Annotated in this window: 170 protein-coding genes, 1 tRNA gene and 1 pseudogene (1 of these 172 running past the window's edge); 100 read left to right on the top strand and 72 right to left on the bottom strand. The window is 52.2% G+C overall.

All coding sequences use genetic code 11. The annotated features are described in order from the left end of the window. Positions 1-538 precede the first annotated feature (538 nt). Together ACMV5I_RS07320 and mdtD are read left to right on the top strand one after the other, a co-directional pair. Positions 539-1,228, top strand: coding sequence for a FadR/GntR family transcriptional regulator (locus ACMV5I_RS07320; RefSeq protein WP_414824013.1), 690 nt, complete (start codon positions 539-541; stop codon positions 1,226-1,228). A 37-nt stretch (positions 1,229-1,265) separates the two neighbouring features. Next, positions 1,266-2,684 (top strand): multidrug transporter subunit MdtD, encoded by a 1,419-nt coding sequence (gene mdtD / locus ACMV5I_RS07315; RefSeq protein WP_121608271.1) that lies wholly within the window; start codon positions 1,266-1,268, stop codon positions 2,682-2,684. Here the strand turns inward: mdtD and rbsR are convergent. The 7 genes from rbsR to kup form a co-directional block, all read right to left on the bottom strand. Then, positions 2,681-3,682, bottom strand: a complete 1,002-nt coding sequence (gene rbsR / locus ACMV5I_RS07310) for a ribose operon transcriptional repressor RbsR (RefSeq protein ID WP_414824011.1) — start codon at positions 3,680-3,682, stop codon at positions 2,681-2,683. The two genes, mdtD and rbsR, sit on opposite strands and share 4 nt — an antisense overlap. A 4-nt stretch (positions 3,683-3,686) precedes the next feature. Continuing rightward, the gene (gene rbsK, locus ACMV5I_RS07305) at positions 3,687-4,613 is read right to left on the bottom strand and encodes a ribokinase (protein ID WP_024484668.1); all 927 of its coding nucleotides are present in this window, start codon (positions 4,611-4,613) and stop codon (positions 3,687-3,689) included. A gap of 62 nt (positions 4,614-4,675) precedes the next feature. Continuing rightward, positions 4,676-5,563 (bottom strand): ribose ABC transporter substrate-binding protein RbsB, encoded by an 888-nt coding sequence (gene rbsB, locus ACMV5I_RS07300; protein WP_024484669.1) that lies wholly within the window; start codon positions 5,561-5,563, stop codon positions 4,676-4,678. A 25-nt stretch (positions 5,564-5,588) separates the two neighbouring features. Next, positions 5,589-6,557 carry a ribose ABC transporter permease gene (gene rbsC, locus ACMV5I_RS07295; protein ID WP_121608269.1) on the bottom strand — a complete coding sequence of 323 codons (969 nt, stop codon included), beginning with the start codon at positions 6,555-6,557 and terminating at the stop codon, positions 5,589-5,591. A 6-nt stretch (positions 6,558-6,563) separates the two neighbouring features. Continuing rightward, complete coding sequence (rbsA, locus tag ACMV5I_RS07290) at positions 6,564-8,069, bottom strand: ribose ABC transporter ATP-binding protein RbsA (RefSeq protein ID WP_021181446.1); 1,506 nt, start codon at positions 8,067-8,069, stop codon at positions 6,564-6,566. Between the two features lie 7 nt (positions 8,070-8,076). Further along, positions 8,077-8,496, bottom strand: a complete 420-nt coding sequence (rbsD, locus tag ACMV5I_RS07285) for a D-ribose pyranase (RefSeq protein ID WP_021181445.1) — start codon at positions 8,494-8,496, stop codon at positions 8,077-8,079. A gap of 166 nt (positions 8,497-8,662) precedes the next feature. Next, on the bottom strand, positions 8,663-10,531 hold the full coding sequence (kup, locus tag ACMV5I_RS07280; RefSeq protein ID WP_174333152.1) for a low affinity potassium transporter Kup: 1,869 nt from the start codon (positions 10,529-10,531) through the stop codon (positions 8,663-8,665). 309 nt (positions 10,532-10,840) lie between these two features. Between kup and ravA the strand changes: the two genes are divergently transcribed. After that, the gene (ravA, locus tag ACMV5I_RS07275; RefSeq protein WP_414824009.1) at positions 10,841-12,349 is read left to right on the top strand and encodes an ATPase RavA; all 1,509 of its coding nucleotides are present in this window, start codon (positions 10,841-10,843) and stop codon (positions 12,347-12,349) included. Between the two features lie 2 nt (positions 12,350-12,351). After that, the gene (viaA, locus tag ACMV5I_RS07270) at positions 12,352-13,815 is read left to right on the top strand and encodes an ATPase RavA stimulator ViaA (protein WP_202672731.1); all 1,464 of its coding nucleotides are present in this window, start codon (positions 12,352-12,354) and stop codon (positions 13,813-13,815) included. 3 nt (positions 13,816-13,818) lie between these two features. On the opposite strand, the gene asnA is transcribed toward viaA, so the two are convergent. Then, on the bottom strand, positions 13,819-14,811 hold the full coding sequence (gene asnA, locus ACMV5I_RS07265) for an aspartate--ammonia ligase (protein WP_121608263.1): 993 nt from the start codon (positions 14,809-14,811) through the stop codon (positions 13,819-13,821). Positions 14,812-14,966: 155 nt separating this feature from the next. Between asnA and asnC the strand changes: the two genes are divergently transcribed. The 18 genes from asnC (at position 14,967) to ACMV5I_RS07175 (ending at position 33,925) form a co-directional block, all read left to right on the top strand. Next, the gene (asnC, locus tag ACMV5I_RS07260) at positions 14,967-15,428 is read left to right on the top strand and encodes a transcriptional regulator AsnC (protein WP_021181440.1); all 462 of its coding nucleotides are present in this window, start codon (positions 14,967-14,969) and stop codon (positions 15,426-15,428) included. Positions 15,429-15,800: 372 nt separating this feature from the next. Beyond that, positions 15,801-16,409, top strand: coding sequence for a DUF308 domain-containing protein (locus tag ACMV5I_RS07255; RefSeq protein ID WP_158645269.1), 609 nt, complete (start codon positions 15,801-15,803; stop codon positions 16,407-16,409). Between the two features lie 49 nt (positions 16,410-16,458). Further along, positions 16,459-16,773: an acid-activated periplasmic chaperone HdeB gene (gene hdeB, locus ACMV5I_RS07250; protein WP_414824007.1), complete on the top strand. Its 315-nt coding sequence runs from the start codon at positions 16,459-16,461 to the stop codon at positions 16,771-16,773. 194 nt (positions 16,774-16,967) lie between these two features. Then, the gene (locus tag ACMV5I_RS07245; RefSeq protein ID WP_414824006.1) at positions 16,968-18,434 is read left to right on the top strand and encodes a basic amino acid/polyamine antiporter; all 1,467 of its coding nucleotides are present in this window, start codon (positions 16,968-16,970) and stop codon (positions 18,432-18,434) included. A gap of 77 nt (positions 18,435-18,511) precedes the next feature. Then, positions 18,512-20,884: an Orn/Lys/Arg decarboxylase N-terminal domain-containing protein gene (locus ACMV5I_RS07240; protein WP_414824005.1), complete on the top strand. Its 2,373-nt coding sequence runs from the start codon at positions 18,512-18,514 to the stop codon at positions 20,882-20,884. Positions 20,885-20,956: 72 nt separating this feature from the next. Further along, complete coding sequence (locus ACMV5I_RS07235) at positions 20,957-22,468, top strand: basic amino acid/polyamine antiporter (RefSeq protein WP_202672729.1); 1,512 nt, start codon at positions 20,957-20,959, stop codon at positions 22,466-22,468. 470 nt (positions 22,469-22,938) lie between these two features. After that, the gene (mioC, locus tag ACMV5I_RS07230; RefSeq protein ID WP_024484681.1) at positions 22,939-23,379 is read left to right on the top strand and encodes an FMN-binding protein MioC; all 441 of its coding nucleotides are present in this window, start codon (positions 22,939-22,941) and stop codon (positions 23,377-23,379) included. 381 nt (positions 23,380-23,760) lie between these two features. Beyond that, on the top strand, positions 23,761-25,650 hold the full coding sequence (gene mnmG, locus ACMV5I_RS07225; RefSeq protein WP_021181433.1) for a tRNA uridine-5-carboxymethylaminomethyl(34) synthesis enzyme MnmG: 1,890 nt from the start codon (positions 23,761-23,763) through the stop codon (positions 25,648-25,650). A 140-nt stretch (positions 25,651-25,790) separates the two neighbouring features. Continuing rightward, positions 25,791-26,411 (top strand): 16S rRNA (guanine(527)-N(7))-methyltransferase RsmG, encoded by a 621-nt coding sequence (gene rsmG, locus ACMV5I_RS07220; RefSeq protein ID WP_024484683.1) that lies wholly within the window; start codon positions 25,791-25,793, stop codon positions 26,409-26,411. A 636-nt stretch (positions 26,412-27,047) separates the two neighbouring features. Beyond that, the gene (gene atpI / locus ACMV5I_RS07215) at positions 27,048-27,431 is read left to right on the top strand and encodes a F0F1 ATP synthase subunit I (protein WP_121608259.1); all 384 of its coding nucleotides are present in this window, start codon (positions 27,048-27,050) and stop codon (positions 27,429-27,431) included. A 21-nt stretch (positions 27,432-27,452) separates the two neighbouring features. Further along, the gene (gene atpB / locus ACMV5I_RS07210; RefSeq protein WP_021181430.1) at positions 27,453-28,229 is read left to right on the top strand and encodes a F0F1 ATP synthase subunit A; all 777 of its coding nucleotides are present in this window, start codon (positions 27,453-27,455) and stop codon (positions 28,227-28,229) included. 49 nt (positions 28,230-28,278) lie between these two features. Beyond that, positions 28,279-28,518: a F0F1 ATP synthase subunit C gene (atpE, locus tag ACMV5I_RS07205; protein WP_004393045.1), complete on the top strand. Its 240-nt coding sequence runs from the start codon at positions 28,279-28,281 to the stop codon at positions 28,516-28,518. A 58-nt stretch (positions 28,519-28,576) separates the two neighbouring features. Beyond that, the gene (gene atpF, locus ACMV5I_RS07200; protein WP_121608258.1) at positions 28,577-29,047 is read left to right on the top strand and encodes a F0F1 ATP synthase subunit B; all 471 of its coding nucleotides are present in this window, start codon (positions 28,577-28,579) and stop codon (positions 29,045-29,047) included. A gap of 14 nt (positions 29,048-29,061) precedes the next feature. Then, on the top strand, positions 29,062-29,595 hold the full coding sequence (gene atpH / locus ACMV5I_RS07195) for a F0F1 ATP synthase subunit delta (protein ID WP_024527380.1): 534 nt from the start codon (positions 29,062-29,064) through the stop codon (positions 29,593-29,595). Positions 29,596-29,607: 12 nt separating this feature from the next. Beyond that, on the top strand, positions 29,608-31,149 hold the full coding sequence (atpA, locus tag ACMV5I_RS07190) for a F0F1 ATP synthase subunit alpha (RefSeq protein ID WP_021181427.1): 1,542 nt from the start codon (positions 29,608-29,610) through the stop codon (positions 31,147-31,149). Between the two features lie 57 nt (positions 31,150-31,206). Beyond that, complete coding sequence (gene atpG / locus ACMV5I_RS07185; protein ID WP_021181426.1) at positions 31,207-32,070, top strand: F0F1 ATP synthase subunit gamma; 864 nt, start codon at positions 31,207-31,209, stop codon at positions 32,068-32,070. Between the two features lie 32 nt (positions 32,071-32,102). Beyond that, the gene (atpD, locus tag ACMV5I_RS07180; RefSeq protein ID WP_024484688.1) at positions 32,103-33,485 is read left to right on the top strand and encodes a F0F1 ATP synthase subunit beta; all 1,383 of its coding nucleotides are present in this window, start codon (positions 32,103-32,105) and stop codon (positions 33,483-33,485) included. 20 nt (positions 33,486-33,505) lie between these two features. Continuing rightward, entirely contained in the window at positions 33,506-33,925 is a 420-nt protein-coding gene (locus ACMV5I_RS07175) for a F0F1 ATP synthase subunit epsilon (RefSeq protein ID WP_004933814.1), read from the top strand. Here the strand turns inward: ACMV5I_RS07175 and ACMV5I_RS07170 are convergent. Beyond that, on the bottom strand, positions 33,906-34,124 hold the full coding sequence (locus ACMV5I_RS07170; protein WP_414824004.1) for a hypothetical protein: 219 nt from the start codon (positions 34,122-34,124) through the stop codon (positions 33,906-33,908). The two genes, ACMV5I_RS07175 and ACMV5I_RS07170, sit on opposite strands and share 20 nt — an antisense overlap. Positions 34,125-34,219: 95 nt before the next feature. Between ACMV5I_RS07170 and glmU the strand changes: the two genes are divergently transcribed. From glmU to ACMV5I_RS07150, 4 genes are all read left to right on the top strand, one after another. Next, positions 34,220-35,590, top strand: a complete 1,371-nt coding sequence (gene glmU / locus ACMV5I_RS07165) for a bifunctional UDP-N-acetylglucosamine diphosphorylase/glucosamine-1-phosphate N-acetyltransferase GlmU (protein WP_414824003.1) — start codon at positions 34,220-34,222, stop codon at positions 35,588-35,590. Between the two features lie 347 nt (positions 35,591-35,937). Beyond that, a complete protein-coding gene (glmS, locus tag ACMV5I_RS07160; RefSeq protein ID WP_414824002.1) occupies positions 35,938-37,767 on the top strand; it encodes a glutamine--fructose-6-phosphate transaminase (isomerizing) in 1,830 nt (609 codons plus the stop codon). A gap of 122 nt (positions 37,768-37,889) precedes the next feature. Further along, entirely contained in the window at positions 37,890-39,008 is a 1,119-nt protein-coding gene (locus ACMV5I_RS07155; protein ID WP_414824001.1) for a hypothetical protein, read from the top strand. Position 39,009: 1 nt separating this feature from the next. Beyond that, on the top strand, positions 39,010-40,089 hold the full coding sequence (locus tag ACMV5I_RS07150) for a GNAT family N-acetyltransferase (protein ID WP_414824000.1): 1,080 nt from the start codon (positions 39,010-39,012) through the stop codon (positions 40,087-40,089). A gap of 99 nt (positions 40,090-40,188) precedes the next feature. Here ACMV5I_RS07150 and ACMV5I_RS07145 read toward each other — a convergent pair whose 3' ends face one another. Together ACMV5I_RS07145 and ACMV5I_RS07140 are read right to left on the bottom strand one after the other, a co-directional pair. Continuing rightward, positions 40,189-40,503 carry a helix-turn-helix domain-containing protein gene (locus ACMV5I_RS07145; RefSeq protein WP_121608253.1) on the bottom strand — a complete coding sequence of 105 codons (315 nt, stop codon included), beginning with the start codon at positions 40,501-40,503 and terminating at the stop codon, positions 40,189-40,191. Beyond that, positions 40,500-40,841, bottom strand: a complete 342-nt coding sequence (locus ACMV5I_RS07140; protein WP_121608252.1) for a toxin — start codon at positions 40,839-40,841, stop codon at positions 40,500-40,502. The genes ACMV5I_RS07145 and ACMV5I_RS07140 overlap by 4 nt, the downstream gene beginning before the upstream one ends. 365 nt (positions 40,842-41,206) lie before the next feature. Between ACMV5I_RS07140 and pstS the strand changes: the two genes are divergently transcribed. From pstS to ACMV5I_RS07095, 9 genes are all read left to right on the top strand, one after another. Further along, positions 41,207-42,247 (top strand): phosphate ABC transporter substrate-binding protein PstS, encoded by a 1,041-nt coding sequence (gene pstS / locus ACMV5I_RS07135; protein WP_121608251.1) that lies wholly within the window; start codon positions 41,207-41,209, stop codon positions 42,245-42,247. Between the two features lie 90 nt (positions 42,248-42,337). Next, a complete protein-coding gene (pstC, locus tag ACMV5I_RS07130; RefSeq protein ID WP_024484694.1) occupies positions 42,338-43,294 on the top strand; it encodes a phosphate ABC transporter permease PstC in 957 nt (318 codons plus the stop codon). 1 nt (position 43,295) lies between these two features. Next, positions 43,296-44,186: a phosphate ABC transporter permease PstA gene (gene pstA, locus ACMV5I_RS07125; RefSeq protein ID WP_024484695.1), complete on the top strand. Its 891-nt coding sequence runs from the start codon at positions 43,296-43,298 to the stop codon at positions 44,184-44,186. Between the two features lie 53 nt (positions 44,187-44,239). Beyond that, a complete protein-coding gene (pstB, locus tag ACMV5I_RS07120; RefSeq protein ID WP_370454353.1) occupies positions 44,240-45,010 on the top strand; it encodes a phosphate ABC transporter ATP-binding protein PstB in 771 nt (256 codons plus the stop codon). Positions 45,011-45,022: 12 nt separating this feature from the next. Beyond that, entirely contained in the window at positions 45,023-45,754 is a 732-nt protein-coding gene (gene phoU, locus ACMV5I_RS07115) for a phosphate signaling complex protein PhoU (protein ID WP_024484696.1), read from the top strand. A gap of 167 nt (positions 45,755-45,921) precedes the next feature. Continuing rightward, a complete protein-coding gene (locus tag ACMV5I_RS07110) occupies positions 45,922-46,761 on the top strand; it encodes an ABC transporter substrate-binding protein (protein WP_024484697.1) in 840 nt (279 codons plus the stop codon). Positions 46,762-46,829: 68 nt separating this feature from the next. Then, the gene (locus ACMV5I_RS07105; protein ID WP_024484698.1) at positions 46,830-47,555 is read left to right on the top strand and encodes an amino acid ABC transporter permease; all 726 of its coding nucleotides are present in this window, start codon (positions 46,830-46,832) and stop codon (positions 47,553-47,555) included. A gap of 1 nt (position 47,556) precedes the next feature. Then, on the top strand, positions 47,557-48,297 hold the full coding sequence (locus tag ACMV5I_RS07100) for an amino acid ABC transporter permease (protein WP_414823999.1): 741 nt from the start codon (positions 47,557-47,559) through the stop codon (positions 48,295-48,297). A gap of 214 nt (positions 48,298-48,511) precedes the next feature. Beyond that, positions 48,512-49,072 (top strand): YagU family protein, encoded by a 561-nt coding sequence (locus ACMV5I_RS07095; protein ID WP_024484700.1) that lies wholly within the window; start codon positions 48,512-48,514, stop codon positions 49,070-49,072. A 47-nt stretch (positions 49,073-49,119) separates the two neighbouring features. On the opposite strand, the gene yieH is transcribed toward ACMV5I_RS07095, so the two are convergent. Further along, positions 49,120-49,785, bottom strand: coding sequence for a 6-phosphogluconate phosphatase (yieH, locus tag ACMV5I_RS07090; RefSeq protein WP_414823998.1), 666 nt, complete (start codon positions 49,783-49,785; stop codon positions 49,120-49,122). A gap of 212 nt (positions 49,786-49,997) precedes the next feature. Here yieH and ACMV5I_RS07085 point away from each other — a divergent pair, with 212 nt between their 5' ends. Beyond that, positions 49,998-51,335, top strand: coding sequence for an NCS2 family permease (locus ACMV5I_RS07085; protein ID WP_024484702.1), 1,338 nt, complete (start codon positions 49,998-50,000; stop codon positions 51,333-51,335). An 85-nt stretch (positions 51,336-51,420) separates the two neighbouring features. On the opposite strand, the gene ACMV5I_RS07080 is transcribed toward ACMV5I_RS07085, so the two are convergent. From ACMV5I_RS07080 to rpmH, 8 genes are all read right to left on the bottom strand, one after another. Continuing rightward, positions 51,421-52,473, bottom strand: coding sequence for a hypothetical protein (locus tag ACMV5I_RS07080; RefSeq protein ID WP_284122146.1), 1,053 nt, complete (start codon positions 52,471-52,473; stop codon positions 51,421-51,423). A gap of 92 nt (positions 52,474-52,565) precedes the next feature. Continuing rightward, on the bottom strand, positions 52,566-53,132 hold the full coding sequence (locus tag ACMV5I_RS07075; RefSeq protein WP_414823997.1) for an NADPH-dependent FMN reductase: 567 nt from the start codon (positions 53,130-53,132) through the stop codon (positions 52,566-52,568). Between the two features lie 188 nt (positions 53,133-53,320). Continuing rightward, on the bottom strand, positions 53,321-54,040 hold the full coding sequence (locus ACMV5I_RS07070) for a 4'-phosphopantetheinyl transferase family protein (RefSeq protein ID WP_121608242.1): 720 nt from the start codon (positions 54,038-54,040) through the stop codon (positions 53,321-53,323). Positions 54,041-54,295: 255 nt separating this feature from the next. Next, positions 54,296-55,660, bottom strand: coding sequence for a tRNA uridine-5-carboxymethylaminomethyl(34) synthesis GTPase MnmE (mnmE, locus tag ACMV5I_RS07065; RefSeq protein ID WP_121608241.1), 1,365 nt, complete (start codon positions 55,658-55,660; stop codon positions 54,296-54,298). A gap of 113 nt (positions 55,661-55,773) precedes the next feature. After that, positions 55,774-57,414 carry a membrane protein insertase YidC gene (gene yidC / locus ACMV5I_RS07060; protein ID WP_024483314.1) on the bottom strand — a complete coding sequence of 547 codons (1,641 nt, stop codon included), beginning with the start codon at positions 57,412-57,414 and terminating at the stop codon, positions 55,774-55,776. A gap of 2 nt (positions 57,415-57,416) precedes the next feature. Then, positions 57,417-57,674 (bottom strand): membrane protein insertion efficiency factor YidD, encoded by a 258-nt coding sequence (yidD, locus tag ACMV5I_RS07055; protein WP_025120915.1) that lies wholly within the window; start codon positions 57,672-57,674, stop codon positions 57,417-57,419. Continuing rightward, positions 57,638-57,997 carry a ribonuclease P protein component gene (rnpA, locus tag ACMV5I_RS07050; protein ID WP_004950547.1) on the bottom strand — a complete coding sequence of 120 codons (360 nt, stop codon included), beginning with the start codon at positions 57,995-57,997 and terminating at the stop codon, positions 57,638-57,640. The genes yidD and rnpA overlap by 37 nt, the downstream gene beginning before the upstream one ends. An 18-nt stretch (positions 57,998-58,015) precedes the next feature. Next, positions 58,016-58,156 carry a 50S ribosomal protein L34 gene (gene rpmH, locus ACMV5I_RS07045; RefSeq protein WP_004093983.1) on the bottom strand — a complete coding sequence of 47 codons (141 nt, stop codon included), beginning with the start codon at positions 58,154-58,156 and terminating at the stop codon, positions 58,016-58,018. Between the two features lie 684 nt (positions 58,157-58,840). Here rpmH and dnaA point away from each other — a divergent pair. From dnaA to ACMV5I_RS07010, 7 genes are all read left to right on the top strand, one after another. After that, positions 58,841-60,235, top strand: coding sequence for a chromosomal replication initiator protein DnaA (dnaA, locus tag ACMV5I_RS07040; RefSeq protein WP_021181394.1), 1,395 nt, complete (start codon positions 58,841-58,843; stop codon positions 60,233-60,235). A gap of 5 nt (positions 60,236-60,240) precedes the next feature. Then, a complete protein-coding gene (gene dnaN / locus ACMV5I_RS07035) occupies positions 60,241-61,341 on the top strand; it encodes a DNA polymerase III subunit beta (RefSeq protein ID WP_021181393.1) in 1,101 nt (366 codons plus the stop codon). Positions 61,342-61,496: 155 nt separating this feature from the next. Beyond that, complete coding sequence (gene recF, locus ACMV5I_RS07030) at positions 61,497-62,582, top strand: DNA replication/repair protein RecF (RefSeq protein ID WP_024483312.1); 1,086 nt, start codon at positions 61,497-61,499, stop codon at positions 62,580-62,582. 18 nt (positions 62,583-62,600) lie between these two features. Further along, positions 62,601-65,015, top strand: a complete 2,415-nt coding sequence (gyrB, locus tag ACMV5I_RS07025) for a DNA topoisomerase (ATP-hydrolyzing) subunit B (protein WP_202672720.1) — start codon at positions 62,601-62,603, stop codon at positions 65,013-65,015. Between the two features lie 125 nt (positions 65,016-65,140). Further along, on the top strand, positions 65,141-65,956 hold the full coding sequence (gene yidA, locus ACMV5I_RS07020) for a sugar-phosphatase (protein WP_202672719.1): 816 nt from the start codon (positions 65,141-65,143) through the stop codon (positions 65,954-65,956). Between the two features lie 330 nt (positions 65,957-66,286). Continuing rightward, complete coding sequence (locus ACMV5I_RS07015; RefSeq protein WP_414823995.1) at positions 66,287-67,027, top strand: acid phosphatase; 741 nt, start codon at positions 66,287-66,289, stop codon at positions 67,025-67,027. A 75-nt stretch (positions 67,028-67,102) separates the two neighbouring features. Next, on the top strand, positions 67,103-68,383 hold the full coding sequence (locus tag ACMV5I_RS07010) for a DUF3748 domain-containing protein (RefSeq protein ID WP_414823994.1): 1,281 nt from the start codon (positions 67,103-67,105) through the stop codon (positions 68,381-68,383). Here ACMV5I_RS07010 and ACMV5I_RS07005 read toward each other — a convergent pair whose 3' ends face one another. After that, positions 68,384-68,743: a YceK/YidQ family lipoprotein gene (locus ACMV5I_RS07005; RefSeq protein ID WP_121608235.1), complete on the bottom strand. Its 360-nt coding sequence runs from the start codon at positions 68,741-68,743 to the stop codon at positions 68,384-68,386. 431 nt (positions 68,744-69,174) lie between these two features. On the opposite strand from ACMV5I_RS07005, the gene ibpA reads away from it, so the two are divergent. The 3 genes from ibpA to ACMV5I_RS06990 all read left to right on the top strand — a co-directional run bounded on the left by ibpA (position 69,175) and on the right by ACMV5I_RS06990 (position 72,041). Then, positions 69,175-69,588 (top strand): small heat shock chaperone IbpA, encoded by a 414-nt coding sequence (gene ibpA / locus ACMV5I_RS07000; protein ID WP_024483306.1) that lies wholly within the window; start codon positions 69,175-69,177, stop codon positions 69,586-69,588. A gap of 198 nt (positions 69,589-69,786) precedes the next feature. Continuing rightward, the gene (gene ibpB / locus ACMV5I_RS06995) at positions 69,787-70,215 is read left to right on the top strand and encodes a small heat shock chaperone IbpB (RefSeq protein ID WP_021181373.1); all 429 of its coding nucleotides are present in this window, start codon (positions 69,787-69,789) and stop codon (positions 70,213-70,215) included. A 167-nt stretch (positions 70,216-70,382) separates the two neighbouring features. Further along, positions 70,383-72,041: a putative transporter gene (locus ACMV5I_RS06990; protein ID WP_024483304.1), complete on the top strand. Its 1,659-nt coding sequence runs from the start codon at positions 70,383-70,385 to the stop codon at positions 72,039-72,041. Positions 72,042-72,192: 151 nt separating this feature from the next. Here ACMV5I_RS06990 and ACMV5I_RS06985 read toward each other — a convergent pair whose 3' ends face one another. After that, the gene (locus ACMV5I_RS06985; protein ID WP_121609056.1) at positions 72,193-73,443 is read right to left on the bottom strand and encodes a valine--pyruvate transaminase; all 1,251 of its coding nucleotides are present in this window, start codon (positions 73,441-73,443) and stop codon (positions 72,193-72,195) included. A 134-nt stretch (positions 73,444-73,577) separates the two neighbouring features. After that, entirely contained in the window at positions 73,578-75,644 is a 2,067-nt protein-coding gene (locus ACMV5I_RS06980; RefSeq protein ID WP_414823993.1) for an alpha-amylase, read from the bottom strand. A gap of 187 nt (positions 75,645-75,831) precedes the next feature. Between ACMV5I_RS06980 and ACMV5I_RS06975 the strand changes: the two genes are divergently transcribed. Beyond that, entirely contained in the window at positions 75,832-76,002 is a 171-nt protein-coding gene (locus tag ACMV5I_RS06975) for a hypothetical protein (protein ID WP_158645272.1), read from the top strand. 34 nt (positions 76,003-76,036) lie between these two features. On the opposite strand, the gene ghrB is transcribed toward ACMV5I_RS06975, so the two are convergent. The 14 genes from ghrB to ACMV5I_RS06905 all read right to left on the bottom strand — a co-directional run bounded on the left by ghrB (position 76,037) and on the right by ACMV5I_RS06905 (position 92,372). Continuing rightward, positions 76,037-77,011 (bottom strand): glyoxylate/hydroxypyruvate reductase GhrB, encoded by a 975-nt coding sequence (gene ghrB, locus ACMV5I_RS06970; protein ID WP_024483301.1) that lies wholly within the window; start codon positions 77,009-77,011, stop codon positions 76,037-76,039. 81 nt (positions 77,012-77,092) lie between these two features. Next, the gene (locus tag ACMV5I_RS06965) at positions 77,093-78,361 is read right to left on the bottom strand and encodes an MFS transporter (protein WP_024483300.1); all 1,269 of its coding nucleotides are present in this window, start codon (positions 78,359-78,361) and stop codon (positions 77,093-77,095) included. Positions 78,362-78,483: 122 nt separating this feature from the next. After that, positions 78,484-79,431 (bottom strand): sugar kinase, encoded by a 948-nt coding sequence (locus ACMV5I_RS06960; RefSeq protein WP_414823991.1) that lies wholly within the window; start codon positions 79,429-79,431, stop codon positions 78,484-78,486. Then, positions 79,428-80,186, bottom strand: a complete 759-nt coding sequence (locus ACMV5I_RS06955) for a sugar phosphate isomerase/epimerase family protein (RefSeq protein ID WP_121608231.1) — start codon at positions 80,184-80,186, stop codon at positions 79,428-79,430. Before ACMV5I_RS06955 ends, ACMV5I_RS06960 begins: the two co-directional genes overlap by 4 nt. A gap of 434 nt (positions 80,187-80,620) precedes the next feature. Continuing rightward, positions 80,621-81,655 (bottom strand): LacI family DNA-binding transcriptional regulator, encoded by a 1,035-nt coding sequence (locus tag ACMV5I_RS06950; RefSeq protein ID WP_414823990.1) that lies wholly within the window; start codon positions 81,653-81,655, stop codon positions 80,621-80,623. A gap of 70 nt (positions 81,656-81,725) precedes the next feature. Next, positions 81,726-82,997, bottom strand: coding sequence for an MFS transporter (locus ACMV5I_RS06945; protein WP_202728231.1), 1,272 nt, complete (start codon positions 82,995-82,997; stop codon positions 81,726-81,728). A gap of 82 nt (positions 82,998-83,079) precedes the next feature. Next, positions 83,080-85,206, bottom strand: a complete 2,127-nt coding sequence (locus tag ACMV5I_RS06940; protein WP_414823989.1) for an alpha-galactosidase — start codon at positions 85,204-85,206, stop codon at positions 83,080-83,082. Between the two features lie 129 nt (positions 85,207-85,335). After that, positions 85,336-86,343, bottom strand: a complete 1,008-nt coding sequence (locus tag ACMV5I_RS06935; protein WP_414823988.1) for a substrate-binding domain-containing protein — start codon at positions 86,341-86,343, stop codon at positions 85,336-85,338. A gap of 115 nt (positions 86,344-86,458) precedes the next feature. Then, positions 86,459-87,121: an OmpA family lipoprotein gene (locus ACMV5I_RS06930; protein ID WP_202810595.1), complete on the bottom strand. Its 663-nt coding sequence runs from the start codon at positions 87,119-87,121 to the stop codon at positions 86,459-86,461. A gap of 279 nt (positions 87,122-87,400) precedes the next feature. After that, positions 87,401-88,837, bottom strand: coding sequence for a 6-phospho-beta-glucosidase (locus tag ACMV5I_RS06925; RefSeq protein ID WP_202810594.1), 1,437 nt, complete (start codon positions 88,835-88,837; stop codon positions 87,401-87,403). A 26-nt stretch (positions 88,838-88,863) separates the two neighbouring features. Continuing rightward, on the bottom strand, positions 88,864-90,372 hold the full coding sequence (locus ACMV5I_RS06920) for a PTS transporter subunit EIIC (protein WP_024483291.1): 1,509 nt from the start codon (positions 90,370-90,372) through the stop codon (positions 88,864-88,866). 176 nt (positions 90,373-90,548) lie between these two features. Then, entirely contained in the window at positions 90,549-91,280 is a 732-nt protein-coding gene (locus ACMV5I_RS06915; protein WP_059199249.1) for a MurR/RpiR family transcriptional regulator, read from the bottom strand. A gap of 76 nt (positions 91,281-91,356) precedes the next feature. Then, complete coding sequence (locus tag ACMV5I_RS06910; protein WP_414823987.1) at positions 91,357-91,803, bottom strand: N-acetyltransferase; 447 nt, start codon at positions 91,801-91,803, stop codon at positions 91,357-91,359. Then, positions 91,800-92,372 carry a DNA-3-methyladenine glycosylase I gene (locus ACMV5I_RS06905; RefSeq protein WP_414823986.1) on the bottom strand — a complete coding sequence of 191 codons (573 nt, stop codon included), beginning with the start codon at positions 92,370-92,372 and terminating at the stop codon, positions 91,800-91,802. Before ACMV5I_RS06905 ends, ACMV5I_RS06910 begins: the two co-directional genes overlap by 4 nt. Before the next feature lie 241 nt (positions 92,373-92,613). Here ACMV5I_RS06905 and ACMV5I_RS06900 point away from each other — a divergent pair, with 241 nt between their 5' ends. The 10 genes from ACMV5I_RS06900 (at position 92,614) to ACMV5I_RS06855 (ending at position 105,592) form a co-directional block, all read left to right on the top strand. Further along, positions 92,614-94,602, top strand: coding sequence for an autotransporter outer membrane beta-barrel domain-containing protein (locus tag ACMV5I_RS06900; RefSeq protein WP_414823985.1), 1,989 nt, complete (start codon positions 92,614-92,616; stop codon positions 94,600-94,602). An 813-nt stretch (positions 94,603-95,415) separates the two neighbouring features. Beyond that, positions 95,416-96,159 (top strand): helix-turn-helix transcriptional regulator, encoded by a 744-nt coding sequence (locus ACMV5I_RS06895; RefSeq protein ID WP_284122154.1) that lies wholly within the window; start codon positions 95,416-95,418, stop codon positions 96,157-96,159. Positions 96,160-96,442: 283 nt separating this feature from the next. Continuing rightward, positions 96,443-97,351, top strand: coding sequence for a glycine--tRNA ligase subunit alpha (glyQ, locus tag ACMV5I_RS06890; protein ID WP_024483285.1), 909 nt, complete (start codon positions 96,443-96,445; stop codon positions 97,349-97,351). 8 nt (positions 97,352-97,359) lie between these two features. Next, positions 97,360-99,429 (top strand): glycine--tRNA ligase subunit beta, encoded by a 2,070-nt coding sequence (glyS, locus tag ACMV5I_RS06885; RefSeq protein WP_414823984.1) that lies wholly within the window; start codon positions 97,360-97,362, stop codon positions 99,427-99,429. Between the two features lie 197 nt (positions 99,430-99,626). Next, positions 99,627-100,346, top strand: coding sequence for a DUF3053 domain-containing protein (locus ACMV5I_RS06880; protein WP_179246295.1), 720 nt, complete (start codon positions 99,627-99,629; stop codon positions 100,344-100,346). Between the two features lie 267 nt (positions 100,347-100,613). Then, entirely contained in the window at positions 100,614-100,892 is a 279-nt protein-coding gene (locus tag ACMV5I_RS06875; RefSeq protein WP_024483282.1) for a type II toxin-antitoxin system RelE/ParE family toxin, read from the top strand. Continuing rightward, positions 100,892-101,176, top strand: a complete 285-nt coding sequence (locus tag ACMV5I_RS06870) for a HigA family addiction module antitoxin (RefSeq protein ID WP_024483281.1) — start codon at positions 100,892-100,894, stop codon at positions 101,174-101,176. The genes ACMV5I_RS06875 and ACMV5I_RS06870 overlap by 1 nt, the downstream gene beginning before the upstream one ends. A gap of 566 nt (positions 101,177-101,742) precedes the next feature. After that, on the top strand, positions 101,743-103,659 hold the full coding sequence (locus tag ACMV5I_RS06865) for a PTS mannitol transporter subunit IICBA (protein WP_202810592.1): 1,917 nt from the start codon (positions 101,743-101,745) through the stop codon (positions 103,657-103,659). Positions 103,660-103,721: 62 nt separating this feature from the next. After that, positions 103,722-104,870 carry a mannitol-1-phosphate 5-dehydrogenase gene (locus tag ACMV5I_RS06860; RefSeq protein ID WP_202672703.1) on the top strand — a complete coding sequence of 383 codons (1,149 nt, stop codon included), beginning with the start codon at positions 103,722-103,724 and terminating at the stop codon, positions 104,868-104,870. A 164-nt stretch (positions 104,871-105,034) separates the two neighbouring features. Further along, the gene (locus tag ACMV5I_RS06855) at positions 105,035-105,592 is read left to right on the top strand and encodes an MltR family transcriptional regulator (protein ID WP_024483278.1); all 558 of its coding nucleotides are present in this window, start codon (positions 105,035-105,037) and stop codon (positions 105,590-105,592) included. Here ACMV5I_RS06855 and ACMV5I_RS06850 read toward each other — a convergent pair. Beyond that, positions 105,589-106,197 carry a LysE family translocator gene (locus ACMV5I_RS06850; protein WP_414823983.1) on the bottom strand — a complete coding sequence of 203 codons (609 nt, stop codon included), beginning with the start codon at positions 106,195-106,197 and terminating at the stop codon, positions 105,589-105,591. The two genes, ACMV5I_RS06855 and ACMV5I_RS06850, sit on opposite strands and share 4 nt — an antisense overlap. A gap of 136 nt (positions 106,198-106,333) precedes the next feature. Between ACMV5I_RS06850 and ACMV5I_RS06845 the strand changes: the two genes are divergently transcribed. Then, positions 106,334-107,803, top strand: coding sequence for a PLP-dependent aminotransferase family protein (locus ACMV5I_RS06845; protein WP_071682697.1), 1,470 nt, complete (start codon positions 106,334-106,336; stop codon positions 107,801-107,803). Between the two features lie 67 nt (positions 107,804-107,870). Continuing rightward, a complete protein-coding gene (locus ACMV5I_RS06840; protein ID WP_024483275.1) occupies positions 107,871-108,233 on the top strand; it encodes a YibL family ribosome-associated protein in 363 nt (120 codons plus the stop codon). A 318-nt stretch (positions 108,234-108,551) separates the two neighbouring features. Here the strand turns inward: ACMV5I_RS06840 and ACMV5I_RS06835 are convergent, their stop codons facing one another. The 7 genes from ACMV5I_RS06835 to fdhD all read right to left on the bottom strand — a co-directional run bounded on the left by ACMV5I_RS06835 (position 108,552) and on the right by fdhD (position 115,714). Next, positions 108,552-109,331: a class I SAM-dependent methyltransferase gene (locus ACMV5I_RS06835; RefSeq protein ID WP_414823982.1), complete on the bottom strand. Its 780-nt coding sequence runs from the start codon at positions 109,329-109,331 to the stop codon at positions 108,552-108,554. A gap of 49 nt (positions 109,332-109,380) precedes the next feature. Then, positions 109,381-110,052 (bottom strand): 6-hydroxyaminopurine reductase, encoded by a 672-nt coding sequence (gene yiiM, locus ACMV5I_RS06830; protein ID WP_414823981.1) that lies wholly within the window; start codon positions 110,050-110,052, stop codon positions 109,381-109,383. A 100-nt stretch (positions 110,053-110,152) separates the two neighbouring features. Continuing rightward, positions 110,153-112,075 carry a methyl-accepting chemotaxis protein gene (locus ACMV5I_RS06825; RefSeq protein WP_414823980.1) on the bottom strand — a complete coding sequence of 641 codons (1,923 nt, stop codon included), beginning with the start codon at positions 112,073-112,075 and terminating at the stop codon, positions 110,153-110,155. A gap of 121 nt (positions 112,076-112,196) precedes the next feature. After that, positions 112,197-112,820 carry a superoxide dismutase [Mn] gene (sodA, locus tag ACMV5I_RS06820; RefSeq protein ID WP_121608216.1) on the bottom strand — a complete coding sequence of 208 codons (624 nt, stop codon included), beginning with the start codon at positions 112,818-112,820 and terminating at the stop codon, positions 112,197-112,199. Positions 112,821-112,948: 128 nt separating this feature from the next. After that, positions 112,949-113,545: a hypothetical protein gene (locus ACMV5I_RS06815; protein ID WP_414823979.1), complete on the bottom strand. Its 597-nt coding sequence runs from the start codon at positions 113,543-113,545 to the stop codon at positions 112,949-112,951. Positions 113,546-113,552: 7 nt separating this feature from the next. After that, positions 113,553-114,884, bottom strand: coding sequence for an AAA family ATPase (locus ACMV5I_RS06810; protein ID WP_414823978.1), 1,332 nt, complete (start codon positions 114,882-114,884; stop codon positions 113,553-113,555). 38 nt (positions 114,885-114,922) lie between these two features. Then, entirely contained in the window at positions 114,923-115,714 is a 792-nt protein-coding gene (fdhD, locus tag ACMV5I_RS06805) for a formate dehydrogenase accessory sulfurtransferase FdhD (protein ID WP_414823977.1), read from the bottom strand. A gap of 206 nt (positions 115,715-115,920) precedes the next feature. Between fdhD and fdnG the strand changes: the two genes are divergently transcribed. The 8 genes from fdnG (at position 115,921) to ACMV5I_RS06765 (ending at position 127,358) form a co-directional block, all read left to right on the top strand. Beyond that, complete coding sequence (gene fdnG, locus ACMV5I_RS06800; protein ID WP_414823976.1) at positions 115,921-118,968, top strand: formate dehydrogenase-N subunit alpha; 3,048 nt, start codon at positions 115,921-115,923, stop codon at positions 118,966-118,968. A 12-nt stretch (positions 118,969-118,980) separates the two neighbouring features. After that, positions 118,981-119,892: a formate dehydrogenase subunit beta gene (gene fdxH / locus ACMV5I_RS06795; RefSeq protein WP_021807291.1), complete on the top strand. Its 912-nt coding sequence runs from the start codon at positions 118,981-118,983 to the stop codon at positions 119,890-119,892. Further along, a complete protein-coding gene (gene fdoI / locus ACMV5I_RS06790) occupies positions 119,889-120,527 on the top strand; it encodes a formate dehydrogenase cytochrome b556 subunit (RefSeq protein WP_021181336.1) in 639 nt (212 codons plus the stop codon). Before fdxH ends, fdoI begins: the two co-directional genes overlap by 4 nt. Further along, entirely contained in the window at positions 120,524-121,453 is a 930-nt protein-coding gene (fdhE, locus tag ACMV5I_RS06785; RefSeq protein WP_071682702.1) for a formate dehydrogenase accessory protein FdhE, read from the top strand. Before fdoI ends, fdhE begins: the two co-directional genes overlap by 4 nt. A 195-nt stretch (positions 121,454-121,648) precedes the next feature. Further along, complete coding sequence (locus ACMV5I_RS06780; protein ID WP_141133246.1) at positions 121,649-122,299, top strand: DcrB-related protein; 651 nt, start codon at positions 121,649-121,651, stop codon at positions 122,297-122,299. Positions 122,300-122,370: 71 nt separating this feature from the next. Next, positions 122,371-123,762: an L-seryl-tRNA(Sec) selenium transferase gene (gene selA / locus ACMV5I_RS06775; protein WP_414823975.1), complete on the top strand. Its 1,392-nt coding sequence runs from the start codon at positions 122,371-122,373 to the stop codon at positions 123,760-123,762. Further along, the gene (gene selB, locus ACMV5I_RS06770; protein WP_414823974.1) at positions 123,759-125,600 is read left to right on the top strand and encodes a selenocysteine-specific translation elongation factor; all 1,842 of its coding nucleotides are present in this window, start codon (positions 123,759-123,761) and stop codon (positions 125,598-125,600) included. The genes selA and selB overlap by 4 nt, the downstream gene beginning before the upstream one ends. 219 nt (positions 125,601-125,819) lie before the next feature. Next, positions 125,820-127,358, top strand: coding sequence for an aldehyde dehydrogenase family protein (locus tag ACMV5I_RS06765; RefSeq protein WP_414823973.1), 1,539 nt, complete (start codon positions 125,820-125,822; stop codon positions 127,356-127,358). 144 nt (positions 127,359-127,502) lie between these two features. Here ACMV5I_RS06765 and ACMV5I_RS06760 read toward each other — a convergent pair whose 3' ends face one another. Next, positions 127,503-128,735, bottom strand: a complete 1,233-nt coding sequence (locus ACMV5I_RS06760; RefSeq protein WP_024483261.1) for an MFS transporter — start codon at positions 128,733-128,735, stop codon at positions 127,503-127,505. Positions 128,736-129,090: 355 nt separating this feature from the next. Between ACMV5I_RS06760 and ACMV5I_RS06755 the strand changes: the two genes are divergently transcribed. Further along, positions 129,091-130,083, top strand: a complete 993-nt coding sequence (locus ACMV5I_RS06755; RefSeq protein WP_414823972.1) for an acyltransferase — start codon at positions 129,091-129,093, stop codon at positions 130,081-130,083. Here the strand turns inward: ACMV5I_RS06755 and ACMV5I_RS06750 are convergent. Both ACMV5I_RS06750 and ACMV5I_RS06745 read right to left on the bottom strand, forming a co-directional pair. Then, complete coding sequence (locus ACMV5I_RS06750; RefSeq protein WP_414823971.1) at positions 130,080-130,997, bottom strand: GlxA family transcriptional regulator; 918 nt, start codon at positions 130,995-130,997, stop codon at positions 130,080-130,082. The two genes, ACMV5I_RS06755 and ACMV5I_RS06750, sit on opposite strands and share 4 nt — an antisense overlap. 578 nt (positions 130,998-131,575) lie before the next feature. Beyond that, entirely contained in the window at positions 131,576-132,133 is a 558-nt protein-coding gene (locus ACMV5I_RS06745; protein ID WP_414823970.1) for an isochorismatase family protein, read from the bottom strand. A 245-nt stretch (positions 132,134-132,378) separates the two neighbouring features. On the opposite strand from ACMV5I_RS06745, the gene ACMV5I_RS06740 reads away from it, so the two are divergent. Beyond that, complete coding sequence (locus ACMV5I_RS06740; protein WP_121608206.1) at positions 132,379-132,921, top strand: CS1 type fimbrial major subunit; 543 nt, start codon at positions 132,379-132,381, stop codon at positions 132,919-132,921. Positions 132,922-133,020: 99 nt separating this feature from the next. Here the strand turns inward: ACMV5I_RS06740 and xylB are convergent, their stop codons facing one another. Then, positions 133,021-134,472, bottom strand: a complete 1,452-nt coding sequence (xylB, locus tag ACMV5I_RS06735; RefSeq protein WP_202810584.1) for a xylulokinase — start codon at positions 134,470-134,472, stop codon at positions 133,021-133,023. A 51-nt stretch (positions 134,473-134,523) separates the two neighbouring features. Then, positions 134,524-135,843, bottom strand: coding sequence for a xylose isomerase (gene xylA / locus ACMV5I_RS06730; RefSeq protein ID WP_414823969.1), 1,320 nt, complete (start codon positions 135,841-135,843; stop codon positions 134,524-134,526). Positions 135,844-136,219: 376 nt separating this feature from the next. On the opposite strand from xylA, the gene xylF reads away from it, so the two are divergent. The 8 genes from xylF (at position 136,220) to ACMV5I_RS06690 (ending at position 147,660) form a co-directional block, all read left to right on the top strand. Continuing rightward, on the top strand, positions 136,220-137,215 hold the full coding sequence (gene xylF, locus ACMV5I_RS06725) for a D-xylose ABC transporter substrate-binding protein (RefSeq protein WP_414823968.1): 996 nt from the start codon (positions 136,220-136,222) through the stop codon (positions 137,213-137,215). 28 nt (positions 137,216-137,243) lie between these two features. Then, the gene (locus ACMV5I_RS06720) at positions 137,244-138,785 is read left to right on the top strand and encodes a xylose ABC transporter ATP-binding protein (protein ID WP_024483254.1); all 1,542 of its coding nucleotides are present in this window, start codon (positions 137,244-137,246) and stop codon (positions 138,783-138,785) included. Then, on the top strand, positions 138,763-139,947 hold the full coding sequence (xylH, locus tag ACMV5I_RS06715) for a xylose ABC transporter permease XylH (RefSeq protein ID WP_414823967.1): 1,185 nt from the start codon (positions 138,763-138,765) through the stop codon (positions 139,945-139,947). The genes ACMV5I_RS06720 and xylH overlap by 23 nt, the downstream gene beginning before the upstream one ends. 51 nt (positions 139,948-139,998) lie before the next feature. Continuing rightward, on the top strand, positions 139,999-141,177 hold the full coding sequence (xylR, locus tag ACMV5I_RS06710) for a D-xylose utilization transcriptional activator XylR (RefSeq protein ID WP_024483252.1): 1,179 nt from the start codon (positions 139,999-140,001) through the stop codon (positions 141,175-141,177). A gap of 166 nt (positions 141,178-141,343) precedes the next feature. Continuing rightward, complete coding sequence (locus ACMV5I_RS06705; RefSeq protein ID WP_414823966.1) at positions 141,344-142,690, top strand: esterase-like activity of phytase family protein; 1,347 nt, start codon at positions 141,344-141,346, stop codon at positions 142,688-142,690. A gap of 259 nt (positions 142,691-142,949) precedes the next feature. Then, positions 142,950-143,639 carry a helix-turn-helix transcriptional regulator gene (locus ACMV5I_RS06700; protein WP_202810581.1) on the top strand — a complete coding sequence of 230 codons (690 nt, stop codon included), beginning with the start codon at positions 142,950-142,952 and terminating at the stop codon, positions 143,637-143,639. Positions 143,640-143,908: 269 nt separating this feature from the next. After that, positions 143,909-146,227 carry an Orn/Lys/Arg decarboxylase N-terminal domain-containing protein gene (locus ACMV5I_RS06695; protein ID WP_414823965.1) on the top strand — a complete coding sequence of 773 codons (2,319 nt, stop codon included), beginning with the start codon at positions 143,909-143,911 and terminating at the stop codon, positions 146,225-146,227. An 80-nt stretch (positions 146,228-146,307) separates the two neighbouring features. Then, the gene (locus tag ACMV5I_RS06690; RefSeq protein ID WP_202673226.1) at positions 146,308-147,660 is read left to right on the top strand and encodes an amino acid permease; all 1,353 of its coding nucleotides are present in this window, start codon (positions 146,308-146,310) and stop codon (positions 147,658-147,660) included. 369 nt (positions 147,661-148,029) lie between these two features. On the opposite strand, the gene ACMV5I_RS06685 is transcribed toward ACMV5I_RS06690, so the two are convergent. The 3 genes from ACMV5I_RS06685 to ACMV5I_RS06675 form a co-directional block, all read right to left on the bottom strand. After that, a complete protein-coding gene (locus ACMV5I_RS06685) occupies positions 148,030-148,974 on the bottom strand; it encodes an Rpn family recombination-promoting nuclease/putative transposase (RefSeq protein ID WP_414824017.1) in 945 nt (314 codons plus the stop codon). 10 nt (positions 148,975-148,984) lie between these two features. Next, positions 148,985-149,149: a hypothetical protein gene (locus ACMV5I_RS06680; RefSeq protein WP_202810578.1), complete on the bottom strand. Its 165-nt coding sequence runs from the start codon at positions 149,147-149,149 to the stop codon at positions 148,985-148,987. A gap of 507 nt (positions 149,150-149,656) precedes the next feature. Continuing rightward, positions 149,657-150,241 (bottom strand): DJ-1/PfpI family protein, encoded by a 585-nt coding sequence (locus ACMV5I_RS06675; RefSeq protein WP_021181316.1) that lies wholly within the window; start codon positions 150,239-150,241, stop codon positions 149,657-149,659. Positions 150,242-150,415: 174 nt separating this feature from the next. Between ACMV5I_RS06675 and ACMV5I_RS06670 the strand changes: the two genes are divergently transcribed. Both ACMV5I_RS06670 and ACMV5I_RS06665 read left to right on the top strand, forming a co-directional pair. Continuing rightward, positions 150,416-150,510, top strand: a tRNA-Sec gene (locus tag ACMV5I_RS06670). A 164-nt stretch (positions 150,511-150,674) separates the two neighbouring features. Beyond that, the gene (locus ACMV5I_RS06665) at positions 150,675-151,889 is read left to right on the top strand and encodes a tyrosine-type recombinase/integrase (RefSeq protein ID WP_414823964.1); all 1,215 of its coding nucleotides are present in this window, start codon (positions 150,675-150,677) and stop codon (positions 151,887-151,889) included. A gap of 298 nt (positions 151,890-152,187) precedes the next feature. On the opposite strand, the gene ACMV5I_RS06660 is transcribed toward ACMV5I_RS06665, so the two are convergent. From ACMV5I_RS06660 to ACMV5I_RS06640, 5 genes are read right to left on the bottom strand one after another with little or no spacing between them, the layout of a single operon-like run. Continuing rightward, positions 152,188-155,256 (bottom strand): type I restriction endonuclease subunit R, encoded by a 3,069-nt coding sequence (locus ACMV5I_RS06660; RefSeq protein WP_414823963.1) that lies wholly within the window; start codon positions 155,254-155,256, stop codon positions 152,188-152,190. A 1-nt stretch (position 155,257) separates the two neighbouring features. Then, the gene (locus ACMV5I_RS06655) at positions 155,258-156,415 is read right to left on the bottom strand and encodes a restriction endonuclease subunit S (protein WP_414823962.1); all 1,158 of its coding nucleotides are present in this window, start codon (positions 156,413-156,415) and stop codon (positions 155,258-155,260) included. Beyond that, complete coding sequence (locus ACMV5I_RS06650; RefSeq protein ID WP_414824016.1) at positions 156,408-157,892, bottom strand: type I restriction-modification system subunit M; 1,485 nt, start codon at positions 157,890-157,892, stop codon at positions 156,408-156,410. The genes ACMV5I_RS06655 and ACMV5I_RS06650 overlap by 8 nt, the downstream gene beginning before the upstream one ends. A gap of 5 nt (positions 157,893-157,897) precedes the next feature. Continuing rightward, the gene (locus ACMV5I_RS06645; RefSeq protein ID WP_414823961.1) at positions 157,898-159,397 is read right to left on the bottom strand and encodes a type I restriction-modification system subunit M; all 1,500 of its coding nucleotides are present in this window, start codon (positions 159,395-159,397) and stop codon (positions 157,898-157,900) included. Further along, the gene (locus tag ACMV5I_RS06640) at positions 159,394-159,624 is read right to left on the bottom strand and encodes a helix-turn-helix domain-containing protein (protein ID WP_414823960.1); all 231 of its coding nucleotides are present in this window, start codon (positions 159,622-159,624) and stop codon (positions 159,394-159,396) included. Before ACMV5I_RS06640 ends, ACMV5I_RS06645 begins: the two co-directional genes overlap by 4 nt. Positions 159,625-159,895: 271 nt before the next feature. Here ACMV5I_RS06640 and ACMV5I_RS06635 point away from each other — a divergent pair, with 271 nt between their 5' ends. Next, positions 159,896-163,414, top strand: coding sequence for an AAA domain-containing protein (locus tag ACMV5I_RS06635; protein WP_414823958.1), 3,519 nt, complete (start codon positions 159,896-159,898; stop codon positions 163,412-163,414). Between the two features lie 580 nt (positions 163,415-163,994). Then, on the top strand, positions 163,995-164,990 hold the full coding sequence (locus ACMV5I_RS06630; RefSeq protein ID WP_414823957.1) for a hypothetical protein: 996 nt from the start codon (positions 163,995-163,997) through the stop codon (positions 164,988-164,990). Positions 164,991-165,772: 782 nt separating this feature from the next. Here ACMV5I_RS06630 and ACMV5I_RS06625 read toward each other — a convergent pair. From ACMV5I_RS06625 to ACMV5I_RS06605, 5 genes are all read right to left on the bottom strand, one after another. Next, positions 165,773-166,816 carry a hypothetical protein gene (locus tag ACMV5I_RS06625; protein ID WP_414823956.1) on the bottom strand — a complete coding sequence of 348 codons (1,044 nt, stop codon included), beginning with the start codon at positions 166,814-166,816 and terminating at the stop codon, positions 165,773-165,775. A gap of 49 nt (positions 166,817-166,865) precedes the next feature. Then, positions 166,866-167,876 carry an inovirus-type Gp2 protein gene (locus ACMV5I_RS06620; protein WP_414823955.1) on the bottom strand — a complete coding sequence of 337 codons (1,011 nt, stop codon included), beginning with the start codon at positions 167,874-167,876 and terminating at the stop codon, positions 166,866-166,868. Between the two features lie 465 nt (positions 167,877-168,341). After that, positions 168,342-168,560, bottom strand: a complete 219-nt coding sequence (locus ACMV5I_RS06615) for a helix-turn-helix transcriptional regulator (RefSeq protein ID WP_414823954.1) — start codon at positions 168,558-168,560, stop codon at positions 168,342-168,344. Between the two features lie 106 nt (positions 168,561-168,666). Next, complete coding sequence (locus tag ACMV5I_RS06610; RefSeq protein WP_414823953.1) at positions 168,667-169,656, bottom strand: DUF6387 family protein; 990 nt, start codon at positions 169,654-169,656, stop codon at positions 168,667-168,669. A 292-nt stretch (positions 169,657-169,948) separates the two neighbouring features. Continuing rightward, complete coding sequence (locus ACMV5I_RS06605) at positions 169,949-171,424, bottom strand: YfjI family protein (protein ID WP_414823952.1); 1,476 nt, start codon at positions 171,422-171,424, stop codon at positions 169,949-169,951. 334 nt (positions 171,425-171,758) lie between these two features. Here ACMV5I_RS06605 and ACMV5I_RS06600 point away from each other — a divergent pair, with 334 nt between their 5' ends. From ACMV5I_RS06600 to ACMV5I_RS06580, 5 genes are all read left to right on the top strand, one after another. Further along, positions 171,759-172,193, top strand: a complete 435-nt coding sequence (locus tag ACMV5I_RS06600) for a DUF1795 domain-containing protein (protein ID WP_414823951.1) — start codon at positions 171,759-171,761, stop codon at positions 172,191-172,193. A 36-nt stretch (positions 172,194-172,229) separates the two neighbouring features. Beyond that, positions 172,230-176,492: an RHS repeat-associated core domain-containing protein gene (locus ACMV5I_RS06595; RefSeq protein WP_414823950.1), complete on the top strand. Its 4,263-nt coding sequence runs from the start codon at positions 172,230-172,232 to the stop codon at positions 176,490-176,492. Further along, positions 176,486-177,514, top strand: coding sequence for a hypothetical protein (locus tag ACMV5I_RS06590; RefSeq protein WP_414823949.1), 1,029 nt, complete (start codon positions 176,486-176,488; stop codon positions 177,512-177,514). The genes ACMV5I_RS06595 and ACMV5I_RS06590 overlap by 7 nt, the downstream gene beginning before the upstream one ends. 506 nt (positions 177,515-178,020) lie before the next feature. Continuing rightward, entirely contained in the window at positions 178,021-178,548 is a 528-nt protein-coding gene (locus tag ACMV5I_RS06585) for a hypothetical protein (RefSeq protein WP_414823948.1), read from the top strand. Between the two features lie 80 nt (positions 178,549-178,628). Further along, the gene (locus tag ACMV5I_RS06580; protein WP_414823947.1) at positions 178,629-179,069 is read left to right on the top strand and encodes a hypothetical protein; all 441 of its coding nucleotides are present in this window, start codon (positions 178,629-178,631) and stop codon (positions 179,067-179,069) included. A 190-nt stretch (positions 179,070-179,259) separates the two neighbouring features. Here ACMV5I_RS06580 and ACMV5I_RS06575 read toward each other — a convergent pair whose 3' ends face one another. Beyond that, positions 179,260-180,126 (bottom strand): hypothetical protein, encoded by an 867-nt coding sequence (locus ACMV5I_RS06575; RefSeq protein ID WP_414823945.1) that lies wholly within the window; start codon positions 180,124-180,126, stop codon positions 179,260-179,262. 247 nt (positions 180,127-180,373) lie between these two features. Here ACMV5I_RS06575 and ACMV5I_RS06570 point away from each other — a divergent pair, with 247 nt between their 5' ends. After that, positions 180,374-181,195: a DUF932 domain-containing protein gene (locus ACMV5I_RS06570; RefSeq protein WP_414823944.1), complete on the top strand. Its 822-nt coding sequence runs from the start codon at positions 180,374-180,376 to the stop codon at positions 181,193-181,195. Positions 181,196-181,290: 95 nt separating this feature from the next. On the opposite strand, the gene ACMV5I_RS06565 is transcribed toward ACMV5I_RS06570, so the two are convergent. Beyond that, positions 181,291-181,449: a hypothetical protein gene (locus ACMV5I_RS06565; RefSeq protein WP_414823943.1), complete on the bottom strand. Its 159-nt coding sequence runs from the start codon at positions 181,447-181,449 to the stop codon at positions 181,291-181,293. Here ACMV5I_RS06565 and ACMV5I_RS06560 point away from each other — a divergent pair. The 11 genes from ACMV5I_RS06560 (at position 181,441) to ACMV5I_RS06510 (ending at position 188,710) form a co-directional block, all read left to right on the top strand. Beyond that, the gene (locus ACMV5I_RS06560; protein ID WP_414823942.1) at positions 181,441-182,109 is read left to right on the top strand and encodes an EcsC family protein; all 669 of its coding nucleotides are present in this window, start codon (positions 181,441-181,443) and stop codon (positions 182,107-182,109) included. The genes ACMV5I_RS06565 and ACMV5I_RS06560 overlap by 9 nt on opposite strands. Before the next feature lie 116 nt (positions 182,110-182,225). Next, complete coding sequence (locus ACMV5I_RS06555; protein ID WP_414823941.1) at positions 182,226-182,852, top strand: hypothetical protein; 627 nt, start codon at positions 182,226-182,228, stop codon at positions 182,850-182,852. Between the two features lie 71 nt (positions 182,853-182,923). Continuing rightward, positions 182,924-183,379 carry a hypothetical protein gene (locus ACMV5I_RS06550; RefSeq protein WP_202672616.1) on the top strand — a complete coding sequence of 152 codons (456 nt, stop codon included), beginning with the start codon at positions 182,924-182,926 and terminating at the stop codon, positions 183,377-183,379. Positions 183,380-183,670: 291 nt separating this feature from the next. Next, entirely contained in the window at positions 183,671-184,147 is a 477-nt protein-coding gene (locus tag ACMV5I_RS06545; protein WP_046808043.1) for a JAB domain-containing protein, read from the top strand. A gap of 22 nt (positions 184,148-184,169) precedes the next feature. Then, positions 184,170-184,658 carry a hypothetical protein gene (locus ACMV5I_RS06540; protein ID WP_174333224.1) on the top strand — a complete coding sequence of 163 codons (489 nt, stop codon included), beginning with the start codon at positions 184,170-184,172 and terminating at the stop codon, positions 184,656-184,658. Between the two features lie 11 nt (positions 184,659-184,669). Further along, positions 184,670-185,005, top strand: a complete 336-nt coding sequence (locus ACMV5I_RS06535) for a TA system toxin CbtA family protein (RefSeq protein WP_414823940.1) — start codon at positions 184,670-184,672, stop codon at positions 185,003-185,005. 74 nt (positions 185,006-185,079) lie between these two features. Continuing rightward, positions 185,080-185,454 carry a type IV toxin-antitoxin system YeeU family antitoxin gene (locus ACMV5I_RS06530; protein WP_414823938.1) on the top strand — a complete coding sequence of 125 codons (375 nt, stop codon included), beginning with the start codon at positions 185,080-185,082 and terminating at the stop codon, positions 185,452-185,454. Positions 185,455-185,543: 89 nt separating this feature from the next. Further along, a complete protein-coding gene (locus ACMV5I_RS06525) occupies positions 185,544-186,401 on the top strand; it encodes a DUF4942 domain-containing protein (protein WP_414823937.1) in 858 nt (285 codons plus the stop codon). 492 nt (positions 186,402-186,893) lie between these two features. Then, the gene (locus tag ACMV5I_RS06520) at positions 186,894-187,013 is read left to right on the top strand and encodes a type I restriction enzyme endonuclease domain-containing protein (protein WP_414823936.1); all 120 of its coding nucleotides are present in this window, start codon (positions 186,894-186,896) and stop codon (positions 187,011-187,013) included. Between the two features lie 121 nt (positions 187,014-187,134). Beyond that, positions 187,135-187,728 carry an anti-phage protein KwaA gene (kwaA, locus tag ACMV5I_RS06515; RefSeq protein WP_414823935.1) on the top strand — a complete coding sequence of 198 codons (594 nt, stop codon included), beginning with the start codon at positions 187,135-187,137 and terminating at the stop codon, positions 187,726-187,728. A 10-nt stretch (positions 187,729-187,738) separates the two neighbouring features. After that, complete coding sequence (locus tag ACMV5I_RS06510) at positions 187,739-188,710, top strand: Kiwa anti-phage protein KwaB-like domain-containing protein (RefSeq protein WP_414823933.1); 972 nt, start codon at positions 187,739-187,741, stop codon at positions 188,708-188,710. Between the two features lie 561 nt (positions 188,711-189,271). On the opposite strand, the gene ACMV5I_RS06505 is transcribed toward ACMV5I_RS06510, so the two are convergent. Next, entirely contained in the window at positions 189,272-191,527 is a 2,256-nt protein-coding gene (locus tag ACMV5I_RS06505) for an AAA family ATPase (protein WP_414823932.1), read from the bottom strand. A gap of 330 nt (positions 191,528-191,857) precedes the next feature. Here ACMV5I_RS06505 and rhuM point away from each other — a divergent pair. Continuing rightward, a pseudogene (gene rhuM, locus ACMV5I_RS06500) lies at positions 191,858-192,207 on the top strand (RhuM family protein); the annotation flags it as partial. A gap of 173 nt (positions 192,208-192,380) precedes the next feature. Here rhuM and ACMV5I_RS06495 read toward each other — a convergent pair. Next, a complete protein-coding gene (locus ACMV5I_RS06495) occupies positions 192,381-193,007 on the bottom strand; it encodes a DNA-binding protein (protein ID WP_414823931.1) in 627 nt (208 codons plus the stop codon). A 269-nt stretch (positions 193,008-193,276) separates the two neighbouring features. On the opposite strand from ACMV5I_RS06495, the gene ACMV5I_RS06490 reads away from it, so the two are divergent. Continuing rightward, positions 193,277-193,459, top strand: coding sequence for a hypothetical protein (locus tag ACMV5I_RS06490; protein ID WP_261282408.1), 183 nt, complete (start codon positions 193,277-193,279; stop codon positions 193,457-193,459). Between the two features lie 11 nt (positions 193,460-193,470). Here the strand turns inward: ACMV5I_RS06490 and ACMV5I_RS06485 are convergent, their stop codons facing one another. The 5 genes from ACMV5I_RS06485 to ACMV5I_RS06465 all read right to left on the bottom strand — a co-directional run. Further along, positions 193,471-194,589 (bottom strand): hypothetical protein, encoded by a 1,119-nt coding sequence (locus tag ACMV5I_RS06485; RefSeq protein WP_414823930.1) that lies wholly within the window; start codon positions 194,587-194,589, stop codon positions 193,471-193,473. A 491-nt stretch (positions 194,590-195,080) separates the two neighbouring features. Next, positions 195,081-195,368 carry a hypothetical protein gene (locus ACMV5I_RS06480; protein ID WP_414823929.1) on the bottom strand — a complete coding sequence of 96 codons (288 nt, stop codon included), beginning with the start codon at positions 195,366-195,368 and terminating at the stop codon, positions 195,081-195,083. A 230-nt stretch (positions 195,369-195,598) separates the two neighbouring features. Continuing rightward, positions 195,599-196,051 (bottom strand): NADAR family protein, encoded by a 453-nt coding sequence (locus tag ACMV5I_RS06475; RefSeq protein ID WP_414823928.1) that lies wholly within the window; start codon positions 196,049-196,051, stop codon positions 195,599-195,601. 3 nt (positions 196,052-196,054) lie between these two features. Further along, the gene (locus ACMV5I_RS06470) at positions 196,055-196,390 is read right to left on the bottom strand and encodes a hypothetical protein (RefSeq protein WP_414823927.1); all 336 of its coding nucleotides are present in this window, start codon (positions 196,388-196,390) and stop codon (positions 196,055-196,057) included. After that, positions 196,387-200,041: the 3' portion of an RHS repeat-associated core domain-containing protein gene (locus tag ACMV5I_RS06465; protein ID WP_414823926.1), read on the bottom strand. It continues 1,289 nt past the right edge of the window; only the last 3,655 of its 4,944 coding nucleotides appear in the window; its start codon lies off the right edge, out of view; it ends in the stop codon at positions 196,387-196,389. Before ACMV5I_RS06465 ends, ACMV5I_RS06470 begins: the two co-directional genes overlap by 4 nt.

Raw genomic sequence — 200,041 nt, 5'->3', positions numbered from 1 at the left:
GATCAAACTCTTCAATTAAAAGCTTGATTTGCTTCAACTCGTGAAGCGATGCTCGAAAATTAACTTTCGTAATAATTCATTCGCATGAATTACTGCTTGGTCACTCTTCAAGACTTGATATTTTTTTTGCTACCGAAGTAGCTGGATATCGTCTTGTGAGTGCCCACACAGATTGTCTGATAAATTGTTAAAGAGCAGTGAGTTACGCGCTTTCGCTTGCTAACTCGAGGAGGCGTATACTACGCGATTCCCCTGAAGAGTCAACCTTTATTTCGGTGTTTTCACCGGGTTGGTCTTCCTGGCTGGGTGACTTGGTTCTCGTTAGAGGAGTCGTTGTTCCCGGTCAGTGGAGGCGCATTATAGGGAGTTCTCAGAAGGGCGCAACCCCTAAATTCAAAAAACTTTTCAAGCGCGGCTTTTTTCGGCAAAACGCTGTCTTGTTCGTCGTTTTTGCCACTTTTTCCCGAAAACAGCCGTAAAAGCTGGCGCTCCCTGGCGTAAAATGAAAGATAACAATGCAGTTAAAGGAACCGCAGCCATGCAATTCGATGCTCAACAACAGGCCGCACAGCGTAATCTTTCTTATCTGCTGGCAGAAAAGCTCGGCCAACAGATCCTGGCCGGTGAATATCAAGCCGGCAGCATCCTGCCAGGCGAGATGGATTTGGCAGAACAGTTTGGCGTCAGCCGCACTGCGGTACGTGAAGCGGTAAAAATGCTGGCGGCCAAAGGCATGCTGCTACCGCGCCCCCGCATCGGCACCAGGGTCATGCCGCAAAGCCAATGGAACTTCCTCGATCAGGATCTGCTGACCTGGTGGATGACCAGGGAGAACTTCGACCAGGTCATGCAGCATTTCCTTATCCTACGCACGTCGCTGGAACCTCAGGCCTGTTCATTGGCAGCCATCAACGCCACCCCGGAGCAAAAGGCGCAATTGGTCACGCTGATGGCAGAAATGCAGGCGCTACACGTGGATTTTGACCGCGAACGCTGGATTGAAGTCGATACCCAGTACCATCAGCTGATCTATGAAGCCAGCGCCAATCCGTTTCTCACCTCGTTTGCCAACCTGTTCAGCTCGGTATATCAAAGCTATTTCCGGGCGATCACCGGTAATGAAGTGATTAAGCTGCAACACCATCAGGCCATTGTGGATGCCATAGTCGCCAGTGACAGCACCGCAGCCCTCATAGCATGCCAAACATTGTTGCAGGGGAATGCGTAAACTCCGCAGCTATATATAGAAGGAAAATGGGATCACGATGACAAAATCTGCACGCAGCATGGCAGGGTTGCCTTGGATCGCCGCGATGGCGTTCTTTATGCAGGCGTTGGATGCCACTATTCTCAATACCGCCTTACCGGCGATAGCACACAGCCTCGATCGTTCTCCCTTGGCGATGCAGTCGGCGGTGATCAGTTACACCCTGACGGTTGCGATGCTAATCCCTGTGAGTGGCTGGCTGGCCGATCGCTTCGGTACCCGGCGGGTGTTTATTATCGCCGTATCCCTGTTTACCTTTGGCTCGCTATTGTGTGCCTTGTCCCCAACGCTGAGTTTCCTGGTCGCCTCACGTATTTTGCAGGGGATTGGCGGCGCGATGATGATGCCGGTAGCACGCCTTGCCCTGTTGCGGGCTTATCCGCGTAGTGAGCTGTTGCCGGTACTGAACTTTGTCACCATGCCTGGCCTGGTTGGACCAATAATGGGGCCACTGCTTGGCGGCTGGCTGGTTACTTACGCCACCTGGCATTGGATCTTCCTGATTAACATCCCGATAGGCTTGCTCGGCATCGTCTACGCCCGTAAATATATGCCAGACTTCACCACGCCAAAGCGGCCGTTTGATTTCATCGGTTTTATGCTGTTTGGCCTTAGCCTGGTACTCATCTCCACCGGCCTGGAGCTGTTTGGCGAGCAGGTGCTGGCCAATTACATTTCTCTGGGGGTGTTCCTGAGCGGCTTTGTGATGCTGTTTGGCTATATCATTCACGCCCGCCGCCACGCTCAGCCGCTGATTGGGCTGGATTTGTTCAAGACCCGCACCTTTTCCGTCGGCATTGCCGGTAACGTGGCCTCGCGGCTGGGGACCGGCTGCGTTCCCTTTCTGATGCCGTTGATGCTGCAGGTGGCCTTTGGCTATTCGGCGATCGTCGCCGGTTGCATGATGGCCCCGACGGCGGTGGGTTCTCTGATGGCCAAGTCTACCGTTACCCAGGTGTTGCGCTGGTTCGGCTATCGTAAGACGTTGGTGGGTATCACTATCATTATCGGCGTGTTGATTGCGCAGTTCTCACTGCAAAGCCCAGGCATGCCGCTGTGGCTGATGATTTTGCCGCTGTTTGTTCTAGGGATGGCGATGTCGACGCAGTTTACCGCCATGAATACCATCAGCCTGGCAGATCTGAACGATGGCAACGCCAGTTCCGGCAATAGCGTACTGGCAGTAACGCAGCAGTTGTCTATCAGCTTTGGCGTGGCGATCAGCGCCGCCGTGTTGCGCTTCTATGGCTCGATGGAGATCGGCACCATGATCGATCAGTTCCACTACACCTTTATTACCATGGGGATAGTGACCGTCGCTTCGGCCTTCGTCTTTATGCTGTTAAGAAGAAAAGACGGCAATAACCTGATCACCGGCAAAGAGAAACCACGCAAAGAAGCGAAGGCGAGCCGTTAGCGGTAACCGACGGAGTCTCTCTCCACCAACTCTGGCGTCAGCACCAGGATCTGGGCATCACGTTCGGGGTTTTGCAGGCGGTTGATGAGCGCATCGATCGCCAGCTCCCCCAATGAATCTTTGGGCTGATGAATGGTGCTGAGCGGTGGGGCCAGATATTTGGCCAGTTCGATATCGTCGTAACCCATCACAGCCATATCCTTTGGCACCACCAGCCCGGCCTGATACAGCGCCTGATAAACGCCGACGGCGACGGCATCGTTGCCGGCAAACACCGCATGAGGAGGCTCGGTCAAAGCCAGCAGTTGCTTCATGGCATGCACGCCCCCTTCAAACTCAAAGTCGCAATACACCTCATAGCCCGGCAGGATTTCAAGACCGGCACGCTTCATGGCGCGGCGATAGCCTTCCAAACGATGCCGCGCGGTGGTTTTATCCAGCGGCCCGGCGATACAGGCGATTTGGCGATAACCGCGAGCGATCAGATGATCGGTAGCCATTTCCCCCCCCAGCAACGAGTTATCCTGAATGATATCGTTGGCCCCTTCGAACGGCGACCAGTCCATCATCACGATCGGCAAAGAGGGGTAGCGGCTCAGTGCATCCTGCGAAGGGCGGTGGTTTTCGGTACACATCACCAGCAGGCCATCCACCCGCTTTTGCAGCAGCGTTTCCATGCTGCTATTCATACGCGCCACATCTTCCTCTGTGTTGCACAGGATCAGGCTGTAGCCACGCTCGTAGCAGCTGCGTTCCACGCCGCGCACCACTTCGGCATAAAACGGGTTATTACTGGAGGTCACCAGCATACCAATGGTACGCGTCGTATTGAGTTTCAGGCTACGCGCCAGTGCGGAAGGGGCATAGTTAAGCTGTTCCACGGCCACCATGACTTTGTCACGCACGCTGTCGCTGACAAAGCGATTGTTATTGATCACGTGCGAGACCGTCGAGGTTGAAACACCCGCCAGGCGGGCGACATCTTTCATGGTAGCCAAAGCGTTATCCCTGTTGCTGCAAGAAGGCGTCAATCTCTTCACGCCATGGCACAGAAGGCTGTGCACCGGGCCGGGTAACGGCAATGGCCGCCGCCGCATGGGCGAAACGCACCGCATCGCTCATCACTTTGCCTTCGAGCAAAGCAGTAACCAAGGCACCGTTGAACGTATCACCGGCCGCGATGGTATCTACCGCCTTGACCTTAAAGCCCGGTACCAGTTTGCCCTTGCCGTTTTCACTCAACCACACGCCGCGGCTTCCGAGGGTAATAATCACGCAGCCGATGCCTTTATCATGCAGGATGTTGGCGGCACGTTCGGCGTCAGCGTCATTATTCACCGCGATACCGGTCAGCCGCTGGGCTTCGGTTTCGTTCGGAGTGATCATGTCGATCATGGCTAGCAGTTCGTCAGGCAGCTCACAGGCCGGAGCCGGGTTGAGGATCACCTGGGTTTGGTGCTGCTTGGCCAGTTTGGCGGCGGCAATCACCGTTTCCAGCGGTGACTCAAGCTGCATCAATAACGCATCGGCATCGATCACCCGTTGCCGATAGCGGTTGAGATAATCGGGAGTGACCGCCGCGTTGGCACCGGCATCGATACCAATCACGTTCTCGCCTTCGGCATTGACGAAAATCAGCGCCACGCCGGTGGTGCTGTCGGCGATAGCTTCAATCGGTTGGGTATCAATGCGATCGGTTGCCAGCTGTTGGCGAATACGTTCACCAATATCGTCTGCGCCTACGCAGGCAATAAAGGCGATATCCGCACCGCTGCGCCCGGCAGCCACCGCCTGGTTAGCCCCTTTGCCACCAAAGGCGACCTTATACTGCTGGCCGATCACCGTTTCGCCCGGCTGGGGAAACTGGTTGATATTGAGGATATGGTCGGCATTGATGCTGCCCAAAACCACCAGCTTTGCTGTTTCCATCACAGGGATCCCTTAAATTGCGCGCCATCGTCACGCCCCGTTCCGATGGCGCTGGAGATGACTTACTTGGTAACCAGTTTCAAATCAACCGGGATAGTCGCCGGTACTTTCTCGCCTTTCAAGATCTTATCAGCCGTTTCTACGCCAATCACACCGATCTGATCCGGACGCTGTGCCACGGTGGCAGCCAGTTTACCGCCTTCAACCGCTTTCACGCCGTCTGCGGTGCCGTCAAAGCCAACCACGATGACATCTGTTTTACCGGCTGTTTGCAATGCACGCAGCGCGCCCAGAGCCATTTCATCGTTCTGTGCAAACACTGCTTGCACGTCTGGATGCGCGGTCAGTAGGTTCTGCATGACGTTCAGACCCTTGGTACGATCGAAGTCCGCCGGCTGGCTGGCCAGCAGTTTAAACTTGTTCTGCTCCAGTGACTGTTGGAAACCTTCACCACGTTCACGGGCAGCAGATGTCCCGGCAATGCCTTCCAGCTGGATCACTTTAGCGTCAGCACCGGCTTTCTGGGCAATAAAGTCACCGGCCATTTTACCGCCCACGCGGTTGTCGGAAGCGATATGGCTAACCACTTCGCCTTTCGCTGCCATACGGTCGAGCGTAATGACTGGGATCTTGGCCTGGTTGGCCATCTTGATGGCGTTACCTACCGCGTCAGAGTCGGTTGGGTTAATCAGCAGCAGTTTCGGGTTCTGCACCATCAGATCCTGCACGTTGGCCAACTCTTTCGCCGGGTTGTTCTGGGAATCCAGTACCACCAGGTTATAACCCAGCTTGTTGGCTTCCAACTGCGCCCCCTCTTTCATCGAAACAAAGAACGGGTTGTTGAGCGTAGAAACCACCAGCGCGATGGTGTCTTTTGCCAGGGCGTTAGCACTCAGGGTGGCGGTTAACGCGATGGCCGAAACTAAGGTTGCCAGTTTTTTCATTTTCATGGTCGTGATTCCTGTAGGGGAGAGGTTACTTGTTACTTTTGTTGTCTACCAGAACCGCCAGCAGAATAACGGCTGCTTTCACGATCATTTGGTAGTAGGAAGAAACACCCAGTAAATTCAAACCGTTGTTCAGGAAGCCAAGGATCAGCGCCCCGATCAGGGTACCGACGATGCGCCCTTTACCCCCAGCCAGGCTGGTTCCACCCAGCACCACCGCGGCGATGGCATCCAGCTCATAGCCGGTACCCGCAGTAGGTTGCGCAGAGGACAGGCGCGCCACTTCAATGACCCCAGCCAGTGCCGCCAGCAGGCCGCACAGGGAGTAAACGATGATTTTAACCCTATCGACGCTGATACCGGAAAGGCGGGTAGCCGCTTCGTTGCCGCCCAGCGCATAAATATAGCGGCCAAGACGGGTGTGATGCAGCATATACCAGGCGGCGATAAACACGATGGCCATGATCCAGATCGGAGTAGGAATGCCCAACGGGCGGCCAATCCCAAACCAGCCGAAGGTGTCGGCAACGTCAGTAAAACCGGTATTGACCGGGCTACCGTTGGTGTACACCATGGTCACGCCGCGCAGTAACAGCATCATCACCAGGGTGGCAATAAATGCCTGAACCTTGCCTTTGGCAACGATAATCCCGGTGCAGGCCCCTACGGCAGCCCCCAACGCCAGCGCAGCTGCCACAGCCACTACCGCATTGACTTCAAATCCGACAATCGAAGCGGCTACCGCCCCGGTCAGCGCCAACAGCGATCCGACCGACAAATCGATGCCGGAAGTCAGGATCACCAACGTCATACCGACCGCCATGATGGCGTTCACCGAGGTTTGCTGCAGAATATTGAACAGGTTATTAACGGTGAAGAAATTCGGGCTCATCGAAGACACCACGGCAATCAGCACCAGCAGGGCAATCAGCGATTTCTGCTCCAACAGCCACTCTTTACTGAACCAGCGCTTAGCTGCGACACTTTGTGAACTCATATCTGATTACTCCTGCTTTACGCCGTATTGCTTGCCGACGGCTGCTGCCATCAGCACTTCCTGGGTGGCCTGTTCAATCGGGAATTCGCCGCTGAGGTGGCCTTCGTGCATCACCAGGATGCGGTCGCTCATGCCCAGCACCTCCGGCATTTCCGAAGACACCAGAATGATGCTCAGCCCTTCCTGCTTGAACTGGTTGATTAACTGATAGATCTCTTTTTTGGCCCCGACGTCGACGCCACGGGTCGGTTCGTCGAGGATCAGCACCTTTGGCCGGGTCATCAAGCCACGGGCAATCGCCACTTTTTGCTGATTGCCGCCGGAAAGCAGGCCAATCGGTTGCTCCATCGACGGCGTTTTAATATTGAACAGGCGGATAAAATCGCTGACGGCGATCTGCTCGTCGGCATGTTTCAGGCCACCCCCTGCACGGCTGAAGTAGCGCAGCGCGGTCAGCGACATGTTTTCCTTCACCGACATCCCCAGCACCAGACCATCACGTTTACGGTCTTCGGAGATATAGACAATACCGTTAGCCAGGCCGTCCTGAGGAGTACGAGTGACCACTTCATGGCCATCCAGGTTCACGGTGCCGCTTTTACGCGGCGCCGCACCGTACAGGATCTTCATCAGTTCGGTACGTCCAGCCCCCATCAGGCCAGCCACACCCAATATCTCACCGCGGTATAAAGTAAAGCTGACGTCATGCACGCCAGGGCCGGAAACGTGGCTCACCTGCAGGCGTTTTTCACCACGCGGCAGGTTCAGGCGTGGATACTGCTCTTCCAGCTTGCGGCCCACCATCATTTCAATCAGCGAATCTTCATTCAGTTCGGCAACCGGCCGCTCGGCAATAAATTGCCCGTCACGGAATACGGTCACATCGTCGCAGATTTCGAAGATCTCTTTCAGCCGGTGGGAGATATAAACAATGCCGCGGCCTTCGGCTTTCAGCTCGTTGATCACTTTAAACAGCGAGGCGGTTTCGGTATCGGTCAGGGCATCGGTCGGCTCATCCATGATGATCACTTTGGATTCAAAGCTCAGCACCTTGGCAATTTCCACCATTTGCTGATCGCCAATCGACAATTCCCCCACCAGCCGGTGGCTGCTGTAACGCAGGTTCAAACGCGCCAGCAGTTTGTCCGCTTCGGCATACATGCGTTTCCAGTCGATACGGCCAAAGCGGTTAACGAATTCGCGGCCAAGAAAGATGTTCTCGGCAATAGTCAGCTGCGGGATCAGGTTCAGTTCCTGGTGGATGATGCCGATCCCCGCTTCCTGCGAATCCTTCGGCCCGTTGAAGGCCACTTCCTTGCCGAGGAAATATTGGCTGCCCGCATCTTTGTTGTAGATACCGGTCAGCACTTTCATCATGGTGGACTTGCCGGCACCGTTTTCCCCCACCAGCGCCATCACCCTGCCGGGATAAACGCTCAGGGCGGCCCCAGAAAGCGCCTTCACGCCGGGAAAGGCCTTATCGATCCCTTTCAGTTGCAGTAAAGGTTGCATAGGCGCCTCAGAAAGTTACGCCGGAGCACAGGATCACGTTCGCGTAGGGCGAACATTCTCCGCTGCGGATCACGGCCCGGCTGTGTTCGGTTTGCGCTTTAAACGCGCTGTGGCTGATATAGCTGATGCTGATGGTATTGCCCTGGTGTTGGCCAAGCTGCGTCAGTTGGGCCAGCAACGCTTCATGGAGCGACGGGTTATGCTTGACGATCTCTTCCGCCAAGATGGCGCTCTCTACCTGCATTTCCTGCGTCACAACACCGACAACCTGCAAGAACGTCGGCACCCCTTGGGTCAGCGCCAGATCGATACGCGGCGTCACGGCCGGGATCGGCAAACCCGCATCACAAATCGCGATCTGATCGGTGTGGCCGAGACGAGAGACCACCGCAGAAACGTCAGAATTCAGTAGTACGCCTTTTTTCATGAGTAAACTCCAGCAGCGAAACGTTTCGCTATTGAGTCAGTGTAGAAAAACAGCAGGGGAAGACAACCCTGTAATAGCGGAAATGTGATCGCCATCGAAACGTTTCGCTCACGTTCAACAAAGCGTAGCTAAAAAAGAAGGGCCCAGCAAATGCTGAGCCCCTGATTTAGATTTCGACCTGGGTTCCCAGTTCGATGACCCGGTTAGGCGGGATCTCAAACTGGTCGGCAGCCCGCAGCGCATTGCGGCTCAGGGCGATAAACAGCTTGCCGCGCAGGAACAGATACCACGGCCGTTTGGTGAGGATCAGCGATTCATGGGACATAAAGAACGACGTCTCCATCATCCGGCATGGCAGCCCTTCCAACCCACAGCGGTGGAAGACTTCCTCAACGTTCGGCGTTTCACGCCAGCCATAGCTGGCCACCACCCGCCAGAAGGTCGGCGACAGTTGTTCAATCGTTACTCGCCGGACGTTATGCACATAAGGGGCATCTTCGGTACGCAAGGTCAGCAGCACCACCCGCTCATGCAGCACTTTGTTGTGCTTGAGGTTATGCAGCAGGGCAAACGGGATCACGTTAATCGCACGCGACATAAACACAGCGGTGCCCGGCACGCGAACCGGCGGTGATTTTTCCAGTGAGGCAATCAGCGCTTCAAGGGAGTTGCCGTGCTCATGCATCCGACGCAGCAGACGGAAGCGTTCGCTCTTCCAGGTGATCATGATCAGGAACATGACCAGAGCCAACGTCAGCGGCAACCAACCGCCGGAGAACAACTTCAGGGCGTTAGCCGAGAACATCGGCACATCGATAATCAACAGGATCGCCAGAATGCCTCCCACCAGGAAGCGATTCCAATGCCAGTTCTTGATGGCAACGGAGGTGATCAGGATGCTGGTCAATACCATGGTGCCAGTCACCGCGATGCCATAGGCTGCGGCCAGGTTGCTGGAGTGTTCGAAGCCCACAATCACCAACACCACGGCGATATACAGGGTCCAGTTGATCACCGGGATATAGATCTGGCCGGACTCCATTTCCGAGGTATGAATGATACGCATCGGTGACAGATAGCCCAGACGAACGGCCTGGCGGGTCAACGAGAAGACGCCGGAAATGACCGCCTGCGAGGCAATAACCGTGGCCAGCGTGGCCAATATCAGCAGCGGGATCAGTGCCCAGTCGGGAGCCAACAGGAAGAACGGGTTCTTGATCGCCTCCGGATTTTTCAGCAGCAATGCCCCTTGGCCAAAGTAGTTAAGCACCAGCGAAGGCAGCACTACGGTGAACCAGGCCAGGCGGATCGGGAATTTGCCAAAATGGCCCATATCGGCATACAGCGCTTCCACACCGGTAATCGACAGCACCACCGCACCGAGCGCGAAGAACGACACCTTCTTATATTCAATAAAGAAGTTGAGGGCCCATTTCGGGTTCAGCGCCTGCAACACTTCCGGGTTGGAGATAATGCTGCGCGCTCCCAGGACTGCCAACACGATAAACCACAGCAGCATCACCGGGGCAAACAGCTTGCCCACGCTGCCAGTGCCGTGTTTTTGGATTGCAAACAGTAAGGTCAGTACCAGAATGGAGAGCGGGACGATATAGGGATCCAGCGACGGGGCGGCAATCTCCAGCCCTTCGATCGCCGACATCACCGAGATCGCCGGGGTGATCACCACCTCGCCATAGAAGAAGCTGCCACCAATCAGGCCCAGGATCACCAGAAAAGACGTGGTCCGCGCCGAGGTATGGCGCCCTGCCAAAGACATCAACGTCAGTATCCCGCCTTCACCGGCGTTATCCGCACGCATGACGTAGGTGAGATACTTCAGGGAAACGATGACGATCAACATCCAGAAGATTAAGGAAAGGAAGCCAAACACCACATCGGGCCGGACGTCAAAACCGTAATGGCCGGAAAAACATTCTCGCAAGGTATAGAGCGGGCTGGTGCCGATATCACCGTAAACGACCCCAATAGCCGCCAGGGTAACCGCCGATAAAGACTGTTTATGTTCTGTGCTCATAGTTTGCTTCTTTTGCTAGATCATCCGTCAACCGACGCATCCGCATCAGGCTTAAGATATGGGCTCTAAGATCCGTCACACCCGGTAAAAGGCGCACAGTATGCATCATTTATACTACTTGCCTACTCTTATATCGGGTCCCAAAAATAAACAAAATGTGAATCAGCCCCCTTGTTGAGCATAGAAAAATTTTACTAATCAACCAGCTATAGGGCTAAAAATAATGATGGTTTATCATCGGATTCTCTAGCAAGATTGGCTGTCGGCCTGGGTGGCAGGCTCTAACCTCCGGACAACGCGAACTATTTTATGGCGTCATCAACACTTCTGGCAGAACGGATCTCCCGCCTCAGCAGTGCGCTGGAGAGCGGTCTTTATGAACGGCAAGAGGCTATCAGGCTGTGCTTGCTGGCAGCCTTGTGCGGCGAAAGTGTGTTCTTGCTCGGCCCGCCGGGGATCGCCAAGAGTCTGATCGCCCGCCGGCTGAAATTTGCCTTCCGCAGCGCTCGTTCATTTGAATACCTGATGACGCGCTTTTCCACACCGGAAGAGGTGTTTGGCCCACTGTCGATCCAGGCTCTGAAAGATGAAGGCCGCTATCAGCGCCTGACTGCGGGTTATCTGCCCGAAGCCGAGATCGTCTTTCTTGATGAGATCTGGAAGGCTGGCCCGGCAATCCTCAATACTCTGCTGACCGCGATCAACGAGCGCCGCTTCCGTAATGGTAATAGTGAAGAGCCCATTCCGCTGCGCCTGCTGGTCACCGCCTCCAATGAATTACCCGAGGCCGATAGCAGCCTTGAAGCGTTGTATGACCGTATGCTGATCCGGCTGTGGCTTGATAAGGTGCAGGATAAGCAGAATTTCCGCTCGCTGTTGGTGGCCCGCCAGAATGAAAGCGACAACCCAGTGCCCGAGGCGCTAAGCATCAGTGATGAAGAGTTCCACCAGTGGCAACCGCTGATCGATAAGGTCAAACTGCCGGAAAACTGCTTTGAACTGATTTTCCTGCTGCGCCAACGGTTAGACGCCTTGGAACAGGCGCCTTATGTTTCCGACCGGCGTTGGAAGAAATCCCTGCGCTTACTGCAGGCCTGCGCCTTTTTCAGCGGCCGCGACACTATTGTGCCGCTGGATTTAATGCTGTTGAAGGATTGCCTGTGGCACGATCGGACATCATTAAAGTTGTTACAGCAACAAATCGATCAGTTGCTGACCGAACAGGCCTATCAGCAGCAAACCTTGTTGATCCAGCTACAGCAGATCCACACCCGTTGGATGCAGCATCAACAGCAACAGAGTCATCGCCAGGCCATCCAACTGGTGAAAAAAGGCGGCATGTTCAGCCGCAAGCCACAATACGTGCTGGAGCATCCGCTCACTGGCACCACTTTTACGCTGCTGCTGCAAAAGCCATTACAGCTGCACGACATTCAGGTTAACCACCTGAGTATCGAAAGCAGCATGCTGGAAAACTGGCTGCAAAAAGGCGGTGACGTGCGCGCCAAGCTCAACGGCATTGGTTTTGCCCAGCAGATCGATCTGGAAGTCGATGAGCAACTGCACCTGACCGTGTTAGACGTCAGCCGCCAGCCCTCCCTGCTGGCCATGCCGGGTAAGCCGACTGGGGGAACACCACCAGAATTCCTGGACGAAATAGAAACACTAAGCCAGCGCCAGGCAGAACAGCGGCGTTTATTCAGCCAGCATCAGCCTTGCCTGTTCACCCCTGCCGCCGGGTTGGCGAAAATTGAAGCCAGCCTGCTGCAGGTGGCCGAGCAGATCAAACAGCTGTCCCAGCAAATGCGCGGCCAGTAACCATGCTGAGCCTCGAAACGCTCGATATGCTGTTGTCGATCTCCGAAGGCGAGCTGATCGAAGAGCTGATCATTGGCATGTTGGCCACGCCGCAGTTGGCGGTATTTTTCAATAAATTCCCGGCGATACGCCGGGCGATCAACCGCGATCTGCCTCAATGGAAGATGCAACTGAAAGATCGCATTCAGCAAGCCGTGGTGCCGCCGGTGCTGGCGCAAGAGTTTTACCGCTACCAGCAGTGCCAGTTGGAAAGCCACGGCCAGTTCTCGCAAAACCTTAACGATACGCTCGATCTGCTACGCCAATGCACGTCGCCGTTTTACACCCAGGCACGGAGCATGGTGGACGCAGCCGATCTCACCACTCACCCGCTCGATGGCAGTTTCCAGACCCTGTTTCTGCAACGCTGGCGCATTAGCCTGACGCTGCAGGCCACGATGCTGCACCATAAGTTACTGGAGCAGGAGCGTGAACAACTGATGGCCGAGCTGCAAGAACGGTTGGCGCTGAGCGGCGCACTGGAGCCGGTGCTGGCAGAGAACGATACGGCCGCGGGCCGATTGTGGGATATGAGCAAAGGCCAGTTACAACGCGGTGACTACCAACGGCTGGTGGAGTACGGAGACTTCCTGCAACAACAGCCAGAGCTACAAAAGCTGGCGCAGCAACTGGGCCGCAGCTATGAAGCCAAGGCGGTGCAGCAACAAGACGCGCAGCCGGAACCGTACCGGGTGATGGTGCAGGTACCCGCCATTCAGCCGGAAGAGGTCAGCGGTATACACCAAAGTGACGATATCCTGCGGCTACTGCCTCCCGAACTGGCGGCGTTGGGCATTGAAGAGTTGGAGTTTGAATTTTACCGGCGGCTGCTGGAAAAACGGTTGCTGACCTATCGCCTGCAAGGGGATGCCTGGCAGGAACAGATCATGATGCGCCAGGTCACTCATCAGCAGCAGGACCGGCAGCCACGCGGGCCGTTTATTGTCTGCGTAGATACCTCCGGCTCAATGGGCGGCTTTAATGAACAGTGCGCCAAGGCCTTTTGCCTGGCGCTGCTGCGCATCGCACTGGCAGACAACCGCCGCTGCTACATCATGCTGTTTGCCAGCCAGATTGTGCACTATGAACTGACGGCCGCCAGCGGTATCGAACAGGCGGTGCGTTTCTTGGGCCAGCATTTTCGTGGCGGGACGGATTTGGCCGCCTGCCTGAATGCCACCGTCAGCAAAATGGCAGAAAGCGACTGGTTTGACGCCGATGCGGTGATTATTTCCGATTTTATTGCCCAGCGGCTGCCGGAAGAGGTGATCAAGAAAGTGAAGTCACAGCAGCACAGCCACCAGCAACGCTTTCATGCGGTGGCCATGTCAGCCTATGGCAAACCCGGCATCATGCGCATCTTCGATCATATCTGGCGCTTTGATACCGGGTTAAAAAGCCGTTTACTGCGGCGCTGGAGTCGCTAGCTGTTACAGCAGCCCTTCAACGCTCTCGCGTACTTCTGGTCCCCACACGCCACACTGTACCTGCCCAATATGCGACAGTTGCAGCAACAGCATCACCAGACGTGATTGACCAATACCACCACCAATGGTCTGAGGCATTTCACCACGCAGCAGGGACTGGTGCCATTCCAGCTTCAGGCGATCCAGATCGTCGGTTAACGTCAGCTGATGTTGCAGCGCTGCCGCATCAACACGGATGCCCATCGAGGAAAGTTCAAACGCATCCTGCAACACCGGGTTCCACACCACGATGTCACCGTTCAATCCTTTCAGCCCTTCGATACCTGGCGTGGTCCAGTCATCATAATCCGGTGCACGCACGTCATGGGATTTGCCATGTGACAGTTTGCCACCAATACCAATCAGGAATACTGCTCCCAATTCTTTGGCGATCGCACGTTCACGGCCTTTGGCATCCAGCTCAGGGTAACGTTGCAGCAGTGTTTCGCTGTGAACAAAGTGGATCTGTTCTGGCAGGAACGGTGCCAGACCAAATTCACGGCTCACCGCGGCTTCCGTTTCTTTTATAGAGGCATAGATCCGCTTAACGGTATCTTGCAGGTAAGCCGGGCTACGTTCGCCATCTCCCATTACACGTTCCCAATCCCACTGATCGACATACACCGAGTGGATCGGCGTCAGGCGATCTTCATCCGGGCGCAGCGCTTTCATATGGGTATACACACCTTCACCCGCGCTGAAATCGTGCTCACCCAGGGTTTTACGCTTCCATTTAGCCAGCGAGTGCACGACTTCAAACGTCGAGTCCGGCAGGCTTTTGACTTTCACCTGAACGGCTTTTTCGCTGCCAGAAAGGTTATCTTGAGTACCGTCACCCAGTCGGCTGAGGATCGGGGCCTGCACTTCAATCAGGCCAAGCTGCTGTTCCAACTGGCGGGAGAAGAAGGATTTTACGAAGCTGATTTGTTGTTGTTTTTGGATAAACTGCTTTTTCATTGCCGTATCTCTTGAATAATCTGTCTAGTTGCCAATGATTAAGCAACAGAATGGCACCTAAATTCAATATCCATCAATCAATATTGCCTTTTCGCTTTTAATCGGTCATTTTTAAGCGGTGATAATTCAACAATCAGCAATTAAAGGGGCATTTAATGGCAGAAATTTATCAGATCGATAATCTCGATCGCGGCATCCTCAACGCATTAATGGAGAATGCCCGTATGCCTTACGCCGAACTGGCGAAGAATTTTGCCGTCAGCCCCGGCACCATTCATGTGCGGGTGGAGAAGATGAAGCAGGCCGGGATCATCACCGGAACGCGGGTTGATGTGAACCCAAAACAGCTGGGCTACGACGTCTGCTGCTTTATCGGCATCATATTGAAGAGTGCCAAGGACTACCCTTCGGCGCTGAAAAAGCTCGAAAGCCTGGAGGAAGTGGTGGAAGCCTATTACACCACCGGCCACTACAGCGTGTTTATCAAGGTGATGTGCCGCTCGATCGATGCGCTGCAACAGGTACTGATCAACAAAATCCAGACCATCGATGAGATCCAGTCAACGGAGACGCTGATCTCGTTGCAGAATCCTATCATGCGTACCATTACGCCTTAATAAGCGATTTTTCACAGCCCACAAGCCTCTATGATAGGCCCGTGGTGCTGTGTAAGGCAGCTCAAACCTGATTGAGTAAAATCACTTTGCCAGAAAGGAAAAGACAGTACATATCAAAAAGATTGAAAATCGGGTCTACGGAGGTCACGTTTGCATCAATAGGGTGTTCCTGAAGAATGTGAGGAATTTGTTAAATTATTGGGTCATACACGTCAATATCACTAATCTGTTAATCATTATAAATGCAAGTCTTACATATGTAGGAATCATACGACATCTGTAGTTATCTGCTCTTATATACCTGATGAGTCGTTTAAAATATTATTCTCTCACTTTATAAAACTACACTTTGATCATGCACTGATAGCAGGCGTGGCAAGCAAGGGAGAGATGATGGTTTATATTGACAGTGATACCATTAACAAACTCAGTCTCCGGGCATTGAGTAAATATAAAAAAATTGTTTTATTTTTAGCCGTACTGCTTTTACTGTGCGGTACTTTATGTCTACTCGTTCCTGTCTATTCTGGTATTGCTTTGAGCTATCTTTTAGGAAGCTTGTTTGTGATTTCAGGGATATACTCCTTCGTCAGCGCATTGGCTTTCAGAAAAAACACTTCGAGTTTCATTTCATTGTGTCTATTTTGCATTATATATATTTTTCTAGGCGTTAGCTTTTTATCAAGCCCAATGGTCGGAATGAATATTCTTTCAATGCTCATTTGTATTCTATTTTTGTTAGGGGGTATGAGTCGCCTGACTACCGCGTTTAACAATAGCGAAATGATTGGGCGTTACTGGTGTATTTTTATCGGTATCCTGGATTTTGCTATTGCATTCATCTGGCTGAGTGCTGGTGAAGACACATCATACCTATTAACCGTAATGTTAATCGGTCTTGAAATGGTATTAACTTCATGGTTTTTGTTCATTCTTAACTATGGTTTTAACCAACATAAAGATAGACACTCCGTTGCTTAATCTCGACACATTTTTCAATATATAAAATATTAATTAGGAGATAGTTATCATGACTAAATTTACGAAAAAGATCCTTATCGCTTCTGCTTTGATTGTGGCTAGTATTAATGTTGCCAACGCAGAAACTACGGGTAAAACAACCCCACAGGATATGACTTGCAAAGAATTCATTGATCTTAACCCTAAGGCTATGACCCCCGTAGCATTCTGGGTGGTCAATAAAGATAATGTTTATCAGCAAGGTGACTATGTTGACTGGAATGAAGTAGAAACCATCTATGTTCCGCAGGTCATCAAAGCCTGCAAGCAAAAACCTGAAAGCAAACTGGAAGAATTTAAGCAGTGGATTAACGACATTAAATAATGTCTATCAGATAAAGTCAGCTATCTACGATAACTGACTTTATCTGTATAAAAAATTAACTCCACACTAATACCCTTCAAAATTAGTTAGTACTCTCAGCATTAATTTCGGGAATTCTACCTTAAAAGGAAAAAGGATTTACGCTAAAAAAATAACAATCTATACCGTTATTTTTTATAAGAGGAAGATAAATTATGCCTACAGGCATAGCAGGAAAAGATAGCAATCAAAAATTAGGTCTTTTGGCATTAGTTGCTATCGTCGTCAGTTCGATGATTGGCAGTGGCGTTGATGGGCTACCACAGAATATGTCCGCCAGTTCAGCTGTGGGTTCTGTGGCTATAGCTTGGTTAATCTGCGGCTTCGGAATGTTTTTCATTTCTCGTACATTCATTATTCTTTCGGATATTCGTCCAGACCTACAGGCTGGCATCTACATGTATGCTCAGGAAGGCTTTGGTACCTTCTGTGCATTTATTGTCGTATGGGGCTATTGGCTGATGACTATTTTCAGCAACGTCGCCTTTGGTATCATGGTGATGGATACTCTGAATTATTTTATCCCGGGAGGTTTTAGCGGCGGGAATAATATTCCTTCAATTATTGGCATATCAATTCTCATCTGGGGATTCAATTTTTTAGTGTTGTCTGGCACAAGACTGGCTGGTGCGGTAAATATTATAGGGACGTTAGCAAAATTAATACCTCTAGTGATATTTGTATTCGTTCTGGTTTATTTCCTTAACGTTAACGAACTCACCAGTAACATCTGGGCAAACAATCCTTTATTTCCTAAGGAGTATCTAGGCTCGGTATTCTCCCAGATAAAGTCGCCACTTGATGTTGCACTATGGTGTTTTATTGGTGTTGAGGGAGCCGTTGCGTTGTCTGGAAGAGTAAAAAACAAAAAAGATGTCGGCAGGGCAACCTTAATTGGTTTTATCATTTCACTTATCATATGTATCTTGATTTCTATCCTGCCTTTCGGGGTCTTGACGCAAAAAGAACTGAGCGTGATCGCCACACCGTCAACGGCAGGGATCCTGAAGATTGTTGTCGGCGAGTGGGGCGAAAGACTGATTAATATTGGTGTGCTGATCTCGGTGTTAACCAGTTGGTTAGCCTGGACCATGATTTGTGCAGAAATTCCTATGGTTGCAGCTCAAAATTCAGCCTTCCCAGAAAAATTTGCTAAACGAAACCATCAAGGAGCGGCATCGGTTTCGCTATGGGTCAGCAGCGCTTTAATGCAGCTTGTGGTTTTGATGGTTTACTTTTCAAGTAACGCCTGGATAGCCATGCTCTCGATTTCAGCCTTGACAGTTTTACCTGTCTATCTGCTGTCCACCGCTTACTTATGCAAGTTATGTATCAATGGTGAATATAATAATTATGCTCGTAATGGCCGTATTAGTGCACTAATCAGTGGTGTGATAGGGCTGTTATTTTGCTTGTTTATGTTTTACGCCAGCGAACCGAAATATCTTGCCATGGTGCCAATGCTATTAACGCTGGGCCTACCGTTATTCTTTTGGGCGCGAATTCATGAGGGAGGTATGAAAAACATATTTAAAGGTAATGAAATGAAAGTTTTCTTATCATTAATCGCTCTTGATGCATTTACAGGGTTTCTCTTTATCAACGGTACGATAAAGTTATAACCAATTTTTAGACGTCATTTTTTGTCGCCGATTAATCGGTGGCTACTAATTTATTTATTCAAAAAAGGTAATTAATTATGAAGTTTAATCACAATATTTTGTTTGTATCCTCTCAAGGATTAAAACAAGATACCCCCGAGATACAAGCTCTCGAAGAGCTCAACGCGGCGGTTAAAGCCAGAGGATTTACCACCTTCATTGTGGATCAGATTAGCGATGCAGTTAAGGTTATTAATGAAAGCCAAAAGTACAGTGCGGTAGGGATTTACTGGGACCCAAGCAATCCTAAAATAGATATTGAATGTCAGGAGTTCATTGATAATTTCCGTAAGCGAAATGCCACTGCGCCTCTTTTCTTATTATCTGAAGACAATGTCACTGACAGGGTACCCCTTGCTATACTCAAAGAAGTAAATGAGTATATTTATTTATTTTCTGAAACCCCGACCTTCACAGCCAATCGTATTTATACGCTTATTCACCGATATGCTGAAAACCTGCTGCCGCCTTACTTTAAAACGCTAAAAAACTTTACCGAAGACGGCGACTATTACTGGGACTGCCCAGGGCACATGGGCGGTATGGCCTATTTAAAGCATCCTGTCGGTACTGAGTTTATCAACTTCTTCGGCGAAAACATGATGCGGGCCGATATCGGAGTCGCGACAGCGGAAATGGGGGATTATCTCATCCATGCTGGGCCGTCCAAAAAATCAGAAGACATCGCCGCAGAGCTTTTTGGCGCTGATTGGACGTTCTATGGCGTTTCCGGCTCATCCGGCTCCAATCGTATCGTGGCTCAAGGGGCGGTCGCAGCGGATGAAATTGCCATAGTCGACCGTAACTGCCATAAATCGCTAAATCATGGCCTAACGCTTTCCCAGGCACGCCCGGTCTACCTTAAGCCCACGCGTAATGCCTATGGGTTGATTGGCCCAATACCGACCCAACGCCTGAAAAAAGAAAGTATTGATGAGTTGATCGCAAAAAGCCCGCTGACTTCAGAGGCGGTAGACACATCGCCCACTTATGCGGTTGTCACTAACTGTACCTATGATGGTTTCTGTTACAACGTTAATGACGTGGTGAAATATCTGGGAGCCAGCGTACCACGCATTCATTTTGACGAAGCCTGGTATGCGTATGCCCGTTTCCATCCGATGTATAAGAACCGTTTCGCAATGGACGTTGAAGACACTCCCGATCGCCCGACCATTTTTGCTGTGCAGTCGACCCATAAAATGCTGCCTTCTCTATCAATGGCCTCAATGATCCATGTGAAAAAAAGCCACCGTGCTCCGCTGGATTTTGATGATTTTAACGATTCATTCATGATGCACGGCACCACATCTCCCTTTTACCCGATCATTGCTTCAATTGATGTAGCGGTAAGTATGATGCAGGGAGATTCCGGTCGTTCATTGGTACAGGAGTCGATCGATGAAGCCATTGCGTTCCGTAAAGCCGTCGTTTCCGTTAAACGCCAGATTCGCGAACTAGAGGGCGAATCAGCCTGGTTTTTTGACGTTCTACAGCCGGCAGAGGTTCATGATAAGGCAACGGGTAAACAGTACAGCTTTGAAGAGGCTCCGCTTGAGCTACTCAACCAAGGTCCTGAATGTTGGGAATTGTGTGCGGGCGATAGCTGGCACGGCTTTCACGATGAAGATCTGGTTGATACCAATAGCATGCTTGATCCGGTAAAAGTCACCATTACCTGTCCAGGCATTAACCTGGATGGTAGTTACCAAGAACAGGGTATACCTGGCTATTTGATCACCAAATTCCTCGATGACAAAAGGATTGAAATTGCCCGCACCGGCGATTACACGATCCTCATTCTGTTTTCTGTTGGTATCACCAAAGGAAAATGGGGCACGTTAATTGAAAGCCTGCTGACCTTTAAAAAACTCTATGACTCTGATGCGCTTGCCGTTGACGCTATTGCGTCCTTGAAAGGCCAATCACCGCATTACGATAACTTGACCCTGAAACAACTCTGCCAGCAGATGCATGAAAAAATGTGCGAGCTGGATCTGATGAACCACATTAATGAGGCGGTTAATACCGACCCTGAACCGGTGATGACTCCGGCTGCGGCCTATCAGAAAGTGCTGCGCTATAAGGCGGAACACATCCGCCTGGATGATTTTTCTGGCCGTATTGCCGCCAGCATGTTGGTTCCTTACCCACCAGGTATCCCGGTCCTAATGCCAGGTGAACGTCTGCCAGTTGGCGACAAAGGCATTATGGGCTATCTGCGAGCTTTACAGGACTTTGATAAACACTTCCCAGGTTTTGAACATGAGATCCAGGGTATCAACGTTGATGAAAATGGTGACTTTTGGGTAAGAGCCATCATTGAAGATGAACGCAAAGCTGTAAAGCGGCCGGAACAGCTCCGTTTTAAACGCCGGGTTTCTCCAACAATTAAAAAAGGTCGCCAATAATCAGCTGGTTATCTCATCACTCCGTCCCGCTAGGGCCGGGGTGATGTCTATTCCGATGCAAGGGTTTTATTTATGTCAAATCAATCTTCAACATCATCAACGAGTGCTACTGACACAGCAAAGACAGACGGCGAGCACAAGCTCGGGCTAATTGCATTAATCGCCATTGTTGTAGGTTCTATGCTGGGCGGTGGTGTATTTAGCCTTCCCCAAAACACAGCTGCTACCTCGGCAGTAGGGCCGATCATAATCGCGTGGCTTATCGCAGGTATTGGTATCTATTTTATCGCCAACTCATTTCGCCTGTTGTCTGACCTGCGCCCAGACCTACAGGCGGGCGTCTATATGTATGCCCAGGAAGGTTTCGGGTCATTTATTGCTTTCAACGTCGCCTGGGGATACTGGCTGATGACTGCCTTTGGCAACGTCGCCTTCGCCGTTATCTTGATGGATGCGTTAAACCAGTTTTTCCCCGGTGTATTCACCGATGGCAATAACCTGAATTCAATTATCTGCGGTTCGGTTTTGATTTGGGGTTACAACTTCCTGGTGTTATCCGGGACGAAAGTTGCGGGTTTTGTGAACACTCTCGGTACCATCGCCAAACTTGTACCACTGGTGCTGTTTGTTGTCATACTGGGCTTCTTAATCAATTATTCTCAGCTGTTCAGCAACTTTTGGGGAACGGCACCACAAATCGTTGAAGGGGTCGGCAACCACGCTAAACCCGTATCACTGATGTCGCAAATCCTTGCCCCAATGACGGTAACACTGTGGGCATTTATTGGCGTAGAAGGCGCAGTCGTTCTTTCTGGACGTGCCAAAAACAAGAAAGATGTCGGCAAGGCCACGCTACTGGGTTTTTTGTTGGCACTGATCATCTACATACTGATGTCAATATTGCCGTTTGGCGTAATGCCGCAGGCTGAACTCGCTCAGGCCAGTAATCCTTCAACCGCAGGCGTCCTGGCGAAAGTAGTCGGTCACTGGGGCGCTTGGTTAATGAACGTGGGACTGATTATTTCCGTACTGGCTGGCTGGTTAGCCTGGACGATGCTCTGCGCTGAAATTCCCATGGTTGCCGGGCAAAAAGGCGCTTTCCCACGGGCTTTTGCGCGCACCAATAGCAAACAGGCCGCCAATGTTTCCCTTTGGGTCAGCAGTTTTGTGATGCAGGCCGCGATGTTATTAGTATATTTTTCTAATGACGCGTGGAACACGATGTACAACATCAGTGCGTTGATGGTGGTGCCTGCATATATCACTACGACCTTGTATATGGCGAAAATTTGCCTCAATCGTGAGTATGATCAGTATGCCAAAAAGGGGCGTAACTTTGCCCTTGTCAGCGGCATTCTTGGCGTCATATTCTGCCTGTTTATCCTTTATGCCAGCCAAATCCAGTATGTGGCGCTGATTCCCATTCTGCTTACCTGCGGGCTACCGGTGTTCATATGGTCTCGTAAAGAGAAGGGCGACAATCAGCCGCTGTTCCAGAATAAAGAAATTTTTTATCTGGCTATCCTGTTGCTGCTTGATGCCATCGTCATCTGGTTGCTAATGATGGGACGCATCACGCTATAACCGATCTTTTGCCCCCTAGCCCGGGAGAACCTAGGGGAGCAAAGCTGCGATTTGATGACCTTAGGCTTCATTGAAAGAGCCAGTGTTTAAGGAATTGGTGACATGGTTAACCATAGCCGCGGTTGATCATGTCATCATACCGCCAGTGACGCCTGCTTCTGCGCTCATGCACAGGGCTTTCGCCCCATCCTCTATCTTATCCACCAGCTGAAAAATAAAACTTATCCTTATAAAGGAACAACCACTGCAAGGTTGGCAAGATGGCTTCAGACCCCACCCAATGATTTTCTAGCTATTTAAATCAATCAATTATGAAAAAATAGCGCCATAATTGTGTCTGATGAACCGTTGATGTTGTTGATGGATCCTGGTTCTCCCGATCGTTATACCCATATTATCCACAGGTAGATCCCAGCTGATTCACAGAGTACAATACGGCCTCTTGAGTTTAAGGTTGGGATCATTCATTCATGGCAGACATCACTCTGATCAGTGGCAGCACGCTTGGCAGCGCAGAATATGTGGCTGAACATTTGGCCGAGAAACTCGAAGAAGCAGGTTTCTCAACGGAAATGCTGCATGGCCCTGAATTGGATGAATTGACGCTGTCAGGCCGCTGGCTGGTGGTTTCCTCCACTCACGGTGCCGGTGATTTACCAGATAACTTGCAGCCGCTGTTGGAACAACTGGCAGAACAGCAACCTGATTTATCGCAGGTGCAGTTCGGTGCCGTCGGTTTGGGCAGTTCTGAGTACGATACCTTCTGTGGTGCGATCAAACAGATCGACGATCTTTTCCAGGCTCGTGGAGCGAAAAGGATCGGCGATCGTCTCGAGATCGACGTGACCCAACATGAAATTCCCGAGGATCCTGCCGAAGAATGGCTGAAGAATTGGATTATTTTACTCTAATTCGGTTAAAGATCGCGCGAACGATTGTGTATAACTAGGCTTGAAAGCAGGGTATAACCGGTAGTTATCCCAATAACAACCGTCGTACGCTTTCTGTCCTGTGGATAACATGCCATTTAGATCCCAGCTTATACTGGCCAGGATCACCGATCATTCACAGCAAACGATCCTGCTTAATCGGCTGATCTTTATCTGGAATAATCACTTATCCACAGAGGATCGCGATCCTAATAAGAGATCTAATAAAGAGATCTTTAAATAAAAAAGATCTTCTTTTAATTACCTAAGATCCTGACCGCTTGGTCGATCGACTAAACTTGAGTAGAATCCTCCCCCCAGGGCAAACAACGATCGTTCGCAAGTACTCCGAGGTGCTGTTCCATGTTTTATCCAGAGCAATTTGACGTCATTATCATCGGTGGTGGCCATGCCGGAACCGAAGCCGCCATGGCTGCGGCACGTATGGGACGTCAGACTTTATTACTGACCCACAATATCGACACGCTGGGACAAATGTCCTGTAATCCGGCGATCGGTGGTATCGGGAAAGGGCATCTGGTCAAGGAAATCGATGCACTCGGCGGGCTGATGGCCAAGGCGATCGACCATGCGGGTATCCAGTTTAGGATACTAAACGCCAGTAAAGGCCCGGCAGTGCGAGCCACTCGAGCTCAGGCAGATCGCGTCCTGTATCGCCAAGCCGTTCGCACCGCATTGGAGAACCAGCCCAACCTGATGATCTTCCAACAACCGGTTGAGGATCTGATCGTCGAGAACGATCGAGTGGTGGGTGCGGTGACCCAGATGGGGCTGAAATTCCGTGCCAAAGCGGTAGTACTGACCGTAGGCACCTTCCTGGATGGCAAGATCCACATCGGCCTGGAAAACTACAGCGGTGGCCGTGCTGGGGATCCTCCGTCGATCTCTTTGTCACAGCGTCTGCGTGAACTGCCTCTGCGTGTCAATCGCCTGAAAACGGGTACACCTCCCCGTATCGATGCACGCACCATAGATTTCAGCGTTCTGGCTGAGCAGCATGGCGATACGCCAATTCCAGTGTTTTCTTTCCTGGGCAACGCCAGCCAGCATCCGCAACAGGTGCCGTGCTACATCACGCACACCAATGAAAAAACCCATGACGTGATCCGCAATAACCTCGATCGTAGCCCGATGTATGCCGGGATCATCGAAGGGATCGGCCCACGCTACTGCCCATCGATCGAAGACAAAGTGATGCGCTTTGCCGATCGTAATGCGCACCAGATCTTCCTGGAACCTGAAGGGTTAACCAGCAACGAGATCTACCCGAACGGGATTTCCACCAGTTTGCCGTTTGACGTACAGATGCAGATCGTGCGTTCGATGGAAGGGATGCAAAATGCCCGTATCGTTCGTCCTGGCTATGCCATCGAGTACGATTTCTTCGATCCACGCGATTTGAAACCAACGCTGGAAAGCAAATTTATCCAGGGGTTGTTCTTCGCAGGCCAGATCAACGGCACCACCGGTTATGAAGAAGCTGCTGCACAAGGCCTGTTGGCCGGGTTGAACGCCGGGCGTTATGCCGTTGAAGACGAAGGCTGGTCACCACGCCGCGATCAGGCTTACCTGGGGGTGCTGGTGGACGATCTCAGTACGCTGGGCACCAAAGAACCGTACCGCATGTTTACCTCACGTGCCGAATACCGTTTGATGTTGCGCGAAGACAATGCCGATCTGCGCCTGACGGAAAAAGGCCGCGAATTGGGGCTGGTTGACGATGAACGCTGGCAGCGCTACTGCGAAAAGCTCGAGCACATCGAACAGGAACGCCAGCGTCTGCGTGATATCTGGGTGCATCCGCATTCAGAGAACGTCGAGCAGGTTAACGTCTTGCTGAAAGCGCCTCTGTCACGTGAAGCCAACGGCGAAGAACTGCTGCGCCGCCCGGAAATGGATTATGGTCAACTGACTGCGGTGGCAGCTTTTGCTCCTGCACTGGCAGACACCGAAGCCGCTGAGCAAGTGGAAATTCAGGTAAAATACGAAGGCTACATCGCTCGCCAGCAGGATGAGATCGACAAACAGCAGCGCAACGAGAACACCGTGTTGCCGCTGGATCTCGATTATCGTCAGGTCTCCGGATTGTCCAACGAGGTGATCGCCAAACTGAACGATCACAAGCCTAACTCGATCGGCCAGGCTTCGCGCATTTCCGGTATCACACCTGCAGCGATCTCCATTTTGCTAATCTGGCTGAAAAAGCAGGGCTTACTGCGCCGCAGCGCATAAAATCCGTTCACCGAGTGGCCGTTTGCCTATCTGCTGAGCAAACGGCCGCTGACATCACCTCAAGCCTGAATTATCATAGACTGCCTTAGTGAGCAGTTGCAGATTGGCCTGCTGTTCCACGCCTGTCAGAGGACTCTGTTGTGCAAAAAAAATTGGATTCGTTGCTTGCAGCGGCTGGAATTTCGCTTCCCGATCAACAAAAGCAGCAATTGTTGGGTTATGTCGCTATGCTCGACAAGTGGAACAAGGCTTACAACCTCACTTCTGTGCGCGATCCGCAGCAAATGCTGGTGCGCCATATCATGGACAGCATCGTGGTGAATGCTCATCTGACGGGGTCACGCTTTATTGACGTTGGCACCGGCCCTGGTTTGCCAGGCATTCCGTTGGCTATAGTGCGGCCCGATGCCCATTTCACCCTGTTAGACAGCCTGGGCAAGCGCGTACGCTTCCTGCGCCAGGTACAGCATGAGTTGGGGCTGAACAATATCGAACCGGTACAGAGCCGCGTAGAAGAGTTTGTGGCAGAACCGCCGTTTGATGGTGTGATCAGCCGGGCTTTTGCCTCACTGCAAGACATGTTGGCTTGGTGTCACCATCTGCCAGCCAAAGGGCAGGGGCGTTTTTATGCGCTGAAAGGGGTTTGCCCACAAGACGAGTTGGCCCAGTTGCCAGAAGGGGTTTCTCTGGAGTCGGTGGTGCGTTTGCAGGTGCCGGAGCTGGATGGCGAGCGCCATTTGATCGTCTTAAAAGCCCACTAAAGCCAAATCAGAATTGTTTAGCATCAAATAATCAGCGATTGGTGTAGGGTACAGAAGGTAAATAGCAAGCAGGCTAATCAGATAGGTCCCCCCCTTCGTTTATTTACCTTTAATTAACATTGTGATGTCAAAAATGCATCATTTCAGTGGGTGATAGTCACGTTAGCAACAATGTGTGAAAGATTCCGATTTGCTGTCAGTGTTAATTGAGTGTTGCTTTATTATTCCTGTGAATGTCAATAAAAGGTTTTTACGGGGTATAAGGATTGTTTTTGAACGGTTACGTTGTAATGATTTGATTTATAATATTTTTTGATCGCCCAAAAAGCTAAAGACCTAGGTCGTTAACCTGGGCTATAACTCATTAATAGTCAGTATTGTGATCGGTTGCACGTTTCTTACCGCAACCGTGGAATAGTCAGACAAATAAATGCGAGCGATTATTCCGGCCATTTTCTTGTGAAAATAGCCCGAAAAGGGGAAATTTAAATAATTGTTCACCTTTTCGCTACTTATCGATTGAATTCGTTGGAGTGGCCCGTATAATTTGCACGTTTTTTGCTGCTTGACTCAGAACCGCAAAGGCAGTTTTATACGTCGGCATACCCCCTCAGGGGTACGGAGAGAACAAACGTCATGTCTGTGTCCCTGTACAGCGGAAAAGTTGCACGCAAGTTGCTGTTGCTGCAGTTAATGACTTTTGTTTTGATCAGCGCTGCTTTCGGCCTGAAAAGTCTGGAGTGGAGCGGTTCGGCACTGGCAGGTGGCCTGGCTGCCTGGTTACCCAATGCCATGTTTATGCTGTTTGCCTTGCGTCATCAGGCACAGACGCCGGCACCCGGACGGGTTGCCTGGTCGTTCGCCATTGGTGAAGGGCTAAAGGTCGTGATCACCATCGTTTTGCTGATCGTGGCGCTTGGGGTGTTCAAAGCGGTGTTGATACCGCTTGGCCTGACCTATTTAGCGGTGTTAGTGGTGCAGATAGTGGCACCCGCCGTGATTAACAGTTACCGAAATTAACTAAATAAGGGTAGAGGCATCATGTCTGCAGAGGGATTCAACAGTCCACAGGAGTATATCGGTCACCACCTGACGCAGCTTCAGGTCGGGACTGGTTTTTGGTCGATTAACCTCGACTCGATGTTTTTCTCCGTCGTCCTCGGGGTGGTTTTTCTGGCTATTTTCCGCAAGGTAGCCAAAAACGCCACCAGTGGTGTTCCCGGCAAGCTGCAAACCGCCGTTGAGCTGATCGTTGGCTTTGTCGACAACAGCGTCAAGGATATGTATCACGGCAAGAGCAAGGTGATTGCTCCGCTGGCGCTGACGGTGTTCGTCTGGGTGTTCCTGATGAACCTGATGGACCTGATCCCGGTTGACTTCCTGCCGTATATCGGAACCCAGCTTGGTCTGCCAGCACTGCGTGTCGTACCTACCGCTGACGTGAACATCACGCTGTCGATGGCGTTGGCCGTATTTGTCCTGATCCTGTTCTATAGCATTAAAATGAAAGGCATTGGTGGGTTCGTTAAAGAGTTAACCATGCAGCCGTTCAACCACCCGGTATTTATTCCCATTAACCTGATCCTTGAAGGTGTCAGCCTGCTGTCCAAACCTGTTTCACTGGGTCTGCGACTGTTCGGCAACATGTATGCGGGTGAGTTGATCTTCATCCTGATTGCTGGTCTGTTGCCGTGGTGGTCACAGTGGATGCTGAGTTTGCCTTGGGCAATCTTCCACATCCTGATCATTACGCTTCAAGCCTTTATTTTCATGGTTCTGACGATCGTCTATCTGTCGATGGCGTCTGAAGAGCACTGATTTTCTTAAAACACTTGCACTATTAAACTGAAACAAACTGGAGACTGTCATGGAAAACCTGAATATGGATCTGCTGTACATGGCTGCCGCTATTATGATGGGGTTAGCGGCAATCGGTGCTGCGATCGGTATCGGCATCCTGGGTGGTAAATTCTTGGAAGGCGCTGCACGTCAGCCCGATCTGATCCCGCTGTTGCGTACACAGTTCTTTATCGTTATGGGCCTGGTTGACGCCATCCCGATGATCGCTGTTGGTCTGGGTTTGTACGTGATGTTTGCTGTCGCGTAAGTAGGGTTCACACTCTACAAAGAAACCACATTATTAACTTTTAAAGAGGCATTGTGCTGTGAATCTTAACGCAACAATCCTCGGCCAGGCTATCGCGTTCATCCTGTTTGTCTGGTTCTGTATGAAGTATGTATGGCCGCCAATTATGGCTGCCATCGAGAAGCGTCAGAAAGAAATTGCTGATGGCCTCGCTTCTGCAGAACGTGGCAAAAAAGATTTGGACTTAGCGCAAGCCAATGCGACCGACCAGCTGAAAACTGCCAAAGCGGAAGCCCAGGCGATTATTGAGCAAGCAAACAAACGCAAGGCTCAGATCGTGGACGAAGCGAAAGCAGAAGCCGAGCAGGAACGTAACAAAATCGTGGCGCAGGCTCAGGCTGAGATCGAAGCCGAACGTAAGCGCGCTCGTGAAGAGTTGCGTAAGCAAGTCGCGATGCTGGCAATTGCCGGTGCCGAGAAGATCATCGAACGTTCCGTGGATGAAGCTGCTAACAGCGACATCGTTGATAAACTGGTCGCTGAACTGTAAGGAGGGAGGGGCTGATGTCTGAATTTATCACCGTAGCTCGCCCCTACGCCAAAGCAGCTTTTGACTTTGCCGTTGAGAACCAAAGCGTAGAACGCTGGCAGCAAATGCTGGCGTTTACTGCTGTTGTCACCCGTAATGAACAGATGGCGGAACTGCTTTCCGGTGCTGTCGCACCTGAAACCTTGTCCAACACGTTTATTGCGGTTTGTGGCGATGAGCTCGACGAACATGGCCAGAACTTTATCCGTGTAATGGCCGAAAATGGGCGTTTACTGGTCCTTCCTGCGGTGCTGCAACAGTTCATCGAACTACGCGCCGCGCTGGAATCCACCGTCGAAGTCGAGGTGCTCTCATCGAGCGCACTGAACGACACACAGCAAGCCAAGATTATCGCTGCGATGGAAAAACGTCTGTCACGCAAAGTTAAGCTGAATTGCAAAATTGACAAGTCTGTACTGGCCGGTGTCATTATCCGTGCCGGTGATCTGGTGATCGATGGCAGCGTACGTGGCCGTCTCGAGCGCCTGGCAGACGTCTTGCAGTCTTAAGGGGACTGGAGCATGCAACTGAATTCCACCGAAATCAGCGAACTGATCAAGCAGCGCATTGCTCAGTTCAATGTAGTGAGCGAAGCTCACAATGAAGGTACCATCGTTTCCGTTAGCGACGGGATCATCCGCGTACACGGTTTGGCCGAGGTTATGCAGGGCGAAATGATCGCACTGCCAGGCAACCGTTACGCAATTGCATTGAACCTGGAGCGTGACTCTGTAGGTGCCGTGGTAATGGGTCCGTATTCGGATCTGGCCGAAGGCATGAAGGTAAAATGTACCGGCCGTATTCTGGAAGTTCCGGTTGGCCGTGGCCTGCTGGGCCGCGTAGTCAACACTCTGGGCGCACCTATTGATGGTAAAGGCCCGGTTGACAACGACGGTTTCTCTCCAGTTGAAACTATCGCACCTGGCGTTATCGAACGTCAGTCTGTTGATCAGCCAGTACAGACCGGCTATAAATCGGTCGACGCCATGATCCCAATCGGTCGTGGCCAACGTGAGCTGGTGATCGGCGACCGTCAAACCGGTAAAACCGCCTTGGCGATCGATGCGATCATCAACCAGCGCGATTCCGGCATCAAATGCGTTTACGTGGCTATCGGCCAGAAAGCGTCCACCATCGCTAACGTGGTGCGCAAGCTGGAAGAGCACGGCGCACTGGCCAACACCATCGTGGTTGTGGCTACCGCGTCAGAATCCGCTGCACTGCAATACCTGGCGCCATATGCCGGTTGCGCAATGGGTGAATACTTCCGTGACCGTGGTGAAGATGCGCTGATCGTATACGATGACCTGTCCAAACAGGCCGTTGCTTACCGTCAGATCTCCCTGCTGCTTCGCCGTCCACCAGGTCGTGAAGCTTACCCAGGCGACGTATTCTACCTCCACTCCCGTTTGCTGGAGCGTGCTGCGCGTGTTAACGCCGACTACGTTGAAGCCTTCACCAAAGGTGAAGTCAAAGGCCAAACCGGTTCACTGACCGCTCTGCCGATCATTGAAACCCAGGCGGGTGACGTTTCCGCGTTCGTTCCGACCAACGTAATCTCGATTACCGATGGTCAGATCTTCCTGGAATCCAACCTGTTTAACTCCGGTATTCGTCCGGCGGTTAACCCGGGTATTTCCGTATCCCGTGTGGGTGGTGCAGCACAGACCAAGATCATGAAAAAACTGTCCGGTGGTATTCGTACCGCTCTGGCACAGTATCGTGAACTGGCTGCGTTCTCTCAGTTCGCTTCCGATCTGGACGATGCAACGCGTAAACAGCTGAGCCACGGTCAGAAAGTGACCGAGCTGCTGAAACAGAAACAGTATGCGCCGATGTCCGTCGCACAACAGTCTCTGGTGCTGTTTGCCGCCGAGCGTGGCTACCTGAACGACGTAGAAGTGGCGAAAGTCGTCAGCTTCGAAGCCGCTCTGGTTGCTTTTGCGGACCGCGAGCATGCCGAACTGCTGAACCACATCAACCAAACTGGTGCTTATAACGATGAGATCGAAGGCAAGCTGAAAGGCATCCTCGATACCTTCAAGGCAACCCAGTCCTGGTAACGCATAGTGGCCTGCCGTTGCAAGACGGCAGGCCACTGGCAATGAGGAGAAGCAGAGATGGCCGGCGCAAAAGAGATACGTAGTAAGATCGCCAGCGTGCAAAACACGCAGAAGATCACTAAAGCGATGGAAATGGTCGCCGCCTCCAAAATGCGTAAATCGCAGGAACGCATGGCGGCCAGCCGTCCTTATGCAGAGACCATGCGCGAGGTGATTGGTCACCTGGCTTTAGGGAATCTGGAATATAAGCACCCGTACCTGGATGAGCGTGACGTTAAGCGCGTCGGGTATCTGGTGGTGTCTACTGACCGTGGTCTCTGCGGCGGCTTGAACATCAACCTGTTCAAGAAGCTGTTGGCAGAGATGAAAGGCTGGTCTGAAAAAGGCGTTGAAGCTGATTTAGCGCTGATTGGCTCAAAAGCGGCCTCTTTCTTTGGTTCCGTGGGCGGCAACGTGGTTGCCCAGGTGACCGGCATGGGGGATAACCCTTCCCTGTCGGATTTGATCGGTCCAGTGAAAGTGATGTTGCAAGCCTACGACGAAGGTCGTTTAGACAAGCTGTACGTTGTCAGCAACAAATTTGTTAATACGATGTCCCAGGAACCGCAGTTACTGCAACTTCTGCCATTGCCACCTTCTGATGACAGTGAACTGAAGAAAAAATCCTGGGATTACCTGTATGAGCCCGATCCAAAAGTGCTGCTTGATACCTTGCTGCGCCGTTATGTGGAATCGCAAGTTTATCAGGGCGTCGTGGAAAACCTGGCCAGCGAGCAGGCCGCACGAATGGTCGCGATGAAAGCCGCAACCGATAACGGCGGTAGCCTGATCAAAGAGCTGCAGTTGGTATACAACAAGGCGCGTCAGGCCAGCATCACTCAGGAACTCACCGAGATCGTTTCGGGAGCCTCCGCGGTTTAAGCTAGGTTTACGAATTACGTAGAGGATTCAAGATGGCTACTGGAAAGATTATCCAGGTAATCGGCGCCGTGGTGGACGTCGAGTTCCCTCAGGATGCCGTACCGAAAGTGTACAACGCTCTTGAGGTTGCAAACGGCACCGAGAAATTGGTGCTGGAAGTTCAGCAACAGCTGGGTGGCGGCGTGGTTCGCTGTATCGCAATGGGGACCTCAGACGGTCTGCGTCGTGGTCTGGCCGTAACCGACCTGCAGCACCCAATTGAAGTACCGGTAGGTAAAGCTACCCTGGGCCGCATCATGAACGTATTGGGTGAACCAATCGACATGAAGGGCGACATCGGCGAAGAAGAACGTTGGGCTATTCACCGCCCGGCGCCAAGCTACGAAGAGCTGTCCAGCTCCCAGGATCTGCTGGAAACCGGTATCAAGGTAATGGACCTGATCTGCCCGTTCGCCAAGGGTGGTAAAGTTGGTCTGTTCGGTGGTGCTGGTGTAGGTAAAACCGTAAACATGATGGAGCTGATCCGTAACATCGCGATCGAGCACTCCGGTTATTCTGTGTTTGCGGGCGTGGGTGAACGTACTCGTGAGGGTAACGACTTCTACCACGAAATGACCGACTCCAACGTACTGGACAAAGTTTCCCTGGTTTACGGCCAGATGAACGAGCCACCAGGTAACCGTCTGCGCGTTGCGCTGACCGGCCTGACCATGGCTGAGAAGTTCCGTGACGAAGGTCGTGACGTACTGCTGTTCGTCGATAACATCTACCGTTATACCTTGGCCGGTACCGAAGTGTCCGCACTTCTGGGCCGTATGCCATCGGCGGTAGGTTATCAGCCAACGCTGGCGGAAGAGATGGGTGTTCTGCAAGAACGTATCACCTCTACCAAGACCGGTTCAATCACCTCTGTGCAGGCCGTTTACGTTCCTGCGGATGACTTGACTGACCCATCACCAGCCACCACCTTTGCTCACTTGGATGCAACCGTGGTACTGAGCCGTAACATCGCTTCTCTGGGTATCTACCCGGCCGTTGACCCGCTGGATTCCACCAGCCGTCAGCTGGATCCGCTGGTAGTTGGCCAGGAGCACTACGACGTAGCGCGTGGCGTGCAGTCTATTCTGCAACGCTACCAGGAACTGAAAGATATCATCGCCATTCTGGGTATGGACGAGCTGTCAGAAGATGACAAGCTGGTTGTATCCCGTGCGCGTAAAATCCAACGTTTCCTGTCTCAGCCGTTCTTCGTGGCAGAAGTCTTTACCGGTTCTCCGGGCAAGTTCGTATCGCTGAAAGACACCATCCGTGGTTTCAAAGGCATTATGGACGGCGACTATGACCACCTGCCGGAGCAGGCGTTCTACATGGTTGGCACCATTGAAGAAGCAGTGGAAAAAGCCAAGAAACTGTAACGCCTTGAGAGGAGGGTGATATGGCTATGACTTACCATCTGGATGTCGTCAGCGCGGAAAAACAGATGTTTTCCGGCCTGGTGCAGAAGATCCAGGTGACAGGCAGCGAAGGCGAACTGGGGATCTTCCCTGGCCATGCGCCGCTGCTGACTGCCATCAAGCCTGGCATGGTGCGTATTGTTAAACAGCACGGTGAAGAAGAGTTCATCTACCTGTCCGGCGGTATCCTTGAGGTACAGCCGAGCGTGGTAACCGTGCTGGCGGACACTGCCATCCGTGGAACGGACCTCGACGAAGCGAGAGCGCTGGAAGCTAAGCGTAAAGCTGAAGAGCACATCCGTAGCTCTCATGGCGATGTCGACTATGCTCAGGCATCTGCTGAACTGGCGAAAGCGATCGCGAAACTGCGCGTTATCGAGCTCACCAGAAAAGCGATGTAAACTCCCGCGTTGCCTGCAGCGTGTGGAAATAAGAAAGCGGCCCCTGTGGGTCGCTTTTTTTTTGTTTTAAAATAAGCGTTTCAACCGGCCAGGCATTGTGCTGTATTAGCGCTTCCAGTTGAATTAAGCGTCGCCGATCGCCGACAGTTTTTTCGCTGTACGGTTGGATCGCAGCCATTGGCGGCAGGCTAGGAGCCATGCGGCCTGCGCCGGATTCGTGTAGAGAAATATGTAGTAATTCCGTTATCAAACGGGTTTACTTTCGTCCATCAAAATGGAGTTATCAGGTTGCTTATGTCTAACAGCGCAATGAGCGTGGTTATCCTCGCCGCGGGCAAGGGAACACGCATGTATTCCGACCTTCCCAAGGTGTTACATCCGCTGGCGGGTAAGCCAATGGTGCAGCACGTCATTGATGCTGCCATGAAGCTGGGTGCCAAAAACGTCCATCTGGTTTACGGCCACGGCGGCGAACTGCTGAAAAGCACCCTGCGTAATGATGCACTAAACTGGGTGTTGCAGGCCGAGCAGTTGGGAACAGGCCATGCAATGCAGCAGGCGGCACCGCATTTTGCCGATGATGAAGACGTGCTGATGCTGTATGGCGATGTGCCACTGATCGCCGTCGAAACGCTGACGCGTCTGCTAGCAGCCAAACCTCAGGGTGGGATTGGCCTGCTGACGGTGAAGCTGCAAGACCCGAGCGGTTATGGCCGCATCGTACGTGAAAACGGCACTGTGGTGGGCATTGTCGAACATAAAGATGCCAACGATGAGCAGCGCCAGATTAATGAGATCAACACCGGCATTCTGGTGGCCAACGGCCGCGATCTGAAGCGCTGGCTGGGCAAGCTGAACAATAATAATGCCCAAGGTGAATTCTATATCACCGACATCATTGCCCTGGCGCATGCTGAGGGTAACAAGATTGAGGCGGTTCACCCGGCGCGCCTGAGCGAAGTTGAAGGCGTGAATAATCGCCTGCAACTGTCGCAGCTTGAACGCGTGTATCAGGCCGAGCAGGCAGAGAAATTGCTGCTGGCTGGCGTGATGCTGCTGGATCCGGCACGCTTCGATCTGCGTGGCGTGTTGGAACATGGCCGTGACATCTCCATCGATGCCAACGTGATTATCGAAGGCATGGTCAAGCTGGGTAACCGCGTGAAGATCGGTGCTGGCTGCATACTGAGAGACTGCGTGATTGGCGACGACTGCGAGATCAGCCCATACAGCGTGCTGGAAGATGCGCAGCTGGAGGCGGCCTGTACCGTTGGCCCATTTGCCCGTCTGCGCCCTGGTGCCGAACTGGCGGAAGGTGCCCACGTTGGCAACTTCGTGGAAATCAAGAAGGCCCGCCTGGGCAAAGGCTCCAAGGCTGGCCACCTGAGCTATCTGGGCGACGCCGAGATTGGCGACGATGTGAATATCGGTGCCGGTACCATTACCTGTAACTACGACGGTGCCAACAAGCACAAAACCATTATCGGCGACGGCGTGTTTGTCGGTTCGGATACTCAGCTGGTGGCTCCGGTCACCGTAGGCAAAGGGGTGACGATCGCTGCCGGTACCACGGTGACCCGCGATATTGCGGATAATGAGCTGGTGTTGAGCCGGGTCAAGCAGGTGCATATTCAAGGCTGGCAGCGTCCAACCAAGAAGAAGTAGGCCCCTCACCCCAACCCTCTCCCACAGGGAGAGGGAGCTGTTAGCCCCTGCTCTGTTGGGATAGCTGGGGTAATATTAGCAACCGCGATCGTCCCTTCAACCAAGGTGAATCAGCTGGTGCTGATGTAGAAGACATAATTTCAGACTCTCTCGATCGGTCCCCTCTCCCTGTGGGAGAGGGTTAGGGTGAGGGCATCACTGTTTTGCTCTGTACTTTCGCTAAAGAGTACAGAGCAAAACATAATAATCCCCATTCTCTACAGGCTCGGGGAAGCACGGTAAAACCGGCAAAAATCAGGTCGAGACATCGAAAGCGCCCGCAAGGCGTTTAATTAGGAATACAACAGATGTGTGGAATTGTAGGTGCAGTAGCGCAACGTGATATCGCCGAGATCCTGCTGGAAGGTTTACGTCGCCTGGAATACCGGGGCTATGACTCAGCGGGTCTGGCCGTGGTGGATAGCGAGGGTAACGTCAGCCGTTTACGTCGTGTCGGCAAGGTACAAAAACTGGCTGAAGCGGCAGAGCAACAGGATCTGCATGGTGGTACAGGGATTGCCCATACCCGTTGGGCGACGCACGGTGAACCTTCAGAGGCGAACGCGCATCCTCATGTTTCAGATTACATCGCGGTGGTGCATAACGGCATTATCGAAAACTACGAACCGCTGCGTGAACAGCTGATTGCGCGTGGTTATCGCTTCAGTTCTGAAACCGACACAGAGGTGATTGCTCACCTGGTGCATTGGGAACAGAAGCAGGGCGGTACGCTGCTGGAAGTGGTACAGCGTGTGATCCCACAGCTGCGTGGCGCTTATGGCACCGTGGTGATGGATAGCCGCGATCCGAGCGTATTGGTGGCTGCCCGTTCAGGTAGCCCGCTGGTGATTGGCCGTGGCGTGGGCGAAAACTTCATTGCCTCCGACCAACTGGCCCTGCTGCCGGTAACCCGCCGCTTTATCTTCCTGGAAGAAGGTGACGTGGTAGAAGTGACCCGCCGCACCGTCAGCATTTTTGACAAGCAGGGTAATGCGATTGAGCGCCCAGAGATCGAATCTCAGGTGCAATACGACGCCGGTGACAAAGGCGCGTACCGTCATTACATGCAAAAAGAGATTTTTGAGCAGCCAATGGCGCTGAAAAACACCCTTGAGGGGCGTTTCAGCCATGGCAAGATCGACCTGAGTGAGCTTGGCCCGCACGCTGATGAACTGCTGTCAAAAGTGCAGCACGTGCAGATCATCGCCTGTGGGACTTCTTACCACTCGGGGATGGTGGCTCGTTACTGGTTCGAGTCGCTGGCCGGTGTGCCTTGTGACGTAGAGATTGCCTCCGAATTCCGTTATCGCAAGTCAGCGGTACGTCCAGGCAGCCTGATCATCACCCTGTCTCAATCTGGTGAGACCGCCGATACGCTGGCAGCACTGCGCTTGTCCAAAGAGCTAGGGTACTTAGGTTCTCTGGCCGTGTGCAACGTGGCGGGTTCTTCGCTGGTGCGTGAATCCGATCTGGCGCTGATGACCAAGGCCGGTACCGAAATCGGCGTTGCTTCAACCAAAGCCTTTACCACACAGCTTGCTGTGCTGTTGATGCTGGTGGCGCGTCTTGGCCGGCTGAAAGGAATGGCGGAAAGCGTAGAGCATGACATTGTGCATGGTCTGCAAGCCCTGCCTGCGCGTATCGAGCAGATGCTGTCACTGGACAAGAGTATCGAAGCGCTGGCGGAAGGTTTTTCTGACAAGCATCACGCACTGTTCCTTGGCCGTGGCGATCAATACCCGATCGCGATGGAAGGGGCGCTGAAGCTCAAAGAGATCTCCTATATCCACGCCGAGGCGTACGCCGCCGGTGAGCTTAAGCACGGCCCGCTGGCGTTGATCGATGCCGATATGCCGGTGATCGTGGTTGCGCCTAACAACGAGCTGTTGGAGAAGCTTAAATCCAATATCGAAGAGGTGCGTGCCCGTGGTGGTCAGCTGTATGTGTTCGCCGATCAGGATGCCGGCTTCGTCAGCAGCGAAGGGATGACCATCATCCCACTGCCGCACGTGGAAGAAATCGTCGCACCGATCTTCTACACCGTGCCGTTGCAGCTTTTGTCCTATTACGTCGCCCTGATCAAAGGCACCGATGTGGATCAGCCACGTAACCTGGCTAAATCCGTCACCGTGGAATAATCGCTAACCTTTCTGCTATGAATACCGTGTTGGGTGACTCAACACGGTATTTTTTTCGCCCCAGTTTTGCCATTAACGCTATGATTGGCGGGTGATGCTGCAGGGAAGGGAATACGTAGATAATGAATATTTTGATTACTGGAGCACGGGCTCCGGTCGCGATAGAGTGGGCGCGTATTGCGTTGCGCAGCGGGCACCGCGTCTGGTTGGCGGACAGCTTGAAGTGGCCGCTGGGCCGTTTTTTACAAGGGGTTGAAGGTTATCTACGGCTCCCCTCCCCGCGCCAGGACCTTGCCGGTTATCAACAGCAGCTGCAAGGCTATCTCGACCAACATGCTATTGAGCTGCTGATCCCCACCTGTGAAGAGATCTTCTACCTCTCCCAGGTGTTTGCTGCGTATATCGGGCCTACCGAGTGGCTGATACCTGAACGGCGGTTGCTATTTGAACTGCATCATAAGTACCAAAGCCTGAGCCTGTTAACGGGATTAGGTGAGGTGCGGACTCCTGTGACCCGATTACTGACCTCCTGCTTGCAAATTGCCGACGATCCCCTGACCATTTTGAAACCGGTTTATTCACGCTTTGGTCGCCAAGTGATCCGCACGCCGAAACCGGGTGTATTGAACGATCGACAGCTCAACGAGCATATCCCCTGGGTGCAGCAGCAGAAATTAGACGGCGTGGCGTTGTGTAACTATGCCGTTTTTGAGCACGGCAGGCTAATCGTGCATCAGGCTTATCAACCCAAATACTGCTTCAATCAGGCTGCTGGCAGCTACTTTGTTCCCTATCAGGATCGGCGGCTGGACGATTTTGTCCGTCAGTTTGGGGAAAAAACCGGCTTTCATGGCCAGGTGGCGTTCGATTTTATCGAACAGGACGGGGTGATTTTTGTTATTGAGTGTAATCCCAGGGCCACCAGCGGCCTGCATTTGCTGGGGGCTCAGATGTCCATCGCTGCCGATGGGCAATTGCAATACCTGCCAGCGCCGCCCAAGGCGGGGCATGTGGGCGTGATCGTACTGTTATTTTTTGCCTGGCAGGCTTGGCGCGATAAGCAGTTGGCGACGCTATGGCAGGATTTTCGCCAAGCGCCTAATTTGCTCAACGATCATCGTTGGCCGATAAGTGCCGGAGCCCAGTGGTGTGCATTGTTGGAAATGGGGTACCGCAGCTTGCGTTATCGGCGGCCCCTCACCGATGCCAGCACCTTTGATATCGAGTGGGATGGTTATTAGCATGGAGCAGGTTAATCAGTGGCAGCGCCTGCAAGTGACCCTGTTGCAACAGCCAGGCATGATCGCCAATCTCCAGACGTCGATGACCGAGTATCAACAGGATGGCTTCTGGATACCGGCGACGGTCAATGATTACGTGCCCGGTAATTGCTATGTGGTTTCCCCGCTGGCGCTGATCGTCGATTACGCGCGGGATGAAATTATCAAAATCGATAACGGCGCGTTGCGGGCGCTGTGCAACGGGCTGACGTTGTTGCTGAAATGGCCCTTAGTGCTGGCGCACGTCGATCGGCTCCAGGTGCTGAATAATCAGTGTCTTTCCACCAATATGACCAGCAGCCACTGGCAAACCCTGGATACCGATGCGTTGCGGCAACAGGCATTACAGCGCTATCCCCAGCATACTTTGATGATCCGTTCGCTCAATGGGCAGCAGACCCCCGAACTGTTGGCGCAGCTCTCCCAGCAAGGTTGGCTGCCTATCGTCAGCCGTCAGGTTTATTGCCTGGACGATCCTATTCGCTGGTGGGGTAAAATCAACGCGCGCCGGGATGACAAACTGCTGCATCAGGTGGGATGGGAGTTCAAACGGCTGTCGGCCGATGATCCCGAGCAGATGCAGTGTGCCGAACGCCTCTATAACCAGCTCTACCTGGAAAAATACAGCCGCCAGAATGTGCAGTTTACCACCGGTTATTTATCTCAGGCCTCGCAGCTTGGCGTGTTGCAACTGTACGGTTTGTTCCACCAGCAGCAAATGGTGGGGGTGTTGGGAATGGTTCAGTTGGAACAGACAGTAACGGTGCCGATCGTCGGCTATCGGACGGAATTACCCGCATCATTGGCCTTATATCGTCGTTTGATCGCCTTTGCGTTACGCTACGCTATGGAACATAAGCTGTTTCTCAATTTGAGTTCCGGCGCGCCAGATTTTAAGCGGGTTCGCGGTTGCCAACCGGTGATTGAATACAGCATGGTTTATGTCCGGCACTTGAACGTTTATCAGCGTGGCGTGTGGGCGCTGATTTCCTGGCTTTCCCGCAAGGTCTATCAGCCGTTATTGAGGCATTATCAGTTATGAGGGGCATTACGCTTGGAAAATCCGGTGGTGCCGTTCAAAAAGCACACCGGATTTATTATGACTGGATCGGGGTAATGGTTAGCCTCTGTTTGATGTTTATTACAAGGCAGCTAACGTATCGAGCGTCATTGGGTCTTTTTCAACCATACGGATCAAAAGAAGTGCCTGTTTGTTGGGTTTGGCTCTGCCCTGCTCCCAGTTTTGATAAGTAGTGACACCGGTATGCAAGTAATCCGCAAAAACGGCTTGTGAAAGACGCAGTTTTTCACGTATTGCTTTTAACTCGTCTGGTGACATAGATATGTTTTTTTTCAGTGATACGGCGTGGGTTTTAAGCGTGATTTTACCCTCATTGTAATCACTCCAGTCTTTCATTCCCTGGGTCAGTTCTTCAAAAAGGCTGAGTTCGCTCATAAGGTGCCCCCTTGTTTCAAAATTTCCAACATCTTACGCAGCATCTCGCGCTCGTTGCGGCTAAGGTCATCTTTTTTGTCTTTGTCGTAAATGACAAAAAGCAAAAAGTGAGACTTTTCAAGCCACCAATAATAGATCACCCGCAAGCCACCTCGTTTACCTTTTCCACGACGGTGATCCGCAAATCTGACCTTCCTTAACCCGCCAGTGTGCTGGATAACATCACCGCAGAATGGATTAATAAGCAGCATCTGCTGGAATGTCTTGAATTCATCATCGGAAAGATAATCAGCACGCTTCGCTTCAAAAATACTTAACTCAACAAATATAGCATCCATAACCAGATATCTCCCTACTACTTGGGGATATTCTACCCCCAAGTTGGGTATACATCAAAGGATGATATGCTGGTTTTTTTGCCGCTTTAGGCAATATGACAAGCGTGTAAAAAACAGCGAAAACCGCTCATATTCAGAGAGATAGTGCAGCAATAGGCAGATTTTTGTAGATTGTTTTTTGTCTAAAATCTCCGTCATCTCACTGATTTTAATCAACTAAATATCAATCACCCTCCGCTGTAATATAACTGTCATATTTCGTACATTTAACTGTCACCAAACTGTCCTATTTTCCCTCCTGCAGCAATACTTACTCTGATGAAAACGACCCAAGGTCGATTTTGAATATCCCATTAGGAGGGATTATGAAACTGATGCGTACCACCGTCGCCAGTATTGTGGCAGCGACTTTCTCTTTGGCCTCTGTGTCCGCCTTCGCTGCTGCTAGCCTGACCGGTGCAGGTGCGACATTCCCCGCTCCGGTGTATGCCAAGTGGGCAGATTCTTATCAGAAAGAAACCGGCAACAAGGTTAACTATCAGGGGATCGGTTCCTCTGGTGGTGTGAAGCAAATCATCGCCAACACCGTTGACTTTGGTGCTTCTGATGCCCCGCTGTCCGATGAAAAACTGGCTGCGGACGGCCTGTTCCAGTTTCCTACCGTGATCGGTGGCGTGGTACTGGCGGTGAATATTCCGGGCATCAAATCCGGTGAGCTGACTCTGGATGGTCAAACCCTGGGTGATATCTACCTGGGCAACATCAAAAAATGGAATGACCCGGCGATCGTTAAACTGAACCCGGGCGTCAAGCTGCCGGATCAGGCTATCGCCGTGGTACGTCGTGCTGATGGTTCCGGGACTTCTTTCGTCTTCACCAGCTATCTGGCCAAGGCTAACGCGCAGTGGAAAGAGAAAATTGGTGCAGGCTCAACCGTTAACTGGCCAACCGGCCTGGGTGGCAAGGGCAATGACGGCATCGCCGCGTTCGTTCAACGTCTGCCAGGCTCTATCGGCTATGTTGAATACGCTTACGCCAAGCAGAACAACCTGGCCTACACTAAATTAGTGTCTGCCGATGGCAAAGCGGTTAGCCCAACCGAAGAGAGCTTCAGCGCCGCAGCCAAAGGTGTGGATTGGAGCAAAACCTTCGCGCAGGACCTGACCAACCAGAAAGGCGACAACGTCTGGCCAATCACCTCCACCACCTTCATCCTGGTGCACAAAGAGCAGAAGAAGCCTGAGCAGGGCGCAGAAGTGCTGAAGTTCTTTGATTGGGCTTACAAGACCGGTGCCGCACAGGCCAGCGATCTGGATTATGCCGCCTTGCCTGCCGAAGTGGTTGAGCAAATCCGTGCTGCCTGGAAGACCAACATCAAAGACAGCTCCGGTAAGGCCTTGTTCTAACAACGCAGGGGGTGCGGCAGACCGCGCCTCAACCTGACTGTCGGGGCCCGGCACTCCGGGCCCTTCAAGCTTTAAACAGAAGAGTAATCTATGGCTGAGTACAAGCCGACCATGAAAGCACCGGGTAAAAACGGTGACATCATCTTCAGCGCGTTGGTCAGACTGGCGGCGCTGATTACCCTATTGTTGCTGGGCGGCATCATCGTTTCGCTGATTATCGCCTCCTGGCCAAGCATGCAGAAGTTTGGTTTTGCCTTCCTGTGGACCAAGGAGTGGGATGCGCCAGCCGAACAGTTTGGTGCGCTGGTACCGATCTACGGCACGGTCGTCACCTCGGTGATTGCATTGATTATCGCCGTGCCGGTCAGTTTTGGTATTGCCCTGTTCCTGACCGAGTTGGCCCCTAACTGGCTCAAGCGCCCATTGGGGATCGCGATAGAGCTGTTAGCGGCGATCCCGAGCATCGTTTACGGCATGTGGGGCCTGTTCGTATTTGCCCCGTTGTTCGCCCAATATTTCCAGACCCCCGTGGGGGAAGTGTTATCCGGGATCCCGATCGTCGGCGAGCTGTTCTCCGGCCCGGCATTTGGTATCGGTATCCTGGCTGCCGGGGTGATCCTGGCCATCATGATTATTCCTTACATTGCGGCGGTAATGCGCGATGTGTTCGAACAAACCCCGGTGATGATGAAAGAGTCGGCTTATGGTATCGGCTGCACTACCTGGGAAGTGATCTGGCGCATCGTGCTGCCGTTCACCAAAAACGGCGTGATCGGCGGTGTGATGCTTGGCCTGGGGCGCGCCCTGGGTGAAACCATGGCGGTGACCTTTATTATCGGTAACACCTACCAGCTCGACAGCTTCTCGCTGTTTATGCCGGGCAACAGCATCACCTCGGCGCTGGCTAACGAATTCGCCGAAGCGGAATCCGGGCTACATACCTCTGCGTTGATGCAGCTTGGGCTGATCCTGTTTGTGATCACCTTTATCGTCCTGGCGCTGTCGAAGTTGATGGTGATGCGCCTGGCCAAGCGTGAGGGCCGCTAACATGGCAACGATGGATATGCAAAACCCGGTAGCACTGGCGGAAAGCCGCCGTAAAATGCAGGCCTGGCGTCGGCAGAAAAACCGTCTGGCGCTGTTCCTGTCGATGGCGACTATGGTCTTTGGCCTGTTCTGGCTGGTGTGGATCCTGTTCTCGACCATCACCAAGGGCATCGACGGCATGTCGCTGGCGCTGTTTACCGAAATGACGCCGCCGCCGAATACCGCGGGTGGTGGTCTGGCTAACGCCATCGCCGGTAGCGGCTTGTTGATCCTGTGGGCGACCATCTTCGGCACCCCGCTGGGTATCATGGCGGGGATCTACCTGGCGGAATACGGCCGTAAATCCTGGCTGGCGGAAGTGATCCGCTTTATCAACGATATTCTGTTATCCGCACCGTCGATCGTCGTAGGCCTGTTCGTCTACACCGTGGTGGTGGCCAAGATGGAGCACTTCTCCGGTTGGGCTGGGATTATTGCACTGGCTCTGTTGCAGATCCCGATCGTGATCCGCACCACCGAAAACATGCTCAAGCTGGTACCGGACACGCTGCGTGAAGCGGCCTATGCGTTGGGGACACCGAAATGGCGCATGATTTCCGCCATTACGCTGAAGGCGTCGGTCTCCGGCATTATCACCGGCGTGCTGTTGGCGATTGCGCGTATCGCCGGGGAAACCGCCCCGTTGCTGTTTACCTCGCTGTCGAATCAGTTCTGGAGCACCGACCTGATGCAGCCGATCGCCAACCTGCCGGTCACCATTTTCAAATTTGCCATGAGCCCGTTTGCCGAATGGCAACAGCTGGCCTGGGCCGGGGTGTTGTTGATCACCCTGTGCGTACTGTTACTGAATATCCTGGCGCGTGTGATTTTCGCCAAGAAAAAGCATTCATAAAAATTTAGGTGCCGCTCAGGCGATACCGTGAAAAGAGAGAAGTCTTGATGAGTATGGTTGACTCTACTTCCAGCAGCAAAATTCAGGTACGCGATCTGAACTTTTACTACGGCAAATTCCATGCGCTGAAAAACATCACGCTGGATATCGCCAAGAACAAGGTGACCGCGTTTATTGGCCCGTCTGGCTGCGGTAAATCGACGCTGCTGCGGACCTTCAACAAGATGTACCAGCTCTACCCCGAGCAGCGTGCCGAAGGCGATATCCTGCTGGATGGGCAAAACATCCTGACGGATAACCAGGACATCGCGCTGCTGCGTGCCAAGGTGGGCATGGTGTTCCAAAAGCCAACGCCGTTCCCGATGTCGATTTACGACAACATCGCCTTCGGCGTGCGCCTGTTCGAGAAATTGTCCCGTGCCGATATGGACGAGCGTGTCCAATGGGCGCTGACCAAGGCGGCACTGTGGAACGAGACCAAGGACAAGCTGCACCAAAGCGGTTACAGCCTGTCCGGTGGCCAGCAGCAACGCCTGTGCATTGCGCGCGGCATTGCCATTCGCCCGGAAGTGCTGTTGCTGGATGAGCCTTGCTCGGCGCTGGATCCGATTTCCACCGGCAAGATTGAAGAGCTGATCAGCGAGCTGAAGTCTGACTACACCGTGGTGATCGTGACCCACAATATGCAGCAGGCGGCGCGTTGTTCCGACTCCACCGCATTTATGTATCTGGGTGAGTTGATCGAGTTCAGCGATACTGACACTCTGTTTACCGCGCCACAGAAAAAGCAGACCGAAGACTACATTACTGGCCGCTATGGTTGATTAGGATGCATCATGGATAACCTGAATTTAAACAAACACATTTCCGGCCAGTTCAACGCTGAACTTGAGCACATCCGCACCCAGGTGCTGACCATGGGCGGGCTGGTGGAGCAACAGCTGACCGACGCCATTACCGCGATGCATAACCAGGACGGTGAACTGGCCAAACGGGTGATCGAGGGTGATGCCAAGGTCAATATGATGGAAGTGGCGATCGACGAGGCCTGCGTGCGCATCATTGCCAAACGCCAGCCGACCGCCAGCGACCTGCGCCTGGTGATGGCGATCATCAAGACCATTTCCGAGCTGGAACGCATCGGCGACGTAGCGGACAAGATCTGTCGCACCGCCCTGGAGAAATTCTCGCACCAGCATCAGCCATTGCTGGTCAGCCTGGAGTCACTGGGCCGCCACACCGTGCAGATGCTGCATGACGTGTTGGATGCCTTTGCGCGTATGGATCTGGATGAAGCGATCCGGATTTACCGCGAAGACAAGAAGGTCGATCAGGAATATGAAGGCATCGTGCGTCAGCTGATGACCTACATGATGGAAGATACGCGCACCATTCCAAGCGTGCTGACGGCGCTATTCTGTGCCCGCTCTATCGAGCGTATCGGCGATCGCTGCCAGAATATTTGCGAATTCATCTTCTACTTCGTCAAAGGCCAGGATTTCCGCCATATCGGTGGCGATGCGCTGGACAAGCTGTTGTCAGACGGTAAAGACGAGAAAAAAGCGTAATTCAACCAGTGATTTATCCCAGAAGGCGCTGAAAATAGCGCCTTTATGCCATTTAAAAACCGTAAAATTAAAAAGGTTATAACTATAGCGTTTAATATTATTTCCTGACCTAAGTGAGGCTTGCTAGCTTATCAGCCAGCGGGACATCAATCACTTGGGAGCCTTTCATGAAACAGCGCGTCTTAGCCTTATCTCTGTTAGCCAGCCTGACCAGCCTTGCCACCGGTGTGGCACATGCCGATAAACTCGATGATATTCAAAAAGCCGGCGTGGTGCGTATTGCGGTATTCGATAGCAACCCACCGTTTGGTTATGTCGATCCGCAGAGCAAAAAACTGGTGGGTTATGACGTGGACGTGGCCGAAGCCATCGGTAAGGCGCTGGGCGTCAAGGTTGAACTGCGCGCCACCAACCCGGCTAACCGCATTCCTTTGCTGGTATCCAAAAAGGTTGATCTGATCGCGGCCAACTTCACCATCACCGACGAGCGTGCCAAAGAGGTGAATTTCAGCGTGCCGTATTTTGCTACCGGCCAGAAATTCATTGCGCATAAAGGCGTGCTGAAAACTCCTGAAGATATCAAGAAGCTGCGCATCGGCGCGGATAAAGGCACGGTGCAGGAAATTACCCTACGTGAGCACTACCCAACGGCCAAGGTGATCTCTTACGACGATACCCCATTGGCGTTTGTCGCCCTGCGTAACGGTAACGTTCAGGCCATCACCCAGGATGATGCCAAGCTGGTTGGCCTGCTGGGCAACCTGCCAGCCGCGCAAAAAGCCGACTTTGAAATCTCTCCGTTCAGCATCACCAAAGAATATCAGGGCGTTGGTATCCCGAAAGGTGAAGATCGCCTCACGGCTACCGTTAACGATACCTTGATCAAACTGGAAAAAGACGGTGATGCGGTGAAGATTTACGATCGCTGGTTCGGCCCGGAAACCAAAACCGCCCAACCGCGTGGCGATTTCAAGATCGGCCCGTTGGATCAGCAACCTAAAGCCTAATCTCCCTTCTCCCTCTCCCCGGTTTTGAACCGTGACGGAGAGGGTTGGGGTGAGGGGAAGTACCTCGCATGAATCTGCAACAACTCTCAGACTGGCTGTTGGCGCCGCAGTATCTGAGCTGGCTATGGAATGGCTTCTTGATGACCCTATGGCTGTCGGCCTGTGCCGGGCTGGCGGCAACGCTGCTGGGTTTTGGCCTGGCGGCGATGCGGGACAGCAGCCTGCGCCCGTTAAGCTGGCTGGCGGTGGCCTACAGCGCGCTATTTCGCAATACTCCTTTGCTGGTGCAACTGTTCTTCTGGTATTTCGCCGCCGGGCAAATCCTGCCCTCCTTCGCCATGCAATGGCTGAATACCCCCCATCAGTTAGGCTTTCTCGACTGGCCCTCTTTTGAATTCCTGGCGGGCTTCTTCGGCCTGACGCTTTATTCCACCGCGTTTATTGCTGAAGAGATCCGCTCCGGTATCCGTGGCGTCGCCAGTGGGCAAAAGTATGCAGCCTACGCGCTAGGGCTGACCGGCTGGCAATCGATGCGTTATGTGGTGTTGCCGCAGGCGCTGAAAATCGCTTTCCCACCGCTGCTGGGGCAGTACATGAACGTGATTAAAAACTCATCGCTGACCATGGCGATCGGCCTGGCTGAGCTGTCTTACGCTTCGCGCCAGGTGGAAACCGAAACTCTGCGGACCTTCCAGGCGTTTGGTGTGGCAACGGTGTTGTATATCGCCATCATTGCCCTGCTGGAAGGCTGGGGCATGTGGCGTCAACAGCGTAAACCGCTGGGGGGGCACTAAGATGGACTTTACCGTTATCCAGGAAAACCTGGGTTACCTGCTGTGGGGCACCTTCCCGGATGGGCCTTTGGGCGGTGCTGCGTTGACGTTGGCGATCAGCCTGATGGCCGGGCTGGCGTCGGCAATTCTGGGTACGCTGCTGGGTGTCGCGCTGGCGATGTCGCGTGGGGTGCTGGCAGGGTTATCGGCGATGGTGCTCGGTTTTTTCCGCGCCATCCCGGTGATCATGCTGATTTTCTGGACTTACTTCCTGCTGCCAATCGTGTTTGGCGTCGATATCCCGGAAATTACCACCGTGGTGTGCGCGCTGGCGCTGATCGCCTCGGCCTATCTGGCCCATGCGGTAAAAGCGGGCATCGTGGCTATCGGTGCAGGGCAATGGCAGGCGGGGTTATCGCTTGGTTTAAACCGTTGGCAGGTGCTGCGGATGATCATCTTGCCGCAGGCGCTGCGCATGATGGTGCCTTCGTTTATCAACCAGTGGATCTCGCTGATTAAAGACACTTCGCTGGCGTACATCGTCGGCGTGGGTGAGCTGACCTTCCTGGCTACTCAGGTCAATAACCGCAGTATGGTTTACCCGATGGAGGTGTTCCTGTTTGTGGCACTGGTCTATTTCATCTTCTGCCTCACGCTGGACGTGCTGGCGAACGGGCTGAACAAACGCCTTAGCCCGCAGACCAAAGCGCTAAAACGCAGCTGGCGCTGGTGGCGTAATCGCCCGCCGCTACCGGCTAGTTAATCAGGTTACAGTAGGAATGGTTGCCCCTATCTATACCCTGGCTAATTAATTAGCATGGTGTGGGGGCTTGATGTCTTATGGTTACTAATGATTTCTTATCGCTTTACGTTAAATTTATGATTGTGATCAATGTATTGCGTTTTTGTCATGCAGCTCGAGTTATTTAGAGTATAAATAAGAGTGATTTATATATTTCCATTGGATGGTTATCATTATGAAAATTAGTGCGTTATTTATTAGAACGGAACCAAGTCGGCGGCGGTATGGCGTTGCCTTGTTTGTTGGCATTATTGGCGGGATCCTCTCTGCTTTTGTCAAGTGGGGGGCAGAGGTTCCGCTACCGCCAAGAACCCTGAGTGATGGTCGGGCTGAATTTAACCCGCCTTATCTTTTTTTAAGAGATTATCTTGGGATAGATCCAACCGGTACGGTATATACCTTTTCTGAGCATATTATTAATCCGGTTATGGTTACGCACGTCATATTTTCGCTGGTCTTTGCTATCGGTTACTGCTTGGTTGCCGAGGTTTTTCCAAAGATCAAACTTTGGCAGGGGGTGTTGGCGGGTATCATTGCCACCGTTGCCGTGCATGGCATTAGTTTCCCTCTGCTTGGTTTGACTCCCCCACTTTCAATGCTGCCATTTGATGAGTACCTTTCTGAAATTTTGGGGCATATATTTTGGTTTTGGGTGATTGAGATAGTTCGTCGGGACTTACGTAACAGAATTACCCATGAGCCTGATGCCGAAGTCCCGCTGGGATCTTATCGTTAATCGCTAAAGTTCAGCGGGGTATTCTCTCCGCTGAATATCAAGGTGGTTTAACGGGTAAGCTGCCAGCCCCGTTGCTGCCACAGTGCAGGCAGCTGTGCCAGATCGTCAAACGTCGTCACCAACGGGTGATCGATCGGTTGATTATGAGGATCGGCGCAGAAGTAGAACACCGGAATGCCAGCCGCGATCCCCGCCTGGGCACCGGCAACGGAATCATCCACCAAAATACAGCGCTCTACGGGCACCTGCATCTGTTGTGCTGCATGGAATACGATGGCCGGATCGGGTTTCCAGCTTTGAATATCGTAGCCGCTGAACAACCGGTCATCAAAATAGGACAGCATGTCGGTTAACCCTAGCGAATGCTGCATTTTGCTCACCGGGCCGTTAGAAACGGTGCACATCGGGGCATTCATTTGTGCCAGCAGCTCGCGTGCACCGGCAATCGGCTGGAGCTCGGCATCAAACAGACGGGCCACTTCCTGGCGAAAAATCGGCTCCAGATCGCTGGCGGGTAAATTGACCCCCTGCTCGGCGTTAACCCGCTCAATGATTTCGTAGAGCTTGATCCCTTTATACTTTTTAAAGACCTCTTCCAGCGCCAGCTCGATGCCGTAGTGGGCAAACATATGCACATAGGCCTTGCTGCACAGCACTTCGCTGTCTACCAGTGTGCCATCGCAATCAAATAAAACACATTCAACCTGATTCATTGGGGTAAGCGCCCTCGGTTAAGTCATGACTGCTGTTACTTTAACCGGATCGCAGCGGGTTGTCCCTCTTTGGCAATCAATCTCAATAAATACAACTTGTTGGCCGTTTTAGCCGTAAAGATGGCGAAAAAAACCTGTGAGCGAGGTCAAAACCCGGACTTTTTGTTATAGGATAGCCAGCGACAGTCCTAATCCCTCTTCGGAATTCTATAATGAGCAAACAAGACCTCAGCCTTGATGCCAATCAGGGCTTGCTTGAGCGCGTGTTTAAACTCAAGCAGCACGGCACCACGGTACGTACGGAAACGATTGCCGGCATCACCACCTTTTTAACCATGGTGTATATCGTGTTCGTTAACCCGCAGATCCTGGGCGCGGCGGGCATGGACACTCAGGCGGTGTTTGTCACCACCTGCCTGGTTGCCGCGTTGGGCAGTATCCTGATGGGCTTGCTGGCTAACCTGCCGGTGGCGCTGGCTCCGGCGATGGGCCTTAACGCGTTCTTCGCGTTTGTGGTGGTCGGCGCGATGGGTATTTCATGGCAGGTTGGTATGGGCGCTATTTTCTGGGGCGCAATCGGTTTCCTGTTGCTGACCATTTTCCGTATCCGCTATTGGATGATTGCCAACATCCCGCTAAGCCTGCGCGTGGGCATCACCAGCGGTATCGGCCTGTTTATCGCCATGATGGGGCTGAAAAACGCCGGTATCGTGGTTGCCAACCCGGATACGTTGGTAGCGGTAGGCAATCTGACCTCCCACAGCGTACTGCTGGGAGCCTTGGGCTTCTTTATTATCGCGGTGCTGGCTTCGCGTAATATCCATGCGGCGGTACTGGTTTCCATCGTGGTGACTACGCTGATCGGCTGGGCGTTGGGCGACGTGAAGTATGGCGGCGTATTTTCCCTACCGCCGGACGTCACCTCCGTGGTCGGCCAGGTGGATATCGCCGGGGCGCTGAATATTGGCCTGGCAGGTGTGATCTTCTCCTTTATGCTGGTTAACCTGTTTGACTCCTCGGGGACGCTGATCGGTGTGACCGATAAGGCTGGTTTGACGGATGAAAGCGGCAAGTTCCCGCGTATGAAGCAGGCGCTGTATGTGGACAGTATCACCTCGGTCGCCGGTGCTTTTGCGGGTACCTCTTCGGTCACCGCCTATATTGAAAGCTCCTCTGGGGTGGCCGTTGGTGGGCGTACTGGCCTGACTGCCGTGGTGGTAGGTATTCTCTTCCTGCTGGTGATTTTCCTGTCACCGCTGGCGGGAATGGTGCCAACCTATGCTGCTGCGGGCGCGCTGATTTATGTGGGGGTGCTGATGACCTCCAGCCTGGCGCGGGTGAAGTGGGAAGATATGACCGAAGCGGTTCCGGCCTTTGTGACCGCCGCCATGATGCCTTTCAGCTTCTCGATCACCGAAGGGATTGCCCTGGGCTTTATCTCTTACTGCATCATGAAGCTGGGCACCGGCCGCTGGCGTGAAATCAGCCCCTGCGTGATCGTGGTGGCACTGCTGTTCGTGCTGAAAATTGCGTTCGTTGACGGGCATTAATCATCTTCGGTAATTAAAAGGGGCGTTCAGCCCCTTTCAGATCGATGATAAAGGTTAAACGGGCGCAGCATGCTGCGCCTCTACGTTATGCGCCCGGTGAGGCATCCTGCTCTCTCCCCATTACCCAGCGTAAAGGCCGGTTATACCGCGTCTGCCAGCCACCGATATTATCTTCCCCCTCGGCAAAATTGGCGATCTCGACCTCATTTTTGCATCTGAACAAGTCAGCAAAATCAAGAGCCAGCGCCCGATCGTTGAAATTCTGCCGATCGTAATAGGCAATCATGATGCGTTTGTTTTCTGCCAGTGAATGCTTCGCCGGGAGGAGGCGGCCCTTCGGGGCAATCAGCAGCGCTCCAGAATAAAACTGCGGGTAATTGGCCATCAGATTAGCCGCGTGTAGCGCACCCTGCCCACGGGCGGTCAGGTAAACCTGTTGGAGATTAAGCTTCAGCTTGGGGCCCAGGTTTTCCAGGGTGCGTTGAATGGCGTTCTGGGTGCTGGTAGAGCTGTAGTTAGACCAGCGAAAGCTCCCTTCCTCCAGCATCTGCGTGCCGTTTAGCTCAATATAGGCCACCCCGGCCTCGGCAAACAGCAATCGATCCTCTGGGATGATAGTGGCGGCTTTCCCGTAGGGATGAAGGTAGACGATGGTTGGCCAGCCTCCTGCCGGGGGCTCGCCACTCGGCACGGCATAGTGAGGTTTACCTTCAAACTTTGCGGCGTGTTGCTGATAGCGTGCTTTGGTGGTTGCCAGAATTGAACGGTAGGTGTCACTTTGCTGAATACTGCTGAATGAATCGTCTTCCAGCAGGTTGTAGTAATACCACAACCCTCGCTTGGCGCTAAGTTGCAGATAACGTTCGGCTAGCTCGGTCTGGCCCTGTTCGGCCGAGGAGGCAGCCAGTTGAAAGGGAGCCCAGATATTACGGCCATCTTCACGCATCAGCGTCAGGTATAACGACGTGGCGCCGGCTTTTTTATCCTCCTGATTGTAGGAGGAGCGAGGTAATGGTTTACTCAGCGGGCTATGGATAGGCAGTTCTAGCGGCTCTTCTCCCTCAGGATAGAGCATGGGTGCAGCAAACAATGGACTGGTGGCAAAAGCCAAAAAGATGGCCAAAATAAAAAAAGGCATGATTTTATAACTTTGTTTTTCAATAATATTAATGAGAAAACGATGAAAAACGGCGCCTTCGACAGCTTTATCTCTGGGCGCCGCCTGGCAGCTTATTTTACGCGGCGGATATAGTCGCTGAATGCGGACAACTGGCCGGTCAGGAAATCCCGCGTGCCTTGGTCTACCAGTTCACCCGCCTGCTCATCAACCTTATTCTGTATCACTCCCCCCATAAACTCAGGTTTGTTGATCACCATGGCATCCAGGAACACCAGGATCTGGCGTAGGTGATATTGGCAACGTGCGCCGCCAATCGGCCCCATTGAGCTGGTCTGGATCGCCACCGGTTTGCTGGCCAGCGGTTGGTTAGGCAAACGGGACAGCCAGTCGATGGCGTTTTTCAGGCCACCTGGCACGGAGTAGTTATATTCTGGCGTTACGATGATCACGCCGTCAGCCTGGCGGATTTGTTCGGCAATGGCTTCTACCGTGGCCGGGAAACCCTCTTCTTGCTGGTGGTCTGCATCGTACAGTGGGATATCGCGGATGGAGGGAAGGGCTTCGATAGTGACACCCTGAGGAGCTAACTGAGGTAAAGCGCGTGCAACTATGGCGTTATAAGAGCCTTTACGTAGGCTCCCCAGTAGCGTGACGATCTTTAGTGCTTGCTCTGACATTTTGATTCTCCCTTTTCTGATGAACAGACTCAGCTTAGAACAACCAGCAGATAATAGGGCAAATAGGTGATGTATCCTAGGCAGAGTCTAAGTCTTTATCTGTTTTTACAATTCAAAGCAGTAAATCATGCGTTAAGAAAAGTTTTGTTTTGTATATTCCCCCGAAGACAGACGTTAAATCGGTGCTTTCAACGTGTAACAGAAGCGAGGCTGGTCAATTTCAAAAAGTGTGTGGAGGGAGGTGGGTTACGTGATGAAATTTCGTCGCATTTCTGTAAGCCCTGGCTTTCGTCATATTGCCAGCAGATCAGCCTATCCAAGCCAGGCTGATGGGCGCAGGCCCAGCTGAGATACTCCCCTGCATCACTCATGACGTTCACGTTGGGCAGGGTATTGCAGCGTAATTGGCCGGAAAAAGGGTGCAAATTCAGCAAACCCTGGCCGCTGTTACCCAAGCCGGCCAGTTTCAGCACGCATTGGCGGATGCTCCACAGCTGGGTTTCGGCTTCCAAGCGGTCGTTCTGCGCCGCAATCCACGCGTTCTCCGTGGTGCTGGAGTATTGATGAAGCAGGTTGTGGCTCCGTGCGCGCATCACCTCAATATCCAACCCGACCTTGCCCTCCAGGCTCAGTAGCACGCCTACGGTATTGCCAGCATAGGCGAGGCTGAAGTCAGGTAGATGGTGATCGGCAAAGCACGGGCGACCGGTCGGTGCCGTAGCAATGGGGGGAAGTACCGGGATACCATACAAATAAAATATCATTTCGGCCAACAGGATCCGGCCTTGCAAAAAACGCCGACGGCGCTTGACGGAGAAGCGGGCAGTTCTTTCGATCAGGTCTTCAGGGAGCCGATGGGTATCTAAACGCTCTGCAACCGCATCCCATCGGATAAAATGACAAGCCATTGTTCACTCCATGACCGAGGCTCATAAAAAAACTGGGGGGTTAGAGTAAGCATTACGTTAAGATTTTTCATTAAGAATTCGCATGATCTTTTTCTTAATTATTCTTCTGTTGAATGAAAAAACAGCGGAGTGGCAGGAGTACGGTGCGGGGGCTCGTGGGGCAGGCTTTTGCGGATGTAAAAATAAAGCCAAACATTAACAGTGAGTTAATGCTTGGCTTTGGACGCTGAAGAGGTCGTGTATCTGAACGTTGGGTTACTTACCAATACAGAAGCTGGAGAAGATGCGCCCGAGCAGGTCATCGGAGGTAAACTCCCCGGTGATTTCGCTCAATGCCTGCTGTGCCAACCGCAGTTCTTCGGCCAGCAGTTCCCCCGCGTAAGCGCTCACTAACTGTTCTTTACCCTGCACCAGATGCTGTGCCGCCTGCTCCAGTGCCTGCAAGTGGCGGCGGCGGGCCAGGAAGCCGCCTTCCATATTGCTGGTGAAGCCCATGCTCTGCTTCAGATGTTCGCGCAGCAGGTCGATCCCCTCACCGGTACGCGCCGACAGGCGAATAAGTGAGTGACCATTTACTTCGCTCAGGCCCAATGTCTCGCCGGTAATGTCGGCTTTGTTGCGCACGACGGTGATCGGCAAGGTACTTGGCAGGCGTGCCATAAACTCTGGCCAGATCTCGGCGGGTTCGGTGGCGGCGGTGGTGGTGCCATCCACCATAAACAGCACACGATCCGCCTGTTCGATCTCGTTCCAGGCACGTTCGATGCCGATACGCTCAACTTCGTCGCTGGCTTCCCGCAGCCCGGCGGTATCGATGATGTGCAGTGGCATGCCATCGATATGAATATGTTCGCGCAATACATCGCGCGTGGTGCCTGCAATGTCGGTGACGATGGCTGCTTCACGCCCTGCCAGCTCATTGAGCAGGCTGGATTTCCCGGCGTTGGGCCGCCCGGCGATCACTACCTTCATCCCTTCACGCAGCAGGCTGCCTTGACGCGCCTCGGCCCGCACACCGTCCAGATCGGCCATCACGCCGTTCAGTTGGGCTTCGATTTTGCCATCCGAAAGGAAGTCGATCTCCTCATCCGGGAAGTCGATCGCCGCTTCTACATAGATGCGCAGGTGAGTGAGCGCTTCCACAAGCTGATGGATACGGAGGGAAAAAGCACCTTGCAACGAGTTCATGGCTGAACGGGCTGCCTGTTCGGAACTGGCATCGATCAGATCGGCAATGGCTTCGGCCTGGGCCAGATCCAGCTTGTCATTGAGGAAAGCGCGCTCCGAGAACTCCCCTGGGCGGGCAATCCGCACGTCTGGCAGCGCCAACACGCGTTTGAGCAGCAGATCGAGGATCACTGGCCCACCGTGGCCCTGCAGTTCCAGTACGTCCTCACCGGTAAAGGAATTGGGGCCGGGGAACCACAGTGCGATCCCCTGATCCAGCGTGCTGCCTTCGGCGTCACGGAACGGCAGATAATCGGCATAACGTGGCTTAGGTAGTTTACCGAGTACCGCCAGGGCAACGTCCTTGGCTCCGCGGCCTGAAATGCGCAGGATGCCGACACCGCCGCGTCCGGGCGGAGTAGCAAGAGCAGCGATGGTATCGGTGGTGTTCATAGCGGTTTATCTCTCTGACAATATGCAAAAAGGCGGTCTAATGACCGCCTCTACTGGCAACGTGACTGATGTCGTAGGGGCATAAGCCCCTACGGGTGTTGCCTAACTCAATACTAGACTTTCTTCTTGTCGCGGCTGTGCAGACCACGTTTTTCCAGCCCGCGGTAAATCAGCTGCTGCTGGACGATGGTCACCAGGTTACTGACGATATAGTACAGCACCAGACCAGACGGGAACCACAGGAAGAACACTGTGAAGATCACCGGCATAAAGGTCATGATTTTCTGCTGCATCGGGTCAGTCACGGTGGTTGGTGACATCTTCTGGATGAAGTACATGGTCACACCCATCAGCACTGGCAGGATGTAATACGGGTCTTGCGCCGACAGGTCATGGATCCACCAGATGAATGGCGCATGACGCAGCTCAACCGAGCCCATCAGCATGTAGTACAAGGCCAGGAAGATTGGCATCTGGATAACCAGCGGCAAACAACCCCCTAACGGGTTCACCTTCTCAGCTTTGTACAGCGCCATCATTTCCTGGCTCATACGCTGCTTGTCATCACCGATACGTTCACGCATCGCCTGCAGTTTTGGCTGCAGCATGCGCATTTTGGCCATCGAGGTGTACTGCGCTTTGGTCAGCGGGTACATGATGCCGCGCACGATGAAGGTGATGATGATGATCGAGAAGCCCCAGTTGCCGATGAAACTGTGAATGAACTTCAGCAGTTTGAACAGCGGTTGGGAGATGAACCACAGCCAGCCGTAATCGACGGTCAGATCCAGATGCGGTGCCAGTTGGGCCATCTGATCTTGCAGCTCCGGGCCAACCCACAGAGTAGCATTCAGCTGCTTCTCAGCGCCTGGTTGCACAATCACTGGCTCAGCTTTAAAGCCGATGGCAGACAGGTTGGTACCTGGCTTGGAGGTATAGAAAGTGTTGACGCCCTGAGTCTGCGGCACCCACGCGGTGGCGAAGTACTGTTGCAACATCGCAATCCAGCCGCCTTGGGTGGTGACGTTCAGATTCTCATCCTTGTCGAACGCATACTTTTGGTATTTGTCTTCACTGGAAGAGTAAGCCGCACCACGGAAGGTGTGCAGTGCAAAGTTGTTGCTGCCGGTGTCACGATGCTTAGGCAAGTCGGTGGTCTGCTTCAACTGGCCAAACAGGGTCAGTTCCAGCGGAGTCGCGCTTTTGTTGACGATGGAGTAGTCCACGCCAACGGCATAATGGTTACGCTTGAGCACAAAGGTCTTGGTGAAGACCGAACCGTCTTTGCCGGTAAAGGTCAGCGGAATACGCAGTTCATCCTGGCCATCAGCCAGCGTGAAGGTATCCTGCGCCGCCTCAAACAGAGGACGCTCGCCGTTTGCCGGGTTATCCGGGCCGTCTCTGCCTGTCAGGCCGCTTTGTGCCTGGTAGACGAATGACGGGGTGGATTCCAGCAGCGTAAATGGAGTCGATGAACCCAGGGTATCCGGGTAGGCCAACAGTTTAGCCTGCTCGATATCGCCACCACGGGTATTGATGGTCAGCGACAGCACGTCAGTGTTAACGGTGATCAGTTTACCCTGGCCACTGCCTGGTACAGCTGAACTTGCGGCATCACCGGTTGCTGGGTTCGCAGTCTGTTGCGTGGTCTGGGTGGCTACTGGTTGCGGAGCGTTGTCCACTTGCCAGGCCTGCCAGATCATGAAAGACACGAACAGCAGAGCGATGAGGAGAAGATTGCGTTGCGAATCCATCGTTAGTGTTCTCTGTTATCGTCGGTTTTCGGCGGCACGGGATCATCGCCACCTGGGTTCAAAGGGTGGCATTTTAATACGCGTTTCAATGTCAACCAACTGCCTTTTAACATGCCAAACCTGCGTAATGCCTCAATTGCGTAATGAGAACATGTCGGCTGGAAGCGACAACGTGGCCCAAGCAGCGGGCTGAGTACGAGCTGATACGCCCGAACCAGCCCGATCAGGATGCGGGAGCCTGGCGACAGTGGCGACGCCATAATTTTTCCAAAGCTTCCGTCAGTGCACGATTATCCAAATCCGCTATCCCTTTTTTGGCCACCACCACAAAATCCATCGCCGGTAACTCGTGCTGACGTAAACGGAAGCTTTCGCGGGTTAGGCGTTTGATCCGGTTGCGTTCATGCGCGCGTTTGACGTGTTTTTTGGCGACGGTAAGACCGATGCGGGGATGCCCCAGCTGGTTCAGGCGGCCGAGGATGGTGATTTGCGGCGTGCCAGCCCGTTGTGGCTGCTGGAAGACGAAAGTGAAATGAGTGGGAGTTAACAAACGTAACTCCCTAGGAAAAGCGAGCTTAACCACTCAGCGGGTTAGCTTTTATTACTTAGAAACAGTCAGACGAGTACGGCCTTTCGCACGACGGCGGGCCAGAACTTGACGACCATTCTTGGTGGCCATACGAGCACGGAAACCGTGGCTACGGTTACGCTTCAGTACGGACGGTTGGAAAGTGCGTTTCATAGCGATTTCTACCTAAACTTAAATGAAATACTGATAAGTCAAATGCGTTTGGCTACTCGGCGTGAAGATGACCGACGCCTCAATCGCAATACATAAAGAGGCGGGATTGTAATAATTGTACAGTCCTGAGTCAATTCACATCGCGCTAGCCTACCTGGTTGTCTGCCAATTCGGAGTAAAATCCGGTGTTGGCCCGTGGTCACCGCAGAATCCTGTCTTGGCTAAATGACTCACCATTAAGGAACCAGGTATCACACGTGGGCGAAGATTATACGGACTCGGGGGTAAATCACAAGGATCTCCGTACGATCCTGCGTGTTTTCTGCAAGGATCCGCGTGGATAACCAGGTATAACCTGTGAAAGGCGCTAAAACCCGGCCCCACAGGCTCAGATCTCATCGGTGTCGATCCCGCATTGATTAAAAACTGGCCACTCTTCACGGGCTGTGGATAAAATGGATCTAATCTGTGATGAAGGGGAGGATCTCTTGCGCAGATTGCGCTATGATCCGTCATTCCGATCGCGATCCCAAAACCGGATCGTTAAGGGCATAAACCGTGAAAGGCGGTTCGCATACCCTACAGGTTTTTCAGCCAATACCGGGCGTGTGTCAAAAATCATGAGTTATAAAAAAGTAGCCTGATTCTTTTCTTTTTATTGATCTTGTTCGAGTGGAGTCCGCCGTGTCACTTTCGCTTTGGCAGCAGTGTCTTGCCCGATTGCAGGATGAGTTACCTGCCACAGAATTTAGTATGTGGATACGCCCATTGCAGGCGGAACTGAGTGACAATACCCTGGCGCTGTATGCGCCCAATCGCTTTGTGCTGGATTGGGTTCGCGATAAGTACTTAAACAATATCAATGGCCTGTTGAATGATTTCTGCGGTACGGATGCGCCGCTGTTGCGTTTTGAGGTGGGCAGCAAGCCACTGACACAAACCCTCAGCCAGCCCGTGATGGCCAGCGTCAACAGCGCTCCGGTAGCCCCGGTGGTACGCACGGCTGCGCCGTCCCGCCCAAGCTGGGACAACGCGGCACCGCCGCCTGAGCTGTCCTATCGTTCCAACGTCAACCCCAAGCACACCTTCGATAACTTCGTTGAGGGTAAGTCTAACCAGCTGGCTCGTGCTGCGGCGCGGCAGGTGGCAGACAATCCGGGGGGCGCTTATAACCCACTGTTCCTGTATGGCGGTACCGGCCTGGGTAAAACGCACCTGTTGCATGCGGTAGGCAACGGCATCATGGCGCGTAAGGCCAATGCCAAAGTGGTCTATATGCACTCGGAACGCTTTGTGCAGGACATGGTCAAGGCGCTGCAAAATAACGCCATTGAAGAATTCAAACGCTACTACCGCTCGGTGGATGCGTTGCTGATCGATGATATTCAATTCTTTGCCAACAAAGAGCGTTCACAGGAAGAGTTCTTCCATACCTTTAACGCGCTGTTGGAAGGTAATCAACAGATCATCCTGACCTCGGATCGCTATCCAAAAGAGATCAACGGGGTGGAAGATCGTTTGAAATCCCGCTTCGGCTGGGGCCTGACGGTGGCGATCGAGCCGCCGGAGCTGGAAACCCGCGTGGCGATCCTGATGAAAAAGGCCGACGAGAACGATATCCGTCTGCCGGGCGAAGTGGCGTTCTTTATCGCCAAACGCCTGCGTTCCAACGTGCGTGAGCTCGAAGGGGCGCTGAACCGGGTGATCGCCAACGCCAACTTTACTGGCCGCGCCATCACCATCGATTTCGTGCGTGAAGCGCTGCGGGATCTGCTGGCGTTGCAGGAAAAGCTGGTCACCATCGACAATATCCAGAAGACGGTGGCCGAGTACTACAAAATCAAAATCGCGGACCTGCTGTCTAAACGGCGTTCGCGCTCGGTTGCCCGCCCGCGCCAGATGGCGATGGCATTGGCAAAAGAGCTCACCAACCACAGCCTGCCAGAAATCGGCGATGCGTTTGGTGGCCGCGACCATACTACGGTGTTGCACGCCTGCCGGAAGATCGAGCAGCTGCGTGAGGAAAGTCACGACATCAAAGAAGATTTCTCCAATTTAATCAGAACATTGTCGTCATAGCCCATATGAAATTTATCGTTGAACGTGAGCATCTGCTAAAACCGCTGCAACAGGTGAGCAGCCCACTGGGTGGCCGCCCGACGCTGCCAATTCTGGGTAACCTGCTGCTGCAGGTGACGGAAGGTTCCCTGTTGCTGACAGGTACCGATCTGGAGATGGAGATGGTGGCCCGCGTTGCCCTGTCTCAGCCCCATGAAGCGGGCGCGACGACCGTCCCCGCGCGTAAATTCTTTGATATCTGCCGTGGCCTGCCGGAAGGGGCGGAGATTACGGTGATCCTCGAAGGCGACCGTATGCTGGTGCGTTCTGGCCGCAGCCGCTTCTCGCTGTCCACGCTGCCGGCGATAGACTTCCCGAATCTGGATGATTGGCAGAGCGAGGTGGAGTTCACCTTGCCGCAGGCGACGCTAAAGCGCCTGATTGAAGCCACCCAGTTTTCGATGGCTCATCAGGATGTGCGCTATTACCTGAACGGTATGCTGTTTGAAACCGAAGGGGAAGAGCTGCGCACCGTCGCCACCGACGGCCACCGCCTGGCGGTGTGTTCAATGCCGATTGGCCAACAGTTGCCTACCCATTCGGTGATCGTGCCGCGTAAAGGGGTGATGGAACTGGTCCGCTTGCTGGACGGTGGTGATACGCCGCTACGGGTGCAGATTGGTAGCAACAACATCCGCGCCCACGTCGGTGACTTTATCTTCACTTCCAAGCTGGTTGACGGCCGTTTCCCTGATTATCGCCGCGTATTGCCGAAGAACCCGGACAAAACGCTGGAAGCGGGCTGCGACCTGCTCAAGCAGGCGTTTGCCCGTGCGGCCATTCTGTCGAACGAAAAGTTCCGCGGCGTGCGTCTGTACGTCAGCCAGAACCAGCTCAAGATCACCGCCAACAACCCGGAACAGGAAGAGGCGGAAGAGATCCTCGATGTCAGCTATGATGGCACCGAGATGGAAATTGGTTTCAACGTCAGCTATGTGCTGGACGTGCTGAACGCGCTCAAGTGTGAAGATGTGCGCCTGCTGCTGACCGATTCCGTCTCCAGCGTGCAGATCGAGGACGGTGCCAGTAAGTCTGCCGCCTACGTCGTCATGCCAATGCGACTGTAGAAATTATCGGGCTATCTTACTTGCCCCTTTGCGATTGGGCAGTGCTCGCAATCCTCACGTACTTTAAGTACGCTGCGGTTGCTGTGCGCTGGCCGCACGCAAATGACCTGCGACGATAACGCCCTGGATTGTTAGATGATTAAGACAACTACAGTATGGCTCTGACGCGCTTACTGATTAAAGATTTCCGCAATATCGAAGCTGCCGATCTGGCGCCTGCGCCGGGGTTTAACTTCCTGGTGGGGGCCAACGGCAGCGGCAAGACCAGCGTACTGGAGGCGGTTTATACCCTTGGTCATGGGCGCGCGTTTCGCAGCCTGCAGGCCGGGCGAGTGATCCGTCACGATCAGCCGGAGTTTGTGTTGCATGGCCGGATCGAAGGCAGCGGGCGCGAATTATCGGTAGGATTGAGTAAGAGCCGTCAGGGTGACAGCAAAGTGCGCATCGATGGCAGTGATGGCCATAAGGTGGCAGAGCTGGCACAGCTACTGCCCATGCAGTTGATCACCCCCGAAGGTTTTACCCTGCTTAATGGCGGGCCGAAGTATCGGCGTGCCTTCCTGGACTGGGGTTGTTTTCACAACGAACCCGGTTTTTTCACCGCCTGGAGCAACCTGAAAAGGTTACTGAAGCAGCGCAATGCCGCGCTGCGCCAGGTCAGTCGCTATGCGCAGATCCGCGCCTGGGATCAGGAACTGATCCCGTTGGCCGAGCGTATCAGCGAGTGGCGGGCAGCTTACAGCGACGCAATTGCCGCGGATATCACCGCGACCTGCGCGCAGTTTTTGCCCGAATTTGCCCTGAGTTTCTCTTTCCAGCGCGGCTGGGACAAAGAGAGCGACTACGGAGAGCTGCTGGAGCGCCAGTTTGAGCGCGACAGGGCGTTAACCTATACCGCGGTGGGGCCGCATAAAGCGGACTTCCGCATTCGTGCCGAAGGTACGCCGGTAGAGGATTTGTTATCGCGCGGTCAGCTTAAACTGCTGATGTGCGCATTGCGCTTGGCGCAGGGTGAGTTTCTCACCCGCCAGAGCGGGCGGCGTTGCCTGTATCTGATTGATGATTTTGCCTCCGAGCTGGACACCGGCCGTCGCCGGTTGCTGGCCGATCGCCTGAAAGCCACCCAGGCTCAGGTTTTTGTCAGTGCGGTAAGCGCTGAACAAGTAACCGACATGATGGGTGAAAAGGGCAAGATGTTCCGCGTGGAACAAGGTAAAATAGAGGTTCAACCACAGGACTAAAATGAGCGAGAAACGTTGATGTCGAATTCTTATGACTCCTCAAGTATCAAGGTATTAAAAGGGCTGGATGCGGTACGTAAGCGTCCGGGCATGTATATCGGTGATACTGATGACGGCACCGGTCTGCACCACATGGTATTCGAGGTCGTGGACAACGCTATCGACGAAGCACTCGCTGGCCACTGTAGCGACATTCAGGTGACGATCCACGCCGACAACTCCGTCTCGGTGCAGGATGATGGCCGTGGTATCCCAACCGGTATCCACGAAGAGGAAGGGGTGTCTGCGGCACAGGTCATCATGACCGTACTGCACGCCGGCGGTAAGTTTGACGACAACTCCTATAAGGTTTCCGGCGGTCTGCACGGCGTAGGCGTTTCGGTTGTTAACGCCCTGTCAGAAAAGCTGGAGCTGGTGATCCGCCGCGAAGGCAAGGTCCATGAGCAAACCTACAAGCATGGCGAACCACAGGCCCCGCTGAAAGTCGTCGGTGAAACCGATCAGACCGGTACCACCCTGCGCTTCTGGCCGAGCTTCCAGACCTTCACCAATAACATCGAGTTTGAGTACGACATCCTGGCCAAGCGCCTGCGTGAACTGTCGTTCCTCAACTCGGGCGTTTCTATTCGCCTGAAAGACAAGCGCAACGACAGAGAAGACCACTTCCATTACGAAGGCGGTATCCGTGCGTTTGTGGAATACCTGAACAAGAACAAAACGCCGATCCACCCAACGGTGTTCTACTTCTCAACCGTGAAAGACGATATCGGTGTGGAAGTGGCGCTGCAGTGGAACGATGGTTTCCAGGAAAACATCTACTGCTTCACCAACAACATCCCGCAGCGTGATGGGGGGACTCACCTGGCCGGCTTCCGTGCCGCGATGACCCGTACCCTGAACACCTACATGGATAAAGAAGGCTACAGCAAGAAGTCCAAAATCAGCGCCACCGGTGACGATGCGCGTGAAGGTCTGATTGCCGTGGTTTCGGTGAAAGTGCCCGATCCTAAATTCTCTTCCCAGACCAAAGACAAGCTGGTGTCTTCGGAAGTGAAAACGGCGGTCGAATCGCTGATGAACGAGAAGCTGGTGGATTACCTGATGGAAAACCCAGCGGACGCCAAGATCGTGGTTGGTAAAATCATCGATGCGGCCCGTGCTCGTGAAGCGGCGCGTAAAGCGCGTGAAATGACCCGCCGTAAAGGCGCGCTGGATTTGGCTGGCTTGCCAGGCAAACTGGCGGACTGTCAGGAACGTGACCCGGCGTTGTCCGAACTCTACCTGGTGGAAGGGGACTCCGCGGGCGGCTCAGCCAAGCAGGGCCGTAACCGCAAGAACCAGGCGATCTTGCCGCTGAAAGGGAAAATCCTCAACGTTGAGAAAGCCCGTTTCGACAAGATGCTGTCCTCACAGGAAGTTGCCACGCTGATCACCGCGCTGGGCTGCGGCATTGGCCGTGACGAATACAACCCGGACAAACTGCGTTATCACAGCATCATTATCATGACCGATGCCGACGTCGACGGCTCGCACATCCGTACGCTGCTGTTGACCTTCTTCTATCGTCAGATGCCGGAAATCATCGAGCGTGGCCATGTGTATATTGCACAGCCGCCGCTGTACAAGGTGAAAAAAGGCAAGCAGGAGCAGTACATCAAAGACGACGAAGCGATGGATCAGTATCAGATCTCCATCGCCCTCGACGGCGCGACCCTGCACACCAACGGTTCTGCACCAGCCTTGGCGGGTGAGCCGTTAGAGAAGCTGGTGGCTGAACATTACGCCGTGCAGAAGCAGATTGGCCGGATGGAACGCCGTTACCCGCGTGCGTTGCTGAACAACCTGATCTACCAGCCAACCTTGAACGAAGACGATCTGGGCGACCGTACCAAGGTGGAAAGCTGGATCGAATCGCTGGTGAAATTGCTCAACGATAACGAGCAGCACGGTAGTAGCTACAGTTCTGTGCTGGTTGAAAACCGTGAACGCCAGATGTTCGAACCGGTGCTGCGTATCCGTACCCATGGTGTCGATACTGACTATCCGCTGGACTTTGAATTTATCCGCGGTGGTGAATACCGCAGGATCTGTGCGTTGGGCGAAAAACTGCGCGGCCTGCTGGAAGAAGATGCCTATATTGAACGTGGCGAACGTCGCCAGCCGGTAGACAGCTTCGAACAGGCGTTGGAGTGGCTGGTGAAAGAGTCGCGCCGTGGCCTGTCGATCCAGCGCTATAAAGGGCTGGGCGAAATGAACCCGGACCAGCTGTGGGAAACCACTATGGATCCCGATCAGCGGCGTATGCTGCGCGTAGCGGTGAAAGACGCTATTGCGGCAGATCAGCTGTTCACCACCCTGATGGGCGATGCGGTTGAACCACGCCGTGCCTTTATCGAAGAAAACGCCCTGAAAGCGGCGAATATCGATATCTAACGCCTTATTTGGCTATTAAAAATCCGCGCCGGTTCGCCCGCGCGGATTTTTTTATGCCGTTTTTAGCACTAACAAGGCAAGCTGAAACGCGTTAGCATGAGAAAAAACCACTGGGAGACGCTCGAATGGCTATTGAACTGATTGCAATTGATATGGACGGCACGCTGCTCAATCCGCAGCACCAGATTACGCCAGCGGTAAAACAGGCGCTGACCGCCGCGCGCGCTAAAGGCGTGCATGTGGTGCTGGCTACCGGGCGGCCTTATGTTGGCGTGCAGGACTACCTGCGTCAGTTGGATATTCAGGGTGAGGGCGATTTCTGCATCACCTATAACGGTGCCCTGGTGCTGAAGGCGACGGACGGGACCTGCGTGCTGCAAGAAACGCTCGGTTTTGACGATTACCTCTATTTTGAGCAGTTGGCACGGGAGCTTGGCGTTCATTATCAGGCGTTTGATTTCGATACCCTCTACACGCCGAATAAAGACATTGGCAAATATACCGTCCATGAATCCCAAATGACCGGTATCCCACTGAAATACCGCAGCGTGGAAGAGATGGATCGCACCATACGCTTCCCGAAGGTGATGATGATTGATGAGCCTGCCTTGCTGGACAGCGCGATAGCCCGCTTGCCCGCAGAAGCCTGGGATCGCTACACCATTATGAAAAGCGCCCCTTACTTCCTGGAGATCCTGCATAAGAATGTTGATAAGGGGGCGGGCGTCAGAATGCTGGCCGAACATTTGGGCATCAAGCAGGAAAACGTGATGGCGTTAGGCGATCAGGCTAATGATATTGCGATGATCGAGTATGCTGGGATGGGTGTGGCGATGGGCAATGCTATTGCAGAATTAAAGGAAATTGCCCAGCACGTGACCGGCACCAATACCGAAGACGGCGTCGCACTGGCAATTGAGAAGTTTGTGCTGAACGTTTAATGCCTGCCAGCCCCCTTCCCTGGGGGCTTAAGATGCTGCCTGGTAAATCAGGTATTAACGCCTCATGGCTGACGGCCTGCGGGTGTTATTTCTTTACTGAAATAACTAAGTCGCTCCTAAAAGAATATTTCTAGTGCGATCATGTTTTATTAATATAAATGTTCTCGTTAATTAATTGCATTAATTCAAATGGTATAAATAAAAATTATTTTTGCGATCTGTATTTTTTATTGTATTTTAAATGGCGAAATAGCTATTTATCACTTCATGTTTCATTTTAGCTTGTTCACTATATTGTAAAACAACTAATAAAGTTCGTTAGGAGATAATATGAAAAAAATTATAATTTCATCATTGGCTTATATTGCCTTGACGCAAATATCCTTTGCCGCCAGAGACGTGACGACGACACCGGATTTCTACTATCTTAAGGAAGCGCAGTCTATTGATAGCCTCTCCTTATTGCCCCCGCCACCGGCCGTTGACAGCATCGATTTTCTCAATGACAAGGCTCAGTATGACGCCGGTAAGTTACTGAGGGATACGCCAAGAGGCAAGCAAGCTTATAACGATGCGCAGATTTACGGCGATGGTATACCACTGGCATTTGTCAGCGCCTTCGGCATGGAAATAACACGGAAGAAAACGCCAGAGTTATATCGCCTGGTAACGAAAATGCGTGAGGATACCGGTGATTTGGCGACCCGCAGCGCCAAGGAGCATTATATGCGGACCCGGCCTTTTGCATTTTATCATCAGGCGACCTGCCGCCCGGAAGAAGAAAGTGTGCTATCAACCAACGGTTCCTACCCGTCCGGCCATACGAGTATCGGTTGGGCTACCGCACTCGTGCTGGCGGAGATCAATCCTGTGCGCCAGGGGGAGATCCTCAAACGGGGCTATGAGATGGGGCAAAGCCGCGTGATCTGCGGCTATCATTGGCAGAGTGACGTTACCGCCGGGCGCCTGGTGGGGGCGGCCATTGTGGCGCGTTTACACGCCGAGCCAGCGTTTGTCGACCAGTTACAAAAAGCCAAGGCTGAATACCTGCGATTAGCAAAAGCGCCTTAAACCTGGGTGATGTGAAACGAATGGGTCGATCGGGTACTATGGCGGTTCTATGCCAGCCGGTATACAGGAGCCGCCATGAGCCATCAGGAACGACAGCTGACTTTTGATCCGCGAGGTCATCAGCTCACCAACATTAACGTCTGGACACCGTGCAGCCAATGGCTGGCGTATGATGTACGGCCAAGCGGTGCGTCCTTTACCGGGCTGAGCATTGAGCGGGTGAACGTTGCCAGCGGTCAGGTGGAAGTGGTTTATCGGGCGCAGCATGGTGCCCATGTTGGCGTGGTAACGGTGAGCCCGGATGCGCCAGCGCGTTACGCGTTTATCCATGGGCCGGAACATCCAGACAGCTTCTGGCATTATGACTTCCACCATCGCCGTGGCGTGATCGTCAGCGAGCCGGATCGTGAATTGGCGATCACCCTAGACGCCTTAGACATTACTGCCCCCTATACCCCAGGCGCGCTGCGTGGTGGCACCCACGTGCATGTCTTTAGCCCAGATGCCAGCCGCCTGAGCTTCACCTATAACGACCATGTGATGCACGAACTCGATCCGGCACTGGATTTGCGTAACGTTGGTGTAGCGGTGCTGCTGCAAGGGGTGAATCCGCCCAAGCAGCACCCGCGTGAATATGACGGTAGCCATTACTGTGTACTGGTCAGCGCAACCACGCCAACCCCGCAGCCGGGCAGCGATCAAATCAATCGGGCTTACGAAGAGGGCTGGGTGGGTAAGCAAGGTTACAGCAAACCTGATGGCAGCCGCCAGCGTTGGGCGTTGGCGTTTATCGGCGATACCCTCTCGCCGCAGGGGGAAAAGCTGCCGGAAGTGTTTGTGGTGGATTTGCCGGAAAACGATGCCGACTATGCCAAAGCCGGGGAGGCTCCCTTGCAGGGAACGGCAACAACCTTACCGGCCCCTCCGTTGGGGGTTCAACAACGGCGGTTAACCTATACCGGCCACCGTAACTATCCTGGGGTTGCCACCACGCCACGCCATTGGTTGCGGAGTTCGCCAGACGGCAGTGCCATCGCCTTCCTGATGCAAGACGATCGGGGCATAGTGCAACTGTGGACTGTTTCCCCAAATGGCGGGGAGGCGAATCAGGTGACACAAGCGGATCACAGCATCCAGTCGGCCTTCAGTTGGCATCCGCAGGGGGGCAAGATTGCGCTGGTGTGTGATAACAGTGTGATGCTGTGCGATATCGCCAACGGCAATATGCAGCGCCTGACCAAACGGACTGCGCAGCCACCACTGGGGGACGCCGTGGTGTTCTCACCGGACGGCAAACAGGTGGCCTTTATGCGTGAAGTCGCCGGATTTAACCAGATTTTTGTGGTGGCGGTTTAACTACAGCCCGGCTGGTGCTGGCGAAGTTGCCATGCCCTGGCCTGGATTGCCGCTGGCAGCCAGATTTCGTTCTTCATCATGCTGGATACGGGCTTTGGGTGAGGCTGCCGCTTTATCGCTGCCTGAACGCAGGTAGTCGTAAGGCAGCAAAATGGTGTCCATCGCCGCCGACAGGGGCAGGTCGATTGCCAGCAGGGGCATCATGGCCCAACTGGTATCTTCGCTCTTCATCATATCGACATTGGCGCGCGTACCGGAGTAATAACCCTGGTCGGCCCCGGTGTGGCTGGCTACGCTGGAGCAACCGTTAGTGGTCAACAGTAGGCAACCGGTCGCTATCATTTTTTTAATTGGTTTCATTCGTCCATCCTGAGGGGTATACATCCCCTGAAATTTGCTGATTTATACCCGTCGTCTTTCAAGCTGCAGCGTTGTTACCTGCACTTACTCACCCCAGTCACTTACGAAAAGTAAGCTCCTGGGGATGAGTAAGCTTGTCGCCTAGCTGCAGCTTGAAATCCATAGGGTGTATAACATCCAGCCAAAGCATTGAAAGATGCAACATTCCGCACTGTGGCGGCTATCTCACTTTGAGTGTATGTGATAAACAAATTTTCGCCGTTTCCATTGGCAATTATTTAATCATCACCAGTTGAAATGTAGAAAGCAAACCCCATCTTCTTTACAAGGCCAAATTAAGAATTTGCCGTAAGGGAATTCAAGCCTTATAGCCTGTCCATGATGGAAGGCTTCATTATCAACCTCGCTGAAGTGCCTTAGGAGGCTGTTTTATGCGCAACTTTGATCTTTCCCCGCTGTACCGTTCCGCGATCGGTTTTGATCGCCTGTTCAACGCCCTTGAGGCTGGCCAAAGCCAGGGTAACGGTGGCTATCCGCCGTACAACGTTGAGCTGGTTGATGAAAATCATTACCGCATTGCCATCGCGGTGGCCGGGTTTGCCGAGCAGGAACTGGAGATCACCACGCAAGACAATCTGTTGATTGTGCGCGGGGCTCACACCCACGAACCTGCTGAGAGAACCTATTTATATCAAGGTATTGCCGAGCGTAACTTTGAACGCAAATTCCAGCTGGCCGAGCATATTCAAATTAGAGGCGCCAAACTGGAAAACGGCCTGCTGTATATCGATCTGGAACGTATCGTGCCGGAAACGTTAAAGCCGCGTCGGATCGAAATTAAGTAATTTTGTTTTATCACCGTGCCTGCCGTTAGGGGGCAATGTTTGATTTACCCTATGAATTTCAAGCCGCAGCTAGGCGACCAGCTTGCTCATCCCCAGGAGCTTACTTTTCGTAAGTGACTGGGGTGAGCAAGTGCAGATAACAACGCTGTGGCTTGAAAGGCGACGGGTAAAAACCTCGCTTCTTGGAAGGAGAGTATTATGCGTAACTACGATTTATCCCCACTTCTGCGTCAATGGATCGGTTTTGACAAGCTGGCCAGCTCAATGGGAGGCCAGGAGCCACAAGGGTTCCCCCCATATAACATTGAGAAAAGCGACGATAACCACTATCGCATTTCCCTGGCGTTAGCCGGGTTCAAACAGAGCGAACTGGATATTGAAGTGGAAGGCCCACGCCTGACCGTGCGTGGCAACCCCACACCGCCGGAAAAACAGGTGGAGTATCTGCATCAGGGGCTGGTGTGCAAAGAGTTCAGCCTGACCTTTACCCTGGCAGAGCACCTGCAGGTGTCCGAAGCCAAATTTGAAAACGGCCTGCTGCACATCGATCTGGTACGCCACGTGCCGGAAGCCTTGCAGCCACAACGCATCAGCATCGGTAGCACTCCGGAGCTGGAAGCCAAATAAGCGGCTGAAAAAAAACAAAAACTTGCGGGGGAGGTCCATTCGGGCCTCCCCCGTTGCATTCTGTGGCATACCCCACATTACCCCCCCGCACCTTATGTCAGAATCCCTATTAATTGCAGGCATTTAATCGCATAGAGATTGTTAAACTTTGGGTAAGGATGTGACGTATGAGTGATATCGCCCTGACCGTCAGCATGTTGGCGTTGGTGGCTATTCTCGGGTTATGGATTGGCAACTGGAAAGTGTATGGCGTGGGTTTAGGGATAGGCGGCGTCTTGTTCGGTGGCATCATCGTCGGGCACTTTGCACAGACTTACCAGATCACTCTCAACGGCGACATGCTGCACTTTATTCAGGAGTTCGGTCTGATCCTGTTTGTGTACACCATCGGTATTCAGGTTGGCCCTGGTTTCTTCTCGTCCCTGCGCGTTTCCGGCCTCAAGCTCAATGGTTTCGCCATTCTGCTGGTGCTGGTGGGCGGCGTGGTAGCGGCGATTGTCCATAAGCTGTTTGCCGTGCCGCTGCCGATCATTCTCGGCGTGTTCTCCGGCGCGGTGACCAACACCCCGGCGCTCGGTGCCGGGCAGCAGATACTCACCGATCTGGGTTCCGATCCGGAGCTGGTTAACCGTATGGGGATGGGCTATGCGATGGCCTATCCGTTCGGTATCTGCGGCATTCTGCTGGTGATGTGGCTGATCCGGCTGTTCTTCCGCATCAATATCGATAAGGAAGCGCAGGAGTTTGAGGATAGCCTGGGGAGTAACCGCGAACTGCTGCAGACCATGAACGTGGCGGTACGTAACCCCAATCTGCAAGGCATGGCCATCAAGAATGTGCCGCTGCTCAACAATGACGACATCATCTGCTCGCGCCTCAAGCGCGGCGATTTACTGATGGTGCCCGCCCCGCACGAAACGCTGGAACTGGGAGATTTTCTGCACCTGGTCGGCAAGCGCGAAAAGCTGGAAAACGCCCGGTTGGTGATTGGCGAGGAAGTCGACGTTTCGCTCTCCACCCGAGGGACTTCACTGCAAGTGGTTCGTGCGGTCGTGACCAACGAAAAGGTGTTGGGGAAAAAAATCCGCGATCTGGAACTGAAGCAAAAATATGAAGTGGTAGTTTCGCGTCTCAACCGTGCTGGGGTCGAGCTGGTGGCAGGCAGCAATGTTACGCTGCAGTTCGGGGATATCCTCAACCTGGTGGGGCGGCCAGAATCTATCGAGGCGGTGGCGGCGATTGTCGGTAACGCCCAGCAAAAGCTGCAACAGGTGCAGATGCTGCCGGTATTTATCGGTATTGGTCTTGGAGTGTTGCTAGGATCTATCCCGCTGTTTATCCCCGGTTTCCCGGCGGCGTTGCGGTTGGGGCTGGCCGGTGGTCCGCTGGTGGTGGCCCTGATCCTGGGGCGTATCGGCAGCATCGGTAAGCTGTACTGGTTTATGCCGCCTAGTGCCAACCTGGCGCTGCGTGAACTGGGGATCGTACTGTTCCTGGCCGTGGTTGGCCTGAAGTCTGGTGGGAACTTTATTGATACCCTGCTGCATGGCGATGGGCTGGCGTGGGTCGGTTACGGTGCGTTAATCACCTCGATCCCGCTGATCAGCGTGGGTATTCTGGCGAGGGTGGTGGGTAAGATGAACTACCTGACGCTCTCCGGCATGCTGGCTGGTTCAATGACCGATCCACCGGCGCTGGCCTTTGCCAACGGCCTGCACCCTACCAGCGGCGCTGCAGCGCTCTCATATGCCACGGTCTATCCGTTAGCAATGTTCCTGCGCATCATGTCACCGCAGCTGCTGGCGGTGCTGTTCTGGGCGATGTAGAAACCTCACAGGGCTCACAACGTAGGGGCGCAGCATGCTGCGCCCATCTTTTTAATCAATGAGTTAGGTGGGAGTGTTCGATTCCTGTAAATTCCAACGGGCGCAGCATGCAGCGCCCCTACGGTCGATCATGTGTGATCCCAACCCTTAGCTATGCTTCCTGGTGCGCGCGCTCAACTTCTTCGGCCAGGATCATCACGCCACGCTCAATATCTTCCGGATTAGGCACATAGTTCATGCGCATACATTGGTGCGTATGCGGCCATTCATGCTCCAGCCCCGGGAAGAAGTAGTGGCCAGGTACCATCAATACGCCACGCTTTTTCAGCCGTTGATAAAGCAGCTCGGTGGTGATGGGCAGATCCTTGAACCACAGCCAGAGGAAGATAGCCCCTTCCGGCTTATGGATCAGGCAGCGCTCTGGCGACAGGTAACGGCGAATAATGCCGATGGTCTGCTCGACCCGCTGCTTGTAGAACGGGCGGATCACCTCGTTGGATAAACGCAGCAGATCGCCACGCTCAATCATCTCCGTGGCCAGCGCCGGGCCAATGCTGCCTGGGGACAGGCTGATGATGCCGTTCATATTGGTCAGCGCGCTGATGACCTTCTCGTCGGCAATCACGATGCCACAGCGTGAGCCAGGCAGGCCCAGCTTGGACAGGCTCATGCACAGGATGATGTTCGGGTTCCACAACGGCGTGGCTTCGCTGAAGATAATGCCGGGGAACGGCACGCCGTAAGCGTTATCGATCACCAGTGGGATATCACGCTGCTGCGCCAACAGATCGAGCTTCATCAGCTCTTCGTCGGTGATCACGTTGCCGGTCGGGTTGGTAGGGCGCGATACGCAGATCATGCCGATGTCGTCACCGATGTTCAGATGCTCAAAATCGACGTGATACTTGAACTGGCCATCTGGCAGCAGCTCGATATTGGGTTTGGCAGAGACAAACAGCCCTTCATCCAGTCCGGAATCGGCATAGCCAATATATTCTGGCGCCAGCGGGAACAGCACGCGGCGGCGGGTGCCGTCGGCGTAGCGGCCAGCGAACAGGTTAAACAAGTAGAAAAACGCGCTCTGGCTGCCATTTGTCAGTGCAATATTCTGTGGTTCGATCTGCCAGCCAAGCTCTTCTTGCAGCATGGTGGCCAGCGCTTTCAGCAGGGCATCTTTGCCTTGCGGGCCGTCGTAGTTGCACAGTGCCTCGGTCAGCTTGCCCTGATCGAGCATCTCCTGGCACAGCTGTTTGAAGTAGCTGGCCATCTCTGGGATTTGCGCCGGGTTACCGCCGCCAAGCATGATGGCACCTGGCGTGCGCAGGCCTTCATTCAGATCGTCCATCAAGCGGGTGATGCCCGCGTAACGGGTAAATTTGTCGCCGAAAAGTGAAAAATTCATAGCTGCTGCAATATAGTTGTAAGCGGGTAGACGCCCACCATACCGCCAGATAAAAGCGGGTGCAATGCGGCTGATATCTTGCCCGCCGGGCATAGATGTTGCTCGGCGGGCTTTTTACAGCATAACGCGCTGAATTATTGTGACCGATCGCCTGCCCACACCACCATCACCTTATCGCCCCCATGCTGGCGACTAAAGGCATAGTAATGAGGCGTTTGCTGGGATTGCTGCGTACCGGCACCGATTGCCGAGTGGCGCTCGCGGAACTGGCCTAGCCGCTGCCAATGTGCCAACAACGGCGCTTTGGCTCCTTGCAGTTCACCCCAGTTCATATCCGAGCGCGTGCCCTGTAAAGGATCGGAGCCGGTAGGGCCAAACGGCCGGCCGCTCTCATCACCGTAATAAATCTGTACAGCGCCCGGGGCTAATAACAGCAGGTCTGCTGCTCGCTGCTGCAAAGGCAACGAACCTTTGGCATCGCTGGCGAAGAACAGGCGAGTGTCGTGCGAGGAAATATAGCTCAGCACGTTGAAGCCTTGCAGCTTATCCGCCATCTGCTGATAGGTGGCATCGATATTGGAGAAGCAGCCCAGTGCCTGCGAGGCCTGATCCTGAAAATCGAAGTTGATCATTGCATCGAAGCCGTGCTGGTAATAGTCGCTTTTCATCACCCCGTGACCCCAGGCTTCACCGGTCATCCAGAACGGCGCGTTATCCAGCGCCTGCTTGGGATTAGCCGCTTTCCACTCTGCCAGCGCCTTGGTGGCACGCTGCTTTAGCAGGTCCAGCGTGGGTTTATCGACGTGCTTGGCGGTATCAACGCGGAAACCGTCAATGCCGTAGTCGCGCACCCATTGGCTGAGCCAGACCGTTAGATAATCGCGGGTGGTGGCTCCTGGGATTTCGCGCGCGGCGGTATCAGGTTTATGGCGGAAGAACAGCGGTAGGCCGCTGGCTCCTGGCGCTTCAGTTTTGATGTCCGGAAGGAAAGCCAGTGACATGGTCAGATCGTCAAAGCCCGGTGAGTCGTAATCGCCGATATCGGTGCGGATCCAGTTTTTCCCCCACCATTGGCTCCAGCCTGCCTTATCGCTGAAGTTGATGTAGTCGTTAAAGCTGTGCCAGCTCTGGCCAGGCCCTGGTTGCCAATCGCCCCAGTTTTTGCCGAGGGTTTTTGCGGCTTCGTCTCCCTTCAGGTACAGCGAGCCGAACTGAAACTGCTGCATATCGGCCAGCGTGGCATAGCCGACGTGATTGACTACCACGTCAAACAGGATGCGGATCCCACGTTGGTGTGCTTGCTCCACCAGATCACGCAGATCCTGCTCATTGCCCATATTGGCATCAAGCTTGGTCCAGTCCTGATGGTAGTAACCGTGATAGGCATAATGCGGGAAATCCCCTTTGGTACCGCCGCCGACCCAGCCGTGGATCTGCTCCAACGGGGAACTGATCCACAAGGCATTGACCCCCAGCTGTTGCAGATAATCCAGTTTTTTCGTCAACCCGGCGAGGTCGCCGCCGTGGAAGGTGCCGATCTCCTGCATGCCATCGCCGTGGCGGCCATAGCTGTGATCGTTGGCTGGGTTGCCGTTTTCAAAGCGATCGGTCAGCACAAAATAGACCGTGGCGTTGTGCCAGTTGAAAGCCGCCTGTGGCGGCGTATTGGCTGACTCCAGCAATAGCAGACCCCCGCTGTTGGCCGCCGGTTGCAGGGTGACCTGGCCCTGAACCACCGTGGCGGTCTGGCCGGAGTAAAAATCGCGCACCGTTTCGCCTTCGGTAAAGGTGTCCTTCACCGCGATCGTGATCGGCTGGCCATCCCAGCGTTGGCAGGTGCGGGCCACGGCGGCTACGGTTTTTTCTGGTTCGGCCTTCAGGCTGAGCTGCAAGGTGGGTGTGCCACTGCGGGTGTCGATCCGCACCTGATAATCGCCATCGCGAAATAGCCGCCAACTGACCGGCTCGCTATCGCTACAGGGTTGCAGCGACAACGTCTGGTTCAGCTTAACCGTGTCGCTGGGCTGCCAGCACTGTTGGTTCTGATAAAGCCGCAGCGGCAGTTGGCCTTTGGCCAGGGGTGCCTGGCTGGTAAATAAACCGCTGGTGGATTCGCTGAAGGCCGGGAAGCTTTGCAGCGTCCAGTTGGCCAGCGCTGCGGGTGAAAGCAGCATCAGCAGGGGAAGGGTCAGGCGTTTCATGGCTCTCCTTACTCGTGGCAGGAAGCGTTTTTATCGTAGGGTAGCCTAGTGTGCTGTATGGAGAAAAAATCGCCTCATCCCAGGGTAAGAATTTGGGGGCGGAGGGGGAAGGGGGAGAGGTTTGACTATGCGCTGTTGGTTTTTTAATCTGCACTGCGAGGTGTACATTAACCAATGAGGTAAGCCTATGCGTATTGCATCAGTCCAACGTTTCGACGAACAACTTATAGAAATTCAAAAGGCTATTAATGAGGCAGAAAAGGGTGATTTCATATCTGAAGTTGAGATGACTGCTCGTTTTAGCAGGATGGGGGCGATAGTTAGTGATGACATGGAGAATATGGATCAGCTTGATTAGATGCCAGTTGGTAAAAGCTGGCATCTAATCAGGATTACTTGTTCAGCAACTGCGGGTTAACGCAGTTTTCTGTGACCGTACCGGTCAAGGCGGCAATCAGGTTATCCACGGCGCACTCGGCCATGCCGTAGCGAGTCTCATGGGTGGCGGAACCGATATGCGGCAAAGCGACCACGTTGGCCATTTTCAGCAGCGGTGAATCGACCGCGACCGGCTCTTGCTCGAACACATCCAACCCAGCGGCGTGAATGGTGCCGTCTTGTAAGGCTTCAATCAGCGCTTGCTCATCTACCACCGGGCCACGCCCCGCGTTGATCAAAATCCCGCTCTGCTTCATCTTCGCCAGCTGTTCGCGGCCAATCAGATGGAAGGTTTGCTCAGTGAGCGGCAGCGTAATGCACAGGAAGTCCGACTCTGCCAGCAGCGTATCAAGATCGCAGCGGCGTGCATTGAAGCGTTGCTCTGCTTCTTCATGTGTACGGCGCGCGTTGTACAACACCGGCATGCCAAAGCCGAAGTGCGCACGTTGCGCCAGCGCCAGGCCGATGCGGCCCATGCCGAGGATGCCGATGGTTTTATGATGCACGTCAACGCCGTACCAGTCAGGCCCGATGCTGCCCTGCCATTCCCCTGCCTTGACCCGCTCGGCCACCTCGACCACCCGGCGTGCGGTGGCCAACACCAGGCTCATGATGGTATCGGCCACGGTTTCGGTCAGGACGGTTGGGGTATGCATCAACAGCACCCGGTGGGCGTTGAGTGCTTCAACGTCAAAGTTGTCGTAACCGACGGAGACGGTGGACGCCGCACGCAGTTTGGGGGCGCGTTGTAAAAAGGCTTCGTCAATCTTGCCGCCGGAACCGAGGATGCCTTCGGCCTGTTGTAGCGCCTGATCGAAGGCGGCGTTGTCCAGTTGCAGACCGTCAAAGGCATGAACGGTAAAGTGCTGGTCCAGCTTGGCACGAAGGTCGGCAGGAATACTTTTGTACAACACGATTGCAGGCTTCATCAAATAACTCCATCTGGCGAACGAGATGTTCAACATAACATATTGCAGGAGAGTGAAGGGCTGAGCCCCTCACTCGCAAGATTAGGCCACCTGTGGCTGAGCTTCGTTACGAGCAGGCTTGACGATCAGCGTCAGCCCCACCGAGGCCAGCAGCGCGATAGCCATAAACATATAAGAGGCTGCCGGGCTGCCGGTCGCCCCGTTGAGGTAGCCGACAAACCAGGAACCGAAGAAGGAGCCCAGTGCACCCATGCTGTTAATCAGCGCCATGGCACCCCCGGCGACGTTTCTTGGCAGCATCTCTGGAATGATGGCGAAAAACGGGCCGTAAGGCGCATACATGGCCGCTCCGGCGACCACCAGCAGGCCATAGGAGATCCAGAAGTGGTTCGGGCCAATGGCGTAGGAGGCGAAGAAGGCTAGCGCGCCGATCAGCAACAGCGGCCAGACAAACAGCTTACGGTTTTGCATCTTGTCCGACGCCCAGGAAACCACGATCATTGCAATGGTGGCGGCCAGATAAGGTACCGATGACAGCCAGCCCGCTTCAACCATCCCCATCTGCATACCGCTGCGCAGGATCGAAGGCAGCCACAGTACAAAGCCATACACGCCGATGCTCCAGGCAAAATATTGCATGCACAGCAGGATCACGTTGCGCGAGCGGAAGGCTTCGCCGTAGTTGCGTACCGCCTTGATGCCTTTCTGCTCCTCGGCCAGTTGTTGTTGCAACGCCAGCTTTTCCTGATCGCTCAGCCAGCCGACCTGTGAGGGTTTGTCTTTGACCAGCACCCACCAGCAGAATGCCCAGATGACCGCAGGAACCCCTTCGATGATAAACATTTCACGCCAGCCAAAGGCGTGGATCAGGTAGCCGGAAACTACCGACATCCACAGCACCGTGACCGGGTTGCCGAGGATCAGGAAGGTGTTGGCGCGGGAGCGTTCAGACTTGGTAAACCAGTTGCTGATGTAAATCAGCATCGCGGGCATCACCGCCGCCTCTACCACACCAAGGATAAAGCGGATCGCTGCCAGCATCGGGATATTGCTGACCATACCGGTCAGCGAGGCGCAGCCACCCCACAGGATCAAACACCAGAAAATCAGCTTCTTGACGCTGCGGCGTTCGGCGTAGATGGCGCCGGGGATTTGGAAGAAGAAATAGCCGAGGAAAAACAGGGCACCCAGCAGGGATGACATCCCTTTGGTGATGCCAAGATCGTCATTAATCCCGGCGGCAGAGGCAAAGCTAAAGTTGGCACGATCCAGATAGGCCAGGCTGTAGGTGATAAACACGATGGGCATGATGTACCACCAGCGTTTGGCCGCAATAGTTGCTTTAGTCATGTGCAGAACCCTTCAGTGGAGTCTTCTCACCAGCGGTGGCTTGCAGCTATCCGCTGGGGCTTGTGCTCTCCCGGCGTGCCTCGGTTGTAGGGACAGAGGTGGACGCTCATTGGAGCAAATGATTATTCCGCCAGTGCGGCGCGGGTTGGCAGCCCTTCGCTGTCGCCAATAGCCTGGATGGCCAGCGAACCGATCTTGTTGCCGCGTTGTACCGCCTGGAGCAGCGTTTTGCCTTCCAGCAGGGCGCTCAGCGTCCCTACCGCGAAACCGTCTCCGGCACCGACGGTATCTACCACGTTGGTGACTTTGACCGCGGGTACCGCAGCCTGGTCGCCGGCGGCGGTTTTAAACCAGGCACCCTCTGGTCCGGTTTTGATGATCACGGCCTGTACGCCGCGCTCCAGATAGAAATCGGCGATACCTTCTGCGGTGGATTGCCCGGTCAGGATCTGGCCCTCTTTTAACCCCGGCAGCACCCAGTCGGCCGCGCAGGCCAGCTTGTTGAGCTGTTCGATCATCAGCTCCCGGCTAGACCACAGCACCGGGCGCAGGTTGGGGTCGAAGGAGATGGTTTTGCCCAGGGCGCGCATCTCGGCAGCGGCGAAATGGCACAGCTCCAACGACTCGGCAGACAGGGCGGCTGCCACCCCGCTCAGGTGCAGGTGGCGGGCCCCGGCGAAATAGTCGCGGTCAAAATCGGCGGTGGAAAGATGGCTGGCGGCGGAGCCTTTGCGGAAATACTCCACACTGGGATCGGTTCCATCGGTATTTTTAGATTTCAGCTGAAAACCGGTTGGATAGCGGCCATCAACGGTGACCCGCTGGGCATTAACTCCTTCTTTCGCCAACTGTTGCAGGGTAAAGCGGCCAAACGAGTCGTTACCTATCCGGCTGACCCAGCCGACGTTCAGACCTAGGCGGGCCAGCCCGATCGCCACGTTCAGTTCGGCACCGGCGATGCGTTTGGTAAAGCTTTCAACCTCGGCCAGATCGCCAGCTTGCGCTGCGACAAACATCGCCATGGCTTCACCCAGCGTGACGACATCTAAAGAATTTTGCGTGCTCATCATGCCTGCTCCCCGCGTAACATATCCACGTAATGGCGGGTTACCGCCTCCAGATCGCTGCCCTGTAGTGGGAACTCAATGCCGCGTGGCACGTCCTGCGGCAAGCGGGCCAGCACTTCACGCCAGCTACCGTCGGTGTCATCCAGGGCGATGGCGCGCCAGCCGCGTGGGCCAAGGGTTGCGGCTTTAACATGAATATAGCCGACGTGTGCGGCCAGCAGATTGGCGGCGGCCAGGGCGTCTTGCCCCACCCAATGCCAGTTGGCCATGTCGAACGTCATGCCGACCGGCAACTGGCTCGCTTCCACCGCATGGAAAAAGGCGTTCATCAATGACAGGATGCCGCAGTCTGGCGTTTGATCGTTCTCGACCACCAGTTGGGTTGCGGATTGCCCCAGCGCGATTTTTAACTCGGTAAAGTCAAAGCCAGGCTGGTAGTGGCCCAAGGCCAGCTTGAGACGACTGGCTTGCAGGATCTTCGCTTCAGCCAAAAAGGCGGGTAGATTCGGGTTCAGGGTATGCTGTGGTGTAAACAGTGACTCAGGAGCGGAATAGACGGCGGCCAGTTGGTGTTGCTGTAGGGCTTTTGCCAGGGTGGGTAAAGCGTCCAGTTCCTGTGGGGAAAGCAGTTCACGGCGGATTTCCACGCCGTCGGCGCCTGCTTGGGCGATCAGGGGTAATAGTGCCGCCTGACCACCTAGCTGCTGTACCTTGTCGTTGCCGTAGGCGCTGGTTACTACAATAATCTGTTGCTTCATCTTTTGGCTCCTGAGGTGACCTATCACCACCGCGACTGTTGTTGTCACGGTAAATGGAACCGGTTCCATTGGAAAGCAGCAGCATGCAGAACTATGATCGCAATCACGGAGTTGGTTAAAAAACGGCCCCTCACCCCAACCCTCTCCCACAGGGAGAGGGAGCTGATAGCCCCTGCTCTGATGGATGAACGAAGATAATGTCAGCAAAGCTTGAGCTTCCATTTATCCAGGGAGAGTCAACAAATGCACATGATGAGGCACCGTACTTTCAGGCTAACTCGATCGGTCCCCTGTGTGGCGCTGCCAGAGTAAGTGGTGAGTTCGTGCAGTTTCGGAAAGTAGGTAGGAAAAACAACAAAGACAAGGTGTTACGCAAAGCAATCAACGAACTCGATCGGTCCCCTCTCCCTGTGGGAGAGGGTTAGGGTGAGGGGTCAACGCAGGGTGGAGCCACGAACGATCAGCTCACCGGAGAATAGCTGCTCGCTAACGGGAGCATTGAGGCCCTGGATACGCTGCACCAGCAGCTCCAACGCGGCATGCCCTATCTGGTAGGTGGGCTGTTTCAGGGTGGTGATCCCCACCCCGGCCAGTTCGGCCCAATCCAGTTCGTCAAATCCCAGCAGGCCAATATCGTTGCCCCACTGCATGCCCAGGTGGCGCATAGCGCGCGCAACTTGCAGCGTTAGGGCACCGTTGGCAGAGATCACCGCTTTGCGCATGCCGCGATGGCGGGTATTAAAGGTCTGTAATACCGTTGCCAGCTTTTCGGCGTCGTTGAGCCGAGTTTCGGCCTGCTCGGCGGATAAATCGGGATGTTTGGCCATGGTCTGGCGAAAAGCATGCAGACGCTCAAGCCGGGTATTGACGGTGCCAATTGGCTCACTGAGAAACAGGATCGCCTCAAACCCCTGTTGTAACAGATGCTCCGTCGCGGTGGCGGTGGCCTCGTGGTTATTCAGGCCCACCACATCGCAGGCGAAATCGGGAATTTTACGGTCAATAAGCACCATTGGCAGCATCGACTGTTGCAGCATGGAGAGCGCGTCTTCACGCATCCCTACGGCGTTCACCACAATCCCTTCCACCCGGTAGCTGCTCAGCAACTGTAGATAGTGTTGTTCCTGATTGATCTCGTTATTGGTGTTACAGACCAGCAGGGTAAAGCCATGCTGGCGGCAGGCCGCTTCGATACCGCGCATCACGTCGACGGAATAGGGATTGGTGATATCGGCGATGATCAGGCCGATCAGCCGCGTTTGTCCACCCTTCAGGCTTCGTGCCATCTGGCTTGGGCGATAGTCGAGCTGCTGGATCGCGATGTCGATACGTTGCTTGAGGGCGTCGGAGAGCAGGTGCTGTTCACCATTGAGATAGCGCGACACGCTGGTTTTGCCGGTTTGGGCGTGTTTTGCCACATCACTGATGGTGGCGCGCCCTGAGGCACGCGTTGCTTTATCACTGCTCACAGCCAATCTCCCCTGCGGTTCAATGCCAAGGAGACTAACACACCCGGCATCACGCCGGGAATGACCCATGTCAGGAGGTGGCCTCCTGCGCTTTGGCCTGCGGCTGGATTTTCTTGTCGGGGCTGCTGAGGGTGAAGACAGAAATCAGCGTGACACCCAAGGCCAGGCAGCCGAGGATCAGGTAAGTGTCGGCGAACCCCATACGGTCATACAGGCTACCTGCAAAGGCAGAGAGGAAGATGGCGGCCCCCTGTTTGGCAAACTGGAAACCAATCAGATAGATCGTGGCGGAAAGGCGGGTATCAAAGTTGGCGGTGATGTACTTGAAGGAACCGACCAGCAGGAAAGGCACTTCCAGCGCGTGCAGCATTTTCAGCATGATGACTTCCAGTGCCGTTGTGGCAAAGGCGGAGCCAATGATGCGTATGGACATGATGGTACCGGCCAGCAGCAGCGTATTTTTCGCCCCGATGCGGTTAATAATCCACGGCGAGCAGAACATGATCAGCGCATTGGCCAATTCTCCGGCGGTGGTCGCATAACCGAAGACTTCGGTACCGCGCTGGGGCGAGCTGAAGAAGGTTTTGAAGAAGTTGGCAAACTGTTGATCGAACACGTCATAGACGCAGGCGACGCCGACCACATACAGGATGAACATCCACATCTTCGGCATCCTGAACAGCTCTGCCACCATCCTCAGATTGAACTGGCTCTGATTGGCACCCAGCTTGCCCATGACAATGGCGTTAGGATTTTCGCGTGGGTTGGCCAGTATCAGCAGTAGCATCAGTAATACTGCGGCCCCAGATCCCATCCAGAAGACGATATCCGGATTGATATTGAATAACACCCCGGCGGTAGACGCACAGATCCCCCAGCCGAAACAGCCAAACATCCGCGCCTTGCCGTATTCGAAGGCACTTTTGCGGCTGACTCGTTCGATATAAGCCTCAACGGCTCCTGCGCCTCCTGAAAAAGCAAATCCGATATAGGCCCCGCCCACCATGGCTCCGAGCAAGACGTTCATTTTCAACAACGGTGCAAAGACGTAGAGGAAGAAAGGGGCAAAGAAAAACAGCAACAGGGTAATCACCCAAAGCAGATGTTTTTTCAGCCCGAGCTTATCGGAAATAATGCCGAAAATGGGTTGGAATAGAATGGCAAACAGAGACAGGCAGGAAAATACCAGGCCAGTTTCGGTTTTATTCAGCCCGATAACCTCAGACAGCCAGATCGGCAGAAACGGAAAGCAGGTGGCCATAATGAAAAAGTAGAGGAAAAAGAAAGCGCCAAATATCCAGAAGTTACGGTTATTTTTATAGGTACAGACGGTGGCGTTCATGGTGATTGTCCTTCCACGACGAGCTTTGGGTGTGCAGCGGCTCGCCGGGGTGAGCGCTGCACCTGCAAATCTATGGGATAGCTCAGAGCTGTTCCAGGCCGATCAGCATGGCGCTTTCCGGATCCAGTACCGGTAACGCCAGGCCAACCTGTGCCAGCCATTCCCCGCTAACGTCGCAGGGCTGTTTCATCCAGGCGGGTAACTGGCGCATGGTATGGCCGCCCTGCTGTTGGTGAATCAGCGGCGGGGTATCCAGCAGGGTGATGCGGTAACGAGCATCCGGCCTCAACCCTGGAATGCGCAAATTACCCGGCAGTTGGTGATTCGGCATCGTCAACTGGCTGACCAGAATGACAGCTCGCTCCTGTCCTGGGGCAACCACGCCATTAATCTGGGTGCTTGGGTCGTGATGATCGATACGGATAACATCGCCGCTATGTAGCAATGGCCGGAGAGATTTGTGCAACGCCACATAGCGGACGAAACCAAGCTGTTCTGTGTCGCCTTCTTTAACCGGGTCAAGTTCTATACCCATGTGACCGAACAACGCCGTCAGGCCGCGAAAACCGATGCTGTGCTGACGTTCGGTGGCGTGACACCGTCGGTTGCCGATGTGTGAGCCCATCACTTCCGGTGGGAAGAAATAGCTCATGCCACGCTGAATGGTTTGACGTTCCAGCGCGTCGTTGTTGTCGGAGGCCCAGAAGCGGTGGCAGCGTTGCAGGACCTCATAATCGATACGGCCCCCACCGGAGGCGCAGGATTCAAATTCCACCTGCGGGAAGCGTTCCCTCAAGCTATCCAACAGGCGATAGAATTGCTCGGTCTGGGCTGTCAGCGAGGCGCGGCCAAGGTGTGCGGGTTGCACGATCTCGCGGTTCATGTCCCACTTGATGTAGTCGATATCATGATTGCTCAGTAGCCAGTTCATGCGCTCCAGCAGGTATTCGAAGACCTGTGGGTTGCACAAATCGAGCACGTACTGAAAACGCCCGGTAGGTTGCTGATAGCCCGGTAAACCTAACACCCAGTCGGGGTGAGCCCGGAACAGATCGGAATCTGGATTGATCATCTCTGGCTCCACCCAGATACCGAATTCCATGCCTAGTTGTTTAACATGCTCGATCACCGGAGCCAGCCCGTTCGGGTATTTTTTCTCGTCCAGATACCAGTCGCCAAGTGCCGCGCGATCGTGGTCGCGGCCACGGAACCAACCGTCATCAATGATAAAGCGTTCTACGCCAAGTCCGGCCGACTTGGTGGCCATCTGCATGATGTATTCGGGCTGGTGGTCGAAATAGATGCCCTCCCAGGTATTGAGATGCACGGGACGTGGCTTGTGTTCAGGGAAGTGCAGGATATTCTGGCGGACATAACGGTGAAACTGCTGGCTGAGCGCATTCAGACCCGTGCGAGAGCTGGCAGCATACAGCCAAGGCGTACTTAGACTGGCCCCGCCTTCCAGCTCCTGCTCGCCTGGCAGATACAGGGCCTCTGCCTGCAACAGGCGGCGGCCATCGGTTTTTACATCAGCACGCAGACGATGGTTGCCGCTCCAGCCGAGATGGATACCCCAGACCTCCCCCTGTTGCTCGCTGAAGCCACGGCTACCTACCATCATGCCAGGGAAGTATTCATGAGAGCTGCGCCCTCGGCGGTTTTCCTGCAGGTACCCACCATGCTCCAGGGTGACGCGGTGCGGTTGGAACTCGCGGATCCAGCGGCCATGAAACGCCATCACTTCACCAGCACGCTCTGGCAATGGCAGTGTCAACGCCAAGCGGTTAACCCAGTAACGAGCAGCATGGTGATTGATCAACGTATGGCGCATTTTTAGCACGCCGCTGGCGCTGTCCAATTGCAGTTCGCTGCGTAGTTGCAGCCCAGCCTGTGGGTCTTCTGCCAGGATCAGTAACTGGTTGTCCTGATGCGTGATTTCGCTGGTGGTGAACACGGGGGACCAATCGTAGCCGTCGCGATGGCCTTCCACTCCCGGCGAGCCAAACAGACCGCGTCCAGATTCTACCGCCAGCGTCAGCGGCGTATCGACATCCAGCCTGCCGTTGGGCACCGCCCGGCTCAGCGTCAGGATATCTTCCGGCATAAACCCGCTTAAGTGGGGGCCCCAATAGAGAATTTCGGCAAACGGCTGGCAACGAACGATGACGTCGGTCGTGGGGCTGGTTAACCGCACAATGGTGGGTTCCATGTTTTGACTCCTTTACGATCTTTGGCTCAACTCAGTGGCGTCATCATTGATCCGAAACGTTTCGGATTAAAACCTAAACGTTTCGGATCTGTGATCTGGTCGGGCAAAAAACGTCGTTGTTTTAAACGATCAGGAGGTCAGGGGGAGTTCGTCAGGATTGGGTTTTAACACCGGTTGCCACAGTACCTGTAATTTTTGCAGCGGTTCACCACGGATCAGGCCAAGAGTCATTTGTGCGATTTGTTGGCCGACTTCCGCGCGGGTGGCTTGGACGATGGAGGCTACAGGAAGATCGAGCAGGCTTTCCGCTGGTAATCCGTCATATACCACCAGAGAAACCCCACCGGGGCCGAGTTTATCGGCATCACGTAGCGCCATTGCTGCTCCCTCGCCGTGACCATTGCAGTCGGTAATGATTGCCGTCGGCGGATCGGCCAACGCCAATAACGCTTGGGTAGTCAGATAACCCGCACGACGGCTTGGCGTGATACTGCACAGATAATCATCACGTTGTGGCAGTTGGTGGCTGGCCAATCCATCCAGATAACCTTGGCGGCGCTGGCTGATAAACGATTGCTGGTTATTTTCGCCCAGATAGGCAATTTTCCGGTGGCCGAGCGCCACCAGATAGTCCACGGCCATCTGGCTGCCAGCGCGGTTATCAAAGTCAAACCAGGCGTAATCTTTCACCAGCTGGCTGCGGCCGAGCGCCAGAAAGGGGAAGTTAAGCCGCTGTAACTCCTGTAGACGCGGATCGTTATCTAGCGTATGGGCGACAATCAACGCATCAACACGTTTGCTGGCAATCAGGCGAGTAAAGGCATGATGGGGCGCATCATCTGCCACCAGCAGCAGGTCGATCTCGTGGCGTACCAACTCATTGCTGATACAACCGATCATTTCCATCAAGGTAGAGTTACTTAACGTGTAGTTATTGAAGGGGAAAACCAGCCCAACGGCGTCGATTTTGCCCATTTTCAAACGGCGTGCCAGGGTATTGGGGCGATAACCCAAACGCTCTGCCTCAGCCTCTACCCGTTGGCGCGTATCTTGGGCCACGTCGCCGTAGCCATTCAGGGCGCGACTCACGGTGGTAACGGAGAGATCCAATGCTTTGGCAATCGCTTTCAGGGACATATTTCACTCTACAGAAGGTGTTGGGATGCCGGGCGAGAGTAACACAGGCAGAGGAACCGGAGGGAGAGGTGAGGGCAGGAAATGCGAACTGGCGGGGCCAAAGCCCCGCACGGGATTACTGCAGCGGGCTGAGGGTGATCTCAACGCGGCGGTTTTGCGCCTTGCCTGCGGTGGTGCTGTTGGAGGCAATTGGGTTATCCGGGCCGGCACCGATTGAGCGGATGCGGTTGGCGGCGACCCCTTGGGTGATTAGCGCGCTGGCCACACCGTCTGCACGTTGCTGGGACAGCGTCATATTATGCGCGCGGGCCCCGGTGCTATCGGTGTAACCCACCACGTTGACGGCGGTTTTTTCATACTCTTTCAGCACCATCGCCACGCCGGTCAGGGTGTTGGCACCCGCCGGTTTCAGCGTGCTGCTGTCGGTATCGAAGGTCACGTTGTTTGGCATGTTCAGCACGATATTATCGCCCTGACGGGTAACGCTAACGCCGGTGCCTTTCATTTTGTCGCGCAGTTTGGCTTCCTGCACGTCCATGTAGTATCCGGCGCCACCGCCCAATGCGGCACCGGCTGCGGCGCCGATCAGCGCGCCTTTACCACGGTCTTTTTTCGATGAAGAGATCATGCCGATACCGGCACCCAGGGCTGCGCCAACGCCAGCGCCAATACCGGACTTGCCGGCTTCTGACTCCCCGGTGTAAGGGTTGGTGGTACAAGCCGATAGCGTCATGGCAACGGCTACCGCACCAGCAATTATCGCAATGCGTTTTTTCATTGTTAGTTCCTTTAAAAGCAGGGATATCTGCGTGCGCTACTCCAAACTGGAGGCGCTAAATCGTCGGCATTCAGCCGCGAGCCCCAAACGGGCCGCGCAACTATGACGTACCTTTTGGCCAGCAGTTCCGATAAAAATCGTGACAAATTATAAACCTGTAAGCCAGGCAGGAAGGTAGCCGCCAAATCGCCGCTTGGGAACCAGAACAAACTGAATTAATGCAAGATTGGTTGATCTTTAGGACAAAGGGGCGAAGAGTTTCGCCCCGATAAGATGCCGTTAGGCTAACGTTTCGCCATTGCTGGCGATCACGCGGCGATACCAGTCGAAGCTCTGTTTCTTCGAGCGGGCAAAGGTGCCGCTGCCGTCGTCGTGCTTATCTACGTAGATAAAACCGTAGCGCTTACTGTATTGCCCGGTGGTGAAGGACACGCAGTCGATACAGCCCCAGGGGGTAAAGCCCATCAGCTCAACGCCGTCCTCGATCACCGCTTTTTTCATCTGCTCGATGTGCGAACGCAGATAGGCGATGCGGTAATCGTCGTGGATCTGGCCATCGGCCTCGGGCTTATCCAGCGCACCGAAGCCGTTCTCGACGATAAACAGCGGCTTCTGGTAGCGTTCATAGAGGATGTTGAGCGTATAGCGCAGCCCCACCGGATCGATCTGCCAGCCCCAGTCGGACGCTTTCACATAAGGATTCGGCACGCTGCCTTCAAAACCGGCCAGCGCCGTGCCCGTGCCGATGGAGTCCGCCTGCACCGCGTTACTCATGTAGTAGCTCAGGCCGATATAGTCTGCACAACCTTCACGCAGGATCTGCTCATCTTCCGGCTGCATCTGGATGTGGTAACCCTTGCGCTCCCATTCGTGCAGAATGTAGGACGGGTAATAGCCGCGCATATGCACATCGCCAAACAGGAAGCGTTCACGCATCGCCTCTTGCGCATACATCACGTCGTCCGGATTACACGAGAACGGATACAGCGGTACCATGGCGATCATGCAGCCAATCTGCAGGGCCGGGTTGATGGCATGCCCCAGTTTGACCACCTGCGCGCTGGCGACAAACTGATGGTGCAGCACCTGGTACATGCACTCTTCCGGGTTCGGTTCCTGGGTGAAAATCACCCCTGAACAGCAGTAGCCGAACAGCGGGGTCTTCCAGTTGCGCTGGTTGTTGATCTCGTTGAAGGTCATCCAGTACTTCACTTTGTGCTGGTAACGGGAGATGACCACCTGGCTAAAGCGCACAAAGAAATCGACGACCTTGCGGTTTTTCCAGCCGCCATACTCTTTCACCAGATGCCATGGCATCTCGAAATGGGAAAGGGTGATCACCGGCTCAATGCCGTATTTCAGCAACTCGTCAAACAGGTTGTCGTAGAACTGTAATCCTTCCTCGTTCGGCTCCAGCTCATCCCCTAGCGGGAAGATGCGCGACCAGGCAATTGAGGTGCGGAAGCACTTGAAGCCCATTTCGGCAAACAGCGCGATATCGCCTTGATAACGGTGATAGAAGTCCACTGCGTCGTGGTTGGCGTAGAGGTAGCCTGGTTCAATGCCGTCGGTGATCACGCGATCGACGCCGTGGGCACCGCTGGACAGCACATCGACGATGCTTGGGCCTTTACCGCCCTGATCCCAGCCGCCTTCAACCTGGTGCGCCGCGACTGCGCCGCCCCACAGGAAATCATCCGGTAACTGTTTTTTCATAACTTTGCTTCTCTTGGTAGATGAATTTAGGCCATTTCAGGCTTGTTGAGCGGTGCCGTTGGCGCAGGCTGTTCTTCTTTGAAGCCGACGATATAGGTTAGTACCGCACCGAGCACAAATGCCACGCAGATGGACAACAGGAAGCCAAGGAACTGCGGCATATGGCCTTCTTTAAAGAACACCGGCAGCACGGCAATCCCCGGCAGGCAATAGCTCCATGATACCGCGTTGAAGGCTCCGGCAATGGAACCGCCGACCGCACCGGCAACACAGCCGCAAATCATTGGGCGTTTCAGACGCAACGCTACGCCGTAGATGGCGGGCTCCGTGATGCCAAACAGGGCGGTCATGCCCGCAGACAGCGAAACGCGCTTCATCTCCGGGTCTTTGGATTTCAAATAGACGCCCAGCACGGCACCCGCCATGGCAAACACCGGCGAGGCTTGCAGGCCGGTAAAGGTGTCATAACCCAGTGTGGCATAGTTCCCCACGGTGACCGGCGTGATCCCCCAGTGTACGCCCAGCGTGACCAACGGCATCCACAGTGCGCCTACCACCGCTCCGGCAATGGAAGGGCTGAGGTGATACAGCGTGTTATAGACGCCACCGATGGCACCGCCAATCATGTTGCCGATCGGGCCAAAGGCCAGCAGCGTCAGTGGCACCATGATCGCGATACAGAACATCGGCGTGAACAGGTTGCGGATCACCAGCGGCAGGATGCGTTCAAAGAAACGCTGCACATAAGACATGATCCAGACCATCAGGATGATCGGGATCACCGAGGCGGTGTAGCTGAGATACTGCACCGGCATGCCCAGGAAGGTGAGGGGATCGGCATTAATCGGGATACCGGCCACCTCGGCCAGCACCCTGGCAATCTGTGGGTTATTGACGGCTTCCTGCATCAAAGCCTGCATGGCCGGATCGGCAGAGTTCACCAACAGGATTTTATTGGCGGTGAGCATGTTCATATAGTCTGGAGAGACCAGTGCACAGGCCGCGATCACCGCAGTGAACGGATTGACGTTGAATTTTTTCGCGGCGGTGAAGGCTACCATCACCGGCAGGAAGGTGAAACCGGTCCAGGAAACGAAGTTCAGAATACGATAGGTGCCGCTGGCCGGATCCATCCAACCCAAGGCAGCAAACAGCGAAATGAGCCCCTGCAACACCCCGCAGGCTGCCAGCGGATACAGGAAGGGGGCGAAGATGCTGGAGATTATGTCCATCAGGCGGCTGACGATGCCGACGTTCGGCGCGCTGACCGCCACGTTCTCATCCATATTGACCAGTTTGAGCACTTCCCGATAGGCATCGCCGACGTGGTTGCCAATCACCACCTGCAATTGCCCACTGGATTCGATAACGGTAATAACGCCTTTGACGCGTTTCAGCGTGTCTTTATCGGCCTGGCTAGTATCTTTTAAAATAAATCGCAAACGTGTGGCGCAATGTGTGACATTAATCACATTATTATCGCCGCCAATCAGGCGTACGATCTCTTTTGCCGAGTCAGCATAATTAATTGCCATCAACGTAACTCCATCTGTGGGGTACAGAAATATCGGGCTTTATTGTAGCTCTAAGGTGATTTCTAAATGGATAGTAGCAAACGGCAAGGGAATGTCACGATATAACAAAATTGCAGAATAGTGACTTGTCACATGTAAAAAACAGGGTGTTATTTAACGTAATTTAGCTAATGAAATTAATGGCCGAGGCTTTTAGCCAGCTTTTTCCCTATCGCTTCCAACATATACATCACCGGTACCTGGGTAGTGATATCGTATTCGCTGGCAATGCGGATTTGCGGCATGTGGTAAGAGAGGTTAAAGTCCGCCATGCGCGCCAGTGAAGAGGTTTCGCTATTGGTAATGCTGACGATCTTACAGTTATGCAGGCTAAATTGGCTCGCCAGTTTAAGAATTTCCGGCGTTTCTCCGGAAACAGATAAAATAATGGCTACCGCGTTTTTATACATATCACTGCTGATGGGATAATAAGGGTCATCGATATAATTACTGAATTTACCGACGTTAGAGAAAAAACGAGCGCCGTACTTACCTAACGTGCCGGATGTGCCTGCTCCGACAAAGATGATCCGTTCCGCGTTGGCAATGTGTGCTGCCGCATCCGTAATTAACTGTTCAAACTCTTCATTGTTAATACTCTTGAAGAAGCTGACAATTTCACTGACGCCGGAGGTTAGAAGCAGTTTGTCTTCCTGTTCCAGATAGAGTTTAAAGCGAATGCGGAATTCCGAATAGCCGCTGAAATTCATTTTCTTGCAAAAGCGTAATACCGTGGTGGTGGAGACCTTGGCCCCGTCCGCCAGCTCGCGAATGGTCATATACATAACCTTGTCCTTATTTTTGATGACGTAGTTGTACACCATCAATTCAAGACCGTTGAGCTTGGATAAGGCGATATGGGTAAACATGCTGGATCTCGTTGACAAGGTTGGCTGCCAAAGTACCAGAAGCGGGCAGGGATGACAAAGCCCGCCCGCCGCTTCTTCAGGGGTAGCGCAGTTCGGCGGCGGCCCAGTTCATGATCAGCGTATGGGCCTGGGTCTCCTGATTGAACTGGCGTTGTACTTCACTGAACCCAAGCTTGCGGTAAAAGGCGCAGGCCCGCAGATTCTGCTCGTATACCTCCAGGCTCAGCCAGCCGTGCTGTTGCTGCACGTGTTCCATCAGCGCGGCTCCGACGCCTTGGCCGTGGAAGCGCTTATCGACAAACAGCGCGCCTACAAAGCGTTCATCCAGCACGCTGATAAAACCGGCGATCTGCTGGTGGTGCAGATAAACCCAGGTTTTGGCGCGCGGCAGATAGCTTTCACGCACCAACTGGGCGGTTTGCTGCCAATAATCGGCCGCGATAAACGGATGGGCCTGGGTGGTGCTTGCCAGCCACAGCGTCATCAGCGGCTCGATATCGGCCGGAACGGCGGTGCGGATCATGCCTGGCGCTGCTTTGGGTGGCAGAAGCAACCGGTAAGATGATCGTTCACCAGGCCGCTGGCCTGCATAAAGGCATAGCAGGTAGTGGAGCCAATAAACTTAAAGCCGCGCTTTTTCAACGCCTTGGACAGGGCATCGGACTGTTCGGTTTTGGCGGGGACTTCGCCAAGCGCCTGCCAGTGATTGAGCAGAGGCTTGCCGGTGACGAACTGCCAGATAAAGGTGACAAAATCCTCTCCGGCGGTCTCCATCGCCAGATAGGCCTTGGCATTGTTGATAATGGCCTCGATCTTGCCGCGATGGCGGATGATGCCGCTGTCTTGCATCAGCGTTGCCACGTCTTGTTCGGTCATGGCTGCGATGCGCAGCGGATCGAAATTGTGGAAGGCGCGGCGATAGTTTTCACGTTTTTTCAGCACGGTGATCCAGGAAAGACCCGCCTGCTGGCCTTCCAGGCACAGCATTTCGAACAGCTCGCGTGCGTCGGTGGTGGGTACGCCCCATTCCTGGTCATGATACTCAAGATATAGCGGATCGGCGGTAACCCAACCGCAACGTTCGTTGGCCATACGAAGATTCCTTATGCTGTAATTATTTACAGGTAATCATCGCCGTAAGCCGCCCGCTTGGCAACCCTTTGCACGATTTATCGTCAGTTAACTTGACGTTATGTGAATCCCCGCAATATTTACTACATAGCCTTGGTGATAAAGGCCAACAATAAGAATTGGGTATGAGTCACATAGGTTCGACCGTAGGGGCGCTGCATGCTGCGCCCGGTTTACTATTTTGACTCTCAGGAGTCTATTTATGCCTCTGAAAAGACAGGGCAAGCACACCCCAACGGTGCTTGCTGTGGCGTTAGCTTTTTGCCTCAGTGCTACGGCACAGGCTTACGATCAACTTTACGTGTTTGGCGACAGCCTGAGTGATACCGGCAATAACGGCCGCTTCACTTATGACAGTAACCAACATCAGCTGTATGACGAAATACTGGGCCAGCGCATCGGTGCCGCGCTGGTGGCATCCGATAACGGTGGCTACAACTATGCTGCCGGTGGTGGTGTGGCCGTACCGGCGCTAAACCCGGCGGACAACACCGAGGATCAGCTACAAAGCTATCTTGCGAGGGTTAACGGCAGGGCCGACGGCGACGGTTTGTATATTCACTGGATTGGCGGCAACGATCTGGCTGCCGCGGCGATGAATGTGGCAACTGCACCGGAGGTGGCCTATACCAGCGCCTTGGCTGCGGCGACGCAGGTGCACGCTTTACTGAACGCCGGTGCCGGGACGGTGATAGTGCCAACGGTACCGAATATCGGCTCAACCCCGCAATTGATGGAGCTGATTATCCAGCAGGCGCTGGGGCCGGTGCAGGGCGCGGCCATACTGGCGGCGTACGGCAAGCTTAATACTATCGCCACGCCGGATAACGCTTCGCGCCAGCAGGCGATCCATCAGGCTTTAGGTGCCGCTGCACAGCAGGCCAGCAGCAATCCTCTGGTGCAGCAGGCCATTGCTGCCCAACTGAGCGCGGCTTTTGACAGTTTCAGCGCCCAGGCGGCACAGCTTACCGATTTTTATAACCAGAGCGAAGATCGCCTGTTGGCTCAGGGCGGAGGTAATATCGTGCGCGTTGATGTCAACAAACTGTTCAGCGAGGCGATCGCCAATCCGGGCCAGTTTGGTTTTACCAACACTGCCGGTATGGCCTGCCCAGCGGGAGTTTCTTCGGCAGTATGCAGTTCGTCCATGCCAGGCTTTAACAGCGATCAGGCTTATCTGTTTGCCGATCATTTCCACCCCAGCCCGCAGGCTCACCAACTGATCGCCGATTATATTCAGGCGGTATTGGATGGCCCGGCGCAGGCAGTGGCACTCAACCAGGCAACCGCCGCCTTCGCGCGTGATAGCCGTGCTACCCTGGACAGCCGTTTTCAGCAGTTACGCACCAACAGCAATCCGCAGGGGTCGTTGGGCGTATTCGGCGGCTATGCTGGGCAACGCTATGATTATTCAGCCAACATGGTTGCCGGAGATGGTGACGCCACCACGCATAACCTAACGCTGGGCGTGGATTATCAACTGACGGATGAGTGGCTGATAGGGGCGCTGATCTCGGGTTCTAACGATAATCAACAGCCTTCCAGCCGTTACGATTATAAGGCGCGTGGCGTGCTGCTGTCGGCATTCAGCTCCCTGACGCTGTTTGAGCAGGGATGGGTCAATGCCGATTTGCACTATGCCAGCGTGAATTACGACGACATTAACCGCAGTATGCAGCTGGGTTCGCTAACCCGTACAGAAACCGGTGATACCGATGGTAAGCAGTGGGGCGCACGCGTTACTGCGGGGTATGACTTCCCGATCGCTTCGTACCTCACCACCGGGCCGATGGCCCAGTTTGCCTGGGATTACAGCAACGTCTCCGGTTATAGCGAGAATGGCGACAACAGTACGGCCATGCGTTTCAACGATCAGACCTATCATTCGCAGATCGGCGCTGTAGGATGGCGATTGGATAGCCAGCTCGGGGTAGTTAATCCGTACGCGGAGGTGAGCTATCAGCACCAGTTCGGTGATGGCGTTTACCGGGCAGGCGGTGGATTGAAATCGACCCAGACCTCATTCACCCGCGACAGCGCCAGCCAGGATAAAAACTGGATGGATATCACCTTGGGGGCGAATATGCCACTGAGCGATCGGGTGGCGGCGTTTGCGACAGTTTCGCAAACCAGTGGCTTGAGCAGTGGCGAGCAATTTATGTACAACGTGGGGGTCAGTGCGCGTTTTTGAAGGGGGGCTTTAATCCTGATAGCCAGGTGCCAGACGGTTTGGTGCCGGGAAGAATAGGGGGGAGCAGCACTTACCATTATTACGGGATAGCACCCGATATACGGGGGCTGTCAGCCCTGTGCGCCATTGCCTTGCCCAAGCCCTTCACCTGAAAAGTACAGTGTCTGACTGTACTTTAGTATAACTATCATTTGCCCCTAAAAGACTTTATCGTTACGGCATAAGAACAAAAGATTTAAATAAAAAAAACTGATCCCGTTTAAAGGATCAGGAGCCAATTCGGCCAACACCAGGGAAATTTTGTTGTCATTATTATAAATAACAGGTCGTCTGTCAATTGTTCTCTCGCTCGTTAATCAACGAGTGGGAGCGCTTTTGCGTGCCTGAAATATATAAAAAACGTATCAATCTCAGACCCTATCATTAGTTTTTTAGCTTTAACCCAGTATCAACAATCAGAAAGTCAGTTATTATCAGATATGACGTGGTTTTTTTGCCGAATGTTAACATTTTTGGCAAAAAAGCACCCAATTGAAAACACTTCAGCAACTAAAAATTTATCACGCAGACTGTTGTAAACCCGTTATTAACGCAGTGAAAAATCAGGCTTTGATGTCTTGGGGTGAGTGTGGTTAAAAAATCACAGTTATTTCATTAAATATATCAAGCAGTAAAATCATCACGGTGTTATTGATTAAAAAGCTCACGGAATTTTTTTACTCACTATTATTTTTCTGTTTTTTTTATGATAAAATATTACTTCTATGCTGTGCTCTGAAATTTGTAACGGAAATTTCAATAAGGAGACTTTGTGTGTCGAGTTTATTCTTTAATAATGAATTTATTAACTCAGTCATAAAGAGTTATTTGGAAGCGAACTTACGAGAGTATAACAGCATAAAGTACGCTTATGCGATCATGAGCAAAATAAACCCTGCTAATTTCACCATCATTTCCAACAAAACAGAATGGTTTGAGTTTTATACCGCAAATAACTACCAGTTTATCGATCCGGTATTGATTTCCACATCCCGCCGAGTGACACCTTTCGTCTGGGATGAAAATATTAAGAACGGCTCCGGGTTAAAACACCCCAATATTTTTGATATGGCCAAGAACTATAATGTCATCAATGGCTATACGTTTGTGTTGCACGATCACAACAATAATCTGGTGGTGCTGTCTCTTATTATGGATGACGCCTGTGACGAAAATATAGAAGAGATTATCAAAGAGAACCAACATAAACTGCAAATGCTGTTAATCACCGTGCATGATAAATTAACTACACTCTATCACGAACTGAATAACACCAGCGATGATGACCAAATCAACCAAAAAGAGCTATTCTCCAAGCGCGAGAATGAGGTGATTTACTGGGCCAGCATGGGGAAATCCTATCAGGAAATCGCGCTGATTTTGGGGATCAAGCTCACCACCGTAAAATATCATATCGGCAACGTGGTCAAAAAATTAGGCGTTACCAACGCCAAACATGCCATCAGGCTTGGCGTTGAGCTGAAGCTCATCAGGCCGGTGCTTTCCGAGCGGGAATGAGAGTGACCAAGAGCCTCCGGCTTGAACGTATCGATGATCAATGTCGGATGGTGTAGCAGTATTAAACATCACTGCTTAGGCCGACTCTATTCATTGAGGCTTATCACCGGGCTAAATCTCGTTCAGGCAACAACTATCGACTCGATCCCTTCCTAACTGGCCGCGCAGCGCGATTTTTTCACGAAGATTGACACTTGCTGCGGGATTCTGGCTGTATATCTTACGGTCAACGGGTATACTGGCCCATTCTGTTAAATCCACTTGTATCGCGTGCGAAATCAACATGCAAAAGTTTGATACCAAGACCTTTCAGGGTCTGATCCTGACACTACAGGACTATTGGGCGCGCCAGGGCTGCACCATCGTGCAACCGCTGGACATGGAAGTTGGCGCGGGGACATCCCACCCGATGACCTGCCTGCGTGCACTGGGCCCGGAGCCAATGGCAACCGCCTATGTGCAACCTTCACGTCGCCCAACCGACGGCCGTTACGGGGAAAACCCGAACCGCCTGCAGCATTACTACCAATTCCAGGTGGTGATTAAGCCATCGCCAGAAAACATTCAGGAACTCTACCTGGGTTCCTTGAAGGAACTGGGTCTGGATCCGACCATCCACGATATCCGCTTTGTGGAAGACAACTGGGAAAACCCGACGCTCGGCGCCTGGGGTCTGGGTTGGGAAGTATGGTTAAACGGCATGGAAGTCACGCAGTTTACCTATTTCCAGCAGGTTGGCGGTATGGAGTGCAAACCGGTTACCGGTGAGATCACCTACGGTCTGGAACGCCTGGCGATGTATATCCAGGGCGTGGACAGCGTCTACGATCTGGTGTGGAGCAATGGCCCATTGGGCGTTACCACCTACGGCGACGTGTTCCATCAGAACGAAGTGGAGCAGTCCACCTACAACTTCGAATATGCCGATGTTGATTTCCTGTTCTCCTGCTTCGAGCAGTATGAGAAGGAAGCACAAACGCTGCTGGCATTGGAGAAACCGCTGCCGCTGCCGGCTTATGAACGTATCCTCAAGGCTGCTCATACCTTCAACCTGTTGGATGCACGCAAGGCGATCTCGGTTACCGAGCGTCAGCGCTATATTCTGCGTATTCGCACGCTGACCAAAGCCGTTGCCGAGGCCTACTACGCTTCCCGCGAAGCGCTGGGCTTCCCAATGTGTAACAAGAAGTAGAGGCAGCTATGACACAACAGACTTTCCTGGTGGAAATCGGCACGGAAGAGCTGCCGCCGAAGGCTCTTCGCTCACTGGCAGAAGCCTTTGCTGCCAACTTTACCGCTGAACTGGACAACGCTGGCCTGGAACATGGCGAAGTGAAGTGGTTTGCCGCTCCGCGCCGCCTGGCGTTGAAAGTGGCGGATCTGAGTGCTGCGCAGGCCGATCGTGAAGTTGAAAAACGCGGTCCAGCCATTGCCCAGGCGTTCGATGCCGAAGGCAAACCGAGCAAAGCGGCCGAAGGTTGGGCACGTGGCTGTGGTATTACCGTCGATCAGGCCGAGCGCCTGGTGACCGATAAAGGCGAATGGCTGCTGTATCGCGCCCATGTGCCAGGCCAATCTGCCCAGCAACTGCTGGCCGGTATGGTGAGCACCGCGCTGTCCAAGCTGCCAATCCCGAAACTGATGCGCTGGGGCGATAAAGAGACCCAGTTCGTCCGCCCAGTGCATACCGTGACCCTGCTGCTGGGTGCAGAACTGATCCCTGGCACCGTGCTGGGTATCGACTCTGCCCGCACTATTCGCGGCCACCGCTTTATGGGTGAAGCCGAATTCACCATCGATAACGCCGATCAATACCCGCAGATCCTGTTGGAACGCGGCAAAGTGGTGGCGGATTATCAAACCCGTAAATCCTTGATCAAGCGTGATGCCGAGTTGGCTGCACAGCAGATTGGCGGTAAAGCCGATCTGAGCGAGAGCCTGCTGGAAGAGGTTACCTCGTTGGTCGAATGGCCTGTGGTGCTGACCGCCAAGTTCGAAGAGAAGTTCCTGGCGGTGCCGGCGGAAGCTCTGGTGTACACCATGAAGGGCGATCAGAAGTATTTCCCGGTGTATGACGCCGCGGGCAAACTGCTGCCGAACTTTATCTTCGTCGCCAATATCGAATCGAAAGATCCGCAGCAAATCATCTCTGGTAACGAGAAGGTGGTGCGCCCGCGTCTGGCAGATGCCGAATTCTTCTTCAATACCGACCGCAAGCAACGCCTGGAAGACAACCTGCCGCGTCTGGAAACCGTGCTGTTCCAACAGCAACTGGGTACCCTGCGCGCCAAGACCGACCGTATCCAGGCTATGGCAGGCTGGATCGCTGGCCAGATCGGGGCTGACGTCAACCACGCTACGCGTGCGGGGCTGCTGTCTAAGTGCGATCTGATGACCAACATGGTGTTCGAATTCACCGACACCCAAGGCGTCATGGGCATGCACTATGCGCGCCACGACGGTGAAGCCGAAGACGTGGCGGTGGCGTTGAACGAACAGTACCAGCCACGCTTTGCCGGTGATGAACTGCCGCAATCGTTGGTGGCCTGCTCGTTGGCGATTGCCGACAAGATGGATACCCTGGCCGGGATCTTCGGCATCGGGCAACATCCAAAAGGCGATAAAGACCCATTCGCACTACGCCGTGCTGCGCTGGGTGTGCTGCGTATTATCGTTGAGAAAAACCTGCCGCTGGATCTGCAAACCCTGACCGAAGAGGCCGTCCGCCTTTATGGTGACAAGCTGACCAACGCCAAGGTGGTGGATGAGGTTGTCGACTTTATGCTGGGCCGTTTCCGCGCCTGGTATCAGGAAGAAGGCCATGCTGTGGATACCATCCAGGCCGTATTGGCACGTCACCCAACCAAGCCAGCAGACTTCGATGCGCGGGTAAAAGCGGTGACGCATTTCCGTACGCTGGAAGCTGCAGCGGCATTGGCGGCTGCCAACAAGCGCGTTTCCAATATCCTGGCCAAATCCAACGATACGCTGCTGGACCACGTCCACGCTTCGGTATTGAAAGAACCGGCCGAGCTGAAGTTGGCAACTCACTTGGTGGTGCTGCGCGATAAGCTGGAGCCGTTCTTCGCCGAAGGCCGCTACCAGGAAGCGCTGGTAGAACTGGCCGCACTGCGTGAAACCGTGGATGCGTTCTTCGACGGCGTGATGGTGATGGCCGAAGATGATGCGGTGCGCGTGAACCGCCTGACGCTGCTGAGCAAGCTGCGTGAGCTGTTCCTGCAGGTCGCGGATATCTCCGTACTGCAATAATGGTGTAAAGCCCAAGAAAAAGCGCCTGCGGGCGCTTTTTCATCTCTGATGGCGGCCGCGCAACGGTGAGTTATTCTGCGAGCCTCGCACAATCACATTTCGTATCGCTGGCAGTTGATCTATTCTTTAGACGCACGGAGGGCGGCAGACGGCATGGAATCTGATAAAAGACACGTTTATAACAGGAGTTATGTCACATGGCTGTAGGGATCCAGAGCAGAAGTTTCGCGCGTTGGCTGGCACCGGTGTTGGCATTGTTGGTGGTTATGCAACTGACCGCCTGCGGCGATAAAGAGCCGGAGCAGCGCAAGGCATTCGTTGATTACTTACAGAATACGGTCATGCGCAGTGGCGTACATATTCCGACGTTGAGCGAAGATCAGAAACAGAAATTCGGTGCTTATACCGGCGATTACGCCATTCTGGTGGGCTTTTCCCAGCAGTTGACGAAGTCGGTGGATGCCAGCCTGACCCCGGCGCTGGAGCAGGTTAATCAGATCCGTACCGCGCAGGACTACATGAGCAAGCGCGATAGCCTGCAACAGTCGATCGGCGCGTTAAACCTGCTGGGCCAGCAGATCCAGACTGCCAAGGCGCAGGCGGATACCGCTCATGCGGCGTTGAAACAGCCGGACGATCTGAAAGCGGTGTACAACCAGGCGTATGACAAGATCGTTACCGCACCGGCCAACGCGCTGATGCCAGCGATCCCAACCACCGCCGGTTTTGTCCAAGACCTGGTACAGGTAGGGGATTTCCTGCAGGCCCAGGGCAATCAGGTCAGCTTCAACAACGGTGGCGTGCAGTTCCGTACCCAGCAGCAGGCGACGCAGTACAACACCATGATGTCCAATCTGGTGGCCAAACAGCAGGACTTGCTGAACGCACAGAAAACCGTGCTGGCGGTAATGCAGTAGCGTTAAGCAATATTCAGATTGGCAATGTTGCTGGAACTGTAGGGGTCGAACTTGTTCGGCCCTTTTTAATTTACTGATATATAATATATTTATCGCCTCACTTCTCGATGGTTTAATCTTTCCTCAAGTGTATTAACCGAATACCAAGCTTCATGCATGCTGTCTGGCGCTGCGATCCCACCTCTTCACGGATATTTGGGTGTTGCGTAATACGAAACAGGTTGTATAATGCTTCGTGTTGCGCAACGAGGGTGAGGGAGCATTCTTATGATTAAGAGTTTTAAGCACAAGGGATTGCGACAGTTTTTTGAGAAAGGCTCTACGGCTGGCATCAATACTCAACAGATCGGTAAAATTCGTCTGAGGCTTGGTGTAATTGATGCAGCAAAGGACATCAGTGATATCAACCGCCCTGGCTATCAACTTCACCCATTGTCGGGTGACCGTGCCGGGCAGTGGTCAATAACCGTAACAGGCAACTGGCGCATCACGTTTGAATTTATCGACGGTGATGCCTATATCGTCAACTATGAGGATTATCACTAATGGCTATGCATAACCCCCCGCATCCGGGCGAGATCATCGCTGAAACGCTGGAAGAACTGGGTGTTGGTATCCGCGTATTTGCCAGGGCGTTGATGGTGGCACCCTCCACCGCACAGCGCTTGGTCGCAGGGAATGCGGCTGTTAGCCCTGAGATGGCGGTGAAGTTGTCCATAGTGCTGGGCAGCTCCCCTGAATTCTGGCTAAACCTGCAGGATAATTATAGCCTGTGGATCGCCAAAAAAGCAGTCAATACTTCGCAGCTAAAGCGTTTGGTTGCCGCTTGACCTCTACCGCCATGCCGGTAGGGTTATTTCTGCCGGGCGGTGGATGCGTTCACTGGCCCGGCATTGTTTGGCGGAGCAACTGCCTTGAACGCTCACCAAAATACTCCCACGCACTTCTGTACTACACTTCAATTATTCATCACATCTCTTAATGTAGTTTTCTTTCATCCACGCCATGGTTATTTCCCGACGGAGTGGATGCTCACAGGGAAGATGTCATTTCAGGCCACGGCCCGGTGGTCGGATGTAAAATAAATTGTGATTCTTGTCACATTTCAAAAACAAACAGCAAGGCTTAAAATGTGACTATGATCACGTTTTTGGTGCATTTGGCCGGTATATCCTCTCGTTGTATTTTTTTTACACCGCATAAGTGTGATGCGCGTCACTAAATACACCAGGGTATAGGGGCAATGTTAGTGATGGTGATCACAAAAATTCCGTGAAGTTCGCGTAGTAAAAAGAGCGTGGTAGAGTCCGTTTCGCAAACAGCATCAACAGGGCTAGAACGTTACAACAATTATCGCGCGCTCTTATTGTCAGCGCGTAACAATAGGGGTGTGTTTATGTTTTCACCAGACATCAAGGTTAAAGTGCAAAACTTTGGCCGTTTCCTGAGTAATATGGTGATGCCCAACATTGGCGCATTCATCGCCTGGGGTATCATCACTGCGCTATTCATTCCTACCGGCTGGCTGCCAAACGAGACGTTAGCCAAACTGGTTGGGCCAATGATCACCTACCTGCTGCCACTGCTGATCGGTTATACCGGCGGTAAACTGGTGGGCGGCGAGCGTGGCGGCGTGGTCGGTGCCATCACCACCATGGGCGTGATCGTTGGTGCAGACATGCCGATGTTCCTCGGTTCCATGATTGCAGGCCCGTTGGGCGGCTGGGCGATCAAGCACTTTGACCGTTGGGTTGACGGCAAGATCAAGAGCGGCTTCGAGATGTTGGTCAACAACTTCTCCGCAGGCATCATCGGTATGTTGTTGGCAATCCTGGCCTTTATGGGTATCGGGCCATTGGTCGAAGCGATATCCAAAGTGCTGGCGGCTGGCGTGCATATCATGGTGGTCAACAACCTGCTGCCATTGACCTCGATCTTCGTTGAACCGGCGAAAATCCTGTTCCTGAACAACGCCATCAACCACGGTATCTTCTCACCGCTGGGCATCCAGCAGGCGACGGAAACCGGTAAATCGATCTTCTTCCTGATCGAAGCCAACCCAGGCCCAGGTTTGGGCGTGCTGATGGCCTATATGTTCTTTGGCCGTGGCAGTGCCAAGCAGTCTGCTGGCGGTGCGGCGATCATCCACTTCCTGGGTGGTATCCACGAAATCTACTTCCCATACGTGCTGATGAATCCACGCCTGATCCTGGCGGTTATTCTGGGCGGTATGACCGGCGTATTCACCCTGACCCTGCTGAACGGCGGCCTGGTATCTCCTGCTTCCCCTGGTTCTATCCTGGCGGTGCTGGCGATGACGCCAAAAGGAGCCTATTTCGCTAACCTGGCGGCGGTATTTGCGGCGTTCCTGGTCTCCTTCGTGGTCTCATCTTTCCTGTTGAAAACCTCAAAAGTGAAAGAGGAAGACGACCTGGAAGAAGCGACCCGCCGTATCCAGGACATGAAAGCCCAGTCTAAAGGCGGTGCCGCGGTAAACGCAGCCGTAGACGGCGATCTGAGCACCGTGCGTAAAATCATCGTGGCTTGCGATGCGGGTATGGGCTCCAGCGCCATGGGTGCCGGCGTGCTACGCAAGAAAGTGGCGGACGCGGGGCTGAAGAATATCTCCGTGACTAACAGCGCGATCAACAGCCTGCCGGAAGATGTGGATCTGGTGATCACTCACCGCGATCTGACCGAGCGTGCGATGCGCCATGCGCCGCAGGCCCAGCACATCTCGCTGACCAACTTCCTGGACAGCCATCTGTACAGCGATCTGACCGCTCGCCTGGTGGCCGTTAACAAGACTAGCGAAACCGAGCAGAAGGTTATCTCCACCCTGGATGACAGCTTTGACGCCAGCGAACAGAACCTGTTTAAACTGGGTGAAAGCAACGTGTTCCTCGGCTTGCAGGCCATTGATAAAGAGCAGGCCATTCGCTTTGCCGGTGAGCAACTGGTGAAAGGCGGCTATGTCGAACCAGAATATGTTCCGGCCATGTTGGAACGTGAAAAGCTGACCTCTACCTACCTGGGCGAATCCATTGCCGTGCCGCATGGCACCATTGAAGCCAAAGACCGCGTGCTGCGTACCGGCGTGGTGTTCTGCCAGTATCCGCAGGGCGTACGTTTCGGTGACGAAGAGGATGAGGTGGCACGCCTGGTTATCGGTATCGCGGCGCGTAACAACGAGCATATCCAGGTGATCACCAGCCTGACCAATGCGTTGGATGATGAAACCGTCATCGAGCGGCTGGCGAATACCACCAGCGTCCAGGAAGTGTTGGATTTGCTGGGCGGCAAGAAGGCCTGATAACAGAATTATTTTAAAGGGTGCAGCTTGCTGCACCTTTCTACATTAAGAAAGGGTGGAATATGAAAGCATTACACTTCGGAGCCGGCAATATTGGCCGTGGCTTTATTGGCAAACTGCTTGCCGACGCGCACGCCGAACTGACTTTTGCTGACGTTAACCAGACGGTGCTGGACGCGTTGAACCAACGCAAAAGCTACCAGGTACATGTGGTGGGTGAGCAGGCGCGCGTTGAAGAGGTGAATAACGTCAGTGCCGTTAACAGCGGTAGCGAAGAGGCGGTGGCCCTGATTGCACAGGCCGATATCGTCACGACCGCCGTTGGTCCGCAGATCCTCGCCAGAATCGCCGGGACTATCGCCAAAGGCCTGATCCTGCGCCATCAGCAAGGCAATACTCAACCGCTGAATATCATCGCCTGTGAAAACATGGTACGCGGTACCAGCCAGCTCAAACAGCACGTGTTCGACGCGCTGCCACAGGATGAACAGGCCTGGGTTGAACAGCATATCGGCTTTGTCGATTCTGCCGTAGACCGCATCGTGCCGCCTGCAGAGGCGGGCAGCAACGATCCGCTGGAAGTGACGGTAGAAACCTTCAGCGAGTGGATCGTCGATCAGACCCAATTCAAGGGCCAACCGCCAGCCATCGCCGGCATGGAACTGACCGACAACCTGATGGCGTTTGTTGAGCGTAAGCTGTTTACCCTCAATACCGGCCATGCGATCACCGCCTACCTGGGCCAGCGCGCCAAGCTGTTGACCATTCGTGATGCGATCCTCGATCCGGTCATCCGCCAGGTGGTCAAAGGGGCGATGGAAGAGAGCGGTACGGTGCTGATCAAGCGCTACGGTTTTGACGCCGACAAGCATGCTGCCTATATCAACAAAATCCTGTCACGCTTCGAAAACCCGTATCTGCACGATGACGTAGAGCGAGTGGGCCGTCAGCCGCTGCGCAAACTGAGCGCGGGCGATCGCCTGATCAAGCCGCTGTTGGGCACGTTGGAATACGGCTTGCCGCACGCCAACCTGATCAAGGGGATCGCCGCCGCCATGAGCTACCGCAGCGAGCAGGATCCACAGGCACAAGAACTGGTAGACTTGCTGACAAAACTGGGTCCAAAAGCCGCGCTGGCGCAAATTTCCGGTTTACCGGCCGACAGCAAGGTTGTGGAAGAGGCGGTTGCTGTGTATAACGCCTTGCAGTAAACGCTGTGATATCAAACCAGTGTAAGCAAACCCATTCCCTTTCCCCACGGATAAGGGGTAGGGTGAGGGGGCAAGGCGTCTTTGCCCCCCATTCGGGCTCACTCCCTGCGGTTAACGGGGAGCGCCCGAGTGACCACACCACCCACGCGATTCGAAAAGCGAAGATGATCGAGACACAGGCATTCGAAAACAAGGTTCTGGAAAAGCTGAACGCTGGCAAGACGGTGCGCAGTTTTCTGATCGCAGCGGTCGAGCTGCTGGCAGAAGCGCTTAACGTCCTGGTGGTGCAGGTCTTCCGTAAAGATGACTATGCGGTGAAATATGCCGTCGAACCTCTGTTGTCCGGTGCCGGGCCGCTTGGTGAACTTTCGGTTCGTCTGAAGCTGATGTACGGGCTGGGGGTGATTTCCCGCCACGAATACGAAGATGCCGAACTGCTGATGGCGATGCGTGAAGAGCTGAACCACGACGGTTCGGAATATCGCTTTATTGATGATGAGATACTCGGCCCCTTCGGGGAGCTCCACTGCGTTAGCGCTTTGCCGCCGGTCCCCACTTTTCTACAGCCCGGCGAGGCGGATGAATCGTTGATCGCCATGCAACACCAGCGTTACCAGCAGATGGTGCGTTCCACCATGGTGCTGTCGATTACCGAGCTGCTGGCGGAAATCGGCGCCAAGCAGCCCTCCCGGCTCTCCCCGCTCGGTGCTCAAAAGCCTTAAGCCATCAGCGTCCGCCACTCGTCAAACAGCAGCCATAACGCGGTTGCTGCCATTAAGCCCGCCATCACACCGTTAAATAACCGCAGTTTCCAGGTCACACGCAGAGCGTGGCGTAGCCGATCGCCCATCAACGCCCAAATCAAGATGCAGGGAATATTCACCGCGGTGAAGCCTGCGATGGTTAACAACGTTTGATGCAGCGACGCTCCCTCATGAGGCGTGAACAGGATTGCCACGTTGATGGCCATCAGCCAGGCTTTCGGGTTCACCGCCTGGAACAAGGCTCCGCCGATAAAGTGCATTGGCCGCGCATGCTGTTTAGCATCCGGTGAGGCCGCCTTATACAGTTTCCACGATAGCCACAGCAGGTACGCACAACCCATTACCGCCAGCGGAAAGCGGATGGTATCGGCCCAGTTCAGGATCAGCGCCAGCAATAGCGTGGTGAGGGCTAACTGTGTTGCGCAGCCCAGGCTGATACCAAACACCATCGGCAGGGTACGCCGCAGGCCGAAATTGACGCCGGACGAAGCCAGCAGCAGGTTATTGGGGCCAGGGGTAATCGACATCACAGTCACGTAACTGATAAAAGCAGAGTCCAGCATAAGGTTTTCCATACATGATTGGGGGTGATCACCAGCATAAGGGCTGTGGGGTGATGGTGACAGAACCAGAAATCAGTTATTGTCATGGTTACAGTTGCGCTAATTTCTAACTGTACCCATTGCCTGGAGAGAAATTGTGACCCTGCTCGACGAGATCCCGGAAACCCGCTACCTGCAACTGGCGGAGACATTGGCGGCCGCTATCCACCGTGGCACTTTACCGCCCGGTAGCCGCCTGCCTTCGGTGCGCCGCTGCGCACAGAGCCACAGCGTCAGCATCAATACCGTGGTGGCAGCCTATCGCCAGTTGGAAGACCGGGGGCTGATCGAGGCACGGCCACAGTCTGGCTTTTACGTGCGGGCGACCTTGCCTGCGTTGAAAACGGCGTCGGCACCCAGCAACCGGGTAGAGCAACCGGCGGATGATGTGCTGGCCCTGATCGATACGGTTTTCGCCGCCCAACAGAACCCGGCCTTCACCAATTTGTCGCTCGCTTGCCCGCAAACCGTGGATTTTTATCCCGGTGGCAAGCTGGGGCGGATGTTGTCATCGCAGTTACGTCGCCAGCCTAATCTGATTGGCCAATACGCCTTGCCGCCGGGTAGCCTGCGGTTGCGCCAGCAGATCGCCCGGCGCTCGATGACGTTGGGCATGTTGCTGGAGCCGAGTGACATCACGCTGACGCACGGTTGCATGGAAGCCTTGCAGCTGGCGCTCAGGGTGACCACCAAGCCGGGCGACTGCGTGGGGTTGGAGTCGCCGACCTATTTTTACCTGTTGCCGCTGCTTGCCAGCCTGGGGCTGAAAGCGTTGGAGATCCCCACCGACCCGCAGCATGGCCTGTCGCTGGATGCGCTGGAGTTGCTGCTGCAGGAGAAACGGCTGAATGCGGTCATCGCCATGCCGACGATACAGAATCCGCTGGGCTGCACCATGCCGCTGGCGTCGAAAAAACGGCTGGCACGCCTGATGAACGATCATCAAGTGCCACTGATCGAGGATGGGCTGTATGCCGAGCTGCAATTTGGCAGCGCGCTCAGTCCAGCGGTGAAGGCGTTCGATAGCGATGGTTGGGTGCTGTTTTGCTCCAGCTTCACCAAAACGCTGGCACCGGATTTCCGCATCGGCTGGGTGGTCGGCGGGCGGTTCAGTGAGGCGCTGCGCAAGCTGAAGGCGGTGTCTTCGATGTCGGAGTCGCATTTGCTGTCAGAGACGCTGGCCATGTTCCTGGAGGCGGGGGGATACGATCATCATCTGCGCAATTTGCGCAAACGCTATGCGGCGCAGGTGGAAGAGGCCAGAGCGCTGATTGCCCGCCATTTCCCGCGTGGGACAAGGGCTACCCAGCCTGCCGGTGGGTTTGTGTTCTGGGTGGAGTTCCCCGCAGGGGTGGACACGGTAGCGCTGTTCCATCAGTTGCTGGATGAGCAGATCTGTCTGACGCCGGGTACGCTATATTCTCCAAGTGGGCGTTATCATAATGGGCTGCGGCTCTCATGCTGCTATCCATTTAATGCCCGTTATACCCAGGCGCTGGCGCGGGTGGGGGCAAAAGCCTGTGAGATGAGCGGCCTGCCAGCGGGAATTGCGCAAGGTGAGGAGTAACCTGCCGTGCATTTTGCTACACTAGCGAAATATTTTTTACGCCATAGAACAAAACAGGCCAGAGACGATGAAAGAGAAAGAAAAAGCCGAGATTAAGCGCCTGAGCGATTTGCTGGACGCACTGAACCACAAAGACACCGTGGTGATCCAGCAGGGTAACACCGACCTGATTGCGCAACATCTCAAAGAAAAAGAGAAGCTGAAGACCGAGATTGAGCGCCTGAAAAACGTGCGCGTGGAAAAACTGAGTGCGGAAGCGCAAAAGTTGAGCCAGCTGCCGTTCAGCCGTGAGATCACCAAGAAAGAGCAGGCGGATATGGGCACGCTGAAGAAAAGCGCCCGTGGCCTGATCGTGGTACATCCAATGACCGCTCTTGGCCGCGAGATGGGCCTGAAAGTGGTTACCGGTTACGCCAAAAAAGCGTTCTGATTTCCCCCTCACCCCAACCCTCTCACAGGGAGAGGGAGCTGTCCCGAGCGCGTAGTTAGTCCGCGTAACTTCGGAAAGTAGGGGGGCAAAACAAGAAAGGCAAGGTATTACGCAAAGCAATTAACGAACTCGATCGGTCCCCTCTCCTTCGGAGCGGAAAGCTCCTGCTCTGTAGAGAGAACGGTGGTAATCTCAGCAACCGCGATCACCGCCTCAACCAAGGTGAATCAGCCGGTGCTGATGAAGAGTCACGATACTTTCAGCCTAACTCGATCGGTCCCCTCTCCCTGTGGGAGAGGGTTAGGGTGAGGGGCATGCTCAGGCCTTGGTCGTAGAGAACGCGCAGGTCTGGTAAGGCACCGTGAGCGTTTCCTTCCCCCGCAGCTCCTCTTCCTCTGCCACCAACTGGCGGATCTGTTCGATCACCTGTTCCTGCTGCCGTTGCGGCAACGCGGCGATAAAGCTGGTGGATCGCACACGGTTATAAATCACATCCTCCGGCGCTCCGCTATGCCCCAGCATAAACACCTGCTCCTGTAGCTGGGCAAAACCCGGGTAAGGAAACAGCCTGCGCCATTCACCGGTATAAAAACGCGGCGCATCCCCTTCGTGGCGATCGACTATCTGATTGAGTTTGCGTACCCAGCCAACCCGCGCATCGCGCATATTCCACACCAGGCCAAGCTTGCCGCCGGGTTTCAGCACGCGCTGAATTTCCGCCAACGCCTGACGCGTAGCAAACCAGTGAAAGGACTGCGCGCACACCACGGCATCCACCGATTCATCCGGCAACGGGAGAGATTCGGCGGTACCTGCCAGCGTTTTCACCTGAGGAAATGCTGCCGCCAGTTTTTCCAGCATCTGCGCCACCGGTTCAACGGCGATGACGTTGGCACCGGTCTCCAGTAGACGCGGAGTGAACTTGCCGGTTCCTGCACCCAGATCGATAACGGTCTTACCGGGCTGTAGCTCGAGTACCTCACGCAGCCAATCGGCGATCTCCGCCGGATAATCCGGGCGGCCTAAAACGTAGCGATCCGCATTGGCCTGATAACCAGCCGCAGCCGCGTGATGAATGGAATGAGGTAATGTAGCCATAGCGCAACTCCCTAATCCAGGTCGATGGATGTCTTCTGCCTGGCGCCGGTTAACGGCCAAGCAGACGGCGGTTGAGGTCTTCGATTTTGCCGCTGGTGATGCGCGTCAGCATGGTTTTGCTCCAGCTGGCCGACAGACCCGCGACCGACAGTAAACGACGGTATTGTTCTTCATCGAACGGCATGTGCCAGGCGATGCCGATCGCTTCTGCGACGGAAACATCGCTATTACGGGTCACCAGTTCCAGCGGTTGGTCGCCACTGACGGCTCCGGCCGACACCACGCGGTACAGCCAGCCACAGCGGCCGGTTTGCTGCATCAGCACCGAAATATCGTCGATAGCGAAATGGTAGTTGAGCTTGAAACACGGAGAGCGCGGTTGGGTTACCTGGATCAGCGCTTCGCCCCAGCGGAAAATATCCCCCATAAACACGTTATGTTCGGTCAGGCCGAGAGTAGAAATATTCTCACCAAAGGCTGGAGCGCAGAACTGTTCAGCTTGAGTGGGGAACTGTTCACGCCAGTGGTCGTAATGCTCGCGCGGATAGTGGCAAAGGGCGCGGTCAGGCCCGCCATGGTAGCTTTTTTCTGCCTGCTCATCGCCTGCCAGACCCAAGGGGGTAAGCTTCAGCGTGCCCTCCACCAGGCGTTTGGCGATAGCGCTGGGGCGGCCACCTTCATAAGGTTGAATCGAACCGAGATAGACGTCTGGGGGGTGCATGCTAGCCTCCATTCACGCTAGTTAATGCCGTCTAGCATAGCCTGAGTCGAGGGGGAGGAACAGAATAACCCGCCCGGAGATCACCGGGCGGGCGGAGGGGTTAGAAGGTCGTCCAGTTGTCTTCGGCGCTGGTGCTCGGTTTAGCCATCGATGGCGATTTGAGCTGGGTGGCTTTCGCCTCCACTGGCGCAGCCTTATCCGCCAGACGGAATACCGAGACGCTTTGCAGTAGCATCTCGGCCTGCTCTTCCAGCGAATCGGCGGCGGCGGCAGACTCTTCCACCAGCGCGGCGTTTTGCTGCGTGGTGTGATCCATTTCCACGATGGCCTGGCCAATCTGCGCGATGCCTCTGGTCTGTTCGTCGGAGGCGGCAGCTATTTCCGCCATGATATCGCGCACGTGAGTGACCGAGCGGACGATTTGTTCCATGGTGTTGCCGGTGTCTTCCACCAGAGCGGTACCGCTCTGTACCCGGCTGACCGACTCGGTGATCAGCCCTTCGATTTCTTTCGCCGCCTGGGCACTACGCTGAGCCAGATTACGCACCTCGCTGGCGACAACCGAGAAACCACGCCCTTGCTCGCCTGCCCGGGCGGCCTCTACGGCGGCGTTCAGGGCCAGGATATTGGTCTGGAAGGCAATGCCGTTGATCAGGGTGGTAATTTCGGCGATCCGCTGCGAACTGTTGGAAATATCCCGCATAGTGCTGACGACGTTGTTAACCAGTTTGCCGCCCTGCTGTGCGGTTTGTGAGGCATCGGTCGCCAGCTGGTTGGCGTGATGGGCGTTGTCGGCATTCTGCTTCACCGTAGCGGTGAGCTGTTCCATGCTGGCAGCGGTTTCTTCCACCGCGGCAGCCTGCTGTTCGGTACGTGAAGAGAGATCGGTATTGCCCGCAGCGATTTCCCCAGCGGCGGTGGAGACCTGGCTGACCCCCATCTGGATTTTCTCAATCATATCGCGCAGGTTCTGGCTCATGGCGGCGACGGCGTTAAGCAACTGGCCCAGCTCATCGCGGCGAGTGCTGGTTTGCGCCTGGCGTAGATCACCTTTGGCAATGCGTTCTGCCAGCATCAATGTGCTGTGCAGCGGGCGGGTGATTTGTAACGTGATACGCCATGATATCAGCAGGCCAGCAAGAATGGCGATCGCCGTGGTGATCCCCATCTGCCACTGTGCGGTATTGATATTGTTATGGGTCTGCGTCAACTCATCCTTCATGAAATTGTTAACCAGCGTGCCGATCTCGTCAGCGTAGCCGCCGAGCTGTTTACTGATCTTGATCTCATTCTCAACGGCGGGCAGGTAGGCCGCGATGTGGTCTTTATACTCGTCAAGCACGCTCAACAGAGGTTGGAGCAACGGGCGCTGTGACTCATTCAGGCGTTGGCTGAGCGTGTTGGCGGCATTGCGGGCGTCATCGATAGCGCTGAGCAATGGGGTTTCGGCGTCGCGATTGGGTTGCAGCACCAGGCCACGGGCATAGTAGCGGATCTGGGTCAGCTTCAGGTTCAACTGGGTGAATGCCAGTTGCAGATCGGTAGCACCCAGTTGGCGTTCAACCTGGCTCAGGCTGTCTTGCACTTCAGACATGTTCCAACTGGCTCGCACCGCGTCTTTATCCACCACGGCTTTGGCAAACATTTTCTGTTGTTGCTCATAGTTACCCAGCAACACCACCAAGAGCTCCAGATCCTTGCGGCTTTGCTCATCCCAATTCAGGTTTTGCGCGTGGCTGGCCAGCTGCAACGCGTTCTCGATATGTTTGCGGTTACGTTCAAGGTAGTCGGTATTGTAATTTTGGCTAAACATGGCGCGGGTGTATTTAGCCTGACTGATTTCGCCCGTCAGCTGATAGCTGAAATCGATGCGGTCGCTGCGTGATTCGATAAGATTGAGGTAGGTTATCCCGGTGCCAGCGATAACGATCGCCAGTATCAACATCAGAGAGAATCCGAGTCCGAGTTTTTTACCTACGGTGAGATGAACGATTTTTCCTGCCAAAGCTTTCAATGCCGCCATGATTTATCCCTCTTTAGGCGTTAGTCAATTGAACAAAGCATCGGCAATGGGCGGTTAAACTTTAGCGGACAACGGGCAAAAAAATGCCCGCATCAGCGGGCATCATCGGAGATAAGCCAAATTATTTCTTGGCTTCGGCGAAGCGTTTGGCCGCTTCGTCCCAGTTCACTACGTTCCAGAATGCCTTGATGTAGTCAGGGCGACGGTTCTGGAATTTCAGGTAGTAAGCGTGTTCCCACACGTCCAGGCCAACGATTGGCAAGCCTGAAGCGCCGGAGACGGCTTCGCCCATCAGCGGGCTGTCCTGGTTAGCGGTAGATACCACGGCCAGTTTGTCGCCTTTCAGCACCAGCCAAGCCCAGCCAGAACCGAAACGGGTGGCGGCGGCTTTCTCGAACTCTTCCTGGAATTTCTCTACGCTGCCGAAATCGCGCTCGATAGCGGCTTTCAGATCGCCACCCAGCGTGGTGCCGATTTTCAGGCCTTTCCAGAACAGGCTGTGGTTAGCGTGGCCGCCTGCGTTGTTGCGCATAAAGGTGCGCTTGTCTGCAGGGACTTTATCCAGATCCTGGATCAGCTCTTCTACGCTCAGCGAAGCCAGCTCAGGGTACGCTTCCAGCACGGTGTTGGCGTTGTTGACGTAGGTCTGGTGGTGTTTGGTGTGATGGATTTCCATCGTCTGCTTGTCGAAATGCGGTTCTAGTGCGTCGTATGCGTAAGGCAGGGATGGCAGTGAATAACTCATGATCATCATCTCCAGTAGTGTAGGGCGGCGCAAAATGTGAGCACCGCGTAAGCAGTATGATGCATTATAATTAATTAAATGATATTGAAAATGATTATCAATGCCCTACAGACTGTGTGGTTTAGGGGTTAATCGAGATCGCTTAGAAAGTAGCGGTAGCTGAAATCATCTTTGATATCAACTTCACGATCACGCTGTAAGTAGCGTTTGAGCTCCTTCTGTCGGCTTTTACGGCGCTCTTCGATATCCAACCCGTAGTGTTCAATAGTGATGCGGGCACGTTCCTGAGCCACCGAGTCGACAAATCTGGAAGGTTCAATGGCTCCAGTGCGATAGTTGACAGTGAAGTAGTCATCGAAACGGTAGCCAACATCATCGGGGGCCAGAAGAAGGGGATCATAGCGTTCCAGTTTCTGACTCTGGCATTGATCACAGCAGGGGTAGAGATTTTCCCACTTATAGGCAAGTTCTTGATAGTCACTCTTGGGATAGAAATGTTCGATGGTTTTGCGGCTTTCAGCCCCAATGTCTCCCCCATCACAAAAGGCACAGTGGCCCTGAGTCATGTCAAATAGCAGGGATAACGTATAGCCGTATTGAAATGCGCTATACCATTGAAACTTATACTTTGGATTTTTGGCCTTGGCTGCCAGAAATCTAGTTGTCAGCTTTTGCCAGCAGGCACTCAAATGAGGAGGTATTTCATCCCTGATAAACTTATACATGACACCCTCAGTTTTGCTTGGTGAGCCTTGCCAGTTGGCGTAATTCCATACTCACAATGGCACCTATCTCTTCACCTTTTTGGGCCAGAGTCTTGGCCAGCGCTTTGAGCTTGGTATCATCAGCTCGATTTTCCATTACCTGTTGGCGCAACTGATAAAACTCATCGAGCTGTTTTTCCGTTTCAACATCAAACTGCTCTGGAACACCAAATACCTCGTCTAGGATCAACTGATAGCTCTTGCCTGCCGAGGAGGGCGCTGCCGAGATAATTTCCGGAATGTGTGGATCGCGACAAAGGTCAAATCGAGGTTCGGGCAGACGATAGACCCAGGCATCTTCAACCGAGCCAACGACAAATGGTGAGTGTGTCGAAACGAAAACCTGTGCGTTTGGCAGTAGCTTTTGAATCGCTGGCAGAATACGGCGTTGCCATTTAGGGTGGAGATGTATATCCACTTCGTCCAGGAACAGGATGATAGGTTGCGAGAAGATATCCCTTTCCTGTTGCCAGGGAAGTGCCTCTAAACGCAGGGCCAAATCGGCAACCCAGCAGGTTATGGACTTTAACCCCTCGGGTAAGGTATCAAAGCTGACACTGGTACCCCCTATTTCCAGTGAGACTTCCAGTGGGGAGCGTTTTAAGCGAAACGTTGCATCTATGCCACAGACTTCATCAATAAATTGGCTGATTCTTTTGAGTGCCATATCGTAGCTGTCAGCCTCATCATAGGCATTTTCTGCTTTGGCTAGGGCCGCTTTGGTACGGTTATTGGCTATCCACTGCGCCAACACGTTTGGACGCACGGTTTGATCAAAGGAAAGGGCATTTTCAAAGGGGGATGCGGTGATCTCTTGTATGGATGAGATCGCAAAATTGCTTTGTGCAGAGCGGTTTCCCGAGTAGGCAAAGGCGGCAAAGTCGAATTTCCGTGATGGGAGTTTTTCTTCCTGGTAATTCTCTACTAGGTGGCTACCCCAGCCTCCATCATAATCAAAAAAATGGCCAGGCTTTCCGCTGAGCCGCGTTTTTGAGAGATTACTATTTAGAACATCTGCACCATATTTCCCAGAGGAACCGGCAAATTCGAAGTCTACCTGACTTGAATCACTACGATAACGACGGCGAATCAGTGAATATTGACCATGCATGTCAAATATCCCTGCCAATGCATACAGCAAGGTGCTTTTCCCACAGCCGTTTGGCCCGGTGAAAATATGAATCTCTGCCTTGTTATTATCGGCATCAATACTTTCAATCGGCGGAAAGTCGAAGCGAGTATGCTCAAATACGCCAATATCACGCAGGGTAATACTTTCGATCCGATTGGGTTGCCGCATAAATTCACCTTTCCTTTGGGAATCAATTTTGACCAAATTTAACTCAAACGCTGTGGGTGAGTAAACACCGTTGCCCGGCCTGGCTTGCTAAAGCCAACCAATGTCAGGTTGCTGCGCTCGGCGATTTCCACTGCCAGTGAGGTAGCGGCAGAAACCACGAACAGGATTTCGGCACCGCACATGGCAGATTTTTGCACCATCTCGTAGCTGGCCCGGCTGGAAACCAGGATTGCCCCTTGCTGCCAGCCCTGTTTGGCGCGTATGCCGATCATCTTGTCTAGCGCCACATGGCGGCCAACGTCTTCACAGCCGCCCAGCAGTTCACCCTGCGGTGAGATCCAGCCAGCGGCATGGGTGCAACCCGTCAACTGGCCGACGTTCTGCACCTGACGTAGCTGCTCAAGGGCGCGATCGAGATTGGCCAATGAGAAGGTTTGGGTAAAGGGCAGCGGTGTGACCGGCCGGAAGATATCCGCCAACTGTTCAATGCCACAAACGCCGCAGCCTGTGCGGCCCGCCATCGCCCGGCGGCGCTCCTTCAGCCCGGCAAAGCGGCGGCTGGAAAGCTCGATTTGTACTTCCATGCCGTTGCAGGTGGGATTAACCTCTATACTGAAGATATCCCGTGGCGAGTCGATAATCCCTTCCGAGAGGGAAAAACCGAGGGCGAACGCCTCCAGATCCTTTGGCGTACACATCATCACCACGTGAGAAATACCGTTATACACCAGCGCGACCGGCACCTCTTCGGCGAGCCAATCTTGCTCTGCGGTGGTCAGTTGCCCGCGCTGGTACACCGGAGCCTGGATCAGGCCCGTGAGCTCGTTCACATTTGTGGGCTGCTCTTGGTTAATTTTGTTCACTTTCCTGGCACCTGTTTGTAACAACCCTACGCCTGCTATGGTATTATTGCGGCGCCGTTGCGGCCCATTTGGCCAATACCCACATAAGAATAGTGATTTTAGCGCTTCCCGCTTTGAGGGGGAAAGCGTCATTTGAAACAATGTGACAACACGAGAGAGAAAGGAGACCCCCCATGCAGGTCAGCAGAAGGCAGTTCTTTAAGATCTGCGCTGGCGGTATGGCAGGAACCACGGTAGCTGCACTGGGCTTTAGCCCGGCGGTGGCATTGGCGGAAACCCGGCAGTACAAGTTGCTGCGCGCCCGTGAAACCCGTAATACCTGCACGTATTGTTCCGTCGGCTGTGGGCTGTTGATGTACAGCCTTGGTGATGGCGCCAAAAACGCCAAAGAGAGCATCTTCCATATCGAAGGGGATCCAGACCATCCGGTAAACCGTGGTGCACTGTGCCCGAAAGGGGCAGGTCTGGTGGATTTCATCCACAGCGAAAGCCGTCTCCAATACCCTGAATATCGCGCTCCAGGCTCAGACAAGTGGCAACGCATCAGCTGGGACGACGCCTTCACCCGCATCGCCAAACTGATGAAAGAAGACCGCGATGCCAACTTCGAAGCTACCAACGCCGCTGGCGTAACGGTAAACCGTTGGCTCTCCACCGGGATGCTGTGTGCTTCGGCCTCCAGCAACGAAACCGGTATGCTGACCCAAAAATTTAGTCGCGCTCTCGGCATGCTTGCCGTAGACAACCAGGCGCGTGTCTGACACGGACCAACGGTAGCAAGTCTTGCTCCAACATTTGGTCGCGGTGCGATGACCAACCACTGGGTTGATATCAAGAACGCCGACTTAATTATTGTCATGGGTGGTAATGCGGCAGAAGCGCATCCAGTGGGATTCCGCTGGGCGATGGAAGCCAAAATTCATAATAAAGCCAAGCTGATCGTCATCGATCCGCGCTTTACCCGTACTGCATCCGTGGCGGATTTCTACACGCCTATCCGTTCAGGTACCGACATTGCTTTCCTGTCGGGCGTCTTGCTGTACCTGATCACCAATAACAAGATTAACCGCGAATACGTGGACGCCTACACCAACGCCAGCCTGCTGGTGCGGGAAGACTTCGCCTTTGATGATGGCCTGTTCAGCGGCTACGACGCGGATAATCGCAAATACGATAAAACCACCTGGAACTACCAGCTCGACGAGAACGGCTTCGCCAAGCGTGATACTACGCTGCAGGATCCGAACTGCGTGTGGAACCTGCTGAAAAAACACATCAGCCGTTATACGCCAGAGGTGGTAACCAACATCTGCGGCACGCCAACCGAAGATTTCATCAAGGTGTGCGAATATATCGCTGAAACCAGTGCCAACGACAAGACGGCCTCGTTCCTCTACGCCCTGGGCTGGACACAGCACTCGGTCGGTGCGCAGAACATCCGTACCATGGCGATGATCCAACTGCTGCTGGGCAATATGGGCATGGCAGGTGGTGGCGTGAACGCCCTGCGTGGTCACTCCAATATCCAGGGTCTGACCGATCTGGGTCTGCTGTCACAAAGCCTGCCGGGCTACATGACGCTGCCTTCCGAGAAGCAGGCCGATCTGGAGACCTACCTGAAAGCCAACACGCCGAAGGCGCTGCTGCCGGGCCAGGTTAACTACTGGAGCAACTACCCGAAATTCTTCGTCAGCATGATGAAGAGCTTCTACGGCGACAAAGCGCAGAAAGATAACAGCTGGGGCTTTGACTGGTTGCCGAAGTGGGACAAAGGCTACGACGTTCTGCAGTATTTCGAGATGATGTCGCAGGGGAAAGTGAATGGCTATATCTGCCAGGGCTTTAACCCGGTTGCGTCGTTCCCGAACAAGAACAAAGTGGTGGCCTCGCTGGCCAAGCTGAAGTTCCTGGTGACCATTGATCCGCTGAACACCGAAACCGCCAACTTCTGGCAGAACCACGATGAGTTCAACGATGTTGACCCATCGAAGATCCAGACCGAAGTGTTCCGCCTGCCGTCCACCTGCTTTGCCGAAGAGAACGGTTCAATCGTTAACTCCGGCCGCTGGCTGCAATGGCACTGGAAAGGGGCCGATGCCCCAGGGGAAGCGCTGAACGACGGTGAAATTCTGGCGGGGCTGCTGACGCGTCTGCGCGAAATGTACACCCGTGACGGCGGTGCGGTCCCTGAGCAGTTGCTGAACATGTCCTGGGATTACCTGACCCCGGAAAATCCGAAGCCAGAAGAAGTGGCGATGGAGAGCAACGGCCGGGCGCTGGCGGATGTCCTCGATCCAGACGGCAAAGTGTTGGCGAAGAAAGGCGAACTGCTCAGTACCTTCGCGCACCTGCGTGATGATGGCACCACGGCAAGTGGCTGCTGGATCTTCGCAGGCAGTTGGACGCAAGCGGGCAACCAGATGGCGCGCCGTGATAACGCCGATCCTTCTGGCCTTGGCAACACGCTGGGCTGGGCCTGGGCATGGCCGCTGAACCGCCGCATTCTGTATAACCGTGCGTCTGCGGATCCAGCGGGTAAACCGTGGGATGCCAAACGCCAGTTGCTGGAGTGGGATGGTGCCAAGTGGGGCGGGGTGGATATCCCGGACTACAGCGCAGCCGCACCGGGCAGCGACGTCGGGCCGTTTATCATGCAGCCGGAAGGCATGGGCCGCCTGTTTGCCCTCGACAAACTGGCGGAAGGGCCGTTCCCTGAACACTACGAGCCGTTTGAAACGCCGCTCGGCACCAACCCGTTGCACCCGAACGTGGTGTCCAACCCGGCGGCGCGTGTGTTCAAAGACGATCTGGCCGCGATGGGCAAATCCGACAAGTTCCCGTATGTCGGTACCACCTATCGTCTGACCGAACATTTCCACTACTGGACCAAGCATGCGTTGATCAACGCTATCGCTCAGCCAGAGCAGTTCATCGAAATTGGCGAGAAGCTGGCCGAGAAGAAAGGCATCAAGCAGGGCGATACGGTCAAAGTCAGCTCCAACCGTGGCTATATCAAGGCCAAGGCGGTGGTGACCAAACGTATTCGGACTCTGCAGGTGAACGGCCAGGACGTGGACACCATCGGCATCCCGATCCACTGGGGTTACGAAGGGGTGGCGAAGAAAGGCTTTATCGCCAACACGCTGACGCCGTTTGTCGGCGACGCCAATACGCAAACGCCAGAGTTCAAGGCGTTCCTGGTTAACGTGGAAAAGGTGTAACGGAGACGAATTATGGCAATGCAATCTCAAGACATCATTCGTAAATCCGCCACCAATGGCTTTACCCCGGCACCGCGCGCGCGCGATCACCAGGAAGAAGTGGCCAAGCTGATCGATGTCACGACCTGTATCGGCTGCAAAGCCTGCCAGGTAGCCTGTTCTGAATGGAACGATATCCGCGATGAAGTGGGGCACAACGTCGGGGTTTACGATAACCCCGCCGATCTGACCGCCAAATCGTGGACGGTGATGCGCTTCTCGGAAGTTGAGGAGCACGGCAAGCTGGAGTGGCTGATCCGCAAGGATGGCTGCATGCACTGTGCCGATCCGGGCTGCCTGAAGGCGTGCCCATCGGAAGGGGCCATCATCCAGTACGCCAACGGCATCGTCGATTTCCAGTCCGAACATTGCATCGGCTGTGGCTACTGCATCGCTGGTTGCCCGTTCGACGTGCCACGCATGAACGCGGAAGACAATCGGGTGTACAAATGTACCCTGTGCGTCGATCGCGTTGGCGTTGGCCAGGAACCGGCCTGTGTGAAAACCTGTCCGACTGGGGCGATCCACTTCGGCACCAAAGAAGCGATGAAAAATGTCGCGGCGGAACGTGTCGATGAACTGAAAACCCGTGGCTACCAGAATGCCGGTCTGTACGATCCGGCAGGCGTGGGCGGCACCCACGTGATGTACGTACTGCATCACGCCGATAAACCGCAGCTGTATCACGGTTTACCGGATAACCCGACCATCAGCCCGGCGGTGACCTTCTGGAAAGGGGTCTGGAAACCGTTGGCCGCCATCGGGTTTGCTGCCACCTTCGCGGCCAGTATCTTCCACTACGTTGGCGTGGGGCCAAACCGCGTTGAAGAAGAGGAAGAGCAGGATCCGAAGGACGAGCATCATGATGAGGAGACGCGCAAATGAGGAAGGAAAAGCCAATTCAGCGCTACAGCGCGCCGGAGCGGATTAACCACTGGATTGTGGCGTTCTGCTTTATTTTTGCCGCCATCAGCGGGCTGGGATTCCTGTTCCCGTCCTTTAACTGGCTGATGAATATCTTTGGTACGCCACAGCTGGCACGCATCCTTCACCCCTTCACCGGGGTGTTGATGTTCGTCGCGTTCCTGCTGATGTTCCTGCGCTACTGGAAGCACAACCTGATCAACCGGGAAGATATCGTTTGGGCGAAAAACATCCACAAAATCGCCATGAATGAGGAAGTGGGTGACACTGGGCGTTATAATTTCGGTCAGAAGTGCGTATTCTGGGCGGCGATCATCAGTCTGGTGCTGTTGCTGGCCAGTGGTATCGTTATCTGGCGGCCATACTTTGCCCCATCCTTCTCCATTCCGCTGATCCGCATCGCGTTGGTGGTGCATTCGTTGGCAGCGGTGGGGTTGATCATCGTGATTATGGTGCACATTTACGCCGCGTTGTGGGTAAAAGGCACCATTACCGCGATGGTGGAAGGTTGGGTGCCGGCTGCCTGGGCCAAGAAGCATCACCCGCGCTGGTACCGTGAGGTCCGCGAGAAACAACAGGAAGACAAACCCAGATGAGTATCCGCATCGTTCCTAAAGAGCAGTTAGGGGCACAGCGTGAAAAGTCTTCAACGGCGGAAACTATTCCGCCGTTACTTTTCGCCAACTTGAAGAGCCTTTATACCCGCCGAGCCGAACGTCTGCAGCAACTGGCCGCAGACCATCCGCTGGGTGACTATCTCAATTTTGCCGCCAGCATTGCGCAAGCGCAGCACAACGCCTGCCACGATAATCCGCTGGAGCTGGATCTCGGCGAAACGCTGACCCAGAGCGCCGCCAGCGGCAAGCCGCCGTTGGACATCAGCGTCTATCCACGCAGCGAACACTGGCACAAGCTGCTGGCATCGCTGATCGCAGAACTGCGCCCGCAGGCACCGGAACACGTGCTGGCGGTGTTGGATAACCTGGAGAAATCCTCGTCCCATGAGCTGGAGCTGTTGGCCAGCGCCCTGCTGAAAGGCGAGTTTGCCAAAGTAGGCAGCGACAAAGCCCCGTTCCTTTGGGCGGCGCTGTCGTTGTACTGGACGCAGATGGCCAGCCAGATCCCTGGCAAGGCCCGGGCCGAGTACGGCGAGCATCGCCAATTCTGCCCGGTTTGCGGCAGTATTCCGGTTTCCAGCGTGGTGCATCTTGGTACCGTGAACGGCCTGCGCTATCTGCACTGCAACCTGTGCGAGAGCGAATGGCACGTGGTGCGGGTGAAATGCAGCAACTGCGAGCAAACCGGCGATCTCAACTACTGGTCACTGGAAAGTGAGCAGGCCGCGGTGAAAGCGGAAAGCTGTGGCGACTGCGGCACCTACCTGAAGATCCTTTATCAGGAGAAGGACCCGAAGGTCGAGGCGGTGGCCGACGATCTGGCTTCGCTTATCCTCGATGCCAAGATGGAAGAGGAAGGCTTTGCGCGCAGCAGTATCAACCCGTTCCTGTTCCCTGGGGAATGATGACAGTTGGGCTTATTCGTTCGCCCCTTGCCACTGTAATTGCCTAACTCAACTCCATCACTTTTGCAGCACCCTCTCCCTGTGGGAGAGGGTTGGGGTGAGGGGGCCGCAGCGACTTTCGGATTAGACATCTGGCAAACCGGGAGGCGAGTTGCTACCGTTACGTCAAGACGCGTAACGCGAAAGGAAGACATGATGTTGAAGACTCTTGCCAAAGGCGCGGCGCTAGCCGTGCTGCTTACCGGGCTGGTAGCCTGCGATAACCAGGACAGCAAAAAGCCGGAAGTCCCCGCACCCGAGCCAAAACCGGTCGTGACACAACCCGTAACGCCAGCGCCAGCGCCGCCGGTGGAAGAACCCAAACCCGCCCCAGGCCTGAACGTTTCGCTGCAAAAAGGCCAAATCACCTTTGAACTGCCGCCGGGCTTCAGCGATCAGACCAAGCTGAGCGGCATCATCAACGACAATAAATCGACTATTCAGCTGTTCCTCGACAGCAAATCGCGCCAGCGCACCGTCGCTTCGGAAGTGATCCCGCCGGAAGACATGAAGATCAATACCAGTGATGCGATGCTCAAAGAGCTGACGCAAAGCATCATTACCGAGCTGTCTGACCGTTATCAGAACATCAAGAAAACCAAAGAAGAGAACTTCACCGTCGGTAAGCAGAAGTTCCATCGCCTGGATACTGAACAGACGGTCAACGGGCAAAAACTGGTTTCCACCATCGTGTTGACGGTGTTCAATAAACGGGTCGTGACGTTGCAGCTGTTAACGCCAGCTAAAACACCGGATCTACATCATGCCCTGGTACAGCGAATTATTGATACCATGCAGGTTAAATAACCTGACTGGTTTAGCTCGGCACGCCAATAAGCCAGTTTGCCGATAACCGGACACTGAAAAATCGAGTGACCATGAGCACTGAATCCCAGCACCTATACAGCCAGTTACCTGCCATCGACCGCCTGCTGCGCGATCCTGCGGTTGAACCCGCCGTCGACAAACACGGCCAGACGCTTATCAGCGAACTGCTGCGCCAGATGCAGGCGCAGGCGCGTGAAGCCATCAAGACGCAGCAACAACTGCCTGCCTGGTGTAAGGACTGGCCGCAGGCGCTACAGGCACGCCTGGAACAACAGCAGCGCCCGGCGTTGCAACCCGTGTTTAACCTCAGCGGTACCGTGCTGCACACCAATCTGGGGCGAGCGCTGTTGGCGCAACCGGCAGTGGATGCGGTGGTCAGTGCCATGAGCAGTGCCGTGACGTTGGAATACGATTTGGATGGCGCAGGCCGTGGGCATCGCGATCGGGCCATCGCGGATTTGCTCTGCCAGCTCACCGGGGCGGAAGATGCCTGCATCGTCAACAATAACGCGGCGGCGGTGCTATTGATGCTGGCGGCAGTGGCACCGGGCCAGCAGGTGGTGGTATCACGTGGCGAACTGGTGGAGATTGGTGGCGCGTTCCGCATCCCGGACGTCATGCGCCAGGCGGGCTGCCAGCTGGTGGAGGTCGGCACCACCAACCGTACACATCTGAAAGATTATCGTGCCGCCATCAACGAGCAAACCGGCCTGTTGATGAAGGTGCATACCAGTAATTACAGCATTCAAGGGTTTACCGCTGCGGTTGATGAAAGCGAACTGGCGGTGTTGGGCCACGAACACGGCATTCCTGTGGCGACCGATTTGGGCAGTGGCTCGCTGATCGACATGGCGCAATACGGCTTGCCCGCCGAACCGATGCCGCAACGCCTGATTGCCGCCGGTGTCGATCTGGTGACCTTCTCCGGTGATAAATTGCTGGGCGGGCCGCAGGCCGGGATTATCGTCGGTAAAAAAGATCTCATTGCCCGTTTGCAACAGCACCCACTCAAGCGCGCCCTGCGCGTCGGCAAAATCACGCTGGCGGCGCTGGAAGCCACGCTGCGGTTGTATCAACAGCCGGAGTTACTGGCAGAACATTTACCTACCTTGCGCTTACTGACCCGTCCACAGCAACAGATGCAGGAAACAGCCGAACGTTTGCAGAGCCAGTTGGCTCCGCGATTTTCTGGCAACTTCGAGTTGCGCAGTGAGCCGTGCTGGTCACAGATTGGCAGCGGTTCGTTGCCGGTAGATCGCCTGCCGAGCTACGCATTGACCTTTGCCCCACTCGATGGCCGGGGTGCAACGCTAGAAGGCTTGGCCCAGCAGTGGCGTAGCTTGCCGCAGCCGGTCATTGGCCGCATCAACGACGGCAAACTGTGGCTCGATCTGCGTTGCCTGGAACAGGAGGGCGCACTGGTTGAGGCGCTGAGCGCATGATTATCGCCACCGCTGGCCATGTCGACCACGGTAAAACCACCCTGCTGCAGGCGATCACCGGCATCAATGCCGATCGTCTGCCGGAGGAACAACGCCGTGGCATGACCATCGATCTTGGTTATGCCTATTGGCCGCAGCCAGATGGCCGCGTGCTGGGGTTTATCGACGTTCCCGGCCATGAAAAATTCCTCGCTAATATGCTGGCGGGCATTGGCGGCATCGACCATGCGCTGCTGGTGGTGGCCTGCGACGATGGCGTAATGGCACAAACCCGCGAGCACCTGGCGATCCTGCGCCTGAGCGGCAGAGCGCAGTTGACGGTGGCGTTAACCAAAGCCGACCGCGTGGATCCTGCGCGAGTCGCTGAAGTGCAAACCCAGGTGTTGGCCGAATTGGCGCAGCAGGGCTGGCATGATGTGCCGGTGTTTGTTACCGCGGCGGCCCTGGGAGAAGGTATTGATGAGCTGCGCCAGCATCTGTTGGCGCTGCAACCCGGTGAGCACTTACTATCACGCCGTTTTCGCCTGGCGGTAGATCGCGCCTTCAGCGTCAAAGGTGCCGGGCTGGTGGTGACAGGAACGGCGCTGGGCGGCAGCGTGGCGGTAGGCGATACGCTGTGGCTGACCGGTGCGGATGTGCCAGTGCGGGTGCGCGGCTTGCATGCGCAGAATCAGGCGACAGAACAGGCGGTTGCCGGGCAGCGCATTGCGCTGAATATCAGCGGTGACGTCAGTAAAGACCAGCTAACGCGCGGCGACTGGCTGTTGGCGCAACAACCGCCAGCGGCGGCAGAGCGTATTCTGGTGGCGATAGAGGCCGATGCGCCGATACAGCACTGGCAGTCGCTACATATTCACCATGCCGCCAGCCATATCACCGGGCGTATTGCGCTACTGGCCGATAACCTGGCGGAGCTGATCCTCGATCGTCCGCTGTGGCTGGTGGAAAACGATCGGCTAGTGTTGCGTGATATCAGCGCGCGCCAAACGCTGGGCGCTGCACGCGTGCTGGGGCTCTCCTCGCCGAAACGGGGCAAGCGTCAGCCGGAGTATCTGGCCTGGCTGGCAGCGCTGGCTCAGGCATCCAGCGATGGACAGGTGCTGGATTTGCGTTTGCCGGGTGGCGCACTGGATTTGGCCGCATTTGCCTGGGCACGACAGCTGACGGATGAGGGCCTACAGGAACTGCTGGCAGGTTATGCCCTGATGATCTCCGGCGAGATGGCGTTGGCCCCGGCCAACGTGCAAGCGCATGAGCAGCGTCTGTTGCAGGTGTTGGCCGAATACCATCAGCAACATGCCGATCAGCTAGGCCTGGGGCGCGCTCGTCTGCGCCGTATGGCGTTACCGGCGCTGCATGAGCCGTTGGTGTTTATGATGATCGATCGGCTGCTGGCGGCGGGTTTGCTGCGCAATACGCGCGGCTGGCTGCATCTGCCAGACCATGGCTTGGCATTCAGCAGCGAGCAACAGGCGCTGTGGAGCCGTATTGAGCCGCTGTTTGGTGAAGAGCCCTGGTGGGTGCGCGATCTGGCCGCCTCGTTGGGCGAAGAGGAAAACAGCGTTCGCGCCGCGTTGCGCAAGGCGGCACAGCTTGGCTACGTCACCGCCGTGGTGGTCGATCGCTACTACCTCAGCCAGCGTATCGAACAGTTTGCTGCGATGATCCGCGAGCTGGACGCCACGCAAGGCAGCACCAATGCCGGTGACTTCCGCGATCGGCTGGGGGTTGGCCGCAAGCTGGCGATCCAGGTATTGGAATTCTTCGATCGCAGCGGCTTTACCCGGCGTAAGGGGAATCAGCACCTGCTGCGGGATCGCGGGCTGTTTGGCGGTTGAAATTATGGGTGCATATTGTTGCACCCAGTTTAAAAGATTGTGACAACCCTCATGCGTTTGAGCATTGTTTCGCCATTTCTCCTCATAAACCCCTATCATTCCGGCTAGAGATAGTTCATCGCTTCTTAAGTTTGATCACTGGATCTGCGGCCATGTGGCCGTGAACCTGCTTACCGTCTCCGGGCGGTAAGGTTGCAGCCACGTTAGAAGGAGATACAAATGGCGAATACCACTACGGCAAGTCACCTCACGCCTGAAAACACCGGGTTTCCTCTCAAGCTGAAAAAACGTTACGACAACTTTATCGGGGGTGCCTGGGTGGCGCCGGTACAGGGCGAGTATTACACCAACCTGACGCCGATCACCGGCCAGACGCTGTGCGAAGTAGCCAGCTCCTCCTTCCAGGATATCGAGTTGGCGCTGGATGCGGCCCACGATGCCAAAGGGGCCTGGGGGAAAATGTCGGTACAGGCGCGTGCCAACTTGCTCAACCGGGTTGCCGATCGCATGGAGCAGAATATCGATCTGCTGGCGGCGGCAGAAACCTGGGATAACGGTAAACCGATCCGCGAAACCGCCAATGCCGACGTTCCGTTGGCTATCGACCATTTCCGTTACTTTGCTGCCTGCGTACGGGCGCAAGAGGGCGGCATCAGTGAGATCGACTCAGAGACGGTGGCCTATCACTTCCACGAACCGCTGGGCGTGGTGGCACAAATCATTCCGTGGAACTTCCCGCTGCTGATGGCCTGCTGGAAGATGGCTCCGGCGCTGGCGGCAGGTAACTGCATCGTGCTGAAACCGGCCAAGCTTACGCCGCTATCGGTGCTGATGCTGATGGAACTGATCCAGGACATCCTGCCGCCAGGGGTGATCAACGTGGTCAACGGCGCAGGTGGCGAGATCGGGGAATATCTGGCCACCTCCAAACGTATCGCCAAAGTGGCCTTTACCGGTTCGACCGAAGTGGGCCGCCAAATCATGGGCTACGCTACCCAGAACATCATTCCGGTGACGCTGGAGCTGGGCGGCAAGTCACCCAACATCTTCTTTGCCGACGTGATGGACAAAGAGGACTCGTTCTTCGACAAGGCGCTGGAAGGCTTTGCGCTGTTTGCTTTCAACCAGGGGGAAGTCTGTACCTGTCCGAGCCGGGCGTTGGTGCAGGAATCGATCTACGAGCGCTTTATGGAGCGGGCGATCAAACGGGTGGAGAGCATCCGTAGCGGCAACCCACTGGACGCCAGCACCCAAATGGGGGCGCAGGTTTCCGAAGGCCAGATGAAGACCATCCTTAACTACATCGAGATCGGCAAACAGGAAGGAGCCAAGGTGCTGACCGGTGGCCGACGCAAGGCGCTGGATGGCGGGTTGGCGCAGGGGTACTACATGGAACCCACCATTCTGTTCGGCAAGAACAGCATGCGGGTATTCCAGGAAGAGATTTTTGGCCCGGTGCTGGCGGTGACCACCTTCAAGGATATGGATGAAGCGCTGGCGCTGGCCAATGATAGCGATTTTGGCCTGGGGGCCGGGGTGTGGAGCCGCAACGGCAATATTGCCTACCAGATGGGGCGCAACATTCAGGCGGGCCGCGTCTGGACCAACTGCTACCATGCCTACCCGGCGCATGCGGCGTTCGGCGGCTACAAACAGTCGGGGATCGGGCGGGAAACCCATAAGATGATGTTGGAGCACTATCAGCAGACCAAATGCCTGCTGGTGAGCTACTCCGAGAAACCGATGGGGCTGTTCTGACCCCTCTGACCAACGTCAACCGGCTTGAAACGTAGGGGCGCCGCATGCTGCGCCCGTTCAGATAATCAAAGGGTTAGCTCTGGACGAATACGTTTATTATTCAAGTTGAATCAGTAAGTTAAGTGGGCGCAGCATGCGGCGCCCCTACGTAGCGAGAGTGGCACCACCACGGTGTTTGCTGAGGAACATCGCCGTCAGCGTCAGCCAGCACAGGCCACTGACCAGATTGAACAGGCTGAATAATCCGTTACCGCCCCAAACGTAGGCCACCTTGGCCAGCTCGATCCCGATGGTGAACACCGACATGCTTAGCATGCCCATCACGGCCGAAACGGCACCTTTGCTCACGTTGCTGGAAAACAGCGTCAGGCGATACAGACCGGCGTTCGCCAAACCAATGCCGTAAGCATAGAGGCTCAACCCGGCGGTCATCCACAGGTAGGCGTGGGCGGAAAATACCGTGGCCAGCGCGGCGAGCAGCAGGCCCAGCAGCATCGGCCATGCGCCCAGCTTGATCGGGCGTTCAATACTGAGTTTGCCGGTGATGCGAGCCAGCGTCAGGTTGCCGAGGATCAGCGCGCCAAATACCGGGATCTGCAACAGGCCATAGTCCAACGCCGAGAGTGACTCACCCTTAATCAGGATCACCGGAGACTGGGCAATCCAGGCCAACAGCGGCAGGCTGGCAAAGCCGATAGCCAATGAGCCACAGATAAAGCGCCGATTGACCAACACCTGGCGATAGTCCCGCCACAGATTGGCCGCCGAGAAGGCTTCCCCTTGCAGCGTGGCGGTTTCAGGCATGGCTTTCCACAGGCCAACAAAGGCAATCGCGGCCAGGGCGGCAAACAGCACAAACATGCTCTGCCAGGACGCAACGTGAACCCAGGCGGCCCCGGCCAACGGCCCCAGCAGCGGGGCGATCAACGCCACGTTAGCCATCAGCGCGGTGATCTTGATACATGTCGCCTCTTCAAAGGACTCCTGAATGGTGGCGTAGCCCACCGCGCCGATAAAGCACAGGCCGATCCCTTGCAGGAAGCGCATCACGATAAACTGTTCGATATTGGTGACCAGCAGAATGGCCAGGCAGGTGACGATAAAGAACAGCACCCCGGCCAGCATCACCGGGCGGCGGCCACGGCGATCCGACAGCGGGCCAAGCAGCCACTGCAGGAAAATACCGCCAGCCAGATAGGCGGTCATTGAGGTGGGCACCCACTCCACGCCGGCATTGAAATCGGCCACGACCGCCAGCATACCGGGCTGGATCATATCGTTGGCGATATAGGTCGCGAATTCGAATAGCACCAGACAAAGTGGGAATAAAAGCGCCTGTCGGCCTAAAAGTGCCGCAGGGGGTAATGATGTTTTCATTTTTATATTACTGATAGCAAAGAAGAAATAAGGAACTGTCAGGGCGGGGATGCGCAAACTGAGCGAGTTGTGGCGGCTATTTTGCCGCCAATTGTTCACCTTGGCAATCATAAGGTGATTTTCAGGCTCATTCTTAATAGTGCGTTTAAGCGTTGTGCTGCGACCCCCTGAGCTATAACCTCTGATTAACATTTCTCTATACCCGTCGTCTTTCAAGCTGCAGCGTTGTTACCTGCACTATCTCACCCCAGTCACTTACTAAAGTAAGCTCCTGGGGATGAGATAGCTGGGCGCCTAGCTGCAGCTCGAAATCCATAGGGTATATGACAGAATTATAGGCAACTGACGGGCAGCAATGAGCAATAAAATTGGTTGGATAGATAACTTGCGTGCGCTGGCGTGCATGATGGTGGTGATGATCCACGCTACCACCTACTATGTCGCCAACGGTGTGGCAGTGGGCGAACATAACTGGGATATGGCTAACGTATTGAACTCGATTTCACGGGCTTCGGTGCCGCTGTTCTTTATGATTTCCGGCTTTCTGTTTTTTGGTGAGCGCAGTGCCAACCAAAAACACTTTATCCGCATTACCTGCTGTATTTTGTTCTACAGCGGCATTGCCCTGATTTATATTGCCTGCTTTACCCGTATCGGCTTTTGGCCCTCGTTGCGCGCCATCCTGCAAAAGCCGGTGTTTTATCACCTGTGGTTCTTTTACGCCATTGCGGTGGTCTACCTGCTTTCGCCGCTGATCAGCGTCAAACCGGTCTCTGGCCGCTATCTGGCCGGGGTGATTGTCATTCTGGCGATTATCGCCAACCCTAATACCAGCAAGCTGACCCTGGATAATGTCCAGCTACTGCCGGTGAACCTGTACATCTATGGCGATACCTTCTATTACCTGCTGTATGCCTTGGCAGGGCGAGCAATTGGCATGATGGCGACCCAACGGCGCGGTATGAGCCTGTTGGCGGTGCTGTGCTTTGTCGCTAGCGTGGTCCTGATTATCCGTGGCACCAAAAGCCAGATGTTTATCAACGGCAGCTTTGCCGATACGTTTTATATGTACACCGGCCCCTTGGTATTTGTGGCGGCGGTCTCGCTGCTGGTGTGGTGTAAAAACTGCCTGCCGAACCCAATCGGCTGGTTAGGCGTGATCTCCCGTCATTCGCTGGCGATCTACGGTTTTCACGCCCTGATCGTTAACGTGATGCGTAACCGCCACTGGGAGTTTCCGGCCTACCCGCTGCTGGATATCTTCTGGGTGTTTGGCATGGCGCTTGGCGTTAGCCTGCTGCTGTCGATGGGGTTACAGAAAGTGGATACCCGGCGGCTGGTGTCTTAAGCCTGCCAGCGCTGCTGTGCCCGCCGCAGTTGGCGGCCAGAGGAGAAGCCTGCGGTTAGCGCGGCTTTTTCCAGACCGTAGCCCTGCTGCAGCCGTTGCTGTGCGACCGCCAGCCGCAGCTGTTCATGATATTCCCGTACGCTGAGGCCGATATGCAGACGGAACAGCCGGGCCAGATGGCGGCTGCTGACGTGGGCTTTCTCCGCCACCTGGGGGACCGACCATTCGGCTTCCGGTTCGGCGGCCATCACATCCTGCGCCCGGTGCACTGCAGGATGGAGATGATTGCGATAGCGTAGCCACGGGGAAAGCTGCGGATCGTCGCCGGAGCGGCGGAAATAAACCACCATCTCACGGGCAATCTCCAACGCGCGGCCAGCCCCACAGTGCTGATTGACCAAGTGCAGCGCCAGATCGATACCGGCGGTAATGCCCGCGCTGGTAAACACCCCACGATCCTCAACGAAAATACGGTTTTCCTTCACCTGCGCGGCGGGTGCCTGTTGGCGCAGACGGTCGAGCACGGCGTGGTGAGTGGTGCAATGATAGCCGTCGAGCAAGCCTGCCTGGGCGGCTAACAGCGCACCGGAACAGACGCAAACCAGGTCAATCTGCCGCTGGGCCAAAGCCGGGCGCAAAGTTTGAAGCCAATTGCGGGCTAGAGCCGCTTCCTCGGTAGCAAAGTAATGCGATGAGTCCGCCACTCCCGGTATCACCAGAATATCCCCTTCGTTCCACCGTAGCGGTAAGGGGGCTAGTTGGCCGATCGTCATGCCGATGGAACAGGTCACTTGCGGCACTGGGCTGACATAGTGCTGCTGGAACTGCCCGGCAAGCCGCAATACCTCTGCCGGGCCGCTGACATCCAGTAACAGCACGTTGGGGAGCATCAGAAAGTAAACGGCCTTGGGCATAACACCATCCTGTTAGGCAAAGAAATGCGTAGTCATGTGTATGGTGTGAGGTATGGCTTTGGTTCAGTGATCGCCCCTCACCCTAACCCTCTCCCGCAGGGAGAGGGGACCTAACGTGCCACAATTTTACTCCTGCTCCGGACCTCAGCGTCGAGGGATTTAGCGCGCCACAATTCACAATTTTACTCTCGCGCGGGAACTCAGCTTTGTGGGACTTAACTTGCTACAAGCTAACTCCTGTACCTAATTAGCACACCGTACCTGCTCCCTCTCCCTGTGGGCTGAGGAATCCCCAGAAAAATTGAGACGAGAAATAGGCTGTTTTTTACCCAAAACAGGACTAAAAAATAGCCTCAAGCAGACGAGAAGAAGTGGTTCGTCATTCTCTCACTGCCAATTTACGAACAAAATGGAACGGATTGATCGTAAAACACTCGCTCTAATTCTCTGAAACCACTAAGAAAAAATTAGTGGGGATTCCTCAGCCCTGTGGGAGAGGGTTGGGGTGAGGGGAAAACACAGTGGCCGGATGACTGACAAAACGCTAGCCCCAAAAAAATCAGCAACAGGTTCGGGCATTAGCTTTGAGCATGTAAAAGTTGCGCCAATGCTTCATCGACGCTGGCAATGGTGGCAAAGCGATCGACCAGCACGGTTTCAGTATGCCGCTTTAACTGCTCGGGGGTAAAGAGGCTGCCGTCCGGATGATGCATCGGGAAAGTGAGCGTGGCTTCGGTCACAAACGTCACTTTATAGCCCAGATCCGAGGCGACGCGGGTGGTGGTTTCACAGCATTGCTCGGTGCGAATGCCGCTGATAATCAGATGGTCGACCTGGCGTTCGCGCAGCCAGGCATCCAGGCCAGATTCAGTCAGCGCATTGTGCACTCGCTTTTGCACCGTTACGTCAGCCTGATGGCTCAGAAACGGCAGGCGTTTCACATACCCAGACGCCAAAGAGAACGGCCCCTCAGGCGAGACATGGAACACGTCGACCAGCGGCACCCCTTGCTGCTGGCAACTTGTGATCAAGCGCGTCAGCGCCTGTTGAAACGCCGGCAGGTCGTCTTCCTGCCAGAACGGACGATGCTGAAAGGATTGTTGAACATCGATGATCAATAGTGCGCTACGTGACATTTTCGGCCCTCCTCAGTTTGGTGTAAGACCATACTGCGCTTGCGGTAGGCTAGAAAGAAGGTCAAAAACGGCCATCATGATGACAACAACGGACGGGATGAAGTTTGCGGGCAGTTACCGATAATAATCCCGGTGAACGCGGTATTGATTACTATAATTGATTGACCGTCCTTTGGCTGGAACGAGGAGGGTAAGAAGGCAAGGCCAAGACCCCACCGTTAACTTATCTGAATGGGCAATCAAACATGAAAAAACGCCAGTTGGCAGTAATTATCGCGGGTGGACTGCTGTTTTTTTCAGGGATGAGTCAGGCACAAGAACACAACGCTTCGGTCACCAAAACCATCACCATCACCGCCACTATCGGAGACAGTATTTTTGTTTCTCGCCCGCAGGGTGGGGATTGGTATCAGACGGTGGATTTAGCGGCCACCGATGGCACACAGCAATCGTTCGCCAGCAGCATACCGGTACAGGTTTGGAGCACTACGCCGCAGTTCAATGTGTCGCTGGTTCATCCACTTGAGATCGCCCGCACCGATTCGGCTTATAAAATGGATGGGGTGAAGGTTAAGTTTGCCGGTGAAGGCAGCAATGGCAAAGATCTTGGTGCTAGTGGCGCGGCACAAACCTTCAATCAGAAAGTGAAGGTGGGCAATGGCTATCAAAGCGTTTATCAGTTGAAGGTGAACGCTAATGCGCCTAAGAGCAACGGCAATGCCGACACCCAAGGTTTGTATACCGGGGAAATGGTGATGCTGTTTGAGATCGCGGCCAGCTCGATTTAGCCCTTAATTCTGAGCCACTTAAAGCCCAATGCTAACGGGAGCAGCCAAGTACATACATAGGTGTTGGATATGTATGTACCTGGCAGGGGCGTTGGTGGATTACATCAGCGGCTGCAGGCAGCGGTAAAGTTCGCGGAAGGTGTGGCGCTGAGCGACATAATATTGATGTCGTTCCGCATCCGGCTCATGCACCTGCTCTAACGGCAATTCAGGCAGTAGGGTGCTCAAAGGTACGCCAGGGTTCAGCGCAATCTGCGCCAGACGCGCTGCACCCAATGCCGGGCCAACGTCGCCGCCGGTGCGATATTCCAGCCGATGACCGCTGATATCTGCCAGCATCTGGCGCCAGAGCGGGCTGCGTGCGCCGCCGCCAATCAAGGTGATAGCCGTGGGTTGCAGGCCGCTGGCATGCAGCACGTCCATGCCATCCGCCAGTGCAAAGCCCACCCCTTCCAACACCGCTCGTGCGAGATCGTTTGGCCCATGTTGATGAGTGAAGCCCCAGAAGGCCCCTTTGGCATTCGGGTTGTTGTGCGGCGTACGTTCGCCGGAAAGATAGGGCAAGAACCACAGCGGCGTTTCAGCAGGAGCAGCCTGCTCAACGTTACGCAGCAGGGTGGCAACACTGTCGACATTGGTTAACTGGCAGGCCCAGTCCAGGCAGGACGCCGCGCTGAGCATCACTGACATCAGGTGCCAGGTCTGCGGCAGCGCATGGCAGAAGCTGTGCACCGCGCTGGCCGGGTTACTGAGGAAACCGTCGCTGACGGCGAAGTAGACGCCAGAGGTACCCAATGACAGCATCGCCTGCCCGGCCTGATACAGCCCAACGCCGATCGCCCCGGCGGCATTGTCACCCCCGCCAGCCACCACCGGCACCGGCGCCATCCCCCAACGTTGGGCCAGTTCGCTATGCACTTGCCCGGTGATCTGGTTGCCCTCAAACAGCGTAGGCATCTGCTCACGCGTTAGCTCGCAGGCATCAAGCATGGCATCGCTCCAGTCACGTTTGGCAACGTCTAGCCACATTGTCCCTGCGGCATCGGACATATCGCTGGCAAACTCGCCGGTAATGCACCAGCGCAGGTAATCCTTGGGCAATAACACCTTATCTATCTGACGAAAAATCTGCGGCTCATGCTCCTTGACCCACAACAGCTTGGGGGCGGTGAAGCCGGGCATCATCAGGTTGCCGGTGATTTCACGTGAGTTGGGTACGGTTTGTTCTAGTGCCTGGCATTGCGCAAAGCTGCGGCCATCGTTCCACAAGATGGCCGGGCGTAATACCCGCTGCTGTTTATCCAATAAGGTTGCGCCATGCATTTGCCCGGTCAGGCCAATGGCTTTGACCTGTTGCAGACTATGCTGTTTGGCCAATGACAACATGGCACGGTCGGTGGCTTGCCACCAATCTTGCGGGTCTTGTTCAGACCATAGGGGATGGGGGCGTGAGATGGGCAGTGGTTCACTCTGGCTGGCCAGCAGTTGGCCTTGCTCGCCTAGCAGGATGACTTTCACGCCGGAAGTACCGAGATCGATTCCAATGTACATGAGCACGGATCCTTTGAAGCGCGGTGAGCGGACCCACCGCGCCGTAGAGAGTTAGCCGAACAGGTAGCGGTTGACCAGATTCTCCAGCTTTTCCTGATGCCCGCTGGCATGTTGTGGGGCCAGCACCTGTTGCTCGGCGTGCTGTGCCAGCGCTTCGAGCGACAGTTTCCCTTGCAGGATCTGTTGGCCCAGCTCGCCGTTCCAACCGGCATAGCGTTTGGCAACCTGCTGATGTAGCTGGCCATCCTCGATCATGCGGGCGGCCACTTTCAGCGCCAGCGCCATGGTGTCCATAGCGCCGATATGGCCGTAGAACAGATCATATTTGTCGGTACTTTGGCGGCGCACCTTGGAATCGAAGTTCAGCCCGCCGGTAGTGAAGCCGCCGGCCTTGAGGATTTCGAACATCACCAGCGCGTTTTCTTCCACGCTGTTCGGGAACTGATCGGTATCCCAACCTAGCTGTGGATCGCCCCGGTTGGCATCGACCGAGCCGAAAATCCCTAGCGCGATGGCGGTGGCGATCTCGTGGTGGAACGAATGCCCGGCCAGCGTAGCGTGGTTGGCCTCGATGTTCACCTTGATCTCTTTTTCCAGGCCGAACTGTTTAAGGAAACCGTATACGGTGGCGACGTCGTAATCGTACTGATGTTTGGTCGGTTCCTGGGGTTTTGGCTCGATCAGCAGCGTTCCCTGGAAGCCGATCTTATGTTTGTGTTCAACCACCATCTGCATAAAGCGGCCAATCTGTTCACGCTCCTGACGCAGATCGGTATTGAGCAGGGTTTCATAGCCTTCACGCCCGCCCCACAGCACATAGTTTTCACCGCCCAGTCTGTGGGTGGCATTCATGGCCGTGAACACCTGAGTTGCTGCCCAACTGAAAACTTCCGGATCCGGGTTGGTCGCTGCCCCGGCACCGTAACGTGGATGGGTGAAGCAGTTGGCGGTGCCCCACAGCAGCTTCACGCCGCTGCTTTGCTGCTTCTCTGCCAGCACGTCGGTCATGATTGCGAAGTTGTTCAGATACTCTTTGAGCGTAGCCCCTTCCGGTGATACGTCGATATCGTGGAAGCAGTAATAAGGCACGTTCAGCTTATGGAAAAACTCGAACGCCACATCGGCCTTGCGTTTAGCCAGCTCCAGCGCTTCGCCCGGCTGTTGCCAAGGGCGATCGAAGGCCCCAATGCCGAACATGTCTGCCCCGTTCCAGCAGAAGGTGTGCCAGTAGCAGGCGGCGAAGCGCAGGTGATCGGCCATACGCTTGCCGAGGATGATTTCATCGGGGTTGTAGTGGCGGAAAGCCAACGGGTTATTGCTGCTGGTGCCTTCGTAACGAACCTGTTCTAGCTGATCAAAATAGGATTGCATGAGTGACTCCTTGGTAACGGTGCCCGGCGAAAAGGATGCGGGATGCGCTCATCTTCGGAGTAAGTGGCGGAATGCTCAATTACGTTATTTCACTCTTAAATTCACAGAATTATTAAATGTGCGCGGGATCTCATAATTCAACGAAGGGCCGGTTTTACTGGTCACAGGTTATTTCACAGGTTTAAAACATGACCGCCATCATAAAATCAACATTAAACCAAAAACCGTAATTCACTGGTGAAAATCTGTAATTGCTGAACACCGCATAAGCGACAACAATCCACTGGAAGTTTCGTGTTTTATCTCGTCACCTTTCAATTTTGCCGTTTGAAAGCGTACGGATAACTATTTCCCTACACAACTCAAGGGTTATAAAATGAAATTCAAACCACTCTTGCTTTCTGCTTGCGCACTGCTGCTACTGGCCAGCCAACCGGGCTACAGCCAACAGATTAAAATCGGTATGGCCATCGACGACCTGCGTCTGGAGCGTTGGCAAAAAGACCGCGATATTTTTGTCAAGAAAGCCAACGCCCTGGGGGCCGATGTGTTTGTTCAGTCGGCCAACGGCAATGAAGAAACCCAAATGGCGCAGATCGAGAATATGATCAACCGCGGCGTCGATGTCCTGGTGATCATCCCTTATAACGGCCAGGTGCTGAGCAACGTGATCAGCGAGGCGAAGCGTGAAGGCATCAAGGTCCTGGCCTATGACCGCATGATCAACAATGCCGATATCGATTTCTACATCTCGTTTGATAATGAGAAAGTGGGTGAGATGCAGGCGGAAAGCCTGGTGCAGCGCGTGCCGCAGGGCAACTACTTTCTGATGGGCGGCTCGCCGGTGGATAATAACGCCAAGCTGTTCCGCAAGGGGCAGATGACCGTGCTGCAACCGCTGATCGACAGTGGCAAGATCAAAGTGGTGGGCGATCAGTGGGCCGACGGCTGGCTGCCGGAAAACGCGCTGAAGATTATGGAAAACGCTCTGACGGCCAATAATAACCATATCGATGCGGTCGTGGCCTCCAACGATGCTACCGCCGGTGGAGCCATTCAGGCACTGGCTGCGCAAGGGCTGGCGGGCAAGGTGGCGATCTCTGGCCAGGACGCCGATCTGGCAGCGGTAAAACGCATCGTAGCGGGCACCCAGACCATGACGGTCTATAAACCGATCAGCAAACTGGCCGACGAAGCGGCGGATATCGCCGTGCAGCTGGGCAAAGGGGAACAACCCAAGTCCAACGCCAAATTAAATAATGGCAGTAAAGAGGTTTCGGCCTGGCTATTAACCCCGGTACAGGTGGATAAAACGAATATCGAGAGTACGATTATTGCCGATGGTTTCCATAAGCAATCGGACCTTAATTAATGACCATGCCATCTGGGGGGAATGAATAATGCCCTGCCTGTTAGAAATGCGAAATATCACTAAACAATTCGGCGCAGTGAAAGCCGTGGATAATGTCAGCCTGCACTTGGAGGCAGGGCAGGTATTATCCTTGTGCGGTGAAAATGGCTCAGGAAAATCCACCTTGATGAAAGTGCTGTGCGGAATATATCCGCACGGCAGTTATCAGGGCGATATTTATTTTTCGGGCGAGATCGTTACGGCGAAAACCATTCGCGATACCGAGCAGAAAGGTATCGCCATCATTCACCAGGAATTGGCCCTGGTGAAGCAGATGACGGTGCTGGAGAACCTGTTTCTCGGCAACGAGTGGGGCCGCTATGGGGTGATGGATTACGACAACATGTACCTGCGCTGCCAGCGCATGCTGGCGCAGGTCAAGCTGGAGGTTGACCCCAATACCCGCGTGGGTGAACTGGGGTTGGGCCAACAGCAACTGGTAGAGATCGCCAAGGCCTTGAACAAACAGGTGCGCCTGCTGGTACTCGATGAACCCACCGCCTCATTGACCGAAAGTGAAACCGCCACGTTGCTGGCGATCATTGCGGATCTGCGCGATCACGGGATCGCCTGTATCTATATTTCGCACAAGCTCAACGAGGTGAAAGCGATCTCGGACTTTATCTGCGTGATCCGCGATGGCAAGCACATTGGCACCCGGCCTGCGGCGGAGATGAGTGAGGACGATATCATCGCCATGATGGTCGGCCGTGAACTGACCGAGCTGTATCCGCAGGAACCCCATACCATCGGTGAGGTGGTCCTGCAGGTGGAAAACCTCACTGCCTGGCACCCGGTCAACCGGCATATCCGCCGGGCCGATAATGTGTCTTTTACTTTGCGGCGTGGGGAGATCCTCGGCGTGGCCGGGCTGGTTGGCTCCGGGCGTACCGAAACCATGCAGTGCCTGTTTGGTGCCTATGCGGGGCGTTGGCAGGGCAATATCACCATCGCAGGGCAGGCCGCCACCATCACCAACTGCCGTGAGGCAATGCGATATGGCATCGCCATGGTGCCAGAAGACCGCAAGCGCGATGGCATCGTGCCGGTGATGGGCGTAGGGGCCAACATCACGTTGGCGGCGCTGGGGGATTTCAGTGGCGCATTGACGGTGCTGGATGATGCGCAGGAGCAGGCGACTATCCAACAATCGCTGGCACGGTTACGGGTAAAAACGTCTTCTGCGGAGCTGGCTATTGCCCGTCTCAGCGGGGGTAACCAGCAGAAAGCCATCTTGGCGAAGTGCCTGTTGCTGAACCCGCAAATCCTCATTCTGGATGAGCCAACGCGCGGCATTGATATCGGTGCCAAGCAAGAGATTTACAAATTAATCAATCAATTGGCACAGCGGGGGCTCGCGGTGATTGTGGTGTCCTCCGAATTGCCGGAGGTGCTGGGGTTAAGCGATCGGGTATTGGTGATGCACCAGGGGCAGATTAAAGCCGATCTGGTGAACCGCGATCTGACCCAGGAACAGGTAATGGAAGCGGCCTTAAGGAGTGAAACACATGTTGAAAAGCACGCAATCTGAAGCCAGCCTGCCGCCAGTGGGGGCAAAAAAGCCGCCGTTCGGGCTGAAAACCGTCAATCTGCAGGTGTTCGTGATGCTGGCGGCGATCGCCGTCATCATGCTGTTCTTTACCTTTACCACCGAAGGGGCCTATCTCAGCGCCCGTAACATCTCCAACCTGCTACGCCAGACGGCGATCACCGGCATTCTGGCGGTGGGTATGGTGTTCGTGATTATTTCGGCGGAGATCGACCTTTCCGTTGGCTCAATGATGGGGCTGTTAGGGGGCGTGGCGGCGATATTTGACGTCTGGTTCGGCTGGCCGCTGCCGTTGACCATTGTGGTCACGCTGTTAGCGGGGCTGTTACTGGGGGCGTGGAATGGCTGGTGGGTAGCCTATCGTAAAGTCCCTTCGTTTATCGTCACTCTGGCGGGGATGTTGGCGTTTCGCGGCATTCTGATCGGCATTACCAATGGCACCACCGTGTCACCTACCAGCAATGCCATGTCACAGATTGGCCAGAGCTACCTGCCCAACGGAGTGGGGTTTAGCATTGGCGCTATCGGCCTGATGCTGTTTGTGGCCTGGCAGTGGCGGCGGCGTAGTAGACGTACGCAACTGGGCTTGCCGGTGGCGACAGCGAGCGGCGATGTCACCCGGCAGAGCATTATGGCAATCCTGGTATTAGGGGCGATATACCTGCTGAACGACTATCGCGGGGTGCCAACGCCGGTGCTGATCCTGACCGCATTGATGCTGGCTGGGATCTTTATGGCGTCGCGTACCGCCTTTGGCCGCCGCATTTATGCCATCGGCGGTAATATCGATGCCGCGCGGCTTTCCGGGGTTAACGTTGAGCGTACCAAGCTGGCGGTGTTTGCCATCAATGGCCTGATGGTGGCGATTGCCGGGCTGATCCTCAGTTCGCGCCTGGGGGCCGGTTCGCCTTCTGCCGGTAACATTGCCGAGCTGGATGCTATCGCCGCCTGCGTGATCGGTGGCACCAGCCTGGCGGGGGGGATCGGTAGCGTGGCGGGAGCGGTGATGGGGGCGTTTATCATGGCCTCATTGGATAACGGCATGAGTATGTTGGACGTGCCGACGTTCTGGCAATATATCGTCAAAGGCGCGATCCTGCTGCTGGCGGTGTGGATGGATTCCGCGACCAAACGCCGTGTCTAGGCGCGGCTTCACACTTGTAGCTGTGACCGTATTTATTACTGGGGAGCCCCCATGTTTAAGAAGCGCTACCGTATTACGCTGCTGTTCAACGCCAATAAAGTGTATGACCGCCAGGTAGTGGAGGGCGTTGGGGAGTATTTACAGGCGTCGCAAAGCGATTGGGATATCTTTATCGAAGAGGATTTTCGCTGCCGAATCGATAATATCAAGGACTGGCTGGGGGACGGCGTGATCGCCGATTTCGACGATCGGAATATTGAGCAGCTGTTGCGCAACGTCCAGGTGCCGCTGGTTGGCGTCGGGGGCTCTTATCATCGGGAGGCGGATTACCCGCCAGTGCATTACATCGCCACCGATAACCATGCGCTGGTGGAAGCAGCGTTTATGCACCTGAAAGAAAAAGGGCTGAACCGCTTTGCGTTCTATGGCCTGCCGGTGGAGGGGGGTAAGCGCTGGGCGCAGGAGCGTGAACAGGCTTTCCGTCAGTTGGTGGCGGCGGAACAGTATCAAGGGGTGGTGTATCAAGGGATGGAAACCGCGCCGGAGAACTGGCAATACGCCCAGAACCGCCTGGCTGACTGGGTGCAGACCTTGCCCCAGCAGACCGGGATTATAGCCGTTACCGATGCGCGGGCGCGCCACCTGTTACAGGTGTGCGAGCACCTGGATATTCCAGTGCCGGAAAAACTCTGTGTGATTGGCATCGATAACGAAGAGCTGACGCGCTATCTGTCGCGCGTGGCGTTGTCGTCGGTGGTGCAGGGGACACGCCAGATGGGCTATCGTGCCGCCAAGCTGTTGCATCAACTGCTTGATCAGCGCGAGCTGCCGCTACAGCGCATTCTGGTGCCGCCGGTGAAGGTGATTGAACGGCGGTCTACCGATTTCCGTTCACTGCGCGACCCGGCGGTGATCCAGGCCATGCACTATATCCGTTACCATGCCTGTAAGGGGATCAAGGTGGAGCAGGTACTGGATGCGGTAGGCATGTCCCGTTCCAATCTGGAAAAGCGCTTCAAGGATGAAACCGGCCAGACGATCCATAACGCCATCCACCAAGAGAAACTCGATCGCGCCCGCAACTTACTCACCGCGACCTCGTTACCCATCAACGAAATTTCCCAGATGTGTGGCTACCCATCGTTGCAATACTTCTATTCGGTATTCAAGAAAGGCTATGACATGACGCCCAAAGAGTGCCGCGATCGTTTTGGGGAGGTCGGCTATTGAACGTCCCGCTGGCTCAAAACGTAGGGGCGCTGCATGCTGCGCCCACCTGGTATTAGGGAGGGGCTGACAAGGTGTCACGCGGCACATAATATTTCTGTCATTACGGCTCCCTATAGTGGCGTTGCTTTTTACCTTTGGGCAAAACCATAACCAGGGAATTCATAATATGCATAAATTACCCCCCCGCCTGGCACTGTTGGCCAGTTGCTTGGCATTCAGCACCACGCTATGGGCGCAGGCTCAGGAAGTTCCCGCCGTGCTGGCCGGGCACGCCGTATTACCGGTGAAGTCCAGCGTCACGGCCCCCCAGGATGCACCAACCGATCTGCAACAGAGCGGTAAATACACCAGCGGCAAACGCATCACCGAACTGGGCAGCGTAGCGGGAAAATCTGCGGATCGGCTGACCGGCATCGGGCTTCCCATCAATGGCCAGCCGTTGCAGGGGCATTCCGGCATCAAACACATGCCGGATGGCACCTACTGGGTGCTGACCGATAACGGCTTTGGCAGCAAAGCCAACTCGCCGGACGCCATGCTGTATCTCAACCATTACCGTATCGACTTCAAGGAAGGCACGGCAACGCCGCTAAAAACGCTGTTCCTGCACGATCCCGATAAAAAGGTCCCGTTCCATATCGTCAATGAAAGCACCGACAAGCGTTACCTGACCGGCAGCGATTTCGACCCGGAAAGCTTCCAGTTTGCCGACGATGCCCTATGGATCGGCGATGAATTTGGCCCTTACCTGATTAAAGCGGATCTGAACGGCAAGGTGCTGGCGGTGTTTGATACCCAGGTTGACGGCAAGGTAGTGAAATCGCCGGATAACCCGACGCTGACGCTGCCAGGTGCGCCGGACGGCAAGCAGAACTTCCAGGTCGCGCGCTCCAAGGGCTTTGAAGGAATGGCGGTATCACCGGATGGGAGCAAGCTGTATCCCCTACTGGAAGGGGCGCTGTGGGACGGCGAACAGTTTGAGAACGTGGCGGGCAAACGCTACCTGCGGGTGCTGGAGTTTGACGTCAAACAGCAGGCATGGACAGGCCGTAGCTGGCAGTACGTGTTGGAAGATAATCAGAACGCCATCGGTGATTTCAATATGATCGACGCCAATCATGGGCTGGTGATCGAACGTGATAATGGTGAAGGCACCGCCGATAAAGCCTGTGCGGCAGGCGTGCCAACGGATAACTGCTTCAGCCAGATCGCCAAATTCAAACGGGTCTACAAAATAGCGTTTTCCGACGCCAACGTCGGCAAACCGGTAGAAAAAATGGCGTATATCGATTTGCTGAACATTCAGGATCCGCAGAAGCTGGCGCGCAAGTCGCTGAATAACGGCGTGCTGACCTTCCCGTTCTTCACTATCGAGAATGTCGACGTGGTGGATGGCAGCCATATCATCGTGGGGAACGACAATAACTTCCCGTTCTCTTCCAGCCGCGAACCCAACGTGGCAGACGATAACGAATTTATTTTGCTGGATGTGAAAGCCCTGCTGCAGCCGTAAGATTCTCATTTATCGCCAAGCCTTCTCCTGATGGGATGAAGGCTTTTTTATTCCGATGATGAAGAAATACGTTAAGTGACGCCGTTTTTGGGGAGCATGGTAGATATAGGACACGGTCATTTTCAGGTAAGTATATTAATAAAACGTTACTTTCAATCTTGCCGCTTCAGGTTGGCTTTCTGGTAGTCTGCTCTGGGCGTTTTACACTATGTCGCCATTTGCATTGCGAATAATGGCACCAAGGATTGAAGGTGGGAAAATGTCTCGTGTCAGTACCGAAAGTATTATTGCGAAATTAAATTCGTTAGCTATTGCTATTCCTTTGGAGATTTTGATTGCGTGGGAGTCTAGTGATGAGGCCTGGTGTTTAAAGGACGTGCATAAAAAGCCTGTGTATGCCAATGCCAGATATGGCCTATTGCTAAAACCGGAAGGAAATGGGAGACCTTCTGCACTAGCTCCTTTTAAGCCCTTTATCTCCATCCATGACCAACGCGTTATCGATGAGATGAGGAAGATTGAGGCAGTAGGGATCCTCCCTATCGATAGCAAACGCATATTCAGCGTGTTTTATTGTGAACGCATGCCCTACTACGACAAACAGGCTCACTGCTCCGGTATTATCAGCCATATCAAACCCCTGCACTCCATCACGCCGCGTTTTTTTGTCTCTGGTGATGGCATCGGTAAATTAACGGTTGCTTGTCCCTCCGAGATTTTATCCGCTAAGGAATGGGTCGTGGCTTTTCTGTTGTTACAAGGCATGGCGGAGAAAGAGATTGCCAATATTCTCAACAGAACGTTGAGAACGGTAAAGTTCCATAAAAGTAACATTCTGGCGAAAGTCCATTGTGAAACTACCAGGGAATTTATATTTTTTGCCAGAAAGAAGCAATGGCAATTCTATATTCCACCATTATTTTCTAAACCCTGTTATATCATCCGCTAATCATCTCTCTACAAAACAGGAGACTGCTGATAAACCCTCGCCGGGCTTACAACGTAGGGGCGCTGCATGCTGCGCCCGTCTGGATAATCAATGGGTTAGTAGAGACTGGTATAGATAGATCCCGACAAATTAGCAATATTGCCACTTTGTCATCAATATAAACTGTACCTTTGGTACAGTTTATTGTTTGCACTTCAAGAGTATGCTCGCTTTCATCATCTGGCATCCCAGTTGATATCTCAATGACATGGATGAGAAGAGGTCATACAATGAGTTATGCAAGCAATCTTGATTTTCCCATATTAATTGTTTCTGTACGCGATAATAAAATACAGGTCGATGATAGCTATCATGCGATAAAGGAGGTGCTGGCATTAAATAACTACCATTTTATCCACGCGGAAACCAATGAAACGGCCCTGGCGATGGCCAGAAAAGAAGCGGGTATCGGTTGTATCATTATTAATGAGTGTGATGGGGCTAACCTGGGTGAGGGTTCTCCCATTATCAAGGAGATTATTCGTGTGATCCGCGCTAAAAACAGCCGGGTGCCCATCTTCTTTTCGTCAAGTGTGCCTTTGTTAGGGCGTTTATCGACGGAGGTGATTCAAGAGATCCATGAGTACATCAATATCAGCGAAGATACGCCCAAGTTTATTGCTGGCCGCATTCATCTGGCTATACGCCAGTATATTGAGAACCTGCTGCCGCCTTACTTCGCCGCGCTAAAAAGTTACGCGTTAGACAGCCCTTACTATTGGGATTGCCCGGGGCATCAAGGGGGCGTTGCCTACCTAAAGCACCCGGTAGGCCGTGAGTTTATCAATTACTTTGGCGAAAACCTGATGCGGGCAGACATCGGCATCTCTACGCCGGAAATGGGGGACTGGCTTGAACATAAGGGAGCGCCGGGTGAATCGGAAACTCGAGCTGCCAAACTGTTTGGCGCGGACAAAACCTTCTATGTGACAGGCGGATCTTCCCAATCTAACCAGATAGTGGGTCACTCAATTGATTTAAAAGATAAAATCATCCTGGTTGACCGCAATTGCCACAAGTCCGTTAACCATGAGCTGACCATCACCCAGGCTAAACCCGTCTATTTCCAGCCTGCGCGTAATGGGCTCGGCATTATTGGCTTGATCTCTCCCGATCAGTTTGAGGCCAGCGCGATCCAGCAAAAAATCGATGACAGCGTGCTGGCTTATCAGGCAGAAGACCGTTGCCCCGCTTATGCCATCATCACTAACTGCACTTACGACGGTCTGATTTATGACGTCACCGCCGTCACCCAAAAGCTGGCCAAGTCGGTACCCCGGATCAAATTTGATGAAGCCTGGTATGCCTATGCGAAATTCCACCCCCTGTATCAGGGGCGGTTCGCCATGGATGTCCCCGAGGATAAAGACAACGGCCCAACGCTGTATGCCGTGCAATCGACACACAAGATGCTGGCGGCCTTTTCCTCGGCCTCGATGATACATATCCGCAATTCCAAACGTGCCCCGGTGGATTACGACATTTTCAATCAGGCTTTTATGATGCACGGCACCACGTCACCGTTCTATCCGATCATTGCCTCGATGGATGTGGCGACCGCTATGATGGAGGGGCAAGCCGGTAAGACATTGGTCGATGAAGCTATTCACGACGCTATCAGCTTCCGCAAGACGCTGGTGACCGTCGCAGACAAGCTCAAAGCGGAAAAAAGTGACAAGGGATGGTTCTTCGATGTCTGGCAGCCGAGCACGTTGCTGCAAGAGGGCAAAAAGGTTCCCTTCACCCAGGTGGCCGACGAGGTGCTAGCCAACGATCCCACCTGCTGGCAGTTGCGAGCCGGAGAGGCATGGCACGGCTTCGGCGACTTGCCGGAGGGTTATGCGATGTTGGATCCCATCAAGGTCACCATTACCTGCCCTGGGCTGAACGCGCAAGGAAAGATGAATGTTTTCGGCATCCCCGCGCCGGTAGTGGCAAAATTCCTGGATACCCAGCGTATTATCCCGGCCCGCAACGGTGACTACACCATTCTGGTGTTATTTGCATTGGGTTCTACCCAGGGCAAATGGAATACCCTGATCGACATGCTGATGATATTTAAACATCACTATGACGAGAATACCCCGCTGACCTCGGTGCTTCCGCAGGTTGCGGCCAGCTCTCCCGCCTATCGCAACATGGGCATCGGCGATTTATGCCGGTCGATCCATCAGGCGAATATCGAACTGAAAATTGCCGAGCTATTGGAGCTTGCCTGTTCTGCAGAGGCCATTCCCGTTCTTACCCCCTCCCAGGCCTACCAATGCCTGATCTCCGACCAAACCGAGCAGGTCAAGGCTGCCGACATAAGCAACCGCACGCTGGGCGTGATGATAACCCCTTACCCACCTGGAATTCCGCTCATCATGCCGGGTGAAAAGGTGACATCAGAATCACGGGCCATCGTCGATTACCTGGTGGCCTTGCAGACCTTCGGCCAGCGCTTCCCCGGCTTTGAACATGAACTGCAGGGTGTGGAAGTGGATGAGAACGGCACTTATTGGGTGCGGTGCATAAAAGAAACGCCTGCCAGCGCTTCCATACGTTAATCGGCCTGCGCTTTATCCCCATGGGTGCGATCCGCACCCTCTTCAAGATGTGTATCAACGCAATAATGATGGGAAATATCATGGCTTCTGTTAATACTGCCTCCGTGAAAAAAATGGGGTTGGTCGCCCTGACGTTGGTGACCGCCTCTAACATGATGGGATCCGGGGTCTTTATGCTGCCAACCAATCTGGCAGGCATCGGGTCTATCTCTTTATTTGGCTGGGTGATTACCATTGTCGGCGTGATTGCCCTGGCGCTGGTGTTTGCCAAGAACAGCATGGTGACACCGCGTGATGGCGGCATTATTGCCTATGCCAGCGACGCGTTTGGGCCATTTATTGGCTTTCAGACCACCATCTGTTACTGGATCAGCGCCTGGGTGGGTAACGTGGCGCTGCTGGTGGCGGGTGTGGGTTACCTGAGTTATTTCTTCCCCATTCTCAAAGATCCGCTTGTCAGCTCGATCACCGCCATTGTTATCCTCTGGGGGTTTATCGCTCTGGCTTCTTTGGGGGCAAGGGTGGCCGGGCGCTCCCAATCATTCACCGCCTGCTGCATGCTGGTGGTGGTATTGGGCATCGGTTTTATTGGCTGGTTCTGGTTCAAACCCGCGTTGTTCACCGAAGTTTATAATGGCACCAAGGGTAGCGACGCTTCGGCGATCCTCTCCGCCGCATCTTTGGCTTTGTGGGGCTTCCTGGGTGTGGAATCCGCAGTGGTGTCCAGCGGACAGGTGGAAAACCCCGAATCCACCGTGCCCAAGGCGACGGTATTGGGGTTGCTGATTGCCGCCGTGTGCTATGTCACCAGTTGTTCGGTGATTATGGGGTTAGTACCGCATAGTGAATTGGTGAATTCCGCCGCCCCCTTTGCCGATGCCGCCCGTTATATGTTTGGCGAATTCGCTGGGGAAGTGGTTTCCGCACTGAGCATAGTCGCCTGTTTCGGCTCGATCTCTGGCTGGCTGATCTTGCAGTCTGAAGCCCCAAAAGCTGGCGCGAAGCAGGGGCTATTCCCGAAATTCTTTGCCGTGGTGAACAAAAACGATGTACCGATGAAGGGGCTGATTTTTACCGGCGTGCTGATGACTGCGGTATTACTGTTCACGGCTTCGCCTAATCTGGCAAAACAGTTTCAGGTGATCGTGCTGATGTCGGTGTTCGCCTCTTTACTGCCCTATATCTATGCGCTGGTCGCGCTACCGATCATCATGGTGGCCAAATCTATGAATAAGGGCGGAGGTTTCATTTTCTACTGCACGTTGGCGGTGATTGGCATTCTCTACAGTCTGTTTGCCCTGTTCGGATCGGGAGGCAATGCCATGTTCTGGGGGGTATTGATGATGATGCTCACCATCCCGCTATACGCACTGGTTGCCGCAAAACGCAGCAAAAGTGGGATAAAAACACTGTACCTGGATAGCGAGGAGTAGCCGTAAAAACAGAACGCGCGGTAACAATAAAGGCGTTACTGCAACCGTGAATGGCTCTTTTATCTCAAAGCCTTCTCCTTGGTGGGGAGGCTTTTTATGACGGTGAAAAATAAAATACAGCGAATCACCCCCTTTTCGGAGAGATATAAGACCCTGCCATTATTAGTTGTTCATTTTAATTAAACGCGTTACGTTCAATTTTGTGTAATATCCTGGCGGTGAGACTACACGGCAATTCTTCATACCGCCGTTATTTGCCAAACATTGCTATATCATCAGGTAATAGTCCCATCATAAAATAGTACTTTTGCGACTATTCAGACTACTGGCAAGGTCCGACAGTAAGGCTAGAACATTGTTCTAATAAGATTAGTGGCGGATCTGTGCCAGCTCGTCTTCAGTCAGACCGGTCATTTTCATGACAGTGTTGCGATCGAGACCGTTCTGCAGCATGGTACGGGCAATTTTCAGCGTAGCATCGCGCTCGCCTTCTGAATGCCCTTCCTGCCGACCAAGCTGAATGCCCTTCTCGATACCCTTCTCAATGCCCTTCTGTTCAAGCTGTTGTGCGATGGTCATCAGTGTGTCCCCATGTTGCGGCACTCGCTGTGCCAGTTGGCGTACAAAGGCTTCGGCGTCTGACGTTTCGCCCGCCTGTACAATATAGTGTACCAGCGATACTACCTGTGATGAAGAGAGATATCCGGCCAGTAGGATGGGAGCGAGCCTATCCACCAGTTCTGCCAGATCCCGATGATGAATGTGTTTCTGCAGTAGTGTCAGAGCCGCCATGCTGCGATGGCCTGCGATTTCGTCATCAGGGATGACGGTGACATCGACAAGCGGAAAAGCAGCGTTGTAAAGTTTACCGGCCAGCTCTGGGTTAGCAAACTCATCCAGCCACCGGGTGGAATAGGGATATGGGCTGCGCTTACCGGTATAGAATAGCATCGGTATTACCAGAGGCAGTTTTTTGTGGCCCGCCTCCAGATGGCGCTGCATGGCCGCTACTGCGTACCTGATGAGCCTGAAAGCCATGTGCTGATCCGGGGTGGACTGGTGTTCGATGAGCACGTGGACATAACCGTCATCCCCAGCAGTGGTTTTCAGGCTGTAGAGCACGTCGCTGAAGTACTGGCGGAGGTTATCTTCCACAAAGGAGCCTGATTCCAGTTTCAGGGTGTTAAGGTCGCAGATGGCACGCAGCTCTGCCGGGAGGTGTAGTTCCATGAAATCACGGGCAACCTCGGGCTGGGTCAGGAACTGTCTGAATGTGGCATCGTGGGGCGTTGGCGTGTTGTTTTTCTTTTTCATCATAATCATTTCACTCCGATACTGATTTTAAGCTGACGTTATTATTTTTCGCATGTCTCTCCATTGATTTATCTGAGGCAAGCTCCGGCGAACCTGTATTCAGGATATTTATTAATTCACCGATGTTTTTATTAAGATATGAAATTAATTCAGATTTTGTTTGTGGCATACCCATAAAGAATTCCCTCTCTTTTTTAGCATAGATCCCGTGAAGGCATTGCATGGTGTAATTATGGACTACCTACCACTACAGGGGAACAAGTATTAGTGATGTCACGGTTCTTTCAACCAACTTTGCTCCTACGGTCGAATATGTTTGCCCCGAAAAATTCAGAAAAACAGCCACATCGTCATCAATATGAATAACTTTCGCCAAAGGTGCAGCTTATTCCCGCACTTCTATTGTGTGGTTAACAAAAATGATGGGCCGGTTAGGGGGGATTTTTACCGGCGTGCAGATGATCGTGGTATTACTGACCACGGCTTCGGCTAATTTGGTAAAACAGTTACAGGTCATTGTTATGCGTTGGTTGCCGCTAAACGCAGCAAAAGCGGGATCAAAACGTTGTACCTGGATAGCGAGGAGTAGCCGTAAAAACAGAAAGCGCGGTAACAATTTTCGCTTTCGGCATCGGAGCCGGAAAACGCAAACTGTGCCGCGCCTAGTTAGCAGCAGTAGCGATTAATGCACTGCCTGTGGGGCTTGCCAGTTTTCGTGATAGATATGTACGGCTTGCTCTTGCGTGGTAGTGCGATCGCCGGTCAGGCGGTAGGCCACGGTGAAGGCAAAATCAAACGCGGCCCCCAACCCTTGGCCACTGATCAGATTGCCATCTTCCACAACCCTTTCAGCCACGTAGGTACCATCTTCGATCTCCTGATGCAGATCGCCAGAACAGACATAACGGCGGCCTTGCAGCAGTTTGTTGGCAGCCAGCACGCGAGCGGCGGCAGAACACAGCGGGCAGATCAGCTTGGCAGCACGATCGTGGCGGCGGATAAACTCCACGACCAGCTCGTTTTCCGCCATTGCGGCGGTAGCCTGCGGCCCACCGGGGATCACCACGGCATCGTACAGTTGGTCCATGCGGCGTTCCAACAGAGCATCGGCAAACATACGTATCTGGTGATAGCTGCGCAGCTCCAGCCTATCCTGGCAGGACAGCAGCTCTACCTCTATCTCCATACGACGTAACACGTCGATCACGATAACCGCCTCGGCCTCTTCAAATCCTTCGCTCAGCAGGACGGCAACTTTCTTGGTCATAGCATCTCCAGCAATGTACGGGTTAATAACCCGGGCTCGGCTAGGGTAGCAGATAAAAGGCGGGAGTTTTGTGCGGGAGAGCAAGTGTACGAAGGGGATCGCGGAAACATGAATTCCCTCTTAGCAGCTAGGGGGATTCGCGCTATAATCTGCGACTTGCTTCCTAGTTCTAGAGGAAGATCCTCGTCCCCGGTGGGGCGGCTGGACTTCAAATCCAGTTGGGGCCGCCAGCGGTCCTGGGCAGGTTCGACTCCTGTGATCTTCCGCCATTCGATGTATTCTGAACTCCACCAAAGTCAATAAATCCCTTATAATACCCGCAACTTAAGCCACTTTCGCTCTCCTGGTGTCAACTCGTGTCTACCCAAATCAAGTATGGTCTGGGGGCACCATAGGGGGCACTGGCGATGCCCCCATTTTTGAGGTGCCCCCTATGAAGCTAACAGCCCGACAAGTTGAAACTGCTAAACCAAAAGACAAGCCGTACAAGCTCTTCGATGGAGGAGGGCTTTACCTTGAAGTAAAAACCAGTGGTTCTCGTTACTGGAGATTGAAGTACCGTTACGGCGAAAAAGAGAAGCGCCTTGCCTTTGGCGTTTACCCGGATGTATCTCTGGCAGAAGCCCGTGACAAACGCGATGTAGCTAAAAAGATTCTGGCAGCAGGTGACGATCCTGGGGAAACCAAAAAAGCGGAGAAGCTCGCGCAGAAACTAAATTCAGAGAACACGTTTGAAGCCGTTGCCCGCGAGTGGCATCAAGCTAAAGCTGACCGCTGGTCACTGCGCTACCGTGATGAAATCATCGATACCTTCGAGAAAGACATCTTCCCTTATATTGGCAAACGACCTATTGCCGATCTCAAGCCGATGGAGTTGTTGGAAGCGCTGCGCAAAATGGAGAAACGTGGAGCGCTGGAGAAAATGCGTAAGGTTCGCCAACGCTGTGGAGAAGTGTTTCGTTTTGCCATTATCACTGGCAGAGCTACTTACAATCCAGCTCCCGATCTGGCTAGCGCTCTGGCAACGCCTAAGAAGGAGCACTTTCCCTTCCTGACGGCTCAGGAACTGCCATATTTCCTTAAAGACCTATCTGGTTACACTGGCAGTGTCATCACTAAAACGGCAACCAAGATCATCATGCTGACGGGCGTAAGAACCCAGGAGCTGAGATTTGCACGTTGGCAGGATATCGACTTTGACAAGGGGCTGTGGAACATACCGGTTGAAGTGATGAAAATGAAGCGACCGCATGTCGTTCCATTATCAACGCAGGTTATTGAGCTGTTCAGTTCTCTCAAGCCAATGACTGGCGGCTATCCCTTGGTGTTTATTGGCCGAAACGATCAGCGTAAGCCAATCAGCAAGGAAAGCATCAATCAGGTCATCGAGCTGTTGGGTTACAAGGGGCGACTGACTGGCCACGGCTTCCGCCACACCATGAGCACCATCCTGCATGAACAAGGCTATAACTCGGCCTGGATCGAGACGCAGCTTGCTCATGTGGATAAGAACAGCATCCGTGGCACCTACAACCATGCGAAGTATCTGGATGGACGGCGTGAGATGCTGCAGTGGTATGCGGACTATATGGATAACCTGGAGCGTGATGGGAATGTGGTGCATGGGGAGTTTGGGCGTCGTGCTTAGGGTGAGGTGGTTTTTCTAAAGAAGACCAACAGCGCTGGCAGTGATGCTGGTGCTGTTGGTTTTCGTGGATACTTATTTTGTTCGGTGAAATGATGGTGAAGCCCCAGAAATAAAGAAGCAACGGAACTGCATGACCTGGGAATGCTTCAATCTCTTGTGCAAGAGATGGGACCGAAGCCTAGAGTTTCCCACCCTTATCCTTTACTACGCTTCTATGCAAGAGCCAGATATGTTAACCGCGCACCTCCGGGTTTGTGCGAGGGTAGGGTAACCTCTGTCCTACCGCGACCAAAAAAACTCAATAATGCTCCTCTATGTATCCGTAAGCCTTCTGGAATAGCTCTCTATCTTTACCCAATCCAAATTGAGCCAGAGTCAGCATTAATGCCTTCTGGATTTCACGCGGGCCACTATTGGAGTTTTGCCAGCCATCAAAACGGGTAGCTTTGACGATTTTGTCGATTTGCTCCACTACATCACCGATTAACTTAGGTGTTGTTTCCGGGCGGGTTTCCAGGAACAGCTTGGTTAAAGCTTGTTTGTTATCCGCTTCGGTCACTGGGTGTTCACCGGTTTCGCGCTCGGCTTGTACCGTATTTTTCGCAGCATCCAACAAGCCTTTCAACCAGTCAATAGCTTTAATAACGCCGGCTTCGTAGTCTTGGCGCAGTTTTTCCAGGCGCTCACCTAACTCTACAAACTTAGGATCGTGACTGCCACGCAAGCGGCCCATGAGATCAATTTCCAAGCGTTTGGCGCGTTGTTCCTGCTCTTTGTCGGTCAGGGTAAAAATGGAGTGCTCATCCATGATCAACTCGTCGATATCATCGCGAATTCGGTTGATGTCAGTGTGCTCATGGATCATTTTGATTGTTTCGGGGCCAAGGGCAGCCCAAACAAGCGCTCCAGTCTGACCCACCGGGCGCACCGATTCGTAAATTTGAGCTAGCCACTTATAGTCTTGACGGTGCGGGCTCAAGAAAGGATCGGGGTAAATCGCCGACCATAGCTTGGCTAACACACCAAAACTGGCGGCAAATTCATCGCGCTTTTGGTTTGTCGGCAGGCATTCTTGCGCAGCCATAATGCCTTCGAAGCCTTCTAAGGTGCAATCTACATTGGGGAAGAAGGACAAGCATTTATTCAATTGTACCGGTAATAACGCTTTAAAGGCCTCGATACCCTCTACAACACCTTCAATTTCATCAGGATTATAGGCCAACGCGGTACGCAAATTTTCAAATACGCCTAGGTAGTCGATAATCAGCCCCATATTCTTGCGTATATCATCGGTTTCGTACAATCGGTTGGTCCGGCACATCGCCTGCAAAAGGGTGTGGTCACGTAAAGGTTTATCCAAATACATGCAATAGCAGATAGGTGCATCGAAGCCAGTGAGTAGTTTGGCAGTAACGATAATCAGCTGTAACGGATGTTTTGGATCTTTGAAGCATTCGATCAGGTCCTTTTGCACCTGATCTTCTGCATCAATGTGCTGCCAGCGCTCGAAATCCACTTGTTTGATGGGCAGTTCCAGCTCGTCATGCCACTTGAGCCAGTCTTTATTGACCTTGTCTTTTTTACCCCCTTCCTCGGTTTTTACTGGGGCTTGATCAACGTTCATGACCACTTCGACCGCATCAAACCCGAGCTTTTCACCCAGCAAATAGTACATCTGCACGCAGGCTTCTCGGTCGTATACCACCACCATGCCTTTCATCTTTTTCGGCTTTACATGGCTGGTAAAGTGTTCGGCAATATCGCTACTTACAGCTACCATGCGCTTGGGGGATTTCAGCATAATAGCCAGCTTACCGGCACGTTTAGACAAGGCCGCTTTCTCTTCATCATCCAAATCGTTTTCTTTAACCAGTTGCTCGAACTCTTCGTTAATAGCATCGCGGTCTACCCGCAGTTCAGCGAGGCGTGGTTCAAACTTAACCGGGTTGGTGGCACCATCACGGATCGACTGCTTATAGCTATAGCGGTTCATGTAGCGGCCGGGATCTTCCTCCGCGCCGAACAACTTGAAGGTATTACGGTCGATACCTGAAATTGGTGTGCCGGTTAAGCCATAGAAGTGGGCGTTGGGTAACGCCCTGCGCATCTTCTCGCCTAAGCCACCTTCCTGAGTGCGGTGAGCTTCGTCCACCAACACAATGATATTGTCGCGGCTATTCAAACCATTAGGGTTGTTATCGTCAATCTCGATATCTTTAAACTTAAAGATGGTGGTGATTAAAATACCACGGCTATCCTGTTCGATATGCTCGCCAAGCTTTTTGCAGCTTTGCACTTTGATCAGGTTCTTGACGTCAGCGCCACCAAAGGTTTCATTGATCTGGCTGTCCAGATCTCGCCGGTCCACGACGACCAATACGGTTGGATTTTTCAGCTCATTGTCAGCACGCAGCATTTTGGCGGCATAGAGCATCAGCAACGATTTACCCGATCCTTGAAAGTGCCAAATCAGGCCCTTTTTCGGGTAGCCCTTGCGCACTCGCTCAACAATCTGTTTGGCTGCTTCAAATTGCGGGTAGCGTGGCAGGATTTTAATCCGTTTAGGCGGGGACTCTTTGCCGGTTTTCACGGTAGAAAACAGTGCGAAGGATTCCAGCAACTGCAATAACGTCTGCGGGTTTAATAAGCCCTGGCAGCTATCGAGCACCGATGCCATTCCCGGCAGGACTTCCTCACGTAGCTCGGTATTGTGCCAAGGACCCCAGTCTTTTACGCGGGCATTAATGGCACCATAGGCAAAGGTTTTTCCTTCACTGGCAAAGCACAACAGGTTAGGTACAAAGAAGGGTTCAACGTTTTTCCAGTAGTATTTCTTACCGCCCATAAAATCGGCGGCACCGTCTTGCCAGGTTACGCTGGGGCGCGTGGCTGTTTTCACTTCTCCCACTACCAACGGAATGCCGTTCACATATAGAACAATATCAAAAAACACCTCGGTGGCAGCGATGTAATGCACCTGTTGCGCCACCACAAAGTGGTTGTTATCTACATTGTCAAAATCAATAAGATTGATGGTGATATGGTCGCCGTTCTCGCCAAAGGGTAAGGTTTTTTCGGCCATCAACCATTCCTGAAAGTTTTCATTGGCTTTTACCAAACCGGTATGGCGGGCTTCCAGTACTACGCCGCGTAGCTTATAAATCACCTCATCGGCGTAATCTGGCTGTTTGGCAATATCGGGATTTAACGAACAAAGTGCGTCTTTCAGCCACTCATCAACGAAGATACCCTGCGCTTGTTTAGGCAGGCTCTCACCGTGGCAGTAAGTCCACTTGATGCCGCTTAACCCTTTTAAACGGTCGATAATGCCATTTTCTGTGACGGTTTGTTCGTTAAATTTTTCCATATTACTCACTCAATAAATGTGTCTTAATTTCTTCAAGATGATCAATTTTTCCGAATTGTATTTGACTAAAAAAAACCAATTCATTTAATGTCATAGCAATTGTTTTTTGTACATCCAACGGTGGTAAGATTATTGGCATATTAAGCCATAGCTCTGTTTTGAATAGCATCTTTTCAATATGCACCCCGACACTACTGATATAAAAATAATTTCTTAAGGAAGGAGTTCTCACTAGCCAAGAAAAAAAACTCATATCTAAGCAATCTACCGTATTAAATACATCATACTCATTCGAGACGATGCTTCCCGACAAGTACTGTGGAACCACACCGCAACCACCATGAACGATTTGTCGTTTTGATATAAGAAAATCGCCACCTTTTATTTCAAACTGACTTTTTACTTTAATGTTTTCCCCAAGAATAGATTCTCTCGCTTCAACCCCACCGAAAGCCCTTCTAGCAACTACAGTTCCATATTCAAGATGATCAAATAGTTCGACTGGTCGATTCACCTTAACTAGAATATCTTTAAGTTTTACAACCATATAATCTTCTGGGCAACGCCCATCAAGCCTGTCAGTAGGAGTGCGCTTACCGAGCATTCCACATGTTTCTTGAAGTGTCGACGATATAAGTTGCGATGTAGCTTCGATTTGCTGTTCTATTAAAACTCTGTTTCTTTGGATATTTAGCAAATCATCCGCTAGAATTTTTTGACCATCTAAATCAGGGAGTGAAAACTCAACTTGCCCTAGATCTTTAAATTTTGTTCTAGGGGATAAAGAACCCGAAGAAGTTTTAATTGCATGTGACCAAAGTTTATTGGAATGAATCAGAAATGGAAAAAGCTCTGGATTAACTACAGCTTGATTAGCTTCAAGAACAATAATATCCCCAGAACATATACCATCAAAATGTGCAATTGCTGCCTTCCGTAAATAAGGTCGTCTCTTGCCTAATAGGATATGACCTTTTTTAAAAACTCGTATAAAGCTAGGCTTATCCTGAGCAATATCCCCCCAACGAGATATTGTTAGTGAGTTCGAATCAATGTGTTCCAAGCCTACATATCGATCATAACCATCCTTGAGAGGATTTGAACTAGTAAGCTTTGGTTCAGTACATATTTCATTCAACTTCATGATTTTTCTACTCATCTCGCCCCCATTTGATACCAAGATTATTAAATAGATACTTGATGGTTTTTAAGTGGCTATTAGATTTAGCTTGATCAGACTTCCAAGTAACTATAGAGGCTTTAATGTCACGGTTATCCATAAAAACGTTTTCATGAAGGTATAATGGCAATGATAAATTAAAGTTGTTCTTTGCTATTTCTTCAACACTAATCAAAGCGAAATTGCTTGACTTATTTGCGCTAGATTTAAAATTATTACAGATATTCTCTATATTTTTTTCCGACAAGAAATAATTGGACTTGATGCTAGTGATTTCATTTTTAGCATCTATGAAAAGTACATTTCCTTCTCTTTCCTGTGACTTGTTCTTATTAAGAACAATAATGCATGACTCCATTGAGGAGTTGTAAAACAGGTTTGGCCCCAGGCCAATCACCGCTTCGATAATGTCCGACTCAATCACCTGTTTACGAATGCTTTGCTCGGAATCGCGGAACAAAACGCCGTGTGGCCAAAGCATAGCCGCACGGCCACTATCAGGTTTAAGGCTTTTGATAATGTGGGTGTAAAACGCATAGTCGGCACAGCCTTGCGGGGGTACACCGTAGAGGTTGCGGCCATAAGGGTCGGCGGCAAATTTATCGCGGTTCCATTTTTTAATGGAGTAAGGCGGATTAGCGAAAATAACGTCAAACTGCTTAAGCCGGTCGTTTTCAATAAACTTGGGTTCAGCCAACGTATCGCCGCGCATCACGTCAAACTCTTCAATATCGTGCAGGAACATATTCATACGTGCGATGGCTGAGGTGAGCAAATTAACCTCTTGCCCATAAAGGTGCACAGAACGCCACTCTTTGCCCTGGGAACGTAAATCCATCACCGCATTCAGCAACATACCACCGGTGCCGCAGGTGGGATCATAGGCAGTTTCACCAGGCTTTAAGCCCATAATGCGCGTCATTAAATGCACAACAGTACGATTGGTGTAAAACTCTGCGGCGGTATGGCCGGAATCGTCCGCGAACTTTTTAATCAGGTATTCGTAGGCTTCACCAAGATCATCCTGGGCAACCGATTTAATGCCGAGCGGGATTTTACTGAAGTGTTCCATCAGGTCAGCCAGCAGATGATCGGGTAGACGCTCTTTGTTGGTCCACTGTGCATCACCAAACACGCCGTGTAAACGCGGGTTATTGGCTTCAATTAAGCGCAGCGCGTTCTGGATGGCCTCACCAATGTTTTTACTGGTGTTGCGTACCTTTTTCCAGCTCGCGTCTTGGGGGATATCAAAGCGGTGGAACATCGGCATGGCAGCGTATTCAGCATCACCTTCATGGAGTGCCAACGCTTCGTTGTATTCTTCCAAATACACATCCGACAGGCGTTTATAAAACAGCAGCGGGAAGACGTACTGCTTGTAGTCTGAGGCATCAATCTGGCCGCGCAAAAACTCGGCTGCGCCCCAGAGGAGATCTTCCAGTTTTTTATTGTTCATCTTACTCATATCTCAAACCCTTCTTTGATCAGCAGGGTTTCTAGTTCTTCTTCCGCTTTTTCCAAGGCAGCCAGCTTTTGTTGAAAATCTTTGAGCGCCTCTTCCACGGTAATGGTCTCTTCTTCCAGTGGCTTTTGCACATAACGAGAGATATTGAGGTTGAAGTCGTTTTCTTCAATCTCGTTTAAGGGAACCCAACGTGCAACACCTTCGATTTCTTGTGCCGCCGGCCCCTGTTGTTCCTGGCTTTGATAGATGCGATAGATCTCATCAGCCTGATTGTTGGACAAGGTATTTTGAGCGCGCCCTTTGGTATAGATTTCTTCAGCATTGATGATGAGTACGTGATTTTTGTGTGCCTTTGGACGCGATTTACGCAGCACCAAAATACACGCAGGAATACTCGTTCCATAGAAAAGGTTAGCAGCGACGCCAATGATGGCCTCGATGCGATTTTCTTGCAGTAACTTGGTACGAATTGCGCCTTCGGCACCACCACGAAACAGTACGCCATGCGGCAATACCACAGCCATACGGCCATTGTCATTGAGTGAGGCAAACATATGCTGCACCCAGGCAAAGTCACCATTAGTTTTAGGTGCTAGACCATATTGCTTACGACTATAGGGATCGTTTGACCACAGATCATAGCCCCACTCTTTTAAGCTGAATGGCGGGTTGGCGATAACACAATCGAAAGTTTCTAGACGATCATTTTTTATAAACTTAGGGTCGCGTAGGGTATCACCCCGAACAATATCGAAATCTTCCTGACCGTGCAGAAACAAGTTCATCCGCGCAATAGCTTCGGTGGTAAGATTTTTTTCCTGACCTTTGATTTTTAATAGGCGCGGGTCGCCACCGTTTTCTTTCACATGGTGAATGGTCTCGAGCAGCATACCGCCGGTACCACAGGCAGGATCGTAAACACTCTCACCTGCTTTTGGATCAAGAATGTTGACCATTAAACGAACGATAGTACGTGGGGTATAAAACTCACCAGCTTTTTTATTGGCTTTATCAGCAAAACGTTTGATCAAGTACTCGTATGCACGGCCCATATCATCATCACGGACACTGCCAACACCGAGGTTTACCTTGTTGAAGTGATTGAGCAATGTTGCTAGCAATTCGTCAGAAAGACGTTCTTTGTTGGTCCAACTGGCATCACCAAAAATGCCATGCAGTTTAGGATTGGCCAGTTCTATACCACGAAAGGAATCTTTTAAAGCCTGCCCCAGGTCTTTAACCTCGGCAAAAACGTCACGCCAGTGGCAGTTCTCAGGAATTTGAATACGGTGAAACATCTCACCTTTGGCAAGCTCTTCATCCCCAACGCTTTCCATCGCCTCGACGAACTCTTCGTCATACACATCGCAAATGCGCTTGAAGAACAAGATGGGGAAAATGTACGTTTTGTAATCTGATGCATCGATAGGCCCAGTGATGATGTGGGCTGCATGCCAAAGATGGGCTTCAAGATCTTTTAGGTTAATCAGTGTCATTGTTTTTTCTCTTGTCGATTCTGTGACGCCGGAACCTTTTGCAGCAAATCATGAATTTCACAGTCAAAAAACAAGCAAAGTTTGTCCAATGCTTCGAGGTCAACTTTCTGGGCTGTCTCTTTGTAGAGCAAAGTGATGGTGTTGCGGCTAAGACCGGTATCCCTGGCCACATCGGCTATCCGCATCTTATGTTCTCCCATGAGCCGAGCAAGATGGCAACGGATCATAATGGTCCTTATCTTTGTATTTAATACTGAGAATCTTACATCAAAATTTTGTATCAAATGAACATTTTTAAGTTGAAATGATATTTATACAGATGGTCAATGGACTGACCCCGCCCTAGAGTTGGAATGCCGTGGGCCGGTAGACAATCCTACTAGCCTTTAAAACATAAATAAATTATTGCGATCCAGCTCGTATAGTGGACAATGCTTAACCACGTATTGAGTTTATATCAAGTAAATCAACAATTTTTATTAAGTTATGGGGTGGGCAATGGACAGGAACACTCAAGGGTTCGCATCATACTGGCGTAACTCTTTAGCAGATGCTGAATCTGGCAAAGGGTCGTTTGAGCGTAAAGATGCTGAAAAATTCACCCGGTGGTTGGACATTACTACAGGGCGGCTGGATGAGGAGATCGTTCGTACGTTCTTTAAGGGAGAAGGTGACGCAGTCAAAACCGTCCAGATATTGTTACGACCAAAAGCCTGGTTCCGGCTGCAAAAGCATGGTAAAGAGCAGACGGCAGGCGCGCCGGGTCTTGTCACACCGTTGGTGACTTCAGCCCTCCTGAGCCGCGAAGGCTTTTTGTTCCCCACCGCACCAACCACTATTCCTCGTGATCTACTTGAACCGCTCCCCAAAGGCACTTTCTCAATTGGCGAGATGGTGCAATATGACAGATACAAAACCACGCATAATTCGGTCACCTTTGGTGCGGATAGCGAACAACAACGCCACGAGGAAAATGATGAGCAGCGGGCGGAACGGCATGCAAGGTATCAGCAGCAGTGGCAAAAGTACCTGACTGAGGCAAACAATCTTCTGGAAAACGTGGCCGCAAAATGGATCGCCACCCGCGAGCAATACGAACCGGCCGGATATGGCTATGTTATCAAAGGGAATCAGATCAGCGGGGCCAGCATCCATATCCTTCCCATGTACGATCATCTGCTGATGTGTAAAAAAGAGGTTCCGTTATTGGCGCGCTTTGCTTCGACGGAAATGCTCCCCGTGGAACCTCTCCTTGCTAACAATGCAAAATTTAGCGAGCGTTTGGGACATTCCGGCGATAAGTTCCCGCTTGCAGTAGCTCAGCGCGATGCTCTGAGCCATTATCTCACCCAAAAGCAGGGTGATATCCTCGCCGTTAACGGCCCACCAGGAACCGGAAAAACCACTCTGCTTCTCTCGATCATTGCCACTGAATGGGCAAGAGCCGCTCTTAACAAAACCGAACCGCCGGTAGTGATTGCCACCTCAACCAACAACCAAGCCGTGACCAACATTATTGAAGCCTTCGGTAAAGATTTTGCCACTGGCACCGGAGCAATGGCAGGGCGTTGGTTGCCTGAATTAAAAAGTTATGGCGCTTACTTTCCGTCTTCAGGCCGTAAGGCTGACTCCGCAAAAAAATACCAGACGGATGATTTTTTTAACCGTGTTGAATCCTTAGAGTATGTTGAAGATGCACAGTTCTTCTATCTTGAAAGGGCAAAGGCGGCGTTTCCGTCGGCAGAGTGCAGCTCCCCTGAACGCGTTGTGGATCTTTTGCATGAGCGTCTAACCGAGCAGTCCGCGAAGCTTAAGCAAATCGAGCCAGCATGGGACAGTCTGAGCCGCATCCGCCAGGAGCGGAACGCCATCAGCGAAGATCTCAACCAGTATATTCAGGATAAAAAAGCGTCTTTGCTCGATAACACCAAAGAAATCGCGCTGTTAACCCAAGGCAAAAAACAGTGGCAACAATATCGCGCCGCTGAGTCGATGGTGTATGCGTTCTTCTCCTGGGTTTCGGCTGTTCGCACTAAGCGCTACTATCAGATTAACCTCTTCCTGGACGGGACATTTGGCACAAGAATGGCCTTGTTCCAGGGCAGTGCGCCGGAAGGCATCGATGCCTTTATCGATAGTCTTATTGCTCAGGCGCAAAAAGAGCAAGGTGAGTATCAGCAGCAAATCGATCTTGCGCAGGACGTTTCCCGACGTGAAAGCCAGGCTGCCCGACGTTGGCACGATCTGGCCCAGTCGCTGGGGCATTCGGACGAAGAGGAACTGAATCTGGCAGGAGCCGATGAGCTTGCCGATACGCAGATCCGTTTCCCGGCGTTCCTGCTGGCCACCCACTACTGGGAAGGTCGCTGGCTGATGGATATGGCCGCTATTGACGATCTTCGAAAAGAAAAAACGCTCAAAGGGGCGAAAGTTGTTAAAGCACGCTGGCTGCGCAGAATGAAGCTCACCCCCTGCGTGGTGATGACCTGCTATATGCTGCCTTACCATCTGATAATTAGTGAGTATGTTGGTGGGGCTAAGAAATTTGATGATAATTATTTTTATAATTTTGCCGATCTATTGATCGTCGATGAAGCCGGTCAGGTGCTCCCGGAGGTGGCTGCGGCCTCATTCGCTCTGGCGAAAAAAGCGTTAGTGATTGGCGATACGGAACAAATCGCGCCTATCTGGAACAGTTTGCCCGGCATTGATATTGGTAATATGGTGGAGGAGAACATTCTCCCCGGCGGCACGCAGGAAGAACTGACAGATGCCTATGCGCTGATGTGTGATTCAGGTAAAAGCGCAGCATCGGGCAGTGTCATGAAGGTTGCTCAGTTTAACTCACGCTATCAGTACGATCCGGACCTGGCCCGTGGGATGTACCTGTACGAGCACCGTCGCTGCTTCGATAACATCATCGGCTATTGTAACGCACTCTGCTACCACGGCAAGCTACAGCCGAAACGAGGCGGCGAAAAAGAGACGCTTCTTCCTGCGATGGGTTATCTGCATATCGATGGTTTGGGTCAGCAGGCAAATGGCGGGAGCCGTTACAATACCTTTGAGGCTGAGACAATAGCGGCCTGGTTGGTGGTGCACAAAGAGGAAATTGAGCGTCATTATGGCAAACCACTGCATAAGGTGGTGGGGGTTATTACGCCGTTTTCGATGCAGGTCAACGCCATCAAAGCAGCTTTGCGTAAGCTCGACATTATCTGTAGTGGTGGTGAGGATTCGCTGACCGTTGGTACTGTGCACTCTCTGCAGGGGGCGGAAAGAGCGATTGTGATCTTTTCCTCTGTCTATTCCAAACATGAGGATGGCGGGTTTATCGACAGCGATACCAGTATGCTGAACGTCGCCGTCTCGCGCGCTAAAGACAGCTTTCTGGTCTTCGGTGATATGGATCTGTTCGAGATCCAGCCGGCGTCATCGCCCAGGGGATTACTGGCAAAATACCTTTTCGCGTCTGAAAGCAACGCGTTGCAGTTTGAGTATAAGGAACGCAAGGATTTAAGCGTAGCACAAACGCAGATCTCGACCTTACACGGTGTGGAGCAGCATGATGCGTTTCTGAACCAGACCTTCGGCACTATCGGGAAGAATATTACTGTCGTCTCTCCATGGTTGACCTGGCAAAAGCTAGAACAAACAGGCTTTCTGGCATCGATGATCCAGGCGCGCTCGCGCGGCATTGATATCACCGTGGTGACGGACAAAAACTTCAATATCGAACATGCTGATTACCAAAAACGTAAAGAGAAACAGCAGCGTCTTTATGCCGCGTTGGAAAAGCTGAACGAAATGGGCATCACTACAAAGCTGGTCAATCGCGTTCACAGTAAAATTGTTATTGGGGACGAGGGGCTACTGTGTGTAGGTTCGTTTAACTGGTTCAGCGCCGCGCGAGAAGAGAAGTATCAACGTTACGATACGTCGATGGTGTACCGTGGCGAAAGCTTAACAGGTGAAATCAAGACGATTTATACCAGCCTGGAGCAGCGTCAGTTGTAAGACTGGTACTGGTGATCTAGGGATGTATCGGTGTTCTGTGTACCAAAGTTAGTGTGATGAATCTGGAGCCACCGCCCGAACTCCCACAAGAGTGAATCGGGTTGGTGACGGCTTGTTGGGCGACAAATAAATACGTGTTTCATAAGCGCTTCTATGGTCGAAAAAAGCACACTAGGAAAAGATAACAGCAATGACAATGTGTATCAGCTCAGACTGGATCTGACATTGTCACAGCACAGAGCTTAACCTAATCTAGCATGGCAGCTCGGTGCCAGGAGCAGACATTGCTGACATTACAATGTGTTATTCAAGCGGGAACAGGTCCGTCAGTTAGTGATGAGAGTAAGTTGTCAAAAGTTGTCGCCCGCCATCACCGCTAGCGGGGATTCTTGACTGTACGCACTTTAAGTTACAGTTGCTTCATAGTGTTACTATTGATGGAAAAATTGATTCCTAATATAATTGTCGAAAAATCAGAGGGATATAAAAATTATCGACTTTTTTGGTTTCAATAAAAACGTTGCTTTAATTACGATTTTTGTAAGTTTAGATACATAATTCATCCTTTCAGGAGATCGTTATGATAGGTAAAAGAAAATTTGTCTCAGAGTTTTCTGTTGGTATTACTTCAAATGGTTGGTTGATGTTAACACCTGATCAGTTACATGCCGAAGGTAAAATGAATGATGCTCATCAGGATATATCAGATAATAGCCATATTTATCTTATATGTAAAAAGCCTAAAACAAATTGCAGCAATGAAGAACCGGTTATCAGTGTAGATCAGGTTACTGGTAAAGTTATTAGCCGTATTGATGGAACCGAGGTAGTATCGGAGTATTCATTTCCTTTTGCATTTATAGAAGATGAGGTTGCTTTAAGAGTTTCCAGTTATCCACATAGAAAAATTGAAACTGTCAATGCTGGTGGTGAGTGGAAAAGATATTGGCCAAGCGAAATGTTAGCCTTATTTACAAGCAATCCAATTTATTACGATTTAGAAGTATTATATGTCGGCCAAGCCTATGCAGATGGAAAGAGAACTGCTATTGAGCGCTTAAGGAGTCATTCAACGCTTCAGAAGATTCTGGCTGATACAATGAATGATTTTCCTGATGATCAAATATATATTCTCACTCTAGTATATAGCGATTATATTCTTTTTAGTTCATTTAATGGGGCTGATAAAACATGTATAAGTGGTCAGGAAGATCTTGCGCGTCTTAAAAGCATAATAGACACCCCTCTTTCTAAGAAGGAAATTGTTTGTCTATCTGAAGCCGGTCTTATTCGTTACTTTAATCCTAAATATAATATAATTTATAAAGGTAGTTTTCCTTCTTCAGATCAAAAAATACTTTCTGGTTGCTTTGACTTGGATTTTTCAGGTTTGTCGGTAGAAATAGAATTAAATGGTTCTAATTTCAGACTGTATTCTAAAGATGTCAGCGTAAAACACCATCATACAGCGATGTTTAATTTGGTTGACGAAGAAAAAAGATTGGGTTTTTTTACTTTAAGTAACGGAAATACAGACCCAATTACGATGACAGGAGTGATTCCTCTGACAAAGTGATATTGCAGGTTAAAAAATGTCTAACTTCAGCTAATCTTGCATGCTGTTCTATCTTAGATTTAGAGCAGCATCGTTAGCTTTCTGTGTTGATGATATTTACTTTCTGAAACTATGAAAAATGGAAAATAATGGGTGCTTTTGGGGGGCTAAGTAATTGAAATTATGAAAAATAATAATGTTATATTGCGATGAATCGTTGCACAACAAAGACGACAACGACCTTAGAGTTAGGAGGGGGTATCCTCAGCAATGTCCGCTTCTCGCTCAGAGCGGACTGTCAGATCTGATGGCGTGCTGCCAGAGAATGCTGTCAGATCCAGTCTGAGCTAATACAGACAATGAGCGTATTAGACTCCGCAGTATACCGGTATGGGCCGGATGGTAGCGCTGAGACCGTCCTATGCCTTAACCTCTGAGGTCGCAATATGCATCCCTTTTGTCTGAGCATTTCCACGTCGGCAGTGATTCGCTGCATACCGAACCAAAACAAACCATCCAGCGCTGTTACCTCGGTCCGTTCTCCAGCGCCTATTTAAGCCGCTGGCGCAGCATTTTTATTTCCCTAGCAATATCCCGGCAAGGTGCTGCGATTTTGCCTGACGATCCTTTCCAACGAATGCGGGTTGACAGACGGTGTTGAAATTCATCCGGTACCTTACTGAAATCAGACTTCACACTGTAAATAGGGGGACAGGAGCTTGGCTGTTAGCCAAGCTCCTGTCGAGATAGTCTTGAATACCTAGCTTATTCAGTTAGATGTGACGCAGTTTTTCAGTGCGGTGCTATGCCTTATTGCACATGCCTTCGTACCATTCGCTCATAACTTCAGCTTCGAAGAGAGAGACGTCCGTCCAGTCGTCCTGTGAGCGCAAATAATATTTAAATGTTTGCGTGTCGAATGTTGACTCACCTGCAGGTAACACTAGCGGAAAGTATACATCCAGGTTTGTCATACACTTCAGCCACCAGTCCACCTGTTCCAGAATATCGTGATTGCTCTCTTGTACATAGATACAGCCAGGGTACTGATACTCGGTCTGCTCGCGGGTATTGGCATAGTAACGACCATCACCTTTTGTTACCGTGTCTTGCCAGTGTTCACCGAGACGTTGCGCCAATACAGGCCCAACACCAGGCTCCTTCGTTGAGAAGAAAAACACGCACTGCAAGTAGTAGCCCTTTTGCAGGCCATATTCCAGATGCCAGTACGCGCCAATGCAATGCTCGAGCTCCGGTATGTTACTAATTTCGCTAAAAAGTTGTTGGCGATCTTGTACCATCTGTTCTAGCGGAGTATTTGCATGCTCATAGGCCAGTTCAACGCCAACAGCGACAAAGGATGGATAATTTAAGGTGATCGCCACTAGGGCTCTGAGCCCAATTCGCAGATTTCTATCTCCTGCCCATAACCACTCTGCCACCAGCCGTTTATGTTCATCAGACTGTAGGTGCTGGGATATTGTTGCCACACTTTGGCGCAGTTCAAGATCAACATCACCAGCCGAAGGGATACTTTGCTCAGCCTGCATAACCAGTTCAGCAAAACGTGAGAGGGTTGGATGGAAAGTGCGGAGCCCTTTCCAGGCATCCATTGAGCTCAGTAAACGCCTATAGATCTCCAGTAATGCTTCTGCATTTACGTTTTGAATAGTCAGATTGCGTTCTAATATCTCCAGAAGTAACAGTGGTTCAATCAGCCGGTCATAATCCCCTGTCAGCCAGCGGGTGTTGGCAGAGCCATCTCTCGCAGTCAGGCTTGTCGACAGCATCAAGTGGGCTAGATGATTATCTGAGTCCATGGAAAACAGTGTGTTACGGTTATTCATTTTAATTACCTTTAGGATGTAAAGTGGGTGATTACGCTGCATTAGTTGATTAGGATGGCTGGCGGCGTCTGCCGCGTTTAGCTCCTGATTGCACAAGGCATTCTCCGCGTCCAAATGTGCGGGCATTTCCGGGTAGTGTCAGGCGCACTACCGAGTCAGCCTTGGTCAGGTAAGTAATGGCCTTCTGTAATGCGGCTCGTTTCGCATGATCCAGGTAGTGAACGTCACCGATGCCGGAATGCGTATAGGCATGCTGGTTAGCGTTGCAGTTGAAACAGAGCCCCATACCACCGGTGATATCCTGTTTCCAGTACTGCCCGATATGACGTGCCAGGGAAATGTCATTGCGGATACGGCTACCATCAAAGAAAAGGCAGGTGTGGTAGTGGAAACCTTTATGCAGTCCATATTCGAGCTTCCACAGATAACCAACACAGTGTTGGAATAGAGGATGAGATTGCACGCGTTTAAACAGGCGCCTGCGATGCTGGCGTGTTTCAGTAGCTGTCACGGTTTTCGCCACCGTTTTTAGATAAGAAAGGTCAAGCCGGATCACCGATAAACGGGCGAGGCGTTCAAATAAGTAATCGACATAGGCCAAAGCCCCACGCAGGTTTTTACTGGCTGCACGTTGGAAGTTACGCAACTGGCGTTGATGCTTTACTGAGCCCGCTTCAGCTCGAAACCAGGTTAAGAGCTGTTCTAACACCGCAATTTCTTGATGGGTGCATGCAACCAGAGTGAGTGGGAATGCCAAACTACAGCGTTCCATTCCTTGACGGAAAGTTTCGATTGTTGGATGCAGTTGCTGGTATTCACCGATGGAAGAAATCAGTCTTGGTAGTGTTTCCAAAGCTTCCTGCAGGTAATGCCCTGCCAGCGTCAGCTTTCCCTTCCGATTGACGATTTTTTGCTCAGAAGCTACTGCTCTGCGCAATATTGACAACACACGTAGTTGAGTTATTACGGTATCGTAATCTGCCGTTACCAATAGTGTGGTATCACCGTCAGGGTGGTGCATGCTGGTTGATTCCAATAGTGCGAAGTCATTGTCACTCATGCTGCATCATTCCTTTATATGTCCCTTATCGGTAATGACCAATAAAGGGGGATTGTGATTTACGGGTGCAGGACACCTACCGTTGTGGTGTTGCCACAACAGGGGAATGACTGCGATTACATTAATAAGCGTTTGACGATTCATGCCTGCCAGCCTGAATAGGCCCTCTGGCTAATGATGTCAGAGGTACAACAACTCATTAATAATGAGTTGGTTAGGCAGTGTTATATTTCAATTAAAACCATATTGTGATTATTAGTTAGCTATCAATAATAAAAACTCCTGAATACTGAAGTTGTAGTCAGTGGTCTATGGCATGACAGTCGATATCGTTAAGCCCTCACCCACCAGCTATAGACGGTATCCCCGGGTTAATACCGTTATGGCAAGTTAGTGAACTGGTTGGTGAAATAAATCACCGGAGCTAAGGGTGAATTTGCACCATACATCGGTACGCATTTCCCTTTAGCACGTTTGGGCAGGGCCAGAGGAACGCTTGGCTTCGAGTTCAGACAGTAACTCCAGGTAGTCGCCGTTCTGCCAGCGGCTTGCGCGACCGAACTTGAGAGGTTTTGGAAACAGGCCATTCGCGATCAGTTTGTAGAAGTAGGCGCGAGACAGACCGGAGTGCTTGCAGAGGAACTTCATGTCGACTAACTGGTTGTTGATAGGTTGGTTTTTCATTGGTAATACCCTCGTTGTTTGTGTTTGTTGAACTCGAAATGGAGCATAAACAATGTCGGGCAGCGTTTCGTTATAAACAAATAATTTAAAATTTATATTGCAATATTTATTTTTTATAGAAAATAAATTCGTCATCGATCAGATTGCGGATGCTCAGATCATACAGATGTTCATTCTCCCGCAATGTGCTCAATAGTTGTTCGAATGTTCCTTGGGAAATTATCTTCTCAAAGCCGGATAGTTTTGTTTTGATGAAATTGGTTCGGTGATATTCGACATCTTTGTTGGGAGTATCGACAGGCTTGCCTTCCAGCATCTTGTAGATCTGCTCAAGCGGCAAGTGCCACCCTTTCTTGAATTGCCATAGTAGTAAATCCATTAACGGTATTATGCTATGCAATTGAATATTAATTATTTTTCTTCGCGTTAGCGGTTTGGTGCGATTGGAACCACTAAAAATATTGTATTGAGTACGTAACTTGGCCAGAGTTTCTTTAAAAGCCGCCACTAGCTGGGACTCAGTGCAAAACGGATCTACAGAAAGGTAAACCAACTCGACGTCGGGTGGTTGGAGTGCTGTAAGTAGTGTTTCGCCGTCTATTTTGGCCGCTCGGTACTGATAACAAGGGTGGAGTGGGAAGGTTCGTTCACCCCCTTCCAATGCATTATGGCAGGTACGGATGTCTTTAACGTTCAATTCACGAACAGGTACTTCTAACTGTTGAGGTGGTGTGTCAGGTCCATCGGCCAGATAGATTATCTCGGGCACTGCAGTATGTGGCTTGAAACGATCCCCGATTACAGCCTTCCCTGAAATGATATCTGCGTAGAGCTCTTCAGACAGCGCTTTGGTGATTGCGCCTCCGCTAATTCCATTGGTGGCAATGAGGCATAGTTCCCTCCGTACCGACAGCTCGCAAACCAGATCTCTCAATGGCATTTGAGCAACAAAAGAATAATTTTTGATGTTAAACCAGCGTGCCTCACCCGGTGTCGCTTTATGCTTTTCACACCCTGCAGATGACAGTAGTTGGGAGAAATAGACCCATTGTTCGACTTCCTGTTCCACCACATTGCCTTGCGCATCGCCCATCATACAGTCACCTTTTTACGCTGTGAAATGTCATTGTTACCAATAAAGCGGGTTGACAATAACGTACTAACCATGCTGATTAAAATGACTTTTTCCATGACAACCCACCTCAATAGCTGCTTATTTTGCTTAATGCAGCAAAATAAGCAGTAGCAACCTTGTGGGAAAAATAAAAAAGTGACATTTCACGAGAAAATGAGGCAAGGGTTAACACAAGGTAACTCACGCCCCTCCGGGTGTGAATGTATAAAAATACAGCGCCCAAAGTAAGGACGCTGCGTGAGGTAAAAGGGGATTAGCGAGTAAAAACAGATTGGGTAATAGATGGCGGTGGGGAGATGTAGGTTGTATTCCCCTTGCGCCAGACATGTACTCGCCGGTTGTAATGTAGGTAATCCAGTGCTGGTCCTAAGCGTCCTGGTTGGCGCAGCGCATTGGGAACGCGTGAACGCATCCAGGATCTCGTCATTGGCTGGCCATTACTATCCTGAAAACGTTCGTGCAACCACTGGCTGAGCAAATCCGCATCCAAGACATGCGGGGGCTGCACAGGTGCTGGTGCAAACAGGCGCAGCGCTTCGTTCAAATACCACTGACATATTGCCTGAGCTGTTTCCACGGTATGTACAGGGATATCCCCGTCATCACCATTGAAATAATGGAACAGTGCTGCCAGGCGAGCTACTTTGTTGCTTTCTTTGCTGGCGAAATCACGGATGGCAAAATAGTCACCATCTGGTAACAACTGGCGCTCGATGTTCTCACACAGGTTTGCCCAGTAACGCTGTGCTTCTGGGGTAAAGGTGAGCGTAATCCGGCTTTTGTCACCTATCGCCAGTTTATCCGTATATTGCATCAGCAACTGTTCTAAGCGTTGGTAATACGGGGCAACCCATTGCTGGTAGTTCTCCATGGTATGGCCGACACGAGTACCGATGGTTGATTGTGGAGCCGCAAAGAAATAACGAGCCAGGAATCCGCTGCCACGAGCTTGTTCCATGGAATGTTTTAAGTATTTCTGCAATACCGCAGCCTGCACCATCAGGCTTGTACTCAAACGTGCATCATGAACCGTAAAACTTTCGGATTGGCGACGCGTCACCGAGAATGATGCACCATCCCACAAATCATTAAGTAGCCCCAGGTTCTGCAAGGCCTGGCCACTTAGCAGAATATCACCTTCTGCCGAATGCAAAGCCAATGACCCTCCACCGCTGTGCAAGAGATATTGCAACGCCGCGGGTGTGATGTCATTAGCTAGCAATTGCACCTGGGTAGGTGGCTGCGGCTCATTGCGTTGATGTTCCATCAGGCGAGCTTTTATGGCATCAGTGGGCTGACCTTTTTTTACCAGCTTGGCAAGCTGACCCTTCAACGCTTTGAATTCCACCTTCCAGGTCTCCAGGTTGAGCGAATACAATTGCAAGGCTGCCTGATATTGCACGCTGGCTGTACGTTCATAGTCATGAATCGGGGCCATAAAAAGCTTATCGACTGTTGACTTGCGTTCACCTGAATCTGCCACTGTGCAAAAGTTACAGGACACCGGGAATACCAGATCTTCTGCGGGGCTAACGTCAATCAGGCCTTGGCAAACTAAGGCAACTGGCGTCAGGGCTGCAGCAACAATCAAAGGTAAAGGGGCTTTGGTTTTGTTCTGTACGCTCCAGATAGCATTCCTGAGGTTGAGTGGTATACGCTGATACGGAACAGCATCCACTGATGGGAGATCTAAGTACGATCTATACGTCGACATTGGGTAGGGTTGCATTGTTTTTTCTCCAGGTTATTGCCACTTGGGCAGTTCATTTTCGTTGGCCATTAGAAAGCACCCCACGTAATGCCTCAATGTGCTTTTCTCTTTTGTTTTCATTGAAATACGTTAGTTTTCAATGATGGAGGTGAGTAGACATCTGGAGACAATGAAGGAATATTTCAGGGAGGTTTGGCGAGGTGTAGTGAATCTTGTCATTATTGGTTTTTTAGTGATCTCTCATGGAAATCTACAAATTTCTTAATGTTATTATCCCTCCCACTATCGTTTTTGGCTCAACATTGTGGTAAATCTACGCCCCATTGATAAGGACTTTGCATGGAGCACAAGGATGGCCCCCATTTCAGAACCCCGCTGTGTTTTCACCGAAGGCAGCATTACCTTGCCTGCCGGATACCGTGAGCAGACCGTCAACATTCTGATCGCGCCATCAGGGCCATCGCTTAACATCTCCCGTGACCAATTGCGCCCCGACGAAGACTTTGCTGCCTACCTGGCCCGTCAGCGTGAGGTATTGCAAAAAGGCTTGCGCAAGTACCAGGCTCTCGACGAACAGCCCGCCGTATTGGGCGATGGCCTGTTCCACGGCATTACGCTGCTTTCCCGCTATCATCCGCAAAAGGGCCAGACCCTGCACCAACGTCAGGCTGTATTCCCTGTTACGGCTTCTAACGTGTTGATTTTCACGCTGGCGAGCTCCCAGGCCTTGACCGAGCCGGATGAAGCTTTCTTCTCAGCCTGCCTGAGCAGTTACCAACACCCGTAACACCCCACATTTCGACCAAGGACAGGAGCGAATACCATGCTGGAAGCTGCACGCGTCGGTGATGCCATCGGCCATTCGGGGGCTCTCGCCGGGTTGATTGGCGGAACGATCCTAGGTGGCCTGATCAACGTGGCCGGGGGTATCCTGGGCGGCATGTTGATTGGTGCCGGGTGTGCGTCTGCCTGTCTTGGCGTGGGCTTTTTGCTGATTGGGGCCGGGATCGCGGTTGGCATGGCTGCCAATGCCCTGGGGGAAAAGGCGCGGGATGCGTGTGTCGAGGCCGGGGCCAGCTCGATGAGCCCCAGCGGGACGATTATCACCGGCTCGGGCAATGTCTTTATCAATGACAAACCCGCCGCCGTCGCTACCCTGAGCACCGTTGCTTGTGACAAGGACAAGGTGCAGCAGGTGGCGCAGGGCTCTTCCTCAGTGTTCATCAACGGCCAGCCAGCCGCCCGCAAGAGCGATAAAACTACCTGCGATGCGACCATCCTGGCCGGTTCCTCCAACGTGTTTATCGGCGGTGGCACAACGACTACGGAAAACATCAGCCCGGAAATCCCCGAATGGGCTTACACCGTTTCAGACCTGACGATGCTTATAGCCGGTCTGGTCAGTGCGAAAGGGGCTGCGGGGCGTGGGCCTGGTGCTGTAGAGCGTTTGATGAGCAAAATTCCGGGGGCCAGCAAGGTAGCCAAAGTGCTCTGTATGCTCACTCCTCTGGGGATTGCCGCTTCAATAGTCGGTATCCTGGCTAACCCGGTAGAGGTGACCACCGGGCAAAAATTCCTCAATAACGACGATGACCTGGACTTCACCCTCGATGGTGAATTGCCGTTGTTCTGGCAGCGCAGTTATCTCAGCAGCCATGCGGCGGAGAGCGTATTGGGGCTGGGCTGGAGCCTGTTCTGGGAAAGCGAACTGCGGCAGGTGGAAGAGGGCATCTTGTGGCGTAACACCCACGGGGATTTTATCCCGTTCCCTGAGGTACCCGTTGGCCATCGTACCTTCTGCCCCGACCAGCAGTGCTGGCTTACGCATAAGGAAGATGGAACGTGGTGCATCAGCGATGCCGGTGAACTGCGTTATCACTATCCGGCCTTCGACGCCGAGGGCCGAGTTCCCCTGAGTGCCATCAGCGACAACGTCGGCAACCAGCAGTCATTCCACTACAACGAACAACGGCAGATGGACATCATCACCCGTACCGGTGGCCAGGCCCTGCGTTGCGAATATCACCCCGAACTCAACCGTTTGATAGCCGTGTGGCAGCAAACTGTGGCGGGCGAGGTGCAGCGTGTCCGCTATCAATATAACGAAGCGGGTCAACTGGTCGCGGTGCAACACCGGGGTGACGCAGTGATGCGTCGCTTTGGCTGGGATGAACAGAACGGTTTGCTGCTATGGCATGAGAATGCCACCGGCTTGCGCTGCGACTACCAGTGGCAGGAGATGGAAGACATCTGGTGCGTGGCCGAACACCATACCAGCGAGGGTGACGGCTATCAGTTGGCTTATGACGAAGAACGAAATCTACGCACCGCCACCTACCAGGATGGCAGTCAGGCGGTGTGGGAGTTGGACGAACACCGTCGTGTCAGCCGTTATACCGACCGCTCCGGAAACCAGCATCAGATGCTGTGGAATGAAGCCGGTCTCCCCGCCGGTTACTGCTCGCCGCTGGGGCATTTGCGCAAGTGTGAATGGGATGAACTGGGCAGGCTAGTGTCTTCCACCGATGCCAACGGAGCCACCACGCGTTGGCAGTATCAACGCAACAGCGACCGACAGACCTTTTTGTTCTGGCCGGATGGCCTGGTAGAACGTACCGTCTGGGATGAACAGGGCCGGGTAGTGCAGGAAACCGACCGGTTGTTGCAATCGACGCACTATCACTACCCACACTCCCATACGCTGCTGCCAGACCGCGTCACTGATGCGCGGGGTGGCGAGAGCCAGCTAAGCTGGAATAGCCAGGGGCAACTGACAGGCTACACCGACTGTTCCGGTCAGCCCACTGCCTGGCGCTATGATACGCTGGGGCAGATGGTCTCCCGCCACGATGCATTGCAGCAGGAAACCCGCTACCAGTATAACGACGCAGGCCAACTGGTCACACTGACCCTGCCGGACGGTTCAACGGAGCAGTTTGACTGGTCTGATGCGGGGCTGCTGCTCAGCCATCAGCAGGGGCAAAACCTGCCGCGCCACTGGCATTACAACGCACGTGGGCAAACCCTGAGCGCTACCGACCGCCTGAACCGAACCCTGCGTTACGAGTATGACGTGGAAGGCCGCCTGCTCAGCTTGGATAATGCCAACGGCGGTATCTATCGCTTTACCCGCGATGCGGAAGGCTGCTTGCAGGAAGAGCAGCGCCCGGACGATACCCGTTACGGTTACCGTTTTAATGCCGATGGGCAGGTTGCCGAAGTCGTGCAGCGTGGTACTACAGGCGATGAAGGACACCGCCCAGAGAAAGTCAGTCAACTGACCTACGATGCGGCAGGCCAGGTTATTGCACGTCAGACGCAGACCGAGCAGGTCACCTATCAATGGAACCTGATGGGTGGTTTGCTCAGCGCCAGCCGTACACCTACGGAGCAGGGACTGAAGCTGGGTATCCAGCCCAATACCGTGAGCTTTGAACGGGATGCGTTGGGTCGGGTGACTCGAGAGCATAACGGCGTTGAAGCGCTGAGCTACCAGTATGATGCGTTGGGTAACCTGACCACACTCGGCCTGCCGAACGATGACCAGTTCCAGTGGCTGCATTACGGTTCTGGGCACGTCACTGCCATCCGTTTCAATGACCAGATCATCAGCGAGTTTGAACGCGATGCACTGCACCGTGAGACAAGCCGTACTCAGGGGGCTTTGACGCAGCACCGGCGATATGACCGCCTGGGTCGTCGCCAGTGGCAGAGCAGTATCAGCAATCGCCTCACCGACGCACTTACCTCCCCAGAGCAAGGGGTTTTGTGGCGAGCTTATCATTATGACGATATGCATGAACTGGCCGCCGTAGAGGACAGCAATCGGGGTATGCTGAGCTATGGCTATGATGTTGAAGGTCGGTTACGTAGCGTCTATTCGGCACAAGGCGATCAGACCTCTGTGCATTATGATCAGGCTGATAACGCCTTGCTACTGCCGTTACTGACGCCGGAAAGCTCACCGTATGTCCGTGGCAGCCAGCCTTATAGTGATAACCGGTTGACCCGTTGGGAAGAATGGCAGTATCAGTATGATGCCTTCGGGAATATGTCGGTCAGGCAGAAAGGTCCCGGCAGCCAGCACTATCGCTATGATGCAGATAACCGCCTGGTGGGAGCGAAAGGTGACGGGCCGAAGGGATTGTTTGAAGCGCAGTACCACTATGACGCGTTGGGTCGTCGGTCAAGCAAGGTGGTCACTCTTCGCCAGGAACGGCGTGAAACCCATTTCTTGTGGCAGGGATTGCGGTTGCTGCAAAGCCGTACTGACGATCACCAGCAAACCTACTGCTATGACCCGAACGAAGCCTATACACCGCTGGCCTGTATTGAACGGCACTACAGTGGAGACAAACTGTACTGGTATCACACCGACCTGAATGGTTCCCCACAGGAAGTGACCAACGCACAGGGTGAGATGGTGTGGTCGGGGCAGTATGGGGTGTTTGGTCAGGTGGCACGGCAGACTGATGCGATGTGGCGTAATTTCAGTCAACCACTGGGGAGGTTCCGCCAACCACTGCGATATGCCGGGCAATATCTGGATGAAGAGACCGGGCTGCACTACAATACCTATAGGTATTATGCACCTGAGGTTGGGCGGTTTATCACACCGGATCCGATCGGTTTAGCGGGTGGGTTGAATCTTTATCAGTACGCGCCGAATCCGCTAAGTTGGCTTGACCCACTTGGCTTAAATACAACTATCGTTAGATATATGAGTGAAGCCGAAGCAAGGGCTGTATCTGAGGCAAAAGGATTAGTCCTGAATAATAACTCGTCAAGAAAGGCGATATGGGTAAACTCAGAGAAAGCAGAGTTTAATCCTACTCGCGGAAAATATAGAGTTACTCTAGAGTTAGGGGATAAGTCGGCTGCTCTTCTAAATGACCATGTTGATATATCTAAGTCACCTATAGATTGGAAAGAGACAGGGCGTCCTGATGGTGTTATATCTAAAACGAACGAACGTGGTGCCAGAGGGATCGGAGTTAACGTACTAGACGATATTAATAAAGATATAAAGAAAATGACAATAGAACAGCAAGTAAAAAAAGGAAAATGGGAGCGATTCAAATGTTAGTTAAAAAAATAGATGCTGGGAATGAGTTTTTTGAGTTGTTTAACTATAAGTTGTGCTGTTTTTTAAACACTAGAAATAAAGCAAGACGTTGGAAAGAGTTTTCTTACGTAGAATGGGATGAGGGGGTTTTTGATTTAAATTTAATCGTTAACAAGACGAAGATAGATCTAATTCGTTGGTTTGATAGTCTATCTGACATTGAAGAGAGGAGGTTGCTTTTACTGAGAAATAAATTCACTGGTAATGATTTTGAATGTATAAAAACAGTGTTGTCTAGATTTGGATATTTATTTGGTATAAATAAGAAGCCATCAGATAAAGATTATCGGTTACTTTTTTTTGTTCTTCAATTGATTAATATGAAAAGCAACAGAAACACTGGCTTAAATCACAATGAACTTATGACTTCTTTATGCCAACAGTTCTTATGTGAGCTATTTATGTGTTATGAAGATTTTTCTCGCTTCCGTGTATGTGATGACGGGCTACTTTTTGAAACTGAAAACATAGGTTCTGTTAATTTATTTGATGTCCTTAATCTGATTTTTTTAGATAAAGGGACAGGCAACTCATGTAAGATTGGGGGGTTTTATATATCGCTTATAAAATTTCTGTTTATAAATGATAATAAAAAGTATCACCTTAATTTCGATGATAAAAATGAAAAGTTCATTTATCCAGATTTTTTTATCAACTATGCTAATGATGAAAAAAAAGTCAATAAGTTATTTTCCTTGATTAAGGATATGTTCAATCCATTACAATCAACCAATGAGGTTTTTGTTTCTAATTTATTGCTTATGAATTATATTTTTTATTTACTAAAAGATAATCCAAGTTACTTATTAAAGATTAAATCATTTTTAAGGGATGATTATATCTTCTTCCGTTTCTTTGAGGCAATAATAAAAAGAGGATTGATTGTTGGAAAACACCATTTTACTGACCTAGGGCTTGACGATTACTTGCGTAAGATACAATTAAATGAGACTCAGTTTTACAACATACTACATGAAATTTAAACTAATACTTTAATAGGTTTTTATTAAAGGAGTGCAGTCGTTCAGTTGAGTATAATTATACAGTGTACTGCACAATAATACTCGTCGGTATTATGCGTCGGAAGTCGCCAGATTCATGATGCTGGATCCTATCGGCTTAGCAGGGGGATGGGTGAAACTTTATCAATAATAGCTTTTTAAAGCAGTAAAGCTCCTCCAAAGATCCTTCCAATTTCACTGTTCTTTATATTATATAATTGAACTTTAATAACTAGCTTACCGAGTGTCACGTTGCAAGTTCCGTTATTTAAGAATCTAGGTTGTTTCTAATGATCATAAAAAAGTTGGACAAAAGTAAGTGGTAGTAAGAAAGCTAATTGGCATAGGTTCCAAAGTAGTGCTGCTGATGGTTCAGATGCCTTCCATTGGAATGGTTCAACCGATGGTGTAGATATACGCGGAAACCCTCGTGCTATAGATAAGAAAAACGTACCTAAGTACGCAAGAAATATGAAAGGATGTTGAGTATGCCTAATATGATAGGAACAAAATCGACTGTTGGAATTGAATATGATATTTCTGATTCAAAATTATTTATGGGATATGCCAGATTATGGTTTGAGGGCAATAGTTTAGGTGCATTGTCGGAGTTGATATATCTTGATGGTTACTTGGTTGGTGGTCTTATGGATATAATGAAAAAGGAAAGGTTGCAGCCTATATTTTGGGGTGAATCTCAAGGGGAGATATTTTGTAAGTTAAATGAAGCATTGTGTATATCCGATGATGATTTTTATGACGATGAAAAGAACTATTTAAGTGAGTTGGCGAGAAGTTACTCTGTAAATTTTGGTACTCTACTTGATGATTTCACTGTTTTTTCTTTCAAGGGTGAAACGGGTGAAGGTAATATCTTGTGGGAAATATCATCTCCAATTGAGAACGTGGTTCATGCAGAATTGAAGAATTATCCCAGAAGGATATTCTCTTCTAAATTCAGCTATGATGATATTGAATTACTAATTAATAAAATAGAGTCTTTGAAGGGGGCATGATGAGTTCAAATCTTAACATCTAGAACTTTCTGGTCACTTATCGGCATGAATGACACTTAGATGATAATGGCGGATGAGAAATGAAAATGCAGTTAACCCCTGAGAAGGTAGGATTTCGAATATCGGCTACTGATCTTGAGGCTGTATATACAGAGTCAAGTGGTGTAAAGCTAAGACTTGATGCGCAAAGAATCGATGACGTAAGAAGTGAAGTGTATAGAGAAGTTGAGTTAACATTTCTAGTTGTGGCAGAACTGAGATGCATTACTTTGAATTTTTTTGATAATCATTACGATAGCTTTGAAATCAAAGGTGGCATTAACAACGAAATGGCTTTCTGGGAAGAAAATGGTTATCACCCGAATCCTCAATTTTATCAGGTGGTAAATTCTGATATCCTTGAAAACAAAAGTAAGCTATTTGATCCTAATGATCGCCTAGGTTTGAAGCATTATCTGATTATAGGCTATGATAGCTACGTAGAGGTTATTGCTTCTTCATATGACGTTAGGTATTTATAGCTTCATATTTCTGGAGGGTTAAGGTTATTATTTCACTCGATTTTAAGTCGAGTAAATATTATTTACTTTCAGTGGATCACGAAGATGAAATGCTTATTTAATGATTTTTTATAACCCGCTAAACGAGAGGGTAAGGTGTTTTTATAGTTGTAGACCCTCCATTAACATAGTTATCAGAGGGGGCGGTTTTTTACTGAATTTTTTTGTTGATTAGTTTCGATAATTCATGAATATGGGCTGTTAATGTATTGAATATTTCTTTTTGAACCGCATTAAATGATTTAAAATCTGTCGGCGCGGTTCTTTCCAGCGTGCCTATTATACTCTCAGTACCGTGATAATGCTTGGAAATAAGCGAAGTAATGCCTATAACGTCACATTCGAGTATGCTCAATTTTCTGGTTAATTCCTGCATATGGAGTCCTTCAACCTGAGCTTCTTCAATAACTTTACCATTCTTTTTTCGTGCCACTATGGCACCACTTGCGAGGCCGAGGGTTGCAATACCTATACCTATTGGTCCAGCCAGCGCTAGTAATGCATTACCGGCTGCCACACCACCACCGCCAGCAGCAAGTGTACCGCCACCTAGCCAGGCTAATGCGGCATTGGTAGCTGCAGCGCCACTTAATGTGGAAATTGCTGCCCCACTAGATGCAGTGCCGAAGGTAGTTGCTACGGCCATCGTTGCGGTGGAGCCAAAAGCAGCCATTCCTGCACCGGTAGCAACCCCTAAACCAGTAGTGACGCCCGCGGCTGTCATGCTTGCATCCTCAATATGGGTGTTACGATATTCGGCTTCGAGTTTGTCCACAGTATTGTCGAATATAGAGATTGCCTGTTTGAACTCACTCCATGATTTGTAGAATTCTTTTGGCATATTTGTCAGATCGTTGACACAAATTTTAATATGAGCCATTAAGGTCTTGCTGCATTTCTGACGTAGCAGATAGAGGTTGTTAACCTCTGTTTGGGTGGCTTCAACTTGTGATTTGTAGCACTGACGTGCACGATCTAAGCTTGTCAGTGCTTCTTTTTTTTCAGAACCTCGTAACATATTTCGTTCCTTGGGGTATGTTGGCTAAGGAAATCATTCACTACATTAAGGTAGGAAACAAGTTGGTTCATTGAATAATGAGAGAAGTGATGCCATTTATGCAACCAGCCTAGGCTAATCTCCTCCATGAAAAGACGTCTTTTGGGCATTCAGTCAAATTTCATACACATATTACTGCAGTGAATCTAGACGATACGCGCATTACTGCGCCTCGTGCTTGTTGGTAACTCACTGAAGGATATGAAATATGACCCGACTCGCCTCCCGCTTTGGTGCGGTTAATACCATTCGCCGCGACCGCCCGTTAACCAATGATGAATTGGCCCGCCATGTGCCCAGCGTATTCTCGGAAGAGAAACACGCTTCCCGTAGCGATCGCTACACCTACATTCCCACCATCGCTTTATTGGATAACCTGCGTAAAGAAGGCTTCCAACCCTTCTTCGCCTGCCAGACCCGAGTGCGCGACCTGGATAAGCGTGAGCATACCAAACACATGCTGCGTCTACGCCGTGAGAATCAGATAGTTGGTAAGGAAGTGCCAGAGATTATCCTGCTCAACAGTCACGATGGTTCCAGCAGTTACCAGATGATCCCGGGCCTGTTTCGCTTTGTGTGTGCCAACGGCTTGGTATGCGGCAACAGCTTTGGCGAAGTGCGTGTGCCGCATAAAGGTGATGTCGTTGGTCAGGTTATCGAAGGCGCTTATGAAGTGCTGGGGATTTTCGACAAGGTGGAGGCCTCACGCGAAGCCATGTTGACCACTTCTCTGACGCTATCGGCACAACGGGCCTTTGCCAACGCAGCCTTGAGTTACCGCTACGGTGAAGACCACCAGCCAGTTACCGAAGAGCAAATCTTGATACCACGCCGTTGGGAAGACCGCCAAAGCGACCTGTGGAGTACCTACCAGCGTGTGCAGGAAAACATGCTCAAAGGTGGGCTAAATGGTCGCAACGCCCGTGGCAGACAGGCTAGAACCCGCGCAGTGAAAGGCATTGAAGGTGATATCAAGCTTAACCGTGCCTTGTGGGTGTTGGCTGAAAATATGCTTAAATTCAACAAGTAACGCGTTCACGTAATATCCCATCATTTGTAAAAAGTTGATCGTTTTCCACGATCGGTTTCGCGTTATTGATCTACACAACCGATTATCTTTGCCGTTCATCCGTCGATAAGATCGGCCTGGGTGCCGTTCGGTTTTTCTTCATCTTGCAACCCATCAATCAGGTACGTTTTGGCACGCCGACATACAGGGAAATACAGCCCGCTATCGTAGGAATAACGGGCTTTCAACAAGGGGGAAAGGCGTAGATGGAACACGATAAGGCACTCACGGCAGGCAAAGTTCAGAAGGTATTGGATTGGGCTTACGACAAGGCAGTAAACGGTGTAACGGGGCTGGACTCGGCGCAAGACATTGCCGAGTCCTATATGAAGAAGGGAGGAAACCAGATGGATTGTGTTAACGCACTTATCCGCTGGCAAAACACCAAAGCAGGTACCAGTGGTTTTGTTACCGGGCTTGGCGGAGCTATCACGCTGCCGGTAGCAATTCCTGCCAATATCACCAGTGTGATGTACATCCAGATAAGGATGATTGCGGCGATTGCCCATATCGGTGGCTATGATCTGAAAGACGACAATGTGCGCGCTTTTGTGTATCTCTGCCTGTGTGGTAATGCAGCGAAAGACATCCTCAAGGAAGCTGGTATCAAAATCGGTATGCAGCTTACCCGAAGCGCAATCCGGAGCGTATCGGGCGAAGTCATCAAGACCATCAATAGGGCCGTTGGCTTCCGACTGCTGACCAAGTTTGGCCAGAAAGGCGGCATCAATCTGGTGAAACTGGTGCCGTTGGCCGGGGGTATTGTCGGCGGAACCTTCGACAGTATTTCCACCAACATCATCGGCAATATTGCCCGAGAGACCTTTATCGGGTGTGACATAAATTCAATGGCTGATGAGGTGATAGCGCCGTAACCACCATTCGATAATCCTGTGACTTTAGTCACCACATTGTATTTACCACATGCAGTAACAACTCATTCCCGTTTCGGCGGGAAGGAGGCTGTTCATCTTGATTATGGAGAAAAGAAATGAATGTAAGAAAAATAGCGGCAGTAATCATGGCTTCTGCGGCGCTGTCCGGTTGCGGTGATGCTTTTTCCTGTGATAACCCTGAGTCAATTCGCGCTATCAATGAGATAGTGACCAGCAATGTGTTGAACAAGATGAACCTTAGTACCTACAAGAAATTCGGTAGTATGGGACTGACGCCGGACTCGCTAACTCTGAGGCTAGATAACATTCATGCCACAGACAGTAACCCATCAGTCAATTCACTGACCTGTAAGGCGCAGCTCACAGTGGTATATTCGGACAAAGAAAAAGCCAGAATGAAACGTATTATGGGCGTAATCGAAGATAGGGCGAAAGGCATGTCAAATTATAATGCGAGCCGTCTCTTTATCGATAATGTAAATAACTCTGCTAGGCGTATGACAGATACCCGTACTGTCACTGGAACGGTGGAGTACATCGTATATAACACCAAAGATAAAGTGATTACTGAAGTGAGTAATACACCAGGCGTTAACAAAGTCATTGACGATATTAGCTACAAACTGTTGTATCCGACGGCACAGTTATTGGAAGTAGATAACAATACACTGCCGTTGGATCGCTTTTACTCCAAAGAGACCCTGTATGTATTCAGTCAGTGAGTCTCTCCACTCATTTTCTTCGGTTTGCTCAGTCGAGCGCTGTTAATTACTGTACCTTTGACAGGAGTTATATGATGAAGAAAATCATCGTTCTGTTTTTGCTTTTCTGGATAGCCACTCGTGTCTATGCCTTTGGTGAATCTGGGCAATGGTCCAGTGGCTGGGGGCAAGGGGTTTCAGAATATACGGTCGTCACCCAAAGCGGTGATTCGCTGTATATTGCCTGCAGTGAAGACCAACCGGTCAGCATGACCCTTAGCCTCAAAGGGAAAAAATACGGTACATACAACCAGCAGGGCTTTGATTTAGTTGTCAATGGCACCGAGGTTCAAACGCCGTATGATACAGACTCACGAGTAGGCAGCAATAACTTTACCTACACTTGGGATGCATTGAGAAAGGCAACCCGACTGCAGGCCAAAACTACGGATGGCCAAACGGTTGACCTGCCCACGAAAGGGGTAGCCACTGCATTACCAGCCTGGGGAACCCCCGAGTTTGATTGCAAGACAGGGCTGGATTTCTGACTCTCTCGGCCCGTTGGTTGTTGCCACCGGGCTTGATGTATTAATCTGCTTATCATTGATATTATTTATTCTGCTTACCATCAGGAAGGTGTTTACCTTCCTGTGTTATTTATTGCTTACTCTTTAACACAAGAGGATGTTTTAATACTAACGTATTAATACACTTCATAAACCCCCTTCCTTTTATGGTTTCCCCCTTTCGGTTTGTTATCCATAGTATTACGACATTTGTGTAAAAAATAAATCAACTTCAACTCAGCTCGACTCCCTTTCATCGGGGAGTTGAGCTTTATGCTGCTTATAAGGAACAACTCAGTGAAAAGAGATACGACAGAGCAACGTATTATTGCCATGGCAATACGGCTTCTGGAAAAGAAGCTGAAAACCAGGCCATTCAGTTTTACCTCTGCTGAAAGCACCAAAAACTATTTACGGCTGCAACTGGAAAGATTGGAGCATGAGGCGTTCATGGTGTTGTTCCTGGACAACCAGCACCGGCTGATCGCCTGTGAGACGGTATCCATCGGCACGATAAACCAGACTCCGGTGTACCCACGGGAAATCGTGAAAACGGCGCTTAGCCATAATGCAGCGGCAGTCGTCGTGGCACATAACCATCCCTCTGGCGTGGCAGAGCCCAGCGTGGCTGACCGTCATATCACCAAGCATCTGCAGGACGCACTGTCGCTGGTAGAAGTGAGAACTCTCGACCATATCGTTCTAGGCCACGGCGAATCGGTGTCATTTGCCGAGCGCGGCTGGTTGTGATCTTTACCCCAAGGAGCTAGCTATGCAAGCAACTGAAATACCTTCTACACCTGCCGCGGGCGTATTCCATTTTCTCCAACACCGTACTGTTTCATCGCAAGACTGGCAGGTATTGTGCCAAGCCATCACCAAGGCTTACCTGAAGCTGTGTGAGCATCCCGAAACATTGGGTCTGGCCACTGCTCCGGCTATCTGTGAGTACACTGGCTCCCGCCCGTTGCGTTATGGCGACAGTATGATTGGGTTAGGTATGATCGGTTTCAATGGCGAGCGCGTTACTCACCAAGCGGGAGATCCGTTTTGGCTATACCAACGTCAAACACCCCATGCGCCAATTCGCTGTGATACGCGGGGTTATCCTTACCAGTGGTTGGTAATGATAACGCTGTTACTGGCGAATACTTACAGTCCGAATACCTGGACGATTGAATCCGATGTACCACTAAAACAGTGGCGTTCAGTCGCCTACTGGCTGACTCACCACTGCCTGTTGCCAGTCTCCCCGCTTTGAGGTTCATCGCAATGAAGACCACCAACAAAGTAACTCATACCGCATCGAACGTCAGTCCTGCCTTGATTGAATACCAGCAACTGCTCGCCTGGTTACTGGATCACTGTTACGGACTCACACTCAACGATACGCCATATCACGATCAACTGGCTATCGCCCGACAGATTGAGTACGGGATGACCGTACGTGAAACCGTCAACGAGCTGGTCCAAAAATTCGACTTGGTACGTGTTGACCGCCCCGGCTTCAGCATGTTGGCTCAGGATCCTAGTCTGAGTGGAAGTGACATGTTGCGAGCTCGTAGTGCACTTGGGTTACGAACTCCCATTAATTCCCGCCTCGTTTAGCCGTCTACGTGCATTACGTAAATTCACTGACACGCTTGCCTTGCAACCGGGGTGAGCATTTTAAGGAAAATATAATGGTGAAAATCTCCGATCCCAAGACCTCGAACAGTATTCCTGACCAGATACCATACTGGGGCCTGCAGCATGACATCACGCCGCGCTTGGGAGCCCGCCTGATACAACAAGGTGCTCGTTTACATTTTCTGGGAGACCGTGCTGGCTGTATCGGCATCTTTGACCCTGAAGTCGCACAGGCTCTTGAACTGGCGTTTCCGGCGTTAGTTGAACGGCTGGAGACACTATTGCGGTCAGGTGAGCTCGACCCACGGCGACAAAATTGTGTTGCTGTTCAGCATGCTGATTTTATCTGTGAAGCCGATACGCTGGGCAGTTTTGGCTATGTGTATATCGCGGTTTATCAAGCAGCGCGGCCACCCGTTGCAGAGTGATAACCAGCCCTGACAGGGATGGAACATCCTATATCTACTTTCCCCAGCCCGCGAAGATGCGGGCATTTTTGTTTTTGAGGATCCCGATTATGTCTCATTCGTTAAATACGGCTAGTGAAACCCCTGAGGTTCTTACCGGCCACACCGAGCTCATCTGTTCGACTGATATCGAGCGTCTGGTAACAGGTCGTGAGGTTGCATTGAAACAGATTGAAGTGCTGATGGTTCAACTGCAGGAGATCGGCAATCTGATATTCAGCATCGGTGGCGGTAAACTGGAAGATTGGGCAGTGCAACCTGGTCACCGTTACGGATGCCATCTCACTCTGGAACAAGATAAAGGCCTGACTGCTATCACTCGGCAGATCGATCGCAGACTATGGCAAGACCTGATGAATCGTTCTGGGATGCTGTCGCTGATGGATGCGCAAGCCCGCGACCAGTGGTACAAGAGTCTGGAGAGTAAAGACCTACCTATCATCAGTGAAGAAAGCATCTACAGCACGTTTGAGCAGTTGCACCATGATAAGGGGGAGGTGTTTGAGCGTGGGGTGATTAACGTTTTCAAGTCACTTTCCTGGGATTACAAGACCAACAATCCTTGTTGCTTCGGCAAGAAAATCATCGTCAGTAATCTGGTCAGTTACAACAAGTGGGGGTTTACTCTGAACCATAGTTACCGGCGTGACCAACTGGCGGATCTGGAACGGGTGCTGCATTTGCTAGATGGCAAGCCGTTGCCTGATAACCGCGGTGATATCACATCCCGGTTAAATGAGCATATCTGTGCAAATCGGCAGGGTGCCAAGGATTACCAAGATGATTACCTGAGGATCCGTTACTTTATGAAAGGGTCGGCGCATATCGTATTCAGAAAGCACGAATTAATTGACAGGATGAATGATATTATCGCGAAACATTACCCAAGTATATTGTCCGCAAGGTAGGTTGATTGCGTAGGTTTGCTACGATGAAAGAATAACTAAATAAGGGGTACATGACGATTAAAGCCCACATCCAGTCACTGCTTAAACGATTAAAGTGTGCTATGGAATTTATGTTATTCTGAGGGTAATCACACCTAGCGGGCAGTTCAGTACCATAAGTGAAAGTGCATAGATGGCACATTAAATTTAACCATCAAAGTTAAGGTAGTCTGTCCCACCAAAAAACTTACATGAGAATTAATAAGCAAAGTATTTACCACTGCATTTAACTTGTAAGTGTGTACTGTTGCAAGGGCAGTCTAGATTTCAAAACAAAGTGTTCGCCACTGTGGATAGGATAGATGAACTGATTATGTTTGTCAAAACCACCCTGAAATCAGACGATTTTGCTAGTCAACAGAACCTCCATACTAACGAGTATCTTTAGTTGCAGCTACTGACTGATAGTGTCCTTGAGCTAATGGTAAAATTTCGAGAACCGTAGTTGTTTTGATGGGAGCGATCCGTAATAATGCTTGCTTGGACTGGATGATTAAAGATGCAGCAAGAGCAAAAATTCGTGTCGTGGTAAAGCATCTGCTTAAAAAATACAGTTACCCATTTGATATGTAATTGCTTGCCACTGAGACTGTTTTGAAACTGGCTGAACTGCTCTAACAGGGGGGAAGGCAAATGATTTACATTACACCTTTATTCCATGTGCAACCTATTGAAAGTAGTAGTGGAGGGAATAATGAATACTAAGCCATATCTTAAAACAGTATTGTATATATTATCTTTGTGGCTTCTCTTCGTATCATTGTTGATTATGTCTTATGATAAGGTTTTAATAAAAAACATATGGGATTATTTATTTGGTGAAAATTTTAGTTTCACATTATCTTCTTTGAGAGTAAGAAATATTGTCTTCTTATTTAGCCTCATTTTTATCATAATCGGTGTGTTCATATTGATAATTCTTGCTAATAGTTTTGGTTCTGGGTGGTCTGTTGCGTGTACTGTTTCTGATATAAGCAATGAAAATCACGAGCATTTAGAGTTTCTAACAACTTATATAATGCCATTGGTTTTTACAGATGTTGATAGTAAGCGAACAGTTTTGAATTTAGGGTTAATGATATTCATTATTGGTGCGATTTATGTAAAAACAAACAGATTTTATTCTAACCCATCGCTTGCAATTCTAGGATTTAGAATATTTAAAGCAAATGTGCATGATAGGGGGGTTAAAAAATGCACGGTTATCTGCAGGGGAGTGCTAGAAAGTAATAGTAGTATAAAGTACATTAAGATTGATAACGAAACTTATTTTGCTAAAATAATTTAGAGGCAAACAAATGTTCGCTAATGTTGAAAATATTTTACAATCACAGAATCTCTCTGGTGAAGCTTTTTTCATTGCTGACATGCAAGGCGCAATAGATATATTTAAAGTAAATCTAGAGCCTGCTGCTGAAATAGAGCTAACAACTTCCTTCTCTAAAAGTTTGATGAGCAATGTCGTAGAGCCTAACAGAGGTAAAGCGGCAATCCCACTTGTATCTACTTTATTAGAAAGGGACAAACAAGTTTTCGAGTACGATCATTTAAATATAAATCATCTCCCCATTGAATTCACTAAGATGCAAGATGTATTAAACTTAGGGGTTAATGGTAATGCCATATATTTTGATTTCACAACGCAAAGTATCACCTCAGTCAAAGCTGTAATCTATCACCTTTGTGATGGTAATGGGAATAGCGTAGTGATTTTTCAGCATAAATATCCTGTGTCTATGCATAAAAAAACTAAAAAATCTTTCTTCAGCCTAAACGGAAGGACATTAGACAAAGTCACACATGATAGTATCGATATAAATGATACTATTGACTTTTTCTTCTTTGAGAATAAATATTACGCTTTGAATATAAAACTACTTGAAAGGATGTATGGTTTGGAGAGCGTAATAGATAATCTTGCGAATAATGCTACCCCATTAATTTTAGGGCTTGGCATTGTTAATGTGCAAGCTGTTGCTGTACCGTTAGATATATTCAAAGATATGTATAAAGATAGAGCTTTTATGCGCAGGCTAGCAATGATATCAAAAGGTAATTTAGTAATGGCTGGCGTGTCTATTCTGCAAATTCAACAGGTAATGCATCAGTTCCCTGTGTTTCAGAGAAATGTTGATTTGGCAGGTGGTCTAGTAAATCTGAACACAAAAGATCAAAAAAGATATTTTATTCGATTGCTGAATAATGAGGCTTCATTTGCCGCATTAGACAATTCTCCATTCCTTGCAGTTGAGAAGGATTCAGCTGCTTGATTCGTATGGAATTACTTAAACTTAGTGCCCCAACATAACTCCCTGTTAGGGCACTTTAATAAAACAGCATGTTTTGTACTTGGGTAAAAATAAGTGAAAAATGCCTCCTTAGGGTTGATTGATGCAAATTAATTATGTTCTTTCCCTTTCTGGATGATAACATCAAAAAAGAAATTAAATATAATATAAAAATGAGTATGAGGGTGGCGTATATAATATCACAACATGTTTTAACTCGATATTTCTAAGTGGCTCGATGCAGCGAGAAACCAAAGTTAAGCCTATATAGCGTTAACCTTGGTTTTTCATTCGGTGCCACCAGAGACCTTCTAATACTGTATTGTAGCAATAGTAGCCAATAGCTAGAATTTAAATTCTGGAAAAATGTATTAGAACGTTACTTTAATTAATTCCAGGTTAATTAATGTGTGAAAATAAATATTAACTAGACAATAAAATGTTGTGAAACATCATATGGTGCTGAAAGTAACATTCAACACCATAAGTATAATCTTGCCTTTTAAGTAGTACGATGGCTAGTACTCTAATCTGTGAATCTAGTTACGCATTTATAACCTCTTCACCCGTAGTGTACTCTCCATCAAAAAGTTCCTCTCCAGCCATCATCATTTCATAGTGTGATTTATGGCCTGAGTTTATAAAGATATTTTTGAAAACTCTCAAATAAACTTCAATTTGGCTATCAATAGTTTGGATGAAAAGGTCGTCAGGTATGCAATGTGATCCATCATTAATCCAGTGAAGAAGTGACAAACAGATCTGCTGTTCCTCATGGTTTTCGAATTTAGCAACGATGTCTTCATCACTAAATTTACCTAATATCTTGAAGTAATTTTCAAGAATTCGCCGCATGATATTTTGAACCGTTACTCCAGACCTATTACGGCGATCCTTCAGTTCCCGCCATATTAATTCGTAAGCAGAGTTAATCGGATTTTTTTGCTGATAAGGCTGAATGGATGTAATGTTTTTAGCTTTGCGAAGAATCCAAAAGTGTGTTTTTCCACATCCATTCGAACGGCCATTTTGAAATGATACTTCCTTATGAAAGTAGACATTGTGAGTAAAAATAAGCACCTGCTTAATTGATGAGCCATTTTTTACTTCTTTTATTAGAGCTTTAACTATTGCACTTACAATATATAATACATTGCTATCTAAACTTGAAATCGGATCGTCAATGATTACAATGCGGCTTTGGGCAACGGCTTCTTGTGTTAAGGCCCCATTGGCTAACTGGACAAAGTAAAGGAAGGTGATGAAAGTAACTTCACCTTCGCTCAAAGACTCAAAAGCTAATTCACCATTTTGACGTTGAATTACATAGTGATTCTCTAGGTGTTGAGAGGGAACGATTTCAAAATTTAGAAAACCATAGGCCCGTAGCAACCTATTTATTTCGTCAACTGCAGGTTGCACACTCGTTGTATGACGACTTAGTTCCGCAACCTCGGCCTTCTTTTCTATGACTAGGTGATTAATTTCATTTAGTTTATTGCTCAATGTATCAATTGCTTTAGCAAATCCCCTATACTTCTTACTGTAGTTGGCAAAATCATCTTTAATTTCAGTTGCTAAAAATATCCAAACATCAGCAATGAAACGCTGTCGTTCTCTATCATAGTTTGCGACGACTTCATTGTGATCTATGATAATTTTATTGGCCTTTAAAATTAGTGACTCAATAACCTGAGCTGCCTCCTGTGTAGACGTAATGTCGAATTTAGCACTAGGTTTTTCCTGCTTATTTTTAATTACCATTAAGTTAGCTTTAAACTGAATTTCCGTATTTCTTAAAAGCAACTCAAACTCGTCAAGATCCAAATGTGAATTCTTATTGTTTTTTTCTTGTAGTATGATTTTTTGTAAAGTCTCTAAAGTTTGAGTTACTCGCTGCTGATAACGGGAGGCCAGTTCGTTTACTTTCTCAATTCGTTGCTCGAAAGACGTATCGAAAAAAAGTTCTATCTTTCTTCTAAATTCATCGTCAATTGTTGGTTGCTGGCAAAATGGGCAAATATTAGTTGAACTAATAAATTGACGTCCGTGGTTTACCCAATCTTGGCAACCCAGAGCTTCTATTAAAGCTGAGATATCAACATCACGCTGCCCTGCAATAGCTGTTTGCCATATAGAATCAATTTCAATTTCGTGAAGCAAGTTAAAGTCCGGAACTATCAATAAGGGGTAAGAGTCTGGTCTTCGCCCTAAAATCGTTTCACTTCTTATTTTTAGCTCATTGTAGTCGACAGTATCAGCAACATTTTTATCGTCATCAGCATGTATGCTAATAATTTTGGCTTTAAATAATTCCCTTTTTTGAGAGCCCTTTAAAGCTTCCTTGAAATCACCTTCATACTTTTTGTATAATAACCAGCATTTATCTGTAAATTCAGTGTTAATATTACTTTGTTCCGCTATTTTTTTCTTATGGTCACTGTCGTAATTTTTTAACTGATTCTCTGCATTTTCTTGTTCTGCTTTCTTAGCTTTAATTAGTTCAACTTGTTCTGTAGTCGCTTCACCTAGTGTAAAAACTCCTGCAATATCGCTGTTACCAAAATTCTTTTCACGAAATGCCTTGTTATACACCAAGGTTTGTAGTGGCAGATTGTTCGTCCAGATAACATAGCAATGCTGGAACCGTTCAACAGTGGTATCAGTCAGATAATTTGATGCGGTAGTTTTTCCACAGCCATTGGCACCATAAAAGAAGTTAATTTCTTTGAGTCCAGTTACCTGTATGCCTTGCTCATCGTAGGTTGCAATATTGGCTAACTTGAAAGATTCAATCATGGCGACTCCTTACTATATTAATTTATTATTTTTTGCCATAGGTCACTAAAACGGACCGCTGTTAGAGTCATCACTCTCCAGTATTTTGAAAATATGTTCAACCCGTATCGATCACAATATGAAAATATTTAGATGTGATACTCTGTGATAGAAGCGATTTAGATAAATGTCCGCCTCTGATCTTAGCTTGTACCTTGCTACAGATCGCTGTGTTAATCAATGGCAAGCTGGCCAACGGACTAACACTGCGTTGCAAGTCGGATTAAAGCAGAGGTAGAATACTTAATCGAACCCAAGCGAATTTGTTATGTTTTCCAGCGGGAAGGGAAAGATGCTAACCGGCCTCATATGAGGTTGAGTCGTTATAAAGGCGAAGAGGTGCTTAAAAGCGATGCACCGGTGGCGAAAAACTACTTCAGTCCGGACTAAGTCTGTGAACTCAACCATGTGGCTGGAATCATGCTCGGTGTCGTCAGCAGATGTTCCTGCGTGAATGGCAGGATAAACTGGATCGGTTCCTACAATGTTACGACCATGAGGTCTTGGAAGGCGTAGATGCCGTCAGTAAGAAAACGACAGATGAAAGCGCAGGCTGATTACGTCCAGTTTGCCGAGAAGAAGCTGAGGGAGGGAAGGATATCGCCAGTTTACTTAAGTGGAAAACCAACACCAACAACTAGCCATGCATTCCACTCCCCACAAGCAAAATCATTTGGGGGCACAATAGGGGGCACCAACCAAAATCCAACACGATTAAACTAAGTAAATTCAATAGCGTTAGCTATCAAATGCGACTCCTGTGATCGCCGAAAAAGCACATTAGGAAAAGATAGCAACAATGACAATGAGCGCATCAGACGCCGCGGTATACCGGTACGGGACGGAGGGTAGCAGTAAGACTGTCCCATGCCTGAACCTCTGAGGTCGCAATACGCATCCCCTTTTTTCTGAGTACCGCCACGTCGGCTGCGATTCGCTGCATACCGAACCAAAACAGACCATCCAGCGCCGTTACCGCGAGTCCGTTCTCAAGCGCCTTTTTAAGCCGCTCGCGCGGCACTTTTATTTCCCTGGCAATCCCCCTGTAAGGCTCTGCGGTTTCGCCTGCCGATACTTCCCGGCGAATGCGGGTTGACAGACGGTATTGAAATTCATCCGGTACCTTACTCAAATCAGACTTCACGCTGTAAACACAGCCAAAACGCTTGCCGTTGAACACGGCGCTTTTCTGACTGAGTTGCAGTTCATCACGCAGCTCGGCAATCAGTTGTGGGGCACGTACCAACAGCAAACGAAAAGGCAGTTCAAAGCTGGTGACATAATCCACATTCAGCAATGCGATGCGCAGACGCTCGATACTTCCAGCCCGTACCTGACGGCATTCTTTGAGGACTTCAGCCCATTGCTGCGCAATGCGCGGCGTTTCATTAACTTCCGCGAAGCTATATTTTTCAATCTGGTAATCAATACGTTCGACCATGCTGGTTTCCCTTCGCCCACCCGTCGGTCACTTTATCAACGGTCTAAGATAATCGAAAGCCAATTTATTGTTGGTATTGAGGTGGCGCACAGCGCCTGGCACATTTCCGGGTTCCAGCCGAAACTAGCAGGAAGCAAAATCGGCATGTTCGGATTCAGTATCAGGCCCAGCTGCAAATCGCTGCGGTGGATAGTCCTGTCCAGGCCGACCTTTTTTACCAGACGGCAGCAGCGGGTGTCATATTGCCAGGTCTTCTGTAAACTGTCCTGATGGACCACGGTGACAGCTCCGGGTTGCTCATCTCACAGAAAACGCTGGCCAAGGTTCGGCAGGTTGCTCCAGTGGCACACCGTGCAGGCTTGTCTGCCTTCCCTCTGTCATTCCCAGTAAAACTCAGCTCCACCGGCCAACTGCCGCAGTCTGAACACATGGTTGTCGCGATACTGGAATAGTCACCATAATATCATTTGCAATATTCAGCATACTTTTCGCCAAGGGATGCTTTTTTTTCGCAGTTAACTTCATCAACCAAATTAAATTTTGCGGTCTTATCATCTATATTATATTTCTTCCAGTATTTTAGTTTCGTGCCAGATTCGTCAGTAGTCACTAGCATTAACCAAATGTTTAAGTTTTCATCTATATAAAAATATTGTGTTTTTTCTAACAAAGCGTCACCATCATTTTCCTCTATATAGAGTGTCATTTTATCTTTTGGATGATTTTCCTTTTCTGTAACCAATGTGAAATCATAGGAGTAATGACTTCCGGTTGTTTCATTCTTGGTTTTATTTATATATATATTTACGTCACCGTTCTTAATGAGATACAATTTCTCATTGCGATCTAATTCAGATTGAGGGTAAATTTTACCAATGTTAGTTAATCTATCGTATTTAAACTTTATTTTAGAAATGACGCATTTATTTCTTTCCGCTGCTGCTTGCTCTGGCGTTTGCTCAATAACGTCTCCTGTCAAACAGGTTTTATTTATTTCTTTGGCAAATACTCTATCGCTAATTAATATATCACCCTTATAGTCTTTCATAAAATCATCTTGTTGTGAGATAACGGCACTTTTAGTGCCAACCTCTTTATCATCACCTCCTCTAAAAACCAACAAGTAACCTCCACCTGTAACAGCTATCAAGGAGTCATTTATTTCATATAGCTCATTAAATGGTGCTGGGCAATCATCTTTGGGGAAAAGAGCTGTAATGGAATATATTTCATTAGGCAATGAAATGTTTTCATTGCGAAGCGATTTTCTATAAAGTTCTACCGTTGATTTTGTTAACCATATGTCTAATACGATTCTCTTGTTTTTTACTGACGTTACGGAGCAAAGGTTACCCACAGAGAGATGTTTATCACTAAGTGAAATTTTAATTGATGAGTATTTATCATAAAGATTTTCTCTAACGCTGTTATCGCCAGAGGAAAGTAAAGGTTTTTCTGAAACACTATAAAATGACCATATGGTTTTCACTTGTTCTAGTTCAACTTTTTCTTTTGAATAAGATGCGCGTATAGTTAAGAAAAAAAACATAAAAAAGAAAAATGCTCTATTTAAGTTAATCATGAAACCATCCTTTTGAAAATTTCCCTTAACACTATATCTATTAACACGTCAGTTACCACTATTGATGCACATAAAATTACATAAGCAGTATCTCCATAATTCTCAGATTAAGTTTGCTGCATCAATAATTTCTGCGGCGAACTCATACTAAGTTAATCAGGGTCGTAGACGGTACATATCTTCGTTCCGTTATCTGATTCATCTAACGTTATATACGTTAAACCTCCAGGAAACATGATTTCAATGTTTAACTTTAGTGTGTTCTTTCAGTTATATATTACTTCGACATAGCTAGCATTTTTTCTATTTATATCAAGCATCTTTGTTAACTCTTTCTCAAGATGCTTTCCATTTTCCACATGGGTTGATCTATATTCACTATAGGCATCTAACATTGATTTACCTTTAAATAAACAAACTTCACCACTCCGATAGTCATCAAGGTTTTCTTTATTATTAGTGAGATCTAACGGAGAGCATTCGACATCACTTTAATTTCCCTCGCTCCACTCTCCTTTTTCAGCGACAATGACTTTTCCATTTTTTTCGAGAATAAACTCTGCGCTTTGTATATAAATAGAGTAAGTGTAGTCGCCATTCTTAAATGTATAGCCATATAAGTCAAACGTATTTTTATTATTTAACGTATGTCCTATAAGATGAATTTGACTGCCGTCGGACTTTCTAGTGCCAGTGTACGAAATATTATCGCAAGTAACCTCTCCTTCTTGGCAATTTTTTTGAATATCGATAGTAAATGACGTGGTGTTTAGCTCCATACCATGTGCCACTGTACTAATTAAAGTGATAAAGAGATATATTGGATTTTTTATCATTGCGCTGCTATTTTTTGTTTTAAGGTTAATTTAATCTGAAAATAACTAGGTGGAGAATTATCATAAAATGCTAAGCCAGGTTCCCGGTAGCGTAATTTCCTATACTCCGGATAACCTGGCTTTTACCAACCAGTGATTTTAAAAAAGCTCACTGGTTACATCAAAAAAATTAGTTATGATGTAGACTCCTTCTTAAGTTGCTCCCTGGTTTCCATTAATATAATGCCCAGCATGTTTCTTCCTGTTCCATCTCCACCGTCTGCCCAGTAGTTATCATTTTTTGTATGTTCAATTAATTGACTGTTCCCCGTTGATAACAGCACATCTCTAGCGCTATCGTTCTGCTTGAATTTCTCTAATACTGCGAAGCGCATAATATCATCTTTGACACTTTCCCAATCCTTTCTTAAAGGATGCCTTCTATCCCGCCCCATATTGGCAACCTCCATTGGAGATAGGATTTTCATCATTGTATTACGTAACTCATTATCATGAAATTTATGTGCTTGAAAATAATGCTCTACTGTTCTCCAATATACATTGCCAATCCAAAAACCATGTTTGGAAAAGTTAGAAAACTCACCATAAGGCTCATCAACCCTATAGAATAATATAATTTCGCTCATCGTTTATATAATCCTTGGGACGCCGGGTTTTCTATCATCTATCGACTCGCCAGCAATGATTAGGTTGAAGTTTTTTTCTAATTTTAAAGTCATTTCATAAAACTCATTGCTATTTAATTTTTGGCTGTGCGTTTTCATGGCGCAAATGGTCAATAAAAGTTCTCGCAAAATGTTTTTCGGTAAGAAATCCTCATTTTTAAAAATCCTTGTCATGTTATCAGTGAAGGATAATAAATTGTTAAAAGCAACCTCGACAACCACTCCCTCTAAGGTTAGAGGATATATGAAATCCGTGGTTATTTTTCTTAATTCTTCTAGTAACTCTAAATGTGTATTCATTTTATCATTCCCATAGTTGCAGACGGTGGAATTTCCAGGAATATGGTTACTTCTTGTGCCCAAATTGATCTGTGATAAGGTAAACCATCTATACCATTGACTCTTGGAGCATGCTTCCAAACTTCAACCTGAGTGGATGGAACTTTGTTTAGATCAATTGCAATAATACCATGCCCTCCTTCATAAGCTCTTGCAATATTTAAATCTTTTGTTGTAGATATCCAAGGGCTATTTTCAAATGCTCCTCCAGATAAACTCGGATCGAATGATCTATTAGCAACATGCTCCGCAGCCGTCCAAGTCCCATCAGGAGATTTTCCTTGTATAGAACCTCCAGATGCTAGCCTTTGAGCATCTTGCTCTGTCAATGCCCTATAAACAATATTTGGTTCGGGTACCGCAGGCTCACCCGTCTTCACCCCAGCCGGTATATCTGAGTCCGGAGGGCACCCCCTCTTCACACTAGTCAACCCCAGCGGATCCACCCACCCAGTAGGGTTAGGTACATACTGCGTCTGGTTTAGGCCACCGGCCAGCCCAATAGGGTCAGGAGTGATAAACCTTGCGGTCTCCGGTGAGTAATAACGATGCCGGTTATAGTGCAACCCGCTTTCTGCATCGAAGTACTGCCCCTGAAAACGCAGTGGTTGCGGCACAGATTCAACGAACGCTACCGCCAGATTGCCGTAGGCGCGGTACGCCGCGCTCCAGGCAATCTGTCCTTTGCCGTTGACCAGTTCCTGCGGGGTACCCAGGTGGTCATTCAGGTAGTAGTAAATCTCCGACTTGCGTCCTTTGCCCAGTAACTGCACCAACGGCACAAAGCTGCCGGGGCTGTACAGGTAACTTTTATAGGTCGCCAGGTGCGCCGGTTTTGGGTCATCCGCTGTGAAGATATTATCATCGTCGGCGCATTCTGCCACCATCCGCTCACCCTGCCAGAAGAACCGGGTTATGGCATTAGGCCGTTGGGCTAGTAGGTCCTGCTTTTGGATGCGTCGACCAAAGGCATCATAGGTATAGGCAAAGTGGGTTTTCTGCCCCTGGCGTTGTTCAATAAATTCCACCAGCCGGTGCTGGCAGTCATAACGGAACTCCCGCACCCACAGTGGCTTGGTGCTGCGCACTTCACGTGTCAGGTTGCCAAACTCGTCATACTCGAACCGCACATCGCCTTTCTGCTTCAGCAGGTTGCCACGCACTTGTGTTCCACGGGAGGCAGCATCGTTCCCCAATACGTTACCCGCTGCATCGTGCGTAAACTGTTCACTGATACCCCTCCAGCGCAGCGCCTGCGGCAAGGCTTCGGGGTAGGCTATCGGGTGGTGCAGCGCTTCGGTCAGGCGATGTTGCTTATCGTAGCGGTATTCCCGGTTGCCTTTGTGCGGGTCGAGGATCTGCGTCAGGTTGCCTGCCGGGTCGTACTCGTAACGGCGCTGCATCACCGGTGTTACGTCTGGGGCGTCACCCTCCAGTTCTGCCTGCACTACGGCAGTAGCACGTTGATGGCGCAGGCGTTGCTGCGCGTCATAATCAAACTCGCTTACCACCTCACCGGTGATGCGCCGGGTTTCCCGCTCGCCGCGATACTGGTGTTCACTCAGTATGCGGCCATTCAGGTCAATGCGTGAGACTTGCCCCTGTTGGTAGTGGTAAGCCAGCAGGTTGCCATCGGGCAGGCGTTGGCGCGTCAGGTTGCCCGCGTTGTCATAGCCGTAAAACAGGCTGGCAAAGCCCTGATACTCCTCCGTCAGGCGACCAACCTCATCATAGCCGTACGCCAATGGCCAATGCCCGTCATCCACCAGGCGCAGGCGGTTAAAACTATCGTAGGCGTAACAGACTTCCTTGCCGTCCGGCAACACTTTGCGAACTAGCCTCCCGGCAGCATCCCGCTCGTAGCGGGTCACCAGCGCGGTCTGTTCACTCTGGCTAGTGCCGTACTCGGTGCGCTGGGTCAGGTGCCCGTTAAGGTCGTAGTTATAGAGGAAGTGGCGTCCGTCAACGGTGTGCTCTTCACTCACCAACCCGTTGGGGTGATAGTCCAGCCGATGATGTTCACCGTTCTGGTTGATGATGTCGCTGACGAAGTTCTTCGGGTTGTCATAGCGGTATTCCACCTGGCTGAGGTCGGGGTAAATGACTCGGCTCACCAAATGGGAGTTTGGATGGTATTCGTATTGGGTGGTCAGCCCCTTTTCATCACGTTCGCTGGTCACCTTGCCGTAGGCGTTGTACCGGTAGTGGCGCACTGAGCCGTCAGGCGCGTGAATAGCCTCCAGCCGGTTGGCGGCATTCCAGGTATAACGGGTACCGTTTACCCCCGCCTCGTCCAGTGGGCTGTCGCTGTGCCGGATCACTTGCCCCAGCAGGTTGTAGCGATAATAGTGGGTCAGCCCGTTGCGCTGATGGTGTTCCAGAACCTGGCCAAAGGCATCGCGGACAAAGCGCTCGCGGCTGCCATCCGGGTATTGCACCTCGTTGAGTGCCCCTTGCGCAGACCACAGGTAGTGGCAGGTATTGCCCAACGCATCGGTTTCTTCCGTCAGGTTGCCCTGCGTGTCGTAGCGATACCGTTCACGGATCTTGTCCTCCTGATCGAGGCTCCAGGTGGTTTTCTCTACGACCCGGCCCCGCGAATAACGGTATTGGGTCTCTTGTCCGTCAGGAGTGCGCACCCAGGTGCACTGCAGTTCACCGTTATAACCATATTCGGTGCGGTTGCCCAATGGATCGGTTTCACTCAGCAGCTCACCGCGTTCACCGTATTCATTGAGGTGGGTCGCGCCGTCCGGGTCGACCTTCTTTATCAGGCGACGAAAGCGGGTGTCATGTTGCCAGGTCTCCCGTGAGCCGTCCTGATGGACCAGGGTGACGGCCCCGGGTTGCTCATCCCACAGAAAACGTTGGTCAAAGTTCGGCAGGTTGCTCCAGTGGTGCACCGCACGGGCCTGTTTGCCTTCCCCTTGCCACTCCCAGTAAAACTCAGCTCCGCCAGCCAACTGCCGCAGGCTGAACACATAGTCATCACGGTACTGATAGCGCTCGGCTTCCCCGGCCGCATTGATAGCGGCACTCAGTTGCCCCCGCTCATCGTACTCATAGGTCATCAGCGGATGGAGAGCCTCTTCCCGACCCGATTCAGGGGTCAGGCTCAGCTGCGTCAGGCGCCAGCCTTGAGGTAGCTCCTGATAGCTGAACTGCAAGGCTGCACCAGCCGGATGTTCCAGCCGAACAGGTAAGCCATCGTGATAATGCAGGGTCAACCGCAACTGGCGGTGTGAAAGGCCGGTGATGCGCCCGGTCGTTTGCCCCGTAACCCGATGCACATGCAACACCCAGCCTTCCATGCTACCGGCCATCAGGCAGTAGCTATCAGGTTCCTCGTCCAGATAGGCGGCGGCCCCGGCTACATAGTTAAGCCCACTTGGGGAAACTTCGGTAGGTAACGGCAGAATGGTGGTGAGGGTCTGGTGATCGGTCCAGTGCAGTTCATCACCGATAAACTCCACCTGATGTTGCAGGCTGTGGCTCCAGCCAAAACCAAACACCGATGTGCGTTCGACCGCGGTGGTGCGGTACTGACGCTGGAAGATAAAGGGCGTCAGGCCAATCAGTTGCCCATCGTCCAGAGTAAGCAACTCTTCGCCG

The sequence above is a fragment of the Serratia sp. T13T92 genome (assembly GCF_047530105.1).
Lineage (GTDB): Bacteria > Pseudomonadota > Gammaproteobacteria > Enterobacterales > Enterobacteriaceae > Chania > Chania fonticola.
This window is presented reverse-complemented; position numbering and strand designations above follow the sequence as displayed.

Bases quoted from the DNA above. Each gene is read 5' to 3' on its own strand.
- ACMV5I_RS07175 (WP_004933814.1), top strand. From the start codon at position 33,506: ATGGCTATGACTTACCATCTGGATGTCGTCAGCGCGGAAAAACAGATG.
- ACMV5I_RS06645 (WP_414823961.1), bottom strand. From the start codon at position 159,397: ATGACACTGATTAACCTAAAAGATCTTGAAGCCCATCTTTGGCATGCA.
- ACMV5I_RS06530 (WP_414823938.1), top strand. From the start codon at position 185,080: ATGGTGAAAATCTCCGATCCCAAGACCTCGAACAGTATTCCTGACCAG.
- ACMV5I_RS06600 (WP_414823951.1), top strand. From the start codon at position 171,759: ATGGCCCCCATTTCAGAACCCCGCTGTGTTTTCACCGAAGGCAGCATT.
- sodA (WP_121608216.1), bottom strand. From the start codon at position 112,820: ATGAGTTATTCACTGCCATCCCTGCCTTACGCATACGACGCACTAGAA.
- ACMV5I_RS06905 (WP_414823986.1), bottom strand. From the start codon at position 92,372: ATGGCCAACGAACGTTGCGGTTGGGTTACCGCCGATCCGCTATATCTT.
- ACMV5I_RS06480 (WP_414823929.1), bottom strand. From the start codon at position 195,368: ATGGAGCTAAACACCACGTCATTTACTATCGATATTCAAAAAAATTGC.
- ACMV5I_RS07005 (WP_121608235.1), bottom strand. From the start codon at position 68,743: ATGAAACCAATTAAAAAAATGATAGCGACCGGTTGCCTACTGTTGACC.
- gyrB (WP_202672720.1), top strand. From the start codon at position 62,601: ATGTCGAATTCTTATGACTCCTCAAGTATCAAGGTATTAAAAGGGCTG.
- ACMV5I_RS06485 (WP_414823930.1), bottom strand. From the start codon at position 194,589: ATGATTAACTTAAATAGAGCATTTTTCTTTTTTATGTTTTTTTTCTTA.
- ravA (WP_414824009.1), top strand. From the start codon at position 10,841: ATGGCGTCATCAACACTTCTGGCAGAACGGATCTCCCGCCTCAGCAGT.
- ACMV5I_RS06470 (WP_414823927.1), bottom strand. From the start codon at position 196,390: ATGAATACACATTTAGAGTTACTAGAAGAATTAAGAAAAATAACCACG.
- glyS (WP_414823984.1), top strand. From the start codon at position 97,360: ATGACACAACAGACTTTCCTGGTGGAAATCGGCACGGAAGAGCTGCCG.
- ACMV5I_RS07015 (WP_414823995.1), top strand. From the start codon at position 66,287: ATGAAAAAAATTATAATTTCATCATTGGCTTATATTGCCTTGACGCAA.
- ACMV5I_RS06525 (WP_414823937.1), top strand. From the start codon at position 185,544: ATGTCTCATTCGTTAAATACGGCTAGTGAAACCCCTGAGGTTCTTACC.
- ACMV5I_RS06495 (WP_414823931.1), bottom strand. From the start codon at position 193,007: ATGGTCGAACGTATTGATTACCAGATTGAAAAATATAGCTTCGCGGAA.
- ACMV5I_RS07245 (WP_414824006.1), top strand. From the start codon at position 16,968: ATGCCTACAGGCATAGCAGGAAAAGATAGCAATCAAAAATTAGGTCTT.
- ACMV5I_RS06930 (WP_202810595.1), bottom strand. From the start codon at position 87,121: ATGAAAAAACGCATTGCGATAATTGCTGGTGCGGTAGCCGTTGCCATG.
- recF (WP_024483312.1), top strand. From the start codon at position 61,497: ATGGCTCTGACGCGCTTACTGATTAAAGATTTCCGCAATATCGAAGCT.
- ACMV5I_RS06720 (WP_024483254.1), top strand. From the start codon at position 137,244: ATGCCCTGCCTGTTAGAAATGCGAAATATCACTAAACAATTCGGCGCA.
- yiiM (WP_414823981.1), bottom strand. From the start codon at position 110,052: ATGCACCCCCCAGACGTCTATCTCGGTTCGATTCAACCTTATGAAGGT.
- pstA (WP_024484695.1), top strand. From the start codon at position 43,296: ATGGCAACGATGGATATGCAAAACCCGGTAGCACTGGCGGAAAGCCGC.
- glyQ (WP_024483285.1), top strand. From the start codon at position 96,443: ATGCAAAAGTTTGATACCAAGACCTTTCAGGGTCTGATCCTGACACTA.
- ACMV5I_RS06655 (WP_414823962.1), bottom strand. From the start codon at position 156,415: ATGAGTAGAAAAATCATGAAGTTGAATGAAATATGTACTGAACCAAAG.
- ACMV5I_RS07320 (WP_414824013.1), top strand. From the start codon at position 539: ATGCAATTCGATGCTCAACAACAGGCCGCACAGCGTAATCTTTCTTAT.
- ACMV5I_RS06965 (WP_024483300.1), bottom strand. From the start codon at position 78,361: ATGACTAAAGCAACTATTGCGGCCAAACGCTGGTGGTACATCATGCCC.
- hdeB (WP_414824007.1), top strand. From the start codon at position 16,459: ATGACTAAATTTACGAAAAAGATCCTTATCGCTTCTGCTTTGATTGTG.
- xylA (WP_414823969.1), bottom strand. From the start codon at position 135,843: ATGCAATCCTATTTTGATCAGCTAGAACAGGTTCGTTACGAAGGCACC.
- ACMV5I_RS06660 (WP_414823963.1), bottom strand. From the start codon at position 155,256: ATGGAAAAATTTAACGAACAAACCGTCACAGAAAATGGCATTATCGAC.
- atpA (WP_021181427.1), top strand. From the start codon at position 29,608: ATGCAACTGAATTCCACCGAAATCAGCGAACTGATCAAGCAGCGCATT.
- kup (WP_174333152.1), bottom strand. From the start codon at position 10,531: ATGAGCACAGAACATAAACAGTCTTTATCGGCGGTTACCCTGGCGGCT.
- ACMV5I_RS07080 (WP_284122146.1), bottom strand. From the start codon at position 52,473: ATGCCTTTTTTTATTTTGGCCATCTTTTTGGCTTTTGCCACCAGTCCA.
- pstS (WP_121608251.1), top strand. From the start codon at position 41,207: ATGAAACTGATGCGTACCACCGTCGCCAGTATTGTGGCAGCGACTTTC.
- ACMV5I_RS06850 (WP_414823983.1), bottom strand. From the start codon at position 106,197: ATGCTGGACTCTGCTTTTATCAGTTACGTGACTGTGATGTCGATTACC.
- ACMV5I_RS07075 (WP_414823997.1), bottom strand. From the start codon at position 53,132: ATGTCAGAGCAAGCACTAAAGATCGTCACGCTACTGGGGAGCCTACGT.
- ACMV5I_RS06620 (WP_414823955.1), bottom strand. From the start codon at position 167,876: ATGAGTGACAATGACTTCGCACTATTGGAATCAACCAGCATGCACCAC.
- glmS (WP_414824002.1), top strand. From the start codon at position 35,938: ATGTGTGGAATTGTAGGTGCAGTAGCGCAACGTGATATCGCCGAGATC.
- ACMV5I_RS06810 (WP_414823978.1), bottom strand. From the start codon at position 114,884: ATGCGGCAACCCAATCGGATCGAAAGTATTACCCTGCGTGATATTGGC.
- atpD (WP_024484688.1), top strand. From the start codon at position 32,103: ATGGCTACTGGAAAGATTATCCAGGTAATCGGCGCCGTGGTGGACGTC.
- ACMV5I_RS06555 (WP_414823941.1), top strand. From the start codon at position 182,226: ATGAATGTAAGAAAAATAGCGGCAGTAATCATGGCTTCTGCGGCGCTG.
- ACMV5I_RS07235 (WP_202672729.1), top strand. From the start codon at position 20,957: ATGTCAAATCAATCTTCAACATCATCAACGAGTGCTACTGACACAGCA.
- ACMV5I_RS06940 (WP_414823989.1), bottom strand. From the start codon at position 85,206: ATGGAACCCACCATTGTGCGGTTAACCAGCCCCACGACCGACGTCATC.
- ACMV5I_RS06665 (WP_414823964.1), top strand. From the start codon at position 150,675: ATGAAGCTAACAGCCCGACAAGTTGAAACTGCTAAACCAAAAGACAAG.
- ACMV5I_RS06960 (WP_414823991.1), bottom strand. From the start codon at position 79,431: ATGATGAGCACGCAAAATTCTTTAGATGTCGTCACGCTGGGTGAAGCC.
- ACMV5I_RS06475 (WP_414823928.1), bottom strand. From the start codon at position 196,051: ATGAGCGAAATTATATTATTCTATAGGGTTGATGAGCCTTATGGTGAG.
- ACMV5I_RS07170 (WP_414824004.1), bottom strand. From the start codon at position 34,124: ATGGCTCCTAGCCTGCCGCCAATGGCTGCGATCCAACCGTACAGCGAA.
- ACMV5I_RS06870 (WP_024483281.1), top strand. From the start codon at position 100,892: ATGGCTATGCATAACCCCCCGCATCCGGGCGAGATCATCGCTGAAACG.
- rpmH (WP_004093983.1), bottom strand. From the start codon at position 58,156: ATGAAACGCACTTTCCAACCGTCCGTACTGAAGCGTAACCGTAGCCAC.
- ACMV5I_RS06700 (WP_202810581.1), top strand. From the start codon at position 142,950: ATGTCTCGTGTCAGTACCGAAAGTATTATTGCGAAATTAAATTCGTTA.
- yidC (WP_024483314.1), bottom strand. From the start codon at position 57,414: ATGGATTCGCAACGCAATCTTCTCCTCATCGCTCTGCTGTTCGTGTCT.
- ACMV5I_RS06780 (WP_141133246.1), top strand. From the start codon at position 121,649: ATGTTGAAGACTCTTGCCAAAGGCGCGGCGCTAGCCGTGCTGCTTACC.
- ACMV5I_RS06560 (WP_414823942.1), top strand. From the start codon at position 181,441: ATGGAACACGATAAGGCACTCACGGCAGGCAAAGTTCAGAAGGTATTG.
- ACMV5I_RS06595 (WP_414823950.1), top strand. From the start codon at position 172,230: ATGCTGGAAGCTGCACGCGTCGGTGATGCCATCGGCCATTCGGGGGCT.
- ACMV5I_RS06855 (WP_024483278.1), top strand. From the start codon at position 105,035: ATGATCGAGACACAGGCATTCGAAAACAAGGTTCTGGAAAAGCTGAAC.
- rbsA (WP_021181446.1), bottom strand. From the start codon at position 8,069: ATGCAACCTTTACTGCAACTGAAAGGGATCGATAAGGCCTTTCCCGGC.
- atpI (WP_121608259.1), top strand. From the start codon at position 27,048: ATGTCTGTGTCCCTGTACAGCGGAAAAGTTGCACGCAAGTTGCTGTTG.
- dnaN (WP_021181393.1), top strand. From the start codon at position 60,241: ATGAAATTTATCGTTGAACGTGAGCATCTGCTAAAACCGCTGCAACAG.
- ACMV5I_RS06920 (WP_024483291.1), bottom strand. From the start codon at position 90,372: ATGGCAATTAATTATGCTGACTCGGCAAAAGAGATCGTACGCCTGATT.
- yidA (WP_202672719.1), top strand. From the start codon at position 65,141: ATGGCTATTGAACTGATTGCAATTGATATGGACGGCACGCTGCTCAAT.
- ACMV5I_RS06900 (WP_414823985.1), top strand. From the start codon at position 92,614: ATGCCTCTGAAAAGACAGGGCAAGCACACCCCAACGGTGCTTGCTGTG.
- ACMV5I_RS06740 (WP_121608206.1), top strand. From the start codon at position 132,379: ATGAAAAAACGCCAGTTGGCAGTAATTATCGCGGGTGGACTGCTGTTT.
- ACMV5I_RS06690 (WP_202673226.1), top strand. From the start codon at position 146,308: ATGGCTTCTGTTAATACTGCCTCCGTGAAAAAAATGGGGTTGGTCGCC.
- ACMV5I_RS06615 (WP_414823954.1), bottom strand. From the start codon at position 168,560: ATGAAAAACCAACCTATCAACAACCAGTTAGTCGACATGAAGTTCCTC.
- ACMV5I_RS06840 (WP_024483275.1), top strand. From the start codon at position 107,871: ATGAAAGAGAAAGAAAAAGCCGAGATTAAGCGCCTGAGCGATTTGCTG.
- ACMV5I_RS06640 (WP_414823960.1), bottom strand. From the start codon at position 159,624: ATGATCCGTTGCCATCTTGCTCGGCTCATGGGAGAACATAAGATGCGG.
- selB (WP_414823974.1), top strand. From the start codon at position 123,759: ATGATTATCGCCACCGCTGGCCATGTCGACCACGGTAAAACCACCCTG.
- rbsB (WP_024484669.1), bottom strand. From the start codon at position 5,563: ATGAAAATGAAAAAACTGGCAACCTTAGTTTCGGCCATCGCGTTAACC.
- fdoI (WP_021181336.1), top strand. From the start codon at position 119,889: ATGAGGAAGGAAAAGCCAATTCAGCGCTACAGCGCGCCGGAGCGGATT.
- ACMV5I_RS06490 (WP_261282408.1), top strand. From the start codon at position 193,277: ATGGACCACGGTGACAGCTCCGGGTTGCTCATCTCACAGAAAACGCTG.
- ACMV5I_RS06860 (WP_202672703.1), top strand. From the start codon at position 103,722: ATGAAAGCATTACACTTCGGAGCCGGCAATATTGGCCGTGGCTTTATT.
- ACMV5I_RS06685 (WP_414824017.1), bottom strand. From the start codon at position 148,974: ATGAAAAAGAAAAACAACACGCCAACGCCCCACGATGCCACATTCAGA.
- ACMV5I_RS06635 (WP_414823958.1), top strand. From the start codon at position 159,896: ATGGACAGGAACACTCAAGGGTTCGCATCATACTGGCGTAACTCTTTA.
- ACMV5I_RS06675 (WP_021181316.1), bottom strand. From the start codon at position 150,241: ATGACCAAGAAAGTTGCCGTCCTGCTGAGCGAAGGATTTGAAGAGGCC.
- ACMV5I_RS06815 (WP_414823979.1), bottom strand. From the start codon at position 113,545: ATGTATAAGTTTATCAGGGATGAAATACCTCCTCATTTGAGTGCCTGC.
- fdxH (WP_021807291.1), top strand. From the start codon at position 118,981: ATGGCAATGCAATCTCAAGACATCATTCGTAAATCCGCCACCAATGGC.
- mioC (WP_024484681.1), top strand. From the start codon at position 22,939: ATGGCAGACATCACTCTGATCAGTGGCAGCACGCTTGGCAGCGCAGAA.
- atpE (WP_004393045.1), top strand. From the start codon at position 28,279: ATGGAAAACCTGAATATGGATCTGCTGTACATGGCTGCCGCTATTATG.
- selA (WP_414823975.1), top strand. From the start codon at position 122,371: ATGAGCACTGAATCCCAGCACCTATACAGCCAGTTACCTGCCATCGAC.
- ACMV5I_RS06695 (WP_414823965.1), top strand. From the start codon at position 143,909: ATGAGTTATGCAAGCAATCTTGATTTTCCCATATTAATTGTTTCTGTA.
- ACMV5I_RS07150 (WP_414824000.1), top strand. From the start codon at position 39,010: ATGGAGCAGGTTAATCAGTGGCAGCGCCTGCAAGTGACCCTGTTGCAA.
- ACMV5I_RS06825 (WP_414823980.1), bottom strand. From the start codon at position 112,075: ATGGCGGCATTGAAAGCTTTGGCAGGAAAAATCGTTCATCTCACCGTA.
- ACMV5I_RS06630 (WP_414823957.1), top strand. From the start codon at position 163,995: ATGATAGGTAAAAGAAAATTTGTCTCAGAGTTTTCTGTTGGTATTACT.
- fdhE (WP_071682702.1), top strand. From the start codon at position 120,524: ATGAGTATCCGCATCGTTCCTAAAGAGCAGTTAGGGGCACAGCGTGAA.
- yieH (WP_414823998.1), bottom strand. From the start codon at position 49,785: ATGAATCAGGTTGAATGTGTTTTATTTGATTGCGATGGCACACTGGTA.
- ACMV5I_RS06540 (WP_174333224.1), top strand. From the start codon at position 184,170: ATGCAAGCAACTGAAATACCTTCTACACCTGCCGCGGGCGTATTCCAT.
- ACMV5I_RS07105 (WP_024484698.1), top strand. From the start codon at position 46,830: ATGAATCTGCAACAACTCTCAGACTGGCTGTTGGCGCCGCAGTATCTG.
- atpH (WP_024527380.1), top strand. From the start codon at position 29,062: ATGTCTGAATTTATCACCGTAGCTCGCCCCTACGCCAAAGCAGCTTTT.
- ACMV5I_RS06505 (WP_414823932.1), bottom strand. From the start codon at position 191,527: ATGATTGAATCTTTCAAGTTAGCCAATATTGCAACCTACGATGAGCAA.
- ACMV5I_RS06915 (WP_059199249.1), bottom strand. From the start codon at position 91,280: ATGTTTACCCATATCGCCTTATCCAAGCTCAACGGTCTTGAATTGATG.
- ibpB (WP_021181373.1), top strand. From the start codon at position 69,787: ATGCGTAACTACGATTTATCCCCACTTCTGCGTCAATGGATCGGTTTT.
- rbsC (WP_121608269.1), bottom strand. From the start codon at position 6,557: ATGAGTTCACAAAGTGTCGCAGCTAAGCGCTGGTTCAGTAAAGAGTGG.
- ACMV5I_RS06910 (WP_414823987.1), bottom strand. From the start codon at position 91,803: ATGATCCGCACCGCCGTTCCGGCCGATATCGAGCCGCTGATGACGCTG.
- phoU (WP_024484696.1), top strand. From the start codon at position 45,023: ATGGATAACCTGAATTTAAACAAACACATTTCCGGCCAGTTCAACGCT.
- atpG (WP_021181426.1), top strand. From the start codon at position 31,207: ATGGCCGGCGCAAAAGAGATACGTAGTAAGATCGCCAGCGTGCAAAAC.
- ACMV5I_RS06625 (WP_414823956.1), bottom strand. From the start codon at position 166,816: ATGAATAACCGTAACACACTGTTTTCCATGGACTCAGATAATCATCTA.
- ACMV5I_RS06610 (WP_414823953.1), bottom strand. From the start codon at position 169,656: ATGATGGGCGATGCGCAAGGCAATGTGGTGGAACAGGAAGTCGAACAA.
- ACMV5I_RS06580 (WP_414823947.1), top strand. From the start codon at position 178,629: ATGAAAATGCAGTTAACCCCTGAGAAGGTAGGATTTCGAATATCGGCT.
- ACMV5I_RS06755 (WP_414823972.1), top strand. From the start codon at position 129,091: ATGAGCAATAAAATTGGTTGGATAGATAACTTGCGTGCGCTGGCGTGC.
- ACMV5I_RS07240 (WP_414824005.1), top strand. From the start codon at position 18,512: ATGAAGTTTAATCACAATATTTTGTTTGTATCCTCTCAAGGATTAAAA.
- yidD (WP_025120915.1), bottom strand. From the start codon at position 57,674: ATGGCGTCGCCACTGTCGCCAGGCTCCCGCATCCTGATCGGGCTGGTT.
- ACMV5I_RS06745 (WP_414823970.1), bottom strand. From the start codon at position 132,133: ATGTCACGTAGCGCACTATTGATCATCGATGTTCAACAATCCTTTCAG.
- ACMV5I_RS06680 (WP_202810578.1), bottom strand. From the start codon at position 149,149: ATGGGTATGCCACAAACAAAATCTGAATTAATTTCATATCTTAATAAA.
- mnmE (WP_121608241.1), bottom strand. From the start codon at position 55,660: ATGAACACCACCGATACCATCGCTGCTCTTGCTACTCCGCCCGGACGC.
- ACMV5I_RS06590 (WP_414823949.1), top strand. From the start codon at position 176,486: ATGTTAGTTAAAAAAATAGATGCTGGGAATGAGTTTTTTGAGTTGTTT.
- ACMV5I_RS06985 (WP_121609056.1), bottom strand. From the start codon at position 73,443: ATGAATTTTTCACTTTTCGGCGACAAATTTACCCGTTACGCGGGCATC.
- ACMV5I_RS06955 (WP_121608231.1), bottom strand. From the start codon at position 80,186: ATGAAGCAACAGATTATTGTAGTAACCAGCGCCTACGGCAACGACAAG.
- ACMV5I_RS06990 (WP_024483304.1), top strand. From the start codon at position 70,383: ATGAGTGATATCGCCCTGACCGTCAGCATGTTGGCGTTGGTGGCTATT.
- viaA (WP_202672731.1), top strand. From the start codon at position 12,352: ATGCTGAGCCTCGAAACGCTCGATATGCTGTTGTCGATCTCCGAAGGC.
- ACMV5I_RS06865 (WP_202810592.1), top strand. From the start codon at position 101,743: ATGTTTTCACCAGACATCAAGGTTAAAGTGCAAAACTTTGGCCGTTTC.
- ACMV5I_RS07010 (WP_414823994.1), top strand. From the start codon at position 67,103: ATGAGCCATCAGGAACGACAGCTGACTTTTGATCCGCGAGGTCATCAG.
- xylH (WP_414823967.1), top strand. From the start codon at position 138,763: ATGTTGAAAAGCACGCAATCTGAAGCCAGCCTGCCGCCAGTGGGGGCA.
- ACMV5I_RS07110 (WP_024484697.1), top strand. From the start codon at position 45,922: ATGAAACAGCGCGTCTTAGCCTTATCTCTGTTAGCCAGCCTGACCAGC.
- ACMV5I_RS06520 (WP_414823936.1), top strand. From the start codon at position 186,894: ATGGGAGCGATCCGTAATAATGCTTGCTTGGACTGGATGATTAAAGAT.
- ACMV5I_RS06545 (WP_046808043.1), top strand. From the start codon at position 183,671: ATGCTGCTTATAAGGAACAACTCAGTGAAAAGAGATACGACAGAGCAA.
- ACMV5I_RS07095 (WP_024484700.1), top strand. From the start codon at position 48,512: ATGAAAATTAGTGCGTTATTTATTAGAACGGAACCAAGTCGGCGGCGG.
- ACMV5I_RS06605 (WP_414823952.1), bottom strand. From the start codon at position 171,424: ATGCAACCCTACCCAATGTCGACGTATAGATCGTACTTAGATCTCCCA.
- ACMV5I_RS06935 (WP_414823988.1), bottom strand. From the start codon at position 86,343: ATGTCCCTGAAAGCGATTGCCAAAGCATTGGATCTCTCCGTTACCACC.
- glmU (WP_414824003.1), top strand. From the start codon at position 34,220: ATGTCTAACAGCGCAATGAGCGTGGTTATCCTCGCCGCGGGCAAGGGA.
- xylB (WP_202810584.1), bottom strand. From the start codon at position 134,472: ATGTACATTGGAATCGATCTCGGTACTTCCGGCGTGAAAGTCATCCTG.
- ACMV5I_RS06880 (WP_179246295.1), top strand. From the start codon at position 99,627: ATGGCTGTAGGGATCCAGAGCAGAAGTTTCGCGCGTTGGCTGGCACCG.
- ACMV5I_RS07140 (WP_121608252.1), bottom strand. From the start codon at position 40,841: ATGGATGCTATATTTGTTGAGTTAAGTATTTTTGAAGCGAAGCGTGCT.
- ACMV5I_RS07085 (WP_024484702.1), top strand. From the start codon at position 49,998: ATGAGCAAACAAGACCTCAGCCTTGATGCCAATCAGGGCTTGCTTGAG.
- ACMV5I_RS07145 (WP_121608253.1), bottom strand. From the start codon at position 40,503: ATGAGCGAACTCAGCCTTTTTGAAGAACTGACCCAGGGAATGAAAGAC.
- ACMV5I_RS06945 (WP_202728231.1), bottom strand. From the start codon at position 82,997: ATGAACGCCACCGTCTGTACCTATAAAAATAACCGTAACTTCTGGATA.
- ACMV5I_RS06980 (WP_414823993.1), bottom strand. From the start codon at position 75,644: ATGAAACGCCTGACCCTTCCCCTGCTGATGCTGCTTTCACCCGCAGCG.
- ACMV5I_RS06750 (WP_414823971.1), bottom strand. From the start codon at position 130,997: ATGCCCAAGGCCGTTTACTTTCTGATGCTCCCCAACGTGCTGTTACTG.
- ACMV5I_RS07070 (WP_121608242.1), bottom strand. From the start codon at position 54,040: ATGGCTTGTCATTTTATCCGATGGGATGCGGTTGCAGAGCGTTTAGAT.
- rbsK (WP_024484668.1), bottom strand. From the start codon at position 4,613: ATGGAAACAGCAAAGCTGGTGGTTTTGGGCAGCATCAATGCCGACCAT.
- ibpA (WP_024483306.1), top strand. From the start codon at position 69,175: ATGCGCAACTTTGATCTTTCCCCGCTGTACCGTTCCGCGATCGGTTTT.
- ACMV5I_RS07155 (WP_414824001.1), top strand. From the start codon at position 37,890: ATGAATATTTTGATTACTGGAGCACGGGCTCCGGTCGCGATAGAGTGG.
- ACMV5I_RS06550 (WP_202672616.1), top strand. From the start codon at position 182,924: ATGATGAAGAAAATCATCGTTCTGTTTTTGCTTTTCTGGATAGCCACT.
- ACMV5I_RS06575 (WP_414823945.1), bottom strand. From the start codon at position 180,126: ATGTTACGAGGTTCTGAAAAAAAAGAAGCACTGACAAGCTTAGATCGT.
- kwaA (WP_414823935.1), top strand. From the start codon at position 187,135: ATGAATACTAAGCCATATCTTAAAACAGTATTGTATATATTATCTTTG.
- ACMV5I_RS06975 (WP_158645272.1), top strand. From the start codon at position 75,832: ATGCGTATTGCATCAGTCCAACGTTTCGACGAACAACTTATAGAAATT.
- ACMV5I_RS06765 (WP_414823973.1), top strand. From the start codon at position 125,820: ATGGCGAATACCACTACGGCAAGTCACCTCACGCCTGAAAACACCGGG.
- ACMV5I_RS06650 (WP_414824016.1), bottom strand. From the start codon at position 157,892: ATGAACAATAAAAAACTGGAAGATCTCCTCTGGGGCGCAGCCGAGTTT.
- ACMV5I_RS06875 (WP_024483282.1), top strand. From the start codon at position 100,614: ATGATTAAGAGTTTTAAGCACAAGGGATTGCGACAGTTTTTTGAGAAA.
- xylR (WP_024483252.1), top strand. From the start codon at position 139,999: ATGTTTAAGAAGCGCTACCGTATTACGCTGCTGTTCAACGCCAATAAA.
- ACMV5I_RS06760 (WP_024483261.1), bottom strand. From the start codon at position 128,735: ATGAAAACATCATTACCCCCTGCGGCACTTTTAGGCCGACAGGCGCTT.
- pstB (WP_370454353.1), top strand. From the start codon at position 44,240: ATGGTTGACTCTACTTCCAGCAGCAAAATTCAGGTACGCGATCTGAAC.
- xylF (WP_414823968.1), top strand. From the start codon at position 136,220: ATGAAATTCAAACCACTCTTGCTTTCTGCTTGCGCACTGCTGCTACTG.
- ACMV5I_RS06585 (WP_414823948.1), top strand. From the start codon at position 178,021: ATGCCTAATATGATAGGAACAAAATCGACTGTTGGAATTGAATATGAT.
- ghrB (WP_024483301.1), bottom strand. From the start codon at position 77,011: ATGAAGCCTGCAATCGTGTTGTACAAAAGTATTCCTGCCGACCTTCGT.
- ACMV5I_RS06835 (WP_414823982.1), bottom strand. From the start codon at position 109,331: ATGGCTACATTACCTCATTCCATTCATCACGCGGCTGCGGCTGGTTAT.
- ACMV5I_RS07100 (WP_414823999.1), top strand. From the start codon at position 47,557: ATGGACTTTACCGTTATCCAGGAAAACCTGGGTTACCTGCTGTGGGGC.
- ACMV5I_RS06925 (WP_202810594.1), bottom strand. From the start codon at position 88,837: ATGAAAAAACAGTTACCGGATGATTTCCTGTGGGGCGGCGCAGTCGCG.
- pstC (WP_024484694.1), top strand. From the start codon at position 42,338: ATGGCTGAGTACAAGCCGACCATGAAAGCACCGGGTAAAAACGGTGAC.
- atpB (WP_021181430.1), top strand. From the start codon at position 27,453: ATGTCTGCAGAGGGATTCAACAGTCCACAGGAGTATATCGGTCACCAC.
- asnA (WP_121608263.1), bottom strand. From the start codon at position 14,811: ATGAAAAAGCAGTTTATCCAAAAACAACAACAAATCAGCTTCGTAAAA.
- ACMV5I_RS06535 (WP_414823940.1), top strand. From the start codon at position 184,670: ATGAAGACCACCAACAAAGTAACTCATACCGCATCGAACGTCAGTCCT.
- ACMV5I_RS06570 (WP_414823944.1), top strand. From the start codon at position 180,374: ATGACCCGACTCGCCTCCCGCTTTGGTGCGGTTAATACCATTCGCCGC.
- ACMV5I_RS06510 (WP_414823933.1), top strand. From the start codon at position 187,739: ATGTTCGCTAATGTTGAAAATATTTTACAATCACAGAATCTCTCTGGT.
- rbsD (WP_021181445.1), bottom strand. From the start codon at position 8,496: ATGAAAAAAGGCGTACTACTGAATTCTGACGTTTCTGCGGTGGTCTCT.
- ACMV5I_RS06705 (WP_414823966.1), top strand. From the start codon at position 141,344: ATGCATAAATTACCCCCCCGCCTGGCACTGTTGGCCAGTTGCTTGGCA.
- asnC (WP_021181440.1), top strand. From the start codon at position 14,967: ATGGCAGAAATTTATCAGATCGATAATCTCGATCGCGGCATCCTCAAC.
- mdtD (WP_121608271.1), top strand. From the start codon at position 1,266: ATGACAAAATCTGCACGCAGCATGGCAGGGTTGCCTTGGATCGCCGCG.
- mnmG (WP_021181433.1), top strand. From the start codon at position 23,761: ATGTTTTATCCAGAGCAATTTGACGTCATTATCATCGGTGGTGGCCAT.